General features: G+C 59.9%; 209 protein-coding genes, 1 tRNA gene, 1 other RNA gene and 1 pseudogene (1 of these 212 running past the window's edge). 107 read left to right on the top strand and 105 right to left on the bottom strand.

Annotated features, from left to right (window positions below):
• Positions 1–52: 52 nt before the first annotated feature.
• Together ACFQND_RS19095 and dusB are read right to left on the bottom strand one after the other, a co-directional pair.
• Positions 53–289, bottom strand: a complete 237-nt coding sequence (locus ACFQND_RS19095) for a Fis family transcriptional regulator (RefSeq protein WP_371437073.1) — start codon at positions 287–289, stop codon at positions 53–55.
• Positions 286–1,353: a tRNA dihydrouridine synthase DusB gene (gene dusB / locus ACFQND_RS19090; protein WP_371437072.1), complete on the bottom strand. Its 1,068-nt coding sequence runs from the start codon at positions 1,351–1,353 to the stop codon at positions 286–288. The genes ACFQND_RS19095 and dusB overlap by 4 nt, the downstream gene beginning before the upstream one ends.
• Before the next feature lie 152 nt (positions 1,354–1,505).
• On the opposite strand from dusB, the gene ACFQND_RS19085 reads away from it, so the two are divergent.
• On the top strand, positions 1,506–2,000 hold the full coding sequence (locus ACFQND_RS19085) for a YqaA family protein (protein ID WP_371437071.1): 495 nt from the start codon (positions 1,506–1,508) through the stop codon (positions 1,998–2,000).
• 10 nt (positions 2,001–2,010) lie between these two features.
• Here the strand turns inward: ACFQND_RS19085 and ACFQND_RS19080 are convergent, their stop codons facing one another.
• The 3 genes from ACFQND_RS19080 to ACFQND_RS19070 form a co-directional block, all read right to left on the bottom strand.
• Positions 2,011–2,715: an rRNA pseudouridine synthase gene (locus ACFQND_RS19080; RefSeq protein WP_371437070.1), complete on the bottom strand. Its 705-nt coding sequence runs from the start codon at positions 2,713–2,715 to the stop codon at positions 2,011–2,013.
• Between the two features lie 120 nt (positions 2,716–2,835).
• Positions 2,836–3,927 (bottom strand): redox-regulated ATPase YchF, encoded by a 1,092-nt coding sequence (gene ychF / locus ACFQND_RS19075; protein ID WP_371437069.1) that lies wholly within the window; start codon positions 3,925–3,927, stop codon positions 2,836–2,838.
• A gap of 62 nt (positions 3,928–3,989) precedes the next feature.
• Complete coding sequence (locus ACFQND_RS19070; RefSeq protein ID WP_371437068.1) at positions 3,990–4,895, bottom strand: MOSC domain-containing protein; 906 nt, start codon at positions 4,893–4,895, stop codon at positions 3,990–3,992.
• A gap of 80 nt (positions 4,896–4,975) precedes the next feature.
• Between ACFQND_RS19070 and ACFQND_RS19065 the strand changes: the two genes are divergently transcribed.
• The 3 genes from ACFQND_RS19065 to ACFQND_RS19055 all read left to right on the top strand — a co-directional run bounded on the left by ACFQND_RS19065 (position 4,976) and on the right by ACFQND_RS19055 (position 8,931).
• On the top strand, positions 4,976–6,094 hold the full coding sequence (locus tag ACFQND_RS19065) for an FAD-dependent monooxygenase (RefSeq protein ID WP_371437067.1): 1,119 nt from the start codon (positions 4,976–4,978) through the stop codon (positions 6,092–6,094).
• Positions 6,095–6,151: 57 nt separating this feature from the next.
• Positions 6,152–6,880, top strand: a complete 729-nt coding sequence (locus ACFQND_RS19060; protein ID WP_371437066.1) for a DsbC family protein — start codon at positions 6,152–6,154, stop codon at positions 6,878–6,880.
• Between the two features lie 215 nt (positions 6,881–7,095).
• Positions 7,096–8,931 (top strand): M61 family metallopeptidase, encoded by a 1,836-nt coding sequence (locus tag ACFQND_RS19055; protein WP_371437065.1) that lies wholly within the window; start codon positions 7,096–7,098, stop codon positions 8,929–8,931.
• A gap of 15 nt (positions 8,932–8,946) precedes the next feature.
• Here ACFQND_RS19055 and ACFQND_RS19050 read toward each other — a convergent pair whose 3' ends face one another.
• Positions 8,947–9,765, bottom strand: coding sequence for an enoyl-CoA hydratase-related protein (locus ACFQND_RS19050; protein WP_371437064.1), 819 nt, complete (start codon positions 9,763–9,765; stop codon positions 8,947–8,949).
• A gap of 110 nt (positions 9,766–9,875) precedes the next feature.
• Here ACFQND_RS19050 and ACFQND_RS19045 point away from each other — a divergent pair, with 110 nt between their 5' ends.
• From ACFQND_RS19045 to mdoH, 9 genes are all read left to right on the top strand, one after another.
• Positions 9,876–10,664 carry an enoyl-CoA hydratase gene (locus ACFQND_RS19045; RefSeq protein ID WP_371437063.1) on the top strand — a complete coding sequence of 263 codons (789 nt, stop codon included), beginning with the start codon at positions 9,876–9,878 and terminating at the stop codon, positions 10,662–10,664.
• Positions 10,665–10,853: 189 nt separating this feature from the next.
• Positions 10,854–10,930: transfer RNA gene (locus ACFQND_RS19040), tRNA-Met, on the top strand.
• A gap of 69 nt (positions 10,931–10,999) precedes the next feature.
• Positions 11,000–11,464 carry a hypothetical protein gene (locus ACFQND_RS19035; protein WP_371437062.1) on the top strand — a complete coding sequence of 155 codons (465 nt, stop codon included), beginning with the start codon at positions 11,000–11,002 and terminating at the stop codon, positions 11,462–11,464.
• Positions 11,465–11,543: 79 nt separating this feature from the next.
• Entirely contained in the window at positions 11,544–12,896 is a 1,353-nt protein-coding gene (gene miaB / locus ACFQND_RS19030; protein WP_371437061.1) for a tRNA (N6-isopentenyl adenosine(37)-C2)-methylthiotransferase MiaB, read from the top strand.
• A gap of 74 nt (positions 12,897–12,970) precedes the next feature.
• Positions 12,971–14,407, top strand: a complete 1,437-nt coding sequence (locus ACFQND_RS19025; RefSeq protein WP_371437060.1) for a sensor histidine kinase — start codon at positions 12,971–12,973, stop codon at positions 14,405–14,407.
• On the top strand, positions 14,391–15,014 hold the full coding sequence (locus ACFQND_RS19020) for a hypothetical protein (protein ID WP_371437059.1): 624 nt from the start codon (positions 14,391–14,393) through the stop codon (positions 15,012–15,014). The genes ACFQND_RS19025 and ACFQND_RS19020 overlap by 17 nt, the downstream gene beginning before the upstream one ends.
• Positions 15,011–16,369, top strand: coding sequence for a sigma 54-interacting transcriptional regulator (locus ACFQND_RS19015; RefSeq protein WP_371437058.1), 1,359 nt, complete (start codon positions 15,011–15,013; stop codon positions 16,367–16,369). The genes ACFQND_RS19020 and ACFQND_RS19015 overlap by 4 nt, the downstream gene beginning before the upstream one ends.
• A gap of 292 nt (positions 16,370–16,661) precedes the next feature.
• A complete protein-coding gene (locus ACFQND_RS19010; RefSeq protein WP_371437057.1) occupies positions 16,662–18,188 on the top strand; it encodes a glucan biosynthesis protein G in 1,527 nt (508 codons plus the stop codon).
• The gene (mdoH, locus tag ACFQND_RS19005; protein ID WP_371437056.1) at positions 18,164–20,167 is read left to right on the top strand and encodes a glucans biosynthesis glucosyltransferase MdoH; all 2,004 of its coding nucleotides are present in this window, start codon (positions 18,164–18,166) and stop codon (positions 20,165–20,167) included. The genes ACFQND_RS19010 and mdoH overlap by 25 nt, the downstream gene beginning before the upstream one ends.
• Before the next feature lie 174 nt (positions 20,168–20,341).
• On the opposite strand, the gene ffh is transcribed toward mdoH, so the two are convergent.
• Positions 20,342–21,700: a signal recognition particle protein gene (ffh, locus tag ACFQND_RS19000; protein ID WP_371437055.1), complete on the bottom strand. Its 1,359-nt coding sequence runs from the start codon at positions 21,698–21,700 to the stop codon at positions 20,342–20,344.
• A gap of 103 nt (positions 21,701–21,803) precedes the next feature.
• Between ffh and ACFQND_RS18995 the strand changes: the two genes are divergently transcribed.
• The 9 genes from ACFQND_RS18995 (at position 21,804) to ACFQND_RS18955 (ending at position 32,584) form a co-directional block, all read left to right on the top strand.
• Entirely contained in the window at positions 21,804–22,604 is an 801-nt protein-coding gene (locus ACFQND_RS18995) for a cytochrome C assembly family protein (protein WP_371437054.1), read from the top strand.
• On the top strand, positions 22,601–22,855 hold the full coding sequence (locus ACFQND_RS18990; protein ID WP_371437053.1) for a PP0621 family protein: 255 nt from the start codon (positions 22,601–22,603) through the stop codon (positions 22,853–22,855). The genes ACFQND_RS18995 and ACFQND_RS18990 overlap by 4 nt, the downstream gene beginning before the upstream one ends.
• Positions 22,852–24,570, top strand: a complete 1,719-nt coding sequence (locus ACFQND_RS18985) for a sensor histidine kinase (RefSeq protein WP_371437052.1) — start codon at positions 22,852–22,854, stop codon at positions 24,568–24,570. Before ACFQND_RS18990 ends, ACFQND_RS18985 begins: the two co-directional genes overlap by 4 nt.
• A gap of 3 nt (positions 24,571–24,573) precedes the next feature.
• A complete protein-coding gene (locus ACFQND_RS18980) occupies positions 24,574–26,088 on the top strand; it encodes a sigma-54-dependent transcriptional regulator (RefSeq protein ID WP_371437051.1) in 1,515 nt (504 codons plus the stop codon).
• Positions 26,066–26,668: a 1,6-anhydro-N-acetylmuramyl-L-alanine amidase AmpD gene (gene ampD, locus ACFQND_RS18975; RefSeq protein WP_371437050.1), complete on the top strand. Its 603-nt coding sequence runs from the start codon at positions 26,066–26,068 to the stop codon at positions 26,666–26,668. Before ACFQND_RS18980 ends, ampD begins: the two co-directional genes overlap by 23 nt.
• A 456-nt stretch (positions 26,669–27,124) precedes the next feature.
• On the top strand, positions 27,125–30,034 hold the full coding sequence (locus ACFQND_RS18970; protein WP_371437049.1) for a ribonucleoside-diphosphate reductase subunit alpha: 2,910 nt from the start codon (positions 27,125–27,127) through the stop codon (positions 30,032–30,034).
• A 157-nt stretch (positions 30,035–30,191) separates the two neighbouring features.
• Positions 30,192–31,439, top strand: a complete 1,248-nt coding sequence (locus tag ACFQND_RS18965; RefSeq protein WP_371437048.1) for a ribonucleotide-diphosphate reductase subunit beta — start codon at positions 30,192–30,194, stop codon at positions 31,437–31,439.
• Positions 31,440–31,648: 209 nt separating this feature from the next.
• The gene (locus ACFQND_RS18960) at positions 31,649–32,131 is read left to right on the top strand and encodes a histone H1-like DNA-binding protein (RefSeq protein ID WP_371437047.1); all 483 of its coding nucleotides are present in this window, start codon (positions 31,649–31,651) and stop codon (positions 32,129–32,131) included.
• Positions 32,132–32,203: 72 nt separating this feature from the next.
• The gene (locus tag ACFQND_RS18955) at positions 32,204–32,584 is read left to right on the top strand and encodes a DUF167 domain-containing protein (RefSeq protein WP_371437046.1); all 381 of its coding nucleotides are present in this window, start codon (positions 32,204–32,206) and stop codon (positions 32,582–32,584) included.
• 28 nt (positions 32,585–32,612) lie between these two features.
• On the opposite strand, the gene ACFQND_RS18950 is transcribed toward ACFQND_RS18955, so the two are convergent.
• From ACFQND_RS18950 to ACFQND_RS18920, 7 genes are all read right to left on the bottom strand, one after another.
• Positions 32,613–33,515 carry a carbohydrate kinase family protein gene (locus ACFQND_RS18950; RefSeq protein ID WP_371437045.1) on the bottom strand — a complete coding sequence of 301 codons (903 nt, stop codon included), beginning with the start codon at positions 33,513–33,515 and terminating at the stop codon, positions 32,613–32,615.
• 25 nt (positions 33,516–33,540) lie between these two features.
• The gene (locus ACFQND_RS18945) at positions 33,541–34,626 is read right to left on the bottom strand and encodes a DUF3426 domain-containing protein (protein WP_371437044.1); all 1,086 of its coding nucleotides are present in this window, start codon (positions 34,624–34,626) and stop codon (positions 33,541–33,543) included.
• A 67-nt stretch (positions 34,627–34,693) separates the two neighbouring features.
• Positions 34,694–35,680: a 50S ribosomal protein L11 methyltransferase gene (locus tag ACFQND_RS18940; protein ID WP_371437043.1), complete on the bottom strand. Its 987-nt coding sequence runs from the start codon at positions 35,678–35,680 to the stop codon at positions 34,694–34,696.
• A 24-nt stretch (positions 35,681–35,704) separates the two neighbouring features.
• Positions 35,705–37,054 carry an acetyl-CoA carboxylase biotin carboxylase subunit gene (gene accC, locus ACFQND_RS18935; RefSeq protein WP_371437042.1) on the bottom strand — a complete coding sequence of 450 codons (1,350 nt, stop codon included), beginning with the start codon at positions 37,052–37,054 and terminating at the stop codon, positions 35,705–35,707.
• 43 nt (positions 37,055–37,097) lie between these two features.
• Positions 37,098–37,550 (bottom strand): acetyl-CoA carboxylase biotin carboxyl carrier protein, encoded by a 453-nt coding sequence (gene accB, locus ACFQND_RS18930; protein ID WP_371437041.1) that lies wholly within the window; start codon positions 37,548–37,550, stop codon positions 37,098–37,100.
• Positions 37,551–37,937: 387 nt separating this feature from the next.
• A complete protein-coding gene (locus ACFQND_RS18925; RefSeq protein WP_371437040.1) occupies positions 37,938–38,480 on the bottom strand; it encodes a TlpA family protein disulfide reductase in 543 nt (180 codons plus the stop codon).
• Positions 38,481–38,487: 7 nt separating this feature from the next.
• Complete coding sequence (locus tag ACFQND_RS18920) at positions 38,488–39,096, bottom strand: hypothetical protein (RefSeq protein ID WP_371437039.1); 609 nt, start codon at positions 39,094–39,096, stop codon at positions 38,488–38,490.
• Positions 39,097–39,357: 261 nt separating this feature from the next.
• Between ACFQND_RS18920 and mpl the strand changes: the two genes are divergently transcribed.
• A complete protein-coding gene (gene mpl / locus ACFQND_RS18915; protein ID WP_371437038.1) occupies positions 39,358–40,785 on the top strand; it encodes a UDP-N-acetylmuramate:L-alanyl-gamma-D-glutamyl-meso-diaminopimelate ligase in 1,428 nt (475 codons plus the stop codon).
• A gap of 120 nt (positions 40,786–40,905) precedes the next feature.
• Here the strand turns inward: mpl and ACFQND_RS18910 are convergent, their stop codons facing one another.
• The gene (locus ACFQND_RS18910) at positions 40,906–41,835 is read right to left on the bottom strand and encodes a LysR family transcriptional regulator (protein WP_371437037.1); all 930 of its coding nucleotides are present in this window, start codon (positions 41,833–41,835) and stop codon (positions 40,906–40,908) included.
• Positions 41,836–42,006: 171 nt separating this feature from the next.
• Here ACFQND_RS18910 and ACFQND_RS18905 point away from each other — a divergent pair, with 171 nt between their 5' ends.
• Complete coding sequence (locus tag ACFQND_RS18905; RefSeq protein WP_371437110.1) at positions 42,007–43,086, top strand: YeiH family protein; 1,080 nt, start codon at positions 42,007–42,009, stop codon at positions 43,084–43,086.
• On the opposite strand, the gene ACFQND_RS18900 is transcribed toward ACFQND_RS18905, so the two are convergent.
• Positions 43,072–43,845 carry an IclR family transcriptional regulator gene (locus ACFQND_RS18900; RefSeq protein ID WP_371437036.1) on the bottom strand — a complete coding sequence of 258 codons (774 nt, stop codon included), beginning with the start codon at positions 43,843–43,845 and terminating at the stop codon, positions 43,072–43,074. The genes ACFQND_RS18905 and ACFQND_RS18900 overlap by 15 nt on opposite strands.
• Positions 43,846–43,965: 120 nt before the next feature.
• Here ACFQND_RS18900 and ACFQND_RS18895 point away from each other — a divergent pair, with 120 nt between their 5' ends.
• Genes ACFQND_RS18895 through ACFQND_RS18860 form a run of 8 tightly spaced genes read left to right on the top strand, consistent with a single transcriptional unit; the run spans position 43,966 to position 53,940 of the window.
• On the top strand, positions 43,966–46,344 hold the full coding sequence (locus tag ACFQND_RS18895) for a molybdopterin guanine dinucleotide-containing S/N-oxide reductase (RefSeq protein WP_371437035.1): 2,379 nt from the start codon (positions 43,966–43,968) through the stop codon (positions 46,342–46,344).
• Positions 46,341–47,540: a CaiB/BaiF CoA transferase family protein gene (locus tag ACFQND_RS18890; RefSeq protein ID WP_371437034.1), complete on the top strand. Its 1,200-nt coding sequence runs from the start codon at positions 46,341–46,343 to the stop codon at positions 47,538–47,540. The genes ACFQND_RS18895 and ACFQND_RS18890 overlap by 4 nt, the downstream gene beginning before the upstream one ends.
• Positions 47,537–48,175, top strand: coding sequence for a cysteine dioxygenase family protein (locus tag ACFQND_RS18885; RefSeq protein WP_371437033.1), 639 nt, complete (start codon positions 47,537–47,539; stop codon positions 48,173–48,175). Before ACFQND_RS18890 ends, ACFQND_RS18885 begins: the two co-directional genes overlap by 4 nt.
• Positions 48,172–48,933, top strand: coding sequence for an enoyl-CoA hydratase/isomerase family protein (locus ACFQND_RS18880; RefSeq protein WP_371437032.1), 762 nt, complete (start codon positions 48,172–48,174; stop codon positions 48,931–48,933). The genes ACFQND_RS18885 and ACFQND_RS18880 overlap by 4 nt, the downstream gene beginning before the upstream one ends.
• Before the next feature lie 44 nt (positions 48,934–48,977).
• Entirely contained in the window at positions 48,978–49,979 is a 1,002-nt protein-coding gene (locus ACFQND_RS18875; RefSeq protein ID WP_371437031.1) for a Bug family tripartite tricarboxylate transporter substrate binding protein, read from the top strand.
• Positions 49,980–49,998: 19 nt separating this feature from the next.
• Positions 49,999–52,128: an acetate--CoA ligase family protein gene (locus ACFQND_RS18870; RefSeq protein WP_371437030.1), complete on the top strand. Its 2,130-nt coding sequence runs from the start codon at positions 49,999–50,001 to the stop codon at positions 52,126–52,128.
• A 32-nt stretch (positions 52,129–52,160) separates the two neighbouring features.
• Complete coding sequence (locus ACFQND_RS18865; RefSeq protein WP_371437029.1) at positions 52,161–52,898, top strand: enoyl-CoA hydratase/isomerase family protein; 738 nt, start codon at positions 52,161–52,163, stop codon at positions 52,896–52,898.
• Positions 52,899–52,944: 46 nt separating this feature from the next.
• A complete protein-coding gene (locus tag ACFQND_RS18860) occupies positions 52,945–53,940 on the top strand; it encodes a Bug family tripartite tricarboxylate transporter substrate binding protein (RefSeq protein ID WP_371437028.1) in 996 nt (331 codons plus the stop codon).
• 211 nt (positions 53,941–54,151) lie between these two features.
• Here ACFQND_RS18860 and ACFQND_RS18855 read toward each other — a convergent pair whose 3' ends face one another.
• From ACFQND_RS18855 to ACFQND_RS18835, 5 genes are all read right to left on the bottom strand, one after another.
• A complete protein-coding gene (locus ACFQND_RS18855) occupies positions 54,152–54,463 on the bottom strand; it encodes a hypothetical protein (protein WP_371437109.1) in 312 nt (103 codons plus the stop codon).
• A gap of 101 nt (positions 54,464–54,564) precedes the next feature.
• Positions 54,565–55,707, bottom strand: coding sequence for a 3-deoxy-7-phosphoheptulonate synthase (locus tag ACFQND_RS18850; RefSeq protein WP_371437027.1), 1,143 nt, complete (start codon positions 55,705–55,707; stop codon positions 54,565–54,567).
• 250 nt (positions 55,708–55,957) lie between these two features.
• Positions 55,958–57,493, bottom strand: a complete 1,536-nt coding sequence (tldD, locus tag ACFQND_RS18845) for a metalloprotease TldD (RefSeq protein WP_371437026.1) — start codon at positions 57,491–57,493, stop codon at positions 55,958–55,960.
• A 103-nt stretch (positions 57,494–57,596) separates the two neighbouring features.
• On the bottom strand, positions 57,597–58,751 hold the full coding sequence (gene rodA, locus ACFQND_RS18840) for a rod shape-determining protein RodA (RefSeq protein ID WP_371437025.1): 1,155 nt from the start codon (positions 58,749–58,751) through the stop codon (positions 57,597–57,599).
• Positions 58,752–58,824: 73 nt separating this feature from the next.
• On the bottom strand, positions 58,825–60,165 hold the full coding sequence (locus ACFQND_RS18835) for an MFS transporter (RefSeq protein ID WP_371437024.1): 1,341 nt from the start codon (positions 60,163–60,165) through the stop codon (positions 58,825–58,827).
• Positions 60,166–60,318: 153 nt separating this feature from the next.
• Between ACFQND_RS18835 and cyoA the strand changes: the two genes are divergently transcribed.
• The 14 genes from cyoA (at position 60,319) to ruvC (ending at position 74,018) form a co-directional block, all read left to right on the top strand.
• Positions 60,319–61,398: a ubiquinol oxidase subunit II gene (cyoA, locus tag ACFQND_RS18830; RefSeq protein ID WP_371437023.1), complete on the top strand. Its 1,080-nt coding sequence runs from the start codon at positions 60,319–60,321 to the stop codon at positions 61,396–61,398.
• Positions 61,399–61,446: 48 nt separating this feature from the next.
• A complete protein-coding gene (cyoB, locus tag ACFQND_RS18825) occupies positions 61,447–63,450 on the top strand; it encodes a cytochrome o ubiquinol oxidase subunit I (RefSeq protein WP_377414332.1) in 2,004 nt (667 codons plus the stop codon).
• Complete coding sequence (gene cyoC / locus ACFQND_RS18820) at positions 63,443–64,105, top strand: cytochrome o ubiquinol oxidase subunit III (protein ID WP_371437021.1); 663 nt, start codon at positions 63,443–63,445, stop codon at positions 64,103–64,105. The genes cyoB and cyoC overlap by 8 nt, the downstream gene beginning before the upstream one ends.
• A complete protein-coding gene (gene cyoD, locus ACFQND_RS18815; RefSeq protein WP_371437020.1) occupies positions 64,102–64,527 on the top strand; it encodes a cytochrome o ubiquinol oxidase subunit IV in 426 nt (141 codons plus the stop codon). The genes cyoC and cyoD overlap by 4 nt, the downstream gene beginning before the upstream one ends.
• 25 nt (positions 64,528–64,552) lie before the next feature.
• Positions 64,553–65,362: an SURF1 family protein gene (locus ACFQND_RS18810; protein ID WP_371437019.1), complete on the top strand. Its 810-nt coding sequence runs from the start codon at positions 64,553–64,555 to the stop codon at positions 65,360–65,362.
• Positions 65,346–66,683 carry an ATP-binding protein gene (locus ACFQND_RS18805; RefSeq protein WP_377414329.1) on the top strand — a complete coding sequence of 446 codons (1,338 nt, stop codon included), beginning with the start codon at positions 65,346–65,348 and terminating at the stop codon, positions 66,681–66,683. The genes ACFQND_RS18810 and ACFQND_RS18805 overlap by 17 nt, the downstream gene beginning before the upstream one ends.
• Positions 66,673–67,209, top strand: a complete 537-nt coding sequence (locus tag ACFQND_RS18800; protein ID WP_371437017.1) for a response regulator transcription factor — start codon at positions 66,673–66,675, stop codon at positions 67,207–67,209. Before ACFQND_RS18805 ends, ACFQND_RS18800 begins: the two co-directional genes overlap by 11 nt.
• Positions 67,210–67,348: 139 nt before the next feature.
• A complete protein-coding gene (locus ACFQND_RS18795) occupies positions 67,349–67,948 on the top strand; it encodes a YqiA/YcfP family alpha/beta fold hydrolase (protein ID WP_371437016.1) in 600 nt (199 codons plus the stop codon).
• A 34-nt stretch (positions 67,949–67,982) separates the two neighbouring features.
• Positions 67,983–70,043, top strand: coding sequence for an RNB domain-containing ribonuclease (locus ACFQND_RS18790; RefSeq protein ID WP_371437015.1), 2,061 nt, complete (start codon positions 67,983–67,985; stop codon positions 70,041–70,043).
• A 40-nt stretch (positions 70,044–70,083) separates the two neighbouring features.
• Positions 70,084–70,932 carry a TonB C-terminal domain-containing protein gene (locus ACFQND_RS18785; RefSeq protein WP_371437014.1) on the top strand — a complete coding sequence of 283 codons (849 nt, stop codon included), beginning with the start codon at positions 70,084–70,086 and terminating at the stop codon, positions 70,930–70,932.
• A 41-nt stretch (positions 70,933–70,973) separates the two neighbouring features.
• Complete coding sequence (locus ACFQND_RS18780) at positions 70,974–71,735, top strand: transglycosylase domain-containing protein (protein ID WP_371437013.1); 762 nt, start codon at positions 70,974–70,976, stop codon at positions 71,733–71,735.
• A 6-nt stretch (positions 71,736–71,741) separates the two neighbouring features.
• The gene (locus ACFQND_RS18775) at positions 71,742–72,374 is read left to right on the top strand and encodes a lysophospholipid acyltransferase family protein (RefSeq protein ID WP_371437012.1); all 633 of its coding nucleotides are present in this window, start codon (positions 71,742–71,744) and stop codon (positions 72,372–72,374) included.
• Positions 72,374–73,354, top strand: coding sequence for a phosphatidate cytidylyltransferase (locus ACFQND_RS18770; RefSeq protein WP_371437108.1), 981 nt, complete (start codon positions 72,374–72,376; stop codon positions 73,352–73,354). Before ACFQND_RS18775 ends, ACFQND_RS18770 begins: the two co-directional genes overlap by 1 nt.
• Before the next feature lie 115 nt (positions 73,355–73,469).
• Positions 73,470–74,018 (top strand): crossover junction endodeoxyribonuclease RuvC, encoded by a 549-nt coding sequence (gene ruvC, locus ACFQND_RS18765; RefSeq protein WP_371437011.1) that lies wholly within the window; start codon positions 73,470–73,472, stop codon positions 74,016–74,018.
• Between the two features lie 12 nt (positions 74,019–74,030).
• On the opposite strand, the gene ACFQND_RS18760 is transcribed toward ruvC, so the two are convergent.
• From ACFQND_RS18760 to dksA, 19 genes are all read right to left on the bottom strand, one after another.
• A complete protein-coding gene (locus ACFQND_RS18760) occupies positions 74,031–74,207 on the bottom strand; it encodes a hypothetical protein (RefSeq protein WP_371437010.1) in 177 nt (58 codons plus the stop codon).
• Between the two features lie 18 nt (positions 74,208–74,225).
• Positions 74,226–75,149, bottom strand: a complete 924-nt coding sequence (lpxC, locus tag ACFQND_RS18755; protein WP_371437009.1) for a UDP-3-O-acyl-N-acetylglucosamine deacetylase — start codon at positions 75,147–75,149, stop codon at positions 74,226–74,228.
• Positions 75,150–75,428: 279 nt separating this feature from the next.
• Entirely contained in the window at positions 75,429–76,658 is a 1,230-nt protein-coding gene (gene ftsZ / locus ACFQND_RS18750) for a cell division protein FtsZ (protein WP_371437008.1), read from the bottom strand.
• A 141-nt stretch (positions 76,659–76,799) separates the two neighbouring features.
• Positions 76,800–78,029 carry a cell division protein FtsA gene (gene ftsA, locus ACFQND_RS18745; RefSeq protein WP_371437007.1) on the bottom strand — a complete coding sequence of 410 codons (1,230 nt, stop codon included), beginning with the start codon at positions 78,027–78,029 and terminating at the stop codon, positions 76,800–76,802.
• Between the two features lie 4 nt (positions 78,030–78,033).
• Positions 78,034–78,837 carry a cell division protein FtsQ/DivIB gene (locus ACFQND_RS18740; protein WP_371437006.1) on the bottom strand — a complete coding sequence of 268 codons (804 nt, stop codon included), beginning with the start codon at positions 78,835–78,837 and terminating at the stop codon, positions 78,034–78,036.
• The gene (locus ACFQND_RS18735; protein WP_371437005.1) at positions 78,834–79,841 is read right to left on the bottom strand and encodes a D-alanine--D-alanine ligase; all 1,008 of its coding nucleotides are present in this window, start codon (positions 79,839–79,841) and stop codon (positions 78,834–78,836) included. The genes ACFQND_RS18740 and ACFQND_RS18735 overlap by 4 nt, the downstream gene beginning before the upstream one ends.
• The gene (gene murC, locus ACFQND_RS18730; RefSeq protein ID WP_371437004.1) at positions 79,841–81,271 is read right to left on the bottom strand and encodes a UDP-N-acetylmuramate--L-alanine ligase; all 1,431 of its coding nucleotides are present in this window, start codon (positions 81,269–81,271) and stop codon (positions 79,841–79,843) included. Before murC ends, ACFQND_RS18735 begins: the two co-directional genes overlap by 1 nt.
• Positions 81,268–82,350: an undecaprenyldiphospho-muramoylpentapeptide beta-N-acetylglucosaminyltransferase gene (murG, locus tag ACFQND_RS18725; RefSeq protein WP_371437003.1), complete on the bottom strand. Its 1,083-nt coding sequence runs from the start codon at positions 82,348–82,350 to the stop codon at positions 81,268–81,270. Before murG ends, murC begins: the two co-directional genes overlap by 4 nt.
• On the bottom strand, positions 82,347–83,600 hold the full coding sequence (ftsW, locus tag ACFQND_RS18720; RefSeq protein ID WP_371437002.1) for a putative lipid II flippase FtsW: 1,254 nt from the start codon (positions 83,598–83,600) through the stop codon (positions 82,347–82,349). Before ftsW ends, murG begins: the two co-directional genes overlap by 4 nt.
• Entirely contained in the window at positions 83,597–85,312 is a 1,716-nt protein-coding gene (gene murD / locus ACFQND_RS18715) for a UDP-N-acetylmuramoyl-L-alanine--D-glutamate ligase (protein ID WP_371437001.1), read from the bottom strand. The genes ftsW and murD overlap by 4 nt, the downstream gene beginning before the upstream one ends.
• Positions 85,309–86,487, bottom strand: coding sequence for a phospho-N-acetylmuramoyl-pentapeptide-transferase (gene mraY / locus ACFQND_RS18710; RefSeq protein WP_371437000.1), 1,179 nt, complete (start codon positions 86,485–86,487; stop codon positions 85,309–85,311). Before mraY ends, murD begins: the two co-directional genes overlap by 4 nt.
• A 78-nt stretch (positions 86,488–86,565) precedes the next feature.
• Positions 86,566–87,945: a UDP-N-acetylmuramoyl-tripeptide--D-alanyl-D-alanine ligase gene (locus ACFQND_RS18705; protein WP_371436999.1), complete on the bottom strand. Its 1,380-nt coding sequence runs from the start codon at positions 87,943–87,945 to the stop codon at positions 86,566–86,568.
• Entirely contained in the window at positions 87,942–89,429 is a 1,488-nt protein-coding gene (locus ACFQND_RS18700; RefSeq protein ID WP_371436998.1) for a UDP-N-acetylmuramoyl-L-alanyl-D-glutamate--2,6-diaminopimelate ligase, read from the bottom strand. Before ACFQND_RS18700 ends, ACFQND_RS18705 begins: the two co-directional genes overlap by 4 nt.
• Positions 89,426–91,159, bottom strand: coding sequence for a peptidoglycan D,D-transpeptidase FtsI family protein (locus ACFQND_RS18695; RefSeq protein WP_371436997.1), 1,734 nt, complete (start codon positions 91,157–91,159; stop codon positions 89,426–89,428). The genes ACFQND_RS18700 and ACFQND_RS18695 overlap by 4 nt, the downstream gene beginning before the upstream one ends.
• A gap of 61 nt (positions 91,160–91,220) precedes the next feature.
• Entirely contained in the window at positions 91,221–91,511 is a 291-nt protein-coding gene (gene ftsL / locus ACFQND_RS18690; protein WP_371436996.1) for a cell division protein FtsL, read from the bottom strand.
• Entirely contained in the window at positions 91,508–92,461 is a 954-nt protein-coding gene (gene rsmH / locus ACFQND_RS18685) for a 16S rRNA (cytosine(1402)-N(4))-methyltransferase RsmH (protein WP_371436995.1), read from the bottom strand. The genes ftsL and rsmH overlap by 4 nt, the downstream gene beginning before the upstream one ends.
• A complete protein-coding gene (gene mraZ, locus ACFQND_RS18680; protein ID WP_371436994.1) occupies positions 92,436–92,864 on the bottom strand; it encodes a division/cell wall cluster transcriptional repressor MraZ in 429 nt (142 codons plus the stop codon). Before mraZ ends, rsmH begins: the two co-directional genes overlap by 26 nt.
• 368 nt (positions 92,865–93,232) lie before the next feature.
• A complete protein-coding gene (locus tag ACFQND_RS18675; RefSeq protein WP_371436993.1) occupies positions 93,233–95,038 on the bottom strand; it encodes an STAS domain-containing protein in 1,806 nt (601 codons plus the stop codon).
• Between the two features lie 39 nt (positions 95,039–95,077).
• The gene (dksA, locus tag ACFQND_RS18670) at positions 95,078–95,872 is read right to left on the bottom strand and encodes an RNA polymerase-binding protein DksA (RefSeq protein ID WP_449301355.1); all 795 of its coding nucleotides are present in this window, start codon (positions 95,870–95,872) and stop codon (positions 95,078–95,080) included.
• On the opposite strand from dksA, the gene ACFQND_RS18665 reads away from it, so the two are divergent.
• The gene (locus tag ACFQND_RS18665; protein WP_371437113.1) at positions 95,817–96,134 is read left to right on the top strand and encodes a hypothetical protein; all 318 of its coding nucleotides are present in this window, start codon (positions 95,817–95,819) and stop codon (positions 96,132–96,134) included. The two genes, dksA and ACFQND_RS18665, sit on opposite strands and share 56 nt — an antisense overlap.
• A gap of 198 nt (positions 96,135–96,332) precedes the next feature.
• On the opposite strand, the gene ACFQND_RS18660 is transcribed toward ACFQND_RS18665, so the two are convergent.
• Together ACFQND_RS18660 and ACFQND_RS18655 are read right to left on the bottom strand one after the other, a co-directional pair.
• Positions 96,333–97,394: a CobW family GTP-binding protein gene (locus ACFQND_RS18660; protein ID WP_371436992.1), complete on the bottom strand. Its 1,062-nt coding sequence runs from the start codon at positions 97,392–97,394 to the stop codon at positions 96,333–96,335.
• 285 nt (positions 97,395–97,679) lie between these two features.
• Positions 97,680–98,945, bottom strand: a complete 1,266-nt coding sequence (locus tag ACFQND_RS18655; RefSeq protein ID WP_371436991.1) for a class I SAM-dependent rRNA methyltransferase — start codon at positions 98,943–98,945, stop codon at positions 97,680–97,682.
• A 230-nt stretch (positions 98,946–99,175) separates the two neighbouring features.
• Between ACFQND_RS18655 and ACFQND_RS18650 the strand changes: the two genes are divergently transcribed.
• Positions 99,176–101,035, top strand: a complete 1,860-nt coding sequence (locus ACFQND_RS18650; protein ID WP_377414319.1) for a sensor domain-containing diguanylate cyclase — start codon at positions 99,176–99,178, stop codon at positions 101,033–101,035.
• Here the strand turns inward: ACFQND_RS18650 and ACFQND_RS18645 are convergent.
• The 3 genes from ACFQND_RS18645 to dapF all read right to left on the bottom strand — a co-directional run bounded on the left by ACFQND_RS18645 (position 101,032) and on the right by dapF (position 103,849).
• Positions 101,032–102,021: a tyrosine recombinase XerC gene (locus tag ACFQND_RS18645; protein ID WP_377414316.1), complete on the bottom strand. Its 990-nt coding sequence runs from the start codon at positions 102,019–102,021 to the stop codon at positions 101,032–101,034. The genes ACFQND_RS18650 and ACFQND_RS18645 overlap by 4 nt on opposite strands.
• Positions 102,022–102,047: 26 nt before the next feature.
• Positions 102,048–102,740 (bottom strand): DUF484 family protein, encoded by a 693-nt coding sequence (locus ACFQND_RS18640; RefSeq protein ID WP_377414313.1) that lies wholly within the window; start codon positions 102,738–102,740, stop codon positions 102,048–102,050.
• A 233-nt stretch (positions 102,741–102,973) separates the two neighbouring features.
• Positions 102,974–103,849 carry a diaminopimelate epimerase gene (dapF, locus tag ACFQND_RS18635; protein WP_377414310.1) on the bottom strand — a complete coding sequence of 292 codons (876 nt, stop codon included), beginning with the start codon at positions 103,847–103,849 and terminating at the stop codon, positions 102,974–102,976.
• A gap of 68 nt (positions 103,850–103,917) precedes the next feature.
• Here dapF and ACFQND_RS18630 point away from each other — a divergent pair, with 68 nt between their 5' ends.
• On the top strand, positions 103,918–104,463 hold the full coding sequence (locus ACFQND_RS18630; protein ID WP_371436986.1) for a carboxymuconolactone decarboxylase family protein: 546 nt from the start codon (positions 103,918–103,920) through the stop codon (positions 104,461–104,463).
• Positions 104,464–104,507: 44 nt separating this feature from the next.
• On the opposite strand, the gene ACFQND_RS18625 is transcribed toward ACFQND_RS18630, so the two are convergent.
• Positions 104,508–105,509, bottom strand: a complete 1,002-nt coding sequence (locus ACFQND_RS18625; RefSeq protein WP_371436985.1) for a tripartite tricarboxylate transporter substrate binding protein — start codon at positions 105,507–105,509, stop codon at positions 104,508–104,510.
• A gap of 134 nt (positions 105,510–105,643) precedes the next feature.
• Between ACFQND_RS18625 and ACFQND_RS18620 the strand changes: the two genes are divergently transcribed.
• Entirely contained in the window at positions 105,644–107,305 is a 1,662-nt protein-coding gene (locus ACFQND_RS18620) for an MBL fold metallo-hydrolase (protein ID WP_377414307.1), read from the top strand.
• A 31-nt stretch (positions 107,306–107,336) separates the two neighbouring features.
• Positions 107,337–107,858, top strand: a complete 522-nt coding sequence (locus ACFQND_RS18615) for a DUF2127 domain-containing protein (RefSeq protein WP_371436983.1) — start codon at positions 107,337–107,339, stop codon at positions 107,856–107,858.
• Positions 107,859–107,919: 61 nt separating this feature from the next.
• Here ACFQND_RS18615 and rnpB read toward each other — a convergent pair.
• Positions 107,920–108,260, bottom strand: an RNA gene (gene rnpB, locus ACFQND_RS18610) — RNase P RNA component class A.
• 138 nt (positions 108,261–108,398) lie between these two features.
• Here rnpB and ACFQND_RS18605 point away from each other — a divergent pair.
• The gene (locus ACFQND_RS18605; RefSeq protein ID WP_371436982.1) at positions 108,399–110,024 is read left to right on the top strand and encodes an NAD(P)/FAD-dependent oxidoreductase; all 1,626 of its coding nucleotides are present in this window, start codon (positions 108,399–108,401) and stop codon (positions 110,022–110,024) included.
• 163 nt (positions 110,025–110,187) lie between these two features.
• Positions 110,188–110,859, top strand: a complete 672-nt coding sequence (locus ACFQND_RS18600; RefSeq protein WP_371436981.1) for a ProQ/FINO family protein — start codon at positions 110,188–110,190, stop codon at positions 110,857–110,859.
• Between the two features lie 12 nt (positions 110,860–110,871).
• On the opposite strand, the gene ACFQND_RS18595 is transcribed toward ACFQND_RS18600, so the two are convergent.
• Entirely contained in the window at positions 110,872–111,750 is an 879-nt protein-coding gene (locus tag ACFQND_RS18595) for an aldo/keto reductase family oxidoreductase (RefSeq protein ID WP_371436980.1), read from the bottom strand.
• Between the two features lie 93 nt (positions 111,751–111,843).
• Between ACFQND_RS18595 and ACFQND_RS18590 the strand changes: the two genes are divergently transcribed.
• Positions 111,844–112,737, top strand: coding sequence for a LysR family transcriptional regulator (locus tag ACFQND_RS18590; RefSeq protein ID WP_371436979.1), 894 nt, complete (start codon positions 111,844–111,846; stop codon positions 112,735–112,737).
• Positions 112,738–112,800: 63 nt separating this feature from the next.
• On the opposite strand, the gene htpX is transcribed toward ACFQND_RS18590, so the two are convergent.
• The 4 genes from htpX to pyrC all read right to left on the bottom strand — a co-directional run bounded on the left by htpX (position 112,801) and on the right by pyrC (position 116,440).
• Positions 112,801–113,685: a protease HtpX gene (gene htpX / locus ACFQND_RS18585; RefSeq protein ID WP_371436978.1), complete on the bottom strand. Its 885-nt coding sequence runs from the start codon at positions 113,683–113,685 to the stop codon at positions 112,801–112,803.
• A 141-nt stretch (positions 113,686–113,826) separates the two neighbouring features.
• Positions 113,827–114,564, bottom strand: a complete 738-nt coding sequence (locus tag ACFQND_RS18580; RefSeq protein WP_371436977.1) for a DUF3025 domain-containing protein — start codon at positions 114,562–114,564, stop codon at positions 113,827–113,829.
• A gap of 23 nt (positions 114,565–114,587) precedes the next feature.
• Positions 114,588–115,379 carry an NYN domain-containing protein gene (locus tag ACFQND_RS18575; RefSeq protein WP_371436976.1) on the bottom strand — a complete coding sequence of 264 codons (792 nt, stop codon included), beginning with the start codon at positions 115,377–115,379 and terminating at the stop codon, positions 114,588–114,590.
• Positions 115,379–116,440, bottom strand: coding sequence for a dihydroorotase (gene pyrC / locus ACFQND_RS18570; protein ID WP_371436975.1), 1,062 nt, complete (start codon positions 116,438–116,440; stop codon positions 115,379–115,381). The genes ACFQND_RS18575 and pyrC overlap by 1 nt, the downstream gene beginning before the upstream one ends.
• A 196-nt stretch (positions 116,441–116,636) precedes the next feature.
• Between pyrC and ACFQND_RS18565 the strand changes: the two genes are divergently transcribed.
• The 3 genes from ACFQND_RS18565 to ACFQND_RS18555 are packed head-to-tail and all read left to right on the top strand — an operon-like array spanning position 116,637 to position 119,532.
• The gene (locus ACFQND_RS18565; RefSeq protein ID WP_371436974.1) at positions 116,637–117,164 is read left to right on the top strand and encodes a TRAP transporter small permease; all 528 of its coding nucleotides are present in this window, start codon (positions 116,637–116,639) and stop codon (positions 117,162–117,164) included.
• A complete protein-coding gene (locus ACFQND_RS18560; protein ID WP_371436973.1) occupies positions 117,161–118,459 on the top strand; it encodes a TRAP transporter large permease in 1,299 nt (432 codons plus the stop codon). The genes ACFQND_RS18565 and ACFQND_RS18560 overlap by 4 nt, the downstream gene beginning before the upstream one ends.
• A gap of 44 nt (positions 118,460–118,503) precedes the next feature.
• Entirely contained in the window at positions 118,504–119,532 is a 1,029-nt protein-coding gene (locus ACFQND_RS18555) for a DctP family TRAP transporter solute-binding subunit (RefSeq protein WP_371436972.1), read from the top strand.
• Positions 119,533–119,608: 76 nt separating this feature from the next.
• Here the strand turns inward: ACFQND_RS18555 and rnk are convergent, their stop codons facing one another.
• A complete protein-coding gene (gene rnk / locus ACFQND_RS18550) occupies positions 119,609–120,031 on the bottom strand; it encodes a nucleoside diphosphate kinase regulator (protein ID WP_371436971.1) in 423 nt (140 codons plus the stop codon).
• Between rnk and ACFQND_RS18545 the strand changes: the two genes are divergently transcribed.
• Entirely contained in the window at positions 120,030–120,167 is a 138-nt protein-coding gene (locus ACFQND_RS18545; protein ID WP_371436970.1) for a hypothetical protein, read from the top strand. The genes rnk and ACFQND_RS18545 overlap by 2 nt on opposite strands.
• A 24-nt stretch (positions 120,168–120,191) precedes the next feature.
• Complete coding sequence (locus tag ACFQND_RS18540; RefSeq protein ID WP_371436969.1) at positions 120,192–120,341, top strand: hypothetical protein; 150 nt, start codon at positions 120,192–120,194, stop codon at positions 120,339–120,341.
• On the opposite strand, the gene ACFQND_RS18535 is transcribed toward ACFQND_RS18540, so the two are convergent.
• The 4 genes from ACFQND_RS18535 to ACFQND_RS18520 all read right to left on the bottom strand — a co-directional run bounded on the left by ACFQND_RS18535 (position 120,332) and on the right by ACFQND_RS18520 (position 123,579).
• Complete coding sequence (locus ACFQND_RS18535; protein WP_371436968.1) at positions 120,332–121,069, bottom strand: amino acid ABC transporter ATP-binding protein; 738 nt, start codon at positions 121,067–121,069, stop codon at positions 120,332–120,334. The two genes, ACFQND_RS18540 and ACFQND_RS18535, sit on opposite strands and share 10 nt — an antisense overlap.
• A gap of 56 nt (positions 121,070–121,125) precedes the next feature.
• Positions 121,126–121,812 carry an amino acid ABC transporter permease gene (locus ACFQND_RS18530; RefSeq protein WP_371437106.1) on the bottom strand — a complete coding sequence of 229 codons (687 nt, stop codon included), beginning with the start codon at positions 121,810–121,812 and terminating at the stop codon, positions 121,126–121,128.
• A 4-nt stretch (positions 121,813–121,816) separates the two neighbouring features.
• Positions 121,817–122,539 (bottom strand): amino acid ABC transporter permease, encoded by a 723-nt coding sequence (locus ACFQND_RS18525; protein ID WP_371436967.1) that lies wholly within the window; start codon positions 122,537–122,539, stop codon positions 121,817–121,819.
• A 140-nt stretch (positions 122,540–122,679) separates the two neighbouring features.
• Positions 122,680–123,579, bottom strand: coding sequence for a transporter substrate-binding domain-containing protein (locus ACFQND_RS18520; RefSeq protein WP_371436966.1), 900 nt, complete (start codon positions 123,577–123,579; stop codon positions 122,680–122,682).
• A gap of 134 nt (positions 123,580–123,713) precedes the next feature.
• Between ACFQND_RS18520 and ACFQND_RS18515 the strand changes: the two genes are divergently transcribed.
• The gene (locus ACFQND_RS18515) at positions 123,714–123,869 is read left to right on the top strand and encodes a hypothetical protein (RefSeq protein ID WP_377414299.1); all 156 of its coding nucleotides are present in this window, start codon (positions 123,714–123,716) and stop codon (positions 123,867–123,869) included.
• Between the two features lie 89 nt (positions 123,870–123,958).
• Here ACFQND_RS18515 and ACFQND_RS18510 read toward each other — a convergent pair whose 3' ends face one another.
• Both ACFQND_RS18510 and ACFQND_RS18505 read right to left on the bottom strand, forming a co-directional pair.
• Positions 123,959–124,912, bottom strand: coding sequence for a LysR family transcriptional regulator (locus ACFQND_RS18510; protein WP_371436965.1), 954 nt, complete (start codon positions 124,910–124,912; stop codon positions 123,959–123,961).
• 165 nt (positions 124,913–125,077) lie between these two features.
• The gene (locus ACFQND_RS18505; protein ID WP_371436964.1) at positions 125,078–126,928 is read right to left on the bottom strand and encodes an ABCB family ABC transporter ATP-binding protein/permease; all 1,851 of its coding nucleotides are present in this window, start codon (positions 126,926–126,928) and stop codon (positions 125,078–125,080) included.
• Positions 126,929–126,975: 47 nt separating this feature from the next.
• On the opposite strand from ACFQND_RS18505, the gene ACFQND_RS18500 reads away from it, so the two are divergent.
• Positions 126,976–127,410: an acyl-CoA thioesterase gene (locus tag ACFQND_RS18500; protein WP_371436963.1), complete on the top strand. Its 435-nt coding sequence runs from the start codon at positions 126,976–126,978 to the stop codon at positions 127,408–127,410.
• Positions 127,411–127,424: 14 nt separating this feature from the next.
• On the opposite strand, the gene ACFQND_RS18495 is transcribed toward ACFQND_RS18500, so the two are convergent.
• The 28 genes from ACFQND_RS18495 to ACFQND_RS18360 form a co-directional block, all read right to left on the bottom strand.
• Positions 127,425–127,919: a thioesterase family protein gene (locus tag ACFQND_RS18495; protein WP_371436962.1), complete on the bottom strand. Its 495-nt coding sequence runs from the start codon at positions 127,917–127,919 to the stop codon at positions 127,425–127,427.
• A gap of 46 nt (positions 127,920–127,965) precedes the next feature.
• Entirely contained in the window at positions 127,966–129,252 is a 1,287-nt protein-coding gene (locus tag ACFQND_RS18490; RefSeq protein ID WP_371436961.1) for an RNA polymerase sigma factor, read from the bottom strand.
• Between the two features lie 32 nt (positions 129,253–129,284).
• Complete coding sequence (locus ACFQND_RS18485; protein ID WP_371436960.1) at positions 129,285–129,698, bottom strand: VOC family protein; 414 nt, start codon at positions 129,696–129,698, stop codon at positions 129,285–129,287.
• A gap of 30 nt (positions 129,699–129,728) precedes the next feature.
• Complete coding sequence (locus ACFQND_RS18480; protein ID WP_371436959.1) at positions 129,729–130,271, bottom strand: SRPBCC family protein; 543 nt, start codon at positions 130,269–130,271, stop codon at positions 129,729–129,731.
• Positions 130,272–130,282: 11 nt separating this feature from the next.
• Entirely contained in the window at positions 130,283–130,708 is a 426-nt protein-coding gene (locus ACFQND_RS18475) for a YciI family protein (protein ID WP_371436958.1), read from the bottom strand.
• Between the two features lie 118 nt (positions 130,709–130,826).
• The gene (locus ACFQND_RS18470; protein ID WP_371436957.1) at positions 130,827–131,198 is read right to left on the bottom strand and encodes a YciI family protein; all 372 of its coding nucleotides are present in this window, start codon (positions 131,196–131,198) and stop codon (positions 130,827–130,829) included.
• Positions 131,199–131,306: 108 nt separating this feature from the next.
• On the bottom strand, positions 131,307–132,092 hold the full coding sequence (locus ACFQND_RS18465) for an enoyl-CoA hydratase (protein WP_371436956.1): 786 nt from the start codon (positions 132,090–132,092) through the stop codon (positions 131,307–131,309).
• A gap of 157 nt (positions 132,093–132,249) precedes the next feature.
• Positions 132,250–133,089 carry an acyl-CoA thioesterase gene (locus ACFQND_RS18460; RefSeq protein ID WP_371436955.1) on the bottom strand — a complete coding sequence of 280 codons (840 nt, stop codon included), beginning with the start codon at positions 133,087–133,089 and terminating at the stop codon, positions 132,250–132,252.
• 27 nt (positions 133,090–133,116) lie between these two features.
• Positions 133,117–134,022, bottom strand: a complete 906-nt coding sequence (locus ACFQND_RS18455; protein WP_371436954.1) for an alpha/beta hydrolase family protein — start codon at positions 134,020–134,022, stop codon at positions 133,117–133,119.
• A 302-nt stretch (positions 134,023–134,324) separates the two neighbouring features.
• Entirely contained in the window at positions 134,325–135,524 is a 1,200-nt protein-coding gene (locus tag ACFQND_RS18450; RefSeq protein WP_371436953.1) for an acetyl-CoA C-acyltransferase, read from the bottom strand.
• Between the two features lie 20 nt (positions 135,525–135,544).
• Positions 135,545–136,051, bottom strand: a complete 507-nt coding sequence (locus tag ACFQND_RS18445; protein ID WP_371436952.1) for a DUF4442 domain-containing protein — start codon at positions 136,049–136,051, stop codon at positions 135,545–135,547.
• 112 nt (positions 136,052–136,163) lie between these two features.
• Positions 136,164–138,587, bottom strand: a complete 2,424-nt coding sequence (locus tag ACFQND_RS18440; protein ID WP_371437105.1) for a 3-hydroxyacyl-CoA dehydrogenase/enoyl-CoA hydratase family protein — start codon at positions 138,585–138,587, stop codon at positions 136,164–136,166.
• A gap of 51 nt (positions 138,588–138,638) precedes the next feature.
• Entirely contained in the window at positions 138,639–139,115 is a 477-nt protein-coding gene (locus tag ACFQND_RS18435; protein ID WP_371436951.1) for a DUF2147 domain-containing protein, read from the bottom strand.
• Positions 139,116–139,143: 28 nt separating this feature from the next.
• Positions 139,144–140,940 carry an acyl-CoA dehydrogenase C-terminal domain-containing protein gene (locus ACFQND_RS18430; protein ID WP_371436950.1) on the bottom strand — a complete coding sequence of 599 codons (1,797 nt, stop codon included), beginning with the start codon at positions 140,938–140,940 and terminating at the stop codon, positions 139,144–139,146.
• 5 nt (positions 140,941–140,945) lie between these two features.
• A complete protein-coding gene (locus ACFQND_RS18425) occupies positions 140,946–141,683 on the bottom strand; it encodes a TetR/AcrR family transcriptional regulator (protein ID WP_371436949.1) in 738 nt (245 codons plus the stop codon).
• Between the two features lie 182 nt (positions 141,684–141,865).
• Complete coding sequence (locus tag ACFQND_RS18420) at positions 141,866–142,729, bottom strand: fumarylacetoacetate hydrolase family protein (RefSeq protein WP_371436948.1); 864 nt, start codon at positions 142,727–142,729, stop codon at positions 141,866–141,868.
• Between the two features lie 246 nt (positions 142,730–142,975).
• Complete coding sequence (gene slmA, locus ACFQND_RS18415) at positions 142,976–143,626, bottom strand: nucleoid occlusion factor SlmA (RefSeq protein WP_371436947.1); 651 nt, start codon at positions 143,624–143,626, stop codon at positions 142,976–142,978.
• Positions 143,627–143,824: 198 nt separating this feature from the next.
• Positions 143,825–145,255, bottom strand: a complete 1,431-nt coding sequence (locus ACFQND_RS18410; protein WP_371437104.1) for a sensor histidine kinase — start codon at positions 145,253–145,255, stop codon at positions 143,825–143,827.
• 114 nt (positions 145,256–145,369) lie between these two features.
• On the bottom strand, positions 145,370–146,062 hold the full coding sequence (locus ACFQND_RS18405; protein ID WP_371436946.1) for a response regulator: 693 nt from the start codon (positions 146,060–146,062) through the stop codon (positions 145,370–145,372).
• Positions 146,063–146,167: 105 nt separating this feature from the next.
• Positions 146,168–147,079 (bottom strand): acetylglutamate kinase, encoded by a 912-nt coding sequence (gene argB / locus ACFQND_RS18400; protein WP_371436945.1) that lies wholly within the window; start codon positions 147,077–147,079, stop codon positions 146,168–146,170.
• A gap of 75 nt (positions 147,080–147,154) precedes the next feature.
• On the bottom strand, positions 147,155–148,255 hold the full coding sequence (locus ACFQND_RS18395) for a glycosyltransferase family 4 protein (protein ID WP_371436944.1): 1,101 nt from the start codon (positions 148,253–148,255) through the stop codon (positions 147,155–147,157).
• Positions 148,256–148,354: 99 nt separating this feature from the next.
• Positions 148,355–149,602 (bottom strand): glycosyltransferase family 4 protein, encoded by a 1,248-nt coding sequence (locus ACFQND_RS18390; protein WP_371436943.1) that lies wholly within the window; start codon positions 149,600–149,602, stop codon positions 148,355–148,357.
• Positions 149,599–150,567 (bottom strand): glycosyltransferase, encoded by a 969-nt coding sequence (locus ACFQND_RS18385; protein WP_371436942.1) that lies wholly within the window; start codon positions 150,565–150,567, stop codon positions 149,599–149,601. Before ACFQND_RS18385 ends, ACFQND_RS18390 begins: the two co-directional genes overlap by 4 nt.
• A gap of 81 nt (positions 150,568–150,648) precedes the next feature.
• On the bottom strand, positions 150,649–152,292 hold the full coding sequence (locus ACFQND_RS18380) for a glycosyltransferase (protein WP_371436941.1): 1,644 nt from the start codon (positions 152,290–152,292) through the stop codon (positions 150,649–150,651).
• Between the two features lie 135 nt (positions 152,293–152,427).
• Positions 152,428–153,366, bottom strand: a complete 939-nt coding sequence (locus ACFQND_RS18375) for a glycosyltransferase family 2 protein (protein ID WP_371436940.1) — start codon at positions 153,364–153,366, stop codon at positions 152,428–152,430.
• Positions 153,363–154,490, bottom strand: coding sequence for a non-hydrolyzing UDP-N-acetylglucosamine 2-epimerase (wecB, locus tag ACFQND_RS18370; protein WP_371436939.1), 1,128 nt, complete (start codon positions 154,488–154,490; stop codon positions 153,363–153,365). Before wecB ends, ACFQND_RS18375 begins: the two co-directional genes overlap by 4 nt.
• On the bottom strand, positions 154,483–155,493 hold the full coding sequence (locus ACFQND_RS18365; protein WP_371436938.1) for a polysaccharide biosynthesis protein: 1,011 nt from the start codon (positions 155,491–155,493) through the stop codon (positions 154,483–154,485). The genes wecB and ACFQND_RS18365 overlap by 8 nt, the downstream gene beginning before the upstream one ends.
• Positions 155,494–156,154: 661 nt before the next feature.
• Positions 156,155–156,511: an H-NS histone family protein gene (locus ACFQND_RS18360; protein ID WP_371436937.1), complete on the bottom strand. Its 357-nt coding sequence runs from the start codon at positions 156,509–156,511 to the stop codon at positions 156,155–156,157.
• Between the two features lie 533 nt (positions 156,512–157,044).
• Here ACFQND_RS18360 and ACFQND_RS18355 point away from each other — a divergent pair.
• The 21 genes from ACFQND_RS18355 to ACFQND_RS18255 all read left to right on the top strand — a co-directional run bounded on the left by ACFQND_RS18355 (position 157,045) and on the right by ACFQND_RS18255 (position 180,430).
• Positions 157,045–157,899 carry a dTDP-4-dehydrorhamnose reductase family protein gene (locus ACFQND_RS18355; RefSeq protein ID WP_371436936.1) on the top strand — a complete coding sequence of 285 codons (855 nt, stop codon included), beginning with the start codon at positions 157,045–157,047 and terminating at the stop codon, positions 157,897–157,899.
• A gap of 321 nt (positions 157,900–158,220) precedes the next feature.
• Positions 158,221–159,546 (top strand): UDP-glucose dehydrogenase family protein, encoded by a 1,326-nt coding sequence (locus ACFQND_RS18350; protein WP_371436935.1) that lies wholly within the window; start codon positions 158,221–158,223, stop codon positions 159,544–159,546.
• The gene (locus ACFQND_RS18345) at positions 159,543–160,589 is read left to right on the top strand and encodes an NAD-dependent epimerase (protein WP_371436934.1); all 1,047 of its coding nucleotides are present in this window, start codon (positions 159,543–159,545) and stop codon (positions 160,587–160,589) included. The genes ACFQND_RS18350 and ACFQND_RS18345 overlap by 4 nt, the downstream gene beginning before the upstream one ends.
• Positions 160,582–161,769, top strand: coding sequence for a UDP-4-amino-4,6-dideoxy-N-acetyl-beta-L-altrosamine transaminase (pseC, locus tag ACFQND_RS18340; RefSeq protein WP_371436933.1), 1,188 nt, complete (start codon positions 160,582–160,584; stop codon positions 161,767–161,769). Before ACFQND_RS18345 ends, pseC begins: the two co-directional genes overlap by 8 nt.
• A 43-nt stretch (positions 161,770–161,812) precedes the next feature.
• Positions 161,813–162,283: a GNAT family N-acetyltransferase gene (locus tag ACFQND_RS18335; protein WP_371436932.1), complete on the top strand. Its 471-nt coding sequence runs from the start codon at positions 161,813–161,815 to the stop codon at positions 162,281–162,283.
• A 542-nt stretch (positions 162,284–162,825) separates the two neighbouring features.
• Positions 162,826–163,692 carry a class I SAM-dependent methyltransferase gene (locus ACFQND_RS18330; RefSeq protein WP_371436931.1) on the top strand — a complete coding sequence of 289 codons (867 nt, stop codon included), beginning with the start codon at positions 162,826–162,828 and terminating at the stop codon, positions 163,690–163,692.
• 87 nt (positions 163,693–163,779) lie between these two features.
• Positions 163,780–164,571, top strand: coding sequence for a glycosyltransferase family 2 protein (locus ACFQND_RS18325; RefSeq protein ID WP_371436930.1), 792 nt, complete (start codon positions 163,780–163,782; stop codon positions 164,569–164,571).
• Positions 164,568–164,948, top strand: coding sequence for a DUF2304 domain-containing protein (locus ACFQND_RS18320; protein ID WP_371436929.1), 381 nt, complete (start codon positions 164,568–164,570; stop codon positions 164,946–164,948). The genes ACFQND_RS18325 and ACFQND_RS18320 overlap by 4 nt, the downstream gene beginning before the upstream one ends.
• Before the next feature lie 2 nt (positions 164,949–164,950).
• Positions 164,951–165,109, top strand: a complete 159-nt coding sequence (locus ACFQND_RS18315) for a hypothetical protein (RefSeq protein ID WP_371436928.1) — start codon at positions 164,951–164,953, stop codon at positions 165,107–165,109.
• A gap of 13 nt (positions 165,110–165,122) precedes the next feature.
• Positions 165,123–167,048, top strand: a complete 1,926-nt coding sequence (locus ACFQND_RS18310) for a hypothetical protein (protein ID WP_377414288.1) — start codon at positions 165,123–165,125, stop codon at positions 167,046–167,048.
• A gap of 15 nt (positions 167,049–167,063) precedes the next feature.
• Positions 167,064–168,005 carry a lysylphosphatidylglycerol synthase transmembrane domain-containing protein gene (locus tag ACFQND_RS18305; RefSeq protein WP_371436926.1) on the top strand — a complete coding sequence of 314 codons (942 nt, stop codon included), beginning with the start codon at positions 167,064–167,066 and terminating at the stop codon, positions 168,003–168,005.
• Between the two features lie 58 nt (positions 168,006–168,063).
• Positions 168,064–170,991, top strand: coding sequence for a glycosyltransferase (locus tag ACFQND_RS18300; protein WP_371436925.1), 2,928 nt, complete (start codon positions 168,064–168,066; stop codon positions 170,989–170,991).
• A gap of 37 nt (positions 170,992–171,028) precedes the next feature.
• A complete protein-coding gene (locus ACFQND_RS18295) occupies positions 171,029–172,054 on the top strand; it encodes a class I SAM-dependent methyltransferase (RefSeq protein WP_377414285.1) in 1,026 nt (341 codons plus the stop codon).
• Positions 172,029–173,045: a class I SAM-dependent methyltransferase gene (locus tag ACFQND_RS18290; RefSeq protein WP_371436923.1), complete on the top strand. Its 1,017-nt coding sequence runs from the start codon at positions 172,029–172,031 to the stop codon at positions 173,043–173,045. The genes ACFQND_RS18295 and ACFQND_RS18290 overlap by 26 nt, the downstream gene beginning before the upstream one ends.
• On the top strand, positions 173,045–173,425 hold the full coding sequence (locus ACFQND_RS18285) for a hypothetical protein (RefSeq protein WP_371436922.1): 381 nt from the start codon (positions 173,045–173,047) through the stop codon (positions 173,423–173,425). Before ACFQND_RS18290 ends, ACFQND_RS18285 begins: the two co-directional genes overlap by 1 nt.
• Positions 173,422–174,774: a glycosyltransferase family 4 protein gene (locus ACFQND_RS18280; protein ID WP_371436921.1), complete on the top strand. Its 1,353-nt coding sequence runs from the start codon at positions 173,422–173,424 to the stop codon at positions 174,772–174,774. Before ACFQND_RS18285 ends, ACFQND_RS18280 begins: the two co-directional genes overlap by 4 nt.
• Entirely contained in the window at positions 174,774–175,586 is an 813-nt protein-coding gene (locus ACFQND_RS18275; RefSeq protein WP_371436920.1) for an ABC transporter permease, read from the top strand. The genes ACFQND_RS18280 and ACFQND_RS18275 overlap by 1 nt, the downstream gene beginning before the upstream one ends.
• The gene (locus tag ACFQND_RS18270; protein WP_371436919.1) at positions 175,583–176,842 is read left to right on the top strand and encodes an ABC transporter ATP-binding protein; all 1,260 of its coding nucleotides are present in this window, start codon (positions 175,583–175,585) and stop codon (positions 176,840–176,842) included. The genes ACFQND_RS18275 and ACFQND_RS18270 overlap by 4 nt, the downstream gene beginning before the upstream one ends.
• 27 nt (positions 176,843–176,869) lie before the next feature.
• Positions 176,870–177,700: a hypothetical protein gene (locus tag ACFQND_RS18265; RefSeq protein ID WP_371436918.1), complete on the top strand. Its 831-nt coding sequence runs from the start codon at positions 176,870–176,872 to the stop codon at positions 177,698–177,700.
• Between the two features lie 14 nt (positions 177,701–177,714).
• Positions 177,715–179,631, top strand: coding sequence for an asparagine synthase (glutamine-hydrolyzing) (gene asnB, locus ACFQND_RS18260; protein ID WP_371437103.1), 1,917 nt, complete (start codon positions 177,715–177,717; stop codon positions 179,629–179,631).
• A gap of 64 nt (positions 179,632–179,695) precedes the next feature.
• On the top strand, positions 179,696–180,430 hold the full coding sequence (locus tag ACFQND_RS18255; protein ID WP_371436917.1) for a TylF/MycF/NovP-related O-methyltransferase: 735 nt from the start codon (positions 179,696–179,698) through the stop codon (positions 180,428–180,430).
• A 35-nt stretch (positions 180,431–180,465) separates the two neighbouring features.
• Here ACFQND_RS18255 and rfbC read toward each other — a convergent pair whose 3' ends face one another.
• From rfbC to ACFQND_RS18235, 4 genes are all read right to left on the bottom strand, one after another.
• Complete coding sequence (rfbC, locus tag ACFQND_RS18250) at positions 180,466–181,014, bottom strand: dTDP-4-dehydrorhamnose 3,5-epimerase (protein WP_371436916.1); 549 nt, start codon at positions 181,012–181,014, stop codon at positions 180,466–180,468.
• The gene (gene rfbD, locus ACFQND_RS18245) at positions 181,011–181,901 is read right to left on the bottom strand and encodes a dTDP-4-dehydrorhamnose reductase (protein WP_371436915.1); all 891 of its coding nucleotides are present in this window, start codon (positions 181,899–181,901) and stop codon (positions 181,011–181,013) included. The genes rfbC and rfbD overlap by 4 nt, the downstream gene beginning before the upstream one ends.
• Before the next feature lie 4 nt (positions 181,902–181,905).
• A complete protein-coding gene (gene rfbB / locus ACFQND_RS18240; protein ID WP_371436914.1) occupies positions 181,906–182,940 on the bottom strand; it encodes a dTDP-glucose 4,6-dehydratase in 1,035 nt (344 codons plus the stop codon).
• A 133-nt stretch (positions 182,941–183,073) separates the two neighbouring features.
• Positions 183,074–185,077, bottom strand: coding sequence for an SDR family oxidoreductase (locus ACFQND_RS18235; RefSeq protein WP_371436913.1), 2,004 nt, complete (start codon positions 185,075–185,077; stop codon positions 183,074–183,076).
• A gap of 240 nt (positions 185,078–185,317) precedes the next feature.
• On the opposite strand from ACFQND_RS18235, the gene ACFQND_RS18230 reads away from it, so the two are divergent.
• The 8 genes from ACFQND_RS18230 to ACFQND_RS18195 all read left to right on the top strand — a co-directional run bounded on the left by ACFQND_RS18230 (position 185,318) and on the right by ACFQND_RS18195 (position 193,099).
• On the top strand, positions 185,318–185,821 hold the full coding sequence (locus ACFQND_RS18230; protein WP_371436912.1) for a phasin family protein: 504 nt from the start codon (positions 185,318–185,320) through the stop codon (positions 185,819–185,821).
• 142 nt (positions 185,822–185,963) lie between these two features.
• A complete protein-coding gene (locus ACFQND_RS18225; RefSeq protein WP_371436911.1) occupies positions 185,964–187,241 on the top strand; it encodes a patatin-like phospholipase family protein in 1,278 nt (425 codons plus the stop codon).
• 91 nt (positions 187,242–187,332) lie between these two features.
• A complete protein-coding gene (locus ACFQND_RS18220) occupies positions 187,333–188,016 on the top strand; it encodes a TetR/AcrR family transcriptional regulator (protein ID WP_371436910.1) in 684 nt (227 codons plus the stop codon).
• Positions 188,017–188,091: 75 nt separating this feature from the next.
• A complete protein-coding gene (locus ACFQND_RS18215) occupies positions 188,092–188,865 on the top strand; it encodes a tetratricopeptide repeat protein (RefSeq protein WP_371436909.1) in 774 nt (257 codons plus the stop codon).
• A 238-nt stretch (positions 188,866–189,103) separates the two neighbouring features.
• A complete protein-coding gene (locus tag ACFQND_RS18210; protein ID WP_371436908.1) occupies positions 189,104–189,964 on the top strand; it encodes a decaprenyl-phosphate phosphoribosyltransferase in 861 nt (286 codons plus the stop codon).
• Positions 189,907–190,908: a lysylphosphatidylglycerol synthase transmembrane domain-containing protein gene (locus tag ACFQND_RS18205; protein ID WP_371436907.1), complete on the top strand. Its 1,002-nt coding sequence runs from the start codon at positions 189,907–189,909 to the stop codon at positions 190,906–190,908. Before ACFQND_RS18210 ends, ACFQND_RS18205 begins: the two co-directional genes overlap by 58 nt.
• Positions 190,905–192,476, top strand: a complete 1,572-nt coding sequence (locus ACFQND_RS18200) for an ArnT family glycosyltransferase (protein WP_371436906.1) — start codon at positions 190,905–190,907, stop codon at positions 192,474–192,476. Before ACFQND_RS18205 ends, ACFQND_RS18200 begins: the two co-directional genes overlap by 4 nt.
• Positions 192,452–193,099 carry an HAD family hydrolase gene (locus ACFQND_RS18195; protein ID WP_371436905.1) on the top strand — a complete coding sequence of 216 codons (648 nt, stop codon included), beginning with the start codon at positions 192,452–192,454 and terminating at the stop codon, positions 193,097–193,099. The genes ACFQND_RS18200 and ACFQND_RS18195 overlap by 25 nt, the downstream gene beginning before the upstream one ends.
• A 79-nt stretch (positions 193,100–193,178) precedes the next feature.
• Here ACFQND_RS18195 and ACFQND_RS18190 read toward each other — a convergent pair whose 3' ends face one another.
• Together ACFQND_RS18190 and ACFQND_RS18185 are read right to left on the bottom strand one after the other, a co-directional pair.
• Positions 193,179–196,823 (bottom strand): autotransporter domain-containing protein, encoded by a 3,645-nt coding sequence (locus tag ACFQND_RS18190; RefSeq protein ID WP_371436904.1) that lies wholly within the window; start codon positions 196,821–196,823, stop codon positions 193,179–193,181.
• A 202-nt stretch (positions 196,824–197,025) separates the two neighbouring features.
• On the bottom strand, positions 197,026–199,062 hold the full coding sequence (locus ACFQND_RS18185) for a sensor histidine kinase (RefSeq protein WP_371436903.1): 2,037 nt from the start codon (positions 199,060–199,062) through the stop codon (positions 197,026–197,028).
• A 102-nt stretch (positions 199,063–199,164) separates the two neighbouring features.
• Here ACFQND_RS18185 and ACFQND_RS18180 point away from each other — a divergent pair, with 102 nt between their 5' ends.
• Positions 199,165–199,848 carry a response regulator transcription factor gene (locus ACFQND_RS18180; RefSeq protein ID WP_371436902.1) on the top strand — a complete coding sequence of 228 codons (684 nt, stop codon included), beginning with the start codon at positions 199,165–199,167 and terminating at the stop codon, positions 199,846–199,848.
• A 99-nt stretch (positions 199,849–199,947) separates the two neighbouring features.
• Here the strand turns inward: ACFQND_RS18180 and ACFQND_RS18175 are convergent, their stop codons facing one another.
• On the bottom strand, positions 199,948–201,078 hold the full coding sequence (locus ACFQND_RS18175; protein WP_371436901.1) for an ABC transporter substrate-binding protein: 1,131 nt from the start codon (positions 201,076–201,078) through the stop codon (positions 199,948–199,950).
• A gap of 51 nt (positions 201,079–201,129) precedes the next feature.
• Between ACFQND_RS18175 and ACFQND_RS18170 the strand changes: the two genes are divergently transcribed.
• The 8 genes from ACFQND_RS18170 to ACFQND_RS18135 all read left to right on the top strand — a co-directional run bounded on the left by ACFQND_RS18170 (position 201,130) and on the right by ACFQND_RS18135 (position 209,415).
• Positions 201,130–203,250, top strand: a complete 2,121-nt coding sequence (locus ACFQND_RS18170) for a molybdopterin-containing oxidoreductase family protein (protein WP_371436900.1) — start codon at positions 201,130–201,132, stop codon at positions 203,248–203,250.
• On the top strand, positions 203,247–204,362 hold the full coding sequence (locus ACFQND_RS18165) for an aminopeptidase (RefSeq protein WP_371436899.1): 1,116 nt from the start codon (positions 203,247–203,249) through the stop codon (positions 204,360–204,362). The genes ACFQND_RS18170 and ACFQND_RS18165 overlap by 4 nt, the downstream gene beginning before the upstream one ends.
• Positions 204,363–204,375: 13 nt before the next feature.
• Positions 204,376–204,747 carry a polyhydroxyalkanoic acid system family protein gene (locus ACFQND_RS18160; protein ID WP_371436898.1) on the top strand — a complete coding sequence of 124 codons (372 nt, stop codon included), beginning with the start codon at positions 204,376–204,378 and terminating at the stop codon, positions 204,745–204,747.
• A 116-nt stretch (positions 204,748–204,863) separates the two neighbouring features.
• Positions 204,864–205,790, top strand: coding sequence for a LysR family transcriptional regulator (locus tag ACFQND_RS18155; protein ID WP_371436897.1), 927 nt, complete (start codon positions 204,864–204,866; stop codon positions 205,788–205,790).
• Positions 205,791–205,827: 37 nt separating this feature from the next.
• Entirely contained in the window at positions 205,828–207,066 is a 1,239-nt protein-coding gene (locus ACFQND_RS18150) for a CaiB/BaiF CoA transferase family protein (protein WP_371436896.1), read from the top strand.
• A complete protein-coding gene (locus tag ACFQND_RS18145; protein WP_371436895.1) occupies positions 207,063–207,998 on the top strand; it encodes a hydroxymethylglutaryl-CoA lyase in 936 nt (311 codons plus the stop codon). Before ACFQND_RS18150 ends, ACFQND_RS18145 begins: the two co-directional genes overlap by 4 nt.
• Positions 207,995–208,387 carry a VOC family protein gene (locus tag ACFQND_RS18140; protein WP_371436894.1) on the top strand — a complete coding sequence of 131 codons (393 nt, stop codon included), beginning with the start codon at positions 207,995–207,997 and terminating at the stop codon, positions 208,385–208,387. Before ACFQND_RS18145 ends, ACFQND_RS18140 begins: the two co-directional genes overlap by 4 nt.
• A gap of 53 nt (positions 208,388–208,440) precedes the next feature.
• Complete coding sequence (locus ACFQND_RS18135) at positions 208,441–209,415, top strand: Bug family tripartite tricarboxylate transporter substrate binding protein (RefSeq protein WP_371436893.1); 975 nt, start codon at positions 208,441–208,443, stop codon at positions 209,413–209,415.
• Positions 209,416–209,536: 121 nt separating this feature from the next.
• Here the strand turns inward: ACFQND_RS18135 and ACFQND_RS18130 are convergent, their stop codons facing one another.
• The gene (locus tag ACFQND_RS18130; RefSeq protein ID WP_371436892.1) at positions 209,537–209,791 is read right to left on the bottom strand and encodes an acyl-CoA-binding protein; all 255 of its coding nucleotides are present in this window, start codon (positions 209,789–209,791) and stop codon (positions 209,537–209,539) included.
• Positions 209,792–210,001: 210 nt separating this feature from the next.
• Here ACFQND_RS18130 and ACFQND_RS18125 point away from each other — a divergent pair, with 210 nt between their 5' ends.
• Positions 210,002–211,552 carry a wax ester/triacylglycerol synthase family O-acyltransferase gene (locus ACFQND_RS18125; RefSeq protein WP_371436891.1) on the top strand — a complete coding sequence of 517 codons (1,551 nt, stop codon included), beginning with the start codon at positions 210,002–210,004 and terminating at the stop codon, positions 211,550–211,552.
• Positions 211,553–211,659: 107 nt separating this feature from the next.
• Here the strand turns inward: ACFQND_RS18125 and ACFQND_RS18120 are convergent, their stop codons facing one another.
• Both ACFQND_RS18120 and ACFQND_RS18115 read right to left on the bottom strand, forming a co-directional pair.
• Entirely contained in the window at positions 211,660–212,427 is a 768-nt protein-coding gene (locus ACFQND_RS18120) for a type III pantothenate kinase (RefSeq protein ID WP_371436890.1), read from the bottom strand.
• Positions 212,428–212,463: 36 nt separating this feature from the next.
• Positions 212,464–213,132: a helix-turn-helix transcriptional regulator gene (locus tag ACFQND_RS18115; protein ID WP_371436889.1), complete on the bottom strand. Its 669-nt coding sequence runs from the start codon at positions 213,130–213,132 to the stop codon at positions 212,464–212,466.
• 90 nt (positions 213,133–213,222) lie between these two features.
• Between ACFQND_RS18115 and ACFQND_RS18110 the strand changes: the two genes are divergently transcribed.
• Positions 213,223–214,527, top strand: coding sequence for a sensor histidine kinase (locus ACFQND_RS18110; RefSeq protein WP_377414273.1), 1,305 nt, complete (start codon positions 213,223–213,225; stop codon positions 214,525–214,527).
• Positions 214,528–214,571: 44 nt separating this feature from the next.
• Positions 214,572–215,564, top strand: a complete 993-nt coding sequence (locus tag ACFQND_RS18105; RefSeq protein ID WP_371436887.1) for a response regulator — start codon at positions 214,572–214,574, stop codon at positions 215,562–215,564.
• Here the strand turns inward: ACFQND_RS18105 and cqsA are convergent.
• The 4 genes and pseudogenes from cqsA to ACFQND_RS18085 form a co-directional block, all read right to left on the bottom strand.
• On the bottom strand, positions 215,561–216,814 hold the full coding sequence (cqsA, locus tag ACFQND_RS18100) for an alpha-hydroxyketone-type quorum-sensing autoinducer synthase (RefSeq protein ID WP_371436886.1): 1,254 nt from the start codon (positions 216,812–216,814) through the stop codon (positions 215,561–215,563). The two genes, ACFQND_RS18105 and cqsA, sit on opposite strands and share 4 nt — an antisense overlap.
• Positions 216,815–217,017: 203 nt before the next feature.
• Positions 217,018–217,455 (bottom strand): rhodanese-like domain-containing protein, encoded by a 438-nt coding sequence (locus tag ACFQND_RS18095; RefSeq protein ID WP_371437102.1) that lies wholly within the window; start codon positions 217,453–217,455, stop codon positions 217,018–217,020.
• A gap of 174 nt (positions 217,456–217,629) precedes the next feature.
• Positions 217,630–218,130, bottom strand: a pseudogene (locus tag ACFQND_RS18090) (MBL fold metallo-hydrolase); the annotation flags it as partial.
• Positions 218,131–218,172: 42 nt separating this feature from the next.
• On the bottom strand, positions 218,173–218,457 hold the full coding sequence (locus ACFQND_RS18085) for a metal-sensing transcriptional repressor (protein ID WP_371436885.1): 285 nt from the start codon (positions 218,455–218,457) through the stop codon (positions 218,173–218,175).
• A 36-nt stretch (positions 218,458–218,493) separates the two neighbouring features.
• Between ACFQND_RS18085 and ACFQND_RS18080 the strand changes: the two genes are divergently transcribed.
• The 3 genes from ACFQND_RS18080 to ACFQND_RS18070 are packed head-to-tail and all read left to right on the top strand — an operon-like array spanning position 218,494 to position 220,313.
• Positions 218,494–218,904: a YeeE/YedE family protein gene (locus ACFQND_RS18080; protein ID WP_371436884.1), complete on the top strand. Its 411-nt coding sequence runs from the start codon at positions 218,494–218,496 to the stop codon at positions 218,902–218,904.
• Between the two features lie 22 nt (positions 218,905–218,926).
• Positions 218,927–219,367 carry a DUF6691 family protein gene (locus ACFQND_RS18075; protein WP_371436883.1) on the top strand — a complete coding sequence of 147 codons (441 nt, stop codon included), beginning with the start codon at positions 218,927–218,929 and terminating at the stop codon, positions 219,365–219,367.
• Between the two features lie 52 nt (positions 219,368–219,419).
• Positions 219,420–220,313, top strand: a complete 894-nt coding sequence (locus tag ACFQND_RS18070; RefSeq protein WP_371436882.1) for a PPK2 family polyphosphate kinase — start codon at positions 219,420–219,422, stop codon at positions 220,311–220,313.
• Positions 220,314–220,322: 9 nt separating this feature from the next.
• Here the strand turns inward: ACFQND_RS18070 and ACFQND_RS18065 are convergent, their stop codons facing one another.
• From ACFQND_RS18065 to ACFQND_RS18050, 4 genes are all read right to left on the bottom strand, one after another.
• Positions 220,323–221,045, bottom strand: a complete 723-nt coding sequence (locus ACFQND_RS18065) for an ABC transporter ATP-binding protein (RefSeq protein ID WP_371436881.1) — start codon at positions 221,043–221,045, stop codon at positions 220,323–220,325.
• Between the two features lie 17 nt (positions 221,046–221,062).
• Positions 221,063–222,991 carry a branched-chain amino acid ABC transporter ATP-binding protein/permease gene (locus ACFQND_RS18060; RefSeq protein ID WP_371436880.1) on the bottom strand — a complete coding sequence of 643 codons (1,929 nt, stop codon included), beginning with the start codon at positions 222,989–222,991 and terminating at the stop codon, positions 221,063–221,065.
• Between the two features lie 23 nt (positions 222,992–223,014).
• Complete coding sequence (locus ACFQND_RS18055; RefSeq protein WP_371436879.1) at positions 223,015–223,890, bottom strand: branched-chain amino acid ABC transporter permease; 876 nt, start codon at positions 223,888–223,890, stop codon at positions 223,015–223,017.
• 118 nt (positions 223,891–224,008) lie between these two features.
• Positions 224,009–225,232, bottom strand: coding sequence for an ABC transporter substrate-binding protein (locus ACFQND_RS18050; RefSeq protein WP_371436878.1), 1,224 nt, complete (start codon positions 225,230–225,232; stop codon positions 224,009–224,011).
• A 393-nt stretch (positions 225,233–225,625) separates the two neighbouring features.
• Between ACFQND_RS18050 and icmF the strand changes: the two genes are divergently transcribed.
• The gene (gene icmF, locus ACFQND_RS18045; protein WP_371436877.1) at positions 225,626–228,949 is read left to right on the top strand and encodes a fused isobutyryl-CoA mutase/GTPase IcmF; all 3,324 of its coding nucleotides are present in this window, start codon (positions 225,626–225,628) and stop codon (positions 228,947–228,949) included.
• Positions 228,950–229,057: 108 nt separating this feature from the next.
• A protein-coding gene (locus tag ACFQND_RS18040; protein WP_371436876.1) for a thioesterase family protein crosses the window boundary here: on the top strand, positions 229,058–229,515 show its 5' portion. Its footprint extends 400 nt past the window's final position; the window shows 458 of its 858 coding nt (coding positions 1–458); it begins with the start codon at positions 229,058–229,060; its stop codon lies off the right edge, out of view.

The raw sequence follows: 229,515 nt of genomic DNA, 5'->3' as shown, positions 1-229,515 counted from the left end.
GTTTTTTGATTTTCGAAAGAGGCGGTGGTCGCAGGATCGAACCCGGCCGGCCTTACTTGATCAGCTTGTGCTCGACCAGTTTTTTGCGCAAGGTGTTGCGGTTCAGGCCCAGCCATTCAGCGGCGCGCGACTGGTTTTGCTCGGCATGGTGCATCACCACTTCCAGCAGCGGCTTTTCAACCACCCGCACCATCATGTCGTACATGCCGTCAGGATCGGTGCCGTGCAGGTCCTTGAAGTAGCCTTCCAGGCTGGTGCGTACGCACTCTTCTATGTGTTTTTTGCTCATGCAGAAGCTTCCTCTTGATTTTTATTTTTACCGGACTGCAGCTCGCGCCCGCCCTCATACCCTGTACCTGGCGGAATGCGGTCCATTCGCTCGCCGAGGTCTTCAAAAAATGTCCCTACCGCCTGCAACTGCGCCTCGCAATCCTGCAGCAGGTTCATTTGCGCGCGAAACGCCTCGCCGCCCGGCAAGGCTTTCACATACCAGCCTATATGTTTGCGTGCACTGCGCACACCGGTGAACTCACCGTACAAGGTGTAATGGTCCAGCAGGTGCTCAAGCAGCAGGCGTTTGACCTCGGCCACCAGCGGCGGTGCAAGGTGCGTGCCAGTCGCCATGAAATGTGCGACCTCACGAAAAATCCATGGGCGCCCCTGGGCTACCCGGCCAAGCATTACCGCATCGGCGCCGGTATAAGCCAGCACATCGCGGGCTTTTTCCGGGCTGTTGATGTCGCCATTGGCGACTACCGGAATACGCAACGCCGCCTTCACTTCAGCAATGGTGTCGTACTCCGCAAAACCTTTGTAGCCCTGCTCGCGTGTACGGCCATGCACTGTCACCATCTGCACGCCGGCGCTTTCAGCCGAGCGCGCAATTATCAGTGCATTTTTATGCGTTTGAGCCCAGCCGGTACGCATTTTTAACGTGACAGGCACATTGTGCGGAGCGCAGGCGGCAACCACCGCTTCAACAATCTGCAGTGCCAGCGTTTCGTCCTGCATCAGGGCGGAACCGGCCCATTTGTTACAGACTTTTTTGGCCGGGCAGCCCATGTTGATATCCATGATCTGCGCGCCGCGGTCGATGTTGTACGCAGCAGCGTCCGCCATCATCTGCGCATCCGTGCCTGCGATCTGCACGGCGATGGGCGCGGCCTCGCCTTCATGGTTGGCACGGCGCGAGGTCTTGAGCGTATCCCACAGGTCGCGGCGCGAGGTCACCATTTCGCTGACCGCATAACCCGCGCCCAGCTTTTTGCAGAGCATGCGGAATGGCCGGTCCGTCACACCGGCCATGGGCGCGACAAACAGGTTGTTTGCCAAAGCATAGGGGCCGATGTTCATGAAAATTTGGACGGGTGATTGCTCAAAAAGAAGGCATGATTGTAACTGCCTAAAATTTCAGCAATTGAAATCCGGGGGGTGTACGAACCACAAATTTGTAAGCGTATTCCTTACAATTCGCTGTTTGCCCGCGTGCCTATACTTGAGCCCGAATGCAAGCCTGGATACAACACCTTTTAGACTTATTGGCCTTGCCTGAATATGGCTTGAGCACGGTGTTTGTGGTGTCCTTTATCTCCGCCACCCTGCTCCCGCTGGGCTCCGAACCGGTCGTGTTCGGCCTGGTCAAGCTCAACCCAGCCATGTTCTGGCCTGCGGTGTTGGTAGCCACCGCAGGCAATACCCTGGGCGGTGCACTGGACTGGTGGATGGGCTATGGCGCCCACAAGGTGGTTGACAAATACAAACACTCCTCGCACCATGGCCGCGCCGTGCGATGGCTGGAAAAGCTCGGCCCCAAAGCCTGCCTGCTGGCCTGGCTGCCGGTGGTGGGAGATCCGCTGTGCGCCGTGGCCGGCTGGCTGAAGTTTCCGTTCTGGCCTTGTGTGGCCTATATGGCGGTCGGCAAATTCCTGCGCTATTTCCTGATGACGGGCAGCCTGATCTGGGCATTTCCCGGCATCCTTGGACGCGTGGTCGGAGCCTAGACCTCAGGTATCAGAAGCGCTCATGCGGCAGCAGGTAACGCCACTGCCCGACCGGCAACTGGCCAAGCGGAACCCGCCCGATGCGTATGCGTTTCATGCCCTCCACACGCAGACCAACGCTTTCGCAAAAATAGGCAACCTGCCCGGGCCGCTCACCCTTGAGCGCAAAACGCAAACGTGCCTCGCTCTGCCAGCTCACTTTGGCCGGTGACAACAAAACGCCATTGAAGGTAAAACCGTGGTCAACACGGTTCAGCCGTTCCAGTCCGCCAGGCTTGATGTCGCCGCTAACTTCGACAATCACTTCGTGCTCCATCACCGCGGCGTCTTCGCGCAGCTTGCGTTGCACGCGCCAGTCTTCGGAGAACACAACAAGGCCGCTGGCGGCGATGGCGAGCGGGGTCACCAGTTCGGCGGCAGAAAGATGTTTTTTGAGCTGGCGAATCCCCGAGCGATCATCCGGCGAGCGTGTGGCCAAAGACATATCGGCCTCGTGGCCTGCAGGCTTGTGCAACAGCAGAGTCACCGGCGTCAGCGCCAGCAGGCTCGCGTCTTTGGCCACTTCAATTACCTGGCTTGAAACCCGGAACTGCGGCTCCTCAACCACCACGCCGTCCACCGTAACCCAGCCGCCCTCAATATATTGCTCGGCCTCGCGGCGTGAGCAGGACAGCATTTCAGCGAGGCGCTTGGCGAGGCGTACGGGCTCGGTCACGGTATTTGCGCGGTTCGTTCAAGCGGCCGCCGTCGAACCGGCTCCGCCGGGCGACAGGAGGCGTCCCCTGCAAGGGGAGAATGGGCTACACAAAGTGAGTCCAGGCAGGGGTGTACATATTCAACTGGAGAACAGGAAGTTCATCACATCGCCATCCTTGACGACGTAGTCCTTGCCTTCGGCGCGCATCTTGCCGGCATCCTTGGCGCCTTGCTCACCCTTGCAGGTGATAAAGTCGTCAAACGCAATGGTCTGGGCGCGGATATAACCCTTCTCGAAATCGGTGTGGATCACACCGGCAGCCTGCGGCCCGGTGTCGCCCACGTGGATGGTCCAGGCTCGCACTTCCTTGACGCCTGCCGTGAAGTAGGTCTGCAGACCCAGCAGCTTGTAGGCCGAACGGATCAGGCGGTTCAGGCCCGGCTCATCCTGGCCAAGTTCCTTGAGGAATTCCAGGCGGTCGGCATCGTCCATCTCGGACAACTCGGCCTCGATCTTGGCGCAGATGGCCACCACGGGGGCGTTCTGCGTCTCAGCGTAGGCCTTCAGGCGGTCCAGGTAAGGGTTGTTCTCGAAACCGTCCTCGCTCACGTTGCCGACAAACATGGCCGGCTTGGCCGTGATGAAGAAGAACTGCTTGAGCAAAGGCAGCTCTTCCTTGCCGAAGTCCACGGTGCGCACCGGTTTGCCTTCGTTGAGCGCGGCCTGGCATTTTTCCAGGATGGCGACCAGCTTGATCGACTCCTTGTCGCCCGAACGTGCCAGCTTGGTCACCCGGTGCAAGGCTTTTTCAACCGCCGTCAGGTCGGCTAGGCAGAGTTCGGTCTGTATCACTTCGATGTCGGAGATCGGGTCGACCTTGCCGGCCACGTGGATCACGTTGTCATCGTCAAAACAGCGCACCACGTTGACGATGGCATCGGTCTCGCGGATGTGCGCCAAAAACTTGTTGCCCAGGCCTTCACCGGTGCTGGCGCCGGCGACCAGGCCAGCGATATCCACAAACTCCACGATGGCAGGCACGACCCGCTCGGGCTTGACGATTTCAGACAGCTGCGCCAGCCGTGGATCAGGCACTTCGACCACGCCCACATTGGGCTCGATCGTGCAAAACGGGTAGTTTTCCGCCGCAATGCCCGCCTTGGTCAAGGCATTAAACAGGGTCGATTTTCCGACGTTGGGCAAGCCTACGATTCCGCACTTCAAACTCATGACAAACCTTCAAAAACAGGGGTAGAAGTGTATGCGATGCCGGGAAATGAGCATCCAAAGGTCTAATCGAAGCGCAAATTCGCCTCTACAGCCTGGCCAGCCTTGAGCAGGTGATCAACGCCGTTCAGAACAATGGCGTTCATGCCAAAAGTCATGGCGCCATTGACGCGCGCATCCTGGCGGTAGCGTTGCAGCATGTCGCCAACCTCCGGGCTGCTGAGGGCTGTTGCCGGGTCAATATTCGGGACAGGGCAGCGCGCGCAGGGTTTGACGGGTTTGAGCTGCGCCACGCCCTGGTCTGTTGAAACCTGCAGCACATCGAGCCGGTCCTCGTCGTGCGGTGACAGTTCGCTGCGTTCGCCAGCCTGAGTGGCATTGCCAAGGACGATATTCGGCCGGAAACGCTCCATGCCTACGGCCCCGGAACCGGCAGCCACCAGTTTTTCATTGAGCTGGTCAAGCGAAGCTTCGCTGATGACCAGCAACGGATAACCATCACTGAACTGGTTCAGCGCTTCAACATCGCCCGTCCACTTGCGGCTGCTGGCTCTTTGATGTTCGGGATCAAAACGCACCAGGCGCGCCGTGGTGCCCAGGAAGTCCGTGAACCACTGCGCCGCAACAGCCCCCATGTCGTAGGCCGGCACCTCGTCGTCCCAGACCCGCACACGCACCGGCGCCTCCACCTCGTCCAGCTTGATATGCAGGGCCAGCATGCCTGGCGCGCGCAGCACCATCTCGTAATGCTTGAGTTGCGGCCGTATCAGCGCCATGCGCGGCAACTCGCGCTGCGTCAGGAAGTCGCCGCGCGCATCAACCACCATCCAGGCGCGGTCAAACTCCAGCCCGGTTTCCGTCAGGATGGCTTCTGCGACTTCCACACCCGCACAGGACTTGACCGGATAAACAAACAGGCGGGAAATCGAGGCGCTGACATCGGCGCCGGACTGGCTGGGTACTTCGTTCACGAAATGGGTGTCCTTTGGATGAATGGGGCCGTCGAAGCGGCACCCAGTCGCGATTTTGCCCCAGCCTCCTAAAATGGGGCATGTCCCAGCACTTTGATGTCTGTATTCGTGGCGGTGGCGTGGTCGGCCGCACACTGGCCTTGCTGCTGGCGCGTGAGCGCCTGCGCGTGGCGCTGGTGGTCAAGCCTGCCGCGGCAGAATCCGCACCAGCCGCAGCAACACCCGCCGACGTTCGGGCCTATGCATTGAATGGCGCCTCAAAACAATTGCTCGAAAGCCTGCGGGCCTGGCCTGAAGGGCCTGCCATCACACCCGTTCTTGAAATGCAGGTATGGGGCGACGATGGCGGCCAGCTCGACTTCAGCGCACAAAGCGCGGCCCAGCCTGCATTGGCCTGGATCGTGGATGTGCCGGCACTGGAGCAGCAGCTCAGCCAGGCCGTGCGCTTTCAGCCGCAAATCGAAGTGGTGCATGCCCCGGTCAAGGCGGCGCTGCAGGTTGCCTGCGAAGGCCAGAAAAGCAACAGTCGCAACGAATTCGGCGCCAGCTGGACGGTCAAGCCTTATCCCCAGAAAGCCATTGCCGCGCGCCTGGAATCCGGCCAGCCGCACCTGGGTGTGGCCAGGCAATGGTTCAAAAACGGTGAAATCCTTGCACTTTTGCCAATATCTGGCGCAAACGGGAACTCTGTGGCGCTGGTGTGGTCTGTCTCTGCGGAGCGTGCCGCGGCACTGCAAAAACTGCCTGACGATGAATTTTGCGCAGCCCTGCAGGCCGATTGCGGAGAAATACCGGGGCATTTGCGCCTGGTTAGCGAGCGCGCCAGCTGGCCGCTGGCACTGTCCAAAGCCGACCGCTGGGTCGGGCCCGGCTGGGCTCTGGCGGGCGACGCGGCGCACACGGTGCATCCGCTGGCGGGCCAGGGTCTGAACCTGGGCCTGGCCGATGTGGCGGCACTGGCGGCTGTGCTTGCGCAGCGCGAATACTGGCGCGGCCTGGGTGATGAAAAACTGCTGCGCCGTTATGAGCGGGCACGCAAGGCCGATGTGGCGGCGATGGGCACGGTGACGGACGGCCTGCACGGCCTGTTTGCGCAGACCGATGTGCGCTGGCAGGCCTTGCGCCATTGGGGCATGAAACGTTTTGCGCGAAGCGGGCCCCTGAAGGCCTGGGTCGTGCGCCAGGCGACCGGACGCTAACGCAGCACTGCACCTGACAACTGGTTTATGAATTTTTTGGAACGACAGGAATAAAGAATGACATTATCGAAATCGGCCTGGACCCTGGGCTTGGTTATCAGCAGCTTTTTGGCCCTGGGCTCAAGCGCTGCCATTGGCCAGGAAGCGGCCATACGCAAGAACCTGGCGGACCGGCTGCCTGCTTTTTCGAAAATCGATGAAGTCAGCAAAACCCCCATGAACGGCCTGTATGAAGTCCGCGTGAACGACAGCGATATTTTCTACACGGACGCAGAAGGCAATTTCCTGCTGCAAGGCCACCTGATCGACACCAAGGCCAAGCGCAACCTGACGGAAGAGCGTGTTGACAAACTCAGCGCCATCGACTTTGGCGCCCTGCCCGTCAAGGACGCTTTTGTCGTGGTGCGCGGCAACGGCAAACGCAAGATGGCGGTGTTTGAAGACCCTAATTGCGGTTATTGCAAGCGTTTCGAACGCGACATGCAAAAAGTGTCCGATGTGACCATCTACATGTTTTTGTACCCCATCCTGAGCCCCGACTCGACCGACAAGTCCAAAAACATCTGGTGCTCAAAAGACAAGGCCAAAACCTGGACGGACCTGATGGTGCGCGACCAGCCCGTGCCAAAAGCCAGCTGCGATACCGCGGCGCTGGACCGCAACATCGAGTTCGGCAGAAAGCACAAGATCACCGGCACGCCCACCCTGTTTTTTGCGGATGGCTCACGCGTGCCAGGCGCCATCAATTCCCAGCAGGTCGAAAAATTCCTGGCTGACGCCAAATAAGCGCCTCACCAAAGCCTGAGGGCCTGAAGCGGCACCCAAGCGGTGCCTTCAGGCCCTTTTTAATGTCTTTTATGGCGCTGGCCGACGTGGAATGCGCGCAGTCAGCTATTAAAAATATAGCAAAGAATTCCCCTTTCGACCCCCATCCGGGACTTGACCCATGCCGCCCACCGGCGACGGCAGTCGTGGAGTATTCTTTGACCCATATGCCACATATGCCACGCCCAGCCCGCACCAAAACATCCGCCGTCCCATCAGCAGCCGCAGTCCATTACCGCGTGGAGGCAGCAGACCTCAACGCCCACCTGTTCAGCGTCACACTCACCATCGCCAGGCCAGCCGCGCAGCAGCGTGTGGCGCTGCCGGTGTGGATTCCCGGCAGCTACCTGGTGCGCGAATTTTCGAAAAACCTGAGCGGCCTGCAGGCGCGCCAGGGCACCCGCACAGCGATCACCGTAACGCAACTGGACAAATGCACCTGGCAGCTGGATTGCGCGCCAGGCAAGCCACTGGTGCTGCGCTACCAGGTCTATGCCTACGACAACTCGGTGCGTACAGCCTGGCTGGATGCGGAGCGCGGATTTTTCAACGGCACCAGCGTCTGCCTCAGGGTGGACGGCCAGGAAAATGCGCCGCATGTGCTGGAACTGCCCGAAACCAAGACCATTGCAGGCTGGTCGATAGCCACTGGGCTTGCAGCACAAAAAGTCAGCAAGCAGGGTTTCGGCTCTTACATCGCCGCCAGCTATGACGAACTGGTTGATTGCCCCATCGAGATGGGCGCCTTCTGGAGCGGCAGCTTCAAGGCCTGCGGCGTGCCGCACCGTTTTGTGGTGGCGGGCGCACTGCCCGCCTTTGACGGCGAGCGCCTGCTAGCCGACACGCAAAAAATCTGCGAGGCGGAAATCCGCTTCTGGCACGGCAACAAGAAACCGCCTTTTGACAACTACCTGTTCATGCTCAACGCCGTGGACGATGGTTACGGCGGGCTGGAGCACCGCAACTCCACCGCACTGATCTGCAAACGCCAGGACCTGCCGCGCCTGCCGGCACCCGGCGAATCAAAACCCTTCAGGGCCTCAGAGGGTTACACCACGCTGCGCGGCCTTATCAGCCACGAGTACTTCCACACCTGGAACGTCAAGCGCCTTCGCCCCGCCGAATTTTCAAGCTACCGCTATGACCAGGAAAACTACACCGAACTGCTCTGGTTTTTTGAAGGCTTTACCAGCTACTACGACGACCTGCTGCTGCGCCGTGCCGGCCTGCTCGACAACGCGGGCTACCTCAAGCTGCTGAACAAGACCATCAACCAGGTCATGCAGACGCCTGGGCGGCTGGTGCAGTCGGTGGCCGAAGCCAGCTTTGACGCCTGGGTCAAGTACTACCGGCAGGACGAAAACACGCCCAATGCCACGGTGAGTTATTACACCAAGGGCGCACTGGTAGCCCTGTGTTTTGACCTGAGCTTGCGTGCGGAAAGCAAAACGGCACCAGCTACCACGCTTGATGACGTGATGCGCGCGCTCTGGCACCGCTGCAAGGGTGGCCCCATGAGCGAGGCGGACTTTGCGGAAGTGCTCAAGGCCCTTGGCCAACGTTCATATGCCACCGAGCTGGCGCGCTGGGTCCACGGCAAGGGCGAGCTTCCGCTGGAAAGCCTGCTGCAGCAACACGGCGTGGCGGTACTGGAAGAACCGGCCCAGCTGGCACAAAGGCTGGGGCTGCGGGTCAGCGAAAACAACGGCATACAGGTCAAGACCGTGCTGCGCGGCGGCATCGCCGAAAAAGCCGGTTTTGCGGCGGGTGATGAATGGCTGGGGCTGGAGCCCGCCACCAGGGCCAAAACACCCGCAAGCAGCGGCTGGCGCATGAGCCGGCTGGACGACCTGCTGCTTTACGCCGGCAGCGCCAAAAAAGTCATCGCGCTGGTATCGCGCGACCAACGCCTGCTGCGGCTTGAGCTGACCATGCCGCCTGCCCTCACAACCTGGCGGCTGTCGGTGCAGGATGCAGCGAAAGTCAACCAGTGGCTGGCCGCGACTGACTGAGGCAGTGGCAACAGGCTATTCGCCTTTAAAGGCAGCCGGCCGCTTCTCAAGAAAAGCCGTGACGCCCTCGATGTAGTCGTGAGTGCGGCCCATGTCCGATTGCGTGTCGCGTTCGACATCGAGTTGCTGGTGCAAGGTGCGCGTTGTGCCTTCACGCAGCAAATGCCGCGTGGCAACCAGCGCTTTTGTCGGCAGCAGCGCCAGACGCTGCGCCAATGCCATGGCGGCCGCGACCGAGTCATCTGCCACTTCCCAGATCATTCCCCACTCCCTGGCCTGGGCTGCCGACAGCTTGTCGCCTGTCATGGCGAGGGTCATGGCACGGGCCAGCCCCAGCTTTTGCACCAGCAGCCAGCTGCCGCCCGCATCCGGCACCAGCCCGATCTTGCTGAAAGCCTGGATAAAACTCGCATTCGGCGCAGCCACCGCGATGTCGCAGGTCAGCGCCAGTGATGAACCTGCACCCGCAGCCACGCCGTTGACGGCCGCGATGGTGGGCATGCGCAGGCTGGTCAGCCGGCGCGCCGTGGGGTTAAAAGCCTGTTCGATGACGGGTCCAGGATTTGCCCGCTCCACCAGGTTGGGGCCGGGCGCAAAGTCAAATTCGGACAGGTCGGCACCGGCACAAAAACCCCGGCCGGCGCCGGTGATGACCAGTGCGCGGATGTTTTTGTCGGCTTCGGCCTTGTCCAGCGCCAAGCCAAGGTCGCGGTGCATCTGGCGGGTAAAGCTGTTCAGGGCCTGCGGCCGGTTCAGCGTCAGCAGCGCAACTGCGCCCTGCGTGGAATAAAGGACTGTGGACTCTGTGCTGGTCTCTGCAATGGCGGCTGTCATCAATGTCTCCTATGGTTGGTCCTGCCTGGCTAGCCTGAATTGTGCCTTCACATCTGCTTCACCCCTGTCTCAGGCGTGGCATGATGACAGCCTGCAAAAAAGGAGACCCCGTGACTTACGAAATGATTTTGACCTCGACCCAGGGCCCCGACTCACGCAAGGTGGGCATCGTCACCCTGAATAGGCCCAAACAACTGAATGCACTGAACGACCAGCTCATGGACGAACTGGCCAGTGCGCTCAAGGCCTTTGATGCGGACGAAAGCATTGGCTGCATCATCCTGACCGGCAGTGAAAAAGCCTTTGCTGCCGGCGCCGATATCGGTGCCATGGCGCAATACGGTTTTGCCGACGTCTATGGCAAGGACTACATCACCCGCAACTGGGAGCAGATCCGCGACATCCGCAAGCCCGTGATTGCCGCCGTCAGCGGTTTTGCACTGGGCGGCGGCTGCGAGTTGACCATGATGTGCGACTTCATCATTGCCGCCGACAACGCCAAGTTTGGCCAGCCCGAAATCAAGCTGGGCATCATCCCCGGCGCGGGCGGCACACAACGCCTGCCGCGCGCCGTCGGCAAGTCCAAAGCCATGGACCTTGCGCTCACGGGCCGCATGATGGACGCGAACGAGGCCGAGCGCGCCGGCCTGGTCAGCCGCGTGGTGCCGCTGGACAAGCTGATGGACGAAGCGCTGGGCGCGGCCCTGATGATTTGCAGCTACGGCCAGCTGGCCGTGATGGCTGCCAAGGAATCCATCAACCGCGCCTTTGAAAGCGGCCTGAGCGACGGCGTGATGTTCGAGCGCAGGCTGTTCCATGCGCTGTTCGCCACCAGCGACCAGAAAGAAGGCATGGACGCCTTTGTGAACAAGCGCAAACCGGCGTTCACACACCGTTAATACCCCAGGGGTTTTCTCAGGCTTGATGCCGGATGCAGGGCAAGGCGCCCGGAGCGCAGGACACCGGAATGCACTTGTGTGCATGAGGATTCCGGGCACCGCCGAACGCCACATGTTCGCCAGCACCCAGTGCCGCCATGCGCCCGGCAATCAGGCCCACCAGAAGTACCGCTATAATATTGGCCTGATGGTGATATAGCTCAGTTGGTTAGAGCGCAGCATTCATAATGCTGATGTCGGTGGTTCAAGTCCACCTATCACCACCAAAAATTCAAAAGCCTCAGGCGTGCTGTCACCCTGGGGCTTTATCACTTCACAGCCTCTGGACATAAACCATGAACCGCTGCACATATTTCCTGACCGCCGCCCTGACCTGCCTGGTACTGTCGTCCGGCCTGCTCCCGCTGCCCGCCAGCGCCCAGACCGAAGAGGTCAAGCCCAACGTCAGGCAGTTTCCCAAAACAGCCTACCGCGGCGAACTGATCGTGTTTTCGGCACCCGAGATCACCATGGATGGCAAGCCGGACCGGTTGTCGCCGGCGGTGCGCATTTTTGACATCAACGACAAGCTGGTGCTCTCCGGAACGCTGTCCACCCTGAAACTGGTGGTCAATTACATGCGCGACAACACCGGACTGGTGCACCATGTCTGGATTCTCAACAGCGAAGAAATCAAGCAAAAGATGCCGGGGCGGGACGGCACGGGTGTTTCGACCAACATCCGTTTCATGTCCGACACACCACCCGCTTCTGACGACGGCAATACGCCGTACGACCAGCTACCCCGTTTCAAGCAGTAATTCCTCCCGGAATCAGGCACAAAAAGGCCTGTAGCCCAATCAACATGGGCGCAGCCAGCTACTCTTTAGATAGCAAATCATGAGCAAAAAAGTATTTATCAAGACCTTCGGCTGCCAGATGAACGAGTACGACTCGGACAAGATGTCCGACGTGCTCCACGCCGCGCAGGGCTATGAACCGACGCAGGACATGGAAGAGGCCGACCTGATCCTGTTCAACACCTGCTCGGTGCGCGAAAAAGCCCAGGAAAAGGTTTTCAGCGACCTCGGCCGCGTCAAACACCTGAAAAAAAAGGGCGTACTCATAGGCGTGGGCGGCTGTGTCGCCAGCCAGGAAGGCGCAGCCATCATCCAGCGTGCGCCTTATGTGGATGTGGTGTTCGGCCCGCAAACCCTGCACCGCCTGCCCGAAATGCTGGCCACGCGTGCGCGCCTGAACAAACCCCAGGTCGACATCAGCTTTCCTGAAATCGAGAAATTCGACCACCTGCCGCCGGCCCGCGTCGAAGGCGCCAGCGCTTTTGTAAGCATCATGGAAGGCTGCTCCAAGTACTGCAGCTACTGCGTTGTGCCCTACACCCGCGGCGAAGAAGTCTCACGCCCGTTTGAAGACGTGCTGGTCGAAGTCGCAGGCCTGGCCGACCAGGGCGTCAAGGAAGTCACGCTGCTGGGCCAGAACGTCAACGCCTACCGCGGCCCCATGGGCGAGACGGCCGAGATCGCCGACTTCGCCACACTGCTGGAATACGTGTCGGATATTCCCGGCATCGAACGCATACGCTACGTTACCAGCCACCCGAACGAGTTCACCCAAAGCCTGATTGACGCCTATGCCAGGCTGCCCAAGCTGGTGAACCACCTGCACCTGCCGGTGCAGCACGGCTCGGACCGCATCCTGATGGCCATGAAGCGCGGCTACACCGCGATGGAATACAAATCCACCATCCGCAAGCTGCGCGCCATCCGGCCCGACCTGGCGATGAGCAGCGACTTCATTGTCGGGTTCCCCGGTGAAACCGAAGACGACTTCAACAAGATGATGAAGCTGATCGACGACGTGGGTTACGACACCTCCTTCAGTTTTATCTACAGCCCGCGTCCCGGAACGCCTGCTGCGAACCTGCACGACGACACGCCCCACGAGGTCAAGCTCAAGCGCCTGCAACGCCTGCAGGCCGCCATCGACGAGAACGTGCGCGCCATCAGCGCCAGCCGCCTTGGCACCATACAGCGCGTGCTGGTCGAGGGCGCAGCGCGCAAGACCACCGATGCACTGTTTGGCCGCACGGAATGCAACCGCGCCGTGGTCTTCAACGGGCCTGACCGTTTGATCGGGCAACTGGTGGATGTCAGGATCACCGAAGCACCACAGCGCTCGCTGCGCGGTGAAGTGGTCCAGCTTGAAGCGCAGGATGCGGTGCCGGCAATTTGATCGCGGTCTGGACTAGGGCCTGTTAACACTATGTTTGCGAGATGTGTTGCGAGTCAAAAAGGCCCTAAAGCCGCATGAACGGCGTGCACGTGCTCACCCGGATTTCTTTTCGCCAGCTCCTGGTGCTCGCGTTTTTACTCATCGCGGCCTTGCTGGGCGCAGCGTCGCTGCGGGCATTGTTCGCGCTGGAATCCCTGACCACACAAAGCCGCGAGAGCGCGGCAAGAGCGCTTGAGCTGAGCGCCGCCGCACAGTCGCTGACGGAGCGCAGCGTTTCCATGGAACGCGCCTCACGCCAGGCCATCGTGCTGGACGACAGGCTGCTGCGGGAACGCTTTAACGCCGAAGCCAAAGACGCTGCCACCGTCCTCAACAGGCTGGCCGGCCAGGGCGTTCCCAATGCGCTGATTGCACAGTGGAAATCGCGCGTGCGCGCCATCACGGCCCAGCTCTCGGACCCGGCCGCCAGCGCCCTGGAACGCGAGCAGCAGGTGGCCCGGGAGTTTCGCGAGATGGACGCGATCAGCGCCGCGATCGCCCAACAGGTGCAGCAAGCCATAGAAGCACAGAATCGCGACCTGCTGGGCAAACTCGAAAGCAGCCGGAAGTCCCTGGCGCAGCAGGTCATTTCGGCGATTGTGCTGGCTGTCGCACTGGCACTGGCCTTCGGCATCTGGCTTACCCGGCCGCTCAAGCGGCTGGAGACAGCCATCATCGGCCTCGGGGAAAACCGGCTGGAAGAAACCATCGCCATCCAGGGCCCGGCCGACCTGCAACTGGTCGCGCAACGCCTGGATTGGCTGCGCTTGCGGCTGCTCGAACTTGATGCCGACAAATCGCGCTTCCTGCGGCATATCTCGCATGAACTCAAAACGCCGCTGGCGTCATTGCGCGAAGGTGTTTCATTGCTGGAAGACGGGGTGGCAGGCGAATTGAACGACAACCAGAGGGAAGTCGCCAGGATATTGCGCCACAACACCGGTGTCCTGCAGGGACAGATCGAGGACCTGCTGCGTTTTAACGCCGCGGCCTTTGAAGCGCGGCAATTGCACAGGGAAAAAACCGATCTGGTGCAGTTGGTGGAAGACCAGGTTGAGGCGCAAAGGCTGCAGTGGCAGGCTCGTGACCTCCAGGTGCGCATCGAGGGCAAGGCCGTCCAGATGGAAGTCGACCCGGAAAAAATCGGGACTGCACTAGCCAACCTTGTCTCCAATGCCATCCGTTTTTCGCCGATACACGGCGTGCTTCGCATCAGGCTGAGCCAGCTGGCCGACAGCGTGCGCATAGACCTGCATGATGAGGGCCCGGGCATCGCCGATGCCGACCGCACACGCGTTTTTGAGCCTTTTTTCCGGGGCGAGCGCCAGCCTGCGGACGCGATTCGCGGCAGCGGCATAGGCCTGTCCATCGTTCACGAATACATTTCTGCCCACGGCGGACGGGTCGAACTGTTGCCCGACGGGCCTGGTGCACACTTCAGGATAGAACTTCCCCATGCTTTCAAACATTAAATTTCCCGCCGGCACCATGGGCCTGGCATTCACCGTGGCGCTGGCCGGCTGCGGCGGGATGCAGCAAGGCAATGCCGCCGCACCAGCGCCAGCAACGCCTGTACCTGTGCAGGCCCCGGCAGCACTGCAAGCGGCGCCAGTGGCTTCGCCGGTCCGGGTGACCAACGCCGTGGCACCGGTCCTGGCCTATGCCGACCAGATACGCGCGCTGCAGGGCAGCGAACTCGCCCAGGAAATAACGCGCCTGAACGACAGCCCTGTACCAGATGAGCAGTTGCGGCTGGCCCTTGCCCTGGTCCAGACGCGGCAACTCTACGACCTGGCCCGGGCGCAGGAGCTGCTGCAAAAAGTACTGGCCAACTCCAGCGGCGAGGCCCGGGCCTTGCACCCACTGGCAAGACTGCTGGCGGCGCGTTTTGCCGAACAAAGGCGGATTGAAGACCAACTGGACCGCCAGGGCCAGCAACTGCGCGATGCCCAGCGGCGCCTTGACCAGACCAATGACAAGCTCGAAGCGCTCAAGGAAATCGAGCGCAGCCTGACCAGCAAGCCAGGCGCCCCTGCCTCAGCGGCTTCACATGGCCGGATCCGGCCCGCAACACCATGACCCAGGCCGGTGCCCATCTACTGGTGGTCGATGACGACGCCGACATGCTGCGCCTGCTGACGATGCGGCTGGCAGCCGCAGGCTATCGGGTCAGCACCGCAACCTCCGCAGAAGCTGCATTGACGCAAGTCGATATTGAGCGACCGCAACTGGTGCTCAGCGATGTGCGCCTGCCGGGACGCGACGGCCTGGCATTGTTCGACGACATTCGCGCCCGCCACCCTTCCCTGCCGGTGATTTTGCTGACCGCCCACGGCACCATTCCAGATGCCGTGGAAGCCACGGAGCGCGGTGTCTTCACCTACCTCACCAAGCCCTTTGACGGCAAGGCGCTGCTGGACAAGATCGCACAGGCCCTGGCCTTGAGCGCCCCCGCACCCACCGCGCAACGCGCCGGCGAAAACACCTGGCAGGCCGATATCATCAGCCGCTCCAGCCGCATGGCCGAGACACTGGCTGAGGCCCGCATGATTGCGCAATCGGATGCCAGCGTGATGCTGCGCGGCGAAAGCGGCACCGGCAAGGAAATGCTGGCCCAGGCCATCCACCGCGCCAGTTCACGCGCCGGCCACCCGTTTATTGCCGTCAATTGCGGTGCCATTCCGGAGGCACTGCTGGAGTCAGAACTGTTCGGCCACATGAAGGGCGCCTTCACCGATGCAGTGGCCAACCACAAGGGTCTTTTCCAGGCGGCGGAAGGCGGCACGCTGCTGCTGGATGAAATCGGCGACATGCCGCTGGCGCTGCAGATCAAGCTGTTGCGAGTACTGCAGGAACGTGTTGTCAGGCCGCTGGGCTCTAGCCAGTCCATCCCGGTGAACGTGCGCATCATCTCTGCAACGCACACCGACCTGGATGCCGCGATGGCCGATGGCCAGTTCAGGACTGACCTGTATTACCGCCTGAATGTCGTCACGCTGACCTTGCCGCCGCTGTCTGAACGGCGCGAAGACATCCCTCTGCTGGCCAATCATTTCCTCGTCAAGCTTGCCGCCAAATACGGCAAGCGCCTCAGCGGTTTTGCACCCGAAGCCCTGAAAGCCCTGGCCACTGCGGCATGGCCTGGCAATGTGCGCCAGCTCTACAACGTGGTGGAGCAGGTTTGCGCGCTGACCACCACGCCGCTGATTCCCCTTGCCCTGATACAGCGGGCCCTGCGTGCGCCCAGCGTACAGGTGCTGTCCTTGGCTGAAGCGCGCCAGCGTTTTGAGCGTGAATACCTGGTGGACCTGCTCAAGCTGACCGACGGAAACGTTGCCGATGCAGCCCGGCTGGCAGACCGCAACCGGACCGAGTTTTACCGCCTCATGCAAAAACACGGACTGACACCTGGACACTTCAAGGCCGATATCTAAGGGATTTCCCGGAAGACTGTCGCCGACCGGCGACAGCCATAAGCGCTTGATTTAAAAGAATAAAAATTATCTCGCCTGACAAACCGTCGCCAGCTGGCGACAAATACTGATGATTTCAGGGGCGAATTGCCCAGTCCACACTTAGTAACATCAGAAAATCAATTTAAGCCTTTGATTTAAATAGGTTTTTCAGACCTGGCACAGGGTTTGCCCTAGTAAAGGCATGACAGCCTTTTTTGCCAGAGCAAACCCCATCCCATCGCTTGCAGGATGGCCATACAAAGCGGTGTTGATGGCGACCGGCCTGGTGTTGGCAATCGCGGCTTCCGGGGCCCATGCCTGGGGCCTGGACGATTTGGCCGGTCTGGCCAAAACCCGCGCCCAAACGCCTTTCCAGTCCGCCAGCCAGCCAGTGCCGGCCGAACTCGCCGCGCTGGACTATGACGGTTACCGCGACATCCGTTTCAACACCGACAAGGCGCTGTGGCGCGCGGAGCAGTTGCCCTACGAGGTCAACTTCTTTCACGTCGGCCCGCACGGCGACTCGGTCCGCATCTCCGAAATAACGGCCGACGGCGTCAAGGCCATTTCCTACAACCCTGCCGATTTCAATTTCGGCAAAAACCGACTGCACCCACAAGCTTGGGGCGATTTGGGCTTTGCCGGCTTTCGTGCCCACGCTGCGCTCAACTCACCCAACTACAAGGACGAGTTGATTGCCTTCCTGGGCGCCAGTTATTTCCGGGCACTGGGCATCGGCCAGCGTTATGGGCTGTCCGCGCGCGGGCTGGCGGTTGATCCGGCAGGCGCAGCGCGCGAAGAGTTTCCGCGTTTTACCGATTTCTGGTTTGAAAAGCCAGCGGCCAATGCCGGCCAGCTCACCGTCTATGCCTTGCTGGACTCGCATCGCATGACGGGCGCCTACCGCTTTGATATCCGGCCCGGCGAACAGACCACGGTTGAAGTGCATGCCCGCATCTTCATGCGTGCCGGCGCCGAACCGGTGGCGACGCTGGGCCTGGCGCCGCTGACCAGCATGTTCTTTTTTGGTGAAAACCAGCCGCTTTCCCGCAAGCATCCTGGCGATTTCCGGCCCGAGGTGCATGACTCGGACGGCCTGATGATCGCTACCGGTGAAGGCGAATGGCTGTGGCGCCCGCTGCAAAATCCGGCAGCGCCGCTGGTCACGTCTTTTGCGATGAAGTCACTCAAGGGTTTTGGCCTGATGCAGCGTGACCGCGACTTCAAAAGCTACGAAGACACCGAGGCGCGTTACGAATTGCGTCCCGGCGCATGGGTGACACCCCTGGGCGACTGGGGTGCCGGAAGGGTTGAGCTCTTGCAGTTCAACACACCCGATGAAACCCACGACAACACCGTTGCCTATTGGGTGCCCGAGAAACTGCCGCAAGCCGGCGAGAGCATGGACCTGGCTTACCAGATCGCCTGGCAAGGCAAAAACCAGCAGTTGCCACCGAATGGCTGGGTCACGCAATCACGCCGCGGCACGGGTTACTCAAAACTCGGCCCGGAAGCATTGAGCCAGCAGGTCCAGTTTGTCATCGACTTTGCCGGCCCGGCGCTTGACGCCCTGCCCGAAGGCGCGCAGGTAGCGGCGATTGCCAGCGCCGACGCCAACGGCCGCGTGCTTGAAAGCCTGGCTTACCGCAACCCGGCCACAGGCGCATGGCGCATGACCTTGCGCGTGCAGCGGCTCAACCCAGCCAAACCGGTAGAGCTGCGCGCCTTTCTCCAGCTGAACAACGGCCCGACCACCCAAACACTGAGCGAAACATGGACCAACCTGATCACACCCTGATGCCAAAGGCTTCGCGCCGCAGCCTGCTGCGAGAAGAACGTCACCCGAATTCGGTCACGGCGCCGCCGCTCAACCGGGGCTCCATGGCACCGCGTCCGTGGCGCGGTTTTTACAACAGCATGGCGGTCCTGGCATTGCGGCCCCTGCTTGCACTCATCAGCCCGGCAAGCCCTGCCGCGCCGCGCAAAGCCCAGCATGAAGAACTGGAACCCTGGCAGTACGCAGCCAAACGCCGCAGGGCCGCCTTTTTGCTGCTGACGCTGGCCAGCACGGTGATGGCCACCAGCCTGTTTGCCGACATGCAGCCCGACTATGACAATGCCTGGCTGCAGTACGGGCAGATTGCGCTGTTTGCATTGTTGTCAGCCTGGGTGGTGACCGGCTTCATGACGGCGATGATGGGGTTTTATGTCACGCTGTTCGGCGACGCGCACACCCTGTCGGCCAAAAAAGTCCAGCACCACACACTGGACGCCTCGACACGCACTGCCATCATCATGCCCATATGCAATGAAGATGTGCGCACGGTGTTTGCAGGGCTGCGCGCCACCTGCGAGTCGGTTGCGGCAACCAGCCATGTGCGCGCCTTCGACGTGTTTGTGCTGTCGGACAGCAGCAACCCGGCCATCATCAGGGCCGAACGCGCTGCCTGGGAAGACCTGCGCATGCAACTCGCCGGTCACCCGGACCAGCCGCAAATCGAGGTTTACTACCGGCTCCGCAAACGCCGCAGCGACCGCAAAGCCGGCAACGTAGCCGACTTCTGCCGCCGCTGGGGCAAGGATTACCGCTACATGGTGGTGCTGGACGCCGACAGCGTGATGAGCGGCGACTGCCTGGTCTCCATGGTCAAGCTCATGGAAGCCAACCCGAAAGCCGGCATCATCCAGACCGCCACCCAGGCCATAGGCCACGTCACCCTGCACGCCCGTGCGCAGCAGTTTGCGTCGCGCGTCACGGGCCGCCTGTTCACGCTGGGCATGCAGTTCTGGCAAATGGGTGAATCGCACTACTGGGGCCACAACGCCATCATCCGGATCGAGCCTTTCATGCAGCATTGCGCGCTGGCGCACATCAAGGGCACGGGCGGCATGGCGGGCAGCATCATGTCGCACGACTTTGTCGAAGCCGCGCTGATGCGCCGCGCCGGTTACCACGTCTGGCTGGTGGCCGACCTGGTGGGCAGCTATGAGCAGCAACCGCCGGATTTGCTGGCTGAACTGCAGCGCGACCGCCGCTGGTGCCAGGGCAACCTGCAGAACTCGCGCCTGATCGCCGAGCCCGGCATACACCCGGTGCACCGCTCCATGTTCGGCACCGGCGCCATGGCTTACCTGTCCGCCCCTTTGTGGCTGTGCTTCATGACGCTGGGCACCGCGCTTTGGCTCTCAGGCTCGCCCATGATTGCCGACTGGGCGCGGGTGCCGGGCGAACTCATGGCGCTCTGGGCCTGGACGCTGAGCATGCTGTTTTTGCCGCGCATCCTGGGCATCGCCGCCATCCTGATCAACCACCAGCAACAGTCTTACGGCGGCACATTGAGTCTGCTGCGCAGCGCGCTGCTGGAGACCCTGATTGCCATGCTGCAGGCGCCGGTGCGCATGCTGGCGCACTCGCTGTTTGTCGTGGTTGCGATGACCGGGCTGAAACTGGAGTGGAAATCCCCGCCACGCGAAGCCGCAGCCGTGCCGTGGCGCCATGCACTGGCGCAGCTTGCCCCCATGAGCGGCCTGATCGCGCTGCTGGCGGTGGGCATTTTCATCATCGACGCACGTGCGCTGGTCTGGCTGCTGCCGGTCGGTTTGCCGTTGTTGCTGGCGATTCCCATGACGGTCCTTACCAGCAAGGTGGGCGTGGGCTCCGCGATGCGGGCACAAAACTACCTGCTGATACCGGAGGAGACCCGCTCGCCGGCAGTGCTGCGACGGGCCTGGCTGCATGCCAGCCAGCGAGCCAAACCGCTGCTGCGGGCCGCCTGAAGAGTCAAGCCCGCGGGCTTGACAGGGCGTCCAGGGGCCTCCAGAAATTCGATTGCCGGGATGCAAGGCAAGGCGCCCGGAGCGCAGGACACCGGAATGCACTCAGGTGCATGAGGATTCCGAGCACCGCGCAACGCCGCCATGCGCCCGGGAATCGGATTTATGGAGGACCCCTCAGAACTTCGGCATGCCTTTCATGCCGCCCATGCGCTTCATCATCTTCATCATGCCGCCGCCCTTGAGCTTTTTCATCATGCCCTGCATCTGCTCAAACTCGTTGAGCAGGCGATTGACCTCCTGAACGTGCACGCCCGAGCCCGCAGCGATGCGGCGCTTGCGGGTGGCCTTGATGAGGTCGGGCTTGCGCCGCTCCAGCGGTGTCATGCTCTGGATGATGCCTTCCTTGCGCTTGATGTCTTTTTCGGCCTTGTCCATATCGACCTGGCCGGCCTTGGCGGCCATCTGCGCCGGCAGCTTGTCGAGCAAGCTGGACAGCCCGCCCATGTTTTTCATCTGCTGCAGCTGGCTCAAAAAATCATTCAGGTCAAAACCATCGCCCGACTTGAGCTTGGCGGCCAGCTTTTGCGCGGCCGCCACGTCGACACCGGCGGTGACTTGCTCAACCAGCGCCACGATGTCGCCCATGCCGAGGATGCGCCCGGCATGGCGCTCGGCATCAAACACTTCCAGGCCGTCGAGTTTTTCACTCGTGCCCGAAAACTTGATGGGCGCGCCGGTGATCTGCCTCACGCTGAGTGCAGCACCACCGCGAGAATCACCGTCGGTCTTGGTCAGGATGATGCCGGTCAGCGGCAATGCTTCCTTGAAGGCTTTAGCGGTATTGATCGCGTCCTGGCCCTGCATGGCATCGACCACAAACAGCGTTTCCACGGGGTTCAGGACGGCGTGCAATTCCTTGATCTCCGCCATCAAGGCTTCGTCGATCGCCAGGCGGCCGGCCGTATCGACCAGCAGCACATCAAAGAAATGCTTGCGCGCGTAATCGATGGCCGCCCTGGCAATGTCGACGGGCTTCTGGTCCGGCGTACTCGGGAACCATTCGGCACCGGCCTGCGCCGTCACGGTCTTGAGCTGCTCGATGGCGGCCGGGCGGTAAACGTCGCCTGAGACGGTTAAAACTTTTTTCTTGCGCTTCTCGATCAGGTGCTTGGCCAGCTTGGCGGTAGTGGTGGTTTTACCCGCGCCCTGCAAACCTGCCATCAGGATCACCGCTGGCGGCTGGGCCGCCAGGTTGATGTCGCTGACGCCTTCGCCCATGGTTGCCGCCAGTTCCTTGCTGACAATACCGACCAGCGCCTGGCCGGGCGACAGCGAGCCCATGACCTCCTGGCCCAGGGCTTTTTCCTTGACGCGGACCACAAAGTCGCGCACTACCGGCAGGGCCACGTCGGCCTCCAGCAGGGCCATGCGCACCTCGCGCAACATGTCCTGCACGTTGGATTCGGTGATGCGGGCCTGGCCGCGCATTTCCTTGACGAGGCGTGAGAGTTTGTCGGTAAGTGCTGAAGCCATGGATGGGCTCCACAAACATGGAGCAGTTAGGTAGGGGTTAAAAAGCGCCGGTGCAGGCGCTGAGGCGGCCGCCAGGGAGGGCGGTAAAGGCTAAACTCTAGCCATGATTTTAGCTTCGAGTGCCTGGTGGGGTCTTGCTACGGCTGCAGGCGCGGCTGTAAGTTACGGCGTACTTGCGCTCGCAACCGCCCGTTTGAGCCAAAGCACGCTGCGCGGCGTGCTTTTTGCCGCCTGGCTGCTTCACGCACTGACACTTGCCGAAGGCCTGCTCGGGAATCCGCCGCGTTTCGGTTTTGCGCCCGCGCTGTCCATGACCGTCTGGCTGGTGCTGACGGTTTATGCCATTGAACGCCGGCTGTTTCCCCAGTTGCAGGCACATTGGGCGCTGGCCGGCCTGGGCAGCGCGGCCGTGCTGCTGTCGATTGTTTTTCCGGGCACGAGTTACCACATGGTCGCCTCGCCCTGGCTGCCTTTGCACTGGGCGCTGGGCATCGCCTCCTACGGCCTCTTTGCCGCGGCCGTTGTGCATGGCTGGCTGATGACGCGATCCGAGCGCTCCATACGCCTGGCCGAGCAAAACAACGCCGGCGTCCCACTAATGACGCTGGAGCGCCTGACCTTTCGTTTTGTCGAGGCCGGCTTTGTATTGCTTTCAGCGACCCTGCTGGTGGGCTGGCTGTTTGCGGAGCAGCTGTACGGCCCCGGCCTGGCGTGGAAGTGGAGCCACAAGACCGTGTTTTCAGTGCTGGCCTGGCTGACCTTTGCGGGATTGCTGCTCGGCCGGGCACGGCTGGGCTGGCGCGGACGCAAGGCCGTCAACGTCCTGTACCTGGGTTCCGGGTTGCTGCTGCTGGGCTATGCAGGCTCGCGCTTTGTGCTTGAAGTCGTCCTCAAGCGCATATGAAATACCTTCTCATCCTCGCCATCGTGATGGTCGTTCTTTGGTTGTGGAAGAACAACCGGCGAACCGACATCAACAATAGCGGCGAAAAAACAGCAAGCCCCCGGCCCAAGCCGCCCGGCGTGGCCACTGAAATCGTGGCCTGCGACGTGTGCCATGTCCATTTACCGCGCTCCGAAGCCTTGACCGGCCCCAGGGGAGTGTATTGCTGCGTCGCCCATCGGCAGCAGGCAGGCAGCCAGGGCCACCCATGACAGAAGCTTCGAACTCCTGGTTTGGCCCTACGGAAAGCAGGTCAAGCGCGTGGGAGTCCGAAACCGAATCGGGTTCATTCGGCCGCCTGTGGCGCGCCTTCATGTCGGCGCGGGTCACCATTGCCAGTGTGCTGGTCGTGCTGCAGGCGGCGATTTATGCGCTGGGAAATGTCACCAACAGCTGGTCCATCGCGGTCTGCGTGGCCTACCTTTGCGCCACGGTAGCGGTGCGGCTGTGGGCACGGCCCAAACCGCCAGGCAGCACATTTGACGCCCAGTGGGTGTCCACCATCGGCGTGGATGTCGTGGCGTTTTCAGCGCTTAATTTTTTGCAGTCCAGCGGCATCAACTACACACCCCTGTTCGCCCTGCCTGTACTGCTGGCCTCGGTACTGGGCCCGCTTCTTCTTGCACTTGGCACGGCGGCGAGTGTGACGCTGCTGTTGCTGGCAGACGCGTGGTGGATTTCACTGCAGTCCATGGGGGAACTGGCATCACGCTACCTGCAGTCCGGCCTGAGCGGCTCGGGGTTCTTTCTGGTCGCCCTGCTGGCCAACCAGCTGGCGTTGAGGCTTGTGCGCGAAGAACAGCGGGCCAGGAGCAGCCAGTCGGTGGCGCGCATGCAAACGCAAGTCAATGAATTGGTGATTGAAACCCTGACCGATGGCGTGCTCGTGGTGGACGCCAACGGCATCGTGCGTTCAGCCAATCCGGCTTCCAGGCGTTTGCTGGCAACACGCGATGCGGCCCGCATGGCGCCCTTTGTCCTGTCTACAGAGGCAGCCTGGCAGCCTCTGGCCAAAATCATGCGGCGGACCTTCATGCTTGGCATTCCACAGGAAGCAGATGTCAGCCTGGAATACCCGGCGCGCAACGCACGACGGCTGCATGTACGCACGCGCCTCGCGGCCTCGCAGGATGGCAACCACGGCAGCCTGTGCGTGATGTTTCTTGAAGACCTGCGTGAAATGGAAGCCAGGGTGCGTACGGAAAAAATGGCCGCTATGGGCCGCATGTCTGCCGCTGTCGCACATGAAATCCGCAATCCGCTGGCGGCCATCTCCCAGGCCAATGCCTTGCTTGAAGAAGACCTGCAGGACCCGAACCACAGGCAACTCACCGCCATGGTCAGGCAAAACGCACAACGACTGGCAAAAATAGTCGACGAGGTCCTGAACCTTTCGCGCGCCCAGGTCCTGAGCCCCGAACAGCACGGCACTGTCCTGCTGCTGGACGACGCGGTGATGCGCATCACCTCGGACTGGGCAAAACAGAACGCTTCAACACAGCGGACGCATATTGCACCCGGCGCCGGCAACATGACGGTCGGGTTTGACCCCGAGCATTTACGGCGCCTGATGGTCAACCTGCTGGACAATGCCTTGCGCTATGCCAGCCAAGCGGCCAATGCCATTGAAGTAGCGACACAACAGCCGGCACCCGATCAGGTACGGCTTTCCGTCTGGAGCGATGGCCAGCCCCTTGAAACAACCGTCCAGACCCATCTGTTTGAGCCGTTCTTTTCATCGGAAAGCCGGTCTACCGGGCTGGGCCTGTACATTTGCAGGGAACTCTGCGAACGGTATGGCGCGATGATTGGCTACCAGCGGGCCATGCGCCATACCGTCGAGGGCAATGAGTTTTTTGTGGTTTTCAAGCCCGGGGCGCCACCACCCATAGCCAAACCCTCTTCTTATGGTGCCTTGTCCGCCTAATCCATGACACTACCAACCAGCAGCCCCTATTCACAGCCGGCGCACATCCTGGTCATTGACGATGAGCCGGATCTGCGCACTCTTTATGAACTCACCCTGTTGCGTGAGGGCTACCGGGTTGAAGCGGCTGGCGACCTGGCGCAAGCGCGCCAGCAGTTGCAGGAAAAGCGCTTTGACGCCGTGATTACCGACATGCGCCTGCCGGACGGGCTTGGCCTGGAGTTGCTGCGCGACATGGTCGTGCAGCAGCGCTCCGAGCGTTGTGTTGTGATCACCGCGCACGGGTCTACTGAAAATGCCGTTGAGGCCTTGAGGGCGGGGGCGTTCGATTACCTGACCAAACCGGTTGATTTAAAGCAGTTCCGAAATGTGGTGGCGTCTGCCATACAAGGCTCGAAAGCCGCGGCCTCAGTTGCCGGGGCCGAACGACCTGTTGCAGAAAACAAGGCATCCAATAGCAACGCCAACCCGGCCGCACAGCAGCCGGGTGCAAAACCGGGTACGGGCACCGCAGCGCTGCAGCGCCTGGTGGGCCGTTCTGCCGTGATGCAGGCCGTCAAGTCCCGGATAGCCAAAGTTGCCGGCAGCATGGCACCGGTACTGATACAGGGCGAGTCCGGCACCGGAAAGGAACTGGTCGCGCGCGCCGTGCACGAGTGCAGCCACCGCGCCGGCGGCCCGTTTGTCGCAGTCAATTGCAGCGCCATTCCCGAAAACCTGCTGGAGGCCGAATTTTTCGGTGCCCGCAAAGGTGCTTACACCGGCTCTACACAAGATCGCCTCGGTTATTTCCAGGCAGCCAAGGGTGGCACGCTCTTTCTGGACGAAATCGGCGACCTGCCGCTGGCCATGCAGTCCAAACTGCTGCGGGCCATACAGGAGCGCGTCGTCAGGCCCCTGGGTTCCTCACAGGAAGATATGGTGGATGTGCGCATTGTGAGCGCCACACACAAGGAGCTTGGGACCGAAATCGAGGCCGGGCGTTTTCGCCAGGACCTGTATTACCGCCTCAATGTCATCGTGATTGGTGTGCCCCCCCTGCGTGAACGCAGGGAAGACCTGCCTGAACTCTGTGAAGCCCTGCTGACACGGATTTGCCATGAATCGGGTTTTGGCACCATCCCCATGCTGACCGCGCCTGTGCTGGAGCAGTTGCGAGGCCACCCGTTTAACGGCAATGTCCGAGAACTGGAGAACATCCTGCACCGTGCGGTGGCCCTGAGCGAGAGCGGGGAACTGCACCTGGACACACCGTCGCCGCCGTATGCGGGAGTGCCCGTTGCAGCCGTCACGGCCGCTGTGGCCATTCCTGACAATCTGCAGGACTACCTGGACGCACAGGAGCGCGACATCCTCTGCCAGGTCCTCCAGGAAACCCGCTTTAACCGCACCGCGGCAGCCGCCAAACTGGGCCTGAGCCTGCGCCAGATCCGTTACCGCATTGAACGCCTGAACATCGCCTTGCCCGACAGCGATGCGGGCGCCGAGAGTCCCGATGCCGCAGAAGACCGCGCCTGAGGCCGGCCCGGCAAGGGCACTTTGGGAAAAAGGCTGGTATCGCCATGCAAGGGCGCTGGTGTCACCCAACAGCGGTCCGCGTCCCGGCAAGACGCCCATTGACCTGATCGTCATCCATTCCATCAGCCTGCCACCCGGGCAGTTTGGCAACGGCAATGTGCAGCGCCTGTTCACCAACCAGCTCGACTGGGACGAACACCCCTACTTCCAGGGCATACGGGGTTTGCAGGTATCCTCACACTTTTTTATCAGCCGCTCCGGCGAGCTCTGGCAGTTTGTCAGTTGTGACGAACGGGCATGGCATGCAGGGCAATCAAGCTACCGAGGGCGGGCCAACTGCAACGACGACTCGGTTGGCATTGAGCTGGAAGGGCTGGAGGGAGATACCTTCGAGGCAGCGCAATACGAAACCCTGACGGGCTTGTGCGCAGCGCTCATGGGGCACTACCCTGTCGCGCATATTGCCGGGCACGAGCACATTGCAGCCGGCCGCAAGCAGGACCCGGGACCGGGTTTTGACTGGCCCTTGCTGCAGCGCACACTGGCTGCGCCAGATAAATATTTTCCTGCGGCCAACTGAGCGCACTGCGGCGGCTGTCCGGTCAAAAAAAACGTATTACGCGACGGGTTTTCCTGCGCCTTCATGAGGAAACAAGCGTGGGCATGCCCCCGCAGGGCGAAGTCTGCGGCAAGGCGCATGAGCGCTTTGTTTTTTGGTGCGCAGCCTGACAGGGCAAGGCCCGCCAGCCAGTCCTCAAACACCCCGTCAGCAAAGCGGCTCAGGCAAGCCAGGCACGACCAAAATGTAAAAAATGGTTTCAGCGAGAATACGCATGGAAAACACTACCCCTAGTGCTTGAATTCACTTCAGACCCTAGGTATAGTGTGTGAGCTTGAGCCAATTTGGTGTGGTTCAGGCCCTGATAACCACGGAACAGCTCAAGCGGCACAACCTGGCAGGTAGCGCTTGAAAACACACCAAATCCGCCGAATACACGAACAGCGCAGTCAATAGAACAAAGTCAAGAGGAAGCCAATGCAAACAGCTCAAAGTACCGTATCCGTCGCCACCAGCGTGCCGACACTCCCCCAACAAGGCCATGCCCAGTCCAGCCAGTTCGGCAACTACCAGATCATCCGCCGCAATGGCGCGGTAGTTCCGTTCGAGCCGAACAAGATTGCGGTCGCGATGATGAAGGCCTTCCTCGCAGTGCACGGCACGCAAGGCGCGGCTTCGGCCAGCGTTCGCGAAACGGTTGACGAACTGACCCAGGCCGTCATGCGCGCCCTGATGCGTTCACGCCCCAGCGGCGGAACCTTTCATATTGAAGACGTGCAGGACCAGGTTGAACTCGGACTGATGCGCGGCGGCCACCATGAAATTGCCCGCGCCTATGTGCTCTACCGTGAAAAACGTACACAGGAACGTGCCCACCTGCCACAGGTGCCAACGCCCGAGCCCATCTTGCTGCACGTCATGGATGGCGGAAAAAGGGTGGCGCTTGACGTTCGCAACCTGCAGGCTCTCATAGAGGCCTCTTGCGCCAATCTGGGTGCAGACGTCAAACCCGACCCCATCGTTGCCGAAACCATGCGCAACCTCTATGACGGCGTGCCGATTGACGAGGTCTACAAGGCATCCATCCTGGCAGCCCGCACGCTGATCGAAAAAGACCCCGATTACACCTACGTCACCGCACGCCTTTTGATGCACACCATCCGCCGCGAAGTGCTGGGCGAAGAAGTCGCGCACGAGGAAATGCAAACCCGCTATGCCCAGTATTTCCCCCAATTCATCGCCAAGGGTGTGGAAAACGAGCTGCTCGACGAAAAACTCCAGCAGTTTGACCTGGCCCGCCTGGGCGCGGCGCTCAAACCCGAGCGCGACCTGAAGTTTGACTACCTCGGCCTGCAAACCCTGTTCGACCGCTATTTCCTGCACGTGCGCAAGCAGCGCATCGAGCTGCCGCAGGCTTTTTTCATGCGCGTGGCCATGGGCCTGTCGCTCAATGAAGTCAATCGCGAAGAGCGCGCCATCGAGTTCTACGAAATCCTCTCGTCCTTCGACTTCATGTCGAGCACGCCGACGCTGTTCAACGCCGGCACGCTGCGCTCGCAGCTGTCGTCCTGCTACCTGACCACGGTCGCCGATGACCTGGGCGGCATCTATGACGCCATCAAGGAAAACGCCCTGCTGTCCAAATTTGCCGGCGGCCTGGGCAACGACTGGACGCCAGTGCGCGCCCTGGGCGCCCACATCAAGGGCACCAACGGCGAATCACAAGGCGTCGTGCCCTTCCTGAAAGTCGTCAATGACACCGCCGTCGCCGTCAACCAGGGTGGCAAGCGCAAGGGCGCAGTCTGCGCCTACCTTGAGACGTGGCATCTGGACATCGAGGAATTCCTGGAACTGCGCAAGAACACCGGTGATGACCGCCGCCGCACCCACGACATGAACACCGCCAACTGGATCCCCGACCTCTTCATGCGCCGCGTGATGGAAAAGGGCAGCTGGACGCTGTTCTCGCCCAACGACACGCCCGACCTGCACGACAAGTTCGGCAAGGAATTCGAAAAGATCTACACGGCCTACGAAGCCCGGGCCGCCCGCGGCGAGATCAAGCCTTCGCGCACGCTGCAAGCCACCGACATGTGGCGCAAGATGCTGTCGATGCTGTTTGAAACCGGCCATCCCTGGATCACCTTCAAGGACGCCTGCAACATCCGCTCGCCCCAGCAACACACCGGCGTCGTGCATTCGTCCAACCTGTGCACCGAGATCACGCTCAATACCAGCGAAACCGAAACGGCCGTGTGCAACCTCGGCTCGGTCAACCTCGTGCAGCACCTGAAGGACGGCGCGATCGACCACGCCAAGCTGCAAAAAACCATCATCACGGCCATGCGCATGCTGGATAACGTGATCGACATCAATTACTACGCTGTCAAGAAGGCCCGCGATTCCAACATGCGCCATCGCCCGGTCGGCCTTGGCATCATGGGATTCCAGGACTGCCTGTATGAACTGCGCGTGCCATACGCATCCCAGGAAGCCGTCGAATTTGCCGACAAGTCCATGGAAGCCGTCTGCTACCACGCCTACTGGGCTTCGACCGAACTGGCCAAAGAGCGTGGGCAATATGCCAGCTACAAGGGCTCGCTCTGGGACAAGGGTATCCTGCCGCTGGACACGCTGAACATGCTGGCTGAAGAGCGCGGCGGTTATGTCGAGGTCGACCGCTCAGCCACGCTGGACTGGGACGCCTTGCGCAAGAAGATTGCCCTGGACGGCATGCGCAATTCCAACTGCGTGGCCATTGCACCTACGGCCACCATCTCCAACATCATCGGCGTGGACGCCTGTATCGAGCCCTGCTTCGGCAACCTCTCGGTCAAGTCCAACCTGTCGGGTGAATTCACCGTGATCAACCATTACCTGGTGCGTGACCTGAAACGCCTGGGCCTGTGGGACGACGTGATGGTGGTTGACCTGAAACACTTCGACGGCTCCCTGCGCCCGATTGACCGCGTACCGCAGGACATCAAGGCACTTTACGCAACGGCCTTTGAAGTTGAAACCTCGTGGATTGTTGAAGCAGCCGCCCGCCGCCAGAAATGGATTGACCAGGCGCAGTCGCTCAACATCTACATGGCCGGCGCTTCGGGCAAGAAGCTTGACGACACCTACAAGCTCGCTTGGTTGCGCGGCCTGAAAACGACGTACTACCTGCGCACGCAGAGCGCCACGCACGCCGAGAAGTCAACCGTTAAAGCCGGCAAGATGAACTCGGTGTCCTCCGGTCCTTCAGCGGATGTTGCCGCAAGCAGCGGCACCAGCGCACTGGAGGCCGCAGCTGCGGCAGCCCAGGCACAGATGAATGCGATACCGGCAACCGACATCAAGTTTTGCGCCATCGATGATCCAGGCTGCGAAGCCTGCCAATAAAAAATCGGGACACGCATCGGGACACGCGATGACACTTCGCGTGTGCCCCGATGTGATGAAACGATGCAATTGAGCAACACTAATCTGCAGCGATGTGAATGAACACTTTTCATTTTGTATCGCTGCTTTCATAATCCCAAAGTATTGGAACCCTCACATGTTGACCTGGGACGACGAAGTCAAACCATCATCGCCAAACTCTCTCACAAGCGGCTTGCCTGAAGGCCGCTCGATGGAACTTCCGCCTCTTTCTTCCGGCACATCCGCCCAACCCCAGGCGCAAGTCCGCATGCTCGACGATGGCGCCTTCTCTCCGGCTGCCACTGCCAGCGCATCAGCCCCACTGGATACCGCAGAAAAAGCAGCCGACACAGCAGCGCCGGCAGCCAAGCGCGTCAAGGCTTCCGACAAACGCATCATCAACGGCCAGACCGACGTCAACCAGCTGGTACCGTTCAAATACAAATGGGCCTGGGAAAAATACCTCGCCACCTGCGCCAACCACTGGATGCCGCAGGAAGTCAACATGACGCGCGACATCGCGCTCTGGAAAGACCCGAACGGTTTGACCGAAGACGAACGCCGCCTGGTCAAACGCAACCTCGGTTTCTTCGTGACGGCTGATTCACTCGCCGCCAACAACATAGTGCTGGGCACCTACCGCCACATCACGGCACCCGAGTGCCGCCAGTTCCTGCTGCGCCAGGCTTTCGAGGAAGCCATCCATACCCACGCCTACCAGTACATCACCGAATCGCTTGGCCTGGATGAAGCCGAAATCTTCAACGCCTACAACGAAGTGCAGTCCATCCGGGACAAGGACCAGTTCCTGATCCCTTTCATTGAAGTGATTTCCGATCCGCACTTCAAGACCGGCACGCCGGAGGCCGACCAGACCCTGCTCAAGTCACTGATCGTGTTTGCCTGCCTGATGGAAGGCCTGTTCTTCTATGTAGGCTTCACGCAGATCCTTGCCCTGGGTCGCCAGAACAAGATGACCGGTGCCGCCGAGCAGTACCAGTACATCCTGCGCGACGAGTCCATGCACTGCAATTTCGGCATCGACCTGATCAACCAGCTCAAGCTTGAGAATCCACACCTGTGGACGGCCGAATTCAAGGCCGAGATCAAGGCCCTGTTCATGAAAGCCGTCGAACTCGAGTATCGCTATGCCGAGGACACCATGCCGCGCGGCGTGCTCGGCCTCAATGCATCCATGTTCAAGGGTTACCTCCGCTACATCGCTAATCGCCGTGCCACGCAGATTGGACTTGAAACCCTGTTCCCGAACGAAGAGAATCCGTTCCCATGGATGAGCGAAATGATTGACCTGAAGAAGGAACGTAACTTCTTCGAAACCCGCGTCATTGAATACCAGTCGGGCGGAGCCCTCTCCTGGGATTGACGCGGACTGATCCGAATTGATTGAGACAAGACCAGAACAACATGATTTCTAGAATTGCAATGACCAGTGACTGCGCCGGAGAGCGCGCGTTGGGCTTTGCTCCTGTGTTCGCGGCGCTGGGCCCGGTTTATCCGCAGGCCCAACGCCGTGAATCGCTTTGCGTACTCCAAACGTGAAGTGCTCTTTGCAACGTGATCAAGGAGAAAACTATGGCAACTGCGAAAAAACCTGCGGCTAAAAAAGCTGCACCAAAGAAAGCACCGGCAAAAAAAGTAGCGGCGAAGAAAGCCCCTGCGAAAAAAGTAGCCGCTAAAAAAGCGCCTGCTAAAAAAGCACCGGCCAAGAAAGTAGTAGCTAAAAAGGCTCCGGCCAAAAAAGCTGCAGTGAAAAAAGCTGCAGTGAAAAAAGCTCCAGCCAAAAAGGCTCCGGCAAAAAAAGTAGCAGCGAAGAAAGTAGCCGCTAAAAAAGCTCCGGCCAAAAAAGCCGCAGCCAAAAAAGCGCCAGCAAAGAAAGCCGCAGCCAAGAAAGTAGCGAAAAAACCCGCTGCGAAGAAAGCCGCGAAAAAGCCTGCTGCGAAGAAAGCCGCGAAAAAGCCCGCTGCCAAAGCACCCGCTGCACCGGCTGCCCCTGCGGCTCAGACTACTCTGAACCCGCAAGCTGCCTGGCCGTTTCCTACAGCCAGCAAGCCGTAAGCAGTAAGGTACTTCTGCTTGAAAAGCCCAGTGTCGTAGATGCTGGGCTTTTTTTATGGACTCCTGCACAGCATGACCACCCCGAAACCAGGCCCCACGATACCCTTCATCCGGACCGACAGGCACGGCAATGTCATCGTGGACATACAGGTGGTGCCCAATGCTGCTAAAACGCAGGTGGACGGCCTGTACGGCGAACAAGGTGCGATCGCGCTAAAAGTCCGCCTGAACGCTCCGCCAGTCGACGGCAAGGCAAATGAAGCGCTGCTCAAATGGCTGGCAGGCCAGCTGGGCATTCCACGAAGATCATTGGAGGTGGTGCGCGGACAAACCTCCAGGAGAAAGCAGCTCAGCATGTCCGCTGAAATTGCCGCGAAGGCAGACTGGCATCAGCTGACACGGCACATCACATGCCATCCGGCAGCAGGCGCCACCTCAAACGCTACAAAATAGATAGCTGGTTGCGCCCACAGGCAGGGTATCAGAGACCTTTTTGAATGGATTCCAGCGTGTAGTTCTGGCCGCCGCGGTAAGCGATCTTGTGCGCACCCACGCGGTTGCCCAGTTCGGCGCAGCGTACCAGCGACCAGCCCTTTTCCAGGCCGAACAGCAGTGCGCCACGGAAGGCGTCGCCACAACCCGTCGGGTCAAGCACCTCCCTGGCGACGACCGGCGCTACCAGCGTCTTCTCTCCGCCAACCCAGACCTCGCAACCTTCTGCCCCCAGGGTCACGATCAGTCCCTCGACGCGCTTTGACAGTTCTGCAATCGACAAACCCGTGCGATCGCTCAGCATCTTGCCCTCGTAGTCATTGACTGTGACCCAGGTTGCCAACTCGACAAAATGCGCAAGTTCCTGGCCGTCAAACATAGGCAGGCCCTGGCCCGGATCGAACACAAATGGAATCCCTGCGGCCTTGAACTGCTCCGCGTGCTGCAGCATGGCATCACGCCCGTCCGGAGATATGATGCCCAGCTTGATATCGCTGCGCGCCGAGATGTGGGTCACATGGGCCTGCATCATGGCGCCGGGGTGGAAGGCTGTGATCTGGTTGTTGTCGCGGTCCGTCATGATCATGGCCTGCGCCGTGTAGGTATCGGTCACTTCACGGACAAACTCGGTGCTGATGCCCAGGGTATTCATGCGCGCGACGTACTCTGCACCGTCACTGCCTACCGTGGCCATGGGCAGGGGTGAGCCCCCGAGCTGCTTGAGGGCGTAGGCGATATTGCCGGCACAACCGCCGAACTCGCGGCGCAGGGCCGGTACCAGGAAAGACACGTTCAGGATGTGCAACTGGTCGGGCAGGATCTGCTCGGAAAAGCGCCCCTCAAACGTCATGATGGTGTCAAAGGCGAGGGAACCACAAATTACAGCAGGCATTTATTTTTCTCAGTTCGTGAAAGGGTCAGGGATAAAAAGCGAGAACGCGGTAACCGGCGATACGCAGCGGGCTTGCAGCGCCCGGGGCATCCGCCGCCGGCACCTGCATGAGCACAAGGCCTGCAAACTCGGCACCGGCAGCCAGCGTGGGGTTTTCAGCGCCAAACTGCGCTGGCATGAGCACCCGCCGTACCAGCGCCTGCTCCTGGGTATCGGTCAAGGTCACTTCCAGGGCAGGCATGGCCACGGGCACCGTGCCGGTGTTCTTGAGGGAAAAACCCAGGCGGTAAGAGTCCGCATCGATCTTGTTGAAGGACGAACTGTCGATCACAAGCGCCTCGATCCGTCGCAAGGGCTTTACTTCGCAATGCAGATGGCCGCACATCGCCTGCAGCCAGGGCCTGAAGGCCGGAGCCATCGCCGCCACACTGTCCCGCTGCTGGACCAGCACCTGCAGCAGCAGCACAACCGCCAGCAACAGGCCGACCAGGCCCAGTGTTACCCGCACCGCCGGCTTGTGCCAGAACGCTTTACGCCGCGCATCGCGGACAAAGGAAACGTCGTTCGAGACCTCATCGGCTTCATCAGGCTCGTCTTGCGGCGGCTCACTGAGCGGGGCTTCAGCCCGAAAATCAGGCAGTTCATAACTGTCTGCTGTTTGCGCCTCTTTGGCCAATTGCGCCTGGACAGGCTCAGAGCGCACGGCCTCGCCTTCGTCATTCAGGCGCAGGCTGCCCGCCTCGTCCAGCTTCGGCGCGTGTTGCTGCTTCCACCCGGCCGGGTCAAACTCGCCACTCCCGGAGTCGGCCTGCACGATGGAGCGGTCCGCCAAAAAAGCATCCGGCGACCCAGGATCAGACAGGACGGGCCCACTTGCAGGCAAAGGTGGGGCGACAGGAACCGGCGAGGGCGCGGTATAGGTTTGTAGCGGAGGTTCAGGGGGCTGCTGAGCCGGTGCGGCAGGGGCCTGCGCAGCCTCCTGCATATGCAGCGAGGCATCAAACACTTCAGCGCAATGCCCGCATCGCACCCAGCCCTGCGAGACTTTGAGTTGATCGGTCACGACTTTGAACATCGTGCCGCATGCGGGGCAGCGCGTAATCAGGCTCATCTAGCGCTGTATTGTAGGGGGTGCCGGCCCGCCAATCACCGGCAAAAAGGCAATGCCGGCCGCCGGCTCAAAGCCGCGCGGTCATCAGGATCCAGCCGTCTTCCTGATCGGTGACTTCCAGCGCACACCAAGGCGCATAGGCAGCCTTGAGCTCGTCCGCCTGGCGATCAAGAATGCCCGCCAGCACCAGGTTGCCGCCCTTTTCAACATGTGCGCACAGCAGCGGTGCCAGCACCTTGAGCGGCGTCGCCAGAATATTGGCCAGCACGGTCTGGTAAAGGCCTGCGGCCTTTTCCGGCAGGCCGGCATTGAGGCGAACATGGTTGGCCTCGGCATTGGCACGGGTCGACTGGACGGCCGCTTCGTCAATGTCCACGGCATCAATATCGACAGCGCCAAACTTGGCTGCGCCTATGGCCAGGATGCCGGAGCCGCAACCGTAGTCGAGCACCCGGCCGAGGCTGGCCCCCACGCTTTTCGCTTCGCGTAATGCGCTGCCCCCCGAGGGGGCTGTGCTTGCTAGGGGCGGCCCGTCGCTGCGCACGCTCTGAGCGCTTGCGCCTTGCTCCGCACCGTTTTTGGCGATCCAGCGCAAACACATGCGTGTCGTCGGGTGTGTTCCTGTGCCAAAAGCCAAGCCGGGATCCAGCCGTATCAGCTGCTTTGCCTGTGCCGGTGGCTCGTGCCAGGTCGGGACAATCCAGAACTCCGGCGTGATCTCGACGGGCGAGAACTGTGACTGCGTGAGCCGCACCCAGTCCTGCTCGGGCACGGCCTGGATGGCTACCAGCGTACAGCAGGCAAAAAAGTCCTGCGCCTGCAGCAGCTTGCAGGCGTCTATCGCCAGCGCTTCGGTTGCGAATAACGACACCACGCGAGAGCGTTCCCAGCCGGCCTTGGGCGGCGGCATGCCCGGCTCGCCGAACAGCGCCTGCTCGGCCGGCGTCTCGGCATCAGCGTCTTCCACCGACACGCTGAGCGCGTCCAGCGCATCCAGCGCCTCGCTGATGGTTTCGACTTCGTCAGCCGGAACCAGCAAAATCAGCTCGAACATGCTCATACCTTTTACCCCTGGGCTTCAGCGAACACGCTTGGAGAGCCACTCTTCAAGGTAATGGATGTTGGTGCCGCCATCCATGAACTTGGCATCGACCATCAGTTCCCGGTGCAGGGCAATATTGGTGTTGATGCCTTCGACCACGGTCTCGGCCAGCGCCGTGCGCATGCGGGACAGCGCCTGCTCGCGCGTGTCGCCGTGCACAATGATCTTACCAATCATCGAGTCGTAATTGGGCGGCACAAAGTAGTTGGCGTAGATATGCGAGTCCACCCGCACACCCGGCCCGCCCGGTGTGTGCCAGGTCGTGATGCGGCCCGGCGAGGGCGTGAACTTGTAGGGGTCTTCCGCATTGATGCGGCATTCGATCGAATGGCCCTTGAGCTGGATGTCGCGCTGGACAAACGGCAGTTTTTCGCCGGCCGCCACCATGATCTGGGTGCGCACGATGTCCACACCGGTAATCCACTCCGTCACGGGGTGCTCGACCTGCACGCGGGTGTTCATTTCAATGAAATAGAACTCCCCGTTTTCATACAGGAACTCGAAGGTGCCGGCGCCGCGGTAGCCAATCTTCTTGACGGCGGCCACACAGCGTTCGCCTATGCGCTCGATCAGCTTGCGTGGAATGCCGGGCGCCGGCGCTTCCTCAATGACCTTCTGATGACGGCGCTGCATGGAGCAGTCGCGTTCGCCCAGCCAGACAGCATTTTTATGCTGGTCGGCCATGATCTGGATTTCAATGTGCCGGGGGTTCTGCAGGAATTTCTCCATGTAGACCTCCGGATTGCCAAAGGCTGCACCGGCCTCGGCCTTGGTGGTCTGCACAGCGTGCAGCAGCGCCGCTTCGGTGTGCACCACACGCATGCCGCGACCGCCGCCACCGCCGGCCGCCTTGATGATGACCGGGTAACCGATCTGCTTGGCCGTGCGCTTGATAAAGGCCGCGTCATCAGGCAATGCGCCTTCAGAGCCGGGCACGCAGGGCACGCCGGCCTTGATCATGGTCTGCTTGGCCGAAACCTTGTCGCCCATGATGCGGATCGAGTCCGGCGTCGGGCCTATGAACTTGAAGCCGCTTTTTTCAACCCGCTCCGCAAAGTCGGCGTTTTCGCTCAGGAAACCGTAGCCGGGGTGGATGGCTTCGGCGTCCGTCACCTCGGCCGCAGAGATGATGGCCGGCATGTTGAGGTAGCTCTGGGCAGAAGGCGCAGGACCGATACATACCGACTCGTCCGCCAGCTTGATGTATTTGGCGTCGCGGTCTGCTTCCGAATAGACCATCACGGCCTTGACGCCCAGTTCCCGGCAGGCGCGCTGGATCCGCAGGGCAATCTCTCCGCGGTTGGCGATCAGTATTTTTTTAAACATGCGTCTGGTAGATCAATCTTTGGGCAGGAGGATTGGGGCTGTATCACTCGATCATGAACAGCGCTTGTCCATACTCCACGGCCTGGCCGTTTTCGCACAGTATCCTGGTGATCGTGCCGGACTTGTCGGCCTCGATTTCGTTGAGGATTTTCATGGCCTCGATGATGCAGATGGTCTCGCCTTCCTTGACCACGCTGCCGACTTCCACAAAGGGCTTGGCACCGGGGCTGGACGAGCGGTAAAAGGTACCGACCATGGGTGATTTCACGGCATGCCCGGCAGGAGCAGCAGGTGCCGCCTCGGCGACCGGCGCTGCGGGTGCACCTGCGACCGGCGCGGCTGCTGCTACCATGGCCACAGCGGGTTGCTGCATCACGAGGGGAGCACCGCTGGATTTGACGATGCGTACCTTGCCCTCGGCTTCGGTAATTTCAAGTTCGGACACATTGGACTCTGATACGAGGTCGATCAGCGTCTTGAGTTTTCTTAAATCCATGGGTCTCTCCAACTATCGGTAGATACTGGTGCAGAGGTTTCAGCACACAGCTTTTTATCAATCTGCGGGTCAATCAAGGACAAGGTGCAATGAGGGAGCCAGATTTCACCGAACCCTCTCATTTACCGCTTACTTCCAGCTTTTACGCCTTAATGCCCTCATTGACCATCTAAACCGCCCATCATCCTGACCAAAAGATCAGGGAGCAGCCCGGGAAAGCGCAGAGTGTACATCATGCCAAGGCTCGAAAACAGCCTTGAGCGCATTCTTATAGATCGGAAAAAATCTACCGTAAAGCACAATTAAGTGCAAATAACGATATTTTGAATGTACTTAAGAAAACTATAGAAAAACCAGCGGGATCACGGGAGGTGGGCAGGCAGACACTCAGGTCCGCACCCACTGCGCCAGGTCCTCGGGCGAAACCTTGCCTGTCTTGCGATGCAGCAACTGGCCGGACGCATCAAACACCACTGTAAACGGCAAACTCCCCGACAGATTGCCCAGTGATTTGCTCAGGTCGGTGCCGCTCAAACCAGCCATTCCCACGGCAAAACCCAAAGGTTTGGCCTGCAGCCATTTAAGCACGGCGCTGGGCTGGTCCACCGCCAGGCCCAGAACCTGCCAGTTTTTTGCCTTGTTGGTTTTGTAAAAACTGTCCAGCAAAGGCAGCTCTTCAATGCAGGGCGGGCACCAGGTGGCCCAGAAATTCACCAGCAGGGGTTTGCCGCGAAAGCTGCTCATAGCCAGCGACTTGCCGTCCGGCGTGTCAAAACTCAGGCTCCAGAACGGGTCGGCGCCCGCATCATGGCCGGCATGCCCCTGTTCAGGCGCAAGCTGGTGCGGCTGGATTTTCCACCAGGCCACGCCGGCACCGGCCAGTCCAGCCGCTGCGGCCACGCCGCCATAAAGCATGCTTCTGCGCTTCATTTGTGATTCACTTCCCGGTTTCCGTCAATACAGGCAGCAATTTTTGCACGGCGGCGATGTCGCCCCGCGGTGTACGGCCTTTGGCGTCGGGCCGCAACGCGCCGCGCAAATCGTCATGGTCGTAAACCATCAGGTGCACACCCACGGTTTCATTCAGGGGTTTGCACAGGCTGCTCAGACTCAACGCCTCCACGTCTCCGCCGGTAAATCCCTTCACGGTGCGCGGCTCGTAGTCCACGTTGTGTTCGATCAGGGCGATTTCGGCGGACTTGGGGTCGTCACAAAACAGCTGTATATAAATATCCGAGAGACGCGTGGCAGTGCCATGCCAGACCGCACCGGTAAGGTAAGGCCGGAAAGCCGCCATGCGCTGCATCCAGACCAGCGCCAGTTCGCGCAGTGCCGCCAGCTCCATGGGCTGGGTGTCGGCGCAAAACAGCTCTATATAGTCGCGCACGGCATCTTCCAGTGCGTCGTTGTCGGGCAGCTCGGTGCGGGCCGGCAAAGCCATCTGTTTAACGGCACGGCGTTTGGCCGGGCCGTACTCCAGCCCTTCTTCGACCACCAGCGCGGCGGCAGTGGCGGCAATTTCGGATTTGAGGGTGTTCGGGGTCACGGTGGGCTGGATTGAAGGCAGCGCGGAGGAAGCGCAATGCCCAGTTTAGGCCAATCAGCCAGGCCAACTGCGTCCTGCGGGTATCGGCCAATAGACGGAGGTCAAGTCAATTGCTATCAAATAAGTAGCTGGTTGCGCGCATAAATATTGGGCCATGAGCACTTTTCATGCTGAAAATGACAAAAAAGACCTGTTTACAAGCCGCTTTTGGCCCGTGCCACAAGCCCCTCAGCCGCCCGGCAGACTCCTAGAATACCGCTCATGCACATACATATTCTGGGGATTTGCGGCACCTTCATGGGCGGCCTGGCGGCGCTGGCGCGCGAGGCCGGCCACAAGGTCACGGGTTGCGACACCGGCGTCTACCCGCCCATGAGCGACCAGCTGCGCGCCCTGGGCATAGAGCTGATCGAAGGTTACAGCGCCGACCAGATGGCCTTCCAGCCTGACGTTTTTGTCATTGGCAATGTGGTTTCGCGCGCACGCCTGCCCGATGGCAGCCCCAAATACCCCTTGATGGAAGCCATCCTGAACAGCGGCCTGCCCTACACCAGCGGCCCGCAATGGCTGTCGGGCCATGTGCTGCACCACCCTACCCACCACGCGACCGGCCCGCGCCATGTGCTGGCAGTTGCCGGCACCCATGGCAAGACCACGACCACGGCCATGCTGACCTGGATTCTTGAGCAGGCCGGGCTGCAACCCGGCTTTCTGGTCGGCGGCGTGCCGCTCAACTTTGGCGTCTCGGCCCGGCTGGGCGCGGGCAACACCTTTGTCATAGAGGCCGATGAATACGACACGGCCTTTTTCGACAAGCGCAGCAAGTTTGTGCATTACCGCCCGCGCACGGCGATCTTGAACAACCTGGAGTTTGACCACGCCGACATTTTTGACGACCTGGCGGCTATCGAGCGGCAGTTTCACCACCTGGTGCGCACCGTGCCGTCCCAGGGCCGCGTCGTCGTCAATGCCGAAGAAGCCAGCCTGCAGCGCGTGCTGGAGCAAGGCTGCTGGAGTGAGCGTGTACTCTTCGGCAACAGCCCTGCCAATAACGACGGCTTCACGGCTGACGGTGAGCCGCACGACTTCCGCGTGCTCAGGGCCGGCAAAGCGGTGGCACGCGTGCAGTGGAATGTCAGCGGCGTGCACAACCAGCTCAACGCGCTCGCGGCGATCGCCGCCGCCGAACATGTAGGCATCGCGCCCGAAGCTGCGGCCGAGGCGCTGGCGGAATTCCAGAACGTCAAGCGCCGCATGGAAGTGCGCGGCGTGCTGCACCAGGGCGGCGGCGATATCACCGTGTATGACGACTTTGCCCACCACCCCACAGCCATACACACCACACTGGACGGCCTGCGCCGCCAGCTGGATGGCAACGGCAAAAAGGCTGACCGCATACTCGCCATCTTCGAGCCGCGCAGCAACACCATGAAGCTGGGCACCATGACAGCGCAACTGCCCTGGAGCCTGGAGCGCGCCGACCTGGCGTTTTGCCATTCAGGCGGGCTTGACTGGGACGCCAAAGCCGCTTTGGCGCCCATGGGTGCCAAGGCCAGCGTGGCCGGCGACATTGAGCAACTCGTGGCCCAAGTCAAGGCGGCCGCCCGTCCCGGCGACCACCTGCTGTGCATGAGCAACGGCGGCTTTGGCGGTATCCACGGCAAACTGCTGGACGCGCTGAAAGCCTGAGTTTTTGGCTGCCTGGAGCGGCAGGGAATGCTATAAATTCAATAGCTGGTCACGCGCATTCCACGCCGGCCACGGGCACTTTTGATGCCTGAAAACCGCAAAAAGAGCGAAAACCCGGACTCAGGAAGCCCGCAGACGGCTTTCCGACGATATGGCCGCCGTGCTTCTGCAAAGCTCCAGAAAACCCGTCAAGGCATCCGACAGCCGTTTCTCCCGGCGGTGGATCAGGGAGAAACTGCGCTTGAGCACAGGCAATTCGCTCTTCAGCTCACGCAGACGGCCCGCATCAATCATGTCCTGCACCAGCACACGCGACAGGCAGCTGACGCCCAGCCCCGCAGCGACGGCATTTTTGATGGCCTCCGAACTGCCCAGCGTGGTGTCGGACTGCACATGGTGCAGATAGGGCAGCAAGGCCTGCTCCACCGCCTCGCGCGTTCCCGAGCCCGCCTCGCGCAACAGCCAGGGCGCCGCGCGCAGTTGCAGGGCTGACAGCGGCGCCTGTTCTGCCGCCACGGCCAGCGCATGGCCGGGCGCGGCCACCAGCACCAGCTCGTCGTCCAGCCAGGGCAGCACTTGCAGGTCCGGGATGTGGCAAGGACCTTCGATCATGCCCAGGTCCGCCTCAAAACCGGCCACTATCTGGGCCACACCCAGCGTATTGCCTATCCAGACATCCAGGCTGGCCTGCGGCATCTGCTCACGAAAGGCCGCCAGCAGCGAAGGCAGCACGTAATTGCCTATGGTGGTGCTTGCCGCCAGCCGGAAGCGCACACGCGCCATGGCAGCGCCGCCGCCGAAACGCTCCTCTATGACCTGCGCCTGCTCCAGCAGCGCCAGCGCTTCGGGCAGCAACGACCGGCCGGCATCGTTGAGCACCAGGCGCTTGCCGACCCGGTCAAACAAACGCGCACCCAGCGCTGTTTCGAGCTCGCCCAGGGCCGCACTGGTCGCCGACTGCGACAGCGACGCCGCTTCGGCGCCCGCCATGGTGCTGCCGGTACGGGCGATGGCGCAGAAAAGCTGGAGCTTGCGTAGCGTCAGGCGCATGCTTTTATTACCTGTTTATTCATTCACAAATAAAACAATTTACCTGTTTTTCATGTATTAATTATAAGAATAATTTGTTTTATCTATATTTCCAAACTATATAAAGTCCGTTGCATGAAAAAGAATTCGCACGCCATCGCAACGGGATTTCCCAGCCCCCTCAACAGCGGCATGCCTGAAGCACTCAGGTCATCGCTACGCTATTTGCCCGGCCTGATCCTGGTCGGGGCATTGGCTTTTGCGGCGATTGAACTGGCCAACACGCCCTGGCTGAAGACACACAGCATAGGCGCGCTGACACTGGCCATCCTGCTCGGCATTGTTGTCGGCAACACCATCTACCCGCGTTTTGCCGTGCAGACGGCACACGGCGTGACCTTCTCAAAACAGAAACTGCTGCGCCTGGGCATCATTCTTTACGGCCTGCACCTGACCTTCCAGGACATAGGCCAGGTCGGCGTGGTCGGTGTGGCGATTGACGCCATAGTGCTGTGCAGCACCTTTGGCCTGGCCTTGCTGCTGGGCAAACGCGTGTTCGGGCTGGACCGCGAAACCACCCTGCTGATAGGCGCCGGCAGCTCTATCTGCGGCGCAGCAGCCGTCATGGCGACCGCCCCGGTGGTGCGCGGCCGCGCAGAGCAGGCGACCGTCGCGGTGTCGACCGTCGTCGTCTTCGGCACACTCGGGCTTTTCCTCTACCCCATGCTTTACCGCTGGAACCTGCAACACGCGCTGCTGCCCATGAGCGAACATGCCTTCGGGATTTTTGCCGGCTCGACCATCCACGAAGTCGCCCAGGCCGTCGCCGCCGGCAGTGCCGTGGGCACACACGCCGCCGACACGGCAGTTATTGCCAAGATGGTGCGCGTCATGATGCTCGCGCCCTTTCTGCTGATACTGTCGGCCTGGATGCAGCGCAATCCGGAACAGGGCAGCGAGACCCACAATAAAGCCGCAGGATCCGCCAAACGTGTGGTCATACCCTGGTTTGCAGTGGGTTTTGTTGCCGTTGCAGGCTTCAATTCGCTGGACCTGCTGCCGCACCCGCTGGTCAGCACTGCGCTGGACATAGACGCGCTGCTGATGGCCATGGCCATGGCAGCGCTCGGCCTGACCACCCATGTCTCGGCGATTCGCAGTGCCGGCATCCGGCCGCTGGCGCTGGCGACCGTGCTTTTTGTATGGCTTGTAGCTGGCGGCCTGGCGATCAACCAGCTGCTGCCCTGGTTCGCCGGCCTATTCGGCGCCTGACACGGCGGCATCGTGGCCGGCCAGCGTATTCGCAATACGCCGTGCGGCCTCGGTCACCGCTTTTGCGAGCAGGCGAATACCGGCGGGCTTGATCCGGGTCGCCGGCCCGGAGACACCAATCGCCGCCACCACACGGCCCGTACCGTCCGTGATGGGTGCGGCCACACCCCAGACACTCGCACGCCATTCACCCCGGTTGACGGCATAACCCTGGGTGCGGATACGCGCCAGCTCCTGCGTCATTTCAGCCGCATCGGTGATGGTGGCCGGCGTGAAAGCCTCGCGTTTTGAGTTCACCGGGTGCAGGCTGGGCTGGGGCCGCTCACGCCAGGCCAGCAGCACCTTGCCGGTTGCCACGCAATACGCCGGCGCCCTGCCGCCTATCTCGCTGTAGGCTCGCACCGGTTCCGGGCTGTCCAGCTTGTCTACATACATGACCTGTTCGCCGTCCAGTACCGAGAGGTGCACGGTTTCACGGGTCTCCTCGAGCAGCCAGTGCATGGCGGGCAGCGCCGCCTGACGGACATCGAGCCGGGCGATCATGCGCGCGCCCAGCTCCCACATCTTCAGCGAGGCACGGTAGCTGCCGCGCCCATCTTCATTGATGACATAACCTAGCTCCACCAGCGCCTGCAGGGTGCGGTGCACATTGCTCTTGCCCATGCCGAGCTGCACCGCCAGCTCGCTGACGCCCACCGCTTCCTCGCGATCGGCCAGTTCCTCCAGCAATTGCAGTCCCTTGACCAGCGTGTTGTTCATGGATTGTTTCCTTATTAGCTATTTTCATTCATCTCCAATATGTTCTCATATATGGAACGCTTGGTCTACAGAATGGAATGGACTAAGATGATTCAACGCCCATAAAAAGACAAGCGCATCATGAAAACAGACCCCAAACCGCCGCAGCACACACCTTACGGGGGCGCCAAAGCACACTCCTACACCGCAACCCACTGGGGCATTTACGAAGTCCGTTACCGTGAAGGCGAGGCTGTTGCACTCGAAGGTTTTGCACGCGACCCTTCACCCTCGCCCATAGGCCTGGGCATGCTGGACGCCGTCAAGGGCCCGCTGCGTGTGCAGCGGCCTGCCGTGCGGCGCAACTGGCTTGCCGCAGCGCGCGGCGAAACAACAGATGCGCAGCGCGGGCTGCGCGGCCAGGAAGAATTCGTCGAGGTATCGTGGGACGAAGCGCTGGACTTGGTTGCCGGTGAACTGCAGCGCGTGCGCCAGGCGCACGGCAACACAGCGATCTTCGGTGGTTCCTACGGCTGGTCCAGCGCCGGGCGCTTTCACCACGCGCAAAGCCAGGTGCACCGCTTCCTCAATTCCGTGGGCGGTTATGTAAGGCATGCCGACTCCTACAGCCTGGGCGCGGCGCGCGTGTTGATGCCGCACATCGTCGCGCCCATGGATGAAATGCACACGTTGCACACCAGCTGGAGCGTGCTCGAAAAGCACACCACGCTGTTTGTCAGCTTCGGCGGCGTGCCCGCAAAAAATGCGCAGGTCAGCTCGGGTGGCGTCGGCGAACACGTCGTGCCGCAAGCCCTGCGCCGGCTCGACAAAGCCGGTGTGAAGTTCATCAACATCAGCCCGGTCCGCAACGATATAGACACCGGCGGCGAGGTGGAATGGATACCCATACGCCCCAACACCGACGCGGCACTGATCCTGGCGCTGGCCTGCACGCTGTACCAGGAAGGCCTGCACGACCCGGCTTTCCTGGCACAGCATTGCGTGGGCTTTGACAAGGTCCACCCTTACCTCACAGGCGCGACCGACGGGATCGTGAAGGACGCTAAGTGGGCAGCCAATATCACCGGCATCCCGGCCGAGCGCATTGTGGCGCTGGCCCGTGCCATGGCCGCCAACCGCACCATGCTCACCATGGCCTGGTCGCTGCAGCGTTCGCACCACGGCGAGCAACCCTTCTGGAGCCTGGTCACGCTGGCCTCCATGCTGGGGCAGATCGGGCTGCCCGGCGGCGGCTTCGGTGTCGGTTACGGCACCACCAACATGATCGGCAATGCCAATGCCAAATTCAGCGGCCCCACCCTGCCGCAGGGCAAAAACGCGGTGCGCGAATTCATTCCCGTGTCCCGCATCACCGACATGCTGGAAAAGCCGGGCGAAACGTTTGACTACAACGGCGAAAAACACCGCTACCCGGATATCCGGCTGATCTACTGGGCCGGCGGCAACCCCTTTCACCACCACCAGGACCTCAACCGCATGCTGGGCGCGTGGCAATCCAAACCGGAAACCATCATCGTCAACGAGCAGTTCTGGACACCGGCAGCCAAGCTCGCCGACATCGTGCTGCCGGCCACAACAGGGCTGGAGCGCAACGACATCGGCTACGCCTCGCGCGAACGTTTTATGGTCGCCATGAAGCAAGCCATGGACCCCGTCGGCGAGGCACGCGACGACTACGACATCTTCACAGCGCTCGCCGAACGCATGGGTGCACGCGAGGTTTTTACGGAGGGCATGAACTCCTTCCAGTGGCTGGAGAAGCTCTACGAGCAGTCCCGCGAGCGGGCCACCCGCGCGGGCTTGAGCCTGCCGCCGTTTGATGAATTCTGGCAGGGCGACCTGCTTGACCTGTCCGTAGAAAACAAGGATGTCGTGATGTTCCAGGATTTCCGCAGCGACCCTGTTGCGCACCCGCTCAACACCCCCAGCGGGCGCATAGAGCTTTTCAGCGAACGCATCGCCGGCTTCGCGTATGCGGATTGCCCGGGCCAGGCGCAGTGGTTCGAGCCCGTGGAATGGCTGGGCAGCAGCAAAGCCGTCGCGCACCCGCTGCATCTTTTGACCGACCAGCCCTTCACCAAACTGCACAGCCAGTACGACCACGCGGCCTACAGCGCCGGCAACAAGATTGGCGGGCGCGAGCCCATCACCCTGGCACGCACCGATGCGCATGCGCGCGGGCTGGCAGAAGGCGACCTCGTGCGTGTCTTCAACGACCGGGGCGCCTGCCTGGCGGCGGTGCGGCTGTCCGATGACATACACACCGGTGTTGCCAAGCTGTCCACCGGCGCCTGGTTCGACCCCAGCGGCTGGCGCGCCAGCGGCGCAGGCAATCTTGAAAAACACGGTAACCCGAATGTTCTGACACTGGACATAGGCGCGTCCAGCCTGTCCCAGGGCTGCATCGCCCAGACCTGCCTGGTGCAGGTAGAGCGTTACCAGGGGACAGCGCCGCAGATGTCCGCCTATGCCTTGCCACAGATGATGGTGCAGGTATGAGCCCGGTCAGACTGCCACTGACCGGCGTCAAGGTCATTGAGTTCTGCCATGTTGCGGCCGGCCCGTTCTGCGGGATGCTGCTTGCCGATTTCGGCGCCGAGGTCATCAAGGTCGAGCCGCCCGACGGCGACACCTTGCGCCAGTGGCCGCCCATCACCGATGGTTTTTCCGAGAACTTCGCCTCGCTCAACCGCGGCAAACAATCCATCGCACTGGATCTCAAGAACCCTGCAGACCTCGCCATGGCGCGCAGCCTGGTGCTGGACGCCGACGTGCTGATAGAGAACAACCGCGCCGGTGCCATGGAGCGCCTGGGCCTGGGCTGGGACTGGGTCCAGGAAAACAAACCCTCGCTGATTTACTGCTCCATCTCGGCCTACGGCCAAAGCGGCCCGCGCTCCGGCGAAGGTGGCTTTGACCTGACCATGCAGGCCGCAGCCGGTGTCATGAGCGTCACCGGCGCACCCGACGGCGAGCCGGCCAAGTGCGGCGTACCGATCTCAGACTTCACGGCCGGCCTGTATGCTGCCTACTCCATCAGCTCCGCGCTGGCGCAGCTGCGTGCAGGCGGCCCGGGTGCCCGCGGCTGCCACCTCGACATCCCCATGTTTGCCACCACACTGGCGGTCGGGGCGCTGCAGACCAGCGAATATTTCGGCACCGGCCGCAACCCGCGCAGGCTGGGCTCGGCGCATCCGCGCAACGCGCCTTACCAAAGCTTTAAATGCGCTGACGGCTGGTTCGCCATCGCCGCCGGCAACGACAAGCTCTGGCGCTCCGTCTGCGCCGTGACCGCCACGCCCGATTTGTTGCTTGACCCAAGGTTTACCTCGCCCACCTTGCGGGCGGCCAACCAGGTGGCCTTGCGCGACCTGCTGGAAATCGTTTTCGCCGGTGCAGGCGCGCACGAATGGGTCACACGCTTCGCCGCGGCCGGTGTGCCGTCGGCGCCCATCAACAGTTACGAGCAGGCACTTGCCGATGTGCAGACCGCCCACCTTGGCCTGGTGCAGCCCATGACCCTGCCCAACCAGGTCGTGACGCAGACCGTGGCCTGTCCGGTACGCATCAACGGCGGCCCGGTCGGGGTCGACACCCGGCCGCCCGCACTCAACCAGCACGGTGCTGCGCTGCGCCGTCATTACAACGACGAAAAACAACAGGCCGGAGCGCCCGGCCAAAGGGCCGCAGAATGAAAACAGCCACCACCCCCGACCAGATCGCGCCGCTGCGCGAGTTTGTCATCGCTACCACAGAGGTGGTGACGCAAGCCATGGACGAGAGCGCGCGCATCGCCGCCATCAAGCCCCTGCTGGCGCGCCTCATCAGCAGCGACGACTGGCTTGCCGAAGACGCCGCCAAACCGCATCCCGACCACTACTGCCAGTACCTGCTGCACTGCGACCCGCTTGAGCGTTTTTCAGTCGTGAGTTTTGTCTGGGGACCAGGCCAGCGCACGCCGATTCATGACCACACGGTGTGGGGCCTGATAGGCATGCTGCGCGGCGCCGAAACCGGCCAGCACTACCGCTGGGATGCCGACGGGCGGCTGCAGGCAAGCGGTGAACCCAGCCGCCTGGAGCGCGGCGACATTGAACTGGTGTCGCCCGCCACCGGCGATATCCACCAGGTGGCCAATGCCCATGCCGACCGCACATCCATCAGCGTGCATGTTTACGGCGCCAACATAGGCGCCGTGGCGCGCCATGTGTTTGATGCGGCAAGCGGCCAGGTCAAACCCTTTGTGTCCGGTTACTCGTCATCTGCAGTGCCCAACCTGTGGGACCGCTCCGATGCGGTGCGCCGCAACATCACCGGAGCCGCCGCATGATTGAGGTTTCGCGGGAAGGCGGGGCCGCAGTACTCTGCATGACACGCACCGAGCGCGGCAACGCCCTGAGCGCCGGGCTCGTCGAGGCCCTGATCAGCGCCGTTGAAACCTGCATCGCCGACCCGGCCATCAACACGCTGGTCCTCACCAGCCAGGGCGCCGACTTTTGTACCGGCTTTGACCTGAGCAACATGCAGCCAGCCGCCGGTGCGGAAGAAACCGCAGCCATCGATGGCGCACTGTTGTGGCGTTTTGTCCGCATTGAGCACCTGCTCGCAACGCTGTGGCACGCGCCGCTGCGTACCGTGGCTGTTGTGCAGGGCCGCGCTTTCGGCGCGGGCGCAGACCTGTTCGCGGCCTGCGACGTGCGCCTTGCCACAGCCGATGCCCAATGGCGCTTTCCCGGCGCCGGCTTCGGCATTGTGCTGGGCACACGCCGCCTGGGTGAGCATGTGGGCGTGGACCGCGCCCTGGCTTGGGTCACGACAGGCGCCTCCATCGATGCGCAGCAAGCCCTGTCACAAGGTTTGGCCACCGGCGTGATCCCGGCAGGCGCATGGCGCGAACACCTGACGCCGCTGTCGGTTGACCGGCCCACCTGCGCCGCCTTGCGTGCTGCTGCCCGTACCGACTTGCGCGATGCCGACCTGGCAGCGCTGGTCCGTTCGGCAACCCGTGCCGGCCTGTCGCAACGCATTGAAAACTACCGCAACACGCTTCGCAAAAAGAAACCGGAACAGGCTTCCGCGCAGCAATAGACAACCTGAAAACCACGCTTTGCAAACAACCAAAGGAGACTACCGTGATTTCATTTCCAGGCCTTCCAGGCTTTCATAAACCTGCATTGCTGGCGGCCGCCGCGTCCCTGCTTGCCGGACTGGTACTCGCCCCGGCCCAGGCCCAAACACCGGATGCCTGGCCGTCACGGCCCATACGCATGGTGGTGCCCTTCCCGCCCGGCGGCTCATCCGACATTCTTGGCCGCATCGTGGCCAGCCACATGGGCCGCGCGCTGAACGCCAACATCTTTGTGGACAACAAGGCCGGCGGAACCACGCAGGTAGGCACCGATTTTGTGGCCAATGCCGCGCCTGACGGCTACACCCTGCTGCTGGGTGCGGCCTCCAGCTTTACTGTGCTGCCCAACCTGCGCAAGCTGGCCTACACGCTGGACAGCTTCGAGCCCATAGGCGGCGTGGCTGACTATGTGGCCGTCATGGCGGTGCGCAAGACCCTGCCCGTCAAGGACATGAAGCAGTTCGTCGACTACGCCAAACAAAATCCCGGCAAGCTGTCCTTCGGCTCGGCCGGCGAGGCCTCTGCCGGTCACGTCTACGGGGGCACGCTTTCACGCGACACGGGCATCCAGTTGCTGCACGTTCCTTTTCGCGGCTCGGTGGATGCCGTCAATGCCCTGGTGGCGGGCGACATTGATTTTGTCATCGACGGTGCGGCGACCCCCATGGTGAAAGCCGGCCGCGTGTTGCCGCTTGCAACCTTTTACAAGACGCGGCATCCCGAGTTGCCGAATGTGCCGACCCTGAAGGAAGCCGGCTTTGAGATCGCCACGGCAAAAGGCGCAGGCTGGGGTGTGCTTGCGCCGCGCGGCACACCCAAAGCCATCCTGACGCGCCTGTCCGATGCGCTGCAAAAAGTCCTGACCGACAAAACCGTGCAGGACGAAATCCTGCGCGCCAACTCCATCGCTTCCTGGCAGACGCCGGAAGAATTTCGTGCCGGCATGCTGGCCGACCAGAAGATGTACAGCGAATTGCTGCCCGCCATCGGCGTGAAAAAGAACTGAAAACGGAACCACACACAACATGAACGCTTCACTCTCCGCCGCCCTTGCCGTCAAACCCAACCAGTCGGTGCGCCAGATCCTGCACCCGCAATCCGTCGCCATCGTCGGCGCCTCGGAAAGCGAGGAAAAATGGGGCGGCCGCCTGCTCCGCTACATGCTCAAGCACCGGCATGAAGGTGCGCTGTACCCCATCAATGCGAAGTCCAGCCAGTTGCTGGGCATCCCGGCCTACGCCTCGTTGCAGGACTGCCCGGGCCCCGTCGACCTGGCCATTCTGCTGGTGCCGCAGGGCAATGTGCTGGCAGCCATAGAGGACTGCGTTGCCAAAAAGATTGGCTGCGCGTTGTGCATCACCGCAGGTTTTGCCGAGACCGGCCCGGCCGGCCGCGCTATGGAAGAGCAGATCGTGGCCACCGCCCGCGCCGGCGGCGTGCGCCTGATCGGGCCCAACTGCATGGGCCTGATGAACGCCCACCACAACCTCTGCGCCACCACCGGGGTGGTGGTTGGCGGCGTTGACCGGCTGCCTGCGGGCGGCATAGGCCTTGCCAGCCAGAGCGGTGCACTGATGGGCGCCATGCTGTCGCGCGGCATCGATGTAGGCGCCGGTTTTTCATCCATGGTTTCCGTCGGCAACCAGGCCGACCTGGACCTCAACGATTTCTTCGAGTACCTGATAGACGACCCGGCCACCGACGTGGCCTGCCTCTACATGGAGGCCGTCAAGGACGCCGCGCGTTTTACCGCGCTGCTGGAGCGCGCCGCGCGTGCCGGCAAGCCGGTGTGCATCGCCAAGTCGGGACGCAGCGAAGCCGGTGCCCGTGCTGCCGCATCACACACGGCCAGCCTGGCCGGTGCCTGGCCGGCGTTTGAAGCCACCTGCCGTCGCTGGGGTGTCTACATGTTCGAAACCATTTACGACCTGCTGCATGGCGCGCAGGTGCTGCAGCGCGGCAAGCGCGCCACCTCGCGCGGCATCGCCGTGTTCTCTGGTTCGGGCGGCGGCGGCGCCTTGCTGGCCGATGCACTTGAAGCCGAACAGCTGGAGCTGCCACACCTGTCGCCGCAAACCCAGGCCGCGCTGGCGCAGGTGCTGCCGGCAACGCATCGGGAACTGCCGCTGGACTTTGGCATGCTGAACCACATGACACCGGCCGACCCGGAGGTGGCCGGCGGCTCCGTCGGCATCGCGCTGGACCGCAGCATGCAGGACGATGCGGTCGGTGCAGGCATCCTGCTGCTGACGACCCAGCCCCAGCAGTTGCGGGTTGCCGAGGCTGCCCTGTCGGCCGGCAACCGTTCCGACAAACCGCTGCTGTTTATCCAGGGCGCTGGCAATCATGGCGAGCCAGCCCGGGAATTTTTGCGCGCCGCGGGTTACGGTTACCTCGACAGCCCGCATGACGCACTCAAGGTCGTGTCCGCCCTGTCCTCGCGTTCGGAACCCGAACCGGCAGCCGGTGCCACACCGGGCGTCGCCTTCCCCGAAGGCCTGGCGGCTGGTTTTGTCACCGAACCCGATGCACGTCGCCTGATCGAGGCGGCGGGCATTCCGACTACACGCTGGCACTTTGCAAAAACTGCAGATGCAGCGGTTGCTGCAGCAAAAAAACTGGGCGGCGCAGTCGCCATCAAGGCCGTGAGTGCCAGCATCATCCACAAAAGCGATGTAGGCGCGGTGAAACTGGGCATAGAAGGCGACGACCAGGTGCGCTCGGCCTGCGAGGCGATTGCTGCAGCCGCCCGCGCTGCCGGCGTGCCAACGCTGGACGGTTGGCTGGTGACCGAGATGTGGAAAGCCGACACCGAACTCATACTCGGCATCCAGCACGACCCCGACTTCGGCCCCATGGTGATGGTGGGCGCCGGCGGCGTGCTGGTGGAACTGCTCAAGGACGTGCAACTCGCACCGGCGCCGCTGTCGCATGCGACGGCGCGGGCCATGCTGGATGCGCTGAAGAGCCGCGTCCTGCTGACCGGCTTTCGCGGCCGCCCGCCCGCCAACCTTGATGCGATTGCCGATGCGCTGGTGCGCCTGGGCGCGCTGGCGGTCGCGTCCAAAGGACGGCTGCTGGAACTCGATATCAACCCGCTTTTTGTAGCCGGCGACCGCATTGTGGCGGCCGACGCCCGCGCCACGCTCGCCTGAAAACCCGCTTTTTAAAACCAAGGAAAAAATTTATGACCGCCATTACCTACAGCTCTGAAAACGGGATTGCCCGCATCACCATCAACCGCGCCGAAGCCCGCAATGCCATCAACAACGAGGTCGTCCAGGGCTTGCAGGAAGCCTGGCAGCGTTTTGCCCGCGAGGACGACCGTGTGGCTGTGCTGGGCGCGGCAGGCGAGCAGGCCTTTTCGGCCGGCGCCGACCTGAAAGACATGCCCCGTGATGTCTGGCTGGCCATGCCCAATCTTTCTGTGCCCTGCGACAAACCCATCATCTGCGCCATCAACGGCTTTGCGGTCGGCGCCGGTTCGACCATGATCATGCTGGCCGACATGGCCGTGGCCGAAGAGCAGGCCCAGTTCATCTACCCCGAAGCCAAGATAGGCGCCTTTGCCGGTGTGATGGCCGGTTTCCCGCCGCGCATACAGTACAAGGCCGGCCTGGAATGGCTGATGACGGGCGACCCCATGAGCGCACAGCGCGCCTATGAAATCGGCCTGGTGAACCGTGTCGTGCCCAAGGGCCAGGCCATGACCGTGGCCATGGAAATCGCCACAAAAATCGCAGGGAACGCACCGCTGGTGGTGCAGGCCATGAAGTCCATCGCACGCAACACACTGCCCAAATCACCGACCGAGCAGTACTACCCGCAGCGCGTGATGCTGGACCGCATTTCCGGCAGCGCCGACATGAAGGAAGGCGTGGCCTCATTCAAGGAAAAGCGCCCCGCGCGCTTCACCGGCGCCTGAAGACTTGCCCAGCGGTATTTTTCAAAAACACAAGGAGACAAAAACCATGGCTTCCAGACGTTCTGTATGTGTAGCGGGCCTTGCAGGCCTTTCCGGCATCGCGGGGCTTTCGCTTGGTGCCGGCCAGGCACTGGCCCAGGGCACAGGGCCCGCGGCCAACTGGCCGGACAAACCCATTCACTTCGTCACGCCTTACCCGCCCGGCGGGCTGTCCGACCAGATCACCCGTTTTGCTGCAGATCGCATTTCCAGGTCCCTGGGCAAACCTGTCATCGTCGACAACAAGCCGGGCGCCGGTGCGCTCCTTGGCACCGAGTTTGCCGCGCGCTCGGCACCCGACGGCTACACCTTTTTTGTCGCGCCCACGGCCACGGTGGCGATCTCGCCCTGGCTGCGCCGCGTGAACTTCACGCTGGATGATTTCGAGCCGGTCGCCAAACTCACCTCCAGCTACGGCCTGGTCACGGCGCGCAAGGACGCGCCCTTCAACACCTTCAAGGAACTGGTCGCAGCAGCCAAGGCCGATCCGGGCAAATACACCTTCGCCACCAACGGCGTCGGCACCATCGTCCACCTGACGGGCGTGCTGCTGCACAAGCAGGCCGGCATCCAGCTGGTGCATGTGCCATACAAGGGTTCCATGGAGTCGATGACGGATTTGCTGGGCGGCCGCATCGACGTGATGTACGACCCGGTCACCCTGCCGCGCGTCAAGGCGGGCGAGCTCAAGGGCCTGGCCACGACCAACCCGGAACGCAACCCCGAGGTGCCGAATGTGCCCACACTGAAGGAGCAGGGTTTTGATATCGACGCCAGGAGCTGGTTCGGCATCTTCGCGCCGCGCGGCACACCGCAGGCCATCGTGACCCGCATGGCGGCCGAGGCGCAAAAGGCCATGGCCAGCCCCGGCGCACGCCAGCAGCTGCTGATATCGGCGATGTACCCGGACTATGAGGGCCCGCTTGAATTCGGCCGGCGCGTGCGTGCCGACAACGCCTTCTTCAGGGACATCATCCAGAAGGAAAACATCAAGGCGGACTGAGGGCCAGGCGTCAGGCTTGCTATTGTTTTAATAGCTGGCTGCGCGCATGGTTATTTGGCCTCAGGCCTTTTTTGTTTAAAAAGAAGACCCAAACAGGCATTTCAAACCGGCATCCGGACCGGGGAAATGCCATTTTTTCGCATCAAAAAGGCCTGTGGCCGGCGTGGAACGCGCGCAGGCAGCTATTAAAACAATAGCAATCTGCCAGGCATCAATAACTGATGCCAAGCGTTGCCACGTCGATATGCACCACAGGTTTGCCCAGTGCGGCACTGGCGGCACGGGCAAACTCCTGTGACCATTTGGCTTCCTGGAATTTCGCCAGCCCTGCGGCTTCGGCCACCACCACCACCTTGTCGGCAGTCAGCAGCTTGCCGGTGGGCCGCAGCGGCTCACAACCCATCTGGGTGAACTGGTCGTCCAGCCACCAGCGCGCCACATCGTGCGGCATGGGCTGCACTTCATTGAGGTCTATCCGCACGGGTGCGGCGCCCTTGAACGTCACACTGACTTCACTGCGCATCATGGTCGGCTCCTGTTGGGAAGATGGCCTTCATGATGCCATGCTCGACAGCTTGCGGGTAGCCCTGCAATGCACAGGCACCCGCAAGCGCAAGGTGCTGTTTACTTTTTCGCGCGGCGCGCCAGCACGGCGGCCGACAGGGTGTCCAGCACCTTGAGCGAATCGTCCCAGGACAGGCAGGCATCGGTGATGCTCTTGCCGTATTCCAGTTTGGACGCGTCGTCCTTGCCAGGCGTGAATTTCTGCGCGCCGGGGACCAGGTGGCTTTCGATCATCAGGCCGAACACCTGGTGCGAACCGCCCGACACCTGGCCCGCGATGTCGCGTGCCACGTCGACCTGCTTTTCATGCTGCTTGGAGCTGTTGGCGTGGCTGCAGTCGACCATCAGGGTGGCCGGCAATTTGGAGGCTTCCAGTTCCTTGCAGGCTGCCGTCACGCTGGCCGCATCGTAGTTGGGCGTTTTGCCGCCGCGCAGGATCACGTGGCAATCCGGATTGCCGTTGGTCTGTACAACCGCGACCTGGCCGTTTTTATGCACCGACAAAAAGTGGTGGCCGCGTGCCGCTGCCTGGATGGCGTCGGTGGCGATGCGGATGTTGCCGTCGGTGCCGTTCTTGAAACCGATGGGCGCGGAAATGCCCGAGGCCAGTTCGCGATGCACCTGGCTTTCGGTGGTGCGCGCACCGATCGCGCCCCAGGAAATCAGGTCGCCTATGTATTGCGGCGAGATCACGTCCAGGAACTCGCTGCCAGCCGGCAGGCCCAGGCGGTTGATTTCGATCAGCAACTGGCGCGCAATGCGCAGGCCTTCGTCGATGCGGTAGGTTTCATCGAGGTAAGGGTCGTTGATCAGGCCCTTCCAGCCAACGGTGGTGCGTGGTTTTTCAAAGTAGACACGCATCACGATCTCCAGCGTGCCGGCGTACTTTTTGCGCTGCTCAACCAGGCGGCGCGCGTATTCAAGCGCTGCGGCGGGGTCGTGGATGGAGCACGGGCCTATCACCACCAGCAGGCGGTCGTCCTTGCCGGCAATGATGTTGTGGATGCCTTTGCGTGTCTTGCTGATCAGCGCTTCAACGGGCGTGCCGCGAATCGGGAAAAAGCGGATCAGATGCTCTGGAGGGGGTAACACGGTGATGTCCTTGATGCGTTCGTCGTCGGTCTGGCTGGTTTTTTCGACGCTCGCATACCAGCTCTCGCTGGACGGTTTGGACGGGCTGGCTGGCTTGGCTGGTGCATTCATCGCGGACTTCCTTTTTTGAGATTTCCAGAATTTCAGGGACTTAGAAACGGATTACGAATAAGGGGCAAGGCAAAAAAAAACCGCCGGAGGTCCGGCGGTTTTTGAAAGATTTGTTGCGTTTTTTCGGGTTACGCGAAGATCTCTCTACCGCCGGAGGCGCTTGAGAACCAGAAGTAACCAAAATAAAACTTTGCTGAATGCATGGCTTTGAATGTAGCACAGGTCAGTAAACGGCCCAAATGCACAGCTTTTACGCGGTTCCGCCCACGGTCAGGCCGTCAATCCGCAGGGTCGGCTGGCCGACGCCCACCGGCACGCTCTGGCCTTCCTTGCCGCAGGTGCCGACACCGCTGTCAAGTGCCATGTCATTGGCAATCATGCTGACTTTTTTCAGGCATTCCGGGCCGCTACCCACAATCGTCGCACCCTTGACGGGATAAAGAATCTTGCCGTTTTCAACCCAGAAAGCCTCGCTGGCCGAGAACACAAACTTGCCCGAGGTGATGTCGACCTGGCCGCCGCCGAAGTTGGTGGCGTACAGGCCCTTCTTGATGCTGGCCACGATTTCTTCGGGCTGCTTGTCGCCGCCCAGCATGTAGGTGTTGGTCATGCGCGGCATGGGCACATGGGCGTAGCTCTCGCGGCGGCCGTTGCCCGTGGGTTTGACGCCCATCAGGCGCGCATTGAGCGAATCCTGGATGTAGCCTTTGAGGATGCCGTCTTCGATCAGCACATTGCGCTGGCTGGCGTGGCCTTCGTCGTCCACATTGAGCGAGCCGCGGCGATCGGCAATCGTGCCGTCGTCCAGTACCGTCACGCCCCTGGCCGCCACACGCTGGCCGATCTTGCCGGCAAAGGCGCTGGAACCCTTGCGGTTGAAGTCGCCTTCCAGCCCATGGCCGATCGCCTCGTGCAACAAAATACCGGGCCAGCCGGAGCCCAGCACCACGGTCATTTCGCCGGCCGGGGCCGGACGCGCTTCGAGGTTGGTCAGGGCCGCCTTGACCGCATCGTCTACATATTGGCCGATTTGCGCGTCGTCAAAATAGGCCAGGCCAAACCGGCCACCGCCGCCGCCCGAACCCATCTCGCGGCGAACTGCGCCAGCCACCTTGGCCTCGGCAATCACCGTGACGCTTAAACGCACCAGCGGACGCACATCGGCAGCCAGGGTGCCGTCGGCACGAGCCACCAGCACCACGTCGTATTCACTGGCCAGCCCGGCCATGACCTGCACGATGCGCGGGTCCTTGGCCTTGGCGAGTTTTTCAACTTTCTCCAGCAGCTTGACCTTGGCCGTGCTGCCCAGCGTTGCTATCGGGTCAAGACCTTCATACAGGGAGCGGCTGCTGGCGACTTTGCGGCTGGGCGTTTTCACGCGGCCGGCCTTGCTGGCGGCAGAAATGCTGCGCACGGTGCGCGCTGCGTCCAGCAATGAAGCGTCGGAAATATCGTCGGAATAGGCAAACGCGGTTTTTTCGCCGCTGACAGCGCGCACACCCACGCCCTGGTCAATGCTGAAAGAGCCAGTCTTGACGATGCCTTCTTCCAGGCTCCAGCCTTCGCTGCGGGTGTATTGGAAATACAGGTCGGCGTCATCCGCACCATGGGAAGTGATTTCACCCAGCGCGCGGCTCAGGTGCGCTTCCGTCAGGCCAAACGGCGCAAGCAACAGCTTTTGCGCGATCTCCAGGCGTTCCGATGTCGACGCGGCCGTTGGCCGGACTGTGGAAGAGGTGATTGAGGCGTTGAGTGCTGATGCGGGAGATGGGCGGAGTGAGGTCATTCGGCCATTGTAGGCAGTCTGGCTTCTGGTTACGCAGCCAAGGGTATGTCATGGCCGCCGCACCTGGCCGCCCCGGGCAAGCTCAGCCCCCTCGGGGGCTGCCTCATGACTGCACCAGCCGCTTGGCCTTGGCAATCGACATCAAAATGCCGACGGCCAGCCCAAGTGTGACCATGGCCGTGCCGCCATAACTGATGAAGGGCAAGGGCACGCCCACCACCGGCAGGATGCCGCTGACCATGCCCATGTTGACAAACGCGTAGGTGAAAAAAATCATGGTCACGGCACCGGCCAGCAAGCGGGAAAACAAAGTTGGCGCCTCCATCGCAATGGCCAGGCCGCGCAGGACCAGGAAGATGAAGCTGGCGATCAGCAGCAGGTTGCCGACCAGCCCGAACTCCTCGGAAAACGCCGCAAAAATAAAGTCGGTGGTGCGCTCGGGTATGAACTCCAGGTGCGTCTGCGTGCCGGCCATGAAACCCTTGCCCAGAACACCGCCCGAGCCAATGGCAATCATGCCCTGGATGATGTGAAAACCCTTGCCCAGCGGGTCCCGGGAAGGGTCCAGCAAGGTGCAGATACGTTGCTGCTGGTAGTCGTGAAGAACCGGCCAGCGCATGCCGTCGGCGCACAGCTGCGGTTCAAACCAGACAATCAGAAAGATACCCAGCAGCCCGATCATGACCGGAGGGGCAATCAGCTTCCAGCTCAGGCCCGCAAAAAAGATCACAGCAAGGCCGGCAGCCAGCACCAGCAGCGAAGTACCCAGGTCGGGCTGCCGCATGATCAGGCCCACCGGTACCACCAGCAGCACGCCGGCCACCAGGAAGTCCAGCGGCCGCAACTGGCCTTCGCGCTTCTGGAACCACCAGGCCAGCATCAGCGGCATGGCGATCTTGAGGATTTCACTTGGCTGGACCACCACGCCCACATTGAGCCAGCGGCGGGCGCCTTTTTTGGTGATGCCGAAGATCGCCACCGCGATCAGCAGCATCACGCCCACGGTATACAACGGCACGGCAAAAGTCATCAGGCGCTGCGGCGGGATTTGCGCCACCACGAACATGATGGCACCGGCAATCAGCATGTTGCGGCCATGGTCGACAAAGCGGGTGCCGTGGTCGTAGCCGGACGAATACATGATCAGCAGCCCCGCGCAGACCAGCAAAAAAACCGCGAACGCCAGCGGGCCATCAAAGCCCTCAAACAGCGGCGCGGCGCGCTTGAAAAGGGAAGGTTTGTCGAAAACTGCAGCCATGGAGGGGATTATCTGCCAGCCATGTGTCGCCGGCCTTGCCGGCTTGAATGCCCCGTCAGTACAGCCCTGCGAATCAGCCCCGGAGTTCCCGCGCCCGGTTGATATGCAGCGCCACCAGCGTGCAGACGGCACCGGACAGCAGGTACACACTGACGGCAGCCAGCCCGAAGTGCACCGACAGGCCAAGCGCCACCAGGGGCGCAAAAGCGGCCCCTATCAGCCAGGCCAGGTCGGAGGTGAGTGCGGCACCGGTATAACGGTAGTGCGCCTCGAAATTGGCGGTCACCGCGCCAGCGGCCTGGCCGTAGGACAGCCCCAGCAGTGCAAAACCGAGCAGGATGAATACCTTCTGCCCCAGCGCGCCACCATTGAGCAGCAAGGGCGCAAACAGGCTGAACACCGCGATCAGGCCGGCCAGGATGCCCAGCGTGCTGCGACGGCCGATACGATCTGCAATCCAGCCGGAGGCGACCACACACGGGATCGCAATCACGGCCCCCACCAGTTGAATGGTCAGGACATCGTTGATGGGCTGCGTCGATTGCAGGCTGATCCAGGACAGGGGAAACACCGTGACGAGGTGAAACAGCGCATAACTCGCCAAGGCCGCGAAAGCACCAATCAGCAGGTTGCTGCCGCGATCGCGGATCAGTTCGAGCACAGGGGCCGGCTCTAGGCCATGTTTTTTGAGCAGCCGCTCATACTCATCGGTCACCACCAGCCGCAGGCGGGCGAACAGCGCCACGACATTGATGGCAAACGCCACATAAAAGGGGTAACGCCAGCCCCAGTCCAGAAAGTCGGCGTTGGACAGCTGGGTGTGCAGGTACAGGAACAGCCCGCTGGCCACGATGAAACCAACCGGAGCGCCAATTTGCGGAATCATCGCGTACCAGCCGCGGCGCCGGGACGGCGCGCTCAGCGCCAGCAGCGAAGGCAGGCCGTCCCAGGAACCACCCAGCGCGATACCCTGAAGAAATCGGAACATCGACAAAAATGCGATGGACCAAAAGCCCAATGTGACGTAACCCGGCAAAAAGGCCATGCCCACCGTGGACACGCCCAGCAGGAACAGCGCAATGCCCAGCTTCACCCCGCGGCCCCAAAGGCGCTGGATCTCCATGAACAAGGCGGTCCCCAGCGGCCTGGCCAAAAAGGCAAAGGAAAAGATGACAAACGAATACAGCGTGCCTTCCAGCCTGTCCACAAAAGGGAAAAAGACGGCCGGAAACACCAGCGCCGACGCAATGCCGTAAACAAAAAAGTCGAAATATTCGGATGCCCGGCCAATGATCACACCAACGGCGATCTCGCTGGGTGCGACCGTGGATGCGTCGTCCACGGGACGATCCGCTCGCGGCGACAAGGGGTCTGACAACAAGGACTCTGGATGGCTGTGACTCAGGCTTGACATGCAGTTCTCTCACAATGCAAAAAGTAACAACAAGGGCGTCGACAGACGCGCCTCCGGGGTCCATCATGCCATGGACAAAATGTCCAATTGCCTTGATTTGGATCAAAAGGTAGATTCGGTAGTTCCCCTATTGACAACACCCTTCCGTCCGGCATGCCCTCCAATAAAAAGCTTTTCGGCCTGTTCCTCATTCCAGCCCTGGCCCTGCTAGGCGGCTGCAATGCGGTGCTCCTGAGCCCCTCCGGCGATATCGCCCTGCAACAACGCAACCTGATTTACATCTCGACGGCACTGATGCTGCTTGTCATTGTCCCCGTCATTTTTCTGACCCTGCTGTTCGCCTGGCGCTACCGCAAGTCCAACAACCGCAGCGATTACGACCCCGAATGGCACCATTCCACGCAGCTGGAACTGGTGATCTGGGCGGTTCCGCTGCTGATCATCATCGTGCTGGGCGCGATCACCTGGATCAGCACCCACAAGCTGGACCCTTACCGCCCGCTGGACCGCGTTGACGCGCAGCGCGCCATTCCCGACGGCACCAAGCCCCTGGTCGTAGAAGTCGTGGCACTGGACTGGAAGTGGCTGTTCATCTACCCCGAGCAGGGCATTGCCATGGTCAACGAGATGGCAGCGCCGGTCGACCGCCCCATCCAGTTCAAGATTACCGCCTCCTCAGTCATGAACTCCTTTTTCATTCCCGCCATGGCCGGCCAGATCTACGCCATGCCCGGCATGCAGACCCAGTTGCACGCAATCATCAACAAGCCGGGCGAGTTTGACGGCCTGTCGGCCAACTACAGCGGCGCGGGTTTTTCCGGCATGCGCTTCAAGTTCCATGGCCTGAACGATGGCGACTTCGATCAATGGGTCAAAAAGGTCAAGTCCAGCAGCCAGTCGCTGGACCGCGACACCTACCTGCAGCTCGAAAAACCGAGCGAACGAAACCCCGTCCAGCACTACGCCAAGGTGGCCCCCGAGCTTTACCAGGCCATCCTGAACCGCTGCGTGGAAGCCAACAAGATGTGCATGCACGACATGATGGCGATTGACGCCGGCGGCGGCCTCGGCATGCCCGGCACAGTCAACATCGCCTCCCTGGACAATGCGACGCGCGCCCGCCTGGGCCTGGACGACCAGCCCGTGCGCAGTTACGTCGGCGCCATGTGCAGCCCCGGCAACCCACTGGGCCTGCCGCTGCCGGCGACCGAGCCGGGCACACGCCCCATCTGATGCCGCGCACCCTCGCCGCACCCTCTTTCCCCTCCTCACGCACCCACGATGTCCGACCATATTGATTTAACGAAGCTCATCTTCGGCCGCCTCTCCTGGGAGGCGATTCCACTCCACGAGCCCATCCTGCTGGTGACCTTTGCGGCCGTCATGCTGGGCGGGCTGGCCATTCTTGCGGCGCTGACCAAGTTCCGCCTGTGGGGCCCCTTGTGGCGTGACTGGTTCACCAGCATCGACCACAAGAAAATCGGCATCATGTACGTGGTGCTGGGCCTGGTGATGCTGCTGCGCGGCTTTTCCGACGCGCTGATGATGCGGCTGCAGCAGGCCATCGCCTTCGGCGACAACCTGGGTGTGCTGCCACCGCACCACTACGACCAGATCTTTACCGCGCACGGCGTGATCATGATCTTCTTCGTGGCCATGCCGCTGGTGACGGGCCTGATGAACTACGTGGTGCCGCTGCAAATCGGCGCGCGCGACGTGGCCTTCCCCTTCCTCAACAACTTCAGCTTCTGGATGACCGCCAGCGGCGCCATCCTGGTGATGGCTTCGCTGTTTGTCGGCGAATTCGCCAAGACCGGCTGGCTGGCGTATCCGCCGCTGTCGGGCATCATCAACAGTCCGGACGTGGGAGTGGACTACTACATCTGGTCGCTGCAGCTGGCGGGGGTTGGAACACTTTTATCAGGCATCAACCTGCTGGCCACCATCATCAAGATGCGTGCGCCCGGCATGACCCTGATGAAGATGCCCGTGTTCACCTGGACCGCCCTGTGCACCAACATCCTGATCGTTGCCGCCTTCCCGGTGCTGACCGCCGTGCTGGGGCTGCTGGGCCTGGACCGCTACGCCGGCACCAACTTCTTCACGACGGAGTTCGGCGGCAACGCCATGATGTACGTGAACCTGATCTGGATCTGGGGCCACCCCGAGGTCTACATTTTGATCCTGCCGCTGTTCGGCGTGTTCTCTGAAGTCGTGGCCACCTACAGCCGCAAGCGCCTGTTTGGTTACTCGTCCATGGTCTACGCGACCTTTGCCATCACCATCCTGTCCTACCTGGTGTGGCTGCACCACTTCTTCACCATGGGTTCGGGCGCCAGCGTCAATGCCTTCTTCGGCATCACGACCATGATCATCTCCATCCCGACCGGGGCGAAGATTTTCAACTGGCTGTTCACCATGTACCGCGGCCGCATCACCTTTGATCTGCCCATGATGTGGACCATAGGCTTCATGGTGACCTTCGCCATAGGCGGCATGACCGGCGTGCTGCTGGCCGTGCCACCGGCCGACTTCGTGCTGCACAACAGCCTGTTCCTGATCGCCCACTTCCACAACGTGATCATTGGCGGCGTGCTGTTCGGCCTGTTCGCCGGCATCACCTACTGGTTCCCCAAGGCCTTTGGTTACAAACTCGATCCGTTCTGGGGCAAATGCTCGTTCTGGTTCTGGCTGGTCGGCTTCTACCTGGCCTTCATGCCTCTGTATGTGCTGGGTTTCATGGGTGTCACGCGCCGCATGAGCCACTTCGAAGACCCGTCCCTGCAGATCTGGTTCCAGATCGCGGCCTTCGGTGCCGTGCTGATCGCGCTGGGTATTGCCTCGATGCTGATCCAGTTCGTGGTCAGCTACATCCGCCGCGACTCGCTGCGCGACAACACCGGCGACCCCTGGGATGGCCGCACGCTGGAGTGGTCGACCTCGTCGCCGCCGCCGGCCTACAACTTCGCCTTCACCCCCGTGGTGCATGAAATCGATGCCTGGTGGGACATGAAAAAGCACGGTTATGTGCGGCCGATAGATGGGTTCATTCCCGTGCACATGCCCAGGAACACGGCCGCCGGCGTCATCCTTGCCGCCATCGCCACGGTTTGCGGCTTTGCCCTGATCTGGCACATGTGGTTGCTGGCGGTGCTGTCCTTCGTGGCCATCGTCGCCGCAGCCATTTACCACTCGTTCAACTACAAACGCGACTACTACATCCCTGCAGATGAAGTGACCCGCATCGAAAACGACCGCACCCGTTTGCTGGCCAGCCATGCTTGATACCACCGCACCCTTGACCTCCCCCCCGGCCGGCGCCGCTGCGCTGCAAAACCCGGGCGCGCTCAGCGAACGCTTCTTCCTGCGCCGCGAGCATCACCCGGCCAACGGCACCCTGCTCGGCTTCTGGCTCTACCTGATGAGCGACTGCCTCATCTTTGCCTGCCTGTTTGCCTGCTATGCGGTGCTGGGCCGAAGCTATGCGGCCGGCCCTTCGGGCGCCGACCTGTTCGACCTGCCGCTGGTGGCCCTGAACACCTCGCTGCTGCTGCTGTCCTCCATCACCTATGGTTTTGCCATGCTGGAGATGCAGAAGAAAAAACTCAATGCCGTGCTGGTCTGGCTGGGCATCACCGGCCTGCTGGGCGCAGGCTTCCTGGGCCTCGAAATGTATGAGTTCATGCACTTCATCCACGAAGGCGCGGGCCCGCAACGCAGCGCTTTCCTGTCGTCCTTTTTCGCACTGGTCGGCACCCACGGCCTGCACGTTTTCTTCGGCATCATCTGGCTGATCACACTGATGTTCCAGGTCAAGCGCCACGGCCTGGGCGTTGAAAACCGCCGGCGCCTGATGTGTTTGTCGATGTTCTGGCACTTTCTGGACGTGGTCTGGATTGGCGTCTTCACCTTTGTTTACCTGATGGGAGCCCTGCCATGAGCGCGCATACCAACCACGACCATGACAGCGCACAGGATGCGCACAACCACGAGCACCATGACGACGAGCACGGGCATGACGACAGCGGCGCCAGCCACAGCACCTTGAGCGGTTATGTGACAGGCTTCATCCTTGCCGTTTTCCTGACCGCCATTCCCTTCTGGCTGGTCATGGGCAAGGTCTTTGAGAGCTCCAGCACCACCGCACTGGTACTAATGGCTTTTGCCGCGGTGCAGATAGTGGTTCACATGATTTATTTCCTGCACATGAACACCCGTTCCGAGGGCGGCTGGTCCTTCCTGGCCCTGCTGTTCACCCTGCTGATCGTCGGGATTGCACTGGCCGGCTCGCTTTGGGTCATGTACCACATGAACGCCAACATGATGCCCATGTCCATCCACGACATGAAAAACATGCCCTGAGCTTGCGCCAGGCTTGATCACAACCATGGCCAGCCGCGCGCCGCGTTCCACGGCAAGTTGTCTCGCGCTGGCTGTCCTCGCCATCCTGCTGTTTACAGGTTTTCTGGCGCTAGGCGTCTGGCAGGTGGAGCGCCGCGCCTGGAAACTGGACCTGATGGAACGCGTGGCACAGCGCGTGCATGCACCAGCGGCGCCGCTCCCACCCATGGCCGAATGGCCGCAGATCACGGCCGCCAGCGATGAATACCGGCGCTTGCAGGTCAGCGGCCATTTTCTCCATGACCGCGAAACCCTGGTCCAGGCCGTGACCACCCAGGGCGCCGGCTTTTGGGTTTTGACCCCCTTGCAGCTGGCAGATGGCACAACCCTGCTGATCAACCGCGGCTTTGTGCCACCTGAGGCCCGCACGCGCGCCACTCGGCTTGCGACCGAAAACAAGGCTGAAGTCACCCTTTCTGGCCTGTTGCGCCTGAGTGAGCCCGTTGGCGGGTTCCTGCGCCACAACGACCCCGCCGGCGATCGCTGGTTTTCGCGCGATGTCGCGGCCATCGCCCAGGCACGCGGCCTGAGCCAAACCGCCCCCTTCTTTCTCGATGCCGACGCGCCAGCCCAAAACAGTGCCAGTGCGGCCCCGGCCTGGCCGTTAGGTGGCCTGACCGTCATCACTTTCAAGAACAACCATCTGGTGTACGCACTCACCTGGTTCGGCCTGGCGCTGATGGTGCTGGTCGCCAGCGCCCTGGTGGTGCGAGAAGAGCGCCAGCGCCGCCGCGAGCGACTGGAGGACAATACAGGCCATGTCGACCGCGAAACCGCCGATGCCACATCCGACTGAGGCCGGCAACCCGCCGCCCGTGTCCAGCGGGCTTGATCGTCTGGACGATGCCACCGGCCTGAAAAACCTGCAGCAGCTGATCCAGTTGCGCTGGATCGCGGTGATAGGCCAGCTCGCCACCATCGCCGTCGTGAACTTCGGTTTTGGCATAGCACTGCCGCTGCAGCAGATGCTGGTGGTGCTGAGCGGCCTGGTGCTCTTCAACATCATCAGCCAGTTGCGCTGGCGCACCCGGCGCAGGGTCAGCAACAACGAGTTGTTCCTGGCCTTGCTGGTGGACGTGGCGATGCTGACCGCACAGCTTTTCCTCAGCGGCGGTGCGACCAACCCGTTTACTTTTTTGTACCTGCTGCAGATCGCCCTGGGCGCGGTGCTGCTGCAAGCCTGGTCGGTCTGGACCATGGTCGCCATCACCACGGCCTGCCTCATCAGCCTGACCGTTTTCGGCCGACCGCTGCCGCTGCCGCTGGATCCCGAAAACGGACTCACCAGCCCCTATATGCAGGGCATCCTGGTGTGTTTCGTCCTCAACGCGGGCCTGCTGGTGACCTTCATCATGCGCATCAGCCACAACCTGCAGGAGCGCGACGCACGCCTGGCCAGCCTGCGCCAGCGCGCGGCCGAGGAAGAACACATCGTGCGCATGGGCCTGCTCGCGTCGGGCGCGGCGCATGAGCTGGGCACCCCGCTCGCGACCCTGGCAGTCATCCTGGGAGACTGGAAACACATGCCCACCTTCACGGCCGACCCCGACCTGCAGCTGGAAATCAGCGAGATGCAGGCGCAGGTCCTGCGCTGCAAGACCATCGTCAGCGGCATCCTGCTTTCGGCCGGCGAGGCCAGGGGTGAATCGTCGGAAAAAACATCGATCTGCACCTTTCTCGACGAACTTGCCGAGGAATGGCGCAGCACGCGCCCCGTGCCTTCTTTTTCCTACAAAAACCAGGTGGACCAGGATCTGCCCATGGTCTCCGACTCCACCCTCAAGCAGATGCTCTGCAATGTGCTGGACAACGCGCTCGAGGCTTCACCCACCTGGGTCGGTCTGGAGGCGGCGCTTGATGCCGACACCCTGACGCTGACAGTCACCGACCGGGGCCCCGGCTTTGCCCCGGCAATGCTGGCGCAGCTTGGCAAACCCTACCAGTCCAGCAAGGGGCGGCTGGGCGGCGGCCTCGGCCTGTTTCTGGTCGTCAATGTGGCGCGCACACTGGGCGGCAGCGTCGCTGCGCACAACCGCCCCGAAGGCGGCGCCGTTGTGACCATCACCCTGCCGCTCACGGCCATCACGCTGGGAAAGGATGCTGCCCATGCCGGCTGATCGCCAGTTGCTCATCGTCGAGGACGACGCGGCCTTCGCCCGCACCCTGGGCCGTTCCTTCGAACGCCGGGGTTATGCGGTGCAATTGGCAGCCAGCCTGGACGATGTCGTCACCCTGCTGCAGAACCAATCACCGGCTTACGCGGTGGTCGACCTGAAACTCAACGGCGACGCCTCGGGACTGGCCTGTGTGCAGGCCCTGAACGCGCACGACCCGGAAATGCTGATCGTGGTCCTGACCGGCTTTGCCAGCATCGCCACGGCGGTCGAGGCCATCAAGCTCGGCGCCTGCCATTACCTGGCCAAACCGTCCAACACCGACGACATCGAAGCCGCCTTTGGCCGGGTCACGGGCAACACCGAAGTGAAACTGACCAACCGCTCCTCGTCGATCAAGACGCTGGAGTGGGAGCGCATACACCAGACCCTGGTGGAGGCCGACTTCAACATCTCCGAAGCCGCGCGCAGGCTGGGCATGCACAGGCGCACCTTGGCCCGCAAGCTCGAAAAACAGCAGGTCAAGTAGGCCGCGCCGGCCTGCAGCGGCCATACGCTACTCTTTTGATAGCTGCCTGCGCACATTCCTCCGTGGCCAGGGGCATATTTCTTATGAATTTTGGGCCTGTCCGGGCTGCGACCAGCGAGCCGGCCCTTACCATTGCATCATGCCTACCACCCACCTGCTCTACCTCCACGGTTTCCGGTCCTCTCCGCAATCGGCCAAGGCCAGACAAGTCGCAGCTTGGGTTAAAAACCACCACCCGGACGTGACCTGGTGGTGCCCGCAGCTGCCGCCCTCCCCAAAACAGGCCATGCACGAAATCATGGCCGGGATCGCCGGCTGGCCCGGCAGCCAGGGCTTTGAGCGCATGGCCGTCGTCGGCTCCTCGCTGGGCGGGTTTTATGCGACCTGGGTGGCTGAAAAAATGGGCTGCAAGGCGGTCCTGCTCAATCCCGCTGTAGAGCCGGCGCGCGACCTGGGCAAGTACATTGGCGAGCAGGCTGCATGGCATAACCCCGATGAAAAATTCTTCTTCCAGCCGGAGTTTGTGGATGAACTGCGCGACTTGCACGCCGGGCCGCTCAAGACAGCGCAAAACTACCTGGCCGTGATTGCCAAGGGCGACGAGGTGCTGGACTGGCGCGAAATGACGGCACGTTATGCCGGCGCGCACATTCGCCTGGTCGAAGGCAGCGACCATGCGCTGAGCGATTTTGACGACCACCTGCCGGCCATCCTCGATTTTCTGGACCTGGCGGCCTGATTACACTCGCTACAAGCCATTTAAGGACCCCATTTTGTTTGTATTGTTTGAAGAAGCCGGCAAGTTTCTGGCCGGCCGTATTTTGTCTGAGGCGGACAGCTCGCTGCAGGTGGAGCTCGACTCGGGCAAGCGCGTCAAGGTCAAGGCAGTCAATGCGCTGCTGAAGTTCGAAAAACCATCGCCTGCGGAGCTGATCGCCGCCGGCCAGAAGCTCAGCGCTGACATCGAGCTGGAACTGGCCTGGGAATTTGCCAGCGAAGAAGAATTCGGCTTTGCCGACCTGGCGCGCGATTACTTCAGTGCCGACCCGTCCAAACCAGCATCGCTGGAACAGCAGGCTGCTGCGCTGTTCCGATTGTTCGAGGCGCCGCATTATTTCAGGCGCGCCGGCAAGGGCCGTTTTAAAAAGGCCCCCGCCGAAATCCTGCAACTGGCATTGGCTGCCATCGAAAAGAAAAAACAGCTCGCACTGCAGATCACGGCCTGGGCCGAGGCGCTGGCGCAAGGCGATTGCCCTGAACCGATACGCGAGCAGCTTTACAAAATCCTGTTCAAGCCCGACAAAAACAGCGCCGAATACAAGGCCGTGGTGGAGGCCTCACGCAACACCCACACCGCCCCGCTGGACCTGCTGCAGAAATCCGGCGCCATCGCCTCTCCTTACCAGTTCCACTGGAAGCGCTTTTTGTTCGAAAATTTCCCCAAAGGCACGGGCTTCCCGGCACTGCAGGCGCCGGAAATCAGGGACGAGCTGCCGCTGGCCAACGTACAGGCATTTTCCATAGACGATTCGGCCACCACCGAGATCGACGACGCGCTGTCGGTGCAGGGCCTGGGCAGCGGCACCATCACGCTGGGTATCCACATCGCAGCGCCTGGCCTGGCGGTATTGCCCGGCAGCCCGATTGACGCTGTGGGCCGCACGCGGCTTTCCACCGTTTACATGCCCGGCTACAAAGTGACCATGCTGCCCGACGAGATCGTCCAAAGCTACACCCTGCAGGAAGGCCGCAACTGCCCGTCCCTGTCGCTTTACGTCACACTGGACGAAACCACGCTGGAGATCAAGGAAAGCGTCACCCGGCTGGAGCAGGTGCCCATCGTCAGCAACCTGCGCCACGACAAGCTGGACAGCACCTTCACAGAGGCGTTTTTTGAAGCGGCACAAACCAGCCCGCCTGTCGGCGTGCAATGGGGCGTGGAACTGACCTTCTTGCACCGGCTGGCCAAACACCTCAAGGCGCAACGCGAAATCGTGCGCGGCAAACCGGAAAACTTCAACCGGCCCGACTACAACTTCAAGCTGGACAACCCCACAGGCGGCGAGCCGCAGGGCAACGAAATCGTCAGCATCACGACCCGCCAGCGCGGCGCGCCTCTCGATTTGATCGTGGCCGAGGCCATGATCCTGGCCAACAGCACCTGGGGCCTGTGGCTGGCCGAGCACGGCGTGCCCGGCATTTACCGCAGCCAGGCCAGCATGGCACCCGGCGTGAAAGTGCGCATGGGCACCAAATCGCTGCCGCACGCCGGCCTGGGCGTCAAAAGTTACGCCTGGAGCACCTCGCCGCTACGCCGCTACACCGACCTGGTCAACCAGTGGCAGATCATTGCCTGCGCCAAACACGGCCGCACGGCGGCACTGGCTGCGCCTTTCAAACCCAAGGACGCCGAGCTGTTCTCGATCATCTCGGGTTTTGATGCCGCCTACAGCGCCTACAACGGCTTCCAGGCCGGTATCGAGCGTTACTGGACGCTGAAGTACCTGCAGCAGAACAACATCACGGAATTGACGGCAACGGCCTTCAAGGACAACCTGGTGCGCGCCGACGAGCTGCCGCTGGTGCTGCCGGCCGTGGGTGCGCAAGGCTTGCCGCGCGGTGCCAGGGTGCGTGTGCGCCTGGGCGAGATCGATGAAATCACGCTGGATATCACCGGGGCCGTGATCGAGCGGCTGGACGTGATTGCCGATGAGTCAGCAGACGTGACGGAGGAAGACGATGACGACGCCGGCATGGCCGCCGGCCCGATCTCGATTGCAGTCGATGTGGACGAACCGGCAACCGATGCCGCAGCCGTTTCCACCACGGGCTAGTCGGTATTTGAACGACGTTTAAGCCTGATAATTCATCCCTGTGAAATCCTTCAGCACACTGCAAATTGCCCTGGGAGCGTCCATCCTGGTCCACGCAGTGCTGTTGACGACGCGTTTTGTGGACCCGGAGAGCTTTAACCGGGTTTTTCACGATACGCCGCTGGAGGTGATCCTGGTCAATGCCAGGGCCAATGAAAAACCCGAGGTCGCCAAAGCCATTGCCCAGGCGTCGCTTTCGGGGGGCGGGGAACTGGACAAGGGCCGCGCCACATCGCCGCTGCCGCCCTCGGCCTTCACGGACCTCGGCGACGCAGCCGAAGACGCGCAACGCAAGGTCGAATCCATGCAGGAGCAGCAAACACAGTTGCTGGCGCAGATCAAGAAGCAGCTGGCAACCATGCCGCCGCCCGACCCCAGCCTGCCAGCCAACGACCCGGTGCAGTCTGAACGCGAAGAAAAGCGCAAACAGCTCATCAAGATCCTCGCGGAGATCGAAAAGCGCATCAACGAAGAAAACGCCAGGCCCAAGAAGCGCTACATCAGCCCGGCCACGCGCGAAGAGGTGTACGCGGTGTACTACGACAGCCTGCGCCGGAAAATCGAAGACAAGGGGACGGTCAACTTCCCGGAACAGGCCGGCAAAAAACTCTACGGCGAGCTCACCATGATCGTCACTGTCAATTTTGACGGCCGCATCCTGGCCACCGAAGTGGTGGAGACCTCCGGCAACCTGACGCTGGACCGCCGGGCGCAGAGCATCGTCAAGGGCACCGGCCCGTTTGATCGTTTTACCGAGGCCATGCGACGCAAGGCCGACCAGATCGTGGTGGTGTCGCGCTTCAAATTCACCCGCGACGAAACGCTTGAGACACGGTTGACCAGCCGCTGACCAGACATGCCGGCACACAACACCAGGTACGGAGCCGCAGCATGAAAGCCTTGCTGCGCCTGCTGGGACTGGTCCTGATCGCGGGGCTGGCCCTGCAGCTTTATTTTGCCGGCCGTATTGCACTGATGAAGGTCGTTGACCCCGAGTCCAGCGCATTTGAGCGTTCTGAAATTTACCGGGTAGCCAAAACCACGGGCAGCCTCAAATGGCGGCAGCAGTGGGTGCCCTACAGCCAGATTTCCGACACGCTGAAAAGAGCCGTGATTGCATCGGAGGACGCCAGCTTTGTGGAGCATGACGGTGTCGATATCGAGGCGCTCGAAAAAGCCTGGGACAAGAACGCCAAGGCAGAACAACGCACTCAACAAGCCGCCAGCAGGCTCGCCGCTGGTAAACAGCAAAACACGCCCGGCAAGGCCGCCGTCAAGCCGCCAAAGATTGTGGGCGGCTCGACCATCACACAGCAGCTGGCGAAAAACCTCTTTTTGTCCGGCGAACGCACCCTGCTGCGCAAAGGCCAGGAGCTGGTACTGACCTTGATGCTGGAAGCCCTGCTGAGCAAGGAACGCATCCTTGAGATTTACCTGAACAATGTGGAGTGGGGTGAAGGTGTGTTTGGCGCAGAGGCCGCCGCGCAGCACTATTACCGCAAGCCTGCGTCACGCCTGAGCGCCTATGAAGCCGCGCGCCTGGCGGTGATGCTGCCGCGGCCCAAATATTTTGAAACCCGCCCGAACTCGGGTTACCTGTCCTCACGCGCCGGCACCATCGTCGCGCGCATGGGCGGTGTGGAACTGCCCTGACAAGGTATGAGCGAAAAACTCTCCCCTTTGCTGGCCAGGTTGATGGGCATTTTCCTGCTGGGCCTGATCCGCGTACTCACTGGCGCTCAGGCACGCTGGCAAGGCTGTCCGCCGAAAGCCGAGCAGCGCATTTACTTTGCCAACCACCAGAGCCACGCGGACCTGATCCTGATGTGGGCCGCACTGCCGGAAGAGCTGCGCAGCATCACCCGGCCGATTGCCGCCAGGGACTACTGGACCAAAACCCCCTTCAAGAAATGGATCACCACGGCGGTCTTTAACGCCATCTATGTGGATCGCGTCAAGACCAGTGACCAGGACCCGCTGGAACCCCTGGTCGAAGCGCTGACAAACGGCGACTCCATCATCCTGTTCCCCGAGGGCACGCGCGGCAACCAGGACGAGCCGCAAAACTTCAAGTCAGGCCTGTACAACCTGGCGCAGAAATTCCCGGATGTCGTGCTGGTGCCGGCCTGGATCAACAACGTGCAACGTGTGATGCCCAAGGGCGAAGTCGTGCCCGTGCCTATCCTGTGTTCAGTCACCTTTGGCACACCCATTACGCTGGGCAGCGAAGAGGACCGCAACCACTTCCTGGCCCGTGCGCGCCAGGCCGTCATGGTGCTCAGGGAATCATGATCAACAGTTTTTTACGCAGCCTGTCACCGTCGCAGCAGGTCGGCCTGTTGTTTGTCGTGGTTTTTGGGCTGCTGGCCGTTATCAGCATCACGGCCTTTGTGATGTCGCTCAAGGACAGGCACGAGGACGACCTGCACACGCAAAAACTCAGGGAGTTCAACGGCCTGCTGAGGACTTCATGGATGATGTCCACGGTATTCTGGGTCGGCTGGGCGCTGGGCGAGACGGTGGCAACGGTGCTGTTTGGCCTGGTCGCTTTTTTTGCGCTGCGCGAATTCATCACGCTCTCGCCCACACGCCAGGGCGACCACCGCAGCCTGGTGCTGGCTTTTTTTGTGGTGCTGCCGGTGCAGTTTGCGCTGGTCATCATGCGCTACTTCGACCTGGTCACGGTGTTCATCCCGGTCTACGTGTTCCTCGCGATTCCCGTGGTCAGCGCGCTGGCGGACGACCCCCAGCGCTTCCTGGAACGCAACGCCAAACTGCAATGGGGCATCATGGTCTGTGTATACGGCATCAGCCACGTGCCGGCCCTGCTGCTGCTCAAGTTTCCGGACTACCAGGGTAAAAACGCCTTCCTCGTGTTCTTCCTGGTGTTTGTGGTGCAGAGCTGCATGATCGTGCAGCACCTGGTGAACAAAAGGCTGAAACGCAAACCCATTGCACCCCACGTGAGCCAGAGTTTTAACTGGAGCGGCTGGCTGATTGCAGTGCTCGTAGCCAGCCTGGTCGGCGGCCTGATGGCCGCCCTCACCCCGTTCAAGCCGGCGCAGGCTGTGGCCATGGCCCTGATCGCCTGTGTGGCCGGCTCACTGGGACACCTGGTCATGAAGGCGCTCAAGCGCGACCGCGGCATCACCAACTGGGGCTCGGAAGGCCGCTCCGTCACCGGCGCCAGCGGGCTGCTGGACCGGGTGGATGCCCTGTGTTTTGCGGCACCTGTATTTTTTCATTCGGTTCGATGGTATTTTGGAATATGAGCAGCACTACAAACGTGGGGGTCAGACAATTTCCCGCAGGGCCGCCCCAAGGGAAATTAGCCCCCTCGGGGGGCAGCGTATTACACACAGTGAAAAGCGTGGGGACCGCATAACTATGCGTATCCTGGGCATTGATCCCGGCTTGCAGATCACCGGCTTCGGCGTGGTCGATGTCGACGGCCAGCAACTGCGCTATGTGGCCAGCGGCACCATCAAAACCACGCACCTTGACCGGGGCGACCTGCCCGCACGCCTGAAAGTGCTGTTTGACGGCGTGCGTGAGGTCGTCGAACGTTACCAGCCGGAATACTCGTCGGTCGAAATTGTGTTTGTCAACGTGAACCCGCAGGCCACGCTGCTGCTGGGGCAGGCACGCGGGGCCTGCGTGACGGCACTGGTGTCCTGCGATCTGCCGGTGGCCGAATACACCGCCCTGCAGCTCAAAAAAGCGGTGGCGGGTTATGGCAAGGCCGGCAAGGCAGAAGTGCAGCAGATGGTCATGCGCCTGCTCAAGCTGCCTGCGTTGCCGGGCAAGGATGCGGCCGATGCCCTGGGCCTGGCGATCACGCATGCACATGCGGGACGCTCATCCGCCATCCTGGCAGCGGCTACTGCGCTGAAACCGAAATCAAGCGCCGCCTACAAGGCCGGGCGCCACTACTGACCAGGCGGCGCTTCAGGCAATGCGCTCAAGAATGAGCACCGCAAAAAAGCCGAAAGCCGCAATCAGAGTCCATTTGAGAATGGTCAGGCCGAATTTCTTGAACCGGACCTGCCCGGTCCCGGCATAAAACATGAAGGACACTACGGCAGACAAAAGCAGGAGCAGGATGAGCCAGCGAAAAAGCAGCATGGGCGTCTTTAAGAGGGACTACCAGGCGCGCGCCAAAGTCGCAAAACCCTGGGGTGCGCGTTTTTCGTCTTCAAACGTGACGACCTCATAAGCATCCTGGTGCGACAGCAGCTCACGCAGCAGCTTGTTGTTCATGGCGTGGCCTGAGCGAAAGGCACTGTAGGCCGCCAGCAGCGGCTTGCCCAGCAGGTGCAGGTCGCCCATGGCATCGAGGATTTTGTGCTTCACGAACTCATCGTTGTAGCGCAGGCCATCGCTGTTGAGAACCTTGTAGTCGTCCATGACGATGGCGTTGTCCAGGCCACCGCCCAGCGCCAGCCCATTGGCACGCATCATCTCGACGTCCTTGGTAAAACCAAAGGTCCGGGCCCTGGCAATGTCGCGTGTATAGGACCCCGAGCCCAGGTCAAACTCGACACACTGACCGGTGGAGTCCACAGCCGGATGGTCAAAATCAATTTCAAAACTGAGCTTGTAGCCGTCGTAAGGGCTCAGGCGCGCCCACTTGGCTGTAGCGCCCTCGCCTTCACGCACCTCGACAGGTTTAAGCACGCGGACAAAACGTTTCGGGGCGTTTTGCAATTCAATGCCTGCCGACTGCAGCAAAAACACAAATGACGACGCCGACCCGTCCAGGATGGGCACTTCTTCGGCTGTGATATCGATGTACAGGTTGTCAATGCCCAGACCCGCACAGGCCGACATCAAGTGCTCGACGGTATGGACCTTGGCATGACCTGCCGATATGGTGGAAGCCAGCCGGGTATCGGTAACCGCCAGTGCAGAAATGGCAATGTCCACAGGCTGGGGTAAATCGACCCGGCGAAAAACAATGCCCGTATCAGGCGCAGCAGGCCGCAAAGTCAGCTCGACCCGCTGGCCGCTGTGCAGGCCCACGCCGACCGCCTTGGTCAGGGACTTGATGGTTCGTTGGGCAAGCATGGACTTATTTTAATTTGAGAGCGTCAAGAGCGTGTCAAGACGCCGGACAGGGGCAAGCAAGGCTTAAACCCCCTCGCACTTATCTTGAGCCACTGGCTTTTATTGCAACTCGGCAAAAACTATCACCGGCATAGTCACACGCTCACTTAATCACCGTAACCGATTAATGGGATGAAAAGCGTGGCGAGCGGCCCTAGCTTGCATTGAGGAGCGGAAACGTACATCAGTACGTTGAGCACCGGAGATGCGAGATCGGGCCGCGCAGTAGCTTTACACCCATTAATCAGCTTGTTTGCGCAGGAAGGCTGGAATCTCGAAGTCATCCATGCCGCCCGATGCCAGCGCATCGACCTTGGCCGCCGCCTGCGTGCGGTTGGTGCGCCACACACTGGGCACAGACATGTTGCCATAGTCGGGCTGAGCGGACCCCACGGAAGGATGGGCAGCGCCCATTCCGCCGGCCACAGAGTTGAGCGTGGGCACATGGAACGGCACGTTGTCCGTACCGGTACGCAGCACCTGCAGTGGCGGGGCCGTGCGGCGGGCGCCCTGGCGGCTCAGGCCGGTGGCGACCACGGTCACGCGAATGTTGTCGCCCAGTTCGTCATCGTAGGCCGTGCCATAGATCACATGCGCATCAGGCGACGCATAAGCACGAATGGTGTTCATTGCCAGCTTGGACTCGCTCAGTTTGAGCGAACCCTTGGCTGCCGTGATCAACACCAGCACGCCCTTGGCGCCCGACAGGTCTATGCCTTCCAGCAACGGGCAGGCCACGGCCTGCTCGGCGGCGATGCGTGCGCGGTCCGGGCCGTTGGCCTTGGCCGTGCCCATCATGGCCTTGCCCGGTTCGCCCATCACGGTGCGCACGTCTTCAAAGTCGACGTTGACGTGGCCGGGCACATTGATGATTTCGGCAATACCGCCCACGGCATTCTTCAGCACGTCGTTGGCGTGCGCAAAGGCTTCGTCCTGGGTCACGTCATCGCCCAGCACTTCCAGCAGCTTTTCGTTGAGCACCACGATCAGCGAGTCGACATTGGCTTCCAGTTCAGCCAGGCCCAGGTCGGCATTGGTCATGCGGCGGCCGCCTTCGAACTCGAAAGGTTTGGTCACCACACCCACGGTGAGGATGCCCATCTCCTTGGCCACACGTGCAATGACAGGCGCAGCGCCCGTCCCCGTTCCGCCGCCCATGCCGGCGGTGATGAACAGCATGTGCGCACCAGCGATGGCGGTGCGGATGTCATCCACCGCCAGTTCGGCCGCGTCACGGCCCTTGTCGGGCTTGCTGCCGGCGCCCAGGCCGCTGGCCCCGAGCTGTATGGTCTTGTGCGCATTGCCGCGGCCGAGTGCCTGCGCGTCGGTGTTGGCACAGATGAACTCGACGCCCTGCACGCCGCAGTCAATCATGTGGTCCACGGCGTTGCCGCCGCCACCGCCGACGCCAATCACCTTGATCTGCGTGCCTTGGTTGAACTCTTCGATTTCAATCATTTCGATGCTCATTTGGAGCCTCCTAATTCAGTATGTTGCAGTTGCCAAAAATTTTTGAGATTGTTGTATTGACATGTTTTCATGAAGGCGGATCCGCGCCTCCTGATCGCGTACATCGTGGGGCAGCCCGGATAAAAGCAGAGTAATGTTTCATCAGAAGTTCCCCACAAACCAGTCCTTGACCCGGCCAAAGGCGTTGTGCACGCTGCCCGCCTTCTGCGAGACCTTGTAGCCGCGCATGCGCGCCAGGCGGGCCTCTTCGAGCAGGCCCATGACCGTCGCGGCACGCGCCTGCGCGACCATGTCCGACAGAGCGCTGGAGTAACGCGGGATGCCGCGCCGCACGGGCTTGAGAAAGATGTCCTCGCCCAGTTCAACCATGCCCGGCATCACCGCGCTGCCGCCGGTGATCACGATCCCGGATGACAGCACCTCTTCATAGCCCGACTCGCGGATGACCTGTTGCACCAGCGAAAAAATCTCTTCGATGCGCGGCTCGATCACGCCGGCCAGGGCCTGCTTGCTGAGCATGCGCGGCGCCCGGTCGCCCAAGCCCGGTACTTCGACCTGCGTGTCGGGGTCGGCCAGCAGCTGCTTGGCAAAACCGCTCTCGACCTTGATGTCTTCAGCGTCCTTGGTCGGTGTGCGCAGGGCCATGGCGATGTCGCTGGTGATCAGGTCGCCGGCAATCGGTATCACAGCCGTGTGGCGAATGGCGCCGCCGGTAAAGATGGCAACGTCGGTGGTACCTGCGCCAATATCGACCATCGCAACGCCGAGTTCCTGCTCATCCTGCGTCAGCACGGCCAGGCTGGAAGCCAGCGGGTTCAGCATCAGCTGGTCCACCTCAAGGCCGCAGCGGCGCACGCACTTGATGATGTTCTCGGCGGCGCTCTGCGCGCCGGTCACGATATGCACTTTGGCCTCCAGGCGTATGCCGCTCATGCCTATGGGCTCGCGCACATCCTGCCCGTCGATCACAAACTCCTGCGGCTCGACCAGCAGCAGGCGCTGGTCTGTCGAGATGTTGATGGCCTTGGCAGTTTCAATCACACGTGCCACGTCGGCCTGCGTAACTTCCTTGTCCTTCACCGCCACCATGCCGCTGGAGTTGATGCCGCGAATATGACTGCCGGTGATGCCGGTGTAGACACGGGCAATCTTGCAGTCGGCCATCAGCTCGGCCTCCTTGAGCGCTTGCTGGATGCTTTGCACCGTAGCATCTATATTGACCACAACGCCACGCTTGAGCCCATTGCTGGCAGCGATGCCCAGGCCCGCAAGTTTGAGTTCCCCGCCCTGCAGTACTTCGGCAACCACGACCATGACCTTGCTGGTCCCAATGTCCAGTCCGACTACCAGATCTTTGTATTCTTTGGCCATCTCTTTACCTTTTAGCTTTCTTGTCCTCTTTGTCCCCGGGATTGACCGTGGTGACACCTCTTAACTTGAGCGCATAGCCATTGCCATAACGCAGATCGGCCGACTCGAAATCCCTGCCGTACCGGGAAGAAACCTGGGTAAGCGTTGCAGTGAAGCGCTGCGCCCTGGCCTGGATTTCATCCAGCGAGCCATGGCCCAGCTCCAGCACCGCGCCACTGTCAAGCCGCGCACGCCAGCTGCCCTGCCCCGTCAGCTCCAGCCGCTCCAGCACCGCATCCAGCTTTTCGAACAGGGGCGAGAGCATCTGGTAAGCCTGAAGCACCAGCGCGGCCTGTCCTGGCGGCCCGCTGAGCTGCGGCAGGTCTTCGGCCTCCACCTCTCCCTGGTTGGCCTCGAACACCTCGCCAAAGCTGTTGACAAGGCGCGAATCGCCTTCAGGCCCCCAATAGGCAATGGCCTCATGCTCCTGCAACACCACCTTCAGGCGATTCGGGAACTGGCGCTGCACCACCGCCCTGCGCACCCACGGCACCGATTCAAAAACGGCACGTGTGCGGCCCAGGTCCACTGTGAAGAAGTTGCCGGTCAACCGGGGCGCCACGTTGGCCCGTAGGGTCACCGCATTGTTGTGGCTCAAATCGCCCTGCACGCTGATGGCGCTCAGGTTAAACAGCGGCTGGCGCATGAGCCATGCCACCGCCAGCGCCAATACCATGGCAGCAAACACCAGGCCGCACACGAGCGCCAGGGCGTTCATGAGCCTGACGTCGAGCGGCAATGGTTTTGGCAATGGCAGGGCACGTTTCAAATGGCGGCTCCCGTCTTTTCCTTGTTTTGCTCAGGAGCGGATTTCTGGTGGTCCAGCGCGGCCGTCCTGAGCACCTCAATACAAAGATCTTCATACGAAATACCGGCCGCACGCGCCGACATGGGCACCAGCGAGTGCCCCGTCATGCCGGGCGATGTATTGATCTCAAGCAGGAAGGGCTTGCGCGTGACCTTGTCAATCATCACGTCGGCACGCGCCCAGCCGCGGCAGTTGAGCGTGCGAAAGACCTGCAAAACCAGTTGCTGGATGGCCGCTTCCTCGCCTTCGGGGAGCCCACAGGGCACCAGGTACTGCGTGGTGTCGGTGAAGTATTTGTTCTGGTAGTCGTAATTACCTTCGGGTGCCACGATACGGATGACGGGCAGCGCCTGGGCAGTGCTGCCGCTGCCAAGAACCGGGCAGGTCACCTCATCACCATCGACAAACTGTTCGCACAGGATGTCCGCATCCAGCATGGAGGCCTGTTCCACGGCCTGGGCCATGTCAGCGCGATTCATCACTTTGGTCAGGCCAATCGAAGAGCCTTCCCGCGCAGGCTTGACGATCAGCGGCAGGCCCAGCGCATCCGGGACGGCATCGACATCCGCACTGCTGTAAGCGCCCTTGCGCAGCAGCACATACTTCGGCGTGGGCAATCCCTCGGAGAGCAGCACCCGCTTGGTCATGACCTTGTCAATCGCCATGCTCGACGCCATGACACCCGAGCCGGTATAGGGAATGCCCATAAGCTCCAGCGCGCCCTGCACCGTGCCGTCTTCTCCGAAGCGGCCGTGCAGCGCGATAAAGCAGCGGGCAAAACCCTCCGTCTTCAATTCGCCAATACCGCGCTCGGCCGGGTCAAAGGCATGCGCATCCACACCGCGCGAGCGGAGTGCCTGCAACACACCGTTGCCCGACATCAGTGAAACCTCTCGCTCGGCGGACGCTCCGCCCATGAGCACGGCAACCTTGCCAAAATTCAGGGACTTCTCTTTCTCGCTCATCATCCATGTCCCGCGGGCGCCATGCGCCCTGCGGCCTCCAGAATATCAACCACTTTTCCCGGTACCTGGCCAATGGAACCCGCGCCCATGCACATGATCACGTCACCGTCACGCGCGTTGTCCAGGATGGCCTGCGGCATGGCGCCAATTTCATCCACAAACACCGGCTCAACCTTGCCCGCAACGCGCAAGGCACGCGTCAGCGAACGACCATCAGCGGCGACGATGGGGGTCTCGCCTGCGGCGTAGACTTCGGACAGCAGCACGGCATCGGCGTAGCCTATGACCTTGACAAAATCCTCAAAACAGTCGCGCGTACGGGTGTAGCGGTGCGGCTGGAATGCCAGCACCAGGCGCCGGCCAGGGAAGGCACCGCGTGCGGCGGCAAGCGTCGCGGCCATCTCGACAGGGTGGTGGCCGTAGTCCTCGATCACCGTGAAATGACCGCCGTTTTTTGCCGGCATATCACCGTAACTCTGGAAACGGCGGCCCACGCCCCTGAAGTCAGCCAGGGCCTTTTGCACGGCAGCGTCAGGCACATTGAGCTCAACCGCCACAGCAATGGCAGACAGGGCATTCAGCACGTTGTGCTCGCCGGGAAGGTTGAGGACAACGTCCAGGTCAGGCAGGGTGACGCCATTGCGCCGCTGCGCCGTGAAATGCATTTGCGCACCCACCGGCCGCACATTGACGGCACGCACCTGCGCATCCTCGCCAAACCCGTAGCTGGTGATGGGGCAAGACACCTGCGGCACGATTTCACGCACGGCCGGGTCGTCGGTACACAAAATCGCAGTGCCGTAAAAAGGCATGCGGTGCAGGAAATCGACAAAAGCCTTTTTGAGCTTGCCGAAATCGTGCCCATAGGTCTCCATATGGTCGGCATCAATATTGGTGACCACCGCCATCACAGGCAGCAGGTTGAGGAAGGAAGCATCCGACTCGTCGGCCTCCACCACGATGTAGTCGCCCGAGCCCAGCTTGGCGTTGGCACCGGCGCTGTTGAGGCGCCCGCCTATGACAAACGTGGGATCCAGCCCGCCCTCGGCCAGGATGCTGGCAACCAGGCTGGTCGTTGTGGTTTTGCCATGGGTTCCGGCGATCGCAATGCCTTGCTTCAGGCGCATCAGCTCGGCCAGCATCAGCGCACGCGGAACCACCGGGATACGTTTCTCGCGGGCCACCAGTACTTCGGGGTTATCCGCCTGAACCGCCGTCGAGGTGACGACCGCATCCACGCTTGCAAGGTTCCCTGCAGCATGTCCCACAAAGGTTTTGATGCCCAAACTCGCCAGCCGCTGCAAGGTCGCGCTGTCGGACAGGTCCGAGCCGGAGATCACATAACCAAGGTTGTGCAAGACCTCAGCGATGCCAGACATGCCGGCGCCGCCCAGGCCAATGAAATGAATGTTCTTGATGGCATGTTTCATGTTGCCAACTCCTCGCAAGCGGCCACCACACGATCCGTAGCCTCTGTTTTTTGCATCTTTTTGGCCTGTAGCGCCCTGTTCATGAGCGCAGTGCGCTCTGTTTTTTGTAGCATTCCCGCAAGTTTCTCCGGTGTCAGGTCGCGCTGTTGCTCCAGCCAGCCACCGCCCTGATCCACCAGGAAGCTCGCATTGGTGGTCTGGTGGTCATCTACCGCCGCCGGAAAAGGCACGAACAGCGCGGCTGCGCCTATCGCAGCGATTTCGGTGACTGTGCTCGCTCCGGCGCGGCAAACAATCAGGTCTGCGTCGGCAAAGGCGCTCGCGGTATCGTCAATAAAGGGGGTCAGCACCGCGTCCACGCCTGCAGCCGCGTAGTTCGCACGCAGCTCGTCAATCTGCGCCGCACCGCTCTGGTGTGTGACCAGCGGCCGCTGCTCCGGCGGGATCAGGGCCAGCGCCTTCGGCACGATGGTGTTGAGCCCGCGGGCACCAAGACTGCCGCCAACGACCAGCAGGCGCAAAGGTCCGGAACGCCCGGCAAACCGTGCGGCCGGCTCGGGCTGGGCAGTGAAGGCCGCGCGCAGGGGATTGCCTACCCACTCGGCCTTCTTGAATACATTGGGAAAGGCCGTGAACACCCGATCGGCCACCGAAGCCAGAATTTTGTTGACCATGCCGGCCACCGAATTCTGCTCATGCAGCACAAGCGGTTTGCCCAGCAGGACGCTCATCATGCCTGCCGGAAATGCGATATAGCCTCCGAGGCCGATCACCACATCAGGTTTGACGCGGCGAATGACCTGAATGCTTTGCCAGAAAGCCTTGAGCAGGCGCAAGGGCAGAACAGCCAGCGTGACAGGGCCTTTGCCGCGCACACCGGAAAAGTCAATGGTTTCAAACGGGAACCCGCGCGGCGGCACCAGCCGGCTTTCCATGCTGGGCTGGCCGGCGCTGCCCTTTGCGCCCAACCAGTGCACGCGCCAGCCCTTTTCCCGCAGGGCCTCCGCCACGGCAAGCCCGGGAAAGATATGACCACCGGTGCCGCCAGCCATGACCAGAGCGCAGTGTTGTTTGCTCATGCCCGCCCCCCGCGCATAAGTAATCTATTCTCGTAGTCAATCCGCAGAACCACAGCCAGTGAGATCAGGTTCATCAAGATCGCCGAACCGCCATAACTCATGAGCGGCAAGGTCAGCCCCTTGGTCGGCAAGGCACCAAGATTGACACCAATATTGATAAAGGTCTGAAAGCCCATCCAGATACCGACACCCTGCGCGACAAGGCCGGCAAACAGCCGGTCCAGCGCAATCGACTGACGGCCTATGTGCATGATCCGCCGTGTCATCCACATGAACAGGCCGATCACCACCAGCACGCCTATCAGGCCAAACTCCTCGCCGATCACGGCCATCAGGAAGTCGGTGTGTGCTTCAGGCAACCAGTGCAGTTTCTCAATGCTGCCGCCCAGCCCCACGCCAAAAATTTCACCGCGCCCAAACGCAATCAGGGAATGCGAAAGCTGGTAACCCTTGCCCATGGAGTACTTCTCACTCCACGGATCGAGGTAGGCAAAAATCCGCTCGCGGCGCCAGTCGCTGAGCATCACCATCAGGCCGAATGCCACCACCACCACAGCCGCAATGACAAAAAACATGCGCGCATTGACGCCACCCAGGAAAAGGATGCCCATGGCAATGACAGAGATCACCATGAACGCGCCCATGTCGGGCTCGGCAAGCAGCAGCAGGCCGACAACCGCAATCGCAATCGCCATGGGCATCACGGCACGGAAGAAGCGCTCTTTCACTTCCATTTTCCGTACCATGTAATCTGCGGCGTAGAGCAGTACGGCAAACTTCGCCAGCTCCGACGGCTGGAAGTTCATGAACCCCAGCGTAATCCAGCGGCGCGCGCCGTTGACGCCCTTGCCGATAAAGGGCACCAGCACCAGCATCAGGAGGATCAGGGACACCACAAACAGCCACGGTGCCACCTTCTCCCAGGTTGCCATAGGCACCTGAAAGGCCAGCAGCGCAACAATGAATGCCACCACCAGCGACAGGACATGGCGCGTCAGGAAATGCGTGTGTGCATAACGTGCGAACTTGGGGTTGTCGGGCATCGCCACCGAGGCCGAATACACCATGACCAGGCCCCACATCAGCAAAGCCACAACGACCCAGACCAGCGCCCGGTCAAAACCCGCCAGACGCACGGGCGTTGCAGGCGTCCGCGACAGGCTCTGCCCGCCCAGGCGCACCGGCAAAACATCGGATGCGGCCTTGCCTATACCGGAGAACCAGCCGAAAAGGCGCGTTACGGCTGTCACAGCACAGTCCCCTCTTCATGGGCCAGCGCCTGCACGGCTTCGCAAAAAACCCGCGCGCGGTGCTCGTAGTTGTCGAACATGTCAAAGCTGGCGCAGGCGGGCGACATCAGCACGGCATCACCGGTTTGCGCATGACGCGAAGCGAGGTTCACGGCGTCCTGCATGGAGCTTGCATCCAGCAGCGACACAGCGCTGTCCTGCAACGCAGACCGGATAAGTGGCGCATCGCGTCCAAAAAGCACCACGGCCCGGGCGTAGCGGGCAACCGGCTCGGCCAGCGGCGAGAAGTCCTGCCCCTTGCCTTCACCGCCCAGGATCAATACCAGTTTGCGATCTGCACCCAGGCCCGTCAAGGCGGCCACCGTGGCCCCCACATTGGTGCCCTTGCTGTCGTCAAAGTATTCAATGTCCTTGATGATGGCAACCGACTCCAAGCGATGCGGCTCGCCGCGGTATTCGCGCAACCCGTGCAGCATGGGGGCGAGACTGCAGCCCGCGGCCACAGCAAGGCCGAGCGCGGCAAGCGCATTGGTGGCGTTATGCCGGCCATGAATGCGCAGCGCATCCAGCGGCATCAGGCGCTGGATATGCATCTCCACTTCTTCATGTTTGCGGCGCTTGACGGTTTCATCCGCCTCTGCAGCGCGTACCAGCCACGCCATGCCATTGACGGTTTCAATGCCGTAGTCACCCGGGCGTTGCGGGGCATCGCTGCCAAAGGAAAGGTAGGGACGCGGTGGCGCCTGTTTGCCCCTGGTCACAGGCGCCGGCGGCGGCAAGGCGGCCATCACCAACGGGTCATCCCGATTGAGCAACATCAGGCCGCTGCCATAGATACGGTTCTTGGCCGCGGCGTAAGCCGCAAAAGTCTCATGCCAGTCCAGGTGGTCCTGTGTCAGGTTGAGTACGGTCGCAATCGTCGGCTCGAAATTGCTGACACCGTCCAGCTGGAAACTGGACAGTTCAAGAACCCAGACCTGAGGCATGGCCGGCAATGCGGGCAGCGGTGGCAACTCATCAGGCACCGGCGATAGCTGCGGCAACACTGGCTCATCCAGATCATCCGTGTCGTCGGCCTGCTCCTGCGGCAGCTCATCATCCAGCGCTGCGGACGCAGGAGCCGGCGCCGGCGCTTCAGCGATTTCTGCCTGTTCCGCATCCTTTGCCGCCTGCGCAGCTTCTTCTGCCTGAGCCTGAAGCGCTGCGTCGAGTTTTTCTGCCAGCGTGTCCAGCAGCGTGGGGCCAATATTGCCGGCGACGGCGACCGACTTGCCGGCCCGCTGCACAAGCTGCCCGGTCAACGAGGTCACCGTGGTCTTGCCATTCGTGCCGGTAATGCCTATCACCTGAGGCGCATAACCCCGATCCTGTTTCAAGTCGGCCAGCGCCTGTGCAAACAGGCTGAGTTCATTGCCGCGGGCAATACCCCGGGCTTCGGCGGCATCGACCACACCGGCCACGGCCGAAGGTGAAAGACCAGGGCTTTTCAGAACCAGATCAAAAGCTGCGCTGGCAAACAGGGCTTCGTTCATCCCGGAATGGACAAACGCCACACACGGCAAGGTATCACGCAAAACCTGGAGCTGCGGCGGTGCAGCCCGCGTATCCGCCACCGTCACCCGGGCACCGCAGCGCACACACCAGCGTGCCAGCGCCAGGCCGGAAGCACCCAGCCCCAATACAAGAACGTTCTTTTCAGCCAGGTAATTCATCTCAGCTTGAGTGTTGAAAGACCGACGAGGCACAGCAGCATGGTGATGATCCAGAAACGCACGACCACCTGCGTTTCTTTCCAGCCGCTCTTTTCAAAGTGGTGGTGCAAAGGCGCCATCTTGAGGATGCGCCTGCCCGTGCCGTAGCGTTTTTTGGTGTACTTGAAATACACGACCTGCAGCATGACCGACAGCGCCTCAACCACAAAGATGCCGCCCATGATGGCCAGCACAATTTCCTGGCGCACAATCACTGCGATGGTGCCCAGTGCGGCACCCAGGGCCAGGGCACCAACATCCCCCATGAAAACCTGCGCGGGGTGCGTGTTGAACCACAGGAAAGCCAGCCCGGCACCGGCCAGGGCAGCACAAAAAATAAGCAGCTCGCCAGAGCCCGGGATGTGCGGGAACAGCAGGTACTTTGAGTAAACCGAGCTGCCGGTCACGTAGGCAAACACACCCAGCGCGGACCCCACCATCACGACCGGCATGATGGCCAGGCCGTCCAGGCCGTCCGTCAGGTTGACGGCATTGCTGGAGCCAACGATGACCAGGTAGGTCAGGATCACAAAACCAAACACACCCAGGGGATAGCTGACTTCCTTGACAAACGGCACCAGCAGGCCCGCCTTGGGCGGCAGGTTGACGTCAAAACCCGATTGCACCCAGCTGAAGAAAAGCTCCAGCACACGAAGATTGGAACTCTCAGAAATACTGAACACCAGGTACAGCGCGGCCACCAGGCCGACAACGGATTGCCAGAAGTACTTTTCGCGCGAGCGCATGCCTTCCGGGTCCTTGTGCACCACCTTGCGCCAGTCGTCAGCCCAGCCGATCGCACCAAAGCCCAGGGTGACCAGCAACACAATCCAGACAAAGCGGTTGGACAGGTCCGCCCAGAGCAAGGTTGCAATGGCAATGGACAAAAGAATGAGTACACCACCCATGGTTGGCGTACCGCTCTTGCTCAGATGTGTCTGCATGGCGTATTCACGGATCGGCTGGCCGATCTTGAGCGACACAAGCCGTCGAATGACAAACGGACCCGCCACCAGGCCGATCAGCAGTGCGGTCATCGCCGCCATCACCGCACGGAATGTCAGGTACTGGAAAACACGGAAAGAGCCGAAGTCCGGCGAGATGGACTGCAGCCATTGGGCCAGGTTAAGCAGCATGGTGCGCCTCCTGCAAAGCCAACGCAAAGGCGGTTTGCGCCTTTGCAAGGGACAACGAACGCATGTGAGCGTAGGGGCTCATGGTGTTTCCTTGGATTGTTGTGTGTGGGCCGTGATCGCCTGTACGACCCGCTCCATCTTCATGAAGCGCGACCCCTTGACGAGCACGCTGCCAAGTCGCGGCAACTCGGCCTGCACTGCAGCATTCAAGGTCTCCATATCGCCGAAGTGCCGGCCCGGCCCAAAACTGCTGGCAGCGCGCGCGGACTCAGGTCCCAGGGCAAACAGCTTTTCAATGCCACGCTCGCGCGCATAGCGCCCGGCTTCCTCGTGAAACTGCGGCCCCTGGTCACCCACTTCGCCCATGTCGCCCATCACCAGCAGACGAGGGCCAGGCAACTCTGCCAGCACGTCAATGGCTGCGCGCATGGAGTCAGGATTGGCGTTGTAGGTATCGTCAATCAGATTCAAGGTGCGGTCCCCGACGCTGACAACCACGGCACGGGAGCGGCCCTTGACCGGGACAAATGCCGACAGGCCGGCGCCAATGCTGGCCAGAGGCACGCCAGCCGCCAGCGCACACGCTGTTGCAGCCAGTGCATTCTTGACGTTGTGCCTGCCCGCAACCTGCAGCCTGAATGCAGCCGGCCCGGCAGGTGTCCTTGCGTGGACTTGCCAGGCGTTGCCGACCCAGTCGGCGGTCGCGGTGACATCGGCGGCACCACTGGCCGCGAAAGTCATTGCCTTGCGGGCGCCTGCCAGCTGTTTCCATACCGGCGTGTAGTCTTCATCTGCGGGAAATACGGCGACTCCGTTTGCATCCAGCGATGCAATCACCGAACCATTCTCGCGGGCCACAGCCTCAACCGTAGCCATGAACTCCAGATGTTCGCGTTGCGCGTTGTTGACCAACGCAACGGTCGGTCTGGCCAAAGCCGCAAGGTAAGCAATCTCCCCGGGGTGGTTCATTCCCAGTTCCACAACGCCGACCTGATGAGTCTTCTTCAGGCGCAATAGCGTCAAAGGCACACCAATGTCGTTGTTGAGATTGCCCTCTGTCGAAAATGCACCTTCCGGCTTCCAGGCACGCAAAATCGAGGCAATCATCTGGGTCACCGTGGTTTTCCCATTGCTCCCCGTCACGGCGACAAGCGGCAGATCAAACTGTGAGCGCCATCCCGCCGCAAGCTGGCCCAGTGCCAGTTTTGAATCAGGAACCTCCAGGCCAGGCAGGCCCGCAGCAGACAGGCCCTGGTGTGCAATGGCGGCAACAGCCCCCTGCTGCCTGGCCTGGGCCAGAAAGTCGTTCGCATCAAACCGCTCGCCCCTGAGCGCCACAAACAGGTCGCCCGCTTCCAGCGTGCGTGTATCGGTGTGTACCCGCCTGAGCTGTACGTCCCCGTTTCCCACAAGGTGCGCGGCACCTACCCATCCCAGCACCTGCTGCAAGGTCATCATGAGACACCTCCGACGGCCAGGCGTGCAGCCAGTGCAGCCTCGGCGTGGGTCCGGTCCGAAAACGGATGTTTGACGCCACGTACTTCCTGGTAATTTTCATGGCCTTTACCAGCCAGCAGCACCACGTCGCCGGGCTGTGCCTGCGCCAGCGTTTGCGCGATCGCCAGCGCGCGGTCGGTTTCCACGTAGACCGAATCGCAATGCGTCAACCCAAGCAATATCTGGCTGACGATGGTTGCCGCACTTTCGTCGCGCGGGTTGTCGCTGGTCACCACTACCTGGTCGGCGTTTTTCTGCGCGACTGCCGCCATCAGGGGGCGCTTTGTGGCATCACGCCCACCACCGCAGCCAAACACGCACCACAGCCGGCCTGCGCGACCTTGTGCAACAGGCCTCAATGCCGTGAGCACCTTTTCAAGGGCGTCCGGCGTATGCGCATAATCAATCACAACCAGTGGCAAGCCCTCTACCACCATGGTTTCCAGGCGGCCGGGCACAGGAAGCAAACCCTCGCAGGCACTGACAGCCTCCTTCAGGGGCAAACCCAGGGCGCGCATCGCGGCAATCACGCCCAGCAGGTTGACAACGTTATAGAGACCCACCATACCGGTCGAGATCCGGTGCCGCACAGCCCCCTCGACCACCTCAAAAACAAGGCCCGACTCGCCATGCTCAATCGCATCAGCCCGCAGGCGTGCAGGCCCGGCGATGGAGATGCTCCAGACATCGAGTCCTGAACCAGCCAATGCGGCCTCCAGCTCTTCGCCCTTGGCGTCGTCCACGTTAAGCACGGCGGCCTGCAGCCCCGGCCAGCCGAACAACTTCTTTTTTGCAGCCCAGTAAGCCTGCATGGTCTCGTGGTAGTCGAGGTGGTCCTGCGTGAAGTTGGTGAAAATGGCCACCCGTATGCAGGTCGCATCCAGACGGTGCTCGGCAATGCCGATAGACGAAGCCTCCAGCGCGCAGGCGGCAAAACCTTCATCCACAAAACGCCGGAACTGTTGCTGCAGCAGGACCGGGTCGGGCGTTGTCAACCCGTTAAAAACCATGGCCTCGGACGAGCCGATGCCCAGGGTCCCGACGATGCCGCATTTGCGCCCCATCCTGCCAAGCGCCTGTGCCAGCCACCAGCTTGTAGATGTTTTCCCGTTGGTGCCGGTCACGGCGATAACCTGCAATTGCTCGCTGGGTTCACCGAAGTAAGCTGCTGCGATGGGTGCCGCTGCGGCCTTGAGCCCGGGGTAAGCCGAAATTCTTGCGTCCGAAAAGCCGAAAACACTCGCCCCCTCGTCTTCCACCAGGCAGGCCTGCGCTCCCGCAGCCAGCACCTCAGGCACATACTGCCGTGCATCAGTTGCTGCGCCCGGCCAGGCAATAAAACCGTCGCCCATGCCAACCTTGCGGCTGTCAGTCCACAGCCCGCCGCTTACCCGCGAGCGCAACCAGTCGGCAGCCTGTTGCGGGGTTTGCAGGCGGGGGCTCAAAACGACTCCTCCACCGCTTGTGTGACGATCTGCGGCTTGACCGACATGTCGGGCTGCACGCCCATCATGCGCAGCGTCTGCTGCACGACCTCGCTAAAGACCGGGGCCGCCGCAACACCGCCGAAATAGTTGCCGTCACTGGGCTCGTCGATCATCACCGCAACAACAATGCGCGGCGCCTCGATAGGCGCCATGCCCGTAAACCACGCCCGGTACTTGTTGCTTGCGTAGCCCTTGCCGACCTGTTTGTGGGCGGTGCCCGACTTGCCGCCGACCGAATAACCGACCGTCTGTGCGAGCGGGCCGGTGCCGCCCGGTGCCGCAGCCATCTGCAGCATGCGGCGTATGGCCTTGGCATTCTCGGCAGAGAAGACCTGGACACCGACGGCCGGTTCGCTGCTCTTGAGCATGGTGACCGGAATGATCCGTCCATCATGCGCAAAGGAAGTGTAGGAATGCGCCATCTGGAACAGCGAGGCCGACAACCCGTAACCGTAAGCCATGGTCGCCTGCTCGACAGGACGCCAGGTTTTCCAGGGCCGCAGCCGGCCTGTCACCGCACCGGGAAACTGGATCTGCGGCTTCTGGCCGTAACCCAGTGCGGTATAGGTATCCCACATCTCGTGCGGACTCATTTTCTGTGCGATCTTGAGCGCGCCCACGTTGCTGGATTTCTGGATGACACCTTCAACCGTGAGCGAGCCGTAATTGTGGGTATCGCTGATCGTGAAGCCGCCTATGCTGTAACGGCCAGGGGCAGTTTCAACAATGGTGTGCGGCGTGATGCGGCCGGCTTCCAGTGCCATACCCACCGTGATCGGCTTCATGGTGGAGCCCGGCTCAAAAGTATCCGTGATGGCGCGGTTGCGCAGTTGCTCACCCGTGAGATTCTGGCGCTTGTCAGGCACATAGCTTGGGTAATTGGCGAGCGCCAGCACTTCACCGGTGATCGTATCCAGCACCACCACGCTGCCGGCCTTCGCACGGTGCTTTATGACCGCATCGCGCAACTTCTGGTAGGCGACAAACTGGACTTTGCTGTCCAGGCTGAGCTGGATGTCCTTGCCTTCAAGCGGCGGCATCTGCTCGCCCACGTCCTCCACCACGCGCCCCAGGCGATCCTTGATCACGCGGCGCGAGCCGGCACGGCCGGCCAGCTCCTTGTTGAAGGTCAGCTCAATGCCCTCCTGCCCGCGGTCTTCAACATTCGTAAAGCCGACCACGTGGGCCGCTGTTTCCCCTTCGGGGTACTGGCGCTTGTATTCCTTGCGCTGGTAGATGCCCTTGATGCCAAGCGCGCTTATTTTTTGGGCAATCGGTTCATCCACCTGCCGCTTGATCCAGACAAAACTCTTGTCTTCATCGGCCAGCTTTTTATTCAGGTCTGTCAGCGGCATGCCCAGCAGTTTGGCCAGTTCGGCGAGCTGGGCCTTGGTCGCCTCCACATCCTCGGGGATGGCCCAGATGCTGGGTGCAGGCACACTGGAGGCCAGAATCAGCCCGTTGCGGTCCAGGATACGTCCCCGGTTGGCGGGCAGCTCCAGCGTCCGGGCAAACCGGACCTCCCCCTGGCGCTGGAAAAAATCATTGCCTATCACCTGCACGTATGCAGCACGGCCGGCCAGCCCGGTAAAGGCCAATGCAATGCCCGCCACAATGAACTTGCTGCGCCATACCGGCGTCTTGCTGGCCAACAAGGGGCTGGAGGTGTAAAGCACGCTCTTGCTCATTGCATTACCTTCGTGCTTCGCACTACGGTGCGAGCTTGCTTGGGGCGGCCCGGCGCGGCGCTCATGGCGCAACCCCGGCCGCAGCCTCATCCTTGCGCGTCACATACTGGGTGATGGCCGGTGTCGCCGTGCGCATCTGCAGGTTGTCCTTGGCGAGTTTTTCTACCCGCAAGGGTGTGGCCTGCGCGCGTTTTTCAACCTGTAGGCGCTCGTTCTCGGATTCCAGCTTCCGGCTTTGCGCAGCCGCTTTTTCAAGCTCGACATAGAGGCGGCGCGACTCGTACTGCGTGTGCACGAGATAAAGCGCACTTGCCAGCACGGCCACAAGCAGCACAAGGCTGAGCCGGGTCATGCGCCGACCCCGGTACGCTCAGCCACACGCATGACGGCGCTGCGGGCGCGTGGATTACCGGCGACTTCCGCCTCACTGGGTTTGATGCGCCCCAACGCCTTCAGCTTCATGGCCTTGGGGGCGGCAAACGGTGCCCGGCGGTCATACACCTCGCGCGAGTGTTCCGCGATGAATTGCTTGACGATACGGTCTTCGAGCGAATGAAAACTGATCACCACCAGACGGCCTTCCGGTTGGAGTACTTTCAGTGAGGCTTCTAGCGCCTGTTGCAGCTCTTCAAGCTCGGCGTTGATGAAAATCCGAAGAGCCTGAAATGTGCGCGTTGCAGGGTCCTTGCCCGGCTCGCGGGTTTTGACCGCGCCAGCCACGACTTCGGCCAGTTCAGCGGTGCCTCGAAGCGGGCCCCGTTCCTGTCGGCGACGATCAATCGCCTTTGCAATCTGCCCAGCAAACCGTTCTTCTCCATAGTCACGAATCACCTCCGTCATGCTGTCTATTGATGCGTCTGCCAGCCAATCCGCCACACTCTGGCCACGCGTGGTATCCATGCGCATGTCCAGCGGGCCGTCCGACCTGAATGAAAACCCACGCGCAGGGTTGTCGATCTGCGGCGAACTGATGCCGAGATCCATCAGCAGGCCCATTGCAATGGACGGCGCCAGCCCGGCGAGCTGGTTGAAGCCTTCGTGGCGGATTGAAAAGCGCGGGTCGGCAATGGTCTGCGCTTCGGCGATGGCCTCGACGTCCTTGTCGAACGCCGTCAAGCGGCCATCGGCGGACAGCCGGGAAAGTATCAGCCGCGAATGGCCACCGCGCCCGAAGGTCGCGTCGATATAGTGTCCGTCCGGCTTGATGTGAAGCGCTTCTACTGCTTCGGTCAACAAGACGGTGCGGTGTGTCCATGTGTCTTGCACCGTCTTCTTTCTAAAAGGAGAAGTCTCTGAAGACATCGGGCATCTCGCCCTTCATCTGCTCGGCCTCTTGCGCTGCGTAAGTCGGCGCATCCCACAGCTCGAAGTAGCTGCCCATGCCAAGCAATACCGTGTCCTTGCTGATGCCCGCCGCCGTGCGCAACTCCGGCGAAACCAGCACCCGCCCGGTGGCGTCCATGTCAACGTCCATGGCGTTACCGAGAAAAATGCGTTTCCACCATTGGGCCTGCATCGGCAGGGAAGCGATGCGGTCACGAAACTTCTCCCACTCGTTACGAGGGAAAATCATCAGGCACCCGTGCGGGTGCTTGGTCATGGTGAGCTGGCCGGAAGCTGTGGCGCTGAGCACGTCACGATGCCGGGTCGGCACAGACAGCCGACCCTTGGTATCGAGAGCTACAAAAGACGCGCCTTGAAACACCGCTAAAGACCTTTAAGAAACACTTTTCACCACTAAATTGCACTTCTTCCCACTTTATCAGGAAAGATTTGGCGCGCAAGTCATTTGAAACAAATTTTTTCAATGAAATCAAGGACTTAGAAGCACTTCTACAAGTCTTTTTAAGATCAAAAGGTGTTCTAAATTAAGCACTTAGCACACGTAGTGAAAGTACTTCTTTAAGCCAGAGCTGGCGAGCGCCTGGGGGGTGCGACCTGTAAAGATGGTTTTGGTGCAGCAAATGCACCCAGCCAGTCTACCCGGCGGACAGCGGTGCATGTCACCTGGATGCCGTGGTTTGGACACCCTTGTTGCCGAATGATACGGCAACGAGTTTCAGGGCGGGCTTTTCAGTCTATCCGGGTGACGACCCGGGCATGCTCCGTGATGCCGATCACATTAAAAAATGCAGCGACCAGCCGGTTAACGTCAGAGAATTGTACGGCCCGGTTTTCCCCCTGGCGCGCAGACACCCAGTTCAACAAGGTGCCTGCCGCCGAGAAATCCACCCGTATCAGCTTGGCGCAGGCGATCGTCATGACTTCCGCGCCCGCGACCCTGGCTTCAAGCTGGTCCAGCACTGCGATGGCATCCCCCTGCACCTGCCCGGACAGCTCAACCGAAACAAACCCGCCCATTTGTGAATTCATGCCGTCCATGTGGGTGTCGCCATCCAGGACGCTGAGGCCGGAATGCGTGGAGTCGCGGTAAACATCGCCAATAAAAGTGTGTCCCGTGACGGCCCCGCCGTCCTGGTCCAGCGGTTTGTACTCGCAGCGAGCACTCTCCCAGGCCGGTGGCGAGACTTCGTAGGTCACACAGAAATCGAGTGCGGCAAGCTCAAACTCGTCCGGCCGGTGCGTGACACGCAGGACTTCCATGCGCAGTTGCCACCACTCCTGCCCGGTATCTTTCTGCCCCGAGGGGGCCGCTTTTTGCAGCACCTGCTGCAGCTGGGCATCGCCCATAAAACGCAATTGCACCGGCTGTGCAGACCAGCTGCCAAATACTTTGTACAGCGGGTCCACCGCAGTGGCATCAATGGTTTTCAGGTTGCTCCAGTCAAGGCGCCAGGGCATGGGCGCCTTTGCCAGAGCGGCCTTGAGCGCGGCGATGGTCTGAATACCCACCACTGAAGGACAGATCCAGTCGGCCGCCGGGCCGTTGCCGGCCGCCTTGCTTTCCAGCGTGGCCAGTTGATGGACCATCTCGGGCATGGAAAACCACTGCGGGGCCGAGCGGTCAAAGATCTGTACAAACTGGATTGCGGCGGTTTCAAACTTGTCCTGTTGAGCGGTAGCCCGGTACAGGTCAAAAAGGGCCATCCAGGTTTCCGGATGCCTGGTCCGCGACCCTCCGGGCGCCAGCATTTCCAGCAAACCGGCTTCTGCCCCTGCATCATCACCATTCGCAAAACGGATGGAGGCCTCTTCCAGCTCGGCATCGTGGGCGACCTCCGCCACATCCACGGCCATCAGGCGGGAAGGCGTAAAGCTGCTGGAAGCACTGTCATCGCTGTTGACGCCAACGCCTGACAGCCCGCCTATCCTGGCGGCCTGCACAGGTGCATTGGCAACCATGGGACGGTGTTGTGGCGCAGGTGTCGTCGAAGGAGGAGGACTGGCCGGCTTTCTGGCTGCCCCATCGCCAGCATGCGACAGGCCGACGGGTTCTGTGGACGCATATCCGGCAGGCAGGGGCACATGGGTGGAAACCGGCGGCTGCCCGCCGCTGACAGGGGTGCGGCTGCTGGGCGCGTAAGAGGAACTGCTGACCGAATCCGTTGAAGACGTACCCTGCTTGGTTTTCCACCACTGCATGGACATCTGGGCTTCAATCTCGTCAATCTTCTTGAGCGTATTGGCACGGTCATCCGGCTTGGAGGGCATGCTGCTCTGGAAAAAAGAAGGCCGGGCTGTAGGGTCCTGCCCGACCAGGGCTTCTCGCTTGCGCATCTTGCGCAGCATGTCGAACTCGCGTTTGCGCACAAAATCGTTGCGCCGCTTGCGCTCAATCATCTCCTTGAGCAATTGCTTGCTCAGGGCCTCGTCGCGGTCGGTCTCCTTGGTGTCAAGATCGGACCAGCTCGTCGCCGGATTGCGGACGAACTTCACTACCTTGGAAAGCAAACCCGATGAGGTATCTTCTTTGGACATGGGAAGCGGCTGGAAGACCTTTAAGACATGCGCCGGGCTTTAATCGCCAAACATTTTTTGTTTGAGCTCGCGCCGCTGCTGGGCTTCCAGTGACAAATTGGCGGTCGGGCGGGCGATCAGCCGGCCAACGCCGATGGGCTCTCCGGTTTCGTCGCAATAGCCGTAGTCACCGGAATCAATGCGAGCGATCGACTGCTCGATCTTCTTGAGCAGCTTGCGCTCACGGTCGCGCGTGCGCAACTCTAGGGCATGCTCTTCCTCTATGGTGGCGCGATCTGCAGGATCGGGCACCACAACGGTATCCTCGCGCAGGTGTTCGGTGGTTTCGCCCGCGCTGTTATGGATGTCCTGCTTGAGGATGGACAGCTTGTGGCGGAAAAAAGCCAGCTGCTTTTCGTTCATGTACTCACTGTCCGGCATGGCCTTGACTTCATCATCGGTCAACTCTTCAGCGGACTTTGTTTTCCAGTTGTTGGCAAGCTTGGGGTCTTTTTTGGCAGCCACGTGAGGTGGTGGTGCGATAACTCGTTCGGTCATTGTTGAATAACTGGCTTTTGCTGCGTCAGGCGCATGGGTAGGCACCATCGGTGCGGGTGGGGGCATTTGTGAGACTGCACGGGCAGAACTTCTTCGGCCGGGCTTTAGCGCCGGTGGCGCGGGAATGGGCATTGTTTTTTCGGCAGGGCGCGGAACGGGTAAGGGGGCAGGAACCATGACTGGGGCGGCGGGCTTTTTGCCCGTCACCGCAGCAGGAGCGACTTTGACTGGCCGCGCCGGCTTGGCCGGCACAGGCGCCTTTGCGGTCTTCGCCGCCTTTACGGGCATCTTTGGCATCGGTCTGGCGGGTGTTTTTGCAGTTTTTGAAGGCACTTTTTTGGCCGCCACGGCCGGTTTTTTGGGAACAGCTTTCACCACGGCCTTGCTTTTCGCAACCGCGGCTTTGGGGGCGACTTTTACCACCGGTTTTTTCTTGGCTGCTGGTACAGGCTTGCCCGCTTTTACCGCAGTTTTTGCCTTTGCGGCCGGTTTGGCGACTGGTTTTACAGGCGCCCTGGATTTTTTCGCTGGAACTTTCACTGCATGTCTCCTCTGGTAGCCGCCCCTGGATCAGCCCCGGAGCGAACCCCTGGCCAAACTCCCGATTGCTTTGCCCGGGTATTTCTGTCGGCGCGCGATTGTAGCGGCTGACCGGGGTAGCGTACTGCACTAAAACCAAACCGTTGGAGAATCGATACAAACATAAGGCTCCACCGCGCTTTTTCGCGCTTTTTGCACAATGTGCGGACAGCCTACCTCAAACCAGGCACTGCTCCAGGCCCTGCAGGAAAATATCTTTCGGCAAATCAATGCCGATGAAGACCATTTTGCTGGTTTTCGTCTCCCCCTCCGCCCAGGCCGGGCCAAGGTCGCTGCCCATGAGCTGGTGAACACCCTGGAAGATCACCTTGCGGTCGGTGCCTTCCATATTCAGCACGCCCTTGTAGCGCAGCATGCGGGGACCGTAGATATTGACAATGGCGCCCAGGAAGTCTTCCAGCTTGGCAGGGCTGAACGCCTTGTCCGAGCGGAAAACAAAACTTTTCACGTCATCATCATGGTGGTGATGGTGGCCATGGCCTTCGTGGGCATGGGATGGATGGTCGCAATGCTCGCCGTGTTCATGGTCATGCGCCGCGTGATCATGGCCGGCATGCTCGTCTTCCTTAAGGAAGTCCGGGTCAATGTCCAGCTTGGCATTGAGATTGAAACCGCGCAGGTCGAACACGTCCTTGATGGCGACTTCGCCGAAATGCACGGCTTGTTGCGGCGCGCGCGGGTTCATGTGCTTGAGCCGGTGCATCAGTGCATCCACCTCGTCCTTGGCCACCAGGTCGGTCTTGCTGAGGAAAATCTGGTCGGCAAAACCCACCTGGCGGCGCGCTTCCTGGCGGTCATTGAGCTGGGTGGCGGCATGCTTGGCGTCCACCAGGGTCAGGATGGAGTCCAGCAGGTACTGCTCGGCGATTTCCTCGTCCATGAAAAAGGTCTGCGCCACCGGGCCGGGATCTGCCAGGCCCGTGGTTTCAATCACCACGCGCTCGAAGTCCAGCAGGCCCTTGCGCTTTTTGGCGGCCAGCAGTTGCAGCGTTTCGCGCAGGTCTTCGCGGATGGAGCAGCAGATGCAGCCGTTGTTCATCTGGATGATGTTTTCCTGGGTGTCGTTCACCAGGATTTCGTTGTCGATGTTTTCTTCGCCGAACTCGTTTTCAATCACGGCGATTTTCTGTCCGTGGGCCTCGGTCAGGATGCGCTTGAGCAGCGTGGTTTTGCCGGAGCCCAAAAAGCCGGTGAGGATGGTGACGGGAATCAAACTCATGGTGTCTGCCTAACGATCAAGATCAATGAAATCAAAAAAGAACAATATCCCGCAGAAAATATCCCGGGGGAGCCCTCTGAGGTGGGGAGTTTAGCGGTCAAGTCAAGGCCGGCTCGTGCGCGGCCCTGAATACCAATCCCAGCATCTTCACTTTACAGCCCGTGTCAAGCGCCGGGCGCACCAGCCACCTCTTTGGCCCTGAACCACGCTATCAAATAAATAGCTGTTGGCGCGCTTTCTTATTGGGCCACAGGCCAATTTGGCTCCAAAAACAGGCTTTTTGAGCTATTTTTTAAGCAACACCAGGCCCTTGAGGTACTCGCCTTCCGGAAAAGTCACCGTCATCGGGTGATCCGGCGCGCCGCCCATACGCTCGCTGATGAAGGCATCCACCTGCGCATCCATGCCGGCCGACGCCACGATCTTGTGGAACAGGTCGGCGCTGATGCCGCCCGAGCAGGAATAGGTAAACAGCACGCCGCCCGGCTCCAGGATTGAGAGCGCCAGCCGGTTGATGTCCTTGTAGGCGCGTGCGGCACGTTCGGCGTGCGCGGCTGTGGGCGCAAACTTGGGTGGGTCCAACACGATGGCGTCAAATGTCCGGCCCTGCGTGAGGAACTGCCGCAGCGAGGCATTCACATCCGCGTCCTGCATGGTGGTGCGGCTGGCATCAAACCCGTTCAGCGCCACGTTGGCGGCGGCACGTTCGATGGCCGGGCCGGACGAGTCAATCGAGGTGACATGGGCCGCGCCGCCGGCCAGCGCAGCCACGGTAAACCCACCAGTGTAGCAATAGCAATTGAGCACGCGTTTGAACTGCAGGCGGCGGGCATAGGCGGCAAATTTCTGGCGGCTGTCGCGCTGATCCAGGTAGAACCCGGTTTTGTGGCCTTCGGCGATGTCCAGGCTCAGCTTCCAGTCGTGTTCCGTGATGATGATTTCAGTATCGCCGCGATTTTCCGACGGGCCGCCCCTAGGAAAATCAGCCCCCTCGGGGGGCAGCGAAGTACGCGAAGCGACGAGCGTGGGGGCCGGGCCTCCCGCCAACCAGCCTGTGGCTTCCGGCAGGCCTTCAAGGGAACGCACACTGGCGTCGGAGCGTTCATAAAGCCGGGTCAAACCGGTTTGCGCCAGCAGGGCCTGCACAATCACGCTTTTCCAGCGCTCGGTGCCGCAGCTTGAAAATTGCGCCACCAGCGTGTCGCCATAACGGTCCACCACCAGCCCCGGCAAACCATCGGACTCACCGTGAACCAGGCGCAGACCATCGCTTTTTATATCAAACAGCCTCCTGGCCTCCACAGCGCTTTTGATGCGCGCTATGAAAAAGGAAGCATCAATATGTTCGGATTCATCGAAACTCCAGACCCGCGCACGGATTTTTGAAGTCGGGCTGAAAGCTGCCCATCCCAGAAAACGCCCCTCGTGGCTTTCCACGCGCACCGTTTCGCCGGCATCACCGCCGCCCTTGGCAATGGCACCGTCAAAAATCCATGGATGGCGCCGTAGCAGTGAGCGGTCCTTGCCCTCTCTGAGTCGTATTGATTTCATGCGGCTATTGTCGCGCCTCCCCAATTTTCACGGCCCGTGCCGCCCGCAAGCATCCGGACGCGAGAGGTTTGAGCAAATACATATTGCTTTTTGGCGGCTTTTCGGCGAATTTTCAGGCAGTAAGGCCTGGATTCAGCAAAAATAATCCACCCGCTACAACAGCACACACCCGCATCCCCCTGTTTCAAGGGGGCGACCATTTTTCAAAATTTTGCGACAATGCCCGGTTAATGATTTTTAAGTACATCCTGGCACTACGGCCTTACCAAACGACAAGACAGGCCAGAACCACCGGTTTCGCCGGTTTGTCCAGGTACGGCAGTCCCCTGCAATCCATGATTGCGGTGCTGGCCCTGGTCGCAGGCTTGCTGGCCGCGCTGGCCAGCCCACCCGCCTGGTCGCGCACCGTGCTGGACCTGGACACACAGCAGCAACCTGTCGCGCTGCAGGACTGGGGCGACTACTGGATTGACAAAACCGCCCAGCTCACACCGTCGCAGGTGGCCGCACGACAAGATATACCCTGGCAGCCTACCAGCAAGCAGGCGATTTACCCGATGACCGCGGGCCAGGCACTGTGGATCCGCTTCACCGTGCCGCCCGCCCCGGATGCCGAGCGCTGGTACATCGAAATTCCCTACCCCTCCATCAACCAGGCCTCGCTTTACACGCTGGACTCCGCAGGCCAATGGGGCGAGCAAAAGGCGGGTGACCTGGTCGCCGTGAACAAATGGCCGGTACCGCACCGCCATCCCCTGATCCCCATTGCAGTGTCAGCCGAGGTACCTACCAGCTACCTGCTGCGCCTTGAAAACGGCCACGCCTTCAGCGCCCCGCTTCAGTTTGTCAGCGAGAGTTACCTGAGCCACTCCGAGCAGCGCGTGTCGCTCATTCTTGGCATTTTCTTTGGGCTGATAGGCCTGGCAGCCATTATTTCAACCATCAGCGCCCTGTCCCTGCGCGACCCGGCCTACGGCTTTTACGCACTGGCCGTCACCTTGACCGGGCTGACACAGGCCACCGTCACGGGGATTGGCGGGCTGCACCTGTGGCCCAATGCCCCGTGGTGGAACGACGTCTCCACATCGGTATTGCCGACGCTGGAACTGGCGGCCACGCTCATGTTTGTGTCAGCCGCCGTTTCACTGCCGGAACGCTCCCTGCGCCTGCACCGCAGCCTGGCGGGCGTGGCGCTGTTTGGCGTGCTCCTCGCAGTTGCACTTGCAATCGTTCCCCAGGAACAACGCATGAGGCTGTTCATGTTCTATGTATTTTTGCCGCAGGTGCTGGCGATTTACGCCCTGGTCTGGACCTGGCGCCGGGGCGACCGGTTTGCGCCATGGTTGCTGCTCGGCCTTTTCCCGGTAATGGCCGCAGCGGCCTACATGATGGCCCGCAATGCAGGCCTGGTGCCCATCGGTTTCATGACCCAGCACGGCACCCAGATCGGTGTCGCCATCGAGCTGCCCATCATCATGGTCATCCTGATGCTGCGCAGCCAGCACCGGCGCGAAAACACGCGCCGCATCCAGGGACTGGACCGGGTTGACCCGGCCACCGGCCTGATCAACGGCCATGTGTTTGCCGAACGCCTGATACGCATGATCGCGCGATCGGAACGGCTCAGGCATCAAAGCGCCGTCATGCTCATAGACATCGTCAACACCGAGCAAACCCAGCGCGACTTCGGCCGCAAGGCCGCCGAGGAACTGCCCCTGCGCGTGGCGGAGCGCCTGCTGTCCACGGCCCGGGAGATCGACAGCGCGGCGCGCCTGTCGGCCCGGCGCTTCGGCATGCTGGTCGAAGGACCGTTCAGTGCCGAAGACGCCGCCACGCTGGGCCCGCGCATTGTGGCGCGCTGCCTCATGCCCTACAAGGGCATGCATGTGGACTGTGTAGCGCAGGTGCGGGTGGCTTACGCGCTGGTGCCTGACCAGGGCTCCAATGCCCAGGGCTTGCTGACCAGGCTGGAGGAGCGGCTGGCCTCGGCATCGAATACGGAAAAGAAAGCGGTGTTCATGCTGGGCGAAAATCCGCCGCCACCGAGGCGCCACAGGACCCGCAGGGAAGCAGTCCCCATCCCCGACTAGCCGGATTTTTTTGTTTTATCGGGCGGCACAACTGCAGCCGCCCGCGTCGCCCGGGGGTGCGCCGCGTCATAAACCTTGGCCAGGTGCTGGAAATCAAGCCGTGTATAGACCTGTGTAGTCGTGATGTTGGCGTGGCCCAGCAGTTCCTGGACCGCGCGCAAATCGCCGCTGGACTGCAACACGTGGCTGGCAAATGAATGCCGCAGCATGTGCGGATGCACGGGCGTCGCCAGCCCGGCTTTCAGCGAGCGTTGTTTCAGGCGCACCCGGATATGCTGCGGCGTGAGACGGCCCCCGCGCTGGCTGATAAAAAGCGCCGCATCGTCCCCCGCCCAACTGGCCCGGGCAAGCAGCCAGGCATCCAGCGCTTCCAGGGCCTTGCTGCCGACCGGCACGCTGCGCCGCTTGGAGCCTTTGCCGAGCACATGCGCTTCAGCGGCATCGGCGTCCACCCAGCCGCGCGCCTGCCCGCTGGCTCGCACATCCAGCCCCACCAGTTCGCCGATACGCAGGCCGCAGCCATAAAGCAGTTCGGTGATGCAATGGTCACGCGCCTCGATGAACGGATCGCCGTCACCAGCCGGCTCTTCGTAGCCGGCCAGTTGCACGGCCTCGTCCACGCTGAGCGCCTTGGGCAGCGGCTTGGCGGCCTTGGGCGAACGCACGTCCTGCACCGGGTTGCTGCCCACCAGGCCCTCGCGGCCCAGCCAGGTATAAAAACCGCGCCAGCCCGACAAAATAAGCGCAATGCCGCGGGCGCTGCGCCCGCCGCTGTGCATTTGCGCGACCCAGCGCCGCACGTGGGTGTTGTGCACCGCCGTCAGCACAACCGAGGCCTGAAGGGCATTGGACTGGAGTTTTTGCAGGTCCAGGGCATAAAGCTCTACGGTGCGTTGTGCCAGGCGTTTTTCAACACGCACATGCTCCAGGTAACGCTCCACCAGCGGGTCGGCATCCGGCACTGCATCGATGGCTGCAGGGTCCATGGCCACGCCGCCTGTCACAGGAATCCTTACTCGGCAGCAGCCTGCGGCAGCAGGCGCGTCAGCGCGGCACCGGCCAGATCGCCTATCTGCGCCAGGAACTCCGTGCCCATGTCGCTCTGGAAGCGCTCCGCATCGGGTGAAGCCAGCACCAGCATGCCGAAGGCGTCCTGGCCCGGTCCTGCACGCAGCGGCACCAGCGCCAGCGACATGGCCTGAGCCGGGTCGGACAGCCAGCTGGCAGCCTCAAAACCGGAATTCACGCCGCAATAGGGCTCGGTCAGGGAGGATGCGAATGCCTGCGCATCCTCGCTGACGCCGGTGCAAAAACCTTCGCCTGAAAAAATCCCGTTGACCTGCCACACCTTGATGGCCGCCTGCGGAACCGAAAACTGCTTTTTGAGCTCGTTGACGATGGTGGCCGGCAGGTCGCGGGCATGGGCCGTGAGCAGCAGGTTGCGCGTGCAGCGCTGCAGCTTCTCGGCGATGGCCACGTTCTCCTGGCCGTAACGGATCATCTCCACCACCTTGGCTTCCAGGCCCTTGATCTTGTCGCGCAGCAAACCGGCCTGCCGCTCCTGCAGGCTGACGGCACGCGTGCCGTGGCCACTGGACAACTGCACGCTGGCCAGCAGCTCTGCGTGGCGCTCAAAAAAGTCGGGAGTGTTCGCCAGGAAGTTGGCGATGTCGTCTTCAGTGATGGAGTGGTCGGTAGGGTTCATGTCGGGATTGTAGGTAAATAGGCCCCCACGGTCATTCACTTCGTGTAACTCCCTGCCCCCCCGAGGGGACCGCCCGCCTGCAGCCCGGCAAAGCCGGTTCCGCGGCTCATGCTTGGTTGAAGAGTTCCAGCAGGCACAACCAGTGGGGCCGCGGGACTGGCTTTGCCAGACCGCAGGCGCCGCCCCCTTGAGGGGGGAACAGGCTACACGCAGTGAGCCCGGACGGGGGTGGATTACAACTCCGGAATCTCAATTTCTGACTCAAAAACGGTCGTGGCCGGCCCGGTCATCATGACCGGCGCGTCCAGCGCGCCCGACCATTCGATGGTCAACTGCCCGCCGCGCGTCTGCACGTCCACCCGCCTGTCAAGCAGGCCGAGCCGGATGCCGGCCACCACCGCCGCGCAAGCGCCGGTGCCGCAGGCCAGCGTCTCGCCCACGCCGCGCTCGTAGACCCGCAGGCGGATCTGGCTGCGCGAGACAAGCTGCATGAAGCCGGCGTTCACCCGGCGCGGAAAGCGCACATGGTTTTCAATCAGCGGACCGGTTTCAGCGACCGGTGCCGCATCCACATCGTCCACGATTTGCACCGCATGCGGATTGCCCATGGACAGGACCGCTATCAAAACAGGAGCTTGCGGCGCTGTATAGACGCCGGCCAGCGGCCACTTTTTCCATGAATTTACGGCTACGGGCGTCAAACCGGACGCATCGAAGGGCACCAGTGGCAACTCAAAGACGGGCGCACCCATGTCCACCCGCACCCGGCCGTCCGGCTGCATGCTGGGTTCGATCACGCCGCTCAGGGTTTTGACTCTCACCGTGTCTTTGCTGGTGAGGCCCTTGTCGCGCACAAAACGCAGGAAGCAGCGCGAGCCGTTCCCGCACTGCTCCACCTCACCGCCGTCGGCATTGTGGATGACGTACTCAAAGTCTATGCCGGCCTCAGGCGACGGCCGCACCGACAAAATCTGGTCGGCCCCGACACCAAAGTGGCGGTCGGCCAAAAAACGGTATTGCGCCGTGCTCAGGCCCAGCGGCCCCCGGGTCTCGTCGAGCATCACAAAATCGTTGCCCGCACCCTGCATTTTGGTAAATCGGATTAGCATCCGGGCATTATCCGCCGAGGCCATGCCTCACCGCCAACCCATTGACTCACCCTGAAGAAAGACCGGACATGCGCATTCCCGACTGGACCCCCGCCCTGAAAACCCAGCCACAAGAGCTGGTCGACGCCATCCTGGCGCGCCGCGGAGGCACCCTCATCAACCTGGACAAGGCCCTGCTCTGGAGCGAACCGCTGGCGCGCGGCTGGAACATCTACCTCAAGGCCGTGCGTACTGAACTGCCGACCAGCCGCAAGCTGCGCGAGCTGGGCATCTGCACCGTGGCGCTATTGACCGGAGCCAGCTACGAATATAAACACCATGCGCCGGATTTCCTGGCCGCAGGCGGGACGCAGGCCGAGCTGGATGCACTGAATGTCCTGGTCAAGGGCGATGCACGGCAAACCACGGCACACCCCGCGCTGGGTGTGGTCGAGCAGCTCGTGGTCCAGTACGCCGCACAGATGACGCTGGACGTGAAAGTCAGCGATGCGGTGTTTGATGCGCTGCGCCGGCACTTCGACACCACACAACTGGTGGAGCTGACCAGCGCGATTGCCACCTACAACATGGTGGCGCGTTTCCTCGTGGCGCTGGGCGTGTCGCCGGAGGAATAAAAAAGGGCCGCATTGGCCCTTTTTTTGAACGGAAACAGACGTACCTAGTCCGCCTTGATGCCGTTGTCCCTGACAACTTTGGCCCAGATATCCATCTGTTTTTCGATAAACCCACGCGCCGCCTCTGGCGTTCCGCCCAGCACGTCAATGCCCTGGGCCTCTAGTTTTTTGGCGATCTCCGGGTTCTTCAGCGTCTTGTTGAGTTCCTCGTTCATGCGCTTGAGTATCTCGGGCGGTGTCTTCGCCGGCGCCAGCACTGCCCACCATGCGGGCGCTTCAAAACCCGGGTAGCCGCTCTCGGCCAGGGTTGGCACATCAGGCAGTTCCCGGGCCCGTGCCGAGGTGGTCACGGCGAGGGGGCGCATGCGTTTGCTGTCTATGTGCGGCTTGGTGACAAACACTGAGCCTATGGACAGGGGCACATGGCCCGCCACGGCATCGTTCATCAAGGGGCCGCCGCCCTTGTAGGGAATGTGCGTCCAGTCAATGCCGCCGTTTTTGCCCAGCAGGGTCATGGCCACGTGGCCCAGGCTGCCTGAGCCTATGCTGCCGTAGCTCACATTTTTCTTTGCTTTGGCCGCGGCTACGACATCAGCAAAGGTCTTGTATTCGCTGCCGGCGTAGGTTGCCAGCACCATGGGGGAGGTGCCCACCAGTATCACCGGCGGCAAGTCCTTTTTGCTGTCAAAGGGCAAACTGGGGATCAGTGCCGGATTGACGCCATGGGTGTCAAACACGACAGCAAAGGTGTAGCCGTCTGCCGGTGCCGCCGCCACAGCAGCAGCACCTATGGAGCCGGAAGCGCCGCCCTTGTTTTCGACAACGATGTTCTGGCCAAGCTGCTGCGACAGCGGTTGCGCCAGGATGCGCGCGACCTGGTCCACCGAGCCACCGGGCGGAAACACCGCAACAAATTTGATCGGCTGCCTGGCTGGCCAGGCCTGTCCTGAGCCTGTCGAAGCGGCTTGCGCCATGACGCCCAGGCTGACGACGCTCAATGCCACGGCCGCGACAGCCTGGGCCGTTCTGGAAATCAAAATTTTCATGGCTCAAATCCTGTAAACAAGGTGAGGCGAGTATCTGCAACAGGCATCCAGGGCACCATTGCGGTAAACACTTAGCATGCTATCGATCACCGGGCACGCCAGCGGCCTGCCGTCATTTCGCGCAAAATCAGTCCATGGTCAGACCTTCCCAACTCCTTTACCCGCAGCGCGACCCGGTTGCCCTGCGCCCTGCGGCCACCGTCCTGCTCTTGCGCGATACCGCCAACGGCATTGAGGTGCTGATGACGCGCCGCTCCATGAGCGCCAGTTTTGCACCCGGGGCCTATGTGTTTCCCGGCGGCGGCATTGACGCGGCCGATGCCAGCGCCCATGCGCAGTCCACCCGGCGGGCCACACAAAGCGACCTGCACCTCACGCAGGCGATTGCAGCCATACGCGAGAGCTTCGAGGAACTCGGTGTCCTGCTGGCACGCCATGCCGATGGCAGCCATGCGACTACCAGCGACATCGCCACGCTGGACCGCAAGGCCCCGTTTGCGGCACAGTGCCGCGAAAGAAAACTGACGCTGGCCGGCGACGAGGTGTTTGTGCTGGCCCACTGGATCACGGACCGTGACCTGCCGCGCCGCTTTGACGTGCCCTTTCTGGTTGCGCGCATGCCCGAAGGCCAGGAGCCGGTCGCCGACGAAGCCGAGCAATTTGAACCCATCTGGGTGCGTCCCGCTGACGCACTGGCCAGGCACGCTGCGCACGACTTTTTCATTATTTTCCCGACCATACGCACGCTGCAGCGGCTGCAGGCCTACACCAGCGTCGATGCCGTGCTGCAAGCCTGTGCGTCAGAGCAGCCGCTATGGACCTCCTGCCCGCGCGCCGGCCTGCTGGCGGGCAAGGACGCGCGCTACATGGAGCATGAAGCGCCATTCGGCGAGCTGGCACTGACCTGCCCCGACGGGCAGATACTGCACAAGCTGGACTGGCAGACGGAGCAAGCCGTGGCCTTGCTGAAAAACGTGATGCGCCTGACCGCGCCCAACCCCGGCGTGATGACCGGGCCGGGCACCAACAGCTACCTGGTGGGCGATGCCGGCACCGGTTATATCGCCATTGATCCAGGCCCGCTGGACAGGGACCACCTGGCGCGTTTGCATGCCGCTGCCGGCGGCGACATCCGCATGATTGTCTGCACCCATTCGCACCCGGACCATTCACCCGGGGCCAAACCCTTGCAAGCCCTTTGCGAAGCAGGCGGCAAGGCCAGGCCGCCGATTCTCGGCCTGCCTTCGCAGGCCACTGCACGCGCGGACAGCGCCTTCACGCCCGACCGCGCGCTACAAAATCAGGAGCTGCTTGCGCTCGTATCCAAAGGACCGGAAGGCGAAACCACCCATACCCTGAAGGTCATGCACACGCCAGGCCACGCGGCCAACCACCTGTGCCTGGTCCTGCTCGAAGACGGCCTGCTGTTCAGCGGCGACCACATCCTGAACGGCAGCACCACCATCGTCAACCCGCCCGACGGCGCGATGACGGCCTACCTCGACTCGCTGGACAACCTGAGCGCCGCCTGCGATGCGCACGGCATAGACTTCATCCTGCCGGCGCACGGTTATGTGCTGGGCGAGGCCAAAGCCGCCATCGCCCAGCTTAAGAACCACCGGCTCAAACGAGAGGCCAAAGTGCTGGCCGTGATGCAGGCCAATCCCCAAGGCACGCTGGACGACTGGGTGCCGCTGGCCTATGACGATGTACATGAGCGCATCTGGCCCATTGCCAAACGTTCGCTGCTGGCGCATGTGGAGCGGATTCAGGCCTTGAACATGACCAGCAGTTGATGTGACGGCATTGCCAGGCCACACCACATACATGAGTACCCGCACGACTTTGCCTGTTCTGAAAAAACCTCACCCGACAGCGCGGCGGCGCGCTCTGCGGGCCATTGCCTTTTTTGAGGCCTTCAAGGGCATTGCCGCGCTGGCTGCCGGCCTGGGCCTGCTCGGGCTGTTGCACTATGACGTACGCCGCCTGGTGCTGGCGCTGCTCTGGCATTTTCACCTAGACCCGGAGATGCATTACCCCGAGCTGCTGCTGCACTACGCGGACCTGCTCAACGGCATAGACCTGCGCACACTGGCGCCCGTGGCACTGGCCTACATCACCGTGCGAATGCTGGAGGCCTACGGGCTGTGGCGGGAAAAAGTCTGGGCCGAGTGGCTGGGCGCGCTGTCCGGCGCCTTGTACATCCCGCTCGAAATCGCGCACCTGATGCATCGCACGACCCTGATCAATGCCGGTGTGTTGCTGGCGAATATCGTGATGGTGGGTTTTCTGGCCTTTCAGCTTTGGTTGCGGATGAAAAAAGGCCCGCACGCTTTTCACTCCGTGTAATGCGCTGCAGCCGATGGCCGCCTGGCGATAAGCGCGCCCGCTTTGACGAAATCTGAATAAAGTGTGAAGCCCGCCGATAAGCCGGATTCTGTGCACCTGGCCACCTTGCGATGACCCGGTGTGACCGCCATTAATCTGGGCCGGGGGTCGCCCACCCGGCTCGGTGCTACCTACCCGCCAGCTCTGCGGAACCACATCAACGCTGGCCTACTTGGTATTGCTGCGCGTAGAGATTGCCCGTTTCACCCGGCCCCGGGGTGACCCCAAGGCCGACTCGTCTCTGTTGCTCTGATCCTCACCTCACGGTGGAGAGGTATTACCTCCTACGCTGTCCTGTGCAGTCCGGACGTTCCTCCAGTGCTCCCTTTCGGGAATTGCACCAGCGGCGGTCTGGCAGGCTTCACGGGCCTGATTATCCGCCTTTCTGCAACGCTTCCCGAACGCTATCAAATCAATAGCTGGCTGCGCTCGTGGCATAAGCGCAGACCGCTTAAAATAGGCACAGATCCGAAAAACAGATCCACGAAAGTACCCGGCCCCATGATTCGCCTGAATGAACTCAAGCTCCCGCTAGACCATGCGGATGACGCGCTCCCCCTGCTGATCGCCAAAACCCTGGGCATTGCCCCTGGCGACCTCCTCAGCCACAGCATTTACAAACGCAGCTACGATGCACGCAAGCAGAAACTGCTGCTGGTCTACATCGTCGATGTACAGCTGTCTTCCCCCGCGCTGGAAGCACGCCTGCTCCAGCAGTTCGAAGCCAGCCCGCATATCCGCCCCACGCCGGACCAGAACTACTACCCGGTGACCCATGCCGATCCCGCGCCTGCCGTGCGGCCAGTCGTCGTCGGTTTCGGCCCCTGCGGGATTTTTGCGGCCCTGCTGCTGGCGCAAATGGGGTTTAAGCCCATAGTCTTGGAGCGCGGCAAAAAAGTCCGCGAACGCACCAAGGACACCTGGGGCCTTTGGCGCAAAAAGATACTCAACCCCGAATCCAATGTGCAGTTTGGTGAAGGCGGTGCCGGCACCTTTTCAGACGGCAAGCTGTACAGCCAGATCAAGGATCCGCGCCACCTGGGCCGCAAGGTCATGAACGAGTTCGTCAAGGCCGGCGCGCCCGCCGAGATCCTGCTGGTCAGCAAACCCCATATCGGCACCTTCAAACTCGTCAAGGTGGTGGAGAACATGCGCGAGCAAATCATCGCGCTGGGCGGCGAGGTGCGTTTTGAACAACGCGTCAGCGATGTGCTGATCGAAGATGGGCATATCCGCGGCCTGACCGTGCAAAACCTGAACGATGGAACCAATTACGAGTTGCGCGCCGACCATGTGGTGCTGGCGCTGGGCCACAGCTCGCGCGACACCGTCACCATGTTGCACGAACGCGGTGTCTACATGGAAGCCAAACCCTTCTCGGTGGGTTTCCGCATTGAACACCCGCAAGGCCTGATTGACCGCGCGCGGCTGGGCCAGCACGCCGGTCACCCGTTACTGGGCGCGGCCGACTACAAGCTGGTACACCACGCCGGCAACGGCCGTTCGGTCTACAGTTTTTGCATGTGCCCGGGCGGCACGGTAGTCGCTGCCACGTCTGAAGTCAACCGTGTCGTGACCAACGGCATGAGTCAATACTCGCGTAACGAACGCAATGCCAATGCCGGCATCGTTGTCGGCATTTCACCGACCGACTACCCCGGCGGACCCCTGGCAGGCATCGCCTTCCAGCGCCAGCTTGAATCCCACGCCTTCACCCTGGGCGGCAGCAACTACGAAGCACCCGGTCAACTGGTCGGCGACTTTGTGGCCGGCAAGGCCTCGACACAGCTGGGCAGTGTGGAACCCTCCTACAAACCCGGCGTACGCATGACCGACCTGGCCAGCGCCCTGCCGGACTATGCGATTACGGCGATGCGCGAAGCGATTCCGGCCTTTGGCAAAAAGATACGCGGTTTCGACATGCACGACGCGGTGCTGACCGGTGTGGAAACACGCACCTCGTCCCCGCTCAAGATGACACGCGGCGACAACTTCCAGAGCCTCAACGTCAAGGGCCTGTATCCGGCCGGCGAAGGCGCCAGCTACGCCGGCGGCATTTTGTCGGCTGGCGTGGACGGCATCGAGGTGGCCGAGGCTGTAGCGCGCAGCATCACGGGCATTGCCTGAATCATCAATAGCCCTCATGACCGACAATCCCGTCACACCTTTCAGGCCGCGCTAACATCCGGCCAACCTCTTTTCCAGTTTGGCATGCTGCCAGGCATTTGCCTCTTGCGGCCCGGACCTTCCTCCGGCCGTTGCCCAACCACCCATGATCTGAAGCGACGACATGACCGACACCCCTTCCGCCACGCCCAACAACTCGCGCCGTCCCGACCGCCGGCGCCGGCCCGCACCGACACAGCAGAAGGCACGCCCGGTCAACCCGGTGCTGGAGCGCCTGTTCGAGTTCTACCCCAAGCTGTTTGGCGCGCAATTCCTGCCGCTCAAACTCGGCGTGTTCCAGGACTTGCTGGCCCGCCACCCCGAGGAATTCAAGAAGGACGAACTCAAGTTCGCCATGGGCCAGCATGCCCGCTCCACGCGCTACCTTGAAAGTGTGGCAGCTGGTCACCCTCGCCATGACCTTGACGGCAACCCGGTGGAGCCCGTTTCGCCCGAGCACGTGCACCATGCGATTCTGGAAATTTTCCGCCGCCGGCAACTGCGGTCAAAGGAAGACCTGAAACCGCAGCTGGTGCAGCGGCTGGTGGAGGCGATAGCGGCTTCCGGCCTGACACCCGAAGGCTATGCAGAGCGGGTCCGCGTGCAGGATGAAGCCACCAACGCATTGCTGGACGATGCCATTTCAGAAGTGCGCCTGATTGCCGCCAGGCACGAAGCGTTGGCGCGAACCTTCACGGCCAGTGGCAAAACCGTGGAGGAATTTGCCGACATGTACGGCATGAAGCCTGCAGACGTCAGCCGCGCGCTTGAGGCCATCAAGGCCCCTGCCGCATAAGACACAGCAAGCTCAGTGGGGTCCAGCGCTCTCCATGCTGTCGAGTTCCCTGAGCGCATCTTCCGGCAGGAGCATGCCGGAAGCAGCCAGGTTCTCTTTCAGGTGCGCCACCGACGACGTGCCCGGAATCAGCAGGATGTTGGGCGCGCGCTGAAGCAACCAGGCCAGCGCAACCTGCAAAGGCGTGGCGCCAAGGCGTGCGGCAACCGCAGACAGGGTGGACGACTGCAGCGGGCTGAAACCACCCAGCGGGAAGTACGGCACATAAGCGACGCCCTCGCTTGCAAGATCGTCAATCAGCGCATCGTCATCCCGGTGCGCAAGGTTGTAATGATTTTGTACACAGGCGATTTTGCAGATGCTGCGCCCTTGTGCAATCTGCGCCGGCGTGACGTTGCTCAGTCCAATATGGCGCACCAGGCCTTGTTGCTGAAGCCCCGCCAACACCGTGACCTGCTCTTCAATGGAGCCCTCGGCAGGCCCATGGATGCCCAGCATGCTGCGAAAGTTGACAACATCCAGCACATCCAGGCCCAGGTTACGAAGATTGTCGTGGACCGCCTGCGTCAACTCCCTGGGCGACATGGCCGGAATCCATGACCCATCTTCGCCGCGCCGCGCACTGATCTTGGTGACGATCACCAGGTCGTCCCTGTAGGGATGCAGCGCCTCGCGGATCAGCTGGTTGGTGATGTGGGGGCCATAGAAATCGCTGGTATCGATATGGTTCACCCCGCTCGCAACAGCCTCCCGGAGCACGGCCAGCGCTGCAGCCTTGTCCCTGGGGGGACCGAACACACCAGGCCCTGCCAGCTGCATGGCGCCGTAACCAAGACGCCTGACTGCTCGGTCGCCGAGGGTGAAATTGCCTGACTGATTGATGCTGGACATGGTCGGTCTCCTTGAAAGATGCTGGATGGTAGGCCTTGTCCTTCATTGCCACAATTAGGCACAATCAACACAGGCTGTATGGATTAGCGAACAATGAAAATTGATCTTGGCGATTTGAACGCCTTTGTGACGGTGGCGCGTGCCAGAGGCTTTCGCGAGGGTGCGCGTGCAAGCGGCGGCAGCGCATCCGCACTCAGCGAGGCGGTACGACGCCTTGAAGCGCAACTGGGCGTGCGGCTGCTCAACCGTACAACCCGCAGTGTTGTCCCGACCGAGGCGGGCAAGGGCCTGCTGGACCGCCTTGCCCCCGCCCTGAACGAAATGGAGGCGGCCCTGGACGTGGTGAACGGTTTCAGGGACAGGCCCGCCGGGTCCTTGCGCCTGAATGTACCGGTCAGTGCTGCGAGGCTGGTGCTTGGTAGCATCGTGCCGCCTTTCCTGGCCGCCTACCCGGACATACGCCTGGAGGTGGTCGCAGAGGACAGCTTTGTCGACATGCTGGCGACCGGCTGCGATGCCGGTATCCGTTATGAAGAACGGCTGGAGCAGGACATGATCGCCGTGCCCATCGGGCCTCGCCAGCAGCGCTTCGCCGCAGCCGCCTCGCCTCTGTATCTGGACCGGTGCGGCCGCCCTGCCCATCCGCGTGAGCTGCTGGCCCACGCATGCCTGCGCGGAAAGTTCACGAGTGGCGCCATGCCCGCCTGGGAATTTGAGCACGAGGGCGATACCGTGAAGGTTGATCCTGTCGGCCCCCTCATCGTCAGCGTAGGCGGCGCAGTGGACCTGGCCGTGGATGCCGCCGTCGCAGGTAGCGGCATCATCTACCTCTTCGAGGACTGGCTGCGTCCGCATATGGACAAAGGTACGCTGGAACCCGTGCTGGAACCCTGGTGGCCGCGTTTCTCCGGCCCCTTCTTGTATTACCCGGGACGCCGTCTTGTACCCGCGCCGCTGCGGGCATTTATCGATTTCATCAGGACATAGACAGGTGAAAAAAAGCCGCTGCGATTGCAGCGGCTTCTTTAATGGCTAACCTGCAGCGCCGGATCAAACCTGCCCAGGCTGGGCATTCTGCAAGGCCGCGATACGCTCTTCAATCGGCGGATGCGTCGAGAAAAGCTTGCCAATGCCGCCGGTGATGCCCATGGCCTGCACGGTCTTGGGCAACTCGCCAGGCACCATGCCGCCCAGGCGGGCCAGCGCGTTGATCATGGGCTGCTTCCTGCCCAGCAAAGCGGCAGAACCCGCATCCGCGCGAAACTCGCGATGGCGCGAGAACCAGGCCACCACGATGGCTGCGGCAAAACCCAGCACGATGTCCAGCACGATGGTGCTGATGTAGTAACCGATGCCGGGGCCCGAATTGTTGTCGTTACCGCGGCGCAGGAAGCTGTCCACCGCATAACCGATCACACGGCTGAGGAACACGACAAAAGTATTCATCACGCCCTGGATCAGGGTCATGGTGACCATGTCGCCGTTGGCCACGTGGGCAATCTCGTGGCCGAGCACAGCTTCGATTTCATCGCGCGTCATGCCTTGCAGCAGACCGGTTGAAACCGCCACCAGGGCCGAATTCTTGAAGGCGCCGGTTGCAAAGGCGTTGGGCGCACCTTCAAAAATACCGACTTCCGGCATGCCGATGTTGGCTGTGGTGGCCAGCTTGCGCACGGTCTCGACAATCCAGGCCTCATCGGCGTTTTGCGGCTGGTTGATGACGCGTACGCCCGAGCTCCATTTGGCGACCGGCTTGCTGATCAGCAGGGAAATAATGGCACCGCCAAAACCGATGACGGCGGCAAAACCCAGCAGCATGCCGAGGTTCAGCCCCTGGGGCGTGAGGTAACGGTTGACGCCCAGCAGGCTGGCGACAATGCCCAGCACCACCACAACGGCAAGGTTGGTCATTACAAACAAAATAATACGTTTCATGGATTCTCCGTGGGAGTCGATAACTTGGATATTGGGCAGCCTCAGGGCCGCAGAAAACACTGCATTTCCAGATAAATGGGGATTTTTTGTCCCAAATCAAGCCACTGGCGGTAGCTGCCGGCGCGATGTTATGTGTTGTTTTTATCTGCGCGGGCGAAATACAAGTGAGTCATCATAAAAGGAAAAGTTCTCGTTTTCTGCCCACCAGCCCGGCACACCCAGCACCGGCAAGGGCGCAAACGGCTTGCTGGCGAGCTTTTCAGCGCTCAGGTCAGAGGCCGCCCAGGCGTCCAGCCCGGCCAGCGAACCCGCTATTGAATTTATAGCTGGTTGCGCCCGGTAGACGTGGGCCGTGATGGGTTTTCGTGGAAAAACCAGCTTCTCGAGCAGTGCATGGCCAAACAGCACCAGTTGCGCCTGCTGCCAGAGCGGGCGAAGGTCGACAAACAGGCGCCGCCAGTCTCGCGCCACCAGCGCGTCCCAGAGCGCTTGCGGCGCCAGGAGAAAAGCCGCATTCTCATCAAACAGGGTCAGCGCATCGCGCACCGGGCCGCGTACCTGCTGCACACCGGCCTGCGCTATGGCTGCCGCCTGCAGCTGGTTGAGCTTCTTTTTTGTTTCAGGGAAATGCATCCAGCACAGGCCATTGAAAAAATCATGGAGGCCTTCGCGCGTCGGGCACTGGCCGGTCCTGAAAATAAAACTCTCGTAGGGCTCGCCGTCCGGCAGCGCGCTTTGCGGAACAAAACACACCGGTGCATCCTGCGCCGCATTCAGCGCCTGATGCAAGGCGGCGCCCGATGCCACGGACCGCGCAATACGTTCACCCGCTTCCTGCCAGGGCTGCAGCCAGGGCCGGCCCCAGTCAATCGTCGGCATCGCGGACACCGGCAGCAGCCCTTTCAGGCCCGTGCCGATTTGTGCAAGCGCCTGTCGCGCACCGCCACGGTGGACTTGCCCTCGTCGGCAATATCAAACAACTGCGTGGCCACCAGCAGCTTGGTCAAGGTCGCATAACCATAATTACGGTGGTCAAACGAAGCCTGGTTGGCGATCTGTGTGCCGACAGCACCCACACGCGCCCAACCGTCATCATCGGCGGCCGCCTGCACGGCATTGCGCAGCAACATGACGAGCTTGGCATCCTGCTTGAGCTGCGCGGGCGTGGCACGCAGGGGCGCGGCAGAAACCGCCTCCCCATCGTCGCGGTCATCGCGATCGCTGCCATGGACGCCTGCCGCCGCATCACCGGCAGCCATGGGCCGCAGCTTGTCCAGGTACAAAAACCTGGAGCAGGCGTTGACAAAAGGCTCAGGCGTTTTTTGCGCGCCAAAGCCGTAGACCGCCGCACCCTTGGCACGCAGGTGCATCACCAGCGGCGTGAAGTCGGCGTCCGAAGACACGATACCGAAGGCGTCAGGCCGGTCCGTATAAAGAAGCTCCAGCGCGTCGATCACCATGGCCATGTCGCTGGCATTCTTCCCCTTGGTGTAATCAAACTGCTGCATGGGCCGGATGGCATGCTCATGCAGCACCTCTTCCCAGCCCTTGAGTTCATTCTTCTTCCAGTTGCCGTAAGCGCGCCGGATATTGGTTTCGCCGAAAGTCGACAACTCATTGAGGATCAGGTCGATCTTGGACGCCGGCGAGTTGTCGGCGTCTATCAGCAGGGCTACGCGCGGCTTGCGGTCCATCATGTCCCCGCTGGATTGGTCAGCTTCCAGGGAAGGCTCTCTCCGGAACGCAGCGGCTTGAGTTCGGCATTGCCGAATGCATAACTCTCGGGCGGCAACCAGCTTTCCTTCTTCAGCGTGATGGTGCCTTCATTGCGCGGCAAGCCATAAAAGGCAGGGCCATTGAAGCTGGCAAAAGCCTCCAGCTTGTCCAGGGCGCCGGCTGCGTCAAAGGCCTCGGCATACAGCTCCATGGCGGCATGCGCGGTGTAGCAACCCGCGCAGCCGGTGGCATGCTCCTTCAGGTTCGCCGGATGCGGCGCACTGTCGGTGCCCAGGAAAAACTTGGCATTGCCGCTGGTGGCCGCCTCGACCAATGCGATGCGGTGGGTTTCGCGCTTGAGCACCGGCAGGCAGTAGTAATGCGGGCGGATGCCGCCGGTAAAAATCGCATTGCGGTTGTACAGCAGGTGATGCGCCGTGACGGTGGCGCCGGTGAAGCGGTCACTGTCACGTACGTAATGGGCTGCTTCTTTTGTGGTGATGTGTTCAAAAACGACTTTGAGTTCGGGGAAGTCACGGCGTAACGGAATCAGCTGGGTGTCAATGAACACCGCCTCACGGTCAAACAGGTCAATGTCTGAGCTGGTCACTTCGCCGTGCACCAGCAGCAGCAAACCCTGCTTTTGCATCTCTTCCAGCGTTTTGTGAATCTTGCGCAAATCGGTCACGCCTGCGTCGCTGTTGGTGGTGGCGCCTGCCGGATACAGCTTGGCGGCAACCACACCGGCGTCCCTGGCCCGCTTGATCTCATCTGCGGCCAGGTTGTCGGTCAGGTACAGGGTCATCAGCGGTTCGAACTTCACGCCCGCAGGCACGGCGGCCTGGATGCGCTCACGGTAGGCAAGCGCCTGGGCCGCGGTGGTCACCGGCGGACGCAGGTTGGGCATGATGATGGCCCGGCCAAACTGCGCGGCCGTGTGCGGCACCACCGTATTGAGGGCGTCGCCGTCGCGCACATGCAGATGCCAGTCGTCGGGGCGGGTGATCGTGAGGGTGGTGGAGGTGGTCGCTGAAGTCATGTGCGAATTGTCGCATTTACAGCCTGCTCCCATGCCCTGCCAGCCACCCGCCGTATCGGGCTTGCCAGGCCGCCTAAGGAAAGCCCTTAGGCATGGGCATGAGCCCAGCCGTTACCATGCACCGCAGGCCACAAAAAGGCCCAGGACCTGCTTTTGGCGTCACCAGCGCCAATCCGCCCAACCAGAAGAATCATTCATGCATTTGCCTCCTGAATCTGGTCACGCACCAGAAGCCATGCCACCGCTTGACGAGGTCGACGAACCCGTCAAGGTCACCCTCAAAATTGAAGACTGGCTGACCGTCATCGTGATGGGGGCGCTGGCGCTGTTCACCTTTGCCAATGTCCTTGTGCGTTACTTCACCAGCCAGTCCTTTGCCTGGACCGAAGAGTTCTCGGTTTTCCTGATGATTGTGCTGGCGCTGGTGGGAAGCTCCGCCGCCATTGCACGCGATCGCCACATCCGCATCGAATACTTTTCGGGAAACGGTTCCATGGCCAGGCGCAAGAAACTGGCCCAGTTGGGTGCAGCCATGGTGGCCATACTGTTTGGCCTGATCGCCGTGCTGAGCGTACGCCTGGTGTGGGACGACTACCGCTTTAATGAAACCTCGCCGGGCATAGGCATTCCGCAGTGGTGGTACTCCATCTGGCTGCCCATTCTTTCGCTTGGCATGGCGCTGCGCGCGGTGGGCCTGTTCATTCGCCGTGGACGGCGCGCATGATACCGACCCTTCTTTTCATCGCCTTTATTGCGCTGATGCTGGTCGGCGTGCCGATTGGTGCAGCCCTCGGGCTGGCAGGCGCAGCGGCCATCGCGCTGGCCAACGCAGATGCGCAGTGGTTTGGCCTGCTGGCCGTGCCGCAGAACTTTTACGCCGGGCTGGGCAAGTACCCTTTGCTGGCGATTCCCATGTTTGTGCTGGTCGGCTCCATCTTTGACCGCTCCGGCGTGGCCTTGCGGCTGGTCAATTTTGCGGTGGCCATTGTCGGGCGCGGCCCGGGCATGCTGCCGCTGGTGGCCATTGCCGTTGCCATGTTCCTGGGCGGGATTTCAGGTTCGGGGCCCGCATGCGCGGCGGCAGTTGGTGCCGTGATGATCAGCGCCATGTCGCGTGCCGGTTACCCGCCGTCTTTCTCTGCCAGCGTTGTGGGCGCCGCAGCGTCCACCGACATCCTGATCCCGCCGTCCATTGCCTTTATCGTTTATTCGGTGTTGGTGCCGAATGCATCCGTTCCTGCGCTTTTTGCCGCCGGCATGATCCCGGGCATCCTGGCTGGCCTGGCACTCATCGTGCCTTCGGTATGGCTCTCGCGCAAATACAAGATGGGTGCGCTGGAAGCCAACATGCCCAAGCCGCCCTTCTGGGCCAGCTTGCGCGACGCCATCTGGGGCCTCGCGGCGCCGGTGCTGATTCTGGGCGGCATGCGCGCCGGCTGGTTCACGCCGACGGAAGCCGCCGTGGTGGCGGTGTTTTACGGCCTGTTTGTCGGCATGGTGATACACCGCACGATCAAGTTCCGCGACCTGTTTGAGATCCTGCGTGAGTCAGGCGAGCTTTCCGCCGTGATCCTGCTGGTGGTTTCGCTGGCCGGCATCTTTGCCTATTCGCTCAGCACGCTGGGGGTCATAGACCCCATCACGCTGGCCATCACATCTTCCGGACTGGGCGAGTACGGCATTTTGGCCCTGCTTATCCTGATGCTGATCACCGTGGGCATGTTCCTGGACGGTATCTCCATCTTCCTGATTTTTGTGCCGCTGCTGCTGCCTATAGCACAGCACTACAACTGGGACCTGGTCTGGTTTGGTGTCATCCTCACGCTCAAGGTCGCCATCGGCCAGTTCACGCCGCCGCTGGCGGTGAACCTGATGGTGTCGTGCCGGATCGCCAATGTGCGCATGGAAGAAACCGTGCGCTGGGTGGTGTGGATGATGGCCGCCATGTTCCTGGTGCTGGTGGCCGTGATTGCCTTCCCCCAGCTGGCCCTGTGGCTGCCGCACAAACTCGGTTATTGAACCCGGATTGATCCCGACCAGATTTTTACCAAGGAGACTTTCGAATGAAATTTAAAACCGTCCTCGGCCTGGCGCTGGCTTGCGCCTCGCTGGCATTCACGGCCGCTGCGCCCGCGCAAACCTACAAATCCGAATACAAGATGTCGCTGGTCGTCGGGCCAGCCTTCCCCTGGGGCAAGGGCGGCGAGATCTGGGCCAACCTCGTGCGCGAGCGCACGCAGGGCCGCATCAATATCAAGCTGTATCCCGGCGTCTCATTGATCCAGGGCGACCAGACACGTGAGTTCAGCGCGATTCGCCAGGGCGTGATCGACATGGCCATAGGCTCCACCATCAACTGGTCGCCGCAGGTCAAGGAACTGAATATCTTTTCGCTGCCCTTCCTGATGCCGGACTATGCGGCGGCGGATGCACTGACGCAAGGCGAAGTGGGCAAGGAAATTTTCAGGATCATTGACAAGGCCGGTGTGGTGCCGCTCGCCTGGGGCGAAAACGGCTACCGCGAAATCAGCAACTCCAAGCTGGCCATCAAACGCCCCGAAGACATGAAGGGCCTGAAGATCCGTGTCGTGGGCTCGCCGCTGTTCCTCGACACCTTCACGGCACTGGGTGCCAACCCCACGCAAATGAGTTTTGCCGATGCACAACCCGCACTGGCGACCGGCGCTGTGGACGGACAGGAAAACCCGCTGTCCATCTACACCGCCGCCAAGCTGCACAACTCTGCGCAGAAATACATCACGATGTGGGGCTACGTCAACGACCCGCTGGTCTTTGTGGTCAACAAGGAAGTCTGGGCTTCATGGACGGAAGCCGACCGCGCCATCGTCAAACAGGCCGCCCAGGATGCCGGCAAGCAGGAAATCGCCATCGCCCGAAAGGGCCTGTCAGAAGCTGACAAACCCATGCTCAAGGAGATTGCAGCGCTTGGCACCACGGTCACGCAGCTCAGCCCGGATGAGCGCGCATCCTTCGTCAAGGCCACGCGCCCGATCTACGACAAGTGGAAAAACCAGATCGGAGCCAACCTGGTGAACACGGCCGAAAAATCGATTGCTGCGCGCAAGAAATAAACAGCGCAGACAGCACAAAAAAAGCCCCGCATTGCAGGGCTTTTTTTGTGGGTGCTGACCCATTTTCTCGCGCGTTTTACAACAAATAGTCGCCGCTGTCCTCGGGCTGGAACAGCAGCTCCAGTATTTCTGCCGAGGCCTGTTCCCCTTGCGGGCTGGCCCAGCTGGCCGTTTGGCCCACGGACAACCCGAGCAAGGCAGCGCCCACCGGCGACAACACCGACACAAAACCGGTGGCCGGCTCGGCATCGTGGGGGTAACACAGCGTCAGCTTGCGCTGCTCACCGGTTCGCAGATCGGCCAGAAGCACCTGTGAGTACATGGTCACCACATTCGGCGGCACGTCATACGAGGACACCAGCTCGGCAGCTTCGATCACGTCGCTGATGGCCGGGGCAAGCCCCGGGACCGCGCGCCCCGAAGGCAGGCGCACGAGGTTGGAAATACGCAAATGGTCAAGTTCTGTCAGCGTGCGCGACAGTTGAGGGGAAGCAGACATGAAAACTCCTGAATCAATAGAGCCCGGAAAAGGCTTACCGGGCGAGCCAGTTGGCTTGCTGCCCGACGATCCAGAAATAGCGCTAAAAAAAGAAGAAGGAAAGGATCGCCGGGCTCAGGAATGTGCAACCGGCTGATGCGGCCACAGGACGGAAACATCCATGCAGTCGCCCGCGTGCCCGCGCGCTGCACATGAGGCAACGGCTAGGCGCACGGTAACGCGCTGGATGATCGTCAAGGTCGCAAACATGAATAAGGTCGTTCACAACGGTCGGGCAGGCCTGGTGGCCGGCCGCATCGTTCAGTGCTGAAGAATCTTGTTGAGGAAATCCTTGGTGCGGGGCTGACGGTTTTCGGGGTGATTGAAAAACTCGTCTTTCGAGCAGTCTTCCAGGATTTTACCGCCCACATCCATAAAGATGACACGGCTGCCGACCTTGCGGGCAAAACCCATCTCATGGGTGACCACCATCATGGTCATGCCTTCAACGGCCAGGCCCATCATGCAATCGAGCACCTCGCCGACCATCTCAGGGTCCAGCGCCGAAGTCGGCTCGTCAAACAACATGGCAATCGGATCCATGCTGAGCGCCCGGGCAATCGCCACACGCTGCTGCTGCCCGCCCGAGAGCTGGCCGGGAAATTTGTCCTTGTGCGCCATCAGGCCTACGCGGTCCAGGTATTTCAGGCCGTGTTTTGTGGCCTCATCGATCTTTCGACCCAGCACCTTCATTTGCGCCAGGGTCAGGTTTTCGGTCACGCTCAAATGCGGAAAAAGCTCGAAGTTCTGGAACACCATGCCGACACGGCTGCGCAGTTTCGGCAAATCGGTCTTGGGGTCATGCACCGCCTGGCCATCCACAAAAATCTGGCCCTTCTGGAAAGGCTCCAGCGCATTGATGGTTTTGATCAATGTCGATTTGCCCGAGCCGGATGGACCGCAGACCACCACCACCTCGCCTTTTTTGATACTGGTCGTGCAGTTGTTGAGAACCTGCACCTCGCCATACCACTTGGATACATCTTTTAATTCAATCATCATCTACTCCAGTGTGCGCTTGCTTTGTTTTGTACGGGTTTTGCTTTTTGCAGAACTTATCGAATGATGGCAATCCTGGCCTGCAGGCGCTTGACCATATAGGACAGGCCGAAGCACATCACAAAATAGACCACTGCCGCCAACAGGTAGGCCTCTTCGGTCCGCCCGTATATCTTGCCTGCCGTGCTGAACCCCTTGAGCAGGTCATAGGCGCCGATGGCGTATACCAGCGAGGTGTCCTGGAACAGGATGATGGTTTGCGTCAGCAGAATCGGCACCATGTTGCGAAAGGCCTGCGGCAGAATGATGAGTTTCATGTTCTGCGCATAGGTCATGCCCAGCGCACGGCCGGCGTTGACCTGGCCGCGCGAGATGGACTGGATGCCTGCCCGCATGATCTCGCTGAAGTAAGCCGCTTCAAACGCCACAAAGGTGATGATGGCCGAGATTTCAGCACGGTAGTTGCTGCCCCCGGGAATAAGGGCATAAAACCCCGCCGGCACCAGCAGGAAGAACCACAGGATCACCATGACCAACGGAACCGAGCGCATGCCGTTGACGTAGATCGTCGCCGGCACCGTCAGGATTTTCTTACCCGACAGCCGCATCAGGGCCAGCAAGGTCCCCAGGATGATGCCGCCTATGGTAGCGATGACCGTCAGCTGGATACTGAAAATAAAGCCTTTGAGCACGAACTTGGAAATAATGTCCCAGTTCAGGAAACTCATGTCGAGTCCAAGAATCATGTCAGTGCCCTCCGCCTGCAACACCGGCCACGATGTAACCCGGTATCTGCAGCTTCTTCTCAACAAGCGCCATGGCACGGTTGACTGCAAAGGCCGAGATGGCATACAGCGCCGTCACGGCCAGGTAAATCTCAATACCGCGTGAGGTTTCCTCCTGGGCCTGCATGGCAAACATGGTGAGCTCGGCGATAGACACGGCAAAGGCCACCGAGGAGTTCTTGAGCAGGTTCATGGACTCGCTGGTGAGCGGCGGAATGATGATGCGAAACGCCATCGGCAGGATCACGTAGCGGTAGGTTTGCGCCGTGGTGAAGCCCATGGCCAGGCCTGCGTAGCGCTGGCCGCGCGGCAGTGCCTGAATACCGGCCCGGACCTGCTCGGCAATCCGCGCGGAAGTAAAAAACCCAAGCGCAAACACCACCAGGATAAAACTGGGCAGCTCTTTCATGGACGGAAAGACTTTCGGCACCACAAAATACCAGATGAAAATCTGCACCAGCAGCGGAATATTGCGAAACAGCTCAACCCAGGCGTTGGAAAAACGAACCAGCCACGGGCTGTTAGGCAAGGTGCGCAGCGTACCGATCAAGGCCCCCACCACCATGGCCACCACCCAGGACGCCCCTGCGACAGCCAGCGTCCAGCCCCAGGCGTCCAGCATCCATTGCAGGTAGGTGCGCCCACTGCCATCGTCGGTTAAAAATACGTTCCAGTCCCACGTCATGATGACTCCAGCTTGCTGTTATTGATGTTCTTGCTCAAAGTGAATATGCCCCGCGGCAAATGACAAACCCCGCCTTGAAATCCAGGGACGGGGTTTGTGCATTTCGCCTGTTTTGCCTTGAAGGCCCTATGACTGCCTGATTACTTCTTGGCGTAATCTTCCATGGGCTTGTCATTCGGCGTGGCCCAGGCGGCCTTGGTGCTGTCGCTGAGTGCCAGGCCAACCTTGGTGTTTTTCGGAGGGATTGGCTGCAGGAACCACTTGTCCCAGAGCTTGTTCATGTCGCCGGCCTTGATCATGTCCCTGATGGTGTCGTCACCGAGCTTTTTGAAGGCTGGGTCATCCTTGCGGATCATGATGGCGATGGGCTCAACGCTCAGCACCTCACCGACGATCTTGTAGTCGGCCGGGTTCTTGGCGGTTGCAATATTGCCGGCCAGGATGGAACCGTCCATGACAAATGCGTCGGCACGGCCGGACTCGAGCAGCAGGAAACTGTCGGAATGGTCCTTGCCAAACACTTCCTTGAAGTCGATACCTTTTGCACGCTCGTTCTTGCGCAGGGTCTGGACGGACGTGGTGCCCGTGGTGGTTGCCACGTTTTTGCCATTGAGCTGGGTGATGGAGGTGATGCCGGAGTTGGCCTTCACGGCGATGCGCACCTCCTCAACAAAGGTGGTGTACAGGAAAGCCACGTCTTTCTGGCGGGCCACGTTATTGGTGGTGGAGCCGCACTCCAGGTCCACCGTGCCGTTCTGGACCAGGGGGATACGGTTTTGCGAGGTCACGGACTGGTATTTGACTTCCAGCTTGCGGCCGGCGGCCTTTTCCAGGGCGGCAATCACGCGGTTGCAGATCTCGACGTGGTAACCCGTGTATTTGCCGTCGCCCAGGGTATAGGACAGGGCACCGGAGGAGTCACGAACACCCATGGTCACAACGCCGGAGGCCTTGACCTTGGCGATGGTGTCATTGGCCTGCGCAAAAGCAGCACCGGTTGCAAGCAGCGCAATTGAGAGGGCGGCTAGTTTGAGTTTCATGTTATCTCCTGTGTTTGAAATGAAGCAGTTAGTGAATACTATTCTAGAGAGTCGGTGCATGCGCCAACCCCAAGGTTTACCCGCGTCCAGCTTGCATGAACGCGGGTTGAAGCTGTTTGAAATCTGACAACCCCATGCGCCTTATTTTCATCGCCCAAAACGCCGGGCCAGAAAACCTGCGCCCGAAATCCTTCCCCAGTGTGGTGCGCGCAGATATAGCCAAGGTCCATCCCGTTCTTAAAGCAGTCTTTGTGCCAGTTCCCTGCAAACCATACCGCGTCAAGACCTGACCGTGCCGAACTGTAGATTTACGCCCCCAAAAATACCAATGCCGTTTCAGCGGCGGCTCATGCATTTCTTTTATAGGTACAAAGGGTTACTACCTAGTCGTCGGTTTGGCGCCTGCCGCACCGGGTTTGGGATTTGACTGCAATAGCAGGTAGGTCCACAGTGCCTGGGCATGGCTTTTGGCCGATTCGCTGGACGCTGGCCGTTCCCGGTAAACACGGATGTCCATGGTCATCTCCAGTTTGTCGCCGGCGCTCACCAGTTTTTTGGCCCGCAGCTCCTTTTTGACCGCGCTGTAAGGCAAAAATGCAATGCCGTGGCCTTCAAGTGCCATGGCTTTGAGGCCTTCTGCCATGTCGGTTTCGTAGACCCGATCAAGGTGAATCGCGGTACTCGACTGTTTCAGGATCAGGTCCACCACGCGGCCCAGGTAGGCACCGGGGGCGTAACCCAGGTAAGGCAGGGGCTGGCCCGGCCGGCCCGGCAGCTTGTACATCGGCTCGCCACTCGCATCGGGTTTTACATAGGGAGCCAACACCTCCTGGCCCAGCGTGACCATTTCATAACGACCGGGATCGAGCTGGAAAGGCTGAGAGTCATGATGGTAGGCAATCAGCAGGTCGCAGCTGCCCTCCACCAGCCTGAGCACGGCGTCGTGCACATTGAGGGCGATCAGGCGGCTTTTGATGGGGCCGAACTTTTCGCGCAGGCTGCTGACCCAGGCCGGGAAAAACGTGAAGGCCAGCGTGTGCGGCACCGCAAACTCGATCACGTCCTGTCCGGCAGACGTGTGGCCCCTGAGCATGGCCCGCGTGGACTGCAGGCCCTGCAGCATTTCCAGCGACTGGTTGTACAGGGTTTCACCCGCAGGCGTCAGGCGGGTGGGATAAGAGCTGCGGTCCACCAGGTCAGTGCCTGCCCAGGCCTCCAGCGCCTGTATGCGCCTCGAAAAAGCCGGCTGTGTCACATGCCGCAACTGTGCCGAGCGGCTGAAACTGCGGGTTTCAGCGAGACTGACAAAATCTTCTAGCCATTTGGTTTCCATCCGGAGATTATGCGAGCGCCCAGACACCCCACGGCTACGGGGAATCCCATACACAGCGTTCGCCGCGAACGGAACACAGTCTCCAGGCGATTTTCAGGCCGCCTCAATTGCTATCAATTCAATAGCTTGTCGCGCACAATTACAGCCGGCCGCAGGCACTTTTCATTAAAAATCGCTGGCGCTTTGCTGCAAGGTCCACATCCTGGCGTACTTTTGACCCATGGCCAGCAGGTCGGCATGGGTGCCCCGCTCCACAATGCAGCCGTCTTCCATCACCAGGATTTCATGCGCATCCACCACGGTGGACAGGCGGTGCGCAATCACCAGCGTGGTCTTGTTTTGCGCCGCCGTGCGCAGCTCGGCCTGGATGGCGCGCTCATTGGCGGAGTCCAGCGCCGAGGTGGCTTCGTCAAAAATCACCACCGGCGGATTTTTGAGCAGGGTACGCGCAATCGCCACACGCTGCTTTTCGCCGCCCGAGAGCTTGAGCCCGCGCTCGCCGACCATGGTGTTGTAGCCGAGCGGGGTGGATACGATGAAGTCATGGATGCGGGCCGCGCGGGCTGCCGCTTCGACTTCCTCACGGCTGGCGCCCGGCTTGCCATAGGCGATGTTGTATTCCACCGTGTCGTTGAACAGCACGGTGTCCTGCGGCACGATGCCTATAGCCTGCCGCACGCTGGCCTGCGTGACGTGTTTGATGTCCTGCCCGGCAATCGTGATGCGGCCTTGCTGGACATCGTAAAAGCGGAACAGCAGGCGCGCCAGCGTGGACTTGCCCGCGCCCGACGAGCCCACCACCGCCACGGTTTTGCCCGGCGGGATTTCAAAACTCACGTTTTTCAGGATAGGCCGCGCGGCTTCGTAGGCAAAACTGACGTTCTCAAACCTGACAACGGGTGATGCGTCAATACGGATCGGCAGGGCTCCGGGTTCGTCCGCTATCTCACGCTCCTTCTCCATCAGCGTGAACATCTTGTCGAGATCGGTCAGGCTTTGTTTGATCTCGCGGTAAATCACCCCCAGGAAGCCCAGCGGAATGTAAAGCTGGATCATGAAGGCATTGACCATCACCAGGTCGCCCAAGGTCATGCGGCCGTCCACCACGCCCTGCGTGGCCCGCCAGAGCATGGCAACCAGGCCGACGGCAATGATGAGCTGCTGGCCGGTGTTGAGCATGCTCAGGGTGGTCTGGCTCTTGATCGCCGCACGCCGGTAGCGCTGCAGGTTTTCGTCGTAACGCGTGGCTTCAAAGTTTTCGTTATTGAAGTATTTGACGGTTTCGTAATTGAGCAGGGAATCAATCGCCCGGCTGTGGGCGGTCGAGTCGAGCTCGTTCATCTGCTTGCGGAACTTGGTGCGCCACTCGGTCACCGTCACAGTGAAGGTGATGTAAAGCACCAGCGCGGCCAACGTGATCCAGGCAAACCAGATGTCAAACTTGACCGCCAGGATGCTCAGCACCAGGCCCACCTCAAAAAGCGTGGGAATGATGCTGTACAGCGAATAGGAAATCAGCGAGTGCACGCCGCGCGTGCCGCGCTCGATGTCGCGCGTCATGCCGCCAGTCTGGCGCTCCAGGTGAAAACGCAGGCTCAGCGCATGCAGGTGCCTGAAAACCTCCAGGGAAATCTTGCGTGCCGCGCCTTCGGTAGCCTTGGCAAACACCAGCTCACGCAGTTCGGTGAACAGCGAGGTCGACAGGCGCAGCAGGCCGTAACCCAGCAGCAGCGCGGCGGGGACCACCAGCACCGCCTGCACATTGCCCGGCTTCAGGCTCATGGCGTCCACCAGGTTCTTGAGCAACAGCGGCACGCCCACGTTACCCAGCTTGGCCGCCAGCACAAAAGTCAGGGCTGCGACCACACGCCATTTGTAGTCCCACAAATAGGGAAAAAGGCGTTTAAGGGTGTCCCAGTCGGACCGGGCAGGTGCCTGGGCGGCGGGCGAGCCAGGGTGGCCGGCCATGGGCGGCATGGCCAGGGAAGAATCGGCACTGGAAGCTCGGGAGCGCATAGAGGACAATCGTTCGGGTTATTTCAATTTCTTTGCAGATTGTGCCTATGTCTTCCGAATCAAGCGCCCACTCGGGTACTCCGCCCGATACACCAGCCGTCGAGTTGCCGACCGACAAGGAACTGGTGCTCAAGGTCATTCCCATGCCGGCGGATTGCAATGCCAACGGCGACATCTTCGGCGGCTGGGTCATGGCCCAGGTCGACCTGGCCGGCGCCGTACTGCCGGCGCGCTACGTGGACGGCCGCATGGCGACGGTGGCCGTCAACCAGTTCATCTTCAAGCAACCGGTGCGTGTCGGTGACCTTTTGTCCTTTTTTGCATCGGTGACACGTATTGGCACCACCTCCGTCACGGTGCAGGTTGAGGTCTATGCCGAGCACCTGCGCAGCCAGGGCATCTACAAAAAAGTGACCGAGGCCAGCCTCACCTACGTGGCGATTGACGACTTCGGCAGGCCGCGCAAGATCGCAAAGTCCTGAAACGGCCGGAGCCCTCAGGAAACGATATAGGCGCCCGCCCCGGTGGACAGCAGCTTGCCGTCCGCGCCAAAAAACTCCATGCGAGTACTCGCCACCCGCGAGCCCAGCCGCAACACCTCGGCCTGCAATTCAAAATACGCCCCGATGGCAGGCCTGAGGTAGTCGACCCGCAGGTCAATGGTGCCCAGCTTGGCAAAGCGGTGCAGGCGCTGCGCAGGCGTTTCATCCATATGGCGCGCGCCGATGGCAGCCATCACCGCCAGGCCGGCCAGGGCGTCCAGCGCAGCGCTGACCACCCCGCCATGGACACGGTTATAGCTGTAGTGGCCCACCAGCTCATGCCGCATGTCTATGCGCGCCCTGACGCGTTCAGGGCTGAGCAACGTGAGTTTCAGGCCCAGCACCTTGTTGAAAACGATTTTGTTTTCGAACAGGTCCGTCAGGCCGGCAATGAACTCGTCTTCAAACACGACGGGCGGGGACGGATGGGTTGTCGTGGATTTCGTCATCGCCCTATTGTCGTGCAGCACCACCTGGCACCGCGGGCCCCATCATTCAGCCGGCTGGCAGTTGCCTGATGCGCTCAATGAGCAACTCGCGTTCACGCAAATTGACCGCAAGTTGCGCGGCTTGCTCGAACGCTGCCCTGGCCTCGCTGTTGCGGCCAAGCCTGGCCAACAGGTCACCACGCACACTGGGAAGCCATTGGTAATTTTGCAGGGATTTGTCAGTGTTCAGCACATCGATGATGGTCAGCCCCGCCGCAGGCCCGAAGGCCATGCTCACTGCCACGGCGCGGTTAAGTTCGACCACAGGCGAAGGCACAAGCCGGGCGAGCGCGTCATAAATGGCGGCGATGCGCACCCAGTCTGTCTCCGCACCCGTTCTTGCACGGGCGTGGCACGCGGCAATCTCAGCCTGTAGTGCATAGGACCCGAGCGCCTGCCCATGCGAGGCACACAGCGCCTCGGCTCGCTCAAGCGCCGCCAGCCCCCTGGTGACAAGCAGGCGGTCCCAGCGGGTGCGGTCCTGTTCAAGCAGCAGCACCGGACGGCCCGATGCATCCACACGCGCCGCGGTGCGCGAGGCCTGCAACTCCATCAGCGCAACCAGGCCATGCACCTCGGGCTCGCCAGGCGCCAGCCCGGCAAGCATGCGGCCCAGCCGCAGTGCCTCGTCGGTGAGCGCCGGGCGCATCCAGTCCTCGCCGGCTGAGGCGGTATAGCCCTCGTTAAAAACCAGGTAGACCACCTCCAGCACCGAGGCCAGCCGGGCACCGAGTTCATCCCCGCGCGGCACTTCAAACGGCACATGCGCTTCAGTCAGCGTGCGCTTGGCCCGCGTGATGCGCTGCGCGATCGTTGGCTCCTGCACAAGAAAAGCCCGCGCGATCTCGTGCGTTGTCAGACCACCCAGCAGTTTGAGCGTGAGCGCCACGCGCGCCTCGGTCGACAGCAGCGGATGGCAGGCTGTGAAAATCAGGCGCAACAGGTCGTCGCCTATTTCGGCCTCACGCGCAGCATCCAGCCCGTCCACAAAGTCGGGCACCAGATGGGCCTCCTGCGCCTCCATGTCGTGGCCTATCTGCTCAAGCTTGCCCTCCAGCGACTTCTCGCGCCGCAGGCGGTCCAGGGCCTTGTTCCTGGCGGCAGTCATGAGCCACGCGCCCGGGTTGCCGGGCACACCTGTACCGGGCCAGTGCTCCAGTGCAGAGACCAGCGCATCCTGCGCCAGTTCTTCGGCCAGCCCGATGTCGCGCACCATGCGCGCCACCGCACCAACAATTTTGGCGGACTCCATGCGCCATACGGTGGCAATGGCCTGGTGGGTGGCTGAATGCATGCGTCGGGTTTTCCGGGTTCAGGGCAAACAACTCAGGCGTTCGGCTTGGCTGTATCGGGGTCCATCCAGAAGACCTCCCACACATGGCCATCGAGATCGGTGAACCCGTGGCTGTACATAAAGCCGTGGTCCTGTTTCGGGTTGGGTGCAGTGCCGCCGGCAGCCAGTGCCTGCCTCACCATCTCATCGACCTCCTCTCGGCTTTCGCAGGACAGCGCAATCAGCACCTCGGTGGTTTTGGTGGCGTCGGCGATGGCCTTCTTGGTGAAACCCTGGAAGAAGGGCTCTACCAGCAGCATGGCGTAGCTGTGGTTCTCGCGGATCACCATGCAGGCGCCCTGCTCATTGGTAAATTGCGGATTGAAGGCAAAGCCCAGGCTTTTGAAAAAGGCCTGGCTGCGCGCCATGTTCTTGATGGGCAAATTGATGAAGACTTGACGTGACATACGGTTCTCCTTGAAGAAATGAGGCGGGAATCAGGCAGGCTTCTCGGCTTTGGCCTTGAGGGCGGCCAGGCCGTCCGCGAAGTCCTTGCCGACCATCTTGTCCATGTCGAAAACAACGCCCATGAACCTGGCCAGAAAGGGCGCCGGGCCTTCCATGGCCCATGTGACCCCGGTCTGGCTCCCCTGTGGCACCAGCGTGAAAGTGACGACGTTGTCCGCCTTGAAAGGCGCCGTCATGACAAGCCGCATGCGCAGTTGCGAAGGGGCATCTGCCTGCGTGACCTCAAAACTCCCGCTGCCGGCCTTTTTGCTTTCAAAGTCGTAGTGTGCGCCCGGCCCGCTGGCAGGGCCGCTGTAGCTGCCCTTCATCGCCGGGTCTTTCTGGTTGTAGGGGTTCCAGGTGTTGAATGCGCGCACATCATTGATCAGCGGGAATATACGATCGGCCGGCGCAGCGATGGTGATGGCACGCGAGACACGGAATGTAGCGAGCCGCTGCGAGGCAATGAGCGCCACCACTGCGGCGGCCAGCGCCAGAAGGCCAATGATGACAAAGAAGATCGTCGTGATCATGGGGCTATCCTTTACTTCTGGCTGGGGGTGTTCATTTCACGGAAACGCTCGACCTGTTCGCCCGGTTCAAAGTCATCCAGTTCGTACAGCTGCCTCACCTCGATCACGGCCGGCAGGTTTTCGCCCGCAGGGTTGGGAAAGCGGCGCGACCACTGCAGCGCTTCTTCGCGGGTACGGACCTGAATGGTCGTGAAGCCGGCGATCAGCTCCTTGCTCTCGGCGAAAGGGCCATCTATGACGGTGCGTTTTTGCCCGTCGTAATGGATGCGCCAGCCCTTGCGGCTGGGCTGCAGGCCGCTGGCGTCCAGCAGCACGCCGGCCTTGGCCAGTTCCTCGTGAAAGTCCGCCATGGCGGTCAGCAGTTTTTCGTCCGGTGTCTGCGGGGTGGTCTCTGCCTCAAACTCGGGTGTGGATTTGACGATGATCATGAATCGCATGGGGATACTCCTTCGTTACTGTTGAAAACCAGAAAAATTCCGGTCTCTAACCACACGACGAGCAAGCGTCCGCGAAATCGACAATTCAAAACCAAGGGGAAACCCTTGTCAAACACGCTTACCCCGGTTCAGCCGCGTCCTCGTAACACGGGGCCAGCGCCCTCACCTCGATGGTGGCCCACTCCGCTGCCGGGCATTGCCCGGCGATGGCCACGGCTTCCTCGCGGCTGGCGCAATTCAGAAGGAAGAACCCGCCCACCATTTCCTTGGCTTCGGCAAACGGGCCATCCAGCACATTGGCGCGCCCGCCACGCACCTCAACCCGTGCAGCAGCGGCATGCGAGCCAAGGGATTCGCTGGCCACCAACAGGCCTCGGGCCTTCAGCTCATCACCAAACCGCAGCATGCGGGCATAAACCGCCTGCCCCTCGGCTTCGCTGCGTATGCCCCGCTGCTGCGGGTCTTCAAGAATCAGCAACATATAGGACATGGGGTTCCTCGATCAAGAAATATACAGCTTCAGACCTTGCTGAAATCCGGCTTGCGCTTTTGTCGAAAGCACCGTTCCATTTCATGGCTTGTCCTTCGGACACGGACTTCAGACCTTGCTGAAGTCCGGACGGCGCTTTTCCATGAATGCCGTGAACGCTTCACGCGCTGCGGGTTCTGCCAGCATGCGGCCAAAACTGGCGCCTTCTTCGACCATGCGCTCGGCGACGATGCTGGCCTGGCCTTTTTTCATCAGGCGCTTGGTCTCGATCAGCGAGCTCAGTGGTTTGGCGGCCAGTTTTCGGGCCTGTTGCTGGGCCAGTGCGCTGGCCTCGGCAGGCGGCACGATACGGTTGATCAGGCCCATCTCAAGCGCCGTTTCTGCGCGGAAAGGCTCGCCCAGCAGCAGCGCTTCAGCGGCGCGGGGGTAACCCATGAGCTTGGGCGCCAGGTAGCTGGATGCCGCCTCGGGACACAGGCCCAGGTTCACAAAGGGCAGGGAAAACGCTGCGTTATCACCCGCGTAAATCAGGTCGCAGTGCAGCAGCATGGTAGTGCCTATGCCGACGGCCGGGCCGCAGACCGCAGCCACGATGGGTTTGCTAAAGCTGCTGATGCCGCGCAGGAAGCGGAACACCGGGGCATCCGCAGCCGATGGCGGCTTGTTCAGGAAGTCGCCAATATCGTTGCCCGCGGAAAAAATGCTTTCATGCCCCTGGATCACCAGCGCACGCACGGCTGTGTCGTGATGGGCCGACTCCAGTGCATCGGCCATGGCGGCGTACATGGCTGCGGTGAGGGAGTTCTTTTTGTCGAGCCGGTTGATCGTGAGGGTCATCACACCCGCATCGACATGGGTGAGGATTTCGGGGACGGCGTTGGAGGTGCTGGTCATGATTGTCTCAATTAAAGAATATTGGAAGCGATCTCTGATTTTCACCGAAGCAGGGTTTTTGCAAGCAGAGCCGCAGAACCGGCTTCGCCGGGCTGCAGGCGAATGGCCCCCTCGGGGGGCAGCGTAGTACGCGAAGCGACAAGCGTGGGGGGCTTAATCACTCCTTGAAATAAACCAGTTGATGGCTGGTCACCAGCAAGGTGCCGGATTCGTCCCACAGCTGCGCGGACTGGTCAAAAAACCCGTGCCTGAAAGCCTGCCCCCTGGCCTGCGCCAGGACATAACCCGTACCGGCTTGCTGCAACTGCGCGGCGCTTGCGTGAAAATAAACCGTCATGGACACCGTGCCCGCAGGCACATGCAGCGGCCGGCGCAACCAGACACGCGGGTAAAACACATCGGCCATCGCCGTGATCGAGGCAAAGTCCAGTGGCCGGGGTACGTCGTCGCGTACCCACAACTGCGTCAGGCTGTCCGGCGACAGTTTGTCCGCACCGTCCCACTTTCTGGGAATGCCGCCGCGCACAAAACGCATGTCGTAGCGGTTCAGCCACTCCATGGCGCCTGCAAGCCGGGCGCGCTCCACGTCCTTTGGCGCCGGTACATCGGGCATGGGCATGTCGTTCACCTGCCAGGTCTCGCGGCGCAAGGCCGTCATGGCGGTGGCCGTCATCACGGCAACGTCTTCCCCCTTGGCATTCGGCTGGTTCAGGCTCAGCACCCAGTGCTGGGTGGAACGGTTGGTACGTACCGGCGTGGCCGTGATGCTGAACGGGCCTTCAGCGGTGGCGCTGGCGTAGTTGACGGTCAGCGCTATCGGCTCGCCAAGCAAAGCCGGATGTTGCATGACTGCCTGCAAGGCCGTGGCCGCCGTGGAGCCGCCAAACGGCCCCACCATGTTCCAGTAGGCCGGGCTGGTGGTGCCCAGCCAGGTGTCCGGCCTGTCGCTGCCCGCGGCCTGTAGTTCGAGGGCCTGGTCAAAAAGGTGTTTTGTCATGATGGTAGTTTGACGGTGAATTGGGAATCAGGCAGTCGTGTTTGCGACGCGGCGCTCCTGCACATGCCCGGACAGGCGCACCATGCCGTCGATGATCTCGCGGGCACGCGGCCACAAGGTCTTGTCGAACTGCGCGCGAAAAAACCCGAAGTGCCCGATACGGCTGGCCTGTACATCGGCAGGTGCGATCCGTTCGAAAGTGCGGGGTGCGTTCGCATACAGGTTGATGAGGTTTTGCGTACCGCGCCAGGTCATGAGTTCGTCGTCCGTTATGGACAGCGCCAGTACAGGGAAACCCACCTGCCCGTAGCTCAGGCGGGCAGCCTCACCCTCGGCGCCCACGCTGTACTGCGGGTGCAGGCACCATTTGCGCCACTGCAGGATCACACCGGCAGGCAGATCGCCAACTTTTTTGAGCCTGCGCCCCGGGAAATAACCGAACAGGCGCGTCGCCAGGGGCACCAGCACGTACCAGAAGTACAGCACCATGCGTTTTAGCCGGGGCGCGTTGTCACGCCAGTAACCGCTGCCCGCAGCAATGCTGAGCAAGCCGTCAACCTTGTCCTGGTCTTTGAACAATCCCGGCAGTTGCGCGCCCAGGCTGTGGCCCAAAAGATAAAGCGGTGCGTCCGGCAACGCTGCCTTGGCCGCATCCACCACGGCTTCGTAATCGCCGGCCCAGTCCAACAGGTCCGCCTTGAAACCACGCAGCCCGCCATCCGGCGTGTCAGGCAATGAATCGCCCGAACCGCGGTAGTCAAAAGTGGTGACGCGAAAGCCCTGGCTGGAGAGCCACTCGGCAAACGGCGTGTAGTAGTCCTGCCGCACGCCCATCGCACCGCCGATCACGACACTGGCCCGCGCGGGACCGGATGAGCCATAAACGCGCAGCGAGAGTTGGCTTGTGTCTGCATTGAGAGTCTGCTTCTGCATGCTTGTCTCCAGTCGTTGACAAATGCCAGTCTCCGCTGACTTGAAAGACCGACACCTTCAAGGGCGCAGCGAACGGGATGAGATGCAAGGCGCGGGTGGCAGGAAACCGGAGTGCACTTCAGGTGCATGAGGATTTCCTGGCAGGACCCGCAACGCCGCAGATCGCCCGCTCGGTAGCCTTCCGTGGGGCGTAGCGAGCGGGCCTCAGGCAAGGCGGGCGGAGCGGACCCACCGGAACGTACTTCAGGTACGTGAGGATGGGGAGCACCGGACCAACGCAGCATCAGGCCCGCTCGGTAGCCTTACACGCGCTCGAAGATGCCGGCGGCGCCTTGTCCCATACCGACACACATCGTGACCATGCCGTACTTCAACTGGTGGCGATGCAAGGCATGAATCACGGTCGCGGCGCGAATCGCGCCGGTGGCACCCAGCGGATGGCCCAAGGCAATCGCGCCGCCCATGGGGTTCACCTTCGCGGCGTTCAAACCCAGGGTGTTGATAACGGCCAGCGACTGGGCTGCAAACGCTTCATTCAATTCATACCAGTCGATGTCGTCCTGCTGCAAACCTGCATAACGCAAGGCGGCCGGGATGGCTTCGATCGGGCCTATACCCATGATGTGCGGCGGCACGCCCTTGGCAGCGTAGCTGACGAAACGCGCGAGTGGTTTCAGGCCGTGTTCCTTGACGGCCTTTTCGCTGGCCAGGATCAAGGCACCGGCACCGTCCGAGGTTTGTGAACTGTTGCCGGCCGTGACCGAACCACGCGCCGCAAACACCGTCTTAAGTTTGGCCAGGCCTTCGAGCGAGGTATCAGGGCGCGGGCCTTCGTCCAGGTTCACGGTCCGGCTTTTCGCAATGGCTTCACCGGTTTCCAGATTGGCACTGCGGTCCGTCACCTCAACCGGCGTGATCTCGGCCGTGAACTCACCGGCCTGCTGGGCCTTGATGGCTTTCTGGTGCGACTCGAGCGCAAACTGGTCCTGTGCCTCACGCGAGACTTTCCATTGCTGCGCCACCTTCTCGGCCGTCAGGCCCATGCCGTAGGCAATGCCTATGTTTTCATCATTGGCAAACATGGCAGGTGACAGCGAAGGCGAATTGCCCGACATGGGCACCATGCTCATGCTTTCGGTGCCAGCCGCGATCATCACGTCGGCCTCACCCACGCGAATGCGGTCAGCCGCCATCTGGATGGCGGATAGGCCCGAAGCGCAAAAACGGTTGACGGTGATGCCGCCCACACTGGTCGGCAGGCCGGCCAGCACCGCGCCTATGCGCGCGATGTTCAGGCCTTGCGGGCCTTCCGGAATCGCGCAGCCGCAGATGATGTCTTCAATCGCCTTGGGGTCCAGCGTGGGGACTTGGGCCAGCGCGGCCTGCAGGGCCTTGACCAGCAGGTCGTCGGGACGGGTGTTGCGGAAATAACCGCGATGCGAGCGACCTATGGGCGTGCGCGTGGCGGCAACGATGTAGGCTTCCTGGACTTGTTTGGCCATGATGTCTTTCCTTTGATTCTTCAGTTTTTCCGGGGGCCGGACGGAATCCAGGCCCACACAAATTCACATTCAACCGGGTTCACCCCGGCCTCGTCGGTGACCGTGACCGCCACATTGACTTCACCCTTGTCGCTGGCCTGCATGGCGGCGCGCTGCTCGTCGCTCAGCGTGGCCACGGCCCGCAAGCCGCCGGTGGCGCGCTTTTTGAACGCCATCTTCAGCTCCTTGGCCAGCGGGATGCAGTCGTCGCGCACATTCATGCCCACCACCATGCCGGTGGCGGTTTCAGCCAGCAGGTTCATTGCGGAGGCGTGTACACCGCCTATGTGGTTTTGCACCCTCTTCTCGTTTTTGATGCCGACTTCAACCAGGCCCTTGCCCATCTGCAAAAAGTCCAGGCCGGCCGTACCGGTAAAAGGCACGGCACGGCGCAGCACGATGTTGCGATACCAGTTGCGGGCAAAGGCCGGCACTTCGTCAAGGCGCTCGAGCTGGCGCTCCAGGCGGTTGGGCTTGTGATCGCTCATATCGCTTCCCCTGCCAGCGAACGCCGCGGAACCGGCTTTGCCGGACCGCTGGCGTTGCCCCCTGCAAGGGGGAAAGGCGCTACACGCAGTGAGCGTCCGATGGGGGTGTTCATCAATTACGTACCGGCTTGCCGGTGCTCATCATGCCCATGATCCGTTCCTGGGTTTTTGGATGTTCCAGCAGCGAACAGAAAGCCTTGCGCTCCAGTGTCATCAAATACTCTTCCGTCACCAGCGTGCCGGCATCCACGTCACCACCACAGACCACGTTGGCGATCAGGCTGGCAATGTGGAAGTCGTGGGCGCTGATAAAACCGCCGTCGCGCATGTTGACCAACTGGCCCTTGATGGTGGCCAGGCCGTTGCGGCCCACCACGGGGAACTGGCGCCTGTGCGGTGCGCGGTAGCCGGAATTGAACATGGCGCGTGCTTCGTTGAGCGCGATGTACAGCAGCTCGTCCTTGTTCGGCACGATCACGTCGCTGTCGAGCAGGTAACCGATTTTGCGGCTTTCAATCGCGCTGGTGCCGACCTTGGCCATCGCGGCTGCGGTGAAACCTTCGGTCAGGAAAGGCAGGATGTCCTTGTTGGTGGACGTAGCCGCGTTTTCCGCCGCACGACGCGCGATGTAGGCCAGACCGCCGGCGCCTGGCACCAGGCCCACGCCGACTTCGACCAGGCCTATGTAACTTTCCATGGCCGCCACGCGTTTGGCCGAATACACCGCCATTTCGCAGCCGCCGCCCAGGGCCAGGCCACGGATCGCCGACACCACGGGCACGGCCGCGTAACGCAGCTTGAGCATGACGTTTTGCAGCTCGGCCTCCACGCCTTCAATCATCTTGGCGCCGCCCATCATGAAGGCGGGCAACATGGCTTGCAGGTCGGCACCGGCCGAGAACATCTCGTCGTTGGACCAGATCACCAGGCCCTTGTAACTCTTCTCGGCCAGGTCCACAGCCAGTGCCAGGCCTTCGGCCACGTCGGGGCTGATGGCATGCATCTTGGTCTTGATACTTGCAATCACCACGTCGCCCTGATCACCATCCAGTGTCCACAGGCGAATCGCGTCGTCTTCATGCAAGGTGTTGCCTGCCGTTGTAAACGACGGGGCTTTGGAGCCCAACACGTTCTCGGGGAAAAACTGGCGCTCGTACACCGGCAACTGGCGGCGAGGGATGAACTTGTTGGCGGAAGCACTCCACGAACCTTCTGCCGTGTGCACACCACCGGCGGCCACCACCGAGCCCTTGAAGACCCAGTCCGGCAGCGGCGCCTTGCTCAGCGCCTTGCCGGCATCAATGTCTTCCTTGATCCAGTTGGCGACCTGCAGCCAGCCGGCTTCCTGCCACAGCTCGAACGGCCCCTGCTTGGCGCCAAAACCCCAGCGCATGGCGAAGTCGATGTCGCGCGCGGTTTCGGCAATGCTTGCCAGGTGCACGGCGGCGTAGTGGAACTGATCGCGCAAAATAGCCCAGAGGAAACGCGGCTCGGCGCCCTCGGCTTCGCGCAAAAGCTTGAGACGTTCGCCCGCCGGCTTTTTCAGCATGCGGCCGACCACCTCGTTGGCCTTGGCGCCGGCTGCCACGTACTCCATGCTTTCAGGGTCCAGGCGCAGGATGTCGCGTCCGACCTTTTTGTAAAAGCCCGCACCGGTTTTCTGGCCCAGGCTTTTGGATTCAAGCAATTTGGCGAGCACAGGCGGCGTGCCGTAAATGTCCGAGAACGGGTCTTCAACCTTGCCGCTACCGACGGGGCCGAGGTTGTCCTGCAATGTCTTGATGACATGGGCCATGGTGTCCAGGCCCACCACGTCGGCGGTGCGGAAAGTACCGGAGCTGGCGCGGCCCAGCTTCTTGCCGGTCAGGTCATCGACCACGTCATAACTCAGGCCAAAGGTTTCGGCTTCCTTGATGGTCGCGAGCATGCCGGCAATGCCAACGCGGTTGGCGATGAAGTTGGGCGTGTCATGGGCGCGTATCACGCCCTTACCCAGTGCGCTGGTGACAAAGGCTTCGAGGTCGTCCAGCACCTTGGGTTCGGTGGTCGGTGTGTTGATCAGCTCGACCAGCGTCATGTAACGCGGCGGGTTGAAAAAGTGGATGCCGCAAAAACGCGGCTTGATGGACTCGGGCAGTGCTTCGCTGAGTTTGGTGATCGACAGGCCAGAGGTGTTGCTGGCAACGATGGCGCCTTCGGACACAAAAGGCGCGATCTTGTGGTACAGGTCGGTCTTCCAGTCCATGCGCTCGGCAATGGCCTCAATGATCAGGTCGCACTCTTTGAGAACATCCATGTGTTCTTCGTAGTTGGCCTGGCCAATCAGCGCCGCGTCTTCGGGCACACCCAGCGGCGCGGGCTTGAGCTTTTTCAGGCCCTCGATCGCCTTGATGACGATGCCGTTTTTCGGGCCCTCCTTGGCGGGCAGGTCGAACAGCACCACCGGCACCTTGAGGTTGACCAGATGGGCCGCGATTTGCGCGCCCATCACGCCTGCGCCCAGCACGGCGACTTTTTTAACCTGGAAACGTGAAATTGATGACATGGGTTTCTTTCTTCAGTTGTCTTGTTGCTTGCAGGCCGCTGCCTATTGGACGCGGGTCCAGACCTGGGTCCGGCCAAAAGGTCCCATAGAGGCGCGCACTTCCAGCTTGGTGCCGCCGTCCACAGGGCTCAAACGCAGGCTGTAGACCCGGCCGTTCTCGGGGTCCAGGATCTTGCCGCCTTCCCACACGTCCTTGTCGTCGGCTTTGTGGGCGCCGCGGATGATTTCCATGCCCAGCTTGGGCTTGTCCTTGCGGTCATCCGTGCATTCCGTGCAGATGGGCGCCTGGCCGGGCACAAGAGCCCTTTCAATCAGACCGGTCAGCACGCCGCTGCCATTGGCCTTGATGCGAATCTCGGCCTTGGCCTGTCCGGTTCGTTCGTCCATGCTGCGCCACAAACCGACCGGCGTGCCCGATGGACCCGCAACGCCCTGGGCAAGGGCGGGCACACCGAATGCTATTAAAAGAATAGCCGGCAGCGCACGTTTTACGGAGGCCAGGGGGCTAAAAGGCTTCAAAACCAGCTCCAGAATGCCATTTTCCGGCTCAAGCCAGCGCTTCGTCGGTGTCCATCAGCGACTTGCTGCCGGCGCGTGCCGTGCGCATCAGCGTTGCCGTCTCGGGAAAGAGCTTGGCAAAGTAGAAACGCGCGGTCTGCAGTTTGGCCACATAGAACTTGTCGGTGTTGCCGGCAGCAATCTCGCGCAGTGCGGTTTGTGCCATGCGTGCCCAGAAGTAGCCGAACACCAGGTGGCCGGCCACACGCAGGTAATCAACAGCGGCAGCGCCCACTTCGTCGGGGTTCTGGAAACCCTTGAAACCCAGCTCGGTGGTGAACTTGGTCATCTGGTCCGCCAGGTAGGCCAGCGGGTTGATGAACTCGGCCATCTTCTCGTTGACGCCCTCTTCGGCGATCAGCGCGCCGACGATCTTGCCGAACTTTTTCAGCGTAGCGCCGTTGTTGCCGAGCACCTTGCGGCCCAGCAGGTCCAGCGACTGGATGGTGTTGGTGCCTTCATAAATCATGTTGATGCGGTTGTCGCGCACGAACTGCTCCATGCCCCATTCCTTGATGAAGCCGTGGCCGCCGAAGACCTGCATGCAGGCGTTGGTGGCGATGTGGCCGTTGTCGGTCAGGAAGGCCTTGACGATGGGCGTGAGCAGCGCGACGATTTCGCCGGAGTCCTTGCGCACTTTTTCGTCAGGGTGGTGTAGTTCCTTGTCGAGCAGCAAGGTGCAGTAAATCGCCAGCGCACGGCCGCCTTCGGCATAGGCCTTGGCCGTCAGCAGCATCTTGCGCACGTCGGGGTGCACGATGATCGGATCGGCTGGCTTGTCTTTCGCCTTCACGCCCGACAGCGAACGCATCTGGATGCGGTCCTTGGCATAGGCCAGCGCGTTCTGGTAAGCCACCTCGGTCAGACCCAGCGACTGGTTGCCCACGCCCAGGCGGGCGGCGTTCATCATCACAAACATCGCGGCCAGGCCCTTGTTGGGCGCGCCCACCATGGTGCCTACGGCGTCTTCCAGCACCATCTGGCAGGTGGCGTTGCCGTGGATGCCCATCTTGTGCTCCAGGCCGCCGCAGTAAATGCTGTTGCGTGAACCGATTTCGCCATCCTTGCCCACGTTGAACTTGGGCACGGCAAACAGGCTGATGCCCTTGCTGCCCTGCGGCGCGTCCGGCAGGCGGGCCAGCACCAGGTGCACGATGTTGCTGGTCATGTCGTGTTCGCCGGCGCTGATGAAAATCTTGTTGCCGGTGAGTTTGTAGCTGCCATCTGGCTGCGGCTCGGCCTTGGTGCGCAAGAGGCCCAGGTCGGTGCCGCAATGCGGCTCGGTCAGGCACATGGTGCCGGTCCACTCGCCGCTGGTGAGCCTGGGCAGGTAGATTTTTTTCTGCTCTTCGGTGCCGTGTGCATGCAGGGCTTCGTACGCGCCGTGCGACAGGCCGGGATACATGGTCCAGGCCTGGTTGGCCGAGTTGAGCATTTCGTACAGGCACTGGTTCAGCACAAAGGGCAGGCCCTGACCGCCGTATTCAACATCGCAGCTCAATGCCGCCCAGCCGCCCTCAACGTACTGAGCGTAGGCTTCCTTGAAGCCCTTGGGCGGCGTGACCTCGTGCGTGGCCTTGTCCAGCGTGCAGCCCTCTTCATCGCCGCTGATGTTCAGGGGAAACGTCACCTGCGACGCGAACTTGCCGGCCTCTTCGAGCACGGCATTGATGGTGTCGGCATCCACGTCCGTGTGTTTGGGGATGGCCTTGAACTCATCGCTGACCTTGAACACTTCGTGCAGGACAAACTGCATGTCGCGCAGGGGTGGGTTGTAAACGGGCATGTGAATTACTCCTTCGAAGCTTTGGGGGATGTGGAAAATTTGGCGGATGGCAATACAGGGCTGGCTGCAGCCGCCCCGTTGCCATAACGTACGACGATGTTGGCAAAGCCCTTGTTGGCCCGGTCTATGGAGCCAGGGGTTTTCAGGAAGCGCGCTTCGTAATGCAGCGCAAGAATCAGGCCGTGGATTTCAAAAGCCATCTGCTGCTCTTCGGCGTCCGGGCGCAGGTGCCCGACCTCCTTGGCCTGCACCACGGCGCGGTGCATGGCGGCAAGCCATATCTTGACGGACTCTGCCAGCGCATCACGTACCGGGCCCGGCCTGTCGTCAAATTCGACCGCACCGCCTATATAGAGGCAGCCGGAATCAATCTCGACCGAGGTGCGCTTCATCCAGTTCTGGAACAGCGCCTGCAAACGCGGCAAGCCCCGGGGCTGCTGCAGCGCGGGGTAAAAAACTTCTTCTTCGAAGCGCGTGTGATACTCGCGGACAACGGAAATCTGCAACTCTTCGCGCGAGCCGAAATGGGCGAACACGCCCGATTTGCTCATGTGCATGACTTCGGCGAGGGCGCCTATGCTCAGGCCTTCCAGCCCGATCTGGGTGGACAGCCCCAGGGCCGCATCAACGATGGCGGCCTTGGTCTGCTGGCCCTTGTGCAGGCCAGCGGCGCCGGTCAACCCTTCACGGCTGTCTTTGGACAGGGTGCGCGCAGCTTTGGCAGAAAGTTCTGTGACAGACATGGCATCCAGACAAAGGGTGAAAAATAAAACGAACGGTCGTTCTATTTTGCAGCAATTTGTCTGCTGTCCAGTACTTTTGCGAAATAAACCCCGATTTATAGGGGAGCGCACCTAAGGCACGCCCGGGTTAGTCCTAAAGCACTCAAGTCACCGGCCGCCATGACCGGTGACTCGCAGTGGGTTTAGAGCTTGAAGGGCACGACCAGCTGGCGCTGCTCGCCCAGGCCGCCAATACCCGCAGTCATCACATCGCCCTTTTTCAGGAAGATGGGTGCAGGTTTGCCGTCTTTTTTCTTGCCCATGCCAACGCCGGGCGGCGTGCCGGTGGTGATGATGTCGCCGGGCTCCAGCGTCATGAACTGGCTGACATAACTGATGAGTTTGGCGACGCTGAAGATCATGGTCTTGGTCGATCCGCTCTGCATGCGCTCGCCGTTGAGGTCAAGCCACATGTCGAGTTTTTGCGGATTCGGCACTTCGTCGCGCGTCACCAGCCAGGGGCCGATTGGACCGAAGGTGTCGCAACCCTTGCCTTTGTCCCAGGTGCCGCCGCGCTCGATCTGGAACTCGCGTTCGCTCACGTCGTTGATGGTGCAATAACCGGCGACATGGTTGAGCGCGTCCTTTTGCGAGACATAACGGGCGCGTGTGCCAATCACCAGGCCCAGCTCGATTTCCCAGTCGCCCTTGACCGAGCCCTTGGGCAGCATGACGTTGTCGTCCGGACCCTGGATGCAGCTGGTGGCCTTCATGAAGATCACCGGCTCCTTGGGCAGCGGCAGGCCGGATTCGGCGGCGTGGTCGGCATAGTTCAGGCCGATGGCGATGAATTTTGGCGTGCCAGTGACGGGGCAGCCGAAACGTGGCGAACCCTTGACCAGCGGCAGCTTGTCGGTCTTGAGCTTGCGCAGTTTGGCGAGGGCGGCATCACCGAGCTGCTCAGGGCCGATGTCCGTGATGTGTGCGCTCAGGTCGCGCAGTTTGCCGTCGGCATCAATCAGCCCTGGTTTTTCTTTTCCAGGCTTGCCGTAACGAACGAGTTTCATGGGTTTTCCTTTGTCTTGCAGGAGTTGAGAACTGTAAATACCCCTGGATCATGCCTGAAAAGTGCCTGCAGCCCGCCGTGGATGTGCGCAGCCAGCTACTTTTTTAATAGCGGCCAGGGTGTCTCAAGGGCGTGCAAAATCCGGATTCCGGATGTTTTTGGCAGTTTTTTGCATCAAAAGTGCCCGTAGCCCAAAGGAATTGCGCGCAACCAGCTATCTTATTGATAGCAAATTATGCTGCCGTCATCAGCCCAGGATGGTGGCCAGGCTGGCGTCCAGGTGCTCGGATGGCAGTCGTTTGAAACCGGAGCGCGCAAAACGCTGCAGGCGGCCGACCATAAAAGCCACGATCACGGAAGCGCGTACCTGCGCGTCTACCGTGGGGGTGGCGGCACCACCTGCAACAGCGGCATCGCGCAGGCTTTGTTTGAGGCTGGATTCCAGCTTGTCAAAAAACTGGTTCATGCGCTCCTGCAGGCGGTCGTTTTCGAACACCAGGGCATCACCCACCATCACGCGCGTCATGCCCGGGTTTTTCTCGCCGAACTGAAGCACCATCACCACCAGCTTGCGGGTGCGCACGGCATGGTCGGCTTCGCGCTCGCTGATCTGGTTGACCAGCGTGAAGACGCTTTGCTCAATAAACTCGATCAGGCCCTCGAACATCTGCGCCTTGCTGGCGAAATGCCGGTAAAGGGCCGCCTCGCTGACTTCCAGCCTGGCGGCCAGCGCCGAGGTCGTGATGCGCTCTGCACCCGGCTGCTCCAGCATGGTTGCCAGCGCTTCCAGAATCTGCACCCGGCGCTCACCCGGCTTGGGTCTTTTGCGTACCGGCGTCTCCGCAGGCGCTGACGTGGCATGCGGGCTCGGTTCTGCATCAGGCACTAGGTCGGACATAGGAGCGGTAGGGGTGTTGAAGGGGGAGGAAAAGGGTTTGTTTCAAAAAACCGGGGTTCGTTGCAATTCATTCTCGCACAGCACCATGGCGATTCCGGGTCGGGATTGTGCGGGTTTTCGTCCATGGCAGCGCGCAAAAAACATGCCCGATTTGTGGCATGACAGCCCCTCGCCAGAGCAGAAAACCCGTCTTTCCGGCTACAAAGCCAGGCGCACCCGCAAACCACGCGGCCCTTCAGGCCCATGGCTGGCGTAATCCAGTTCAAGGTGCGAGTGATGCACACGGGCGATTTCATCGGCAATGGCCAGCCCTAGCCCGTTACCCTCGCCCACCGTGCCCAGCACCCGGTAAAAGCGCTGCACGGCTTTGGCGCGCTCCTGCGGCGCAATGCCGGGACCGTCATCCTCCACCTCCAGAAATACCTCCGCACGCCTGGCGTCCGCACCCACAGCTTCACGCTGCGGGTTCGCCTGGCCAGCAACCAGGCCGCAGCGTATGGTCACCGTGCCGCCGGGCGGCGTGTACTTGACGGCGTTGTCCACCAGGTTGCTCAGCAATTCGCGCAGCAGCCATTCATAGCCGCTGGCCTGCACCGGCCGGGCTTCCAGCCCCAGATCGATGCCTTTGTGCGTGGCTGCATCCAGGTGCAGCGGCAGAATCGATTCGCACAAATCCTTCAGGTCTATCCGCTGCAGGGGTTGCGCCGCCGCCGTCGAGGCGTCGGCACGCGACAGGGCCAGCAACTGGTTGGCCAGCTGCGAGGTGCGCCGCGTGGCCGTGCGCAGCTTGATGATCTTGTCAGCAGGCAGCGTGATCGCGCCATCCTCACCTTTGGCCCGCGCGGCCTGCGCCCAGGCCTCGACCTGCGCCTGCAGCCCCGCCAGGGGCGTGCGCAACTGGTGGGCGGCATCCGCGACAAACCGGCGCTGCCCCTCAGCCTGGTCGTTGACAAGGCCAAAAAGGCGGTTCAGCGCGCTCACCAGCGGCTGCACCTCGGCAGGCGTGGTTAGCGGGTCGATGGCGCTAAGGTCGCGCGGACTGCGCCGTTCCACCGCATCCTTGAGCTCAATCAGCGGCCGTAACGCCCGGGTAACGGCCCAATTGACGGCAAAACCGGCCACCACTACCAGGATCAGATTGGGCAGCAGCACCTTGAACCAGACAGAACGCACCCATTGCTGGCGCGCATCAGAACCATCGGCCAGTTGCACGATCAGTTCGCCCGCCGCGGTTTCAACCCGCTGCGCCGCAATGCGGTAGGTGATGCCGTTGTCCTCCATGCTGTGGAACTCCGGCTCGTAGGTGGCCGGTATCACCCCGGCAATCCAGGCTTCCCCGGCCAGAAAACCACCCGCCGAGTCCGAAATCCGGAAACCTGCGGAGCCGACCCGATTCTTGATAAACAAATCCACCTCCGGCGCCAGCAACAGCACCGGCGCACTGCCCCCCGCAGCACCGGGCGCCAACACTGAGTCCGCCAGCAAAGGGATCAGTCGCCGCAGTTGCTGGTCTTTTTGCAGCGCCACATTGCCCGCCGTCTGGTAGTCGAAATAAATGCTGACCAGCGCAAAAATACCCACGGGAAGAAGCAATAGCAGCAGCAGCCTGCGCTGCAGGCCGGACTTCATGGCGGCGGGCATCAGCCGGCTGCCGGCCTCAAGAACAGCCTCGCTATGAAAGCGCCTCCCAAGGCGGGTGATCCAGGCGCGGCCGAGGAAACTCATGAATGCCCTGTGGCGGGATTATTCCGCACCCGCACCCGGTAAAACGCCCAGCAGTTCCAGGCGGTAGCCAAAGCCGCGTATGGAGCGAACGGCAATACCGTGGGGCTCCAGCTTGCCGCGCAGGCGAGAGATGTAGACCTCGATGGCGTTGGGCGTGATCTCCTTGTCCCAGCCTGTCAGGGCTTGCAGCAGCTTGTCCTTGCTGGCAGGTTTGGGCGCGTTGATCAGCAAATACTCCATCACCGTCCACTCGCGCGGGCCGAGTTCAATCAGTTGACCATTGGCGCGCGCTTCGCGGTTGGCCGAATCCAGCTCCAGCGCGCCAAAACTCAAAACCGCGCTGGTGGCAGCCTGGGACCGCCGCAGCAAGGCACGCAAACGCGCCAGCAGTTCAGGCAATTCAAAAGGCTTGACCATGTAATCGTCGGCCCCCAGGTCCAGGCCCTGCACACGGTCCTGCAAGGCATCGCGGGCGGTCAATATGAGCACCGGCATGGACAGGCCGCCGCGGCGCAGGCGCCGGGTCAGCTCAAGGCCATCGGCCTTGGGCAGGCCGATGTCGATGATGGCCGCGTCAAAGGTTTCCTTGAGCAGTACCTCTTCGGCACGCTCCGCACTACCAACCCAGTCCACGGCATAACCGGCATCGCTCAGGCCCAGCTTGATGCCGCTGGCCACCATGACATCGTCTTCAACCAGGAGGAGTCGCATAGAGCCTGAGCATAGGGGCTGCAGGATCAGGGATCATGCGGGAATACACCAGCAGAATGGCGTCCGACAGGCATCTGTCAGAAATTGAGACCTTTGACCTTCCGCTCAGTGTGACCGGATCATCGTGCCAAAAGCCTGCTCGGTCAGGATTTCCAGCAACATGGCATGCGGCACCCGGCCGTCAATGATGTGGACGGAATTCACACCGCTTTTGGCAGCATCCAGCGCACCGGCGATCTTGGGCAGCATGCCGCCAGAGATGGTGCCGTCGGCAAACAATTCATCAATTTCACGAGCGGTCAGGTCCGTCAGGAGATTGCCGGCTTTGTCGAGCACACCAGGCGTATTGGTCAGCAGCACCAGTTTCTCGGCCTTCAGCACCGTGGCCAGCTTGCCCGCCACGACGTCAGCATTGATGTTGTAACTTTCATTCTCTTCGCCAAAACCAATCGGGCTGATCACGGGGATGAAAGCGTCGTCCTGCAATGCCTTGACCACGCTTGGGTCAATACTGACGATGTCGCCGACAAATCCCACATCATGTTCTTTAGACGGGTCTTTGCTGTCCGTCATCTTCAGCCTCTGCGCCCGGATCAGGCCACCATCACGCCCGGTAAGGCCCACGGCTTTGCCGCCAGCCTGGTTGATCAGGCCGACGATGTCCTGCTGCACCTGCCCGGCCAAAACCCACTCCACCACTTCCATGGTTTCTTCGTCGGTGACACGCATGCCCTGGATGAATTCACCCTTCTTGCCGAGCCGGTTCAATGCCGTTTCGATCTGCGGCCCACCGCCATGCACCACCACCGGGTTCATGCCGACCAGCTTCAGCAACACCACATCCTCGGCAAAATCCGCCTGCAATGCCGGGTCGGTCATGGCGTTGCCGCCGTATTTGATGACCATGGTTTTGCCGTGGAACTTGCGGATGTACGGCAAGGCCTGAGCGAGGATTTCGGCCTTGTCGCGCGGGCTTATGTGGGAGAGGTCGGGTTCAGGGGAGGTGCTATCAGTCATGACAATCAAATGTATGGACGGTATTTAGAGACGCCTTGAATATCAAATTGTGCCGCATTCAGACAAGGCTACGTCTCATCGCAGCCAGCGCGGGACCTTGAATCGGATAATCGCTATATAAGCTGCCACGTAAATCAGCACAAACATTGCGGAGAAGCCCATCAATACATATGTATTCCCCCAGAACAGCATGGCAGGCACGACCGTCATGAGGGTAAAGCTCCACAAATAGGGCGAGGTACGGTTATTGCGCATCAGCATACGGCGTGACGCGTCATCATGAAAAACGCCTCGCACAATCCGGCGATAAATCAGTTGATGAAAGTGCAATGCATCTGCAACTCCCGGAGAGCTGCCTCTGGCCAACTTCCGATAGATTGAGAAAACCGTCTCCCAGACCGGATAAATCAATAGCAGCATTGGAAACCACGGCGAGACAGTTTCATGGCGCTGCACAATCAGTATTGACGCAACAGCAACCACAACACCCCAGAGATACGCCCCACCATCCCCCGCAAATATCAGTCCTCGCGGGTAGTTCCAGACCAGAAATCCGGCCGTGGCTCCAGCCAGACAAATCACAATGACGGCCAGTTGCCGATCCCCCAATTGCAGCGCGACATAGGCAATAGCAAGGCAAATGAACAATGCCACAGTCCCAGCCAGACCGTTGTATCCGTCAATGAGATTAAACGCATGGGGCAACCCACAGATGGCAAAAAATGCCACCCCCACACCAAGCCAAGGCGCGGTGAGCAACAGGCCGTCAACGCCAGGCAGCCCAAGTCTCGTTATAGAGAGCCCAAGCAGACCACAAGCCAGCGCGGCGGAAATAGCAGTTAGAACGAGCCGATAACGTACAGAAAGACGCTGGGACACGTCCTCGTAAACGCCCCCAAGCACCGCAGGCAACGCCAAAACCAGCAAAGACAGCGAAAGCGCCCAAGTCATCTGCGTATTTGCATTAAGCCCCACAATAGGGGCCAGCACAGCCAATATCCAGCCTGTGGCCACACCAACCAGAATGCCCACACCTCCGATGCGCGGCGTATTGCCTGCATGAAAACGCTGCGGTTTATCTTCCTGGTAATGCCTCGCGTGCGCGTTCAACCGGCGAATCAACAGTATGCAGGTCGCCGCTGAGAGGAAAAAACTTACGACCAGCAAAAAAACCATGTGAAATCATCCTTGGCCAGACTTATACGTAGCCGTCTATATTTAACAGGTTTGAAAAGCATCTGAGCGACAAATCATCAACGATACCTTCGTAAAAAATCAAGCCGGTCGCCTTCCCTGCAAAGACTCAAGCATGCCCGACAACTCGCAAACGCGCGCGTTCATATCAAAATTCTGCTCAAAGTACCGGATGCCATTGGCACCCAATTGAGCCAAGTCCTCAGGCGGCATTTTATATAGTCGAAGAACACGGTCTGCCAGTGCACCGCCATCTTCTGCTCCGCAGACAAGCCCCGCCCGGGCGGCCCCCACTACACGGCCCGCCTCGCCGTTCACGCTCGCAACGATAGGTTTTCCAGCTGCAAAATACGCTTGGAGCTTGCTTGGCACTGTCAAAGCCAACACAGGATCATCCGCAAGGGTTACCAGCAACGCGGATGTAGCCTCGAAGAGGCTAGGCATTGTCAAGGCTGGCATTTGCCCCGTCATAAAAACATTGGGGAGCTTTCTTCTGACAATTTCCTGAGCAATAAATGCAGCCTGGCTTCCCGCGCCAACAATATAAAAACGAATATCCGTGACTGATCCCAGACGCTCAGCCGCAGCAAGAATCGTTTCACACGACTGCGCCCTGCCAATGTTTCCGGCAAAAACTACCGCGAAATAACGCCGCATCTCAGAAACAAGATCAGCCTCTGAGCTCCCCAGGTCAGTACCCCGAGCAACGGGGTGACCACCGGCCGCCACGATATTGGGAAAGTAGTGGATTTTCCCGGGTTGCGCCGAGAGCCTCTCCACCGAGGCCCGAAAAGCCTCGGACTGGATCAGGATCGAATCGGCTCGCCTATAGATATAGCGAACAATTGACCCCACCCATGACAGCAGCATGGGACTGCGGACAAATCCTGTTGCGCGCAAGGACTCAGGCCAGAGATCCTGCACCCAGACCGTCATGGATGCACGTTTCATCCAGGCCAGAAAAATTGCAGGTAACGCCTGAAGCACAGGCGAAGTCGCATAAACAAATACCGCATCAAACTTTTCTTTGCGCAAGACAAAGGGGGCAACAATGTAGCCCGAAGCAATGAAGGAAAGGTAGTTGAGCGCCAGACTCATTGCCGAACCGCGCCTCCTCGGCAATATCGGAATCCTGACTATTCGCAGGCCATCGTGCAACTCATGACAGACACCTCCCGCAACATACCCCGGATATACGCTTCCTTCAGGGTAATTAGGCTTGCCGGTCAGAATCGTCACCTCATGCCCTTTCCTTGCCAAGGCTGCGGCAAGGTCGTTGATCAGGAAGTTCTCCGGCCAGAAATGTTGGGTCCAAATCAACACTCTCATTTCAGCAAGCCTGAAATGAAGTCATTTGCAGACAAAACCTCTGCAACAGGTTCCGCATTACCCAGGAATCGCCTGATTGCCCTTGAGATTGAGACCGGGGACTCCGGGTCAAATGTTTCGACAGGCTCCACGACATCACGTACGTAGTCCCGCTCAGGCGCAATCACAGGCAGTTGGCAAGCGCCAGCCTCAATCAAGGGCAGCCCAAATGACTCCGACAACGAGGGATAGACCAACGCCTTTGAAGCAGCGTATACCCCGGCCACATTCGCACTCGAGAGATAACCAAGATTGTCAATACTCAGACCAAAGTCATCGCGGTACCTGGAAATTTTTGCCGCCAGCTCAGGATACGCGTCTGGGTCCACTGTCAGGGCCAGCGAGGGCTTGATCCCGGCCTCACCCAGCAAACGCCATGCCAAGAGGAGGTTTTCATGATTCTTGTGCGCCTCGCCAACAGCGACATAAACAAAGTCGTAACCTTCGCGAGCCCTGCCTGTTACCACCGGCCGTTCCAACTGACCAGCGAAGGGCCGCACCCTAACAGTTATATCTCGGCCCAAAGCTCCTTTTAGAAGCTCCGCCATCGATGGCGTCTGCACCACGAAGTAGGAAGCATGCGACTGATACGCACGAAACCAAAGTCGCTCCAAAATAAGCCGGCATCTGGTTTTCAGGGGGAAGCGCCCGAGACTGCTGCCATCCAGCAAAAGCCGATTTTGCACAAAGACAGCCACTGTCGAGGAGGTTTTGAAAAGTGGGGGCAAACCGTTAAAGCACAGGACTACGTCTCCGGCAGACGCGGCTCCTCGCAGCCGCCACTCAGCGACAAAACGTGCCTGCACAGTTTTTTTCACATACCGAATCAAAGCACCCTGCGGTATCGCCAGCGAAAGCTTTGCCCGGTCATCTAATTGTGCCCAGCGAACAGGCGTAGGCACCACATCCAGAACGAGTTGCAGCAATCTGCCCCCCCCTCCCGTATGGATATTGGGCGCATGCACAATCAGACGCGCGGCATTAGTGGGGCGCACTGTAATGCCTGGTTATTGCAAATTGATATCTTGAAGCTTCCACAAGCCCAGGCATTTGTCCGTAAACATATTCAGTCCTTCCGTGCATTCTTCATTGATCAGCAACATCGGAGCCGGAAAATTGAATGGGGAAAGCTGCTTGTTCAAAGGTCGCCAGAAACCTGTCCCTAAATCTTCATTTGAAGTTCGAGCCGTAAAAGTTGTCGTCAGTAAATAAGTGGCTCCCGAACGCTTGAAGTTGGCGATGATTTTCAGCGCGTCCGCAAACGAAAGATGCACCAGGCAGTCCCTGGAAAAAATCAGATCTGCTTTTGGTAATTCGCCTTCAGCAAGATCAATGCACTCAAACCCAATTTTTTCGCTACCGAATTCTTCCCTGTTCTTTGCAACCAGGGCCTCCACAATATCAGCGCCGATATAACGATCAACCGGCAAATCCATATGCCGCATCCAGTACCAGTCGCCGCAAGGCGCATCCAGCAAGGTCTTGATGCCCAACTCCCGGAGCAGGCGAGGCATTTCGCGTCGGATCACAGCCGTCTGAACCAGATCAGAGCCTTCCCCCGAGCGAGACTTGCTGCCGCGAAAAATATTTTTATCGTAAACCTCGGAGAATTTCTCTTTCAGGCCCATGCCCCGGACGGTTTCCGCGCCCGGCGGTCCTTTCTTCGTCCCGCCAGCCAGCCATTGCCGGATCGTTGACCGCACCGATGGCGGAATCAAGCCCTTGATCGGTTTTGTGATGTATTGCATGAGTGCTCCCCTTGTTAGGACAAATAATGCCAAGACCTTGGTATACGGTGATTCACCGGAAAGATGTTTGATGCAAAGCTTGGTCGCAACCAGCCCCGCCTCAACAAATCCTCGACTCCGCATGCTGGCAGCCACCCGGGCATATGAGACCGCGCCAGGCTGGCCCGACCCCGCCTTCAACTCGTCGATACCCAACTGCGCCACAAAACCGGAAAGAAGCGCATCACACTCCTTCAACGCCGTCCCGGCCAGCTTATGGCTGTCTTGGTGCGCGTGGCTTCTAGCCTTGACCAGCATCTCGGGCACATGGACAAAGGCAAACTTTTTTGCCATCCGGAACCAGAGGTCATAGTCTTGGGTCGTTCGCAGTGAGGTATTAAATGTTCCGCACGTCGTAAAAGCAGCTTTTGGAATCAGCAAAGTGCAACCGTGCAGTACATTCTCAACAGTGAGCCAATACCGAAAATGCTCAGGTGGCACACCTTTCAGTGAAATAGGTACAGTATCGGCCGGATCATCTGTGAACACATAGTAATTACTGTAGCAAATAGACTCGGAACTGGCTGCATGAGCCAATGCATCCATCTGCCGGACAATTTTCTCACTCACAAAAAGATCATCATGACTCAGCCATGAAAAGAAGCTGCCGGCCATCTTTTCGATGCCCATATTCAAGGCTGATGCCACCCCGCCATTTTCTTTTGAAAAATAACGTATACGGGAACCATACGACTGGGCGACTCGTTCCGTTTTGCCATCATCGGTCGATCCGTCATTAATAACCAGGATTTCAATATTGGAGTATGTCTGGGAAAGCGCACTCTCAATGGCCTCCGCAAGATAGTTGCTCCCGTTGTATACGGGAATGACAATAGACACCAGTGGATCGGCTGACGCATTCATTCGGACTATCTTGTACCTGTACGGGTTCTGAAAATTAAGCTCGGCCAATCGCGGGCAAGGCCTTTGGCGCCATGCGGCTGCGATGCGCTGGTAGCCGTGGATTATCCAGTGAAACGACGGATAGCCCGATTGACCTTAGCTCAAACGTCCACGTATCGATTTAAGCCGGTAGTGCACCGCAATCAATATTTGATGAGCCCACAACAAAGGCCAGTATTGATAGGCCGTCTTTATAAGGCGCCATCCCGCGTCCTTCCACTCCGGCACCGTCAAAAATGCCCGCCCATAGTAATCATAAAGATGCCCGATGCCGCGCTTCCTCGTCAGCATGCTTACTGAAGTATCTTCGACCATGATCTTGTCGACGTAGTATTCCAGAGCGGCAACCAATTGCACCGGGTCTTGGGCGATCAAGCTGTTTTCAGCATGCGTCCTCAAGCGGCAAGTGAATACAGGCAGGGCGTCAATGCGAGTCACTTTCGAAATACGTCGCCACATGTCTGTATCTTCAAAGCGATGCATTTTTTCATCAAACCCGCCTACTTTCTCGAATAACTCCCGCCTGGCCATCACGGTGGGCAAGGTAATGGTTACCGGACGAAAAAAAGCGATTGATTTATAGATTCGACCTGAAACAGATGCAATATAGTTTTCATTGAGGGGGTTGCCGGAATAATCCACGCAATGCGCAGAGGTATAGATCATCCCGACATCGGGATGTGCGTCCATATAGTCGACCTGAAGCATCAGCTTTCCAGGCATGTACATATCATCGGAGTCCAGAAAGGCGAGATAACGGCCGCGTGCAAGGGAAAGCGCATGGTTTCTGGCACTGGACCGACCCCGGTTGCTTTGATGAACATATATGACACGGGGGTCATCAAAGCCCGCAACGATTGCGCCCGTCTGATCCGTTGATCCGTCATCGACAACAATGACTTCGAAATCGGAAAAACTTTGCGACAACACGCTGGCGATTGCATCGCCAATGAAGTTCGCACGGTTATATGTTGGGACGATAACGCTTATGCAAGGACCCGGCGCAATCGCCACACCGGCTTGCGCCTCGCTCATGGCTTGGACCACACGACGCGGTTGATGTAGTCAACATAGCTGAACACAATGCGAAGAACCTGTTTCGAGACATATGGGTTCTCGTAGTCAGTGACCGGCAACACCGGTCTCCGGCCGGGGATCGATTGGCTCGTGATAACCTTCACCGCATCCAGCACACGCTCACGCTTGAGACCACTCATGATGAGCGTCCCGACATCCATTCCCTCGGGCCGCTCGTGCGCATTGCGAATCGTGATGGCAGGAAAATTAAGCAGCGACGACTCCTCGGTGATCGTCCCGCTGTCGGAAAGAACACAGAAGGCCTTCGTCTGCAAATGCACATAATCCAGAAATCCGAAGGGCTTGCTGAAGACAATCTTGCCATTCAAAGAGGAACGATCCATCTCTTCCAGGCGCTTGCGCGTGCGCGGATGAGTTGAAACAATGACGGGAAAGCCATAGGCATCCACCAGCGCACCAAGTGTGTCAAGCAAATCCGCTAACGCCTGGGGAGAGTCCACATTTTCTTCCCTGTGAGCGCTAACCAGAAAATACTGTTGCGCATTAAGGGACAGTCGCTTGAGGATGTCCGACTTTTCTATACCCGGCAAATAGTAGTCCAGCACCTCACGCATATGTGAGCCGGTCTTGAATATCGTTTCGGGCTTGACACCCTCTGCTAACAGGTAGCGGCGTGCATGCTCCGTCAGAACCATATTGATATCGGACAGATGGTCCAGGACCTTGCGATTGAGCTCCTCCGGTACACGCTGGTCAAAACAGCGATTGCCCGCTTCCATGTGGAACACCGGTATCTTGCGACGCTTGGCAGACAAAACAGACAGGCAGGAGTTGGTATCGCCATACAGCATCACTGCGTCAGGCATCTCTTTTTCCATCACCTCATCAGACTTCGCGATGACCTGGGCGATGGTCTGTGCCGCGTTATTGCCGGCGGCCTCAAGAAAATAGTCCGGCTTGCGAATTCCAAGGTCGTCAAAGAAGACCTGATTCAATTCATAGTCATAGTTCTGCCCGGTGTGAACCAGTATGTGCCTGGTGTGGGCGTCCAGCTCGGCAATCACGCGGCTCATTTTTATGAGCTCTGGCCGGGTGCCAACGATGGTCATCACCTTAAGCATTAAGCTGCTCCTGGATGAAGTCGAGCTTCATCAACAACTTTTTCACGCCGTCAACATCAAGGCGCTCCGTGTTGTGCGACGTATAGTCATCAAAGGAGTCCATGCCGGTTTCCCCTTCAATAAAAAATTTGTTGTAGTTAAGGTCACGGTTATCAGCGGGAATGCGGTAATACTGGCCCATGTCCTCCGCCTTCGCCATCTCTTCGCGCGATACGAGTGATTCATAGAGCTTCTCGCCATGCCGGGTCCCGATGACGCGCACAGGACTTTCAGCCCGGTAGATCTCCTTAAGCGCCTGCGCCAGCACTTCAACAGTAGAAGCCGGTGCCTTCTGCACAAAAATATCACCTTGTCGGCCATGTTCATACGCATGCAACACCAGATCCACCGAATCCTCCAGGGACATCAGGAAGCGCGTCATCGAAGGATCTGTCAGCGTCAGCGGTTTGCCGGCCTTGATCTGGCCAACAAACAATGGAATCACCGAGCCACGGGATGCCATCACGTTGCCATATCGTGTAGCACACAAAACCGTTTCGTTTTCCGCCCGGCTACGCGCCTTGGCGACCATCAGCTTCTCCATCATGGCCTTGGAAAGTCCCATGGCATTGATTGGATATACCGCCTTGTCTGTACTCAGAACAACCACTCGCTCCACACCCGCTGCGATAGCCGCATTCATGACATTCTCAGCGCCCAACACGTTGGTTCTGATAGCCTCCATCGGGTAAAACTCGCAGGAAGGGACCTGCTTCAGTGCTGCCGCATGAAAAACATAGTTAACCCCCTTCATGGCATCATGGATGCTGTCGGAGTTCCTGACATCCCCTATATAAAATTTCAGCTTGGGATTGTTGAAATCAATCCGCATGTCCTCCTGCTTTTTCTCATCCCGGCTAAAGATGCGAATCTCGCGCACGTCGGTTTCAAGAAACCGCTTGAGCACGGCATTGCCAAACGAGCCTGTTCCGCCCGTAATCATTAACACTTTTTCTTTAAACATATATCATTTTTGCTGTATCGGATGGGTTGAATGTATGAATCTTTTTAGGCAGTTTGTTGGTGCTTATAGGTTGGTGCTTATAGATCTGCTCTATCAGCGCCTATCACTGCAGGGCTATATAGGCAGTCGCCTCCTGGAAGCGATCGGCATTGGGGGAACACTCAATAACAAAATCGTATTCCATCTTGATGTCAATTTTTTTGCCATTGACCTTCGCAAACAGCAACGCCTGTTCATCAATAGGGGCCTCTACACGATACGGTCCTCAGAGCACTGGTTTGGGTAACGCAAATCCATGCACCAGCTCATTCGTAGGCAAGCCTGAAAAGATAGCGTGGGCGCCCCCCGTGAAAGGCCCTTGTTGTTATAAAAACCATCCCGCAAGACTGCGCCCTCCCGCCATTTCGCCATGCGGCATACACAACACGATGAATTCGATCAACTAGGCCTACTGTATTACGCACCTCATCTACCCAAGAAACGGGTGATTGCAAATCCTCTTCACAACGAGTCTATTTTCTCTAAATTTAAAATCGTTCTCCGCCCCTAAAACATGAACGCAGGCTCAAGGGGACTATGCAAAACCTTCTAAAGGGGGGATCGAAATAGCGCAAAGAACCAGAGAAACCCTGACCAGTCGCTTATAGATACAAAAAAATAGCTAACTAGTTATAGCAAACTCCTCCTTCTTGCGTCCTTGCGCTATCAAGGCCTTCAGCCATCGCGGCGTTAGGCCGCGGCCACTCCAAGTTTGCCCATCAGGGCCACGGTATTTGGCAGCAACCAGTCTGCTTGTAGTTTTTTTTTGACTCGCGTTAACTCGTTCTTGCTGTTTCTTATAGGAGTTTGGACCTCTCTTGCCCTCTTTGGTCATTAGCAAATCTTTAGGGGTTATACCAAACGCCAACATTTTTTCGCGGATTTCGTGAATAGTTTTTTCGAATTCTTTTGCTTTAATCTGATCGGCTTGCTTTTGCAGCCTTTGAATTTGTGCTTGAATATCAATCAGGCTATTCATAAAAATTTCCTTTGCCCCAAATTTAGTATCGGAATTTTAACGATTCAATTAGCATAATCACGCATCTCTGTTCGATGGCCTTCAAGTGAAGATGTATCGGCGCGGCCAACAGCCCAGCAATGATAGAATTCTGCACGAAATCAGACGGACGTGACAGGGTGTCAGTAACTTCATGGAAAGACTGCGAGTCCTACACCTCGAAGCTAAGCACTATCGATCAATACCTGTCGTTTGTAGCGGAGTTTCTACCGGAAGACGTGGGTTAAAAAATCAACTCAAAGCGGCCGCAATTGGCGTAAATACAGCTTGCTTGGCAAATGACGACTTTGGCTTAGAAACGAATAGAAGAATGGTCATAGCCCCGCGTCTGTATGCCGATTCCATTTCATGCCATCTTAATGATCAATTCGATCTAGAGAATGAAATGCCCGCTCGAACCCTTTCACGTTCCTTTTTCCTTTGGAACATCACGGTTATCAGACTCCGCCATCTATGCGCGCTTATATGCAGCCGCTAACAATTGGAGAAGAGTCATGAAAGTAATGGTCCTTGGTGTAACCGGAATGCTAGGTAGTGCCATGTTTCGCGTTTTATCCGAGCATGCGGATCTGGCCGTTTACGGCACCGCGCGAAGCGATAGCGCTCGACAGCATTTTTCAGAAAATTTGTCCACCCAGATCATCGTCGGCACCGATGTCGAAAGTAGCGACTCCCTGGTCAGCACATTTGCCACTGTGCGCCCTGATGTTGTCGTTAATTGTGTTGGCTTGGTTAAACAATTGGCCAAGGCCAATGATCCTTTGCAAGTTATCCCAATCAACACGCTGTTGCCGCATCGACTTGCTGTACTTTGCCAAGCCACCGGCGCACGCCTTGTTCACATTAGCACCGATTGTGTTTTCTCTGGCGCCAAAGGTAACTATGTTGAAACAGATTTCCCAGACGCCCGAGACCTTTATGGTCGATCCAAGTTACTGGGCGAAGTGGATTACCCCAATGCCATTACCCTGCGCACATCAATTATCGGCCATGAATTGACGGGGAATCGAAGTCTGGTGAATTGGTTTCTTGCCCAACAGCAGGCCGTCAATGGCTTTACCCGTGTCATTTTTTCCGGTTTACCAACGGTCGAGCTGGCAACTGTTGTACGGGATGTCGTGCTACCCATCAAAGGGCTTCGTGGTCTATATCACGTCTCCGCAAAACCCATCAATAAATTTGATCTGCTACAGATGCTCTCAAAGACATATGGGAAAAATATCAAAATCAATCCTTCCGAAGAACCTGCTATAGATCGTTCGTTGAATTCGGACCGCTTCAGAGAAGCCACAGGCTATACGCCACCTGATTGGCCAGCACTTGTTCAGCGCATGTTTGAATTCAAATGAGCAAAGAAAATATGAGAATGTTCGCTGATAAAACATTGACGATTACAGGTAGGACAGGCTCGTTTGGCAACACCGTCCTCAAGCGACTCCCCGAATCTGATGCAAAGAAAGGCTGAGCGGGCCTGGGATACGGTGCACATGACGACTCAAGAACATAAGGCGCCCGAAAGACTGGCGGACTACGAGATGAATTAGTGTCCCAAAAGGTGCGCCTATCGTATTGAGCTATATTGATTATGAAAATCGTGTGGTTTGGTCAAAATAAATCCACAAAAAAAATAGATCTTTCACTATACAAATCACAATCAGGGTTTATAGACAATGCAAATAAGTGTGATTGGTACTGGTTACGTTGGCCTGGTGACTGGAGCTTGCTTGGCAGAGGTAGGCAATGACGTACTGTGTATGGATTTGGATGCCCATAAAATCAACCGGCTCAAGCAGGGGGACATCCCGATTTATGAACCCGGTTTGGACGATATTGTTAAGCGCAACATTGCGGCTGGCAGGCTACGTTTTACTACGGATGTGGTCGAGAGCGCCAGTCATGGTGCGATTCAGTTCATTGCCGTAGGCACGCCTCCTGACGAGGATGGCTCGGCCGATATGCAGTATGTCATCGCGGCAGCGCGCGCCATTGGCCAGAGTATGCAGGAGTACAAGGTAATTGTCGATAAGTCCACCGTACCGGTGGGCACTGCCGAAAAAGTCCGCGCGGCGATCCAGGAGGAACTCTCCAAGCGAGGCTCAAAGCTCAAGTTTAATGTTGCATCCAACCCGGAATTCCTTAAGGAAGGCGCCGCAGTGGATGACTTTATGCGCCCTGACCGCATCGTTGTCGGAGTGGACGACGAACGCACTGCGAACTTGATGCGCGCACTTTATGCGCCATTCCAGCGCAATCATGAGCGCCTCATCGTCATGGACATCAAGTCGGCAGAATTGACCAAATATGCGGCCAATGCCATGCTGGCGACTCGCATTTCCTTCATGAATGAACTTGCGATGCTGGCAGAAAAAATGGGCGCCGATATTGAGCAGGTGCGCCACGGTATTGGCTCCGATCCCCGCATAGGCTACCACTTCCTGTACGCAGGTTGCGGCTACGGGGGCTCCTGCTTCCCAAAGGATGTGCAGGCGTTGCAGCGCACTGCCAATGAATGTGGACGTGAATTAAAGATCCTTGGCGCCGTAGAGGCAGCCAATGAAAGTCAGAAAAAGGTACTGATCGCGAAGATTGCCGCAAGATTTGGCAATGATCTTACGGGCAGACACTTCGCCCTGTGGGGGCTGGCGTTCAAGCCCAATACCGATGACATGCGGGATGCGCCCAGTCGTGTGCTGATCAAGGATCTTTGGGAGCGCGGCGCCACAGTGACGGCTTATGATCCAGCAGCGATGCATGAAGCTCGACGCATTTTTGGCAATGATCCGCGACTGATGGTGGCTGATTCGTCGATGGCTGCACTGGAAGACGCAGATGCGCTGGTGATCGTCACCGAATGGAAGGCGTTCCGTTCTCCGGATTTTGCAGCCATGAAATCTAAACTCAAAGCCCCGATTATCTTTGATGGCCGCAACCTGTACGAGCCAAGAGATTTGCGAGCCGAGGGAATCGAATATTTTCCTATTGGGCGGTCTGCATGAAGGTTTTGGTTACTGGCTGTGCAGGCTTCATCGGCATGCATACCTGCCTCCGATTGCTCACCCGTGGCGATGATGTGATTGGACTAGATAATCTCAACGATTACTACGATGTTCGTCTTAAAGAGGACCGTTTGGCACAGCTTCGTCAGTTTGGAAAATTTTCATTTGATAAGCTAGACATAACCGATCAAGCGAGCGTGGCCGCGATATTTGAGCGAGAAAATATCGAGGGGGTCATTCATCTGGCAGCCCAGGCAGGGGTACGTTATTCGCTCAAGAATCCACTTGCTTATATACAGAGCAACTTGGTGGGTTTCACCAATATTCTGGAAGAATGCCGCCATCACCAGATTAAGCATCTGGTCTTTGCCAGCAGTTCCAGTGTGTACGGCGCGAATACTGCCATTCCCTTTTCTGTTAGCCAGAATGTGGACCATCCCGTCAGCCTGTATGCAGCAACCAAAAAAGCGGGCGAATTGATTGCGCATTCCTACAGCCATCTTTATAGCCTGCCCGTGACTTGTTTGCGATTCTTTACCGTGTATGGTCCTTGGGGGCGTCCTGATATGTCGCCCTATCTGTTCGCGAGCGCCATTCTGGAAGGACGTTCAATCGATGTATTCAACCACGGAAAAATGCAGCGGGACTTTACCTACATAGGCGATATTGTGGAAGGCGTAGTAAGAGTGTTAGACCGCCCAGCCCGCCCGAATGCGAGCTTTGATACGGCAGCCCCTGACCCAAGCACCAGCTATGCGCCTTATCGGGTTTATAACATCGGCAATCATCAACCGGTCGAGTTGATGACATTTATCGAGACTATTGAAAACGCGCTGGGCCGGAAGGCTGTCAAAAACATGCTCCCTATGCAACCCGGTGATGTAGTTGCTACTTACGCAGAAACCAGTGAACTACGCGAAGCGATTGGGTTTACCCCTTCCACTCCGCTACATGTTGGAGTGGGGAAATTTGTTGATTGGTACGTTGCATATCACGAGTCCAAAAAATTGAACCTTTTGTCAAGGAATAAGTTACATGACTAAGCTGGCTATTGATGGTGGAAATCCGGTACGAACAGCCATGCTTCCCTATGCTCGGCAAAGCATTGATGACGATGATCGCCGCGTCGTGGGCGAGGTGCTAAAAAGTAATTGGCTGACAACGGGTCCTAAAGTAAAAGAATTCGAGGAGGCCGTTGCTCGTTACACTGGGGCGGCCGAGTGTGTTGCCGTGAATACCGGCACGGCAGCCTTGCATGCCGCCGTATGGGCAGCGGGGATCGGCCCAGGAGACGAGGTGATCGTGCCCGCAATCTCTTTTGTAGCTAGTGCCAATTGTGTGCTCTACGTGGGTGCCACCCCAGTATTTGCCGACATCTCGCCAGACACTTTAAATCTCGACCCGGAAGATGTAAAGCGGAAACTGACTTCTCGCACCAAGGGCATCCTAGCAGTGGATTTCGCAGGGCACCCTTGCGATCATGATGCGTTGCGCGCCATTGCCGATGAGCACGGCTTGATCATCATCGCGGATGCGGCCCACTCACTGGGCGCCACATACAAAGGCCGGAAAGTCGGCACCCTTCAGGAGATTACCGCACTGAGCTTTCACCCCGTCAAGCATGTCACCACAGGAGAGGGCGGCATGGTACTTACAGATGATGCAGACATCGCCAAACGAGTGCGGTCTTTCCGCCATCACGGGATAGACGTGGATTTGCACGCCCGACACAAAACCAACTCCTGGGAATACGATATCGTCGATCTCGGTTTTAACTACCGGCTTCCAGACATCAACTGCGCCTTGGGTGTCAGCCAACTTGTCAAATCAGACCGTTGGTTGGAGCGCAGAAGATCCATCGTGGCCACTTATCACGAGGCGTTGTACGGCTTGCCCATGCTTCAGTTGCCCGAACAACGCGCCAACGGTTTTTCAGCCTGGCATCTCTATGTTGTCCGCCTCAATCTGGAAGCAATTACGACTAGCCGTTCGCAGGTGTTTGCCGCGTTGCGTGCCGAAAATATTGGCGTCAATGTCCACTACATCCCCATTCCGTGGATGACCCACTACGCCAATCTGGGATACAAGCGCGGGCAATGGCCAGTGGCGGAGGGGGAGTACGAACGAGTGATCAGCCTACCTATATACCCAAGCATGACCGACTCAGATGTTAGTGATGTAGTGACTGCAGTTAAAAAAGTTTTGGGTGCCTACAGCCGCTAATTTGTAACCAAAAGTTCATGTATTTCATCGCCTAACAAATATCGTGTTGATTATTCGACGAGCAAATCTCGATGATGCCATTGACGTCTTGAGATGGAGAAATGACGCTCAAACTAGAGCAATGTCTTGGAAAACTGACCCCATTGATCCAGCAAACCACATAGAGTGGTTTACCGCTGCAGTTAATGACCAGGCAAAAATTCTACTCATAGGAAATTTTGAAGAAAAAAAAATAGGGATGGTCCGCTTTGATGTATGCGCTGAAGACATACATATATGGAAAGTGAATATTATTATTGCGCCTGAATCACGCAGCCAAGGGCTTGGGGGCAATTTACTTACTCATGCGATTTCATTTTTTTACTCCAAACTTCCGGAGGCTCTCCTAATCGCGGAAGTAAAAAAGAACAATACGGCTAGCCAGAATTTGTTTGAGAGGCTTGGCTTCTTAAAAGCAGAGATTAATGGTGAAAAGTTAGAGTACAAGCATTCAAAATATAAGCCCAAAAAATAACCCCCGGCTCGAGGACGGACTGGCGAGAAGAAGTTTCGATGCCAAAGAAGTCAGCACGATGTACGTATTGTCGTTGACGCCCTGCGCGAGGACAAAACCCGGATATGCGCAAGCAGTGCGAAGTGCATCTCAATCAGATCACGGAGTGGATGCGACAGTTGTGGTGGAGCGCACGGTCGTTTCTTTGACGCTGGCATACAAATGGCTCAATTGATGAACCTAGTCCCGTTTCTGCAAATCTGAGCTTATGCGCGCTACATCAAGGGAAAAAGCTTTTGGGCATGAGGGTACGTTGTCTCAACCGCAGATCGAGATGAGGATGGGATTTGGAACTACATCCGCAACTAGGAGAGAAAATGAGCACCCGAAGCAGCTTGGACCATGAAAATAGACGCCCATCGTTTCGTTGGCGCAAAAGTTGAGGGTGCGTTAGCGACCCGGCTTAGCGCTTAGCTATTTTGAACGGTCCACGATATTGGGCTCCTCCAATTTTTCTGGGGGATGGTTATTTAAATTTGATAGCACACATCAAAGGAACAAGAATGACGATAACGAGCAAGAGCTTCCACTGTCAAATTTGCAATGAGATCCGCCACCATAAAGTGGTTTATGTTGTTCAAGGGTATCCAATTTGCAAATGTGAAGAATGCGGTGTTGGCCGTGCTGATGTTGAAGGCTTTGACCCTTATCGTTACTACAATAACGGTTACTTCACCGGAAAATACGAGCATTCATACGTAGATTACATTGGCAGTAAGGAAATATTGAGTAGGGAATTTTCTAAAACGGTCGAGTTCATTCGTTCTATAGGGCCAACTCAAGGTAATTTACTTGAGGTAGGTTGCGCTTACGGTTTATTCCTGCAACAGGCCAAACAACATTACCATATTCACGGTGTTGAACTTGTTGAAGAGGCGGCAGCTTATTGCCAAGCCAATGGTTTAACCAAGGTCAAACATGGAGTATTGGCCAAGAATGATCTAGAAAAAATCGGCACATTAGATGTCGCAGTCATGCTCGATGTAATAGAGCATATCGATAATGTTGCCGAAACTGTCGGGATGATCTCTGATCACTTGCGGCCGGGGGGGAGTTTTACCATTACCACGGGCGATTGGGCTTCTTTAGTTGCGCGGATCACAGGGCAAAGATGGCGCTTAATGGCGCCACCACTGCATCTTTGGTATTTCACACCAAGCAGCTTGGCTAAATTGGGACAGCGTTTCGGCCTTGAAGTCGTTTCATGTAGTCATCCTTGGAAAATTGTCCCACTTGAACTTATATTGCAACAAGCTTGCACGATGTTAGGCATTCATGCCAAGATTTCTTTACCCAGGCTGCTTAAGAATTTAGGGCTCCCCGTTAGCTTGCACGATGCCATGCGCATAGTATTTCGCAAAGTCGAGTAATTCATATTTCCCGGCAAAGAAGTGGCTCTGCCAATCTGAACTGTGCGATAAGTAGAAACTCCGGGCATCGTGCCGATCTGAGATCGGATGGGCGAGAAAGAGTTTTTTCTGGTGAAAAATCAGTGCGAAGTTGTATCCACACCTCATAAAAAAACAAAACCAATTAGTATGAAAACCCTGATCCTCATCCCTGCCCATAACGAAGAAGAAAGCCTACCAGCACTTCTGGAAGAGGTGCGCAAAACGGGTTGCGATGCCGTGGTCATCAATGATGCGTCAACCGACGCAACGGAGCGCGTGGCGAAGGCTGCTGGATTTCCCGTGCTGTCCTTATCGGTTAATCTTGGCATCGGTGGGGGGATACAGACAGGTTTTGCCTATGCTCTGCGCAACGATTACAACGTGGTGGTGCAGATGGATGGTGATGGTCAACATGACCCCGGGCAACTTCAGACCGTCCTAGCCCCCATAGTTGCAGGCGCGGCGGACTGCGTCATCGGTTCACGCTACCTGCCGGAAGCACCAGACACCGGCTATCAGACCCCATTTGCTCGACGCATGGGCATGTACTTTTCCACAGGCATCCTTTATCTGGCGACGGGCTTACGCATCAACGACACAACCTCAGGGTATCGTGCACTTAATCGTTCCGCCTTCAGCTTCTTTGCCACGGAATACCCGGTCGATCATCCGGAAGCCGAAGCCTTGCTGATGCTCCACCAGGCGGGCTTTCGCGTGCTTGAGCGCCCCGTCAGGATGCGTTGCCGCGTGGGAGGCCAGTCGCTGTTCACCTTCTTCAAGGCTATGCTCTACCCGCTACGGGTGATCGTCGGATTTATGGGCATCCTCTATAAGAAGCCAAGGAGAAACCGTTCATGATGTCATCATCCCTTACCGTACAAGGTATTTGCTTGACGGTTCTTGCCCTGCTCTTCATCTACACGCTGTGGCTGATGCGCTCAGGACGCCTCAACGCCCATGTCACGGTACGCTGGATATTGGCGGAAGGCGCAGCTTTTCTGGCTGTGTTGTTGTGGCAGTGGCTGCCGTTATTTGGCATTACTTCAACCATGGGTGATCGGGAGTTGCTGATGGTGTTGGCAGTGGTCTTCTTCGCCCTCGTCGCCTTCCTGATGCTTGACAGCCTTGCGCGCATCTCGACCCATACGCACCAGATCAAACTGTTGACACAAGAAGTGGCACTGTTGCGAGAACATGTCGAATCAGGAAGTCAGAACAGAAGAGAGGGGGCTTAACGATGAAAATCAACCTGTTTGAGCGCATTGTTTTGATTGGCTGGGCCATTGCCGTCCTTTATGTGTTCGCAGCCTTTAGGGGGCAAATTCGGTCAAAAGGCTTTCCCGGTGAACTGATTGAGTTTTTCCTCTCCCATCTTTCGGCAGGTTATCTTCAATAATCCAACAGCGCCAATGCCGCATTTCTTCTCTATCTTTTTCCCCCTCGCGCTCCTCTCTATTTCATGTGTTGGTGCGGGATTATTGATCTTGAGTTTTCTCTCCACGCGCCCTAGAGAAAATAACCTAATTGAATATGCCGTTGCTTTTGTCCTAGGCCAAGGAGTTTTGGGAAGTCTTTTCTTGCTCCCCGCGCTGATGGGCTGGTTCACGAAGCCGGCGTTGCTGGTCGTGATAATGCCTCTTGCTTTATTGGGGGCTTGGAAGGTGGGACTGTCCTCGCAGGCAATATCTGTCGCAATGCGGAAGCATTTGCTCGCCTACTATAAGGCACCGTTCATATGGCAGTTGTTAACCTTCTTTGCGACCCTCCTCTTGCTGTCTGGTGCAACAGCTGTCGCAGGCAGGATCGATGGAGATGCGCGAGCGTTTTATCTGGCCTTGCCCAAGGTAATCGCGACATCACACCGCTTGCTGCCCTTGCCGGGCTATGAGGGCTTTAGCAGCGTCGGGTTGTTGGCAGAGATGCAATTGGCGGCCCTTTTTCTTTTGGATATGCCGGGTGCTTCTCCGCGCTTGTTTTCATGGGTAAGCGGTCTTGCCGGGGCTGTTTTATTGGCGGCTATCGCACGAAAGGCGGGGCTTGGAAGACGTGGGCAGTTGTTAAGTGTGATTATGCTGCTGACGTCCTCTGCGGTCGCCTACTTCTGGGGGCAGGGCAAGACGGATTTGTTTGCTGTCGTTTTTGCGTTGGCGGGAGTATTGTTCGCACTTGAACGCCTCGATGGGGTGGCAAGCCGAAAAAGCGCCGTACTACTGGCCGGGGTGTTTACAGGATTCGCACTGGTTGCGAAACTGAGTTACATCGTAGCGTTCTTGCCGACCATATTTGTACTGCTGTTCTGGAGGGATATCCATTCTTACTGGCCGAATCGTCGCATGGCCGGCGCAGCGCAAAAGCTGCTGAAAGAATGTTCAGGGGATGCGCTGATCTTTACTGGCGCCCTGCTAATCCCGTTGGTGCCTCACCTGCTGAAAAACTATATCCTGCTAAATACGTTGGTCGATACATATGGATCTCACCACTATTTCAGCGATGAGACGACGCGCCGTATTATTCTCACATATCCTCTTTGGCCATTTTTCGGCAGCTTTTGGGGACAGTACGGGAATTTGTCTCCGCTGGTGCTAGCCTTTCTTCCAGTGCTGATATGGGTGCTCTGGAAAGACAGGCGCTGGAACGCGCCAGTAATAGCCATTATTGTGGCAGCTGCGACGGGTTTGCTGGCCTGGATCATTTTGTTTCCATCGGTACCGATGCCCCGTTACTTTCTTGCGACCTTGCTGCTCCTTATCATTCCGGTTGCCTGGGCAATGGAGCGAGTCTCATATGCAGACCGATGGCTCAACTATGGTGTCGTATTGGCGGCTTTCGCTTGCATTTTGATCTTTGGCAAAAGTTGGGATAAGGAGATCTTCCGCGTGGCTGCCGCATATGAATATCTGCTGGGCGATCAGTCGGAAAAGAATCTTCACATCGATGAAGTGCTTTCCCGAAACGTATATGAGGCGATTAATCAGAGCGCAGAACCAGGTGCGCGAATCTACCTCGGATCCTTTTACAGGTTTTGGTTGCGCCCGGACTTGATTCAGTGTGTAAATGGAAAAACTGACGGTGAAATCTCATTCGATGCCGAAAACCCGGGGAAATTCTGGCTGCAAGTGTACGAACATGGATTTTCGTACCTGTTTATGGATCAAACATACCCAACCTTTCCGGCCTTGAAAAATGCTCCCGATTGGGTGCATATCGAAATGATCTATCCCCAAAGCGGATATGGCGGGGCCTATCGCCTAAGGTATGTAAATCCTCCCACAAAAGTAAGGCTTGCCACGAAAGAGGTTTCGTCAGGCGCCTGGGATGTCGTTCCTGTCCAATAGAGAAAATGTGCTGATGTGAAACAATCAATGCGCATTCTTGGACTTGTCCTTGGGTTCATTTTCCTAGTCTGGTCTTTCTCGCTGGTGAAATGGGACTCCTTCTTGGAAGCGGTTACTTCCGTGAAACCCATATGGGTTGCTTTGAGCGCAGTATCACTTTTTCTGTCCATGCGTTTGCGCAGCATTCGCTGGCACATGCTGACCGGCCTGCCCGCGAAAGATCAGCCCAAGGTTTGGGAGGCAACATGCATCGGATATTTAGGTGCGGCGATCTACCCTGCGCGAGCAGGTGATGTGATGCGCATGCTGCGGCTGCAGCAACTTACCGGCATGGGAGGAGGGCTGGCCATCAGCAGCGGCGTGATCGACCGCATTCTTGAGGGGCTGGGATTATGCGGCTTGCTGTTGATCCTGCTGCTCTGCTGGAGGGTCGGGCTGGAAGCTCGACAAGGCCTGCTCGGGGTGGCATTCCTCTTCCTAGTTGCGGCGGTGGGCGCGGCAGTTTTCGTGGTGAGCGGGCATCGACTTCGGTCGCTATTTGAGCGCCTCGGACTTGCAGGAAAATGGGGCGCCCGACTAAAACAATGGTACGAACAAGCGTTGTCTGGGTTACAAGTATTGCGCTCGCCGCGTCGGCTCATTCTGGCCCTTTTCATACAAGGGCTAGTGAGCCTGCTCGATGTCCTGTCTTGCTGGTTCCTCATCCAGGCATTCGGATGGGCGCTTCCTTTAATGGCTGGCGTGGTGGTGTTGGTATATATAGCGGCGGCCGCTTCCTTGCCCTCATCGCCAGGTTATGTTGGCGTATATCAAATTGCGACGCTGTTTGCGCTTAGATCCTATGGGGTCGATGACTCCGCCAGCGTTGCTTACGGAACCACAATGCAGGTGCTTACCTTGATTCTTTTCATTGGCTCGGGCTTGTGGGTTTCTCTCAATAGAAGGCAGTCCACGTGAACAACTTGCAACCCTATCGGAATCTCATTAGCGCAACATTAGCTCTGATTTCTATCATATGAGTCCGTTCGCCACAATTGTCGTACCTACATTCAATCAGGCCCAATATTTGGGCCATGCGCTTGAAAGTTTGTTGGCACAAACAGATACCTCCTGGGAGGCAATCGTAGTAAACGATGGGTCGACCGATGATACGGCTTCGGTAATTGACGCCTATGCTGCACGGGACTCCCGGATTCGCACTGTTCACAAGGAGAATGGCGGAGTTGCATCTGCCTTGAATGCGGGGCTGATGAAGGCGCGTGGGGAATGGATCCACTGGCTGAGTTCGGATGACATGTTCGAGCCTGAAAAGCTTGCCATCAACCGCCGTTGGATCGAGACGGTTCCGGGTGGCAATTTCTTCTTCTCATACTTCACCTTGCTGACGGAGGCCACCGGGAAGAAGGAGCGCCGACGGCTATGGGGGCCGCTGCCAGATTCTGCTCACCAGATACTTGGACTATTTCATAGGAATTACATCAGTGGTATTTCCATCTGCGTGAGACGCGCGGCGTGGGAGCAAGTCGGTTTCTTTAATGAGGAGCTATATTACGCTCAGGACTATGACCAGTGGTTGCGGCTGCTCTCCAAAAACCAGGGGGTATTCATCCCAGAGTGGACAGTAATCAGCAGAAATCATGCTGCACAGGGTTCTGAAACATTCCCCGCTGCCTGCTATTTTGATACCGCAAAGGCGGCCATAAGGTTCATTAACGAGCACTCTTTCCCTGAGTTGGTGCCATGGGCCGACTTGAGTGACGGTGCATCTGCCTCATCGGCAATAACTGGCGCGCTGGATGTTGCCTGCGATCGCTCTTCATTTATTTATTGTTTGGGGGCGCATCCTGCCTTGGTTCTCAGGGTTTTGGAATGGGTGTTCTCTTGCGAAGACCGGGAGCATGACCAGAGGAAGCAAGTGTGTTCTCGCATAGAGCAAATGGCACTTCGAGACAGCGATGACGACGAATGGTCATGGATGTGGCGCCAGCTAGCTTTGTCGCTTGCGGGGGGGGCGGCGAGTTTTTGCTACTCACAGATAGAACCCGCAGAGCTCGCATCGCGGTTATACCGATCACGACAAGTTAGCAAAGACCCGTCGCTGCAACCTGTTCGTGACTATATGAAGCGCTTCATGAATATTGAGGTGCCCTTGGCGTTACCGCTCGAGGCAGGGAGCGCGCGCATAGTTTTTTTAAATTGCGGGCAAGCAGAAAGGCATCCGGCCTTCAGGGAAGCCTTGCAGCGGCTGGCGGACCTTGGTTATCGCCCGATGATCTTGAGTTCGAATCATGCAGCTGAGGCAGCTTTATATGAATGGCATGTTCGCATAACGATAGTTCGTATTGCATCCCTCGATCACAACTCGCTTCCATGGCTAGGCGAATTTGAGTTGGGGATATCGTTGCCGGATAAGGAAATTCCTGTTTGGGCTGGAGCCGGACAGCTGATCCATTGGGATGATGGCGTCTCAACCGAGGCCAATCTTCAGAAAATACTCATGTTTCATCCTACCGATGCGGACACAACAATTCGTCCCGTCCTCTTTCTGGAACGAGTTCTGTGGGGTGGAGGTGCGGAGCGGGTCGTTTATGAGATCGTGCGCAATTTGAACAGGCAACGCTATCGGCCTGTTGTGTTGACCATGTTCGATGAACACGGAAAAGGGCTGGGCTTTCCTGCCGATGTAGAGACCATAAACATACAAAAATATTTGTACGAGGCAGTTGGCGAGACCTGTTCATCTGACCTCAATGGCGGTGCTGAAAAGATCTCCGTAATTAGAAGAGCGGTAAGGAAGGGGCGAGCTCTTTACCGCCGTCTTTTGAGTGCGGAGTTACGAGAGCGGATCGGAGTTGGGCGACGAATCGTTAAGTTCAGGGCTTTGTTATCGTCCATCAGAGACGGTCAAAAGGGCACCCCTTCAATTAAGAAGGAGAGTACGCCAGTATCAAGCTCGGCACCTGGCGTGGATTTTGTGGGTGCAATGTATCATCACGGTCCCCAAGCTAATGGCCTGTCGAGGGTAATGCAGCGCTTTGGCAATGATGTTGCGTTGATAGCAGTGATGGAAGAGGCAACTGTAGCTGCCTGGCTGGCACAAGCCTCAATTGGGCAACCCTACATCGCATCTCTGCATACGGTTGAAAGCAAAATCCTTCCCAGGCTATACCCTGAAAATGATCGGTATCTTGCTGAAAAATGGGTGTTGAGTTCAGCATGCAACGGCGCAGCAGCCGTAGTTTTTCCCAGCGCTGGAGGGGGGGGGGATTTGCATGAGAACTTTGGCGTTTCTCTGGAAAAGATAAAAGTGCTATGGAATCCAGTTGATTGCGTGCAGATCCGTCGCCAGTCTTGGCGCCTAGTTGACGAGGTATCTGAGTGGAAAAGCGCAGCGAAGACGTTCCGGATGGTGCATGTCGGCCGCCTGGATGACGAAAAAAATCATGAATTGCTATTGCAAGTCTGTTCTCGGCTCAAGCAGCGCGGACGAGACTTTTCTCTTGCGATTGTCGGCGGGGGGGGCGATCGCGAGTGGATTGAGCGGCAAATTCAGGAGCATAGTCTGCAATCCCGGGTTTTTCTGGCGGGGGAACAGCAAAACCCCTTCCCATGGATGTCGGCAGCGGATGCCTTGCTTCTTACTTCTCGCTTTGAGGCATTTGCTTTGGTGCTCGTCGAGGCCATGGTCTGCGGCACGGCCGTGATATCTGCGGACTGCCCTACTGGGCCGGGCGAGGTCTTGGCCAATGGCGAGTATGGACTATTGGTGCCCAATGGCGATTGCGAGGCGCTGGCAGCCGCTGTGGAGCGGTTGATGGACGACGACTCTCTCAAAGAGAGGCTGGTGAAACGTGGCTATCGGAGAGCAGAAGACTTTGATGTCAAGAAAATCGTACCCCAATGGGAGGCACTGATCGACTCAGTGCCTTATAGAAAGCGATAATGAAAGCCTATTTATTAATTTAATGATGTTCAATTCAATGAGGTTCAAGTTCTATCGCACCAAATTGGCGAATCTTCTTTCACGATTTTTTGCCGCACCCAAATTGTCGAGGTGCTCTACCGAGAGTCTGGCCGAGGAGTTGGCCCGCAGAATTGAGAGCGAGCCAGGGCATCCTTGCCATGATGTGTTTTATCGCCATGGCTTCCATCTTCTGAGAAAACACTTTTACCTTCCGGTTCCCGATGACACTGATCGTTTGGAGCAGTTCTGGGATCAACCTTCGAAAATGGTAGGTGTGAACATCAACGATGCCATGGGTCTCGAGGTGATGGAGCAAATTTGCCCCAAATATTTGCCGGAGTTCCGTGAGAGATTCCCGATTGAGGGGCCACCTCAAACGCCAGGCTTTTACCTGATCAACGGCGGATATATGGCGGTCGATGCGCATGTGTATTACTGCCTGATACGGCACTTCAAGCCGCGCAAGATTGTAGAAATAGGCAACGGCAATTCCACATTGCTGGCGATTGCCGCCGCTGATACCAACGAAAAAGAAACAGGGCGACGGCCACATTTGACTTCTATCGACCCCTATCCTTGGGCCATATTCAAAGATGGCTATGCCGGTTTGGACTCGCTGGTCGTAGAACGGGTTCAGGATGTCCCTGTTTCCTATTTTGAACAGCTTGAAGCCGGCGATATGGTGTTCATTGACTCAAGCCATGTCATCCGCAGTGGAAACGACGTGCATTATGAGTTTCTGGAGATCCTTCCGCGCTTGAAGCCGGGAGTGCTGATCCATGTTCACGACATCAGTCTTCCGCGCCCTTACCCGAAAGTCTATTTCGACAACCATCTCTACTGGACCGAGCAATATCTGCTTCAGGCGTTCCTCACCTTTAATGACCGCTTTGAGGTTGTCTGGCCGGGGAATTACATGATGCTTAATTACCCGGATCGGGTTCTTGCCGTTTTCCCTGAATTCGAGAGAATGCGCCGCGACTATCCGCAATCGGAGCCGACTGCTTTCTGGATGCGTGTTAAGCCTTCTGCCGCAGAATAAGGTGGCGGTTTTGGAAAGATGTCCTATTTGCGACAAATCCGCCTTCTCGACTTCAGGAGCGTCGGTCAACATAATTGACACTCTTCGCCGCTGGGAGGGGGTTGTCGGCCGCCCGTTCCCGAAGGAAGTCTGGAATGCTTATTCACAACATGAATATAAACCCCTGACGCTAAAAGAATGTGTCGAGTGTGGTTTTGGCCGTTTTGAGCCGGTTGTATCCGGCAATGCGGGATTTTATGAATTCATATCGGCGGTAGATTACTACAACGAAGAAAAATGGGAGTTTGGCGCCGCCTTAAGTCAGCTGCAAATTGCTGGAGCGAATCGCATCCTTGACGTTGGGTGTGGTTCGGGCATTTTCCTTGACTATCTTCGGCGGCAAATGCCAGATGCCCAGCTTTTCGGGTACGACCTGAATGCAGAGCTTCTGGCTAGTCTGCCAGCCCGCGGTTTGAGCGTATTGTCTGGCGATTTGAACCAGATAAAGGCAAAAACGCAGTCGGGCGAGGTGCCCCCTTTCGATGCCATCTGCATGCTGCAGGTGCTGGAGCATGCGAACGATCCGATCGATATGTTGCAGACTTTTCTCGGGTTGTTACGCCCGGGGGGGCTGTTGATTGTTACGACGCCCGATGCGGGCGGTCCAATAAAAAACTTTCCTGATGCCTTGACCGAGCTCCCTCCGCACCATGTCACGCGCTGGACGGAAGCGACTTTTGAAGCTCTCTTTAAGCGGCTTAAATTGAAGATGAGCAGTATTCAACATGAGCCTCTTCCTGATTATCTGTGGGATGCCTACTTGCCTGTGATGTGGGATGAGCCAATCTGGCCGACGCAGATCTTTGATCCGTTGGCAAGGCGTCTCGGAATGATTACGGTCGGAGAGCGTTCAGGCTTTGCCGCCAAAGAAATGAAAGAGGCAGGCATTCGAAGGTTGTACGGGGTCCCGAGTCATACGATCTTTGTGGCGGCAACATCGGTGTGTGGGTGATGTCAATTTTGCCAAAAATTATAGGCGCTGCAAGGGCGTACCTTCGGCTCCCTTCAATTGAAGCTGATCTAAAGACTCTCAATGACGATCTCAAGACGCTCAATAAATCTGTGGTAGCTTCGGATATAAACACGGCCAAAGTCCAGGCGATTGCGCAAGCGATTTCATACAATGAGAAGCAGAAGTTTGACAGCATGTTGCATGCGCTTCAAAAATCAATGAGCATATCGAACGCAGAATTGGAAAAAGAGCGTCGTCGCAGAGAGGATGCAGAAAACCAATTGACAGTCGCAATTGCAATTTTGACAAAAAAAATTAACAGAATAGAGAGTCTTGTTGAGCAGCGTAACGAATCGACAGGCGACCGCAAAGAACAATGAACGAAGTATTTGAAACCGACCCGTATCCTGGTCGGCCCAAGGTTCTTTTTATCGGTTTTCCTGAGAGCTCTCACACGCATTCCTGGATCGGGCTGCTTGATGGATGCGAAATCAATGCAAGGTTGTTCGCGCTGCCTTCGGCTGAACCGCCCGGAGACTGGCCCATCAAGACCTACATTACCCGCTCAGGAGCGCCGAGGTTCGATGACGCGACTCGCAAGACAGTGTTTCCTCCATCCGAGTCTTCGCCATTGGGGCTAGCCTCCAAGGCAAAGGCCGCGCTTGATAAGGGGCAACTGGGGGCGAGTTCGCTCATGCGGCGCTTGATCGAGTCCGGCGTCGGCTTGGCTGAAAGATTTGGCCACGGAGATAATCCGATCACGATCGAAGAGGCACTGGCCAATGCGATCAGGGAGTGGAAGCCCGATGTAATACACACTCTGGGCTTCGATTCGGCCAGCTACTTTTATTTGCGCACCCGGAAGCAATATGGCCTTGAGGGCGTTGGCCGATGGGTCGCGCAGGCGCGGGGGGGCCCCGATATCGCCCTGCAGAGGTATTCTCCGGAGTTCGCGCCACGCATTTGCGAAGTGTTTCAAACCTGCGACCACTTTATCGCTGATAACCAGCCGAATTACGATTACGCCTTAAGTGCGGGACTGACACAAGGAAAGATTGCCAATCCGGGCATGGGGGTGGTTTCGGGTGCGGGCGGCATGGATGTGGATGGGCTGAGGTCGATGTGGCTGCTACCGCCCTCCAAGCGAGAGCGGGTCATCGTCTGGCCTAAGGCCTATGAACTTTACACCTCAAAAGCCATGCCTGTCTTCGAGGCAATCCTGAAAGTATGGGACCGTATCCAGCCATGCAGGATCGAGATGATATGGATGGTGCAATCGGACGTGCAAATCTGGTACGAGAAACTCTTTCCGGAGCACATCAAGGCATCTTGCCCGACTTATGGACGCCTGAGCAGGGAGGAGACCTTGGCCCGAATCGCCAATGCACGGGTAATGATCGCGCCCTCTCTCAGCGATGGCATCCCCAATACCATGATGGAGGCTATGGCGCTTGGCGCGGCCCCGCTGGTTTCGCCCCTTGACACAATAGTCCCCGTTGTGAAAAACGAGAAAAACGTTCTCTTCGCGAGGAATCTCTATCCCGATGAAATCGCTGAAGCACTGGTGCGATTAATGTCTGACGATGATCTGGTGGACAGTATGGCCGCAAACAATGTGGTCAGAATCCGCGAGATGGCGGATCGCCAACGGGTCAAGGAGCGCGCGCTGGTTTATTACGAAGAAGTGGCGCGTTTGTCACGCAAAGGCAACAACATGAAGGTCAATTAATGTCAACAATCGCTGCAACGCGCTTCCTGTTCGGGAGCCTTGTCAAGCACCGGCGGCTTCTTCTTGAAATGGCCAAGCGTGATATCTCTGACCGATATTCCGGTCAGGTGCTGGGAACAGTCTGGGCAGTTGTGCACCCTGTGATGACGATCACGGTCTTCATTTTCATGTTCGCAGTGGTGTTCCGCATGAAGGTGGATGGTGGACTTGATGTTCCTGGCGATCACACGCTTTACATGATTTCCGGTATCGTGCCGTGGCTGGTGGTGGCTGACGTCCTGGGTCGCAGTTCGGCGATCATCTCCAGCCAGGCCTCCCTGGTAAAACAAGTGGTGTTCCCGGTCGAGATCCTCCCCGTGAAAATGGTCCTGGCCACCTTACCGACCTTTCTGATCGGCTTCGCCGGCTTGGCGATATACGGGCTTGTGGTCGACCGGGCCAGCCCTGCCCTGCTGCTTTATCCGTTGGCGGCCGTGCCACTTTACTTGTTCCTGCTCGGTGCATCTTTTGCGATTTCTGCGATAGGCGTTTTCCTACGAGACATCAGAGAAATCGTTCAGATGTATACCCTGATCGGCATCTATGTGGCACCAATATTTTATTTCATGGACTGGGTGCCGGCGCGCCTGAGGTTTTTAGTTTATTTGAATCCCGTCACTATGTTCGTGGAAAATTTTCACGATGCGGCCTATTACGGCGGCATTCGCAGCTGGACCGTTTGGCTGGTGGCGCTACTGACTGGCGCAATCGCGGCATGGGTTGGAGCGATGATTTTTGCACGCCTTAAACCACATTTTGGGAGCTACCTGTGAGTGATGCTAAAGAGGCGGCCATCCGGGTCAGTGGGTTAGGCAAGATGTATCGGATGTACTCGAGGCCATCCGATGTGCTATGGGAGCTTCTGACCAGAAAGTCGCGGCACCGTGAACACTGGGCGGTAAAAGACGTGAACTTTGAAGTCAATCGCGGAGAAGTGGTCGGCATAATCGGGCGAAATGGTGCAGGCAAGACAACGCTGCTCAGAATTATCGCAGGTACTTTGGACAAGACCGCTGGGAGCATTGAGGTGAAAGGCCGTGTGTCGGCAATTATGGTACTCGGCACAGGTTTCAATATGGATCTGACGGGGCGAGAGAATATTCTGCTGGGTGGCCTGTGCTTGGGGATGACGCATGAGGAAATCGAGCGCAAGGCGGAAAACATTATCGCCTTTAGCGGCCTAAAGGAATTCATCGATTCACCCTGCAAAGAGTATTCAAGTGGTATGGTGGCAAGACTCGCGTTTAGTGTCGCCGTCAGCGTAGACCCCGATATCCTGATTGTCGATGAAGCACTCTCTACTGGCGATATGATGTTCAACGCCAAGAGCTACGCCAGGATGCGCGAGATTGCGAAGAGTGGTGCCACTGTATTATTTGTGACCCACAGCTTGCAACAGATCTATGACCTCTGTGATAAGGCAATATTACTTGAGCGCGGAGGCGTTGCCGCAGTGGGCGACCCGCGCACTGTAGGCTATCTCTACGAGCAGAAGGTTCATGAGGAAATGGCCACTTTAAACAGCATGGTGGCACCCGCACTGGAAATTGGAGAATTCACTTCGGATGTGAATCGAAAGGCCGAAATTGTAGGGGCCGAAATTTTTGACTCCATAAATGGCGCACCAACTCGCCGACTAAAAGATGGAGGCGAGTATCTGATTCGGATCCGGGTCAAAGCTCACAAACCAATTAAATCACTGTCTGTTGGGTACGATCTCCGTACACATACAGGTGTTCAGATATATGGTTTTTCAACATCTGCCGCGCGGATCGACGAGCAGATCCAGGCGAACGAAGTTAAAGAGTTTGATTTTGTTTTGCGACCGGCATTTAACAATGGTAGCTATTTCCTCAATGTGGGCATAGCTGAAAATCTAGCAGATGAGGGGAGTCCCGACCATTACAGCATGATGCATTTTGTCGGTGACTCAATTGTCGTCGAGGCGGCAACAGCAGATCTTTTCCCCGGTCTTGTCAATTTGCGTAGCAAATTTTCTGGCTCAAGATTGACGAGTCTTGAGAAGTAATTAATGCGATAACAGTAGGAACTTGGAATGGGAATTAATGCGGAATTGGTAAGCCTAGTTGCCCGAATGCGATCTGATTCCATTCTGCTCGGCGACACAGTAATCGAAATCGGTGCGCAAGATGTTTGCGTTGCACCCGAAGTCATTTGTCAAATAGCAGCGAAATATATCCTCGAAAAGTCCAAAGCAGACATCGTGAATGCAAAGGAATTATATGCATTGTTAGGTTTCGCCAATTACAAATGCATAGATGCTAGCGGCGGCAATGACGCATTATTAATGGACCTAAATAAAGATATTCGAGAAGAATATGGGTTCTTTGAATCGTATGACTTGGTAACAAACCTTGGCACGGCAGAGCATTGCTTTAATCAATTTACTGTGTTTAAAAACTTGCATGACATCTGCAAACGTGGAGGGGTGATGGTTCACGCCTTACCTGCTCAAGGGAACGTGAATCACGGATTTTATAATTACCACCCAAGATTTTTCCTTGATCTTGCGGTAGCAAACGGCTACGAGATACTCGATCTGTCATTTACAGTAGATTACAAATCTACCTTAATAAAATATACAAAAGCAGAATTTCAGAACTGGGATTCGCATGACATCTTGTTTTATGCAGTGTTTCGCAAGGTAAACGACGCTCCTTTTTGCACTCCCTTCGATGGAATGTTTGCAAAGATCAATAAGGTGGCTGGGTACCTTACTGGCGATGTCGACCCCTTGAAAACCGAGTTTTCGCCATACTTAAAAGGCGGCAATTGGGAAAATACAAAGGGATATGCTAATCAATCTCCACAAAGAAGCAGTTACTTAAAGATGTTTTCTCGTCGTCTTAAGTCAATTTTTTATTGATTATTTCTCTATATATGTGTGGCATTGCTGGTATTTTCTCTAAACCCGAAGCTCATTTGATCCGGCAAATGGCGGCTGCTATGTACCACCGGGGGCCAGACGATTCGGGCTTGTATCTTGACAATAGGGTTGCTTTAGCGCAAGCGCGCCTAGCGATCATTGACACCAGCAATGGAGGACATCAACCAATGTCCTCTGGAAGCGGGTTAATACACATCGTTTACAACGGGGAGGTTTATAACTTCCGGTCTGAACGCACTTTATTGGAATCAAAAGGGCATCACTTCAAGACGCAGTCCGATACCGAAGTTGTCCTGAAGCTTTACGAAGAGTTTGGCGAAGCATTTCTCCAGCACTTACGCGGTATCTTTGCATTAGCAATCTACGACAAACGGGGGGGGCTCGGCAAAGAGAAGCTATTTCTGGCCAGAGATCAATTTGGAGTAAAGCCACTGTTGTATTTCGAGGGGAACGGGGCTTTCATTTTTGCTTCGGAGTTGAAGGCATTGTTGGCGAGCGGGCTGGTTCCGCGACAGGTGGACTCAGAGTCCTTGCAGCAATTGCTGAGTCTGGGGTCGGTTTATCAACCCAGAACTTTGGTTGAAGGTGTCAAGGCCTTGCCTCCCGCTCACTTTATGGTGGTGGATAGCAGTGGCTCGAAATTGCAGAGATATTGGTCTTACGGGATTGACCGTGTGGCTGGGTTGCGCCAACTTCCTTATCATGACCAGGTAGAGCAATTCCGGGCTGCTTTGACCGAGTCTGTCAAGCTACAGATGGTCGCCGATGTTCCTGTGGGTGCGTTCTTGTCCGGGGGCGTTGATTCTTCACTTATTGTGGCTCTGATGTCCAGGGAAGTCGGGGGACACGTAAAAACCTTTTCCGTTGGGTTTGAGGAAGGAGCCAATGCAACGGATGAGAGCCATGAGGCTGAAGCGATGGCTCGTCACTTGGGAACCGACCACACACGAGTGCTCGTGACCGCCGGCGATATGGTTGCCCACCTTGAAAGATTCGTCTCTGGTCTGGATCAACCTTCTGTCGATGGGCTCAATAGTTACTTTGTGTCGCACGCAGCATCGCAAGGGGTCACCGTTTCGCTTTCGGGCACGGGTGGGGATGAGTTGTTCCTGGGTTATCCATGGTTTGCCAATATCCAGAACGGTTTTGACGATGCACATCCGACCTCGAGAACTTCCTTCGCCCGCCGGTTGCTCAGGCACCTTACAGTTATCGGTCGCCAAGCGAGGCATGACCGTCCTGCAGTCATTGATAGCGCTGCATTTAGCGAGGCATTCGGGCGGCAGTACCATTGCTTCGGTCCGGCAGCGGCCAATGATCTCTTGGCGCCTGCACGGCGTCGCAGTGTCAGCCAACGCTCGTTTGCAGAAGAATTGACGTCGGGTGATGAGTTGGTGACGGGTGAATTGCTCGACCGTGCAAGTGTCCTCTGCCTGAATGGATACACACGTAACCAGCTGCTTCGCGATATCGATGCTTGTTCGATGGCGCACTCTATTGAGGTCAGGGTGCCATTCCTTGATGTTGGCCTGATGGACTTTGCCTTGTCCTTGCCGGTGAGCAGCAAGTTGCGGGTCAGCAATCGCACCTTGGATCCGAGCGCGAGTTATTCTGCATCGGGGGTCAAGCGCATTGTCTGCGATGTGGCGAAAACGTACCTCCCCCAGGACTTTTTTAGCGCGCGGGCAAAAAAAGGATTCTCGCTACCGCATGCGGACTGGTTGCAGGGGCCATTAGCGGACGTGTTGGCGGATACGATGTCACGGCAGTCCGTCTCGGATGCGGGGCTGTTTGATCCAGCTTCTGCCGTCCGTATCCGGCAAGAATTTATCGATGGGCGACGACCTTGGTCGCACCCCTGGCTGCCTATGGTGACGGAGCTATGGCGGCGACAGGTTCTTCAGGCGTGAAGTGCCTGTTCTTATTTGTGTAGGCGCCTTGCGTCAAATTCTGGGGTGTTAAAAGGTAATTTAAATGTCAATTTTTACGAAATGGTGCGGAATAGATAAATGCATCCAAGAGCAAAGTAATAGAACTTCCTTGCTGGAAGCCCGCATCGCCTATCTTGAGGATCGTCTTCTCAGCTACTACAAAAACCGTTGGGATGTGGTCGATAAGCTCGCTGATTATTTGGTGGGGACCCAGCTTCAAGGCGATTATCTGGAGTTCGGTGTATTCGAGGGAAAGACTTTCTCTTATGCCTTCAAAATCATGGCACAGCTATTCCCTGAGATGAAGTTTGTTGCCCTCGATTCATTTGAAGGACTGCCCGAGCCCAAGGGTATAGATGCAAACGATAGCTACACGAGCGGCTTCTATAAGGGGCAGTTTGCATGTAGTGGCGAGCAGTTTGAGAGTAATTTACGCGCGCGCGGTGTCGATATGAGCCGGGTGTCCACAATAAAGGGATGGTTCGATTCATCATTAAGTCCCGGCAGCCAAGCGAGCGATACCGTTTCAAAGGTGGCCGCTGCGTGGATTGACTGTGATCTATACGAATCGACAGTGCCGGTACTTAACTTCCTGACAGACAGACTGTCTGTGGGGGCTGTGCTGCTATTCGATGATTGGCGGTGCTATCGAAATTTACCGGAATTTGGCCAACAGCGCGCGTGCAAAGAGTGGCTCGCCCGCAATCCACAAATCAAGCTGAATGAATTTGTTGATTTTGGATTTCACGGGCAAGCTTTCACCGTTGCGTCATGCTAATGGAGGGAGAATGACTCCTAGCTAGCGTGAGGCGGCTATGGCGGCAGCTCAGCCTCCGCCATGGTCTCGCCATCACAATCCCTGGCTGAAAGCAGAGGTCTAGCCTCCGCCAAGGGCCAGGCAATCGCCAGATTCGGATCATCCCAACGGATGCAGCGTTCGTGTTCGACTGCGTAATAGTCAGTGGTCTTGTACAGCACTTCGGCAAACTTGCTGAGCACCAAAAACCCGTGTGCAAAGCCCGGTGGCACCCAGAGTTGCCTGGACTCCCGCGCCGACAATTCGAGCGCAACCGAACGCATGAAATTCGGCGAGGACCGCCGGATATCGACTGCCACATCCCAAATACTGCCACGGACCACCCTCACGAGCTTGCCTTGAGGATGCTTAAGCTGGTAATGCAGGCCGCGAAGCACGTGGCGGACCGAACGCGAGTGGTTGTCCTGTACAAAGCCACCATCAAGGCCAGTTACCTGCTCAAAATCGCGCCTGTTAAAACTTTCGAAAAACAGTCCTCGCGCGTCGGTATGGACTTCCGACTGGATCAGCAGCACTTCTGGCAGAGCAGTCGGGATGACCTTCATGCGAGCTCCTCAACCACATTAGCGACGCCGACTTGCCAATCAGGAGGGTTCAGCCCGAAAGTCCGTCGCAGCTTTGAGGTATCAAGTCGCGAATTCATTGGTCGCCGGGCTGTCTGCTCGTAGGCCGTTGACGCCACAGGCCGGACAGCATTGATGGGTACGCCGGCCAACAGCCCGGTCTTTTGTGCTTGTTCGACGACAAAACAGGCATAACCATGCCAAGAAGTTTCACCAGCGGCAGCGGCATGATAAAGCCCTGCCAATCGTTCGTCCGCGAGAACGCGCGCCAATGCCACCACAGTCAGATCAGCCAGCCAGTTCGCCGCGGTGGGCACACCGAACTGGTCATTGACCACTGTCAGCTGACCATCCTTGCGTAATCTGCGCAGGATTTTCTTCGCAAAATTTTCCCCATGCGCAGCATAAAGCCAGCTCGTTCTGAAGATCAGGTGCCGAGCACAATTTTGCATAACCGACTGGTCGCCGAGCAGCTTGCTAAGACCATAGGCATTCAACGGCCGAGCGGGATCATCCTCAGTCCAGGGCCGCGTCCCACCGCTACCATCAAAAACATAGTCGCTCGAATAATGCACAAACCAGGCACCGGTTTCGCCACAAGATCTAGCCAGCAACGCCGGCGCATCAGCGTTAATCGCACGAGCAATATCGGGTTGGCCCTCGGCCGCATCGACGTCGGTAAAAGCTGCAGCATTAACGACGATATCGGGCATGACTCTGAGCACGGCGCCCCGGATATCGGCGGCGTTAGCAAGATCGCCACCTGATTGCCCCCGCTCGGGTGCAATCACCTCGCCAAACACGGCCAAACTGCGCAAGAGTTCAGCCCCCAGTTGCCCGTTTTTTCCGAACAGCAGTATCTTCAGCATGGACTCAAGCGATATGGATGCGCGCACGCACCGCCTCAAGCCAGACCGGATTATCGAGATACCACTGCACGGTCTGGCGCAGACCAGACTCGAAGCTCTGCTCGGCCTTCCAACCGAGCTCGCGAGTGATCTTGGCCGGATCGATCGCATAGCGGGTATCGTGACCGGGACGGTCGGCAACGCGAGTAATCAGACGGCGGTAACCGCCCAGCTCGAGAGTAGGCCGCAACTCATCGAGCAGATGGCAGATCGCCAATACAACATCGAGGTTGGGTTTCCCATCCCCGGAACCGACATTATAAGTCTCGCCAGGACGGCCGGTTTCAAGCACCAAGCGGATCGCCCGGCAATGATCCTTCACGTATAACCAGTCGCGCACCTGCAGGCCATCGCCATAGACCGGCATCGGCCGGCCTTCGAGCGCAGCGACAATCATGTGGGGAATCAGTTTTTCTGGAAATTGATAAGGCCCATAGTTATTGGCAGAGTTAGTCGTGAGCACCGGCAGCCCCCAGGTCTTATGGCTAGCCCGGACCATGTGGTCGGCAGCCGCCTTGCTCGCGGCATAAGGGCTGTTGGGCTGATAGCGATCGACCTCGCGAAAAGCTGCGGCAGACGAGGCCAGCGAGCCATAGACCTCATCCGTCGAAACCTGCAAAAAACGAAACGCAGCAGCGCTTTCACCTTCAAGCCTCGACCAATAGGCTCGCGCAACCTCTAGCAGCCTGAAGGTTCCAACTATGTTGGTCTGAACGAAATCCTCGGCCGAGTCGATCGAACGGTCGACATGCGACTCCGCCGCAAAATGGACGATCGCGCGCGGCCGGTGCAGTGCGAGCAGACCACCCACCCACTGGCTGTCGGCGATATCGCCATGCGCAAAGATATAGCGGCTATCGCCCTCGAGTCCGCGCAGGTTATCAAGGTTGCCCGCATAGGTGAGCTTGTCGAGATTCAGAATCGGCTCATCGTGCAACGAGAGCCAGTCCAGAATGAAGTTAGCTCCGATAAAGCCGGCTCCGCCAGTGACCAAAATCATGGGATAGTCTTTTTGTGACGGCGCGCATGTGGCAACGGCGCCTGAGGCGAGATTATCCCTCAGCCCGTGGTCGCCACCGGCAAAAAATGGGCCAGGAAAGCGCGGCCCGTTTGAGATCTGGCCAGGAAAACGGTCAGAAATGAATCCCGCGCATCATCTGCTGCATCGCTACCGCTTCAGCCGATAGTTGCGGCTTGGCAACCTTGTCGCCCGGCTTGGCGCCTTTGGCTGCCGAAGAGTCTGGAAACATGCGGAAACTGGTGTTCATGGCAATCTGCGCGATGCGCGGCACCAAGGCATGCATGACCTGGCCGGTGATACCCAGTCGAGTTGCGATGCGGACAGGCTTGGTGATGCAGGCGTCGGCAATCATGTCGGCAGCCTCTTCGGGTGACAGCGTCGGCACGTTGTTGTACAGGTTGGTCGGGGCGATCATGGGCGTGCGCACCAGCGGCATGTTGATGGTGGTAAAGCTGATGCCCACATCGGCAAACTCGCTTGAGGCGCAACGCGTCCAGGCGTCCAGCGCCGCCTTGGAAGCCACATACGCGGAAAATCGCGGTGCATTGGTAAGCACCCCGATGGAGCTGATGTTGACCACATGGCCCTTGCGTTTGGCAGTCATACCGGGCAGCAGACCCATGGTCACGCGCAGGCAGCCAAAGTAATTGAGCTGCATGGTGCGTTCGTAATCGTGAAAACGGTCGTAGCTGGACTCAATGGCGCGACGGATTGAACGCCCTGCGTTGTTGATCAGGAAGTCAACGCCGCCGTGCTTGTCTATCAGTTCCCCGATGAATCGGTCGCAATCAGCCATGTCCGCAATGTCAGCTGGATAAGCGACAAAGTTATAGCCTTTGGCTTTGGCCTCCTTGCAGGCTTCGTCGAGCTTGTCCTGGTCCCGGCCACAGATGATGGTGATGGCGCCTGCCTCGGCAAACTTGTGCGCCGCCGCCAGGCCAATACCCGATGACCCACCGGTGACCAGCACCACCTTGCCGTTGACCGTACCCTTCAGCGAGCGGTCAATGTGCAAATCAGGATCAAGGTGGCGCTCCCAGTAGTCCCAGAGGCGCCAGGCGTAATCCTTGAGGTTGGGGCATTCAATGCCTGAACCCTTCAGCGCCGCCGTCATGTCACGGTTGTCAAAGCGCGTCGGGTAATTGACAAAAGTAAGCATGTCTTCAGGCAGGCCCAGGTCGGCCAGCACGGCGTTGCGGATGCGGCGCACCGGCGCCAACGCCATCAAGCTCTTTTTAACGCCGCGCGGGATAAAACCCAGCAGCGCGGCATTCACAAACAGGTTCATCTTTGGAGCATGCGCGGCACGGCTGAAGATGTCCAGCACGTCGCCAACGCGGTAGCCCACCGGGTCCACCAGATGGAAGCATTTCTTGGCAATGCCTGTCTTGTGGCTGATGTGGTCCAGCGCGTCGACCACAAAGTCCACCGGCACGATATTGACGCGGCCGCCCTCCAGCCCCACGGCGGGCATCCACGGTGGCAACAACTGGCGCATGCGCTGGATCAACTTGAAGAAGTAGTAGGGCCCGTCAATCTTGTCCATTTCGCCAGTGGTGCTGTCCCCAACCACCATGGCCGGCCTGAAGACAGTCCAGGGCACCTTGCACTCCTTGCGCACGATTTTTTCGCTCTCGTGCTTGGTCCGGAAATACGGGTGTTCGTAATTCTCGGCTTCTTCAAACATGTCTTCGCGGAACACACCTTCATAAAGCCCAGCCGCAGCAATGGAGCTGACATGATGGAAGTGGCCGGCCTCAATTGACTTGGCAAACTCCACCGTGTTGCGCGTACCGTCAATGTTGACTGCGATCTGGCTTTCCTCGTCCGCGCCCAGGTCATAGACTGCGGCCAGGTGGTAGAAGTGGCCCACCTGCCCCTTGAGTTTTTTGGTGTCTTCGGCACTGACGCCGAGCTTTTTGCTCGTCAGGTCGCCATGCACGGCGATGGCCCTTGTAGCGCTGACGCCCCAATATTCCCTTAGCGCTGCCACTTTGCCGGCACTTTCCTTGCGAATCAGGAAATGAACGGTCGTCCCTTTTCGTTCCAGGAGTTTTTTCACCAGGCGCTTACCAATGAAGCCAGTGGCTCCGGTGACGAAATAATGCGTTGTCATGGGTGTTGTGTCTTTCGCTGAGCGGCAAATCAAAATATGATTCTTGCTTGAATCAGGGTGCGGGCTATTCAGCAAAAACCCGCGCTCAGCCCATTCCGGCGTGCTTTTCCATAGAGCTGCAACCCTAGCTTTCTAGAAGCCCGCACCTAAACGGCGGCTCGTGCAGGGCTTATATTTTCGGCTGTGCATGGCATGCCCGCCGTGCAGGATTCCATTCCAACCACATCTCTGGAGTACACCATGGTCAAGAAACTGCAAAAAATGAGCGACGATAAAAAATCCGGCCCACAGCTTTCCGGTGCAGTAAAAGAGTCAGCCCAGCAAATCTGGCTGGCCGGCCTGGGCGCTTTCTCCAAGGCACAGGAAGAAGGCGGCAAGGTTTTTGAAACCCTGGTCAAGGAAGGCCTGTCCATCCAGCGCAAAACGCAGGCCGCTGCCGAAGAAAAAATCTCCGAAGCCACCAGCAAGATGGCCAACATGGCGACCGATATCCAGTCCAAGGCCGGCCACCAGTGGGACAAGCTGGAAAACATCTTTGAAGACCGCGTGGCCAAGGCCCTGAACAAACTCGGCGTACCTTCGGCCAAAGACGTGGACGCCCTGATTGCCCGCATTGACGAACTCAACAGGAACGTGCAGAAGATGAGCGTCAAGGCACCTGCGGCAAAAACAGCGGCTAAACCCGCGGCAAAAAAGGCAGCCCGTCCAGCAGCCAAACGCCCGGCTGCCCGCAAAACAGCCTGAGCAGCGCCTGCTTTAAAAAGAAAGAAAGGGACCTGTCGTCCCTTTTTTTACGCCTGCGCTTGCAGCCCACCCCCAATCGCCTGCCCGCGCTTTGCTGCAAAGCAGCAATTTCCAGAACAGCAGCCGTCTACACTTTTAAGCCATGGCCCCTGCAAAGACTTCCAAGAACAAACGCCCCAGCCATAAACCCCGCATCGGCCTGGCCTTGGCCGGTGGTGGTCCCTTGGGCGCCATTTACGAGATAGGTGCGCTCTGCGCACTGGAAGAGTCCCTGCAGGGCCTGTCGTTCACGCAGTTGCACCACTACGTCGGCGTTTCCGCCGGGGGATTCATTGCTGCGGGCCTGGCCAACGGCATGACGCCGCGCGAGCTGTGCGCCGCCTTTATTGAAAACGACAACAAAGCCTCGGAAGTCTTTGACCCCGCCTGGCTGATGGTGCCCGCTTACGGGGAGTTTTTGCGGCGTAGCATCATGCTGCCCGGGCTGGCGGCATCGGCTTTGTGGCGCGCCACCCTGGGGGGCAAATCCCTGTTGAATGCGGCCGAGGCACTCGGACCGGCCCTGCCCACAGGTATTTTTTCCAATGACGAGATCGATACACGCCTGGCCAAACTGTTTTCAAAGCCCGGCCGCACCAACGACTTCCGCAAGCTGGGCGCACGCCTGACCCTCGTGGCCACCAATCTCGACAACGGCGACGCGGCGCCTTTCGGCCAGCCAGGCTGGGACCATGTGCCGATATCCAGGGCCGTGCAGGCCAGCTCCGCGCTGCCTGGCCTGTTCCCCCCAGTGGAAATTGACAACCATTATTTTGTCGATGGTGCCCTCAAAAAGACCATGCACGCCGGCGTGGCGATGGATGAAGGCATGGACCTGATGTTTTGCCTGAACCCGCTGGTGCCCTTCAACGCCACGCGCACGCCGGAGCTGGCCATGAACCAGCGCGTCATGCGCCACGGCCTGCCGCGTGAAAAACAGGCCATCCCGCGCATCATGAGCGGCGGCCTGCCCGCCGTGATGAGCCAGACCTTTCGCGCCATGATCCACTCGCGGCTGGAGCTCGGCATGAAGCACTACGAACACGCCTACCCGGACACCGACATCGTGCTGCTGGAGCCCGACCACCGCGACACCGACATGTTCCTGGCCAACACCTTCAGCTACGGCCAGCGCCGCGAAATGGCCGAGCACGCCTACCAGAAGACCCGACAGATGCTGCGCTCCAGAAAAACCACCCTGTCGGCCAAGCTGGCCCGCCATGGCGTGTCACTGAACATGGAGGTGCTTGACGACCCCAAACGCCACCTGGTGGCCGCACGGCCTGCGGCCACACGCATAGGCCGGGCCATTGCGTCACTCGAAGAGGTCATGGAAGACCTTAGTCACGCGCTGAACCCATCCATGCGCTCTTTCGCCTGAGGCTCCTGGCTGCTCGACTTCCCTAGTTCCCGGCAAATGGCCGCTGGGTTAGAGTGATGCAAAGCTTCCAAAAAAACACGAGGTAGACAACATGGCGAAAAAAGCGCCTCGGCGCACCGCAGAGCGCATCCTGGAAGTCACGCTGGACCTGTTCAACCGCTTTGGCGAGCCCAATGTGTCGACCACGCTGATCTCGGCCGAGCTCGGCATCAGCCCGGGTAACCTGTACTACCACTATCCCGCCAAGGACGAGCTGATCAACTCGCTGTTTGACCGCTATGAACGCGCCCTGAGCGAGCTGCTCAATGCCAGCGACGGCGTGCGCAACGTCGAAGACGCCTGGTTTTTCATGCACACGCTGTTTGAACTGATCTGGCAGTACCGCTTCCTGTACCGCGACCTGAACGACCTTCTGAGCAAAAACCGCCGGCTGGAAACCCACTTCCAGTGGGTGCTGAAAAACAAGACCCGCTCCGTCAAGGCACTGCTGGACGGCATGAGCCGCTCCGGCGCCATGTCCATAGATTCACGCGAAGTGGAAGCCACAGCCACCAGCATGGTGGTGGTGCTGACCTACTGGCTGAGCTTCGAGTACGTGCGCGACCCGCGCAATGCACTGGAGCCCGGGAACGCCCAGGCCGCCCTGTTGCGCGGCGCACACCACGTGCTGAACCTGCTGATACCTTACCTGGAACAGGGCCAGCGCATGCACCTGCAGGCGCTGGTAGGCGCCTATAGCACCCCGGCCAACAGCCCTGCCACCAGCGGCAAATAAAACACAGTAGCAAGAAGCACCAGCTGGCTTTTCCGGCCCGGACATCACAAAAGTTAATACCCAAGGAGACACAAAATGGCCAAATGGACTGCATTCCCCCACGCCGGTGACTACACATTTGACGCAGCAAGCCTGAAGAAGAACTGGACCCGCCTGCACCAGGGCGACTGCGAACCCCTGCCAAAGGACGCCGCCGTACTGGAGGCCTGGGTGCTGTTTCATAACGGCGAGTTCCAGAAGGCATTTGACGCAGGCGTCAAGGCTGGTGGCCATGGCCTCACGGTTGCCAACAAGGCCGCCAGCATTTACGCCAATTACCTGGAAACCAAAGAAAAAGCAAAGCTGGAAATGTTCATGGAGGTCGCCGGGCGAGCCGAGGCGCAACAGGCCGATGACCCGAAAAATGCCAATGCCTGGTACTGGCAGGCTTATGCATTGGGCCGCTACGGACAAGGCATCAGCGTGGCCAAGGCGCTGGCCCAGGGCCTTGGCACCAAGGTCAAGAATGCGCTGGAGCAGGCCATCAAGCTGCAGCCCAAACACGCCGACGCCCACATCGCGCTGGCGGCCTTTCATGCCGAAGTCATAGACAAGGTCGGTTCGCTCATTGGCGGCATGACTTACGGCGCCAAGAAGGACACCGGCCTCACGCTGTTCAAGGAAGCCATCAAGCTCAACCCCGGCTCGGCGATTGCGATGGTTGAATACGCCAACGGCATGGTCATGCTCGAAGGCGACAAAAAGATGAAAGACGCCACCAAACTCTACGAACAGGCGGCTACCAGCAAGCCGATGGATGCGGCTGAGCGGCTGGATGTGGAGATGGCCAAGGCGGAGCTGGAAGATTAAAAGCCCCGCCACGCCAATACACAAGGCCCGCACACCGCAAGGTTCGCGGGCTTTTTCAATTTCCCCCGAATATCCGCTATATTTTTGATAGCTGGCTGCGCAGGTATATCGCCGGCCAGAGGCACTTTTCGCACAAAAAAAGGCCTGCGGGCAGGCTTTTGGGCAATACCGGGCGCTTACAAGGCTCATGCTGGACATGGTCAGTTATGCTTAAACCCTGCCCTCCCCCTCACCCAATATGCCTTCTTTTTCCCTGCCAGCGCTGATCAGGCTGATGCGGCCGCACCAGTGGCTGAAAAACGTCTTTGTTTTTGCCGGTCTGGTGTTCAGCCAGTCGTGGCGCGACGGGGCCGTGCTTGAACGCGTGCTGATTGCCTTTGCAGCGTTTTGCTGTGTATCCAGCATGGTCTACATCCTCAACGACTGGCATGACCGCGCCAGCGACGCATTGCACCCCACCAAGCGGCACCGCCCGCTGGCCAGTGGCGCTGTGCCAGTGCCCGTGGGACTGGCACTGACGGTGCTGCTGCTGCTGGCCGGTGTGTGGATAGCGTCCGGCAGCCGTGCTTTGCTGTTCCTCCTGGGCATCTATGTGCTGCTCAACCTGGCCTACTCCTGGCGGCTCAAGCAGGTGCCGGTGGTGGATGTGTCCATCATCGCCTCGGGTTTCATGCTCAGGCTGCTGGCCGGAACCTGGGCGGTCGGCATCCCGCCGTCGCGCTGGCTTCTGCTCACCGGTATTTTTGTGGCGCTGTTTTTGGGCTTTTCCAAACGCAAGGCCGAGAGTTTTCACAGCGAAGCCAGCCAGCGCGCAGTGCTGGCGCATTACCCGGCGGCGTTGCTGGACACCTATATAGCCGTCGCCATGACCGCCACCCTGATCACCTACAGCCTGTTTGCGACCAGCCCGGAAGCGCAGTTCCAGCACGGCGAGCGCCTGCTCTACACCATACCGGTGGTTATTTTCGGCATGCTGCGCTACACCTACCAGGTGCACAGGGGCCGCGGCGAGGACGTCGCGCGCGACCTGCTGCGCGACCCGTGGATCCTGGCCGCAGGCGTGTGCTGGCTGGCGATCTTCCTGAGCCGCTGGCTGTGATGCCCGAGCTTGCGCCAGCAAAAACCAGCCGTTTGCCGGTCAAACAGTTGCTGCTGGTGCTGGGCGTGGTGGCCACGGCTTATGCGCTGGCACTGCTGGTCTGGGGTGACAGCCCCAAAACCTCGCTATCCGTGTTGTGGTCCTGGACCGGCCTGCAGGCCGCTGCCCTGTGTTTGTTCAACTACCTGCTGCGCGGCGTACGCTGGCGTTTGTGGATGGCGCACTATGGGCGCCATTTCGGCTGGCTGGAAGGCTTGCGTTTGTACCTTGCAGGTTATGCATTTACCCCTACCCCCGGCAATATTGGCGAGGCGGTGCGCGGCCTGATGCTGGCGCGCCAACCCCTGGGCACGGCGCAAAGCCTGGCCATTTTTGGTGCCGAACGGCTGGCCGACCTGCTCTGCCTGCTGTTGCTGTGCCTGCCCGTGCTGGGCTGGGCGCTGAGCCTGGGCGCCGTACAGGCGGCACCGAAACTGCTGGCCGGACTTTTGATTGCAGGGGTATTGGTGCTGATGCTCGCGGTGGGCCTGCTTGTCAGGTATCGCCACCGTTTGCGGCAACGCCTGGCCTGGCTACATGAAGCCTGGCGTTGCCTGGCCGTGCGTCCCTGGCGCTGGTTTGCATTGACGCTGCTCGCATGGGCCGCGCAGGGTCTTGCCATGTGGCTGATTTGCCGGGAAATCGACCTGCACCTGCCGGTGTTGACGGCCATGGGCTTTTACGCGGTCGCCATGGTGGCTGGTGCGCTGTCGGCCCTTCCCGCTGGGCTGGGCGGCATGGAAGCCGTGCTGACGGGTTTGCTGGTACTGCAGGGCGCCGCGCCCGGGCAGGCCCTGGGCATCACTGTTATGGTGCGGCTGCTCACGCTATGGCTGGCGGTGGCCATAGGGGTATTGGCCTTGCTTTATAGTGCCGCCATTCGCAAGGACATTAGCCTTTCATGACTCTTGACAAAGACACTGCCAATACCTCCCTGGTGACCCGCTGGCTGCTGGCGGCCGGCCTGGCCTCGCTGCTGCTGCGCTTCTGGATCGCCACCACCTTCCCCATCACCGGCGACGAGGCCTTTTTTTACTGGTGGGGCGTTTATCCGGACTGGGGTTATTCCGACCACCCGCCCATGGTGGGCTGGCTGATTGCGCTGATGCGCGCGACATTCGGCGACAGCCTCTGGTCCATCCGGCTGCCGGTGGTCTTGCTGCCGCTGGGCTTGGGTGCCGCAATGTGGTGGGGGCTTAAAGGCGTTGACAGGGTGCGCGCAGCCTGGGGCGTACTGTTTTTCTGGCTGGCGCCGCTGAACTGGCTCAACACCCTGATCACCACCGACACACCGCTGATTTTCTGGTCCGTTCTATCGGTGGCCGCCCTGATGCGGGCCGAGCGCCGCGAACAGTTGGACCGGGCGGCTTATGGCCTGTATGCGCTGTCCGGGCTGTTTCTGGGCTGCGCGTTTTTGTCCAAATATTTCTCGGTGGTGCTGGGCCTGACCTACCTTGTCTACTTTGCGCTCTACCGCCGCCAGCGGCTGGCGGGTTTTGCCCTGCTGGTGCTGTGCGCCCTGCCCGGCCCGGCCATCAACATTGCCTACAACATGTCGCATGGCTGGTCCAACATCATGTTCAATGTGTACAACCGCAATGAAGCCGAGGTGTTCGAGTGGCGCAAACCGCTGACCTACATCGGAATGATGGTCTACCTCATCACGCCCGCAGCGGCGTGGATGGCCTTCAAATACCGCAAGGCACTGGTTGCCACGGCGCGCGACGCATCCCCGGTGCTGCGCCTGCTTGCCTGCCTGGTGGTGGTGCCGCTGCTGTTTTTTGCGCTGCTGTCTGCCAAGAAGGTCATAGGCCTGCACTGGGTGCTGTCGTTTTATCCCTTCGGTTTTGCACTTCTGGCCTTTGCCCTGCCGCTGGACAAACTAAGGGCAACGGCCATAGGGCTGGCCGTGTTTGCCGGCCTGCACGTGCTGCTGGTGGCCGGCCTGTATACAACCACGCTTGAAACCTGGCGCACGGTTGCGCCTTTGTCCAAGCTCTACCCGCAGGTCATACGCAGCTACAAAACGGCTGAAATCCTCAAGCAGATCGACAGCCCGGGCGTGGTGCTGATGGCAGAGTCCTATACCCCCGCATCGCTTTACGGTTTTGAACGGCGCCAGTACATGCCGGTGTTCGGCGTCGGCCGCTTCCATGCCCGGCAGGACGACATGCTGGTGGACTTTTCGCTCTACCAGGGCAAAACCATTCGCATCATCACCGCAGGGCCGCCTGACCTGGATGAGTTCAAGCCGTATTTTGAGTCTGTGCGCGTGCTCAACTTCATGCAAAACGATGTGCCGTTTTATGCGGTTGAAGGAACAGGCTTCAAATACGAAGCCTACCGCGAAGGGGTGCTGGGCACCATCTTCAAACGCTTCTACAACATACCGAGCGCCCTGCCGATGACGGGTTGCCCGTTTTGCGAACGCTACTGCGGCCAGGTGCGATGCAGCCAGACACCCGCACCGTAGCCGCCTTCGATTTTGACGGCACGCTGACCCGGCGCGACACTTTCATGCCGTTTTTGGTGCGCGGCCTGGGCTGGCCCCGCTTTGCACTGGCCCTGCTCACATGTTCACCCTGGCTGGCCGGGTACGCCCTGCGGCTGGTGCGCAATGATGTGGCCAAACAGCGGCTCATGCTGGCAACGCTCAAGGGGAAAAGCACGGCAGAGATGGATGACTGGACCACGCAATGGCTGGCCCGCGACTTCCCCGGCCAGTTGCGCGAGGATGCGATGGCGCGGCTGGCCTGGCACCAGCAGCAGGGGCATTGCTGTGTGATGGTCAGTGCTTCACCCAACATCTACCTCGCGCGTACAGCCAGGCAACTGGGGTTTGACGCGCTGCTTTGCACGGAGATGGCCGTGGAAGGTGGCCGCCTGAGCGGCCTGATGCGCACGCCCAACTGCCACGGTGAGCAAAAGGTGGTCCGGCTGAAGGCCTGGCTGGCCGGGCGCTTTGGGGCCGATGCTGCAGATAAGCTGACGCTTTATGCCTATGGCGATACGTCCGGGGACAAACCCATGCTGCGTATGGCCCAACATGCATGGTATCGGGGCCAGCCCTGGGCTGAAACGCCTTCACAGCCTTGAACAGGCTGTTCGCCGAACACGGCCCGAGCATCAGGCCCAGGGCCGGCATCCTGCCGCAACCCCGGGCGCACCGTTCTACTTAGAAAGCCCAGCGAACCTTGACCGAAGCGGTCTGGTTGAGAAAGCCGCTGCGGTTCTCCACGTCGTAACGCGCGGCGATCTCCATGCCGCTGCCGGTTTTCCTCACGATGCCAAGTCCAGCGCGCAAGCTCCACGGACTGCTGTCCATGCCGTAAGTCGCAAAGGCTGCATCGGGTGCACCGGCAAAGGCGGCAACGATGGAGGCTTTCTTGCCCAGCATGTCGTAGCCGGCGCCAAGATTGGCGCTGAGCGTGGTCTGGCTGTCCAGGTTGTGCGTCAGCTTGCCATCAACGGCCAGAACCATCTCCTGCGTGCTGCGGCCGGCCACGTTCAGGTTCAGGGCGCCTGCGCCGTTTTCGGCATAGGCACTGTCCTTGATCCGGGTGTAATCCAGCCGCAGGGAGGGCGTGAAAGCCGTGGCGCTGCCCAGCGGCAGGACATAGCCCAGGCCCACGCCTGCATGTGCGGTCCAGCTCTTGTAATCGGCCTGTGCCCGGCTTCCGGTGAAGGCAATCGTGCGGCTGCCCCTGTTGTTGTTCTGGCCTATATCGACCTGGAAGTTCAGCTCGGTGCGCTCGTTCAGGCTGTAGCTGCCGTAACCGAGCAACTGGTACATGTCGACAGCCAGCTGTTGCGGAGCAATGCTGGAGTTTCCATTGACCTGCGATCGGGCATAAGCAAAGCCTACGCCCAGGCGACTACGTTCGTTCAGCGACGCATCGGCGCCCATCACGAAGCCGTTGGTGCCGGCCTTGAAACCCGACACGCCATCGCGATCATCCTGCCTGGCCCAGGAGCCGAAGGGTTTGAACCACAGGTGTTTGTCACTCAAAGCGGCGTCACCCGAGGACAGGCCGCGGTTGGCTTCGATGCGGGCCTGCACCACGCGGTTGATGCCGGAGATCGAGCCGCTGGCCGCCGCCATGGAACCACCATTGAGCAGGGGCAGCGCCTGCGTCACGGCCTGCGACACCGCCTCCTTGCTGGTCAGGCCGACAAACAGATTGCTCACCGGTCCCGTCGGGTTGGCTGCAATCACCTGGTCGAGCACCGTGGCGGCGCCTACGGCAGGCGTGTTGTTGGTCTCCTTCACGCTGCCCAATACGGTGGGGCCGCCGGTGGCCGCCGCAGAAGCAATCGTCAGGTGTACGGCATTGCCTTCTTTGACCGCCCCGAAGTTGAACAGCGTCGAGTTGTCGGTGACGGCAAAAGTGCCGTCACTGTTCAAGGTGGTGGCTGTCAATATGTTCTGCAAGCGCTTGGAGTTGAAGACCTGGTCCTTCCGGGTCACGTCCACGTCGATCCTGGCGTTGCTGCCAAGGTTGACCGTGCCGTTCACCGCCAGCTTGGCATAGGTGGTGTCGTCATTGACACCGACCCGCAAGACGCCGGTGCCGGCCTGGGTGTAGTTGCCCTGGATCGCCGCACTCACGCTGCTACCCAGGCTGAGTATGCCGCTGTTGCTGAAGCCACCCGTGGTTTCGACGCGGGCACCATTGGCAAGTGTTACCGTGCCGCTGTTGCTGAGGCTGCCGGCCGTCAGCCCGGCGGTGGTTGCGAGCACGATGTTGCCGGCATTGGTGACCGTGCCGTCTACGGTCAGCTTTGCAAGGGCGCCGCCATTGCTGCCGACCTGCAACACGCCTGTGCTGGCTTGTATGTAGTTGCCGGTGACGGTTGCCGTCGCGCCGGCAGCGATGCTGACCGTGCTGGCATTGTTGAAGCCGCTGGTGGTCGTGATGTTGGCACCATTGGCCATGGTCACGATGTTGTTGTTGTCGAGCTTGCCTGCGGCCAGCGTGGCGTTGTTGGCTAGCTCCATGATGCCAGCATTGGTAGCTGTGTTGTCGATGCTCAGCTTGGCGGCTGCGCCGCCGCCGATGCGTAGTGTGCCGCTGCCGGCCTGTAGGTAGTTGCCATGAATCGCCGTGGTCGTGCCAGCGTCGACGAGCACCGTGCCGGCATTGCTAAAGCCGTTGCTGCCGACAGTGATGCCCTTGACCAGGTCGCCCGAGGAACTGTTCCCTGCCGTCAGGGTGAACTGCGCGCCCTGGGCGACAGCGAAACCTTTGACGTTGTACGCGTTGTCGTTGCTGAAGGCGGCGCCCGTTGCCACCGTGAAATCAGTGTTGCGTGCATCGACGTCACCGACGTAGCGGGCGCTGCTGCCCTGGGCATACATGGCTGTCAGGGTCGAATCGGCGCTGACCTGCACGGCATATTCGGCGCCATTGATATTGCCGCTGTTGTAGATACTCCCGTTGATCTGTCCGCGCTGCGCCACATTGATGCCCAGCGCGCCATTGCCGATGGTGCCGCCAGTATCGTTGACGATATTGCCGGTGACCTTCGTGCCCGTCCCCGCAACCATGAGGGCGGTTCCAGACCCTCCCCCTGGGCTGGTGACCAGTATCTTGTTGCTGTTATAGATTGCCGTACCATTCGCACCCGCCGTCAGCGTGGCGTTGGTACTCACCGCGATGCCGGAATATTTTCCCGAGATGATGCCGGTGTTGTTGATGCCGTTGGTGATCTCGGCCTGGACCACATCGATACCTGTGGCGCCCAAGCCGACAATGGAGCCACTATTGACGATCCCGCCGAGTTTGCTGCCGTTCGTCATGCGAATGGCGTAAAGGTCATTTCCCTGTATCTTCCCTTCATTGAAAATGCCGCCGGTCATGTTGTTGTTGGTGTACAGGAAGATGCCGATGTTCCCGCTGATCTCGCTGTTGACGCCTTCGTTGCGCAGGCTGCCATTCATGGTCCCGGCCACCGAGTAAAACCCCCAACTGACGGCATTGGTTGCGCTTATCTTGCCCGTGTTGACGATGTTGTCATTGATGGTGGCCTGGGAGAACTGCATGCCATATGTGCCGCCAGTGAGCGCGCCCTGGTTGGCAATGGCGGTAGTGCCGGCCGTGCCGACGGTTGTTCGGTCCAGTTTGATCGCGCTGTCGGTGGCCGTGATGCTGCTGCCGACCCCATTCAAAATACCATTCGAGATCGTGGATAAATTACGGCCGTCTATGCCGTTGGCGTTGGAACCGGTCGCATTGATTTGAGCGCCGTTTACGTTCTGGATCGCCTGCATGTTGGCGCCGGACAAGACCACGCTGCCGGTGATATGGCCGCGGCCCTGGCTACCGTCATTGACAAGCGCGCCGGTAACTCTGGAATTGACCACATAGATAGCCGCGCCATTGCCGGCGGTAGACGACAAGCTGCCCGTGTTGGTGATGTTGCCGGTCAAGGTGCTGCCTGACGCAATTTCGAGGCCGATCGTTCCGGCCGCGCTCACTGTGCCGTTGTTGGTGATGCTGCCGACCGCGCCCGACACCGAAATGGCTTTGACCGTGGTGTCTGTGGCGGAGATCGTGCCCCCGTTGTTGATGGTCACGCTGCCGCCGTTGTTGCTCAGAACACAATTGTCATTGACCGCCTGGGCACCGCTGATGGTGTTGTTGACCACCGTGCATACATTGGCGGCCAGCGCCGGCGTGGCATTGAGCAACAGCATAAGGACGGCAGCGCCGACGGCGCTGCAGGTAGTGGAGGGTTTGCCTCCGCTGGATGCGTTTTCGGGGGTGACGACAAAAGCGGAGCGTGCCTTGCTCCAGGTGATGCGATGTACTCTGTTCATGCTCGATCTATCTCTCTGCGGAAACAGCAGTTCAGACTGCCAAAAAAATTGTTAAGCGCGGAGGTTATCGAGAAATGGACGCGCAGAATTGAGCAAATCTGAGCGATACCTGAGAAAGGGAAAGGGGCTTTCAGCGGCGGCAGAGCGGCACCGCGGAGGCGTCTATCGCATGACGCTTCAGCTCCCCGTCACGATTGCTGGATCAGGCCGTACTGCCCAGAGCGGTCATGGCTGGCGCGTCAGTCACGCTGACCGGTAGCAGCAAGGAAAACGTCACAGTGCCCGATGCCGCATCATTGACCAGCCGCACTTCCCCGCCATGCATGTCGGCGATGCGCCGCACCAGGTACAGGCCCAGTCCGGCACCCGGCTGGTGCTGCGCTGCGCGCCCCCGAAAATATTTCAGGAACAGGCGCGGGATTTCATCCTCTGGAATCGGCTCGCCGGGATTGCTGACGGACAGACAAAGCGCACCATCGCTTTGCGTAGTGGCACTCAGATGGATACCTTGCCCGCCCGTGGCGTGGCGCAGGGCATTGTTCAGCAGGTTGCGCAAGGCCACATGCAACAAGCCCTTGTCACAGACGAATTGCGGCGGCAGCGCCTGCAGCGAAGTGTTGATTCTTTCGCTCGGCCACTCGGCCAGCGCATCGGCGATCAGGCTGCGTGGATCACAGGGCGCCGGCCTGAAGGCGGTGGCGTCCATGCGGTCTGCACTCAGGTATTCATCGACCAGCGCGGCCATGCGGTGGGCCGCATCGCGCATGTTCTGGCAACGCGCCAGCGTTCTGTCGCGTGCGGCGTTCAGGTTTTTGGCAATTTGCTGCGCGGTGGTGGTGATGATGGCCAGCGGTGTCCTGAATTCATGCGACACCATGGCCAGGAAGTCCTGCTGCTCGTCCTTGATCCGGCGCTCGACTTCCAGCGCCTTGCGCAGCTCCACCTCAAGCTGCACGCGCTGGAAAATTTCCTGGTGCAAGTCGTCGGTGCGCCTGGCAACCAGGTTCTCCAGGTTGTCGTTCAGGTCCCGCACTGCGCGCACCGTTTCAGCCTGCGCCAGTTCCTTGTCGCGCCGCAAGCCGTCATAACGCAGGTTCAGGCGCACACTCATCAGCACCATGTGCAGGAGCGCACCTATCGTCGACGCATGGTGGGTCCAGAAGTTGGACGGTACCACCTCCAGGTTTCGCAGGAAGCTGATGATCACCCCCGCATAAAAGATACCAAAGGCCAGAAGAAAAAAGCGCGCAGCTTTTTGTCCACGCACGGCAAGCCAGGACGCCAGGCTCATGATCACCACGATATTGGCCATCGCCACCAGCTGGCCCAATATGACGCCGGGGGCGAAGTGCCCGCCGAGAACCAGGCCGATGCCAGCCAGGGCGATCAGGTCGGCGCTGACCAGTACCACTCGATTGAATCTTGGCCATAAGGTCGACAAACCCAGCTGCTGCAACGAAAAATGCACGCCCACGGCCAGGCTGGCGCAGATCGACACGCCAAGCAGCGGATCGGAAAATCCGACCGGCAAATCGAGCAACTGCTGGGGAATGGCGGTGGTCAGCAGCTCCGTCAGGGTGGTGTTCAGGACATAGAGGAAATACCAGCCGCTTTGGGCCTCCCTGGTCATGCGCCAGAAAAAGACATGCAGCAGGATAAGCAGGAAAAAACAGCCGAAATACAGGCCGTAATAAAAGTATTCCTGCCGCGAAAAGTCGTCGAAATCGGCGTGCGGCCAGAGCTCCAGGTCTGTGGCCATGGCATTTTTGCCTTGCAGCCGGACCAGCCATATCTCGTGCCCGCTCGTCTCCATGCGGGTCCGAAAGACAACGCTGCGGGCCTTCACGGGCCAACTGGCGCGCCCGAGGTTTTCGCCGGCCACCTGCTCCGACCAGCCCAGGGCGCCGTCCGGCCGGTACAGGCGAACATCGTCGAGCAAGGCGTTGGTGAAACGCAGCACCCATTCTTTCGGTGCGTCCGGGTGGCGCTCCACCACCAGCCGCAGCCAGAGGGCGTCCGCGGTGTACCCAGCGCTGAGCGCACCCGGCAAGGCTTGCCAGCGCGTTGAGGTCATCGCCTCGTCGGCCGTCATGCGACCACTGGCGTCGCGCAGCAGGCTCAAATGGCCGCGGCCCTTGAGTTGGGGCGTGTCCGGCTGCAGGCTCAGCGCGGATTGCGCCAATGTGGACAGGGGCAGCAGGAAGGCGAGGACAAACAGGACAAGGCGTAGACATTTCATGGCGGGCGAGAGCGTAGCACGCCGCATGACGGGGAATGGCCGCGCTGTGTTTGCTCAGAAACGCTCAGATAGGCACCTGATGGCATCGGCTATCCTCACGCGATGCAAAACCTGATGTTGCTTGAAGACGAGATTATCCTGAGGCAGGAGCTTGCCGAATTTCTGACGGACATCGGTTACCAGGTTGATGCCGTCGCCAGCCTGGCCGAATTTCACCAGATGTACGACCCGGCCATCCACCGCATCGCGGTCATCGACCTGACCCTGCCCGACGGTGATGGCATGGCGTTGATACGGCAGTTGCGCGAGCAGGGCCAGCAGATAGGCATCGTCGTGCTGACCGCGCGCCGAACCACACCCGACAAGGTGGCCGGGCTGGGCGACGGCGCAGATTATTACCTGACAAAAACCGCGGACCTGGACGAACTGGCCGCCACGCTCGCCGCGCTCACACGCCGCCTGGGCGAGCCCGAGCCCAGCGGGCTTTGGGTGCTGGAACTGGGGCCGCGCCGCCTGCTGCCGCCGGGTTTTCCGGCGATTGCCTTGTCCCATCAAGACGTGACTGTGCTGCATACTCTGATGGCGGAGCCGGGGAAAATCATCAGCCGCCAGGAGATTGTCAATGCACTGGGCGAGGATTTCATGCAGTATGACCAACGCCGGCTGGACACCCAGATGCGGCGCCTGCGCCGCAAGGCCGAGGAGGCGACCGGCGTTGAATTGCCGGTCAATACTGCGCGCAATGCGGGTTATCGCTTTTTTGCCGAGGCAGAAATCCGGAGTTGAGGAAAGGCCTCCGCCGAAATGAGTCCAGGGCCGGCGGCAGCAGGCGAAATGCTACAAAATAAATAGCTGCCTGCGCTCACCCACATTGCCACGCAGGCCCTATTCTCGTATTTTTCCTTGCGAATCAATCAGGCTAAGCTCAACCAGCTTGGACGCCACCCTGTCCTGCGTGAAGTGAATCCGGAAACCGCCCACGCTGACCTCGTCCATTCCGTCAATCGACTTCCTCAGCTTGGCCCGCGTCGGGTCTTTCGGAATACGCCGCAAGGCTTCGGTGTAGGTCCGCGCGGCGATATAGCCTTCCAGCATGTAGACATTGGACCTGCCCATCTTCGCCTCCAGCATGTCGGCGTGCAGGTCACGCACCACCGCCAGTTTCAGGTTGTCGCTGCGCGGCACCACACGCACCACCACCACCCCGGCCCCCACCGCGCCAAGTTGCTCGGCCAGCAGGCTTTCACCGGTATTCGAATAACCGTAGATAGGGCCACGAAAACCCTTGCCGCGCAGTTCACGAATCGCGGCGGCGGCGGCGCGGGCATCGCCTATGAGCAGCACCGACTCGGGCTGGGCAGCCAGTGCCTTGGCAGTGTCGGTGATGGGCGCGCGCGCCACCAGGTTGGCGCGGCCCTGCATGGTGCGTTCGGAGGCGTCGAGTGCCGCCAGTGACTCGCCATCGGCAGCGTAAAGAATCGCCAGCTTGCGCGCGCCCAGGGTTTCTGCATGCCGCAGGATGGCGGCGGCTTCCTCTGAATAACCGGGGCGAATGGTGTAGATGTTCGGGTACGCCCAGCCGCGAAACTCGTCGGCAGCGGACATCGGGGCGAACAGTATGACGTCACTGTCCTTGATGGCCGGATACGCAGCCGTGACCTGCGGCGAGCCGTAGTACCCGAACAGGGAAAATACACCCTGCGCCAGCAGCTTCTGCGTGTTGGCCAGGGTCGTGGCCGGGTTGCCGGCATCATCAAGGGTGACGAGCTCCACCTTGCGGCCGTTGATACCACCGCCTGCGTTTACGCGGTCAAAGAACAGCTTTGCACCCTGCGCAAACGGTGCGCCCAATGACGCCGCCAGCCCGGTCAGGGCCACCGACTGGCCGATCACGATGGTCGACTTGCTGACGCCGTCCTGGCTTTGGGCCGCCGCGCCAGCCAGTGAAAGGACCGCTACGATGAGGGCTCTCGCCAAGCCATGAAATGCAGGAACCCCGGTTTTAAGTGTTGTCATCTTGTCTCCTGTCGCCAAGTGTTCTGATCATTGTCAATATAGAGTCCGTTCATGCGTAATACCATCAGCATCTCCCCTAGCGTCAGTTTCGTGCAAGGTGAGGGCCAGCTCACCCGGGTGCTGGGCGCCTGCCCGCACGACTGCCCCGACACCTGCTCGCTGCTGACAACGGTGGAGAACGGCGTGGCCACACGGGTACAGGGCAACCCGGACCACCCGCAGACTGGCGGTGTGCTGTGCAATAAGGTGTCGCGTTACACCGAGCGCACCTACCACCCTGAACGCCTGCTGCAGCCGCTCAAACGTGTAGGTCCCAAGGGATCGGGCCGGTTTGAGCCCGTCAGCTGGGACGCGGCGCTCACCGACATAAGCGCGCGCCTCAAGGCCATCGCAGCGCGCAACCCCGAGGCCATCGTTCCCTACAGCTATGCCGGCACCATGGGCCAGGTACAAAGTGAAAGCATGGCCGGGCGCTTTTTCAACCGGCTCGGCGCGTCCTTCCTGGACCGCACCATCTGCTCTACCGCCGGCGGCGAGGGCCTGAGGCAGACACTGGGCGGCAAGGTCGGCATGCGGGTGGAGTTTTTTGCCGAATCAAAACTCATCATCATCTGGGGCAGCAACTCGATAGGCAGCAACCTGCACTTCTGGCGCTACGCTAGCCAGGCCAAACGCGGCGGTGCCAGGCTGGTGTGCATAGACCCGCGCAAAAGCGAAACCGCCGAAAAATGCCATGAGCACATTGCCTTGCTGCCAGGCACCGATGCTGCCCTTGCGCTGGCACTGATGCATGAACTGATTACCCATGACTGGCTGGACCACGATTACATAGCGCAGCACACGGTGGGCTGGCAGTCCCTGCGTGAACGTGCCCTGCAATGGAACCCGGAGCGGGCAGCCGCCATTTGCGGCGTGCCGGTGGAGCAAATCAAAAACCTGGCACGTGACTACGGCCAGTGCCTGGTCAATAAACAAGCTGCAGCCATCCGCATGAATTACGGCATGCAGCGCGTGCGCGGCGGCGGCAATGCAGCGCGCGCCATTGCCTGCCTGCCGGCACTGACCGGCGCCTGGCGGCATCGCGCGGGCGGTGTGCTGCTCAGCAGTTCGGGCTTGTTCCCGGTAGACCAGGCTGCGCTGCAGCGGCCCGACCTGCTGGCCGGGCGCCAGCCGCGCACCATCAACATGGTCACCATAGGCAATGATTTGCTGGCAGAAACATCACCAGCCTTCGGCCCCAAAATCGAAGCGCTGATCGTCTACAACAGCAACCCGGTGGCCGTCGCGCCTGAATCGGGCAAGGTGGTGCAGGGTTTTGCGCGCGAAGACCTGTTTACCGTGGTGCTGGAGCATTTCCAGACCGACACTGCCGACTATGCCGACTACATCCTGCCGGCCACTACACAGCTGGAGCACTGGGATGTGCACAGCGCCTATGGCCACACCGACGCCTTGCTGAACCGCCCGGCCATCGCGCCGCTGGGCCAGGCCAAATCCAATGCACAGATTTTTCGCGAACTTGCGGCACACATGGGTTTTACCGAGCCGTGTTTTTCCGACAGTGACGAAACCCTGGGCCGCGCGGTTTTTGGCGACAAGGTCGACTTCAATGAACTGCTGGACAAAGGTTTTACAACACTGAACCTGCCGGATGCGCCCTATGCAGAAGGAAACTTTCCAACACCTTCAGGCAAATGCGAATTTTTCAGCGAACGGCTTGCCGCGCAAGGCCTGGATGGCCTGCCCGACCATCTGCCCAATTACGAAACCCTGGGCACATCCGCAGAGTTCCCGCTGGCGATGATCTCGCCCCCCGCCCGTAACTTCCTGAACTCCAGTTTTGTCAATGTCAAAAGCCTGCGCGACATTGAGGGCGAGCCGGTGCTGGAAATCCATGCGCAGGATGCCGCCGCGCGCGGCATCACCAACGGCGAGACCGTGCGGGTCTTCAACCAGCGTGGCGACTACCTTGTCAAAGCCGAAGTCTCTGCGCGCGCCCGGCCCGGCGTGGTCAACGGCATGGGCATCTGGTGGCGCAAGCTGGGGTTGGACGGCACCAACGTCAACCAGCTCACCAGCCAGCACCTGACCGACCTGGGGCGCGGGCCGGTGTTTTACGACTGTCTGGTGGAGGTCGCACCGGCAGCGCAGCCGACTGAGCAAAACGCGTGAGCCCAAGCATCGCATTCTCTGTTGCAAGAAGCGCACTGGCTGCCATCGCAGCGGCGCTGCTCCTGCCCGGCTGCACCAGCGCCGGCTACTACTGGCAGTCGGTCAGCGGCCACATGCAGATGCTGAACAGCGCCCGCCCCGTGGACGACTGGCTGGCCGATGCACAAGCCCCGGAACGCCTCAAGGCCAGGCTGATCCTGAGCCAGCGCATTCGCAACTTCGCGGTCACGGAACTGAGGCTGCCCGACAACGCCAGCTACCACCGTTACGCCGACCTGCACCGCAGCGCCGTGGTGTGGAACGTGGTGGCGGCACCCGAGCTTTCGCTCACGCTCAAGACCTGGTGTTTCCCGGTCGCAGGCTGCGTCGGCTACCGGGGTTATTTCAGTGAGGCCGATGCACGCGCCGAGGCCAGCAGGTTGAAAGCCGAAGGTCTGGAGGTCAGCGTTTACGGTGTACCCGCCTACTCCACGCTGGGCTGGATGAACTGGGCCGGTGGCGACCCGCTGCTCAACACCTTCATCAATTACCCGGAAGGCGAACTGGCGCGCATCATCTTCCATGAGCTGGCGCACCAGGTGGTCTACGCCGGCGGCGACACCCAGTTCAACGAGTCCTTTGCCACCACTGTCGAACGCCTGGGCAGCCAGCGCTGGCTGGCCACCCAGGCCGGCGAGGCAGCGCGCCAGGACTACGCCGTGCTGGACAAGCGCCGCCGGGAATTCCGGACACTGGCACTCGACACACGCCGCGAACTGGCCGGTATTTATGAACAAAAAGAGTCTGCAGCCGGCGACAGGCGCGCACAAGCAGCTATCAAAATTGAAGCAAAAAACATCGCGATGCAACGCTTCCGGGACAGCTATGCCAAGCTCAAGGCTTCCTGGGGCGGCTTTTCGGGCTACGACCTGTGGGTGGCCAACGCCAACAATGCGGCCTTCGGTGCGCAGGCCGCCTATGATGAACTGGTGCCCGGATTTGAAGCGCTGTTTGCGCGCGAGTCCGGGGACTGGCAACGGTTTTATGATGCGGTGAAGCGGCTGGCCAGCTTGCCCAAAGACGAGCGGCAAAAGGCGCTAAAAACCGGCAGTACAAACCAGCAACACGAATAAACGAGGAGATCCCATGGCCGACATCCAGATCGAGCGCCAGCACGGCATGAGCATGGCGCAGGCGCGCAAGGCAGCATTCAAGTGGGCCGAGCAGGCCGAAGAAAAGTTCGACATGGAGTGCACCTACGAAGAGGGCACAACCTCCGACGAAGTGAGTTTCACGCGTTCAGGCGTCAGCGGCACGCTGACAGTGACCAAGGACAGCTTCGAGCTGCAGGCAAAGCTCGGTTTCCTGCTCGGCGCCTTCAAGGACAAGATCGAGGACGAGATCGTCAAGAACCTCGATACGCTGATTGCAAAAAGCGGGGCCGCTGCCCAAAAAAGCCCCCACGCTGCGGCAAAAAAAGCTCCGGCCAATAAGGCCGCCGCGAAAAAGGAAGCCTGAGGCGTGGGTCCTCACTCTTCACCAGTCGGGGCCGCGGAACCGGCTTTGCCGGGCCGCAGGCGCAGCGCCCCCTCGGTGGGCAGCGCAGTACACAAAATGACAAGCGTGGGGGCCCTATGAACCTGGCCAGGTTTGACCTGGTCTCCATACGCCTGGCCGTGGCCTGCGCCCAGACCGGCAGCCTGACGGCAGCCGCACGCAATTCGCACCTGGCGCTGGCGGCCGCCAGCCGGCGCATCCGCGAGCTGGAAAACGCCCTGGGCGACACCCTGTTTGAGCGCCACACGCGCGGCCTGCTGCCCACACCGGCCGGCCGTGTGTTTGTCAAGCATGGGCTTGCCCTGCTGCAGACCATGGAGCAGCTGGGCGGCGAGCTGTCCGATTTGCGGCAGGGCATTGCCCGGCACATACGCCTGTGCGCCAGCAGCGCCGCCATCAGCCAGTTCCTGCCGCCGCTACTGGTGCGCTATGGGGACATGCACCCGCAGATACGGCTGGACCTTGAGGAGCAGGTTTCGCACGCCGTGGTGTCCACGCTGCGCGAAGGCCGGGCGGATGTGGCGGTGTTTGTGGAGGGGCCGGACACCGCGGGGCTGGACACGCACGTTTTTCGCCGTGACGAGCTGGTGGTGGTTTTGCCGGCCTCTCACCGCTTCGCCAAGGGCAAAAAGCCGATTGCATTTGCCGACCTGCTGGACGAGGAATGGATCAGCCTGACCAGCGGCGCGGCGGTGCTGCAAAAGCAGCAGGAAGCAGCCCTTGCCGCCGGCCGGCCGCTCAAGCTGCGCATGCAGGTGCGCAGTTTTGACGCGGTGTGCAACCTGGTGGCCTCCGGGCTGGGAATTGCGATATTGCCCATAGGCGCCGGGCTGTCGACCAGCTCGCCCATCAAGCTTTGCCGCCGCCCCCTGGCAGACGCCTGGGCCAAACGCCGCCTGCTGGTGGCCACGCCCGAAGGCCAGCGCGATACGGCGATTGCCTCACTGGTTGACTTCCTGGTCCAGCCTTCGCAAATTGCGAAGGCGAAACAACGCAAACAGTAATGGACGCCGTGCGGGCGCAGCGGCAAACTGCGCCGCTATGGACACCACTTCTTCCTCACCGGCAAAACCTGCCAACGGCGGCCCGCTGGCCGGCCTCAAGGTCATTGAACTCGGGCAACTGATCGCCGGGCCCTTTGCGGCCAAAACACTGGCCGACTTTGGCGCCGAAGTCATCAAGATCGAACCGCCCGGCGTGGGCGATCCCTTGCGCAAATGGCGCTTGCTGAAAGACGGCACCTCCGTCTGGTGGCAGGTGCAGTCGCGCAACAAGCGCTCACTGGCCCTGGACCTGAGGCAGGCTGAAGCGCAGGAGATTGTGCGCAAGCTGGCACTTGACGCCGATGTGCTGATAGAGAACTTTCGCCCCGGTGCCATGGAAGGCTGGGGCCTGGGCCCGGAGGATTTGCAAAAAATCAACCCGCGCCTGATCATGCTGCGCATCAGCGGCTACGGCCAGACCGGACCCTACCGCGACCGGCCCGGTTTTGGTGTGGTGGCCGAAGCCATGAGCGGCCTGCGCCACCTCACGGCCGAACCGGGCCGCGTGCCAGTGCGCGTGGGTGTCAGCATTGGCGACACGCTGGCCTCACTGCACGGCGTGATCGGCATACTGATGGCGCTGCACCACCGGAGCAGCCACGGTGTCGGGCAGGTGATTGACGTTGCGCTGTATGAAGCGGTTTTTAACTGCATGGAAAGCCTGCTGCCCGAGTATGACGCTTTCGGTGCAGTGCGCGAGGCCGCCGGAAGCGCCCTGCCCGGCATTGCCCCCACCAACGCCTACCGCTGCAGCGACGGCGGTTATGCGCTGATCGCCGGCAATGGCGACAGCATTTACAAAAGGCTGATGAACGCCATTGGCCGGGAGGACCTGGGCAACGATCCGGCGCTGGCCGACAACGCCGGCCGCGTCAAACGCGTCGTTGAACTGGACGACGCCATAGGCCAATGGACGGCACAACGTACGGTGGCCGAAGTGCTGGCGGTGCTGGATGCCGCTTCGGTGCCCGCAGGCCGTATTTACAACATCGCCGACATCGCGGCAGACCCGCACTACAAGGCGCGCGGCATGCTGGCGCAAACCCGAATGGATGACGGCAGTTTGCTGGCCTTGCCGGGCATCGTGCCCAAACTCTCCCTGACACCCGGCGGGCACAGGCGCAATGCGCCGGCGCTGGGGCAGGACACCGACGCCGTGCTGCATGAACTCGGCTTGACCCCGGCGCAAATCCAGGGCCTCAAGGACAAGGGCATTGTTGCGGGAACACAGGCATGAAAAGGATTTATCTCAACGAAGTCGCCACGCGGGATGGTTTTCAAATTGAGCCGACTTTCGTCCCGACCGACACCAAGGTCGCGCTGGTCGATGCGCTCAGCGAATGCGGCTACGCCAAGATCGAGGTCACCTCCTTCACCTCGCCCAAAGCCATCCCCATGCTGCGCGACGCAGACGAGGTGATGGGCCGCATACGCCGCGTGCCCGGTGTGGAATACACGGTACTGGTGCCAAACAAACGAGGTGCGGAGCGCGCGCTGGAGGCCAAGGCCGATGAGCTCAACCTTGTCATGTCGGTCTCTGAAACCCATAACCGCGCCAACCTGCGCATGTCCATGGCCGACAGCTTTGCGGCCCTGGGCGATGTCATCAAACTCGTCGATGGCCGCACGCCCATCAACATCTCGCTGTCCTGCGCTTTTGGCTGCCCCATGGAGGGCGACGTGCCGCAGCAGCATGTGCTCGACTGGGCACAGCGCTTTTGCGACATTGGCGTGCGCGGCTTCACGATTTGCGACACCACCGGCATGGCGCACCCGGTGCAGGTCAGCCGCATGGTTGAAGCGCTTCAGGGCAGCGTGCTGAAACATCGCCCCGAACTGCAGCTGGCCCTGCACTTTCACAACACCCGCGGCATGGGCCTGGCCAATGTACTGGCCGGCGTGCAGGGCGGCATCACGCGTTTTGACGGCTCACTGGGCGGCCTGGGCGGCTGCCCCTATGCGCCCGGCGCCAGCGGCAACATCAGCAGCGAAGACGCCATCCACATGCTGGACGCCATGGGTTACGACACCGGCATCGACCTCGACAAACTGCTCGGCGTGGCGCGCCAGATGCCGGACATCGTGGGCCATGAAGTGCCGGGCCAGGTAGCCAAGGCCGGGCGCATCACAGACCTGCACCCCGCACCGCCTGAAACCACCCCGGCATGATTGGGTACCTGGACCACCTGGTGCTGACCACTGCCGACGAGGCAGCCTGCACGGATTTTTATGTACGCGTGCTGGGCATGACGCTGGAACGCTTCACAGGCGGCACGCCACCCGTGGAACGCAAGGCCTTCAGGTTTGGGAACCAGAAGATCAACCTGCATGTGAAGGGCCGCGAGTTCGAGCCCCGCGCCCACCTGCCGATGCCCGGCGCGCTGGACCTGTGTTTTATGGCCAGCGTGCCGCTGCAGCTGGTGATGGACCGGCTGGCGCGCGAGCGCTGGCCCGTCATTGAAGGCCCGGTGCTGCGCACGGGCGCCATGCAAAAGATCCGCTCGGTTTATGTGCGCGACCCGGACCTGAACCTGATCGAGATCTCCGAGCCCGCCTGACAACGGCGCCCCTGAAACCTATAAATCCGATAAACCATGACAGGAGACAACACATGACTTTCATTTCACGCCGGGCGCTGCTCGCCGTCGCCGGGCTCGGCACCGCTGCCTGGCTGAACCCGGTGCGCGCGCAAATTGCCGGCAAGCCCGTCACGCTGATCGTGTCCTCGGCCGCAGGCGGCACCACCGACATCTCCGCACGCATGCTGGCCGAACCGCTGGGCAAAATTTTGCAAACCAGCGTGATCGTGGACAACCGCGCCGGCGCCAACGGCAACATCGCCGGCCAGATGGTGGCGCGCGGCCCGATCGACGGCAGCAGCCTGCTGGTGCAGTATTCGGGCTACCAGTGCATCACGCCGCTGATCCAGCCGGCGGCAGGTTTTGACCCCGCGATCAACCTTAAACCACTGGGTCATTTGATCGACGCACCGCAGCTGCTGGTGGTGCGCGCCAACTTCCCCGTCGACAACTTTGCGGACTTCATCAAATACGTCAAAGCCAATCCCGGCAAGGTCAACTATGCATCCAGCGGCAACGGCTCGCTGCAACACGTCACGACGGAGCTGCTCAAGGACCTGACCAAAACCTTCATGGTGCATATTCCCTACCGCGGCACGGGTCCGGCACTCAACGACCTGCTGGCCGGCACGGTGGATTTCACCATCACCACACCGCCGCCGCTGCTGCCACACATCCGCGCCGGCAAGCTCAAGGCCTTGATGGTGACCGGGCGCAACCGGCTGGCAGCGCTGCCCGGCATTCCCACGGCCACCGAAATGGGCGTGCCGCTGGTGGCCTCGTCGTGGTTTGCGGTTTATGGGCCGACCGGCATGTCGGCAGACCTGCAAAACCGGCTCTCGCTGGCGATCAAACAGGTCGTGGAATCGGACAGTTTCAAAAAGCGCGCGGAAGACCAGGGCGCCAAGGCGGTGGTCATGAGCAGCGCCGAGCTGGCCGCGCTGGAAGCGAACGAGCGCAAGATGTGGGCGCGCATTGTCAAGGTCGCGAATATCAAGGCCGACTAGAAATAAGGCCCCCACGCTTGTCGCTTCGCGTACTACACTGCCCCCCAGAGCCGCCGCGCCTACGGCCCCGGCCTGGTTCGGGAAAGCACGCCCTGCGCCGCTTTCTCTGAGCGCTGAAAGATCAGCTCAGATCAGCAATCAGGTCTATGTACTGCTGCATGGCATCGTCCTGCGAGGTGCCTTTGAGGCTGTTCCACGCATCCCACTTGGCGCGCGCCACCATGTCGCCAAAACCTGGCTTCTTGTCGGCGTTGTCGCCGGCGCTGCCCTGTTTGTAGAGCGCGTAGATTTTCAGCAGCGTGGCGTTATCGGGCCGCTCGCTGAGGTTTTTGGAATCGGCCATGGCTTTGTCAAAAGCGGCTTTCAGGTCTGACATGGGAATGCTCCGTTTTAGAAGAAGGTCACCAATGAAGGTGCTTGGGGTAACTGCCCGGTATCTTAGCCAGACACTTGCCCCCAAAATAGGGGCTTGCCCCCACGCTTTTCACTGCGTTTAATACGCGGCCCTCCGAAGGGGCTAGTTTTTCTTGGGGGCGCCCAGCGAAAAATTGTTGCTTGCCCGCATTATCTTTGTTTTGGAGTGTCCATGGTCACACGCGTCACAGCCCGGTCAGCGGGTAAACAGGCCGCGCAAAAAGTAGCAAGAAATGTCCAGAAAAACGTGACCCGTGCCGTCTCGGGCACACTGGGCCTGTCGGGCGAACGCATGAGCAAGGTCGATACCGCCTGGCTGCGCATGGACTGCGATGCCAACCTCATGATGATCGTGGGCGTGTGGCAGCTGGCACCGGGCGTCAAGCATGCTGCGGTGTGCGAGCGTATTGAAAACAGCCTGCTCAAGTACGACCGCTTCAGGCAGCGCGTGGTGGAAGACGCCGGCGGCGCCACCTGGGTGAACGACCGCAACTTTGACCTGGCAAACCACGTGGTGCTGGAAAAACTGCCGAAAGCGGCAGGCGGCAACCAGCAGGAAGCGCTGCAGGACCGCGTCGCCGCGCTGGCCACCCAGCGGCTGGACCCGAAACGCCCGCTCTGGCAAATCCACCTGGTCGAGGATTACACCGGTTCCGACGGCGTCAAGGGCAGCGCCATGATTGTGCGCATCCACCACTGCATTGCCGATGGCATTGCGCTGATCTCGGTGACCATGTCGCTGGTCGACGGCGGTGCGCCGCCGCCGGAGCGGCGCAAAAAGAATGCCGCGGCAACGGGTGCCGAAGACTGGATTGCCGACACCCTGCTCAAACCCTTCACCGACATCACCGTCAAGGCGCTGGGCGCTGTGGGCGAAGGCGCAGCGCGCTCCCTGGGCATGCTGGGCGACCCGAAAAAAGGCATGGAGCAGGGCATGCACGGCTCCATGGACATGGCCAGGATTCTTTTGCAGGTGCTCAAGGACGGCGCCGCCATGGCGCTGATGCCGGACGATTCGAAAACCCGGCTCAAGGGCAAACCCGGCGGCAGCAAAAAAGTGGCCTGGTGCCAGCCGATTCCGCTGGACGAGGTCAAGGCCATCGGCAAGGCGCTCAATTGCTCCATCAACGACGTGCTGCTGAGCTGCGTGGCCGGTGCCCTGGGCGAATACCTCAAGTCGCTTGGCGATGATGTCACCGGCCAGGAGATTCGTGCCATGGTTCCGGTCAACCTGCGCCCGCTGGACCAGGCCTACAAGCTGGGAAACCGCTTTGGCCTGGTGCCGCTGGTGCTGCCCATAGGCGTGGACAACCCTATCGAGCGTGTTTACGAAGTCCGCCGGCGCATGGCTGCGTTAAAGGGCAGTTACCAGCCGCTGCTGGCTTTCAGCCTGCTTGCCGTGGCGGGCCTCCTGATCAAGCCGGCGCAGGACATGATGCTCAACCTGTTTTCCAAAAAGACCACGGCCGTGATGACCAACGTGCCGGGACCGCGTGAAAAACTCAAGTTCTGCGGCTCCACGCTGGAGCAAAGCATGTTCTGGGTGCCGCAGTCGGGCGACGTGGGCCTGGGCGTGTCAATCTTGAGCTATGGCGGCGGCGTGCAGTTCGGCGTAATCACCGACAGCAAGCTCTGCCCCGAGCCGCAGCGCATCATCGACGAATTTGTGCCCGAGTTTGCCAAGCTGTCCATCGTGACCCTGATGCTGCCCTGGGGCGAATAAAACCCCTCGACAAGGTCGTTTACAGCCTTTTTCAAGCGCTTCAGGCCCGTGGCCGCCTGAATATGCGCGCAACAAGCTATCAATTTAATAGCAAATAAAGCACAAACTCACGCGCCGAAGCGTCGCGATGCGATCTCCAGCAGGCCGTCAAAGATCAGGCTCTCCACCAGCTCGACCTGGACGGACATGCTGGGCGCCATCTTCCAGCCGGCGCCGCCGGTCATGATGCACGCCGGCGCTTCGCCGCAGTGGCGGGTGATGTTCTCGACCATGCGCTGCACGGCCCCGGCGATGGCAAAGGTTCCGCCGCTGGTGAGCGCATCGCTGGTGTTGGTGGGGAAATCGCGTACGTCACCGGTCGGCACGTGCAGGCCGGCGGTGCCCGATTCGAGCGCGCGCAGCATGATGCCGTGGCCGGGCAGAATGATGCCGCCCAGGAATTTCCCGGTGGCGTCAATGGCCTCCACCGTCACGGCCGTGCCCACCATCACCACGATGCAGGGTTTGTTGATGCCGCGCCGCAAAAGCCGGTGGCGCGCGCCTATCATCGCCACCCAGCGGTCAGCGCCCAGCCGTGCCGGGTGGTCGTAACCGTTGGTCAGCCCGGCCTCCTGGGGGCTGGACACTACCCAGCGCGGCACCACGTCCCAGAGCTCCATCTGTTCTGCCACGCGCCGCTTGATGGCATCGCCGGCCACGATGCAGCCGAGGATTTTTGAAGGTGCGGGCATGGTGCTCCACTCCTCCTCGGCCAGCTTGTCTATGTTCTCCAGGAACACAGCGCCATGCGCCAGCAGCCCGGCACCCGCCGCAGCCGAGTCGTACTGGGCCCATTTCAGCCGGGTGTTGCCCACATCAAGCGCTAGAAAGGTCATGTAACAGGATTATGAACAGGTTTGCCGGGCAGCATCTCAAATCAGGCCGAACCAGCAGGCGCGCTGGATGGCTGCCAGTTTGTTGTCGACCTTGAGCTTGGTCATGGCATTGGCCAGGTGGAAGTTCACGGTACGCTCACTGCAAAGAAATATCTCGCTGCTTTCGCGTGCCGTCGTGCCCTGGAAAGCCAGGTTCAGGCATTCGAGTTCACGCGGGCTCAGGGGGCTGCGGGCTTCGGCCAGCGCCCGCTTCAGCAAGGGCCAGATGTTGAATGCGGACCAGGCCAGCAAGGCGGCCTCGCTGCGGTCATGCCACTGGCGCGGGCTGAACAGATAACATTCGAAGGCACGACCTACCGTCAGGGGAAATGCGATGCGGACGACACTTTGATATCCATGCGCGAGCCACAGCCTGCGCCAGCGCCCCAGGCTTTCGAAAGCGGACTTCGAGATGTCCTGCCAGGCGACCAGCGGCGCATCGGAGTCGCGCCAGGGCGCGCCGAAGTCCCGGCTCTCGGCCAGCGCTTCTGCTGCGTCCAGCAAACGCGGCGGGTGCAGAGCCAGCACCAACCGGTCCTCCTGCCCCCCGAAAGGGTCCGGTCCCAGGACCATGAGCGCCTCCACGGAAAACTCCCGCAGGGCGCAAAGCCAGTCGCTGACCACGCCATCAAGGTTCACACTGTCAAAGTTAGCAGGTAATTGCATCAACTCGTGCCAAAAAGAACAAGGACAATACAGCCAAATGTCAAAAGCCGCATCAATCAGTTTTAGGGTTGCACTGGAAAGGCACTCAAATTGAAAAGCGCCCGCTTCAGTGTCTGGCTCGCACAGCGTCCCTCGCTGCAGTGGCTGCGCGAGGAACTGCTTCTCGCTCCACTGGAACCCATTTTGCATCCATCCCCGCGGCGCCTGTGGTGGTTGGGCCTGTCTTTTTTCTCGGGCAATGCCCTGTTTGCATGGATATGGTCAAGCTGGCTGCCGCAACCGTATGAAAACCTGCCGCTAAGGGTCATGGCCAGCCTGCTGGGTTATAGCCTGATGACGCGCCGTGTCAACCACGACCCCGGCAGCCGCCTGACGCAAAGGGTTTTTGGCCTGGTGTTCTGGCTCGAACTGCCGGTCTTGTTTACCTGGATGTACCTGTGCAACAGCGGCAATACGGTGTGGCTGGCCACGATGGCGGCAATGGTACTAATTTACTACCATGTCACCGACTGGCGGCTTGCCACGCTGGGCACCATCACGGGCGGCCTGCTGGCCTGGGGCCTGTTCCTGCTCTTTGGGCCGACGGTCCCGCCGCTGCCCCAAGACCAGCGCGCAGTCCATGCCGTGGTATTTGCCTTTGCCTGGTCCATCGCCCTGGTGCTCAGCCTGTCGTCGGCCAACCTGCGGCGGACACAGCTCGCCAACACCCTCACGACCATAGGCATCATGGCGCATGAGCTGCGCACGCCCCTGTCCACGGCAGACCTGCTGGGCGACGCCATCAAGATGGAAGTGCAGCGCCAGCCCAACAACCCCAGGGCGCCGCAAATGGAAAAGCTTGCTTTGCGCCTGCACACGCTGGTGCGCAACATGAACCACCAGATCGACACACAGATCGCCAATGCCAAGCTGCTGCAGTTGCCCGAACACACGGAGATGGTGTCGGCCATCGGGCTGGTCAACGATGTCGTCGCGGCCTACCCCTACCAGTCGAGCCGCCAGCGGGAATGTGTGCGGGTGCACCTTCAGAGCGACTTCATTTTCCAGTCCTCGTCCAGGCAGTTCGCACAGGTGCTGGACAACCTGATCAAGAACGCGCTGCACTCGCTGATGGCCGCCGACTCCAAATACCCCCATGGAGCGCTGCGCATTGAAGTCGGCATGCAGCGTGACCGCGGGCGGATTTCCGTCATCGACGACGGCATGGGGATTGAAGCCGCCTTGCTGCCGCATATCTTCAAACCTTTCTTTTCCAGCAGCCGGGGCACCGGACACGGCCTTGGTCTGGCTTTTTGCCAGCAAGTGGTGCACAGTGCAGGCGGTACCCTGCAGGTGAAATCTGAATATGCCATCGGTGCCATTTTCACCATCGAGCTGCCGATTGCCGGCGGCTAGCGTACACACGGCTGATTTTGACAACCCTCATTAGACCGCCCATCATGTCTTTTGCACTCTACCGTCGCCCCGGGGGTGTGGTTTTCCTGGATGATGACCCGGACTACCTCGAAATGCTGGCCGAAGTCATGCCGACAGACTGGTATGTGCGCCTGTTCATCCGTCCCGTGGCCTGCATCGAGCAGTTGCGCACGGAGCCACCTCTCTGGGAAGCAGACGCCTGGCGCCAGCAGGAAATCATCAACCGCTGGAGGGAGGGCAGCGCGCTCATTCCGCAAATCCTCCAGTACTGGCGCGAAGACGGTTGCGCGCGTTTCGGACTCACGCAGGTTTGCGTTGTGGATTACTCCATGCCGGCCATGAGCGGGCTGCGGGTTTTGAGCGAGTTGACGGGCTGGTCGGGCGCACGCGTGCTGTTGACAGGCCGCGTCGATGAACAGCTCGCGGTGTCGGCCTTCAACCGCGGCCTGATCGAACAGTTCATTCCCAAGCAGGCTCCGGAGATCCGCCAGCGCCTGACCGACGCCATCGAAAACCTGCTTCGCGCCCCGGATGCCAGGCACCAGCAGACATGGCGCACCACCCTGACGCGCGAGCAGCACACGCTGCTTTGCAATCCGGCCATCGCCGAAGCACTGGAAGCCCTGGCACGCAAGCTGGGCTGGATAGAACACGTCGTGATAGGCGCCCCCTTTGGCGTGCTGGCGCTGGACGCCAGCGCCGGCGTGAGCTGGCTGCAGCTGGAGCCCGCCGAAAACCTGCCGGAACTCGCAGAGATGGCGGAGTCCCAGGGTTGGGATGCCGCCACGGTGCAGGACATCCGGTCCGGGGAAAAACTCATTGACCTGGAACTGCAGCAGGCCCTAGGCGCCGGGAACAAGCCCCAGCCACGCGAAGCCTTTGCCGCAGGACCTGCGCCGCATCTCCTGTACGCGGCCATTTTTCCCGTCGACGCAAGCTTTTCTCCCGGCATCGCCGCCGGCCATGAGCGTTTCATCGCCAGCCGGGGCGAACGGCAGTTGCAGGACCAGGACTAGTCTGCGGCCTGCCCGGCGCGGGCACGGCGCGCAATCGGCCAGTCCCAGGGCTTGACGATGGGGGCTATCTCGCGCGCCGCAGCCTCCACGTGGTCCAGCTCCGAATCCATCAAGCCCGCATTCAGCGTGAGCCGCATCATGGCGCGTCTGCTGCTTGTGGCCGGGGCGCAGAACATGGACGAAAACACGTTACGCTCCTCCAGCCGGTCACGCAGCACCATGGTGTCGGACTCCAGGCCGACCTCCAGCGCGATGATTTGCTGGCTGCCCTGGTGGATCGGATAGCCCATCTCGCTCAGGCTGCCGCGCAGGCGCCGGGTATGCGCATGCAGGCGCTTGCGCGCATCGTCGCTTTTGCGGATCAGCTCCAGCGTCGCGGCCAGCCCGGCAATTTCATGCGGCAGCAGGCTGGAGCTGAAGATATTGGGGAAACTCGAACACAGAATGTAGTACCGCATATGCGCCGGTGCCGTGAAAAACCCGGCACGCCCGGCAAAGGCCTTGGCCAGGCTGGCGGTAATGAAATGCACCCGGTCCGACAGGCCCAGCTCCGCGCACAGGCCAGCACCCTGTGGACCATGGGTGCCCAGCGAATGGGACTCATCGACCAGGATCATGCAGCCGCCCTGCTCGGCCACCTCGACCATCTCCACCAGGGGGCAAAGCGCGCCGGTGGTGCTGTAGACCGAATCCACCACCACAATGCCCGGCCCGTTTTTGGCGATCACGCGCGCCAGGTGGGCCGGGTCGTTGTGGCGAAATGCGAAGGCCGGTGCGCGCGCGGCGTGCGCGCCCTCCCACAGGGACGCATGGGCCAGCGTGTCGAGATAGACCGGAGTTTGCGCATCGGCAATGGCCTGCAACAGACCGACGTTGGCCGAGAAACCAGACTGGCAGATGAAACCGTCGTCCTTGCCGACCCAGCCGGCCAGGGCCATCTCGAGCGCGCGGGTCGGATGCTGGTTGAGGTGGAACACGCCGGACTGCACGACAAACTCCTGCTCCTTGCGCAGCGCATCCACCTGTGCCTGGACGATCTGCGGATGGCCGGTCACGCTCAGGTAGTCGTTGCCGTCAAGGCGGATGGCTTCGGAGCTGGGCACCTTGCCGTGCAGCATGAATTTGCCGCCCCATTGCTGGTCCCAACGGGGTTTGAAATCCCGTGCGATGCGCTGGGTCAGTTGATTACCAAGCGACGGATTGCGGGGCGTTTTGGCGACAGGGGAAATTTTGCGTTCAAGTACTTGCATGGTGTGACTCCGTTGATAAAAGAATCCACCATTGAAAGCGCTCTAACAGATTGATACTTCTTACCCCCTGTCAGAATTGACAGGGGGTAAGGTCAAAACCGCCTTTTAATCTGCTTGGTACAAACTAAGGCATTAACAAAAACTGCAACAAACCCTTTTCGGCGCCTCCATTTGTTACAAAACGTGCAAATAACGCAACAAAATCAGGCCTGCCGCCACGGCAGCCCGGCCAAACGCCAGCCGCCCTTTTGGCCGCGTTGCGCATGTTCGTCCGGGTCGCCTTCGAAGCCTTCCAGGATGTTGTAGGCCTCGATGCCAAGCTCGGCAGCACGTTTGGCAGCGGCGATAGAGCGCACGCCGCTGCGGCACAGCATCACGGCCTTTTTCCCGGCGGGCACTGCCGCTTTCAAACCATCGTCAAAACCTGCATTCAGCGCCATGCCCGGCCACTGCTTCCAGGCCAGGGGCACAGCCCCCGGAACAAAGCCCACCCACTCGCGCTCGGCATCGGTGCGCACGTCAAGCAATACCGCATCTCCGGCCTGCCACCACTGGCAGGCCAGTTGCGGCGATACATCGCCGGCATAACCCTGGGCGGGGCGCGCCTGCAGCAGCGGCCCGCCGCCGGCATCGTGACGCATGCCCGAACTCAGGTTGGCGGGTACGGCTTCGTCCATGCGTTTCGGCCGGGGCAGTCCGAGGCTTTCCATGGTCTGGACAAATTCAGCCAATGTCTTGCCGGCCACACGGGCATTACCAGCCTTCTCGGCAGCGATGGTGGAATGGCTGCGGCCCTGGTAGTCATGGCCTGGCCAGACAGTCGTGTCGCCGGGCAGCACAAACAGCACATCCGTCAGGCTGCGATAGAGGGCAGCGGCACTGCCGGACTGGAAATCCGTGCGGCCGCAACCGTTGATCAGCAAGGTGTCGCCGGTGAACACATGGTCCCGCCACAAATAACTCATGCTGCCGGCGGTATGGCCCGGCGTGTGCAATGCCTTGACGTGCTCGCCGCCGAAGGCCAGCACATCGCCATCGGCAAGCTGCACCGCCGCGGTCGTGATGCCACAGCCTGCCGGAACTGCAGTTTTCGCGCCGGCATGCTCGGCCAACTGGCCGGCACTGGTGATGTGGTCGGCATGGGCGTGAGTTTCAAGCGTCCACAACAACTTGAGGCCGTACTGCCGCAGGACGGCGAGGTCACGCTCTATCTGCTCATCCACCGGATCGATGATGAGGGCCTCGCGGGTACTTTCGTCAAACAGCACATAGGTGTAGGTGCTGGATGCGGGATCAAAGAGCTGGATTGGTTTCATGAAGATTCCCCGGTAAATGCAAGAAATGGCCCACGAACAGGCTCAGGCGAACTTCGCCAGCATCTGCGCCACATGGTCGCCCGACAGGTCGTCCTGCTCGATCATGCAGCCCACCATGGTGAAGAACGACTTGTCCAGCGCCTTGCGGGCAGCAGCCAACTGCTGGGCAATCTTCTCGCAGTCGGCATCGCCGTCAATCAGGCGCTGGACGCCGCGCAACTGCCCCTCGACGCGGGCCAGGCGCGCGCACAGCGCTTTTTTCTTCCCGGGATCTGCAAGTTGTGACATGGTGTAGCTGGCCGTGCGGCCTTCGGATTTATACCCCATGGAGTATACTGCGACTTTTATTCCTTATCACCCACCATGCACCCTTTTGTCCAGTCCGCCCTGGGCGGCATCATGATTGGCCTGGCCAGCTGGCTGCTGCTGGCTTCACTTGGCCGTATCGCCGGTATCAGCGGCATCGCTGCCGGCGTGCTGCCTCCCTCCAGCGGCGATACCGGCTGGCGCTGGGCCTTTCTGGCAGGGCTGGTGCTCGGCGGGGCTGCCACGGCCGTCTACCTGCAGCCACCCGTGACGGCCTTGCGGCCCACGGGACTGCTGGTCGTGGCGGGCCTGCTGGTGGGGTTTGGCACCGTGCTCGGCTCGGGCTGCACCAGCGGTCACGGTGTCTGCGGGCTGGGGCGGCGATCGGCCCGGTCCCTGGTGGCTACGCTGGTGTTCATGGGCAGCGGTGTACTGACCGTTCTGGCGGTCAACCTCTACCGCAGCTGATACCTGAAGACGGAGACTCAAAATGATCAAAAAATGGCTGGCCGCATTGCTGGCAGGCGCTTTATTCGCAACCGGGCTGGTGGTGTCAGGCATGACGCAACCAGCCAAGGTGATTGGGTTCCTGAATGTCGCAGGCATCGCGGACCCGGTGCGCTTCGGCGCATGGGACGCCAGCCTGGCGTTTGTCATGGGCGGCGCGCTGTGCGTGACACTGCTGGCATTTGCCATCACGCTGCGGCCCGGCAGGAAACCCTGGCTGGCGGAGTCGTTCCAGATGCCATCCCGGCGCGACATCGACGCCAGGCTGCTTGCAGGCGCGGTGCTGTTCGGCATGGGCTGGGGCCTCGTCGGCTATTGCCCTGGCCCGGCCATTGCGTCCTTGCTCACGGGCGGCATGGACGCTATTATTTTTATAGCCTCTCTCGCGCTTGGAATGGCCGCCGCAAAGCAATTCACTGCATAAATCAGGGTTGAATGAGGCAGAATCGGGTGAAACCTGCCGATCGGAGACCTTGATGCCCGCTACCCGCACTGACAGCCCCAACGCACCAGAAACCATCCCCGACAAGACGGCCAAAGCCCTGGCAAAAGTCACCGCGCAATGGCAGCCCCCCGTCATTGGCAGCAAGGCCAGGGCCTGCACCATGGCCGACTTCGATCCTTCCGCCAAGCCCTTCTCCAGCGGCGACAAACAGCAGGACAAGGCTGCTGTGGAGGTACTGGCCGGCGAACTCGACGTACTGCAAAACCTGTTCTACGCGGACAAGCGCTACAAGCTTCTGGTGATCCTCCAGGGCACCGACACCTCCGGCAAGGACGGCACCCTGCGCGGCGTGTTCAGCCGCATGACGCCGCTTGGCGTGCACACGGTCGGCTGGAAAGCGCCCACCGAAAACGAACGAGCACACGACTACCTGTGGCGCATCCACCAGCAAATGCCGGGCGCCGGCGAGATCATGATTTTCAACCGCAGCCACTACGAAGACGTGCTGGTGCCGCCCGTCAACGGCTGGATCACGACCGAGCAGACGGCGCAGCGTTATGCGCACATCAATGATTTCGAGCGCATGCTCAGCGAGACCGGCACGGTGATTCTCAAGTTCATGCTGCACATCAGTTTTGACGAACAGCGCGAGCGGCTGCAGGAGCGTATCGACGACGTGGCCAAACACTGGAAGTTCGCCATGGGCGACCTCGATGCGCGCAAGCAGTGGAAGCCCTACCAGCAGGCCTACGAAAACCTGCTCAATGCCACCAGCACGCCGTGGGCGCCCTGGACGGTGGTGCCGGCCGACTCCAAAACGCACCGCAACCTGATGATTGCCACCCTGGTGCGCGATGCCCTGCAAAAGCTCGAATTGCGCTACCCGCCCGGCGACCCGGCGCTTGAAGGCGTCAAGGTCATCTGAACAGCAGCCTCAGTGGCCGCCGCCCAGGTAGGCCGCCTTGACGGCCGGGTCGTCGCGCAGCTTTGACGCATCTCCGTGCACCGAGATACGCCCGTTCTCCAGCACATAGCCGTAGTCCGCCACTTTCAGCGCCGCAGCGGCAAACTGCTCGACCAGCAGCATGGTGACGCCCCGCGCTTTCAGGCTGGCAATGATGCGAAACACCTCCTCCACCAGGATCGGGGCCAGTCCCATGGAGGGTTCATCGAGCAACACGATTTCGGGGTTCAGCATGACCGCACGCGCCATGGCCAACATTTGCTGCTCGCCGCCCGAGAGGGTTCCGGCCAGCTGCGTGCGGCGCTCCTTCAGGCGTGGAAACAGGTCCATGGCGCGCTCCAGGTCACCCGCCACATCACCCTTGGGGCGGCTGCCCGTCAGGCGCGGAAAGGCGCCCAGCAACAGGTTGTCGGTCACTGACATGGTGGCAAATACACGCCGGCCTTCAGGTGAATGCGCAAGGCCCTGTTTGGCAATGGTGTACGACTCCAGGCCGTCCACACGTTTTCCGCTCAGCGTGATCTCACCGGCGGTTGGCTTGATCATGCCGGACACGGCACGCATGGTGGTGGTTTTCCCGGCGCCGTTGGAGCCAATCAATGTGACCACCTTGCCCTTGGGCACGTCAATTGAAATGCCGTGCAGCACCTGCACCTTGCCGTAGCCAGCTTCGAGGTTTTTAATACTCAGCATATTGAAATCCTTCCGGCTTATGCAGCCGTTCCGCCAAGATACGCCTCGACCACTTTTTCATCAGCCTGCACTTCAGCAGGTTTGCCTTCGGCAATTTTCTGGCCGAAGTCCAGAACCGACACCGAGTCGCAAATACTCATCACGACATCCATGTGGTGCTCAATCAGGATCACCGTGATACCGTGGTCGCGGATCTTGCGGATGATGGTTATCAGCTCCTTGATGTCCGGTGCGGTCAGGCCGGCCGCCGGCTCATCGAGGAGCAGCAGCTGCGGGTCCAGTGCCAGCGCGCGTGCAATTTCCAGCAGGCGCTGTTTGCCATATGGCAGGTTGCGGGCTTCTTCTGTTGCCAGGTCGCCCAGCCCCACAAAATGCAGCAGCCCCATGCCGCGATCGATGGCGGCCTTTTCCTCGCGCTTGTAACGCGGGGTGTGCAGGGACACATCAAGGATGTTGCTGGCAAAGGTATGGTGCAGGCCCACCTGCACATTCTGCAGGGCCGTCATCTCACCGAACAACTGCACATTCTGGAAGGTGCGCGCGATGCCCGACAGCGCAATATCAGAAGAGGTTCGGCCCACCACCGGGTTCCCGGCAAAGTCAATGCTGCCCGCCGTAGGCACATAGATGCCGGTCAGCACATTCATCATGGTGCTTTTTCCCGAGCCATTGGGCCCGATCAGGCCGTGAATCGTGCCGCGCCTGACACGCAGGTCCACATTGTTGATGGCCTTGAGGCCGCCGAACTGCATCAGCACGCCCTGCGCCACCAGCAGGTCACCGCCGGCTTCAGCGCGCCCTGTGCTGACGGCCGTCATCACGGCGTCCTCGCCCCCATCCACGGGCACCATGACACCGGCGCCCGAACGCACGGTCTTGCGGACAAACAGGCTGCGCACAAAACCGACGATGCCGTCCTGCAGGTAATACACCACAAAAAGAATCATCAAGCCGAAAATGCTCAGGCGCCAGTCGGTGATGGACTCCAGCCAGAAGGAGAATCCCGCAAGCGCAATCGTTCCAGCCACCGGAATCGCCATGGCTTTGGGTGTGGTGATTTTCCTGAAAACACCCACTGCGGCCCCCATGGCCATCAGCACAGCCAGCGCCGTGGCCACAGTCCGGAAAAGATCCAGGTCATCCAGCAGCTTGGGCAAAATCACGATGATGGCAGCCCCCAGCAACGCGCCCGAACGTGACTTGCGGCCACCCATGATGACGGCCAGCAAAAACAATACGGTCAACTCAAAGTTATAGGTGTTGGGCGAGATGTACTGCTCGGAATACGCATACAGCGCACCCGCCAGGCCGGCAAAACCTGCGCTGATCACGAATGCATAGACCTTGTAGCGGTAAACCGACACGCCCATGCAGTCCGAGGCCACGGGGCTGCCGCGCAGGGCTTCGAAGGCGCGCCCCAGTTGGGAGCGCAGCACCCGGTGCACAAACAGCAACGAAGCCAGCATCAGTACGGCCACGAACCAGTAGTACTCGGTCTCATTGAGCTGGTGGCCCAGCAGTTTGGGCTTGGTCAGGGTGATGCCCATGGGCCCACCGGTCAGCCAGTCCATTTCATTGATGAGTATCTGGATGATGGTGCCAAAGGCCAGCGTCACCATCGCCAGGTACGGACCGGTCACACGCAGCGCCGGCAGGGCCAGCAAGGCGCCAAAGGCTGCGGTGATCCCAATGGCCGCCGGCAGTGTGATCAGGACCCAGAGGCCGAACTTCGTGATCAGCACCCCGGCCGTGTAGGCACCAATGCCGAACAGGCCGGCGTGGCCCAGCGAGACCTGGCCGGTATAACCTACCACGATGTCAAGCCCGAATAACAGGATCGCATAGATCATGATGGTTTCGACCAGGTGGATGTAATACGGGTTACCCGAGACCAGCGGAAAGGCAAACAGCAGCACGACCGCCGCTAGCCCGGCTGCCCATTTCATGACATTTTTTTGTAGCATCGGACTCAGACTTTCTTGATGGCTGTTTTACCGAACAGGCCGGCCGGCTTGAAGGCCAGCACCAGCAACAGCAGAACCAGGCCTGGGACATCCTTGTAGCCGGTGGAAATATAGAACCCGGTGGTGGTTTCGGCCACGCCCAGAATGATGCCGCCGACGATGATGCCCATGCCGCTGGTCAGCCCGCCAATGATGGCAACCGCAAACGCCTTCAGGCCCAGCACCGCGCCCATGGTCGCGCCGGTCAGTGTCAGCGGTGCAATCAGGGCACCCGCAAATGCGGCCGTCGCAGATGACAGCGCATAGGAAAAAGTGATGACCAGACCCGTATTGATGCCCATCAGCTTGGCGGCGTCGCGGTCATTGAAGGTCGCCACCACGGCCTTGCCGTAAATGGTCTTGCGGTTAAAAAACTCCACCGCCAGCATCATCAGCACGGCGCCTATCACCACCAGGATTTCCATGGGCAACACATTGGCACCAAGCACCTTGAGCGGCGCTTCAGGCAAAGGCGACGGGAACTTCAGGTCATCGCGACCCCAGACGTTCTCGGCCACATTTTTGAAAATAATACCCAGCGCAATGGTGGACATGATCCAGCCGAACTCGCTCTTGATCTTGATCGCCGGGCGCACGCCTATGCGCTCCACCAGCCCGCCCTGGAGCAGGCCGAACACAATCACCAGCGGCAGCATCAGCCAGTAATTCACGCCCAGGTTGACCAATGTCAGCCCGATCATGGCACCCAGCATGAGCGCATCGCCCTGCCCGAAATTCAGGGTATCCGAAGTCTGGAATGTCAGCTGGTAGCCGAAAGCAATGACCGCGTAGATCATGCCCAGCGCGATGCCGCTGTAGACAAGTTGAAGCAGGATTTCCATGGATGCAGTTCCGCAAAATTGACCCCGAGGGCAGATCAGGGTCAGGATATGAAAAAGCACCGCGAAAGCCGTGATGGCCGACGCGGTGCCCGTCTGTCAAATCAACGGCTCGCCTGGCTTACTTCTTGACGGCTTTCACACGCACATCACCGCCTTTTTTCATGTCTTCTGCATAGGCATACACCACCCTGCCCTGCTTGACTTCACCAAACACCGGGATGTTGGCGCTGATGGCTTCGTGGTCGGTCTTGGAGAAGGGCTTGTCGTAGGTCGTCACGACACCGTCCACCTTGGCACTCAGGTTTTCAAGGGCGTCCTTGATCTTCGGTCCGTCCGTGCTGTTGGCCTGTTTGATGGCCGCAGCCAGCAGGTAGATGGAGTCATAACCCTGGGCAGCGGACACAGGTGAGTCGATACGGTTGTTCTTGGGCTTGAAGGTCTTCAGGTAAGCGTCGATGAACGCCTTGCGTTTTGGCGTATCCGGCTGCTGGATGAATGTTTGCGGCATGCGCGCACCTTCACCGCCGGGGCCGGCATTGTCTATGTAATTGGCCATGGACAGTGTCCAGCTGCCAACCATGGGCACTTTCCAGCCCAGTTTCGTCATGCCATTGGCGATTTGCGCCAGCTCGGGACCGATGCCGTAGGTCAGCACGGCGTCGGCACCGGCTTCCTTGGCCTTGAGCAACTGGGCCGTCATGTCGACGTCCTTGATGTTGAACTTCTCGACCGCCACCGGTTTGATGCCTTTTGCAGCAAGTGCCTTTTCCAGATCCTCGCGGCCGAGCTGGCCGTAGTTGGTTGAGTCGGCCAGGATGGCGACCTTCTTGAAACCACGGCGCGTGATGGCTTCTTCAACAATCATGGGGGCCTGTATGCTGTCGTTCGCTGCGTTGCGAAATACGTAGTTGTCAGGCTGGTCCTTGAACTGCTGCGTAACGATGGACCCGGTGGCCACGTTGTTCATCACGGGGATCTTCGCGTCCTGGAAGAAGCGTTGCGACGCCAGTGCTACACCTGTGTTGATATAACCGACTACAGCCGTGACTTTTTCCTTGTTGATAAGCTCCTGGGCGATCTGCACGCCGCGCTCGTTCTTGGCTTCGTCGTCGCGCTCAACAACCTGCAGCTTTCGGCCAAGCACACCACCTGACTTGTTGATCTCATCGACAGCCAGCCGGACACCATCACGCATGCTCACACCCATGGACGATGAGCCGCCCGTAAAAGGGCCATCCACACCGATCTTGATCGGGTCTGCCGCAACGGCCAGACCGGCGAAGCTGAACACTGCCGACGCCATGGCTGCCTGCGCAGCCAGTTTTGAAAATCGAATCTTCATGTTGTCTCCTGGGTTGATAAATGCATGCTGCATACGTGCAACCGGCCCAACAGGTCCGGGCACCGCTCATGCCCGGATCTTGGCGCCCGGGTGCGAACATCTAATCTATCCCACTTGTCCGATGTTGTCTCGGTGTTTTCAGCAAACAGACAGGAATGTCTGGCCTGCCCCGCTGCACCGTCTGTAAATGGTGCAGATAAATATCCCGCGCACGGCGTCCCGCGCACCCGCACAGGGCATGGCGGAAAAATCTACGGGTTTACCCGAGATCATTTATTCAAAACCTTGCCTGCGCGAATTTTGTTGCCTGGCCTTTGGTTGACGTTTACGTAAACGTAATATCATGCTGTTCTGACATTGAACCCATGACAGCTGCCGGAGCCCAGGAACAACATGACCGATCTATCTGCAGAATACAAAGCATTAGCCAGCTACCGTCCCACACACAAGGTGCGTTTTGTGACGGCCGCCAGCCTGTTCGACGGACACGACGCCGCCATCAACATCATGCGGCGCATCCTGCAAAGCATGGGTGCCGAAGTCATTCACCTGGGACACAACCGCAGCGTGGATGAAGTTGTCACTGCCGCGCTGCAGGAAGACGCTCAGGGCATTGCCATCAGTTCCTACCAGGGCGGGCACGTCGAGTACTTCAAGTACATGGTCGACTTGCTCAAGAGCCGCGGCGGCGAGCACATACAGGTGTTTGGCGGCGGCGGCGGCGTTATCGTGCCACCCGAGATCCGCGAGCTGCATGCCTATGGCGTCACCCGCATCTACAGCCCCGAAGACGGCCAGAAGATGGGGCTGGCCGGCATGATAGGCGAGATGGTCATGCGCTGCGACAAGGACCTGACCAGCTTCGCGCCCAAAGACATCAAGGCCATAGAAGGCCATGGCGAAATGAACTGGCGCGCGCTGGCCCAACTCATCACGGCTCTGGAGAACGATAAGGCCAATGCAGCGCTGGTCGAGACGCTGCGCACGCAGGCCGCTACCAAAAAAATACCGGTACTGGGCATCACCGGCACAGGCGGCGCCGGAAAGTCCTCGCTCACTGACGAGTTGATTCGCCGCCTGCGCCTGGACCAGAACGACAGGCTGCGTATCGCCATCATCAGTATTGACCCGTCACGCCGCAAGAGCGGCGGCGCCCTGCTGGGCGACCGCATACGCATGAATGCCATCAATCCCTGGACCGTCCCCCTTGCTGGCAAGAAAAATTCCGACAGCGGGCAACGCGTTTTCATGCGTTCGCTGGCCACCCGGGATTTCGGCTCCGAAATCAGCCAGGCCTTGCCGGACGTGATCGCCGCCTGCAAGTGTGCAGGGTTTGATCTGATCGTCGTGGAAACATCCGGCATAGGCCAGGGCGACGCCGCCATCGTGCCGCATGTGGATGTACCCATGTATGTCATGACACCCGAGTTCGGTGCCGCCAGCCAGCTTGAAAAAATCGACATGCTGGACTTCGCCGAGTTCATCGCCATCAACAAGTTCGACCGCAAGGGCTCGCTCGACGCCTTGCGTGATGTGTCCAAACAGGTGCAGCGCAACAAGGAAGCCTGGACCACCGCGACCGACAAGATGCCGGTGTTCGGAACCATGGCTGCTCGCTTTAACGACGACGGTGTCACCGCGCTGTACCAGGCGCTGAAACCGCGTCTGGCTGAGCTAGGCCTCAAGCTCGGCGATGGCGCCCTGCCCCTTGTTGATGTGCGCCACAGCACCAACCAGACGCCGGTGGTGCCGGCGGCACGCACGCGTTACCTGGCCGAGATCAGCGACACCGTGCGCGGCTACAAAAAACGCGCACGCGCCCAGGCCCAACTGGCGCGTGAGGTGCAGCAGCTCAAGGCCGCTGCGGCCATGCTCAAGATAGACAAACCCGAGCGCGCACCGGCAGCCGAAGCCGCACTTGATCTGGCCGGCCACCGCAAGGCGCGCATGGACGGTGATGCAAAAGCACTGCTGGCCCAATGGCCAGACATGCAGGCGGCCTATGCCGGCGACGAATATGTAGTAAAAATCCGCGACAAGGAAATCCGCACTGCGCTGACCACCAAATCGCTCTCCGGAACAACCATACGCAAGGTGGCCTTGCCCCAGTACGAAGACCACGGCGAAATCCTCAAATGGCTGATGCTGGACAACGTGCCCGGCAGCTACCCCTACACCGCCGGCACCTTTGCCTTCAAGCGCGAGGGCGAAGACCCGACCCGCATGTTTGCCGGCGAGGGCGATCCCTTTCGCACCAACACACGTTTCAAGCTGCTCAGCGAAGGCATGGCCGCCAAGCGCCTGTCCACCGCTTTTGATTCGGTCACGCTTTACGGCAACGACCCGCACCTGCGGCCCGACATTTACGGCAAGGTCGGCAACTCAGGCGTGTCGATTGCAACGCTGGACGACATGAAGGTGCTGTACGACGGTTTTGACCTGTGTAACCCATCCACATCGGTATCCATGACCATCAATGGCCCGGCGCCGTCCATCCTGGCCATGTTCATGAACACGGCGATTGACCAGAATCTCGAAAAATTCAAAAAAGACAACGGCCGCGAACCCACTGCAACCGAAACCGAAAAAATCCGCGAGTGGGTGCAAGAGAATGTGCGCGGCACCGTGCAGGCCGACATCCTGAAGGAAGACCAGGGCCAGAACACCTGCATCTTCTCGACCGAGTTCAGCCTCAAAGTCATGGGCGACATTGCGCAATATTTTGTGCACAACCGGGTGCGCAACTTCTACAGCGTCTCCATCAGCGGTTACCACATCGCCGAAGCCGGCGCCAACCCCATCAGCCAGCTGGCCTTCACGCTGTCCAATGGTTTCACCTTTGTGGAGGCGTATCTCGCGCGCGGCATGCACATTGACGACTTCGCGCCCAACCTGAGTTTCTTCTTCAGCAACGGCATGGACCCGGAATACACCGTGATGGGCCGCGTCGCGCGCCGCATCTGGGCCGTGGCCATGAAGGAAAAATACGGCGCCAACGAGCGCAGCCAGAAGCTCAAATACCACATCCAGACTTCAGGCCGCAGCCTGCATGCGCAGGAGATCCAGTTCAACGACATACGCACCACGCTGCAGGCGCTGATTGCGATTTACGACAACTGCAACAGCCTGCACACCAATGCCTTCGACGAAGCCATCACCACGCCCACCGAGGAGTCGGTGCGCCGCGCCATGGCGATCCAGCTCATCATCAACCGCGAATGGGGCCTGGCGAAAAACGAGAACCCCTCACAAGGCGCCTTCATCATCGAGGAACTGACCGAGTTGCTGGAAGAAGCCGTGCTGGCCGAGTTCGAACGCATCGCCGAACGCGGCGGTGTGCTGGGCGCCATGGAAACCGGCTACCAGCGCGGCCGCATCCAGGACGAGTCCATGCACTACGAGATGCTCAAGCACACCGGCGAGCTGCCCATCATAGGCGTCAACACCTTCCGCAACCCGCACGGCGAAGTGGTGCAGGACAAGCTGGAGCTGGCGCGCTCCACAGATGAAGAAAAGCAGAACCAGCTCAAGCGACTGGAAGACTTCCACAAGCGCCACGCAGCCGAGTCACCCGCCATGCTCAAGCGCCTGCAGCAGGCGGTGATTGAAAACCTCAACGTGTTCGAAGTGCTGATGGACGCAGTGCGCGTCTGCTCGCTGGGCCAGATCACCAACGCGCTGTTTGAGGTGGGCGGGCAGTATCGCCGGAACATGTAGTCGATACAACGGCGGCCACCTGGCACCGCGGCGCGGCGCGCAATACCATGAGCGCTGTGGCGCCGGCCGGATGCAAGCCGCGCCACCGACACCCTCACAAGGATCACCATGACCCCTGGCCAGGCCTCCGTAGAACCGTCCCTGCCCACCGCCGTGTTTGCACAAGATGGCGCGGTGTGGCTGCCCAGTGTGTTGTCGCGCGGCCCCTGGGATCCGCGCGCGCAGCACGGCGGCGCACCCAGTGCCTTGTTCGCATACCTGGCTGAGAAAGCCTTGCCCGAGCCGGGGTGGCAACTCACGCGCCTGAGCATCGAGCTGATCAAGCCCGTGCCCGTGGCGCCCTTGACGGTGCAGCACGAAAACCATCCCGGACGTTCCACCACGCGCATGACGATTGGCCTGTACGCAGACGGTGTGTTGGTGGCCAGGGCGCACGCGCTTTTGCTGCGCGGACAGCCGCTTGCACTTCCTGCCGATCTGCCGGGGTGGTCTCCGGCGCAACTGCTGCCCGGCCCTTCCGAATGCAGCGAGCAGCTGTTTATTCCCGGCCTGCCTCCCGGTGTTTC

Source organism: Polaromonas aquatica (genome assembly GCF_042659145.1).
In the GTDB taxonomy this organism is placed as follows: Bacteria; Pseudomonadota; Gammaproteobacteria; order Burkholderiales; family Burkholderiaceae_C; genus Polaromonas; species Polaromonas aquatica.
Note: the sequence above shows the minus strand (reverse complement) of the source record. Positions and strands in the feature narration are given on the sequence as shown.

Excerpts from the sequence above, each read along its gene's own strand:
- ACFQND_RS19095 (WP_371437073.1), bottom strand. The coding sequence starts at position 289 with ATGAGCAAAAAACACATAGAAGAGTGCGTACGCACCAGCCTGGAAGGC.
- ACFQND_RS18470 (WP_371436957.1), bottom strand. The coding sequence starts at position 131,198 with ATGTCCTATATGTTGCTGATTCTTGAAGACCCGCAGCAGCGGGGCATA.
- ACFQND_RS18940 (WP_371437043.1), bottom strand. The coding sequence starts at position 35,680 with ATGTTCGAGCTGATTTTGCTGGTTCCGGCTGACGAAGTCGAAACCATC.
- mraY (WP_371437000.1), bottom strand. The coding sequence starts at position 86,487 with ATGCTGCTTAACCTGGCCCAATGGCTGCAGTCCATCTCGCCGGACTTC.
- ACFQND_RS18565 (WP_371436974.1), top strand. The coding sequence starts at position 116,637 with ATGCATTTGCCTCCTGAATCTGGTCACGCACCAGAAGCCATGCCACCG.
- ACFQND_RS18860 (WP_371437028.1), top strand. The coding sequence starts at position 52,945 with ATGGCTTCCAGACGTTCTGTATGTGTAGCGGGCCTTGCAGGCCTTTCC.
- ACFQND_RS18375 (WP_371436940.1), bottom strand. The coding sequence starts at position 153,366 with ATGAGCGAGGCGCAAGCCGGTGTGGCGATTGCGCCGGGTCCTTGCATA.
- murD (WP_371437001.1), bottom strand. The coding sequence starts at position 85,312 with ATGAATTACCTGGCTGAAAAGAACGTTCTTGTATTGGGGCTGGGTGCT.
- ACFQND_RS18950 (WP_371437045.1), bottom strand. The coding sequence starts at position 33,515 with ATGCCTGCTGTAATTTGTGGTTCCCTCGCCTTTGACACCATCATGACG.
- ruvC (WP_371437011.1), top strand. The coding sequence starts at position 73,470 with ATGCGTATCCTGGGCATTGATCCCGGCTTGCAGATCACCGGCTTCGGC.
- ACFQND_RS18880 (WP_371437032.1), top strand. The coding sequence starts at position 48,172 with ATGATTGAGGTTTCGCGGGAAGGCGGGGCCGCAGTACTCTGCATGACA.
- ACFQND_RS18235 (WP_371436913.1), bottom strand. The coding sequence starts at position 185,077 with ATGACAACGCATTATTTCGTCACCGGAGCCACTGGCTTCATTGGTAAG.
- tldD (WP_371437026.1), bottom strand. The coding sequence starts at position 57,493 with ATGACCTCACTCCGCCCATCTCCCGCATCAGCACTCAACGCCTCAATC.
- ACFQND_RS18125 (WP_371436891.1), top strand. The coding sequence starts at position 210,002 with ATGGTCACACGCGTCACAGCCCGGTCAGCGGGTAAACAGGCCGCGCAA.
- ACFQND_RS18620 (WP_377414307.1), top strand. The coding sequence starts at position 105,644 with ATGGTCAGACCTTCCCAACTCCTTTACCCGCAGCGCGACCCGGTTGCC.
- ACFQND_RS18255 (WP_371436917.1), top strand. The coding sequence starts at position 179,696 with ATGTCAATTTTTACGAAATGGTGCGGAATAGATAAATGCATCCAAGAG.
- dapF (WP_377414310.1), bottom strand. The coding sequence starts at position 103,849 with ATGCTAATCCGATTTACCAAAATGCAGGGTGCGGGCAACGATTTTGTG.
- ACFQND_RS18965 (WP_371437048.1), top strand. The coding sequence starts at position 30,192 with ATGTTGACCTGGGACGACGAAGTCAAACCATCATCGCCAAACTCTCTC.
- ACFQND_RS18450 (WP_371436953.1), bottom strand. The coding sequence starts at position 135,524 with ATGGCCAAACAAGTCCAGGAAGCCTACATCGTTGCCGCCACGCGCACG.
- ACFQND_RS18365 (WP_371436938.1), bottom strand. The coding sequence starts at position 155,493 with ATGTTTAAAGAAAAAGTGTTAATGATTACGGGCGGAACAGGCTCGTTT.
- accC (WP_371437042.1), bottom strand. The coding sequence starts at position 37,054 with ATGTTTAAAAAAATACTGATCGCCAACCGCGGAGAGATTGCCCTGCGG.
- ACFQND_RS18150 (WP_371436896.1), top strand. The coding sequence starts at position 205,828 with ATGGACACCACTTCTTCCTCACCGGCAAAACCTGCCAACGGCGGCCCG.
- ACFQND_RS19035 (WP_371437062.1), top strand. The coding sequence starts at position 11,000 with ATGAACCGCTGCACATATTTCCTGACCGCCGCCCTGACCTGCCTGGTA.
- ACFQND_RS18865 (WP_371437029.1), top strand. The coding sequence starts at position 52,161 with ATGACCGCCATTACCTACAGCTCTGAAAACGGGATTGCCCGCATCACC.
- ACFQND_RS18970 (WP_371437049.1), top strand. The coding sequence starts at position 27,125 with ATGCAAACAGCTCAAAGTACCGTATCCGTCGCCACCAGCGTGCCGACA.
- ACFQND_RS18595 (WP_371436980.1), bottom strand. The coding sequence starts at position 111,750 with ATGTCCAGCATCAATCAGTCAGGCAATTTCACCCTCGGCGACCGAGCA.
- ACFQND_RS18760 (WP_371437010.1), bottom strand. The coding sequence starts at position 74,207 with ATGCTGCTTTTTCGCTGGCTCATCCTGCTCCTGCTTTTGTCTGCCGTA.
- ACFQND_RS18650 (WP_377414319.1), top strand. The coding sequence starts at position 99,176 with ATGATTTTTAAGTACATCCTGGCACTACGGCCTTACCAAACGACAAGA.
- ACFQND_RS18140 (WP_371436894.1), top strand. The coding sequence starts at position 207,995 with ATGATTGGGTACCTGGACCACCTGGTGCTGACCACTGCCGACGAGGCA.
- ACFQND_RS18145 (WP_371436895.1), top strand. The coding sequence starts at position 207,063 with ATGAAAAGGATTTATCTCAACGAAGTCGCCACGCGGGATGGTTTTCAA.
- ACFQND_RS18225 (WP_371436911.1), top strand. The coding sequence starts at position 185,964 with ATGGCCCCTGCAAAGACTTCCAAGAACAAACGCCCCAGCCATAAACCC.
- ACFQND_RS18605 (WP_371436982.1), top strand. The coding sequence starts at position 108,399 with ATGATTCGCCTGAATGAACTCAAGCTCCCGCTAGACCATGCGGATGAC.
- ACFQND_RS18905 (WP_371437110.1), top strand. The coding sequence starts at position 42,007 with ATGCCTGAAGCACTCAGGTCATCGCTACGCTATTTGCCCGGCCTGATC.
- ACFQND_RS18315 (WP_371436928.1), top strand. The coding sequence starts at position 164,951 with ATGAAAATCAACCTGTTTGAGCGCATTGTTTTGATTGGCTGGGCCATT.
- ACFQND_RS18625 (WP_371436985.1), bottom strand. The coding sequence starts at position 105,509 with ATGAAAATTTTGATTTCCAGAACGGCCCAGGCTGTCGCGGCCGTGGCA.
- miaB (WP_371437061.1), top strand. The coding sequence starts at position 11,544 with ATGAGCAAAAAAGTATTTATCAAGACCTTCGGCTGCCAGATGAACGAG.
- ACFQND_RS18985 (WP_371437052.1), top strand. The coding sequence starts at position 22,852 with ATGACAGAAGCTTCGAACTCCTGGTTTGGCCCTACGGAAAGCAGGTCA.
- ACFQND_RS18995 (WP_371437054.1), top strand. The coding sequence starts at position 21,804 with ATGATTTTAGCTTCGAGTGCCTGGTGGGGTCTTGCTACGGCTGCAGGC.
- mpl (WP_371437038.1), top strand. The coding sequence starts at position 39,358 with ATGCACATACATATTCTGGGGATTTGCGGCACCTTCATGGGCGGCCTG.
- ACFQND_RS18520 (WP_371436966.1), bottom strand. The coding sequence starts at position 123,579 with ATGAAACTCAAACTAGCCGCCCTCTCAATTGCGCTGCTTGCAACCGGT.
- ACFQND_RS18695 (WP_371436997.1), bottom strand. The coding sequence starts at position 91,159 with ATGAGCAAGAGCGTGCTTTACACCTCCAGCCCCTTGTTGGCCAGCAAG.
- ACFQND_RS18395 (WP_371436944.1), bottom strand. The coding sequence starts at position 148,255 with ATGGTTTTTTTGCTGGTCGTAAGTTTTTTCCTCTCAGCGGCGACCTGC.
- ACFQND_RS18460 (WP_371436955.1), bottom strand. The coding sequence starts at position 133,089 with ATGACAAAACACCTTTTTGACCAGGCCCTCGAACTACAGGCCGCGGGC.
- ftsL (WP_371436996.1), bottom strand. The coding sequence starts at position 91,511 with ATGACCCGGCTCAGCCTTGTGCTGCTTGTGGCCGTGCTGGCAAGTGCG.
- ACFQND_RS18925 (WP_371437040.1), bottom strand. The coding sequence starts at position 38,480 with ATGAAGCGCAGAAGCATGCTTTATGGCGGCGTGGCCGCAGCGGCTGGA.
- ACFQND_RS18655 (WP_371436991.1), bottom strand. The coding sequence starts at position 98,945 with ATGAAATCAATACGACTCAGAGAGGGCAAGGACCGCTCACTGCTACGG.
- ACFQND_RS19060 (WP_371437066.1), top strand. The coding sequence starts at position 6,152 with ATGACATTATCGAAATCGGCCTGGACCCTGGGCTTGGTTATCAGCAGC.
- ACFQND_RS19085 (WP_371437071.1), top strand. The coding sequence starts at position 1,506 with ATGCAAGCCTGGATACAACACCTTTTAGACTTATTGGCCTTGCCTGAA.
- asnB (WP_371437103.1), top strand. The coding sequence starts at position 177,715 with ATGTGTGGCATTGCTGGTATTTTCTCTAAACCCGAAGCTCATTTGATC.
- rfbD (WP_371436915.1), bottom strand. The coding sequence starts at position 181,901 with ATGCTGAAGATACTGCTGTTCGGAAAAAACGGGCAACTGGGGGCTGAA.
- ACFQND_RS18215 (WP_371436909.1), top strand. The coding sequence starts at position 188,092 with ATGGCCAAATGGACTGCATTCCCCCACGCCGGTGACTACACATTTGAC.
- ACFQND_RS18120 (WP_371436890.1), bottom strand. The coding sequence starts at position 212,427 with ATGACCTTTCTAGCGCTTGATGTGGGCAACACCCGGCTGAAATGGGCC.
- dusB (WP_371437072.1), bottom strand. The coding sequence starts at position 1,353 with ATGAACATCGGCCCCTATGCTTTGGCAAACAACCTGTTTGTCGCGCCC.
- ACFQND_RS18800 (WP_371437017.1), top strand. The coding sequence starts at position 66,673 with ATGCCGGCTGATCGCCAGTTGCTCATCGTCGAGGACGACGCGGCCTTC.
- ACFQND_RS18075 (WP_371436883.1), top strand. The coding sequence starts at position 218,927 with ATGATCAAAAAATGGCTGGCCGCATTGCTGGCAGGCGCTTTATTCGCA.
- ACFQND_RS18320 (WP_371436929.1), top strand. The coding sequence starts at position 164,568 with ATGATGTCATCATCCCTTACCGTACAAGGTATTTGCTTGACGGTTCTT.
- ACFQND_RS18475 (WP_371436958.1), bottom strand. The coding sequence starts at position 130,708 with ATGCGATTCATGATCATCGTCAAATCCACACCCGAGTTTGAGGCAGAG.
- ACFQND_RS18615 (WP_371436983.1), top strand. The coding sequence starts at position 107,337 with ATGAGTACCCGCACGACTTTGCCTGTTCTGAAAAAACCTCACCCGACA.
- ACFQND_RS18645 (WP_377414316.1), bottom strand. The coding sequence starts at position 102,021 with ATGGACCCTGCAGCCATCGATGCAGTGCCGGATGCCGACCCGCTGGTG.
- ACFQND_RS18855 (WP_371437109.1), bottom strand. The coding sequence starts at position 54,463 with ATGCGCAGTGAAGTCAGTGTGACGTTCAAGGGCGCCGCACCCGTGCGG.
- ACFQND_RS18420 (WP_371436948.1), bottom strand. The coding sequence starts at position 142,729 with ATGAAACTCGTTCGTTACGGCAAGCCTGGAAAAGAAAAACCAGGGCTG.
- ACFQND_RS18810 (WP_371437019.1), top strand. The coding sequence starts at position 64,553 with ATGGCCAGCCGCGCGCCGCGTTCCACGGCAAGTTGTCTCGCGCTGGCT.
- ACFQND_RS18055 (WP_371436879.1), bottom strand. The coding sequence starts at position 223,890 with ATGGAAATCCTGCTTCAACTTGTCTACAGCGGCATCGCGCTGGGCATG.
- ACFQND_RS18050 (WP_371436878.1), bottom strand. The coding sequence starts at position 225,232 with ATGAAGATTCGATTTTCAAAACTGGCTGCGCAGGCAGCCATGGCGTCG.
- murG (WP_371437003.1), bottom strand. The coding sequence starts at position 82,350 with ATGAGCAAACAACACTGCGCTCTGGTCATGGCTGGCGGCACCGGTGGT.
- ACFQND_RS18410 (WP_371437104.1), bottom strand. The coding sequence starts at position 145,255 with ATGAAGTCCGGCCTGCAGCGCAGGCTGCTGCTGCTATTGCTTCTTCCC.
- ACFQND_RS18265 (WP_371436918.1), top strand. The coding sequence starts at position 176,870 with ATGGGAATTAATGCGGAATTGGTAAGCCTAGTTGCCCGAATGCGATCT.
- ACFQND_RS18105 (WP_371436887.1), top strand. The coding sequence starts at position 214,572 with ATGTCTTTTGCACTCTACCGTCGCCCCGGGGGTGTGGTTTTCCTGGAT.
- ACFQND_RS18780 (WP_371437013.1), top strand. The coding sequence starts at position 70,974 with ATGAAAGCCTTGCTGCGCCTGCTGGGACTGGTCCTGATCGCGGGGCTG.
- rodA (WP_371437025.1), bottom strand. The coding sequence starts at position 58,751 with ATGGCTGCAGTTTTCGACAAACCTTCCCTTTTCAAGCGCGCCGCGCCG.
- ACFQND_RS18330 (WP_371436931.1), top strand. The coding sequence starts at position 162,826 with ATGACGATAACGAGCAAGAGCTTCCACTGTCAAATTTGCAATGAGATC.
- ACFQND_RS18280 (WP_371436921.1), top strand. The coding sequence starts at position 173,422 with ATGAACGAAGTATTTGAAACCGACCCGTATCCTGGTCGGCCCAAGGTT.
- ACFQND_RS18195 (WP_371436905.1), top strand. The coding sequence starts at position 192,452 with ATGCAGCCAGACACCCGCACCGTAGCCGCCTTCGATTTTGACGGCACG.
- ACFQND_RS18175 (WP_371436901.1), bottom strand. The coding sequence starts at position 201,078 with ATGACAACACTTAAAACCGGGGTTCCTGCATTTCATGGCTTGGCGAGA.
- ACFQND_RS18895 (WP_371437035.1), top strand. The coding sequence starts at position 43,966 with ATGAAAACAGACCCCAAACCGCCGCAGCACACACCTTACGGGGGCGCC.
- ACFQND_RS18890 (WP_371437034.1), top strand. The coding sequence starts at position 46,341 with ATGAGCCCGGTCAGACTGCCACTGACCGGCGTCAAGGTCATTGAGTTC.
- ACFQND_RS18515 (WP_377414299.1), top strand. The coding sequence starts at position 123,714 with ATGCGCCTTATTTTCATCGCCCAAAACGCCGGGCCAGAAAACCTGCGC.
- ACFQND_RS18065 (WP_371436881.1), bottom strand. The coding sequence starts at position 221,045 with ATGCTGAGTATTAAAAACCTCGAAGCTGGCTACGGCAAGGTGCAGGTG.
- ACFQND_RS18540 (WP_371436969.1), top strand. The coding sequence starts at position 120,192 with ATGCAGTCGCCCGCGTGCCCGCGCGCTGCACATGAGGCAACGGCTAGG.
- ACFQND_RS18990 (WP_371437053.1), top strand. The coding sequence starts at position 22,601 with ATGAAATACCTTCTCATCCTCGCCATCGTGATGGTCGTTCTTTGGTTG.
- ampD (WP_371437050.1), top strand. The coding sequence starts at position 26,066 with ATGCCGCAGAAGACCGCGCCTGAGGCCGGCCCGGCAAGGGCACTTTGG.
- ffh (WP_371437055.1), bottom strand. The coding sequence starts at position 21,700 with ATGGCTTCAGCACTTACCGACAAACTCTCACGCCTCGTCAAGGAAATG.
- ACFQND_RS18910 (WP_371437037.1), bottom strand. The coding sequence starts at position 41,835 with ATGCGCCTGACGCTACGCAAGCTCCAGCTTTTCTGCGCCATCGCCCGT.
- ACFQND_RS18580 (WP_371436977.1), bottom strand. The coding sequence starts at position 114,564 with ATGCCGACGATTGACTGGGGCCGGCCCTGGCTGCAGCCCTGGCAGGAA.
- ACFQND_RS18085 (WP_371436885.1), bottom strand. The coding sequence starts at position 218,457 with ATGGGGTATAAATCCGAAGGCCGCACGGCCAGCTACACCATGTCACAA.
- ACFQND_RS18795 (WP_371437016.1), top strand. The coding sequence starts at position 67,349 with ATGCCTACCACCCACCTGCTCTACCTCCACGGTTTCCGGTCCTCTCCG.
- ACFQND_RS18185 (WP_371436903.1), bottom strand. The coding sequence starts at position 199,062 with ATGAAATGTCTACGCCTTGTCCTGTTTGTCCTCGCCTTCCTGCTGCCC.
- ACFQND_RS18115 (WP_371436889.1), bottom strand. The coding sequence starts at position 213,132 with ATGCAATTACCTGCTAACTTTGACAGTGTGAACCTTGATGGCGTGGTC.
- ACFQND_RS19025 (WP_371437060.1), top strand. The coding sequence starts at position 12,971 with ATGAACGGCGTGCACGTGCTCACCCGGATTTCTTTTCGCCAGCTCCTG.
- ACFQND_RS18505 (WP_371436964.1), bottom strand. The coding sequence starts at position 126,928 with ATGCGCTCCCGAGCTTCCAGTGCCGATTCTTCCCTGGCCATGCCGCCC.
- ACFQND_RS18900 (WP_371437036.1), bottom strand. The coding sequence starts at position 43,845 with ATGAACAACACGCTGGTCAAGGGACTGCAATTGCTGGAGGAACTGGCC.
- ACFQND_RS18135 (WP_371436893.1), top strand. The coding sequence starts at position 208,441 with ATGACTTTCATTTCACGCCGGGCGCTGCTCGCCGTCGCCGGGCTCGGC.
- ACFQND_RS18705 (WP_371436999.1), bottom strand. The coding sequence starts at position 87,945 with ATGATGACCTTGCAGCAGGTGCTGGGATGGGTAGGTGCCGCGCACCTT.
- ACFQND_RS18160 (WP_371436898.1), top strand. The coding sequence starts at position 204,376 with ATGGCCGACATCCAGATCGAGCGCCAGCACGGCATGAGCATGGCGCAG.
- ACFQND_RS18390 (WP_371436943.1), bottom strand. The coding sequence starts at position 149,602 with ATGAGAGTGTTGATTTGGACCCAACATTTCTGGCCGGAGAACTTCCTG.
- ACFQND_RS18130 (WP_371436892.1), bottom strand. The coding sequence starts at position 209,791 with ATGTCAGACCTGAAAGCCGCTTTTGACAAAGCCATGGCCGATTCCAAA.
- ACFQND_RS18555 (WP_371436972.1), top strand. The coding sequence starts at position 118,504 with ATGAAATTTAAAACCGTCCTCGGCCTGGCGCTGGCTTGCGCCTCGCTG.
- ACFQND_RS18545 (WP_371436970.1), top strand. The coding sequence starts at position 120,030 with ATGAAAACTCCTGAATCAATAGAGCCCGGAAAAGGCTTACCGGGCGAG.
- ACFQND_RS18465 (WP_371436956.1), bottom strand. The coding sequence starts at position 132,092 with ATGACCAGCACCTCCAACGCCGTCCCCGAAATCCTCACCCATGTCGAT.
- murC (WP_371437004.1), bottom strand. The coding sequence starts at position 81,271 with ATGAAACATGCCATCAAGAACATTCATTTCATTGGCCTGGGCGGCGCC.
- slmA (WP_371436947.1), bottom strand. The coding sequence starts at position 143,626 with ATGTCCGACCTAGTGCCTGATGCAGAACCGAGCCCGCATGCCACGTCA.
- cyoD (WP_371437020.1), top strand. The coding sequence starts at position 64,102 with ATGAGCGCGCATACCAACCACGACCATGACAGCGCACAGGATGCGCAC.
- ACFQND_RS18885 (WP_371437033.1), top strand. The coding sequence starts at position 47,537 with ATGAAAACAGCCACCACCCCCGACCAGATCGCGCCGCTGCGCGAGTTT.
- ACFQND_RS18955 (WP_371437046.1), top strand. The coding sequence starts at position 32,204 with ATGACCACCCCGAAACCAGGCCCCACGATACCCTTCATCCGGACCGAC.
- ACFQND_RS19050 (WP_371437064.1), bottom strand. The coding sequence starts at position 9,765 with ATGACAGCCGCCATTGCAGAGACCAGCACAGAGTCCACAGTCCTTTAT.
- cqsA (WP_371436886.1), bottom strand. The coding sequence starts at position 216,814 with ATGCAAGTACTTGAACGCAAAATTTCCCCTGTCGCCAAAACGCCCCGC.
- pseC (WP_371436933.1), top strand. The coding sequence starts at position 160,582 with ATGACTAAGCTGGCTATTGATGGTGGAAATCCGGTACGAACAGCCATG.
- ACFQND_RS18275 (WP_371436920.1), top strand. The coding sequence starts at position 174,774 with ATGTCAACAATCGCTGCAACGCGCTTCCTGTTCGGGAGCCTTGTCAAG.
- ACFQND_RS18675 (WP_371436993.1), bottom strand. The coding sequence starts at position 95,038 with ATGTCCAAAGAAGATACCTCATCGGGTTTGCTTTCCAAGGTAGTGAAG.
- cyoC (WP_371437021.1), top strand. The coding sequence starts at position 63,443 with ATGCTTGATACCACCGCACCCTTGACCTCCCCCCCGGCCGGCGCCGCT.
- ACFQND_RS18360 (WP_371436937.1), bottom strand. The coding sequence starts at position 156,511 with ATGAATAGCCTGATTGATATTCAAGCACAAATTCAAAGGCTGCAAAAG.
- ACFQND_RS18070 (WP_371436882.1), top strand. The coding sequence starts at position 219,420 with ATGCCCGCTACCCGCACTGACAGCCCCAACGCACCAGAAACCATCCCC.
- cyoA (WP_371437023.1), top strand. The coding sequence starts at position 60,319 with ATGCCCTCCAATAAAAAGCTTTTCGGCCTGTTCCTCATTCCAGCCCTG.
- ychF (WP_371437069.1), bottom strand. The coding sequence starts at position 3,927 with ATGAGTTTGAAGTGCGGAATCGTAGGCTTGCCCAACGTCGGAAAATCG.
- ACFQND_RS18345 (WP_371436934.1), top strand. The coding sequence starts at position 159,543 with ATGAAGGTTTTGGTTACTGGCTGTGCAGGCTTCATCGGCATGCATACC.
- rnk (WP_371436971.1), bottom strand. The coding sequence starts at position 120,031 with ATGTCTGCTTCCCCTCAACTGTCGCGCACGCTGACAGAACTTGACCAT.
- ACFQND_RS18200 (WP_371436906.1), top strand. The coding sequence starts at position 190,905 with ATGACTCTTGACAAAGACACTGCCAATACCTCCCTGGTGACCCGCTGG.
- ACFQND_RS19055 (WP_371437065.1), top strand. The coding sequence starts at position 7,096 with ATGCCACGCCCAGCCCGCACCAAAACATCCGCCGTCCCATCAGCAGCC.
- ACFQND_RS18180 (WP_371436902.1), top strand. The coding sequence starts at position 199,165 with ATGCAAAACCTGATGTTGCTTGAAGACGAGATTATCCTGAGGCAGGAG.
- ACFQND_RS18230 (WP_371436912.1), top strand. The coding sequence starts at position 185,318 with ATGGTCAAGAAACTGCAAAAAATGAGCGACGATAAAAAATCCGGCCCA.
- ACFQND_RS18500 (WP_371436963.1), top strand. The coding sequence starts at position 126,976 with ATGTCTTCCGAATCAAGCGCCCACTCGGGTACTCCGCCCGATACACCA.
- mdoH (WP_371437056.1), top strand. The coding sequence starts at position 18,164 with ATGGACCAACCTGATCACACCCTGATGCCAAAGGCTTCGCGCCGCAGC.
- ACFQND_RS19015 (WP_371437058.1), top strand. The coding sequence starts at position 15,011 with ATGACCCAGGCCGGTGCCCATCTACTGGTGGTCGATGACGACGCCGAC.
- ACFQND_RS18295 (WP_377414285.1), top strand. The coding sequence starts at position 171,029 with ATGAGGTTCAAGTTCTATCGCACCAAATTGGCGAATCTTCTTTCACGA.
- ACFQND_RS19010 (WP_371437057.1), top strand. The coding sequence starts at position 16,662 with ATGGCGACCGGCCTGGTGTTGGCAATCGCGGCTTCCGGGGCCCATGCC.
- ACFQND_RS18060 (WP_371436880.1), bottom strand. The coding sequence starts at position 222,991 with ATGAAATGGGCAGCCGGGCTAGCGGCGGTCGTGCTGCTGTTTGCCTTT.
- ftsZ (WP_371437008.1), bottom strand. The coding sequence starts at position 76,658 with ATGAGCATCGAAATGATTGAAATCGAAGAGTTCAACCAAGGCACGCAG.
- ACFQND_RS18170 (WP_371436900.1), top strand. The coding sequence starts at position 201,130 with ATGCGTAATACCATCAGCATCTCCCCTAGCGTCAGTTTCGTGCAAGGT.
- ACFQND_RS18960 (WP_371437047.1), top strand. The coding sequence starts at position 31,649 with ATGGCAACTGCGAAAAAACCTGCGGCTAAAAAAGCTGCACCAAAGAAA.
- ACFQND_RS18525 (WP_371436967.1), bottom strand. The coding sequence starts at position 122,539 with ATGACGTGGGACTGGAACGTATTTTTAACCGACGATGGCAGTGGGCGC.
- ACFQND_RS18155 (WP_371436897.1), top strand. The coding sequence starts at position 204,864 with ATGAACCTGGCCAGGTTTGACCTGGTCTCCATACGCCTGGCCGTGGCC.
- ACFQND_RS18380 (WP_371436941.1), bottom strand. The coding sequence starts at position 152,292 with ATGAATGCGTCAGCCGATCCACTGGTGTCTATTGTCATTCCCGTATAC.
- wecB (WP_371436939.1), bottom strand. The coding sequence starts at position 154,490 with ATGCTTAAGGTGATGACCATCGTTGGCACCCGGCCAGAGCTCATAAAA.
- ACFQND_RS18310 (WP_377414288.1), top strand. The coding sequence starts at position 165,123 with ATGCCGCATTTCTTCTCTATCTTTTTCCCCCTCGCGCTCCTCTCTATT.
- ACFQND_RS18095 (WP_371437102.1), bottom strand. The coding sequence starts at position 217,455 with ATGCGTCACGATGCCGGCGGCGGGCCGCTGCTGCAGGCGCGCCCCGCC.
- ACFQND_RS18190 (WP_371436904.1), bottom strand. The coding sequence starts at position 196,823 with ATGAACAGAGTACATCGCATCACCTGGAGCAAGGCACGCTCCGCTTTT.
- cyoB (WP_377414332.1), top strand. The coding sequence starts at position 61,447 with ATGTCCGACCATATTGATTTAACGAAGCTCATCTTCGGCCGCCTCTCC.
- ACFQND_RS18535 (WP_371436968.1), bottom strand. The coding sequence starts at position 121,069 with ATGATTGAATTAAAAGATGTATCCAAGTGGTATGGCGAGGTGCAGGTT.
- ACFQND_RS18210 (WP_371436908.1), top strand. The coding sequence starts at position 189,104 with ATGCCTTCTTTTTCCCTGCCAGCGCTGATCAGGCTGATGCGGCCGCAC.
- htpX (WP_371436978.1), bottom strand. The coding sequence starts at position 113,685 with ATGAAACGTATTATTTTGTTTGTAATGACCAACCTTGCCGTTGTGGTG.
- rsmH (WP_371436995.1), bottom strand. The coding sequence starts at position 92,461 with ATGTCTTCAGAGACTTCTCCTTTTAGAAAGAAGACGGTGCAAGACACA.
- ACFQND_RS18080 (WP_371436884.1), top strand. The coding sequence starts at position 218,494 with ATGCACCCTTTTGTCCAGTCCGCCCTGGGCGGCATCATGATTGGCCTG.
- ACFQND_RS18835 (WP_371437024.1), bottom strand. The coding sequence starts at position 60,165 with ATGTCAAGCCTGAGTCACAGCCATCCAGAGTCCTTGTTGTCAGACCCC.
- rfbC (WP_371436916.1), bottom strand. The coding sequence starts at position 181,014 with ATGAAGGTCATCCCGACTGCTCTGCCAGAAGTGCTGCTGATCCAGTCG.
- lpxC (WP_371437009.1), bottom strand. The coding sequence starts at position 75,149 with ATGCTTGCCCAACGAACCATCAAGTCCCTGACCAAGGCGGTCGGCGTG.
- rfbB (WP_371436914.1), bottom strand. The coding sequence starts at position 182,940 with ATGATTTTGGTCACTGGCGGAGCCGGCTTTATCGGAGCTAACTTCATT.
- ACFQND_RS18590 (WP_371436979.1), top strand. The coding sequence starts at position 111,844 with ATGAAAATTGATCTTGGCGATTTGAACGCCTTTGTGACGGTGGCGCGT.
- ACFQND_RS19020 (WP_371437059.1), top strand. The coding sequence starts at position 14,391 with ATGCTTTCAAACATTAAATTTCCCGCCGGCACCATGGGCCTGGCATTC.
- ACFQND_RS18870 (WP_371437030.1), top strand. The coding sequence starts at position 49,999 with ATGAACGCTTCACTCTCCGCCGCCCTTGCCGTCAAACCCAACCAGTCG.
- ACFQND_RS18480 (WP_371436959.1), bottom strand. The coding sequence starts at position 130,271 with ATGATCACGACGATCTTCTTTGTCATCATTGGCCTTCTGGCGCTGGCC.
- ACFQND_RS18455 (WP_371436954.1), bottom strand. The coding sequence starts at position 134,022 with ATGCAGAAGCAGACTCTCAATGCAGACACAAGCCAACTCTCGCTGCGC.
- ACFQND_RS18640 (WP_377414313.1), bottom strand. The coding sequence starts at position 102,740 with ATGAACCCTACCGACCACTCCATCACTGAAGACGACATCGCCAACTTC.
- ACFQND_RS18425 (WP_371436949.1), bottom strand. The coding sequence starts at position 141,683 with ATGTCTGTCACAGAACTTTCTGCCAAAGCTGCGCGCACCCTGTCCAAA.
- ACFQND_RS18350 (WP_371436935.1), top strand. The coding sequence starts at position 158,221 with ATGCAAATAAGTGTGATTGGTACTGGTTACGTTGGCCTGGTGACTGGA.
- ACFQND_RS18355 (WP_371436936.1), top strand. The coding sequence starts at position 157,045 with ATGAAAGTAATGGTCCTTGGTGTAACCGGAATGCTAGGTAGTGCCATG.
- argB (WP_371436945.1), bottom strand. The coding sequence starts at position 147,079 with ATGACTGATAGCACCTCCCCTGAACCCGACCTCTCCCACATAAGCCCG.
- ACFQND_RS19065 (WP_371437067.1), top strand. The coding sequence starts at position 4,976 with ATGTCCCAGCACTTTGATGTCTGTATTCGTGGCGGTGGCGTGGTCGGC.
- ACFQND_RS18945 (WP_371437044.1), bottom strand. The coding sequence starts at position 34,626 with ATGAGCCTGATTACGCGCTGCCCCGCATGCGGCACGATGTTCAAAGTC.
- ACFQND_RS18485 (WP_371436960.1), bottom strand. The coding sequence starts at position 129,698 with ATGTCACGTCAAGTCTTCATCAATTTGCCCATCAAGAACATGGCGCGC.
- ACFQND_RS18980 (WP_371437051.1), top strand. The coding sequence starts at position 24,574 with ATGACACTACCAACCAGCAGCCCCTATTCACAGCCGGCGCACATCCTG.
- ACFQND_RS18285 (WP_371436922.1), top strand. The coding sequence starts at position 173,045 with ATGTCAATTTTGCCAAAAATTATAGGCGCTGCAAGGGCGTACCTTCGG.
- ACFQND_RS18805 (WP_377414329.1), top strand. The coding sequence starts at position 65,346 with ATGCCACATCCGACTGAGGCCGGCAACCCGCCGCCCGTGTCCAGCGGG.
- ACFQND_RS18300 (WP_371436925.1), top strand. The coding sequence starts at position 168,064 with ATGAGTCCGTTCGCCACAATTGTCGTACCTACATTCAATCAGGCCCAA.
- ACFQND_RS18850 (WP_371437027.1), bottom strand. The coding sequence starts at position 55,707 with ATGAATGCACCAGCCAAGCCAGCCAGCCCGTCCAAACCGTCCAGCGAG.
- ACFQND_RS18575 (WP_371436976.1), bottom strand. The coding sequence starts at position 115,379 with ATGGACCGCAAGCCGCGCGTAGCCCTGCTGATAGACGCCGACAACTCG.
- ACFQND_RS18600 (WP_371436981.1), top strand. The coding sequence starts at position 110,188 with ATGACCGACACCCCTTCCGCCACGCCCAACAACTCGCGCCGTCCCGAC.
- ACFQND_RS18630 (WP_371436986.1), top strand. The coding sequence starts at position 103,918 with ATGCGCATTCCCGACTGGACCCCCGCCCTGAAAACCCAGCCACAAGAG.
- accB (WP_371437041.1), bottom strand. The coding sequence starts at position 37,550 with ATGGATTTAAGAAAACTCAAGACGCTGATCGACCTCGTATCAGAGTCC.
- ACFQND_RS18775 (WP_371437012.1), top strand. The coding sequence starts at position 71,742 with ATGAGCGAAAAACTCTCCCCTTTGCTGGCCAGGTTGATGGGCATTTTC.
- ACFQND_RS18325 (WP_371436930.1), top strand. The coding sequence starts at position 163,780 with ATGGGCGAGAAAGAGTTTTTTCTGGTGAAAAATCAGTGCGAAGTTGTA.
- ACFQND_RS18495 (WP_371436962.1), bottom strand. The coding sequence starts at position 127,919 with ATGACGAAATCCACGACAACCCATCCGTCCCCGCCCGTCGTGTTTGAA.
- ACFQND_RS18430 (WP_371436950.1), bottom strand. The coding sequence starts at position 140,940 with ATGCCCGTTTACAACCCACCCCTGCGCGACATGCAGTTTGTCCTGCAC.
- ACFQND_RS18560 (WP_371436973.1), top strand. The coding sequence starts at position 117,161 with ATGATACCGACCCTTCTTTTCATCGCCTTTATTGCGCTGATGCTGGTC.
- ACFQND_RS18405 (WP_371436946.1), bottom strand. The coding sequence starts at position 146,062 with ATGCGACTCCTCCTGGTTGAAGACGATGTCATGGTGGCCAGCGGCATC.
- ftsA (WP_371437007.1), bottom strand. The coding sequence starts at position 78,029 with ATGGCCAAAGAATACAAAGATCTGGTAGTCGGACTGGACATTGGGACC.
- ACFQND_RS18445 (WP_371436952.1), bottom strand. The coding sequence starts at position 136,051 with ATGAGCGATCACAAGCCCAACCGCCTGGAGCGCCAGCTCGAGCGCCTT.
- pyrC (WP_371436975.1), bottom strand. The coding sequence starts at position 116,440 with ATGACTTCAGCGACCACCTCCACCACCCTCACGATCACCCGCCCCGAC.
- ACFQND_RS18220 (WP_371436910.1), top strand. The coding sequence starts at position 187,333 with ATGGCGAAAAAAGCGCCTCGGCGCACCGCAGAGCGCATCCTGGAAGTC.
- dksA (WP_449301355.1), bottom strand. The coding sequence starts at position 95,872 with ATGCCAAAGATGCCCGTAAAGGCGGCGAAGACCGCAAAGGCGCCTGTG.
- ACFQND_RS18510 (WP_371436965.1), bottom strand. The coding sequence starts at position 124,912 with ATGGAAACCAAATGGCTAGAAGATTTTGTCAGTCTCGCTGAAACCCGC.
- ACFQND_RS18490 (WP_371436961.1), bottom strand. The coding sequence starts at position 129,252 with ATGCATTCAGCCACCCACCAGGCCATTGCCACCGTATGGCGCATGGAG.
- icmF (WP_371436877.1), top strand. The coding sequence starts at position 225,626 with ATGACCGATCTATCTGCAGAATACAAAGCATTAGCCAGCTACCGTCCC.
- ACFQND_RS18735 (WP_371437005.1), bottom strand. The coding sequence starts at position 79,841 with ATGAGCGAGAAAGAGAAGTCCCTGAATTTTGGCAAGGTTGCCGTGCTC.
- ACFQND_RS18660 (WP_371436992.1), bottom strand. The coding sequence starts at position 97,394 with ATGAGTTTGATTCCCGTCACCATCCTCACCGGCTTTTTGGGCTCCGGC.